This is a genomic window from Nostoc sp. UHCC 0252 (assembly GCF_034931145.1).
Classification (GTDB): Bacteria; Cyanobacteriota; Cyanobacteriia; order Cyanobacteriales; family Nostocaceae; genus Nostoc.
The window spans coordinates 12,286-176,182 of sequence record NZ_JAYGHE010000007.1; the positions used below are offsets into that span (position 1 = coordinate 12,286).

Here is a 163,897-nt window from a genome sequence, read left to right on the forward strand (position 1 = left end):
TGCGATCGCTCTAATTCTGCCTCGGTTTGTTGTAGTCGAGACTGCAATCGCTCTAATTCTGCCTCGGTTTGTTGTAGTCGAGACTGCGATCGCTCTAATTCTGCCTGTGTTTGTTGGAGTTGAGCGTGCGTTAGCACTTGAAATAAATCATCTGATTCATCAATATATATAGAGTCTATAGGCGTTTGTATTCTGCTTAATTCATCAGAACATATAGCGACAAAATATATCGGTGATTTTAAACTACAAACTTGCTGATTTAAATTATCTAGGTTTCCCTTATATGCCTTTAAGTTTTTTTCTTGGCTATCTTCTAGCGGAAAGACAAACGAGCCAGTTGCCAGCCTTTGACCATAGATTTTACTATATTTAAAATTACTACCAAGTAAGCTCACTAGATCGTTGTAGTAAAGCTCTTTAACATGAAATGGATTTGAATAATTTGGTTCGTCTGAATAAGTCAAGCGATTTGGAGAAGAAATAATTAGTATTCCTTCTGGCTTGAGAACTCGCTTAATCTCTTGCATCATTTCTTCATGCTTATCATGATGCTCGATAGTTTCAAAAGATGTTACTACATCAACACAATTGTCTGGTAATGGTACAGCTTCGCATGAACCCAACAGAAACTTGAGGTTGTTGTAGGTACAATACTCTTGCGATGAGTATTCTACAGCTTCGGAACTAATATCAACCCCGATGACAGATTCTGCAACTCTTGCTAGTAATGCAGAACCGTAACCTTCACCCGAAGCAATATCTAATACAGATTTGCCAATTACAAAATCAAGACATAAGGCATACCTATGTAGATGCTCGTACTTTATTTGCCCATCAACAGCAGGAATGTATCTCTCGCCTGTAAATTCCATATTTTTCAATATACTTTTAATTTTCACTTTTTAATCTTTATTAACCGCTACCAACCAATGCCTGTGCTGAATAATAATCAATAGAAAACAATCATTTTTAATTATTTTTGATTTATTATATGATTGATTGTCACTACTTCTAACGTATGATTAATGTTGACATCAGTCAACCTCATAAATCCAAAAGTTAGGTCTGTTACTCCTGATTGTATAGCGACACAAGCTTGTAACCAGTCCATCATTTCGTGGCTATCTTGATTCCCATCAGCTATCGCTGGTTCTAGAGAATAATTATCACTTTTAATATGCGGCCACTTGATTTTAAAATTAACAGAAATCAGTTGATTTTTTTTAATTTTAGGTAGTTGATACTTGCATTGTGTTGTGTTCCATGCTGTTACAGATACTCTGAGTCTGTCAAATATGGTCATACCTACAATTGGACTTAAAATGTCATCATAACTAATTATCTTGGTTTGAAGTATTAACCATTCATCAGGCATAACAAAACCTGTTTTTTCTCCTTGTTCATTTAAGACTTCTAAGCTAATAATTTCACAGCGTCCCGTGCCAAATCTTTTAGTGTTATGAAATGCTAAATATTCATTACTAGTAAATGGGTTTATTTTATTGTTAGTAGCTGATTTGTTATCTGAGCTAACGTCTAGAATTACCTCGACATTTGGGAGTGTTTCTTTGTCACTTTGTACATTAATCCCGTAATCAGAGTCTTTTTTTAGTCTCTCATTAATTTTGTCATACATCCATGCTTGGTATGATTTACTAATATCAATTGGTTTACCTTGCTCTACTATTTGACCATCATTAATCCATATAGCTTCAGAACAAAGGCGAGAGACTGAACCTAAATCATGAGAAACAAACAAAATTGTTCCTCCTGCATCTTGAAAATCTTTAATTTTTGCCATGCAACGATGAACGAAAACTCCATCTCCTACGGATAAAGCTTCATCCACTATTAAAATTTCGGGTTCAACATTTACCGCTACAGCAAAAGCCAAGCGAACAAACATACCACTAGAATATGTTTTTACAGGTTCATCAATAAAATCACCTATATCCGCAAAGCCAATAATATCATCAAACTTATCTTCGATTGCCTGTTGACTTAAGCCTAGTAATCTACCATTAAAAAATACGTTTTGCCTGCCAGTAAACTCAGGATTAAAACCACTACCCAATTCTAATAAAGCTGATATCCTTCCTTGTACTTGCACTTGTCCTGTGGTTGGCATCAAAGTCCCAGCAATAATTTGCAATAGGGTACTTTTTCCAGAGCCGTTACGCCCGATGATTCCTGATGTTTGTCCCTTGGGAATTTCTAAGTTAATATTCTGTAAAGCCCAAAATTCTTGTCCATAGCTTTTATTAGGCAGTAGAATTTCTCTCAACCTTTCTACAGGATGATGATAACGCTTGTAACATTTAGAAACGTTTTTTAAGGAAATAGCGATTTCTTCTCCCATACTTTTACTGTTAATTTTCACAACTCTCACACAATTACCAAAAGGAGATGAAGAGATCATATTTACAATACATCAGCAAAAGCCGGACGCAACCGCTTATATACCACAAATCCAGTACAAAATATAATAACTGCGATCGCAGACGATACACCCCATTCTCCCCAATGTTGCACCTCCCCAACTAAAACTATGTCACGATAAATTTCAGCGATCGCAGTCATGGGATTTAACCAAAATACTAAACTCCGCCATTGCTCTGGAATTGCTGATGCTGGATAGACAAGCGGTGTTGCGTAAAACCAAATATTTAAAATCACCCCTAAAGTCTGCGGGACATCTCGCAAAAACACGGTTAGTCCTGCCACCAAATAACCCAATCCTGCCGTTAATAATAACTGCGTTAGCCAAACCAACGGTAATAGCGCCAAGGTAGGATGTAAAGTATGAGAAATTGTTGCTACAAAAAAAATCAACGCTATTAAACCAAAGGAACTCTCAATAAACGTAGATAAAATTGGCACTAGGGGTAACAAACTTAGGGGAAATACAACTTTTTTGACTAAATTCGGCTGTCCTACTACTGAATTAGCAGACTGGAGCAAACCCCCTGTAAAAGCAATCCAGGGGAGCAAACCTGCAAATACCCACAAACCAAAGGTGAAGTTATTTTCTGGTAAACTTTTGAGAGTTAACTTTACTTTCAACACAACCGAAAATACATAAGTGTAAATCAGTAATTGTGATAACTGATTTAGCAAAGGCCACAAATTGCCTAAAATAGAACCTTTATACCGCGCTTCTAAATCTCGCCTAACCAAAATTCTCAGCAAGTCGAATTTTGCCCATACCTCTTCACTTACAGGCAGTATGCGCCTCAACTTTACCGCTTTACGTACAAAATTTTGCATTTTTTGTAACAATCCTTGCTTCCTGCTTCACTACCTACACACCTAATTCTTTTCTATAGAGCTTTAGAGCAATGAAAGTATATTTGTCTTTTTTGGAGAATAAATTGTTACTTATCAAATCTTATCCAAATTTGATAATCATACAATAAACAGATATTACCAGCTGCATTTTTACTATAAATATAAATATTATTGGCAACGCTGCTTTATTTAAGGATTTTAAGGTGGCGAGTTTTTCTTTAACTTAAACTCTCTGGATTAACTCCCAGCGCTCGAAAATGTTCTGCCAACTGTTGCCAGCGCAGCTGTTCTTGTTCAAACTTCAATTCTGGCTCTGATGCGTGTTGCGCTGTAATAGCAGCTTCCTTTGGTGTTGGAACTCAATCACCATCGGCTAGATTTACAACGATAAAGAAATCATCACACTCACTTCACAGCAACTCAAGGGAAGTGACTAGCAGCAGATGCATATAATGCAATGAAATTTCCATTTCCGGCTCATCACTTAACAACTGTCTTGCATCGGGCATCTGCTGTTCTAGCTTTTGCGCTCTCACAAACATTCGCTTGGTTGTTGATTTAATTTTAAGCTGTTAGATCAGCAGTTAGGACACGCACTTATAATTTTGCCCCTCATCTCCACTGAATTTGTGAAAGCTGAGTCACGGATTCCGCTACACTGAGACTTGGTTTGTTGGATTGTAATCAGGCATGGAAATCGGACAAAAGGTTAAAGTCTTTCGTTTGCGCGATCGCGTTTCTCCCCCAATTGTGAAAAAACTAGGACAAGTGGGTATTATCCAAGGCTACAAAGTTACCGATGGTGCTGGGATCGGTGTCGTGGTGATGTTTGACGACAATACTTCAACTTGGTTTTTTGAAGATGAAATCAAACCTGTGTAGTTGTAAATAACTCAGAACTGCGTTTTTCTTGGCTTCTGAAATTTTAAGCAGAAGCTGAGATTCTTTGTTGAGTGCTAAGTTGGAATTGAAAAGACCGGCGGTGAAAATAGGAATCAAGTAATGGCTCTAATATTGACATTTTTGGGCAAAGGCGGCACCGCTCGTACCAAAATTGCGATCGCCGCCGCCAAATTATTGGCAAGTCAAGGCAAGCGCGTACTTCTAGCAGGACAAGCAGAACCCACATTATCAATCCTGTTGGGTACTCCCATTGCTGCCGATCCTCAAGAAATCGCTCCCAAATTACAGGCGGTACAGTTTCAAGCATCTGTACTGCTTGAGCGCAACTGGGACGAAGTGAAAAAACTTGAAGCGCAATACCTCCGCACGCCCATCTTCAAAGACGTTTTTGGTCAAGAACTGGTAGTATTGCCAGGAATGGACAACGCCCTAGCCCTCAATGCTGTCCGCGAATATGATGCCAGTGGCAAATATGATGCGATCGTCTACGATGGCACGGGTGACTCTTTAATGTTGCGAATGTTGGGTTTGCCAGAATCTCTCAGTTGGTACATTCGGCGATTTCGGCAATTGTTTGTCAATTCCGATTTGGGAAAGACAATTACTGAATCCCCCTTAATCCAACCTCTAATTAGCAGCTTTTTCAATATCAACTGGACAGCAGATAATTTTGCAGCGCCCACTAACCAAGTCAATAATTTCTTGGAAAAAGGGAGAGCCGCACTTGCTGACCCCAAGCGCCTTGCTGCTTTTTTAGTGACCACAGGAGATCCCATTGACGTAGCAAATGCTCGTTATTTGTGGGGTAGCGCTCAACAAATTGGTTTAACTGTCGGTGGCGTTCTAGTTGTGCCTCCTGAGACAAACGTCAATCTCAATCTGTCAGAGGAATTTATCCCCCTACCTGTGAGCGTTGTTCCCGACTCGCCAACAGGTGACTGGCAACCACTGATAGACGCACTACCCAACTTTGAAGCACAAGCGTTACAGGCTCCTAAGCCAATTGAAATAGACATCCAAAATCGTCAAGTACGCCTATTCTTACCAAGTTTTGACAAAAAGCAAGTCAAACTCACTCAATATGGGCCAGAAGTCACGGTAGAAGCAGGAGACCAGCGCCGGAATATTCCCCTACCCCCGGCTTTGAGTGGCAGATCCGTCGCTGGAGCAAAGTTTCAGAATAATTATTTGATAATTTCGTTTTAAGTTATGGAAATGGGGAATGGGGAATGGGAGATGGGGAATGGGGAATGGGGAATTGGGAACTTTTACTGAGCAACTTGTGCCGAGGGTATCGCTAAAGCGAAAGCTCCGCTAACGCGTAGCGTCTCGCAGAGAAGCCGAGGTAAGCCGAAGTGTGGGGAATGGGAAGTGGGGAGTTCAGAGGAAAAATGATTACTTTGAGCTTTGAACTCGGAACTTCGACTTTTGAACTCGAAACTTCGACCTTCAGAACTCGGAACTTTCGACCTTCAGAACTCGGAACTTCGACTTCTGAACTCGGAACTTCGACTTCTGAACTCGGAACTTCGACTTCTGAACTTGAAACTTCGACTTCTGAACTTGAAACTTCGACCTTTAAACTCGGAACTTCGACTTCTGAAATCGGAACTTCGACTTCTGAACTCGAAACTTCAACCTCTGAACACAAAGCGTAAAGCGTCAAGCTTAGAACTTACTATTCCCCATTCCCCATTCCCCATTCCCCATTCCCAATTCCCCATTCCCAATTCCCAATTAATCAGTAAAAATTATGTCAGAATCAACTCCCATTAACCCAGACCCCAATCCAACTGAGGTTATAGACTCAGTAGCAATTAATGCCAGTAAGCAAGCAATAGCAACAAACGATCGCAATGCGAAAACTAGGCAGTTGCTGGGGATGAAAGGTGCAGCTGCTGGGGAAACTTCAATTTGGAAAATTCGTTTGCAGCTAATGAAGCCGATTACCTGGATTCCCCTAATTTGGGGCGTAGTCTGTGGTGCGGCTTCTTCGGGTAACTATACTTGGACACTGGAAAATGTGTTGAAAGTATTAACCTGTATGCTTCTGGCTGGGCCATTGATGACAGGTTATACCCAAATCCTCAATGATTACTACGATCGCGAAATCGATGCCATCAATGAACCCTATCGCCCGATTCCCTCTGGGGCAATTCCCCTACCCCAGGTAATTATTCAGATTTGGGTATTACTGATTGCTGGCTATGGTTTGGCATTTGCGCTGGACGTGTGGTCTGGTCATGAATTCCCGACAATTACAGCGATCGCAATTATCGGTTCCTTCATCGCCTATATTTATTCTGCACCTCCCCTGAAACTCAAGCAAAACGGCTGGCTAGGTAGCTACGCCTTGGGTGCAAGCTATATCACCCTACCTTGGTCTACAGGACATGCTTTGTTTGGCGATCTCAATTCCACAATTATAATTTTGACAATGTTCTACAGCTTGGCTGGATTGGGTATTGCCATTGTCAATGACTTTAAGAGTGTAGAAGGCGATCGCCAGTTAGGATTAAATTCACTACCCGTAATGTTTGGCATCACAACTGCGGCATGGATTTGTGTCGTGACAATTGATGTATTTCAAGGATTGATAGCGGCTTATCTCGTCAGTATCCATGAGAATTTGTATGCAACAATACTAATACTCTTAATCATTCCGCAAATCACCTTGCAGGATATGTATTTTCTGCGCGATCCTGTGAAGAATGATGTTAAGTACCAAGCCAGCGCCCAACCGTTCCTTGTTTTGGGAATGCTCGTAACAGGTTTAGCGCTGGGTCATGCTGGCATTTAATATACTTCTATAGTGAGAAGTTATGAATTAGGAGTTAAGAGTTAATATACTTTTAACTCCAAATTTGTATCAGAAAATGCCATGTTAGAACTTATATCTTTCCTCATTCATGGGATTCAACCTTTTTTAGTCCCAATATGCTTTATCACTGCTTGGACTGTAACTATTCTCGTTGTCTTAAATCTCTGGACGGCGGCGCGAGATAGCGTGGCTACAGCCAAACTTATGCATCAAATCCCCTGTAGTGGTTGCCAATTTTTTACCGACAATTACCGCCTCAAATGTACTGTCCGCCCATCTATTGCCAATACAGAAGAAGCGATCAATTGTATGGACTATCAACCGAAGACGAATCCTTATTTGTATTAGGGACTGGGGATTGGGGACTGGGGGTTAGGAAAGAGTTTGCCCAATGTTCAATAACTATTGACCAATTTCCAGCAATATTTTTAAAACACCTTTACTCTGGGCATGTTCAAAAGCCGCAAGCCCTTCAATGAGGGGGTAGGTGGCATGAATCAAGGGTTGTACGTCAACTTGTCCTGTGGCTAGTAGCTGGAGGGCTGGTGTAAAGGGGCCACAACGAGAGCCGATGAGGGTGATTTCATCCACTACTAAGGAAGAAACATCTAGGCTGAGGTTGCCAGCATAGGTACTTTTAAGAACAAGCGTACCACGGGGACGGAGGGCACGACGGGCGATCGCAAATCCTTCTGGGTTCCCAGTACATTCTACTGAGATATCAAAATATCCATCTTTCACAGCATCAGCTAAACCAGTTTTAATCCCCCGTGCCTGTAAGTTAGCAAGTTTGTCTTGATGCCGCCCTACAGCCAAGAGTTCACAGCCAGTTAGGGCTAGTGTCTGGGCTACTAACTGCCCTAATTTACCATCTCCAACCACTAACACGCGATCGTTTGGATGCAATGGTACTTGCTGCTGAATTTCTAAAGCTGCTGCTATGGGTTCGGTAAACGTAGCTACTTCTGTTGGCACATTATCGGGTACTAAATGTAGGTTCTCCACCGGCAAACAAAGATATTCACCAAAGGCTCCATTCCGATTAACAATACCTAAAACTGTGCGATTTTCGCAGTGAGTTGGTTGTCCATCGAGACAAAACCGACAATGCCCACACACAGCGTTGATTTCTCCAACTACACGTTGGTTAACTAAGTGTTCTGGCCCTTTTTCAACCACGCCGACAAATTCATGCCCCAAAATTCCAGTGTAAGGATAGTAGCCTCTGAGTAGTTCCAAGTCAGTGTTACAGATACCCGCACGCAAGACGCGTACCAAAGCTTCTCCCTCTGGCGGTTCAGGAATGGGAATATCTGTACGTAATTGCAACTGGTTATTTTCGAGCCAAAGTCCTTTCATTTTGCTTCACGTCCTTTGCCTAATATGTTGTCATACCACTTTCAAAAATCTTTGCAAAATAATCACTTATTTGTAGGGGCGTACATCTGCACACCCATAGCTACATTCATGTCTCTGTATTAGGTATTTCTTTAGTTTTAGTTACATCAATTTTGCTTAACCAAGTAACCAAGTCTTCTGAGTCAAGTGCTATCTCGCTTCCTAATGTTTTGATATAAAGAAGCCCGTCACTAATAATTAAATCCCTAATTGGATACCATGAATCTCGCCTTCTAATCAGAAGTTCCAAGGGAATCCCTAGCCTTGAAGTATATTTGCGATATTTCCACCAAGCTCGCCATAGAAGTACAGATTTAGTACAGTGCATCTCATAGCCTTTGGGAACTTCGCTGTATTGATACTGATAAAAACCCCGACTATCTACTTCTCCTTTGAGAAGATAACTATATTCTGCTAATACCTGATTTATCAATTCCCACTGGGATGATTTTGGAGAAATCGAGAATTCAGATAATATGTTAGATAGCTGGAAGGTTGCAATCACACCTTCAGTTTTTGCTGTCAGTTGGTTAGTCTTATAAACTGTTTGCGCTGTCAAAGCAGGATTTGACAACAAAACTTCTTTTTTCTGGATAGAGTTTTGCACAAACTCTCGAATTAAATCTAGATTAGACAACATAAAATTATTTATACTAAATTAAGCAGTGTGATATAAGCCACAACGGTACTTAAATTAGTAACTACATTGGTTTTGCACTTAAATCAGGATTATTACCAGTTTTATTTATACTCAATTCTCTGTCTGACTAGGGCTTTATTAACTTTGATGTCGGGGATGTGACTACTTACTACTCTGATTGACAAAGTAACTGTTTTAAGTGTGAGAGCAGCTGATTAAATTTTTACGCCATCTAGAAAAGGTTGAAATACCGGAACTAATTCGGGACGACTGACAACCAAAGTGGGAAAAGAGCGATCGCTATAATCTTCTCCTGCTGACAATGGAAACGGTTCTGACTTCAGCGATGACCAAACACCGCCAGCAGCCTGAACAATTACCCAAGCCCCCGCTAAGTCCCAAACTTTTGGTGTCGCCTCAATACCACCTAATGTTGCTCCAGTGGCAACCGTCAAAAAGTTATAGCTAGCAACACCCAACATCCGAATTTTACAGGGAAAGCCGTTTTTCATAGCTGCGGTGCTACGAGAACAGAGGTTGAAAAAGTGATTGTTGCTGGGACTATCAACACTACTGTGGATGGGGTGGAGGTTGAGAAATGCTCCCATTGGCGTTGCTAACCCCGATGAACCTGGCCAAAAACCATGAAAAGCTTGATTTAATGTTGGTGCGTAAACATACCCAAAAATGGGCGTACCTCGATACAGTAAACCCAGAGATATTGTCCAGAGAGGAATGCCGCGTGTGAAGTTGGTTGTACCATCGAGAGGATCAATTACCCAGCACCACTCAGTACCGGGAAATGATTGATCGCTCTCTTCGCTCAAAATGCCGTAACCAGAGAAAGTAGAAGCGATCGCATCTCGAATTTCCTGATCTGCCCATTTATCTGCTTGCGTCACCAAACTACCATCAGCTTTTTGGGAAGCCTGGACTTGCCCAAAATCTTGCATTAGCTGCTTGCCCACTCTGGTAGTGGTAGTTTGGGCAAAATCTAGAATTGTTGTCCAAAAATCATTCATTGGTTAATAGTCATTTGTCATTTGTCATTTGTCATTTGTCATTGGTCATTTGTCCCATACCCAATGCCCAATACTTCGACTTCGCTCAGTACAAGTGCCCCATGCCCTATACAGTTTAGTCTAAATCGCTTTCCAAAACAGATGCGATCGCTTGCTTGGCACTTGTTTGAAATTCTGTGACGTTCACCCGATTCAGAAACCAAATCGATACCACCATTCCCACAGCTTCTAGGGCAAATACCAGTCCATAAGCTAACTCTAGGCTTGGTAACAGCCTGCGTCCAATATCCAAAACTGTACCTCCAATTACTACCGCAATTCCTCTAGAGAGGGACTGCGCTAATCCCCATGCCCCAATAAACGTACCTGCGGCTTCTGCTGCGGTAAGATCCAACATCAAGCTAATTGCTGCTGTAGTTAAGAAACCTGCGGCTAAACCGAAAAAGAACAAACCTAGTTTGAGAACTGCGGCATTAGCTGTGAATCCTGATATACCGAGCAATATTGCACAGAATGCTACTAACATACAGCCAAAACGTGCAGTTCTGCGCTTACCCAAACGCGGGACAATGTAAAAACCCGTAACGGCATAGGCAATTAGTAAACCCATTCCATAAAAAATATTTAATTTGGTACTTTCCGCTAAGGGCATTTTAAACACTTGACCCGCATAAGGTTCTAAAATCGGGTCTTGCATAAACAAACTGATGGTCATCACCAATAAAAAGGTGAAAAATATACCTGTTTGTGGGCTAGCTGTCAAGATTTTCCAAGCATTGCCTAGAGTAATGCTGTCTTCCCGGTTCGCCAGTGTGGAACGGGTTGAGTATTGGGAGTACTTTTTTTCTACGCCGAATGTGGCTGCGATCGCTAAACCAAATACAATTGCTGGGACAATAGTAAACAATCTGTTGATTGCTGGCTGCAAGGTTTCCACGGTTGCTTCTGGCGTTAACTGTCTTAGCAAGCTGGCACTGATAATTGCTCCAACAATAATCCCCACCATTAACATCGACCAAACCACACCGACTACTTTAGAACGGTTATCTTCTTCAGATATATCCACTAATAAAGCAGCAAAGGCAGTACCGCTAGCACAAATTCCTAGACCGTATACAGCGAAAACTAAAGCCAAAAGTGCTGTCCAGCCGATTGTTTGGGTTGTCCATACCCAAGCACCTGCACTATTTCCAGCAAGATTCATTTGCCATATCACTTGTACAGCTAAAAATGCTGCGATCGCAAATATCGCCGCACCCACCCAAACATAAGCTGTGCGGTGGTATCCCCATAACGGCTTGGCATCGGAAATCTGTCCAAACCAGACACGGGAAGGAGCAACAAATAGGGGTAGTGCTAAAACTACTGCTACCAGCGTCGCCGGAATTGCTATTTCTTGAATCATGACTCTGTTGAGTACCCCCAGAGTCAAAATGGACATCATGCTCAACCCCATTTGAAATAAACCCAGCCGGAACATAGTCAGCAGGTTTACCCTTGGCACAGATAGGGATTTTTTTTGGGTATCAAATACTTCACCGCTTGCCATAGCTACTTTTTCGTATAGTTTATAGGATTTAATCTCTCTCTCTTTAAATAAAGATAAACCCTACCCGCTCCAAATCAGCGAATGAAAAGTTGAAGTTGCGATGGCTTCTCTTCTCTACGAGAGGCTGCGCCAACGAGACGCTACGCGAACGTCCGCCACAGGCATCGCACTTATTTGGCAAATGTTCATACCAACATCTCAATTAGCATAAGCTTCAGCCAAGTTAGGATTAATTTCTATGGCTTGGTACGAGAGAATTTTAGGATGAAGTAGTGAAACGAGACTCCATTTACTATCAAATTTTTAAGCGCTTTCCTGGTTTACTCTTTGAACTGGTTGATAATCCTCCTCTGCAAGGGCAAAACTATCGGTTTGAATCACTTGAAGTCAAAGAAACCGCTTTTCGCATCGATGGTGTGTTTTTACCTCCAGAGGATGCAACATTCAGGATGATCTTTTTTGCTGAAGTTCAATTCCAAAAGGATGAAGCGCTCTACCATCGGTTCTTTACCGAGTCGTTGATGTACCTGAACCGGAATCGTTTTCAGTACGATGACTGGTTCTGTGTGGTAATTTTTTCATCACGCTCTTTGGAACCAAGCGATAAAAGAACTCATCGAATATTTCTCAACAGCGACCAAGTGCAACGAATCTATTTAGATGAGTTAGGCGCGACTAATCAGCAGCCAATAGGTATCAACTTAATGCAGTTGACTCTAGCATCGGATGAAGTGATGGCCGAGCAAGCAAAGCAATTGATTGAGCGAGTAAAATTAGAGGAAACGGACACACTGCCGAAAAACGAAATACTAGACATCATCACCACAATCGCCGTTTATAAGTTTTCGACCTTGAGTAGAGAGGAAGTTGAAGCTATGCTGGGATTGACTTTGGAGCAAACAAGGGTTTATCAGGAAGCTAAAGCTGAGGGTCGAGAAGAGGGTCGAGAAGAGGGTCGAGAAGAAGGTCGAGAAGAACGGGAAGCTGAAATGTTGAAACTTACCGTTCCTCTATTACTAAAAACAGGGATGAGTGTGGAGCAGATTGCTCAACACCTCAATGTTGATATAGAAGCTGTCCAGATTGCTGCACAGTCAACCACATAGAATGAAGAAGTTGAAGCTATGCTGCTGGGATTGACTTTGGAGCAAACAAGGGTTTATCAGGAAGCGAAAGCCGAGGGTCGAGAAGAACGGAAAACTGAAATGTTGAAACTTATCGTGCCTCTGTTACTAAAAACAGGGATGAGTATAGAGGAGATTGCTCAACATCTGAATGTTGATATAGAAACTGTCCAGCTTGCCGCACAGCAAAACACATAGAATGGACATTTCATGTCTATTGTCATATTTTGGCAAAATGAGGAGAGCTTGATTAAAATCCTCAATTACCTTTTTATGGTATCCAGAGCGATCGCACCAAAATATAACAACAGATATGCCTATTTCAGATTCAGAACTTGAAGCTTAAAATTATTCAAACTCAAAGCTACTGAAGTTTCAATAGTTAATTGTCCTTGTTGAATTCGAGGAAGAGTATAATAGCGATCGCACTCCAGCATTAGTGATAACACAGTGATTGTATTAGTGAGTATGGAAATGTTTCAAGATATTTACTAGCACGGTTAGCCATAAAAGGTCTTTAATCTCTGGATTGCTTTAATAAGCTATCTAGAAGTAATTAAACTCTGATTATAGGTGCTTACTAGAGTCATAGTATTACTCTGTAAATTTATCGGACACAATGAAGCCAGATAAAAACATCTATGTGAAAATGTGGTTTTTACTACGCTATTCCATTGAATTAGTAAGATAAACTTGCCGTATGTCATCAAACTACTTACCTTCATCTAATAACCCAAAAGGCATAAGCAATGAGTAAAGAACCAGTCAAAGTAATATTATGGGAAGAAAATCAAAAAGATTTTCTCAAAAAGTTCTATGATCTCCAATTTACTCCCAGAGTAGGAGAGGAAGTTTACCTAAAAAAGGAGAAATGGAAAGTAACTAGAGTTGAGCATGATATCGAAATTAGTGAGATTAATGTCTACATGGAATTAATCAAAAAAGCCAAGCAGGATAAATCATCTAATTCATAAATACAAGTAAATACACTCAACTATAGCAATCCTATTTGATTTGTGAGAATTGCAGTTCGCAGATCCCCGACTTCTTCGAGAAGTCGGGGATCTTGTTTATGCAAGGCGCGATGTCTACGACGGGCTACGCCTACGCACAACATGAGTTGTAGCCAAGTGGTGGCGATCGCGCTGTAACGATACACTATAAAAGTAAAGAAATGTAAATAAACTAAATTTTGCAACCGTGGAAAATATCACATTGGGGCAAAATGGCCCATCTGTTACACCCTTGTGCATAGGCACTTGGGCTTGGGGTGATAAACTATTTTGGAGTTATGGCGATCGCTACGGCCCAGAACAGTTACAAGAAGCCTTTACAGCAGCTTTAGACGCTGGTGTTACCTTCTTTGATACTGCCGAAATCTATGGAATGGGACTATCAGAGAAATTTTTGGGGCAATTTCTGCAACAGACACAACAACCTGTACAAATCGCCACAAAATTTGGCCCCCTACCGTGGCGATTTACAGCCCAATCTGTCTCTGATGCTTTAACAGAAAGCCTCAAACGGTTACAACTTGAGCGAATCGCCCTGTATCAAGTGCATTGGCCTTTTGCTTTCTTTTTAAGCCAAGAAACTTTGATGAATGCTCTAGCAGATGAAGTGAAGCGGGGCAGAATTGCGGCAGTCGGTGTGAGTAATTACTCAGCAGAGCAAATGCGAGACGCGCATCAAATATTGGCGGCCCGGGGAGTGCCTTTGGCTGTTAACCAAGTGCGCTATTCTTTACTCACTCGTCAAGTTGAAAGCAAAGGTATTATGGCAACTGCCCGTGAGTTGGGTGTGACTATTTTGGCTTATAGTCCTTTAGCACAGGGATTACTTACAGGCAAGTACAGTATTGATAGTACTGAAACTCCTACTGGTGCAAGGAAAGTAGATCCGCGATTTAAGAAAGAAGGTTTACAAAAAATTGCCCCAGTTATATCTTTGCTACACAGTTTCGGAGAAAAATACGATCGCACCCCTGCCCAAGTTGCTCTCAACTGGTTAATTGCTCAGGGGAACGTTATTCCCATTGCTGGGGTGAAGACAGCCGAACACGTGCGTCAGAATGCTGGCGCTTTGGGTTGGAGATTGAACGACGATGAAATTGGAGAGTTAGAACTAGTTAGTCGTCCTTGGCTGTAATATTTTTGAACTACTCAAACACAGGAGGCCAAATTTCTGACACTACTAGCTCCCAACCTGGTAATAAGTCTGGTAGTGTCAGTTTGTCATTATCCTGCAAAACTATTGGTTCTTGGTTGAGCCGATAAACTGTGAGCGTTAATTTGTCAGGATCAATCAAGATACCAACTGTACATCCGAGTTGTAAGAATAGCTGAATCTTTTCTACCAGTGGTTTGATCCGGTCTGACTTAGATTTTATCTCTACCATCAAGTCAGGTACAAGTTCTACAAAGTCGCGCTTGCTTGTTTTCAATCTATCAGCACGAACAAAAGACACGTCAGGAGCGCGGAGATTTCGTTTTTCGTTATCAGCTTCTTTACCGTTTTGAGTTTCTAAGGTAGGTAAAATGAAGCCAGCGCTAGAACCAGTTACCCGTCCTAGCCTCTGTGGGCGTACCCAGTTGCCGAGTAATCTAACTAACTCAGCACCAATTTCCTCTGACTCATAATCTGATGGCCCCATAACAACTATATTTCCGTCTACTAGCTCCATCTGCCATTCTGGATGCTCTGCTTGTAGTTGCTCTAAGTCTGGAATAGTGAACATAAAACCACGAAGAATGCATCTTTAATTGATCTTCCTACAAACTAATAGAAAAAGTTACCAAAAAAGCCAAAAAGTCAAGAGCCAAAGTCAAAATCCTGACTCTTAACTCTCAACTCTCCAATTTTATGTTTGGATTTTGGATTGAAGAAAAAATCTAAAATCCAAAATTGATTAACTTCTAACTGTTGACTAAGAAGCTGATTCCCTACCTGTAGGTGAACCTATCTTTTTACTAGGAGATGCAGAAGAATCCTGCCCACTTGTCCGCAGTTTGGGCTTGGGAGAAGAATGTCTTTCTTCACCATTGTTACTATCTGATTTCCACGCAGTACGAGGGCGATCGCTAGAAGATTCACGACGTTTGCCGAGTCTTGGTTTGGGAGCAGAGGATTCCTCTTGAGGAATTTCCACGTCTGAACTCAACCAAGCGGGACGAGTTTGATCGTAAGCAATTTGTAGTGCTGCTGCGGCGATCGCTTGAGCATCGTATTCTTCAATCAGTTCGCTGACAATTGGCAAGAATGAAGCCAAACGCTCACCTGTCAAAGCTTCCCGCACCAGTTCTTGCAATTTCAGAATGTGTCTTGCTTCAATTTGTGCGCGTGTAGGAATCGACAGCAGTTGCCAACTTTGGCGGTTATGACGTTCAAATGTTTGCTGTTTGCGCCGCTCAAATGGTTGTACTAGAGAGATTGCTGTTCCTTCTTTACCGGCACGACCTGTACGACCAATCCGGTGGACGTAAGTTTCTACGCTATCGGGTAAGTCGAAGTTGATTACATGAGAGAGTTGATCGACATCTAACCCTCGTGCTGCAATATCAGTTGCTACTACCCAGCGAACTTGACGGTTACGGAATCTGACTAATAACCGTTCCCGCGCTTGTTGCGACAAGTCACCGTGGTATTCATCGACACTGTGACCAGCGCCTTGTAACTGACTGGTGAGTTCTGCGGCTGTGCGTCTGGTGCGGACAAAGATTAAAGCTGTTTCTGGATCTTCCATTTCCAAAATCGGCTGTAATGCTTTGGCTTTTGTCCAATGGCGGGGGATCAAGTAAGCTACTTGATTAATCTTGTTGGGAGCAGCTTTTGGTTGCTCAACGGTGACAGTTGCAGGCGATCGCAAGAACTTGTTCACCAACATCCGAATCGATGGTGGCATGGTTGCCGAGAATAAAGCTGTTTGGCGATCTACGGGCGCTTGCGAGAGGATTTTGATTACATCGTCAATGAAGCCCATGCTCAACATTTCATCGGCTTCATCCAACACAAACCACTTCACTTGATCGAGCTTTAAACAGCCGCGATCGAGCAAATCGATCACCCGTCCGGGAGTACCCACGACCATGTGAACGCCACGTTTGAGTTGTAACATTTGACGGTCAATTGATTGACCACCGTAGATTGCTAACACTCGCAATCCTTCATTGCCGATGAATTGTGCGATCGCATCGTGAACTTGCATTGCTAATTCACGAGTTGGTGTTAAAACTATGGCTTGTACGGCTCTTTGATTAATATCTAACCGTTCTAATATTGGCAGTGAGAATGCGGCCGTTTTGCCTGTTCCTGTTTGAGATTGACCTACTACATCACGGCCACCCAGCAATTGGGGAATTGCTTGGACTTGAATGTTAGTTGGTTCGGTAAAACCGATTTTTTCTAGTTGGGCGACACGTTCTTGGGAAATGCCTAATTCTTGAAATGAAAGAGTCATTAATTCGTCCTAAATTTTATCTAAGGATTTTGGATTAGTCATTAGTCATTAGTTATTAGTCATTAGTCATTAGTCATTAGTCATTAGTGAGCTTAGGGCGGTAGCGAGACCTCAAATCTTGGAGAGGCTATGTCAACAAGTCCGCCAGCATTTCAGGTAAACCCTCATGAAAACTGCTATTAATGCAGCATTGACCTTAATATAAGGATGAATCTGTAAGGGTCATTTAACAAAGGACAAAGGACAAAAGACAGATGACAATTTAGTTATTGACTACTTGACCATAGAGGTCGTATGTATCAGCGTGGTGAATCGCTATTGGCACGATGGTTCCTAACTTTGCCTGGCCTTTGACATACACCAGACCATCAACCTCTGGGGAAAATCTACCTGAACGACCTATTAATTCACCACTTTCAGGATTTTCTTGCTCAATCAGGACATCGACGATTTTGCCTACTTCCTGTTGATTTTTATTTTGAGAAATCGGTTGCTGGAGTTCCATCAGTTGGTATCGGCGATCGTCCATCACCTCTTGGGGCAACTGATTTGGTAGCTTGTAAGCTGGAGTTCCTTCTTCAGGGGAAAAGGTGAAGACGCCAACATGATCGAATTCATGCCGTTGAACGAACTCTAGTAGATGCTCAAAATGTTCTCTTGTTTCTCCTGGGAAACCAACAATAAATGTTGTCCGCAGTACGGCTGTTGGTAGCGCCGTTTTGATGCGATCTATAATCCCATCATTTACCTGCCCTTGCCAAGGACGGTTCATGGCGCGGAGAATCTCTGGATGAGAATGTTGCAAGGGCAAATCCAGATAAGGCAAGACGTTTGGTGTTTCTTGAATCGCCGCGATCACATCTGGGGTCAGTCCCGTGGGATAAGCATAGTGCATTCTGATCCACGGTATATCTACTTTCCCCAAAGCGCGAAGTAGTTCGGCTAATTTTGGCTTCCCGTAGATATCCAAACCGTAATTAGTGGTGATTTGGGAAATTAAAATAATTTCCTTTACCCCTTGACTAACTAACTGCTCGGCTTCGGCGACTATAGATTCAATAGTACGCGATCGCTGGTTCCCTCGAAGATGAGGAATTATACAAAATGCACAACGATAATCACAACCTTCGGCAATGCGGAGGTAAGCTACGCCCTCCGTTGTAGTGCGATAGCGCGGTGTAGTTTCATCGGCAATGTAGGTTGGCTCAATACTAACCTGTTTGACCCTCTCGCCAAGTTCAACACGCTCAATTACATTAACAATTTTGTGATAATCGCCTGTACCCACCACAGCTACTGCTTCGGGCAATTCCTCCAAAAGTTGCTCTTGGAAGTGTTGCGCCATACAGCCAGTGATTACGATCTTTTTATTTGCCTCTGCCAGTTCTACCAAAGTTCTGACAGATTCTTGCCGGGCTGCTTCAATAAAACTACAAGTATTAACAATAACGTAATCTGCTAACTCTTCATTTGTATCTACACCGTAGCCTGCTTCTACGAGCATTCCCAGCATGTGTTCTGTATCAATTCGATTTTTCTCGCAGCCCAGGTGAGAAATGGCAATTGTTGGCTTGTCACCCATATTTTGAAAATATCTTCATTTTTTTTCTTGTTGTCAAACATTCCGGCGCTAACTTCGCTTTTTTGCTATCAGCATCCTCATGGAAACACTACAGTGGCAAATTCCCACTGTTAGTAACTGGACGTGGACTCATAACCCTATCAATAAATAAAAATAGAGGTCATGTTATGATATTCCTATCAATCTGTTCCCCAGGGTAAATTGAAGTGTCTTTGGGTACATTTGACACTTGTAATCTTTTTTAACAATTTGCCTATTGGTATTTTACATTACCATAGCGTGTGCGTTGTTAATCTACCCATCGGGAAGCCGCCCAAAGGGCTTGTTGTTGAGAAGTCGCTACCCTCCGGGAAATCGACGAAAGCGACTACGCTTGATAAAGCAGTAATGCTAGCCTGGCGATTGGCAAGTGCTGCGACTGGGCGCGGACAAGATGCCTAAACCACGGAAAGCTGCCTTGCGTCTAGTGAGTGGCAAACTCCTCTTGTAGCCAAGTTTTATCTTAACATATCTTATGGGAGGTTTCACGCCAATTTCCATCTAAGGAAGGAGGCAATAAACCGACTATCATAAAACACATTTGACTAGTTAATGAAAAGTCAAGAGTCAAGGGTCATATAATCAATAGTCAAAAAATTTTAGACTCTGGACTCCGCGAGGCGGATTAAAGACGTGGACTTATATCAATTATTTAAAACTCGCTCACCGATTATTGGCGTGGTTCACCTGCTACCACTGCCTACCTCACCCCGTTGGGGAGGTAGTCTAAAAGCGGTGATTGACCGAGCCGAGCAAGAAGCCGCAGCCCTAGCAAGCGGAGGGGTTGACGGTCTGATTGTGGAGAATTTTTTCGACGCGCCCTTTACCAAAAACCAAGTGGATCCAGTGGTTGTGAGTGCCATGACCATCGTGGTGCAAAGGATACAAAACTTGGTGACTTTGCCTGTAGGGTTAAATGTTTTGCGAAATGACGGTAAAAGTGCAATGGCGATCGCTAGCTGTGTGCAGGCGCAATTCATCCGCGTCAATGTCCTCACAGGGGTAATGGCGACCGATCAGGGATTAATTGAAGGAGAAGCCCATCAACTACTCCGCTATCGACGGGAGTTAGGCAGCGATGTTAAAATCCTGGCCGATGTGTTGGTAAAGCACGCCCGTCCTTTGAGTTCTCCAAATCTCACAGTGGCTGTGAAAGACACCATTGAAAGGGGTTTAGCAGACGGAGTGATTTTATCTGGTTGGGCTACCGGTAGCCCACCTAACTTAGAAGATTTGGAACTAGCTTGTGATGCAGCAGCTGGCACGCCAGTATTCATCGGTAGCGGGGCGAGTTGGGAAAATATTGATACATTGATGCAGGCAGCAGATGGTGTAATAGTTTCCAGTTCTCTGAAACGTCACGGACGCATAGAGCAACCAATTGACCCAATTCGCGTCAGTCAATTTGTCGAAGCTGCCCGTCGCAGTTGGAATTCCAAAAGTGAAAGCAAATCAGTAGAGCAAGTGAAGTTACATTCTTAAAAAGTAGGGAGTGGGGAAGAGGCAAGGGAGCAGGGAGCAGGGGGCAGGGGAAGAACTATTGATTTATTGATCCATGCCCAATTCCCAATTCCCAATTCCCAATTCCCAATACTTCGGCTTCGCTCAGTACAAGTTCCCAATTCCCAATTCCCAATAGCAGTTTATGATTCGCCGTCGTTCTACTCCTTGGATTCATAAATGGTCACGTCCATTAATTGCCGCGATCGCTGGATGCGGTGCTTTAATCACAGGTTATCTCACCATAGAAAAGTTAACAGGGGGCAGTGCAGCTTGTGTAGCACAAGCTGGTGCTAAGGGCTGTAACGATGTGCTTTCTAGTCCTTGGGCAACAGTTTTTGGTCAGCCGTTAGCTTTGTTTGGATTTTTGGCATATATCAGTATGGTGATATTGGCTTTGGCTCCCTTGGTATTTAAATCAGGGGAAAACAATAGCCGCAAACAATTAGAAAATTGGACATGGTGGTTGCTGTTGGTGGGTGCGATCGCCATGTCGGTTTTTAGCGGCTACTTAATGTATGTGCTGGCATCTCAAATCCAAGCTGCTTGTCTTTACTGTATTGGTTCAGCTTTATTCTCCCTCAGTCTTTTGGTACTGACGATTATCGGTCGGACTTGGGAGGATATTGGACAAATATTATTTACCGCTCTGATTGTCGGGATGGTAACGCTGATTGGAACTTTAGGTGTCTATGCTGGCGTGAATCAATCAAATGTTACGCCTGAAACTCCTGGACAACCTGCAAAAATTACCTTTACTCCCAAAACAAACCCTAACCCAGCGTTCGGTTGGGAAATCACCACTACTTCTGGTGAGGCAGAAATAGCCTTAGCACGTCATCTTGCAAAGGTAGGCGCGAAGCAATACAGTGCTTACTGGTGTCCTCACTGCCATGAACAAAAGCTACTTTTTGGTAAAGAAGCCGATGAAATAGTCAAGAGTGATATTAAGGTAGAGTGCGCTCCCGATGGGCTAAAAGCTCAACCAGAACTGTGTAAAGCTGCAAAAATTGAAGGCTTTCCCACTTGGATTATCAATGGTACAAGCTATAGTGGAGTCCAAAACCTAGAGGAACTAGCAAGAGTTTCTGGTTACACAGGGCCTCGCAACTTCAAGTATTTGAGGTAATTACCTTCAGAAACTCTCACCTAGCTGCGATTTAGAGGCAATCCATGAATTGCCTCTACTGGAATAAAGCCCAACCTCACACAGAATTGCTATCAGGACTCAGTACAGTCAACTGGATGAATACAGCAAAGTCTGTTTCCAGTTGGCTTTTTTGTTTTTGGTAATAGATAATAGGTTTTGTCTAATACCCAATAACCAATTTTCCTGCGGCTTTTATCCGCAAGCACCTAAAGCTGAAGGAATTTAATCAAGATTGATACTTAATTTGTGCTGATAGCCAAAAAAGTCCTAGTTGCCGTTTGGTAAGATAATTGACCTCAATATATGCTAGTACATCACAAATATCAGGATGTCTTGAAGAATCTTTCAGAATTGAAAAAACTCTTAGAAACTCTATTTAGCTCTCCCTTGAGCTATGTTAGTCCGAGTAGTTAATAGCTACAGGAAATAGAGAATATTTCTCCCCACTAGGTAATGGGAATGAATCAGCAGCTAGACAAGCGTTTTGTAAAGCTAATCTTTAGACTAAAACAATCGCTTAGTCGAGGACATAGAGAATTGATGACTGCCGCTAGTGTTGCAGTCTGCGTCCTAGTTTTGCACTCCATTGGATTATTGCAATCTTTGGAGTTGGCAGCTTTGGATCAATTTTTTCGCCTACGTCCAGAAGAACCGCCTGAAGAGCGTATTACAATCGTAGTGATTGATGAAGCCTATTTAGACGAAGTAGGTGCGTGGCCGATTCCAGATAGGAAGATTGCCCAGCTGTTGCAAAAATTAAATGTCTACAAACCCCGCGCTATTGGCTTAGATATCTACAGAAATTTGCCAGTAGCGCCTGGTAATCAAGAGCTACGTAACGTTTATAAGTTAACACCCAATTTAGTTGGGATTGAACTGCTAGCAAATGACAAAAACGTTCAGGTTCCGCCTCCAGTAGGATTAAATCAGGAGCAAGTGGGCTTTAACAACGTACTGTATGATCCTGATGGTAAAGTCCGACGCAGCTTGTTATACTGGCACATTAACAATAAGGCGCACGAAAGTTTTGCGCTGAAGTTGGCTTTATTGTATTTAAAGCCAAAGGGAATTACTCCCACCAAAGCAAAAAGCAACCCTAAGTATTTGCAATTGGGTAAGGCAGTATTTACTCGTTTTGAGGCTAATGATGGTGCTTATGTGCGAGCTGATGCCAAAGGCTACCAAATTTTGACCAACTTTCCCAAACCCAAATGTCAAAGTTTATCTGGAGAATTTTGTAGTTTTCGTCAGGTATCGATGAAAGATGTACTGGCAGATAAAGTTCAGGAAAACTTAATTAAAGATCGGATTATACTCATTGGCTCCACTGCACCCAGCCTCCAGGACTTTGTATTCATTCCCTACTCCAGCAGAATGGGTACGGCAAAGCCTGTAGCTGGTATTCAACTGCAAGCTTACTTTATTAGTGAGTTAATCTCAGCCGCTCTGCAAGGACGACCATTATTGAAAGTCTGGACTGACTTAGTGGAAGACTTGTGGATTTTTATGTGGTCTTATTTGGGAGCCGTCACGACATGGCGAATACGACACGCAACTAGAAGCTTTTTCAGTATCATAGTTTCTTGTTTTGTGTTGACTCTAAGTGCGTATTTTGCTTTCTTGTATGGTTGGTGGATACCGCTCATTCCCTCGCTGTTTAGCTTTGGCAGTTCAGCTATTTGGATGACTAGTCATATTGCCCACATGCAGGAAGAGTGGAAACGTTCTAAAGAATTTTTGCATCACGTAATCAATACGATTCCCGATCCAATTTTTGTGAAAAATGAACAACACCAGTGGATTGTTTTAAATGAGGCGTATTGTCGATTTATCGGTTATCCGAATAAGTTGTTAATTGAAAAGTCAGACTATGACTTTTTCCCTAAACATGAAGCTGATGTGTTTCGGCAACAAGATGACCTCGTGTTTCGGACTCAAAAACCCCAAGAACATGAAGAAGAATTTACAAATGCCGATGGACAGACTCATCAAATTGCCACTAAGCGATCGCTCCACAAAGACGCAGCTGGCAATTTCTTTTTAGTTGGAGTCATCCGAGATATTACTCAGCGCAAGCTAATGGAGGAGCAGCTGAAGCGGACTGCTGCTGAACTATTCCGCTCTAATAATGAATTAAAGCTCAAAGAAGACCACTTGCGTTATTTAGCGTATCACGACCCCCTCACCGGTTTATCCAATCGCAAATTTTTTGCTGAACAGCTTTATGAGTCGTTACATTGGGCACAACACAATAACCTGTTGCTGGGACTCCTATTTATTGATTTAGATGGCTTTAAGCAAGTCAATGATACTCTAGGGCACGAGACGGGCGATCGCTTACTAATGACTATCGCTGGAAGACTCAGCAACTCTTTACGCGCTAGTGATACAGTTTCTCGTTTGGGCGGCGATGAATTTACTATAATTTTACGGGCAATTCCTAATGTCAAAATAGCTGCTAAGATTGCCGAAAAAATCTTAAGCAGTATTACCAAGCCTATTGTTTTGGACGGCTATGCAATCCGAATCTCTGCCAGTATTGGTATTAGTGTCTATCCATACAATAGTCAAGACAGTGAAACTTTGATGAAACAAGCAGATGCAGCAATGTATCGTGCCAAACGACTGGGTAAAAATCGCTACGAGTTTGCTTAATTGGTCAATAATCAAGCTTTCAGATTTTTCTCAATTTAGTAAAAATTTTTACGCTCAAATTAGGAATGTGAACTTTCAAGATGTACGTTGCACATTTTGAAAAAGCAGTTCGTGTATGGCTAGAAGTAGTTTTTTAGACAAGATGGAGACTTCCAAATAAAAATATCCCAAAGCTTTAAGGGCAAGGGGAGGGAAAATCTTAGTGCAGTTCAAAAATTGAATAATTTATTTTTTGGAGTTCCCTAAGCAAGGAAATTAGTCACCAGAAATAATTTCCCTAAATATTGTTTGTTATTTTTATTACCTTAAAAGTCTATTTGTACTGTACGTAGTTATTACGTAACTTAATAGTCCCATAGTTTTTGAAATCCTTACAATATAACAATTACGTTGTTTTATCTTCATATATCTTTATTTTTATTACAACATAACTATACGATATGATAAGTATTATTTCATAATTTATAAACTCGGAAGTAAAAAACATAGTGTTTATACTTAGGAATATTAAGATATTATTAATAAATGGTAAACTAGGCAGAATGCTTATAGTAATTTATCAACATATCTAACTTTAGACTGATGTAAAAACGGCTCATTAAGAATGATGCTTAAGTATAGAAACTATTTAATACCAGCAGATTGACTAAAGCTAATGTACAAACAAATACCAAAATTACTTGTAGAGCATTAGCAATAATTTAATAAAGTTAAAATATTTGTTTTTTAAACAACAGTAAAAATACTTGAGTCAATAGAAATACGTTTTAAATAAAAAACTAGTAAATTTACTGAAACCGATGAAAACTAACTCCCGAATCACAAAGTTGATAATATTCTGTATAGGTGCTTACATATTAATACCGAAAATTGGCATTTGCACAGGTATATTGAGTACTGCAAGTGCTAATACTGTTGGTGCTGCTAGCAGCAATACTTTAATCGTCCGCAAAGTCGATTCTGAAAATTTAACAGACACATATATCCCACCAAATTATGGTGGCCCTGACAGTCAGCATGGTAGTGGTACTCGCTGATGGCAATTTTGGATTGTGAGAAAGTAGTGCGATAAAGTAGCTCATGCCTTAGCCACCACATCTTTTACTTGGAGATATTCCCATTGCCATTGGGAGAATACCAGAATGGCTCAGGTTGAAGTCGATAGCGTTAGCTAGTCTTCTTGCATCGGGAAATGCCAAGGTAGTTTATTCAAGATAGTAGTGGAGATTTCCACCAATGATGTGTTTGTACAAGTGTGTGAACTTGCCAATTTAGGTTTGGTTGAGGATAGTCTAAACGGTAGTGTCCACCCCGGCTTTCGGTTCTAAAAGCAGCACTTTTGAGAATTAAATCAGCTACATCTAATAAATTGCGGGTTTCTGCCCAAAGTCGCAATTGCCGTTCAACATCTGGTAAGTCAAAATCAGCTGGTTCTTTTGGGCGTAAAGCAAGCAAAAATTGACTTAAGGGCAAGGTAGCGAAATCTTGTTGCCAAGATTCGATAGTAGCGATCGCAGTTTCCAACTTTGATTGCTCCCGACAAATACCAGCATTTTCCCACACTAGGCGCGGTAGCTTCTCTCTGAGTGCTTCTAGCTGTGCTTGCTGGATGTGCCACTCACTAGCATCAACACTAAATTTCCGTGATGGCAGCACAGATGTTTCTAACGGCAACCCAATATTTTCCAACTCAATTTGACTCATCTGGGCCCCAAAGACAATACATTCCAGCAGGGAATTACTGGCAAGGCGATTTGCCCCATGCACTCCAGTACTAGCGGTTTCACCCACCGCGTACAAACCGGAAATATTTGTGCGATTCATTAGATCCGCAACAATCCCACCCATCCAGTAATGGGCAGCAGGCGCTACAGGAATTGGTTCATGGAAAACATCAACTCCCCAATGCTGACAAACTTTAATGATGTTAGGAAAGCGGTGACGAATTTTGTCGGCAGGGATGGGGCGCATATCTAACCAGACGTGGGCAGTCGCTAAATCAACGGCGGTACGTTGCAAATGGCTAAAAATTGCTCTACTGACCACATCTCGGGGTGCGAGTTCACCCGCAGGATGGTAGTCGAAGGCAAAACGCCGTCCTTCGTTATCGACAAGGTGCGCCCCTTCACCACGTACAGCTTCACTAATCAGAAAGCGATCAGCACCAGGTTTAGTTAGGGCTGTGGGGTGAAATTGCATAAATTCCAAATCGCGGAGGATAGCCCCAGCCCGATATGCGATCGCTACCCCATCACCAGTACTTACAGCCGGGTTAGTGGTTTGGGCAAATACCTGACCGCCGCCCCCAGTTGCCAATATCACAGCACCAGCTTTAATCCATCTGATTTTACCTTGATAAAACAAGCTTATTCCCTGACAGCGATTGCTTTCGGGTTCAATCCACAAACTCAAAGCTAAAGCTTGCTGAATAACTTGAATATTCGGGCGACGTAATACTTGGGCGGTGAGAGTGGTTGTAACTTCTCTGCCTGTAGTGTCCGCAGCGTGGAGAACGCGGTTGCGAGAATGGGCAGCTTCTAAAGTTAAAGCCAAGGCTTGACCATGACGGTCAAAAGCAACCCCCAAGTTAACTAGGGATTGAATGCAGCTAGGGGCAAGCTGGGCGAGAAATTCTACAGCGTTGCGATCGCACAAACCTGCACCTGCCCGGATCGTATCTTCAATGTGTAGCGTAGGAGAATCTTCCGGGGAAACGGCTGCGGCAATACCACCTTGGGCCCAATCACTAGCGGACAAAGCAACAGTTTCTTTGGTAATCAAGCCGACTCGTAAGGATTCTGGTAGACACAGCGCTGTGTATAGTCCAGCAGCACCAGCGCCGACTACTAAGACATCAAATTGGCTAGGAATATCTATCTGAGGCAAGGTAATGGGGAGGGGAGGGGAGGGGGCAGGGGGCAGGGGGCAGGGGGCAGGGGGAGCCAAGGAAAAATTTTACTTTGTCAGCTTGTCTCCCTTGTCCTCCTTGTCCCACCTCATCTTTAATAGAGTAATCCCACTCCCTAGAATCAGGAGTGGGCTGCTATTTGCTACATTAACTGCAACTTATCTGTAGATACCGTTGTTAAAGCGATCGTCTCCTTCATTGAAGGCAGGCTCTAGTTCTGTCACGGTAAAGTTATCCAAGTTGGCTTGCAGGGTTGATTTTTGGCGATCGCTCAATCCTGGAAGATCCAATACATCCTCTACATTTTTGTAGGGAGCATTTATGATGATTTTCTTAGCCAAAGTGGGATAAAGCCCTGGAAATTGTTGAAAAGCTCGGACGTTGGTATTATTCAAATCAATTTTTTTACCAAATTCCGTTCCTAGCTTCTTATCTGCCCGATTCTGCCGCTCAATTGCCAGAATTGGGACTTGAGGAACAAAACTGTTGAAACTAGCAGCTTGGGCTATCTGAGTTGTTCCCAACCATCCCCAGCAACCAAGTAACAAACTAAACACTGTTAATAAACGCGCCAATCCTTTCACGATTTTCTACCTCTTTCCATCAAACAGAAATAAAAGTTTTAAGCTAACAGCCGTAATTGGTCATTAGTCATTGGTCATTGGTCATTCGTTAGAGGACACAGGACAAAGGACAAACAACAAAACCTGATAGCTTAATTAACACAGCAGTCATCAGAAACTAATATACAGCGTATTAATATCCACAATATTTACTGTTACTGGGTTTGACTGTAGTTTTGACAAAAATTTTTATCGAATCAGGGTGTCTACATAGCTGTAATAGCCTTCTATCAATGATTTCGATCGGATTCCCAAGGAGAAGAAATCTTTTCGGGGTGGCTGATTTTACATTCCAAGCAGACACGAAACCGTCTGATTTCTAATACCGAGAACCCTAGAAGAAAATTTGAGCGATGGACTATTATGTAATATTTCTTAACTAATTATTTATCTACGGCATCATTTTTGATGTGCCGTAGACTGGGCAAGAAAAAGTTTCGGTAAGAGAAGCGTCTTGCCGCGTACCTCTTCACGCTGCGATCGCAGCTAACAAAAATAAGCTGTCTACCAAAATGGTGCTTAAAACTGCGCCACTAAAGGCGTACCAGTGTCTTTGCTTTCTACCTAAAGCTAAAATTCCGACTGTTAATAGCACTAAGGCGAGAACTATTGCCCAACTTTGCCCCCAAGGTGTTTGTACTTGCATCAGGGCATTTTGTAAGATTTGTGGTACTACATCTGCGTCTACTCTCATAATTTGCCTCCAAGAAGGCATCAAGTCTGCTAGATAAAAATATACGTCTGTTAAAACTGTACCGAATAAAGATCCTAAATAAAACCAGCTACCAACCTTGCCCCAACTCTTCGCTAGACACCAGCAAGCAAGCGGTAAGCCTATAGATTCTACTGGTAGATGCCACACAGGTTCCCAACGTAACCAGCCCCAGTAAATCGCCCCTGCTAACCAACTCCAGCTAAATCCTAAGAGCAAATCGCCCCAGACATAAGTTGCAGGACGTGACATTAAGGTAAAACTTAGCCATACCCAAAATGCTGTCAGCGCTAAACTGAGAGCTGGTAGCGATCGCACTATTGGCGCTTCTATAAATACTGGCACTGTTACCAAAAACACCGCCGCCGCAAACACTAACCAAGTTTGTTGGGTAGAAATTAAGGGAAGAGAGGGAGAAAAGGAAAGTGTAGATTCCAATTGCCTGATACCGTTCTGCCCAGTATCAGCTAAATCCAACTCGGTATCAATAGAAGGGGTAGAAGCAGTGTAGGAGGACAGTGTATTATTAATCAAAGTTTTTAATATTTGTTACTAAACTTTATTTTATTTAAGATATCACATTTTAAAATCCCCCCCTGGGGCATTGCAATTATACTGAAATTTCATGCAATGCGCGTGCAAACCAGGCAAAACATTCTGCGCCAGGCTAATCCATTCAAGTTGCACTATGTATAAACCGATTTTGTAGTTTCTTGTACGCAAAGCACTACAAAAATAAAGGGTAAAATTTAACAGTTAAAAAGTTGACAGTATCAATCCGCTAAATATTAAAGTTTGATAAACTGCTAAAATTTCGTTGACTTATTCAAGTGGGTGTAAGAACATGGTCAGCGTCTTAGATGATGTTATTGAGCGGTAAAATCGGACTTTCTATAAGATTAGGTGCAGTTAAAAGTATATAAAGCAACATCATCATCTAGACAATGTTCATAATTATGTCTAGAACAGAAAAAAGGTATTGATTTTTATGGAGTTTATTCAAGCTTTTATTTTGGGTATTGTTCAAGGTATTACAGAGTTTTTACCAATTAGTAGCACTGCACATCTTCTGATTTTTACCAAAGTATTTGGTTGGAAAGAGTTAGGTTCTAAAGATTTTGTCGATGCCATTCAATTCGGCAGTGTTATCGCAATTGTAGGGTATTTTTGGTCACTGATTTCTAGTATTGTCAAAGGTGGAATCGAAGCACTAAAAGATAAAGATTGGCAACGTGAGGAGTGGAAAATTCTTGTGGGTATTGTAGTCGGAACAATACCCGCTTTAGCTTTTGGCTTTCTTTTGAAAGATATTCTACCAGAGAGCGCATTAATTATTGCCATCATGTCAATTATAATGGCGCTTTTACTAGGTTTGGCAGAAAAAATTGGCACTCGCAAGCGAGATTTTAATTCATTGCAGATTCGGGATGGGATTTTAGTTGGCTTGGGACAAACACTTGCTTTAATTCCGGGTGTATCTCGTTCTGGCTCGACGTTGACAACTGCTTTATTTTTAGGATTAGAACGCGATACAGCAGCGAAATTCTCATTTTTGTTAGGCTTCCCAACTCTTACCATTGCGACGCTGTATAAAAGTTTGAAAATCTTCAAATCATTTCAAGCCCACGAGTTGCCAGATAACATTGTGGGACTGTTGATTGTAGGGATTATTTCAACCTTTATTTTTTCCTACCTATCAATTGCATTTTTAATCAAGTACTTAGCAACTAAAAACACTTTGGTTTTTGTTTGGTATAGATTAGCATTCGGTAGCGCTATTTTAGCTGCGATCGCAGCAGGCTGGAAAGGATAATTAAATAATAGTCATTAGTCATTTGTTTAAAGCAAATGGCTAATTCTCAATTCCCAATTCCCAATTCCCATGAATATTAATCCTGCCCGAATTACCAAAGTTCTTCCAGACTCAATAGCCGCAGAGATTGGCTTTGAGGCTGGTGATGCGATCGTTGCAATCAATGGTACACGTCCCCGTGATTTAATTGATTATCAATTTCTGTGTGCAGATGAAGTTTTAGAACTAGAAGTTTTAGACGCTGCTGGCAAAACTCATAGCCTAGAAATTGAAAAAGATTACGATCAAGACTTAGGGCTAGAATTTGAAACTGCCCTATTTGATGGCTTAATTCAGTGTAATAATCGCTGTCCATTTTGCTTTATCGATCAACAGCCGCCAGGTAAGCGCACCAGTTTGTATTTGAAAGACGACGATTATCGGTTGAGCTTTTTATACGGTTCTTATCTTACCCTGACCAATTTGCCAGAAAGAGAATGGCAGCGAATTGAGCAAATGCGTTTGTCTCCGTTGTATGTTTCTGTTCATGCGACAGAAGCTGATGTGAGAATTAGACTGCTAAAAAATCAGCGTGCTGGGCAAATTTTACAACAACTAAAGTGGTTTCAAAAAAGGCGACTCCAAATTCATGCTCAAGTTGTTGTTTGTCCTGGTATCAATGATGGCAAACATCTAGAACAAACTCTCAAAGATTTAACTTCTTTTCATACTGGTGAAGTCCCGACGGTGGCATCAGTGGCAGTTGTGCCAGTTGGATTGACACGGTTTCGCCCTCCAGAAGACGAACTCATACCTGTAACTGAAGAAAAAGCCCAAGAAGTGATTTCCCAAGTACAAACGCTTTCCCGGCAATTTCGCCAACAATTTGGTTCTAGCGTTGTTTGGTTAGCTGATGAGTGGTTTTTGATTGCAGGTGAGGAATTACCCAGCGAGTCCGAATATGAAGAATATCCTCAAATTGATAACGGAGTTGGCTCAATTCAACTATTTATCAAGCAATTTGCCACCATTGCAGCAGAATTACTTCCGCCAAAAGTATATCCTCAAAGAAAATTGACCTGGGTAGTGGGCAACGCTGTAGAAAAAGCATTTCAACCTATTTTGAAACGCTTAAATTCTGTTGAGGGTTTAGAGGTCAATATGCGTGCTTTATGTAGTGATTATTGGGGACAAACTATCAGTGTAACCGGATTACTAACTGGTCATGATTTACTTTTAAATTTAGAAGGTCAAGATTTAGGTGATGGGATTTTGCTCCCTAATGTCATGTTAAAAAATGGGGAATTAGTATTTTTAGATGATATGAGTATTGAAGAATTAGCTTGCAAATTGGATACAAAAATCCTACCAATATCAGGAGTTGAAGATTTAATCAATACCTGTATTGTTTAAGTTGTTTTGCTAACCTTCTAGTCTAGACAATTTAACTCTGTTCTGCAAGACCTTCTTGTTTACTACTTTGGAGAACACATTTTCTGGCTAGTTTTTTGATGCCTTCTAGTGTAGAATGAAAACTAATAGGTAAATGTAGCAATAGCGTGCAAAAACTAAGCTAATCAGCTAACCAACGCTAGCTATCTGGTTATTGCTGCTGGTATATACGGCAGTTTAAGGTTAGCAACACAAAAAGAGCTTTAGTAAAAGCCTACTCAAGAACAGGGTAAGTATATCTTATTGCCTTTTCAACCATCCACCTGAATAGAATTCAGGGGATGAAGACCACAAACTGCACGTGTTTGTATGGTCAATTTTTGGATAGATAGCTTTCGTGGTTAGTCATATTTAGGCTATCCCCTAAATACGAAGTTTCATCGATTCAGCGACCCGATTAAATTTACCTAGTCCAAGCCTTTGGGCTAAAACTTTTTTGCATCCAGATATTTGGATGTAGTATCAAAAGTTTACAAATTCTAATTTGTAAGCTTATTGCTCACTATTACGTTTAATTAAATGTCATGACTGATCTTAACTTTATCAGCACTATCTGCATCTTAGCAGTAGCATATCTAACTAGCGTCTATTTTTGGATAGCTTTTTCTCAAAATTCAAATGAGTCAGACAACTACTAAAACATCCACTCTAAAGAAGATTTTAGTAGTTGGCACAATTTAAATGATAAGTTTGATCTTTGATAGCATTGACTACTATATCATTTTGGAAACTAATCTGTCAATAAATGGAGGGATATTGAGGATACTTGTATAGTGAGTACAGGATTGTACTCCTACTCTTAAAACTTGCGTAGCATGTCTGTCAGAAAAAGCTGAGTTTCCAGCTTCAAAAGCCAGTGCGTTGCTCATGTTAACAATGTAAGTTGTTAAAAAGATTGCATATAGCACTTACGCATTGACAAGAAATACCAAATATGGATAAAGGTTAAAAACCATATCTTTCGTAAGGGCACAGCATTGCTCATACGTGTCAACTTAAACAAAAACCCTTTAAAACCTCGTTTCCAGCCTCTTGCTGGAAATGCAACTCAAAAGTGGCTCTGCCGCCAGCAAGGGAGGCGGAGCCTCTAAGACGGCATTCCCAGTCTCCGACTGGGAATGAGACAAGCGAGGTAATCTATCAAAGCCTTGTCTGGAGTGGTTTTCACGTTAAGTTTACACCAATGAGCATTGCTGTGCCCCTACAGCATTGTCTATTTACGTAGTTTACCGCCGTAGGCATCGCAGGATAATTAAGAAAAGCCTGAAATAACCTATTTTAGGTAATTTATATCACGATGCATTTGTACAGTGCGTAAGTCCTAGCATATTTAATTGTGTAGGATTAAAAGTAGATTTACCAATTTGGGATGTTCCTGGTAGCAATTTGTACATTATTTTTAGAAATGGTTGTTTTTTTATCAGAAGTTTTTACAAACAGAGAAATACAAATTGGCTTACTAGGGCTGGGAGTCGGATTTTTTATTTTCATACTTGGTCGTTTCATGGTTTCATTAACAAACTTACTCTGGAAACGTTTTAGTTTTCTCCAAATTACTGATATTTACCAAAAGTTAATTAAGCCAAATGAAGACTTATTAATTGTCGTAGCTGTAATCAGTATTTTTGAGTTTATTACATCCTTTTTACCTAGAAATCAATGGACAAATTCATTAGAAATTATCGTGAGTTTAACTCTGGCGATCGCAGTCAGTTGGTTAGCTACTAAATTATTTCAAAAGTTTTTTGATTTCTATTTATTAAATGCTGCTTTCAAAACTGGGCAAAAAATTAGTAGTGAGCTACTTATTCTTTTAAAATGGGTTGCTAACCTCGTCATTATCTTTTTAGCAATTCTTACCTATGCTCAAACACATCAAATTAACCTTTTAGGATTGCTAGCTAGTTTAGGGATCGGTGGTTTAGCAGTAGCCTTTGCTGCTCAAAAAACTCTGGAACAAGTTCTAGGTGGTATTGTTCTTTATCTTGATCGCCCCTTCGTGATTGATGATTATATTGGTCTTCCCGATGGGACTTTTGGACGAGTTGAATCTATAGGATTAAGATCCACCCGAATTAGAACATCTGGTAAGGGAACTGTGATGATAGTGCCTAACAGTTCTCTGACTCAAGTTAATATTGAAAATTTCACTGCTGGGAAGAAAGTCATGTCTATTCTTTATTTGACCTTCTACCGAGCACTAAGTAGTGAAGATAGAGCCTTAATTCGCCAAGTTATTCTAGATAGTACGAATGGTATTTTTGGGATTGATTCGCAAAATACAGGAGTTACTTTTAAAAGTATCAGTAATTCCCTAGAACCAGATAAAACTCAAGCACAAGTTACTTTCTTTATCTTAGGTTCTGGAGATGTTTCGATGGAATTACGCCGCCAACTGCTAAATATGGCAACTGAAAGCATGACTCAGTGTTTAAAAGAATATGGTATTGCTTTTGACATAGAAGAACCAACGATTTATGTTGATTCACCAATTACAATTTAGATAGAATGACGAATATTTCACGTATTATTATAGATTTTTTCCAACGTGATAGCACAATATCAGCCTTATCTAGATTTGGAGTCTTTCTAGTTTTTATTTTGCTGTCTTTGCTAGTAGGGCAATATACTCCTACATTCTTACGAATTATTATTCGTCGTTTTGCACCGCAGCAAGTTGCCAGTATTTATAATAATTTGATTGATCCAATTAGAAACTTATTTAGAATCACAGGTAGCTTAATTCTGATTTCATTATCTTTAGCATGGATTGTGGAATATGAATCCATCTATAGATTTCTTTCTCCTATTGTTGATTTAGCTGTCATTGTCAGTATTTCTTGGCTATGCTCTCGTTTATTTCGACAGTTTATTCGAGTGTATGGAATTGAAATATTACGTAAATTTGGTCGAGAGGTAGATGAAGTACTTTTAGTATTTGAAACAATTGCAAATGTAATTATCGGATTTATTGCTGTTCTGGCTTTTGCCCAAAGTCAACAGTTTAATTTAATTGGGTTAATAACTGGATTAGGAATTGGTGGATTAGCTGTAGCTTTTGCGGCTCAAAAAACTCTAGAGCAGTTGTTGGGAACAATTGTGTTGTATTTAGATCGTCCCTTTGTCCCTGGAGAATATATTCGTTTACAAAAATCCCAACAAATCCCTGAAGGTTTATTTGGGCGAGTTGAGTCAATTGGTATCCGCTCAACCAAAATTCGCGCTGCTGCTAAAAGTACATTGTTTATTATCCCCAATTCAATATTAGCAAACTTAGAAATTGAAAATATTACTCGAGGTAAGAAAGTTATGGTTCTACTCTACCTCGATTTTTTAGACTTGCTGCAAGACCGAGAACAAGCTCTGGTTCAACAGGTAATTGTCGAGAGTACTAATTCGCTATTTGGTATCGATCCAGGTAGCACTAGTATTACTTTTTTAACCCACAATAATGTAGAAAAAAAGATAACTAGAACAAGAGTGACATTTTTTATTTTGGGTTCTAGCGACAACTCTCTGCAATTACGCAAACGTTTATTAGAATTGGCAAATGAAAAAATTTCTAAAAAACTAGCCACTAATGGAATTAAATTCACGATGCAAGAGCCAACAATTTATTTAGAATCGCCTGTGACAATTTGAGTATCAATCTTGGCATTTTTTGTTAGTTTTGATAGGCTAGATTGATAAAGGTAATTCATTAAGTACTTCTATAGACTTTCTATAGAAGTCTTATTTTGTTTGGTAAAATCCACACTAATAGTAGGTTTACGTAATTAAGGTTATATATCAGTAAACTTACCAAAAATTAAGCCAGATCCCTAGATGATGTACTAATGAATTCTGACTAATAGCTCAATTAATTAATAATGAAACGAGGAGTGACTGGTGAGGCATCAAGAAAAGCAAAAAGATATAAGTTTAAAAATTAAAGAAGCTAGAAAACTATTTATTTTAAGCGGCGAAATTGTAATTTTAAATTTCTTGAGTATTTTGCCAGTAACAGCAGCAACGGAAGAACCTGTATTGAGCGTAGTGTACGGTCAAGAAAATGCGAATCAATGGACAGGGATAACTGAGCGCTTACAGGCAACAGGGATGAAATATTGTGTAATTCCCCTAAATGATGTCAAGAGTAGTGCCGATTGGGGCGATCGCCGGGTATTATTTTTGCCAAACGTCGAGACATTAACGCCAACCCAAGCGATCGCTCTCGAAGAATGGATGAGTAAGGGAGGGCGCTTGATTGCTAGTGGCCCCGTAGGTAGTTTGTCATCGCCAGGAGTGCGGCAGTTATTGCGATCGCTCTTAGGAGGTTATTGGGGATTCAGTCTTAGTGACACAGAACAGATTAAGCCCACAAAAACCAAGATCCCACAATGGGCAAATCAAACTGAACTCTTTGGCAAAGTACGCGGCGGTGTTGTGATTCCTAATGATATGGGCGCTGAATCTCCTGCTGTTTGGAATTCCAAAGATAATCCAGCCGCAGTAGTGACAACTGAGCGTTCCACCTTTTTGGGCTGGCGCTGGGGAACAGATACAGCCTCAGCCGCCGAGTTAGATAATGCTTGGTTAAAAGCTTCTATCAATCATTATTTCACAGCGCTAGCACCATCGAATCGGATGAAAAAAATAGCAGGAGGTTCGCCAAACTGCTCTACAACAGTAGCGGCTGCACCGAGGGGGCAGGGGGCAGGGGAGCAGGGGAGCAGGGAGCAGGGAGCAGGGGGACAGAGGAGTGGTTCATCTCCCTCATCCCCTTTATCTCCTCCTCCTAAAACTGCTACTGCTCCCATACCGAGAGCGCTTCCTATAGTTAAACCACCAAGTTCCCAAGAGGCGATCGATCAGCTGGAACAGTCGGTGCGTCTAGATGTTGCACCTAATTCCAACGAGCCGATTGACAGCAATCAAGCGATCGCCCTCCAGCAAGAGCTAGAAAATCTTATTGGTCGGGTGGAAAGCGCTCATTTAGCGGTGTCAGCCGATGAGTTGAACGAAGGCGTTGGCATATCTGAGAGAAAACAGCATCTGGATACCTACACCCCCCAATCTGTCAAAGAACAGCCAATAGAATTGGCCTCAACTAAATTGGGGGAACTAGCCACAAGCAAAGAACAAGCCTTGGCGCAAGTAAGGGTAATTGCCAACAAATTACCCCAATTGATTGCTCAAAAAAACTACGCTTTGGCTCGTCAGCAGTGGCTGACAGCAAAGACAATTTTGTGGCAGCAGTTCCCTGTCGATCGGAGACTGGCTCAACCAGAAATTCGGGCAGTTTGGTTAGATCGGGGGACGATTGTTCGTGCCGGTAGCAAAGCGGGACTAGCCCAGATTTTTGATCGCCTAGCCCAAACTGGGATTAATACTGTTTTCTTTGAAACTGTTAATGCTGGCTATACCATTTATCCCAGCCAAGTTGCAAAAGAGCAAAACCCATTAATTCGTGGATGGGATCCACTAGAAGATGCCGTGAAATTAGCCCATGAGCGCGACATGGAATTACACGCTTGGGTTTGGACTTTTGCTGCTGGAAATCAACGGCACAATGAGATTATCAACGCTAGTCCAAATTATCCAGGGCCAGTGCTGGCGGCTCATCCCGATTGGGCAAACTACGATAATCTTGGCAACATGATTCCCGTTGGTCAGACTAAGCCCTTCTTTGACCCAGCCAACCCCGAAGTGCGGCAGCACTTACTCAAGCTGTACGAGGAAATCGTTACTCGCTATGACGTGGATGGTTTACAGCTAGACTACATTCGCTACCCCTTTCAAGATCCATCAGCAGGTCGAATTTATGGCTATGGTAAAGCTGCAAGAGCGCAGTTTCAGCAACTTACTGGCATAGATCCAATAAATATTTCCCCCAGTCAACCAGACTTGTGGCAAAAATGGACGGCATTTCGCACCGAAAAAGTTGATAGTTTTGTTGCCCAAATTTCAGAACAATTGCGAAAAAAACGACCGAATTTGATTTTGTCGGTTGCTGTATTTCCTTTGCCAGAACAAGAGCGGATTCAGAAAATTCAACAAAACTGGGAAACTTGGGCAAGGCGGGGAGATGTGGATTTAATTGTTCCCATGACTTATGCTCTGGATACTTCTCGATTTCAACGGCTGGCTCAACCCTGGATCGCTTCTAAACAATTGGGAGCTACATTGTTAGTGCCGGGAATTCGCTTACTTTCTTTACCAACAATCGGGACGTTCGATCAACTCCAGTTGGTAAGGGACTTACCAGTTAGTGGTTACGCACTCTTTGCCGCAGAGAATTTTAACAACGAGCTACAAAAAGTTTTTATTAGCACCCAAGGTAGAGTTCAATCTACAAAAAGTGAACCGATTCCTCACCGCCAACCTTTTCAAACTGCCGCTATCCGTTACACCGCCCTGCAACGAGAATGGAAGTTTGTTTTCCAAAATGATCCACTCCAAAGACCTGCTCAGAAAATATCAGATTTTAACAACCAGGCAGAAGTTTTACGCAGTGCTTTAAATCAGCTTGCTGCTTCTCCTTCTCCTAGTAAGTTACTAGTAGCTAAAGCATCTCTAACTCGATTCCAGTCTCAATTTCGAGTATTGATGAGCCAAGAAATTAAGTCGAATTCCTATCAAGTCAAAGTTTGGGAAAATCGACTTGTAACTATAGAAAGGCTATTGCGTTATGGCGAACGACGGGTGCAGATGCGTCCTTAGTGAAGAGGCAAAGGAGTAGGAAACGAATCAAAATCAGGACTTACGCGAAAAATTGCCTCTACTACGTGTAGTTTTGCGTAAGTCCAAAAAATCTCTAATGCCCTATACTTCATGCCCAACTAACTGTATATAAGCCAATACGCTTGGGTTAAGGATTTTTAGTACTTATTTTTGCTCTGTAGAGACGCGAAATTTCGCGTCTCTACTAAGGATTTAGGGCTTAAGAGTACTCCAAGTAAAAAAATGCTCAATTGTCATTGCGAGCGAAGCGAAGCAATCGCAAGGGCTGGGATTGCTTCGCTTCGCTCGCAATGACGGGTTTTGGATCATTTATTTTTTGGAAAACTCTAACTGAACGGTATTGATATATAGATGCGATTTCTGCAACGGGCTACTCGGTTTCTCATTGAGAGACAATTACCCAAGTAGAAATGGTTACTAGCACACGCTATAGTACTGACAGACACGACAAATCAGCTCGCCTCATTGGAGTTTGTGTGGATAGTACCTCTCGTGTAGCAAAAATATCATTGCATGAGGGTGAAAGCCGATTTCACGCTGTACTTAACGGCACTTTCAAGTTGGTCGGATTGCTGATAAAAGAAGACATCGTGCTAGAGGTGAAGCAAACAGCACTCAACTTTTGCAGGCTACGACCACAATACGTATTTGGGTGTTCATGTTGGGAAATATGGTGGACGCTAATTGTCAGCCAACAACACCTCTGCCTTTTGAATGTCATTCTATCATTAGACCTCTTGCATAAATGCTTAAATTTTCATATTGAGCGGGGCGAAACAGAGTAGTGAGATTCTTGATTTTTTGACTTTTGCAAGAGGTCTATTAAATAATAAAAAATAAAATGAGGTAATTTATGCCCAAAATTTTAATAATAGAAGACGAAGAAGCAGTCCGTGAAAATATTTTAGATTTGCTAGAAGCAGAGGATTTTGAAACTATTGCTGCGGCTAATGGCAGAATCGGTGTACATTTGGCTATTTGCGAAGTTCCTGATTTAATTCTCTGCGATCTAATGATGCCAGAAATTGATGGTTATGGTGTGCTAACAGCGTTACGCCAAGATCCATCAACAGCAACAATTCCCTTCATTTTTCTCACTGCCAAATCTGCCAAAGCTGACTTCCGTCAAGGTATGGATATGGGGGCAGATGACTATATAACTAAGCCATTTACTAGGGCAGAATTATTAAGTGCAATTATCAATCGTTTAGAAAAGTACGCAACTTTAAAAAAATACTTATCTCCTCACAATAAAATTAGCAATTTATCTCCTAAAATGCAGTTATTGGAAATTAGCTTACACCGAGCTATCAAACAACATAAATTTCAAGAATTTGAAGTTTATTATCCTAACAGATGATTATATGCATAAAAATTGGGAATTATCAAACAGAATTCAGGAGTCAGGAGTCAGAATTCAGCAATGTTTTCTGTACGACTTGTGGATGAATAAGCGGGTTTAATACCCCCGCTAAATCTATGATTTAGCGGTCAACTTTCGTAGTGGCGGGTCTGAATCCCCCACTAATTGATTCTGACTCCTGAATTCTGACTTCTGAATTCTTCTTCAATTTCCTAGTCCTTAATTTTCTGATAGTTTTACTAAGTAAGAAAAATCGGACTTTAGACTGGTGACAATTATCAAGCCTGAAGTTTAAGGTAAGAAAATTGTGTCATAGTGTCTACCGCCATGAAAGTCTTTGCGCGTTTATTGCTACCAGTTTTTTTACTGACTTTGGCAGCAGCGTGTAACCAGACTCGCGCTTCCTCAGATAATCCCACACCACAAGAATCTGTACCTTCTGCCCAACTGACACAGAATCCTACACAGCCAAAAAATATTGTCCGCACTGAAGCACTTTCGCCTACGCCCATTCGGATAAATCTGAAGAATTTACCAGCACCGTTCGCAACAGAAAGTGCTTCCAAGCGACCTGAAGTTGTGCCTATTCCGCAAAATCCAGTGCTGCGCGTACCACAAGGTTTTACAGTTAATGTATTTGCCGAAGGTTTAGATTCTCCACGTTGGCTAGCTTTAACTCCCAGTGGTGATGTTCTGGTGACTGAAACCGGGCAAAACCGTATTCGTTTGTTACGTGATAGCAACGGTGACGGCGTAGCCGATGTTCGAGAAACCTTTGCTAGTAAGGACAACGGACTCAATAGACCCTTTGGGATGGCTTTTGCAGATAATTCCTTTTTTCTGGGGAACACAGATGCTGTGGTTCGTTTTCCCTATACCCAAGGCCAAAACAAAATTACGGGTCAAGGGAAAAAAATCGCCGATTTGCCTGCTCAAGGTTATAACAACCATTGGACGCGCAATGTCCTTGTCTCGCCCGATCGCAATAAATTATATGTTTCAGTGGGATCGGGAACCAATGTAGATGAAGAACCCCTACCACGGGCTTCGATACAGGTAATGAATTTGGATGGTTCCCAGCAGCAAACTTTTGCTTCCGGTTTGCGTAACCCTGTTGGTTTAGACTTTCATCCTGTAACTAAGGAACTTTACACCACTGTCAACGAACGCGATGGAATCGGTGATGAGTTGGTTCCAGATTATCTGACACGGGTTAAACAGGGGGCATTTTACGGCTGGCCTTATGCTTATCTGACACCAAACAACCTCGATCCGCGTCAAAAAACGGATGGAAAAAGTAAACGCCCCGAATTAGCAGCCCGTACCCAAACGCCAGATGTGCTATTCCAAGCGCATTCAGCAGCATTGGGTTTGCAGTTTTATGATGGTAAGAAGTTTCCAGAAAAATACCGCAACGGTGCTTTTGCGGCTTTTCGTGGTTCTTGGAACCGCGATCGCGGCACTGGTTATAAAATTGTATTTGTTCCCTTCGATGCTAAGGGGCGATCGCTTGGCTATTACGAAGACTTTCTCACAGGCTTTTTACTAAATCCTTCTGTACCAACCACTTGGGGACGACCTGTAGGTTTGCTGGTGCTGCCAGATGGTAGTCTACTACTAACAGAAGAAGCTAATAATCGGATTTACCGGATTCAGTATACGGGGAAATGAATGATTCCCTAGAGTAAATTTAGAGCAGTTGTGACTGCATCTGTCTACTCAGCTTTATCCCGTTTAGGGTAAATTACAGAAAAATACTAATACTCATCTGGTTGAGAAATTGATTATGACTCCCAATGAAAATAATACTCAGTCAAATATCAACGAATTGCCTCCACATTCAGGCACACGATACTGGGGTGAAGTGGAGGTAATCGAGGAGGGAGATACTTATAGGATTAGCCGTGTTGAAATCAAGCCCAGGCACGGCATTAAACCACAAATTCATTATCACCGCAATGAACATTGGGTTGTAGTTTCCGGTGTAGCCAAGGTAACTTGTGGCGATGCAGAAATATTACTAAATCGCAACGAGTCAACTTATGTTCCCGCAGCAACCCTACATAAAGTAGATAATCCTGGCCATATACCGCTAGTTATTCTGGAAATTCAAAATGGTGAATATTTGGGCGAAGATGATACTGAGCGCCCTTATGACTTAAATTTGGTCAAATCTGGAGATGAAGGTCAGTAGGGACGGAGGTGAGGGAGCAAGAATTTTAGATTTTAGATTTTGGATTAAATTTCAATCTAAAATCCAAAATCTAAAATCCAGAATTGAATTGCCCAAATCAAAACCACCCTTCTTGTTCTAGGGTTTCAATCAGCTGTAAGCCACGTGGATCGCCAACTCCTAACAGTGAAGCTTTCGCATCTTCCCGGACTCCCAAATCTTGATCCTCGGCAAAGGCTTGAATTAGAGCATCGATCGCAGTGGCATAAACTACATTAGAAGGTAGTTCGCGGCACAATTGACCAATTGCCCAAGCACAGTTACTCCGCACTGCCGCCACGGGATCTTTGACTAAGGCTTCAATTAATGGTGGTATTGCCCCGATAACTGCTTCATAACCCACTTCTGCCATCTGTGCTAAGGCGCTAGCAGCCCACAAACGCACTGCGGAAATGTCAGTTCTTAGGGCATCTGCTAGGGGCGGTAAAGAACGGCGATCGCGACAGTTTCCTAAAGCCCAAACAACGCCTTTACGCACGTAGCCATTCCAATCACTGTTTAGTTGAGCAATTAATGGAGCCACTGCTTCGGAACTGGGATTGCGTCCGAGGGCATAAGATGCGCTTACCCGGACTAAGGGACAAATATCATTTAACAGGCGAATCAGATGGGGAGTAGCACGCGCATCTTCCATATCACAAAAAGCACGCGCTGCTAACATTCTTTCCTGGGGCTGGGGATTTTCCAGGAGGGCTAGCATCAATTCAGGATCGGGCTTCGCCACAACTGAATCGTCAGTTAGTGGCTCTATTTTATCTAGGGGGCTTTCTAGTTCCTCCTCGATATCGAGTAGGCTTAGATCGTCTTCGTCATACATAATTTCATTTCAATCCCAAAAAGGGATTAACACATAATCCCCCGTGCCAATAAGTTAAAACTTTATAAGTTGCGTAATTATACACTTTCCTTTCCCCTCGTTGAATTTTATCCAAACGAGAACCGCTACATACTCAAACACTAAAGTATATTATGGCTATTCTTTAGTTTATTTTTCTGCACTCAGGAATTTTACCATCCACAGGGATTGGGTTTGATAACCTAACTGATTGTAAAGATTTAATGCGGGCTTATTTGATTGAAAGACTTGTAATCCAATCTGGCGATCGCCTCTTTGAATAGCCCAATTTTCCACATATTGCATCAAGGCTGTACCAATACCCCGCCGCCGATGTTCTGGTACAACGTAGAGGATAAAGATATGAGCATGGCGATTACCCTGCACTTGATCTATGGCATTACCTACCCAAAGGCAGGCAATGGGGAATTGGGAATTGGGAATTGGGAATTGAGTATAATTATTCTCCTTGTCCCCTTCCCTTGTCCCCTTGTCCCCCTGCTCCCTCTCTTCTTCTACCCACCACAAGGGTGTATCGCTGGAGAAGTATTGCTTAACTGTTTGCTCTAGATGAGAAAAATCCTCATTGGGAAAGAGATCCTGATAAGTTCGGTGCATGAACTTAAGCAGTAGCGATCGCTCCAATAAGGAACCACGGCGAATAATATACCCCGGTAGTAGTTGCTCAGACACTTCTGGCGTTTATTGAGTTAACTAGGTGAGTTTTGTACTGCTGGTGGCAAATTACCAGGAGTGGATTGAGAACTTACCCCTACCTCTTCAATTGGTGCGGGTGCAGCCATATCTGATGGTAAGAAGATGCGGGCGCTGACTGCTACTAGAGCAAAGACAAATACCAAAACTGCAAGCAGTGGGGCGATGTATTGACGAAAAATAGCCATATTTTAATTGCAAAGAGAGCTAGGAACTTTTATGAGAACTTAGCTGAAGATTTATGAAGTATTCTCTATTTTAGCAATTTTCTGTATATGGGAATTGGGAATTGGGAATTGGGGATTGGGGATTGGGAATTGGGGATTGGGCATGGATCAATAAATCAATAGTTCTTCCCCTGCTCCCTGCCCCCTGCCCCCTGCCCCCTGCCCCCTGCCCCCTGCCCCCTGCTCCCTGCTCCCTGCTCCCTGCTCCCTGCCCCCTGCTTCCGCAGCACTATTAGCTACGCTCTAAGTCATCAAGTACTCTTTCGCAATACCAATTCTCCGGCATCCCAGGATAAGTTTCCTTTGCCTGTTCAATCAACCGTTCGACTTCGGCAGTGTCACCAGATAATTTAGCGATTAGCCTGTTTTTGAGATAACTATTAGATACACCCTCGTCTACCTGGTTTGGTATCCCTTGATTTATAGTTGATGGAGTTGATGTCCGGGACTGATCTCTTCGTAACTGCCAAAATAAAACGTAATAAAGTGTCCCAAAAATTAAAATTAGGCTGAGTGTTCCGAAAAAAGTTAGGAGATTAAATGCTAGATATCCCAAAACTAATTGCGAGAGAACATAGCCCAATAATAAACCGGTAAGTAAGAGGATGAATGTACCGACAGCAATAACTACTTGATTCCCCATATATCCTCTTCTTCGTCCTCAAGTCCTGGTCTGGATACTGCCACTGGCTGAGGGTTCCAGGGGGCAAATACTGGTAATAGGAGTAGTCCTGGTACGGCGGCGGCGATGCTAATTAAGAAAAATGTAGGCCAACCCGTACTTTGGGCGATCGCGCCTCCAGGGGCCGCCAGAATATCGCGGCTGACAGCCATTAAACTGGATAACAAAGCATATTGGGTTGCGGAAAACCTCTGGTTACAAAGACTCATCAAAAAGGCAACAAAGGCTGCTGTCCCCAATCCACCACAAAATTGTTCTATATTGATGGCAAGTACCATAGCTTGGTAGTTTTTACCGATGTATGCTAGGAAAAAGTAAGCTAAATTACTTACTGCTTGTAGAATACCAAAAACCCAAAGCGATCGATTGATGCCAATGGCACTCAAAATTGATCCACCGGCTAAAGCGCCGACAATCGTAGCAATTAACCCCATCCCTACTTGAATTGCCCCAATATCGGTTTTGGTAAAACCCGTTTGCAGCAAAAAAGGCGTGGTCATATTACTCAACAAAGCATCGCCTAGCTTGTATAGGGTAATGAATGCAAGCATTAGAATAGCTTTAATGATGCTCTGACGCTGAAAAAATTCCTTAAAAGGCAAGATTACAGCATCAGCTAGAGTTGGTGGAGGGCTAATTTCCTTGGGTTCCGGTGCGAACAAGGTGGCAAGAATACCTATTACCATAGTCCCTGCCATAAACAGGTAAACCGACGACCAAGGCAGTTTGTCAGCAAGTATCAAGGCTAAAGCACCGGCAACTAACAGGGCAATTCGATAACCTAAGATAAAAACGGCTGCACCAGCCCCCATTTCTAGTTTTTCTAAAACGTCGGTACGGTAAGCATCAGCAGCAATATCTTGAGTCGCACTGATAAAGGCAATGACTATGGCGTTGATTGCTAGTAGCTGTAATGCTTGTTTAGGTTGTTGAAAAGCCATGACTGCGATCGCTATGATCAAAGCAATCTGCGTCAAAATTAACCAACCCCGTCTTCGTCCCAAAACTGGTAGGGTGAACCTGTCCAGAAACGGCGACCACAAAAATTTCAAGGAATAAGGCAAACTAGCGAGGCTAAACCAACCAATAGCCGCTAAATCTACCTTCTCTACGGTCATCCAAGCTTTTAAGGTATTACCGATTAACAATAACGGTAAACCCGATGAAAAACCTAAAAATAATAAAGCCACCATCTTGCGACTACCGAAAACTTCCAGTAGCGACTTAATTTTCCTCATATTTTTAACTTTTTGCCTCTTTTGAGGAAATATCAATAAAATAAAACGAGTAAATGGAAGATTTTATCATTTAACTAGTACCTAATAAAGGTTTGAATTATGGGAGCGACAGCAGTTCCTATTAATCCCTATCAGGAATTGAAATTTGCTATAGCTAGTGTGTACCCTCCAAACATGACAAACTACCAAGATTTACTTGGGCTAAATACAAATTCAGGATAACCTTATAGCGTCAGCGTTTTCTTAACTTTCTTGAATTGGATAAACCTGATGCCCCCTGATTTCTACTTTGTGTGCGGCGAGGCATTTCTCCCAACCTTCAAGCGTACCGATGGCGCTTTTGTCCTTGAGCAATCCTAATTCCTGTTCTTGTTGAGTGAGTTTAGCAAATTCTTCGTAGCGTGGGTAGTTGCTGGTAACAAATGTTTCCTTCCGGTGCAAAATCGGCGGATTTGCCCTAGTTTCGTAGTCTCGATGAGTGATGAATAAGGTTTTTAAATCAATACCGATGCTGGCTTGTAAAGCTGGGTGGGGATCAGTGTCGAATTCGGGGTAAAACAGATAGGATATTTGCGGCTTATCAGTGTGATATTTGATTAATGTTGCTCCATCTACACGCCCAATGGTACGGCTAGCGCAGCCTTCACAAATTCGCAGTACTGGGTCAAGTGCTGCTAGTGCAGAAACATGGACGTAAAGGGCACCGCGTGTATGTTTACCTATTTTGCTTTTTTCACACGCAGTTTGAATTACCCCAGATTTACCTAAGCTGAAAAGTTTTTGATCGGCTACAAGACAAGCTTCCTCATAGCTACTAAAAAAGGCTTTGATATCGTGACGCATTTCTGGTGCTAGCTTTTGCCATGCAGGACGTTTATCAAAGTGAGTCAGGGCGAGATAAACTTGGATATCCAGAGAACGACGATAAGCGATCGCATCCCATTCAGCCTCATCAGTTGCTTGCAAAACTACACCGAAGGCACGGCGAAAGTTACCAAATTCGCTCAGTAATTCCTGTTCATTTTCCAATTCGCCTTTCACAGGTAATCTACCGCGCTTGGTAAAAAAAGCCATGAGTGGTTGCAGCTGTTCTTGATAATCTTCAAACCGCTTAGTGGGAATGCGGACTCGCGGTGTAGAAGTCGCAGAAAAAAAGCGAATAGCTTTGTAGCTTTCTTTTTCCGCATCATCTCGAAAAACAAAGTAAACGCCTAGTGCGATCGGTACTGCATCAACATTTAGGACTTCATCAATATAAGTTTTGAGTTCTTGTTGTTCGTAATATTTCTGAAAAGTATTGCGGCGCGTTACAATGCCATCATTGTAAGCAAGTTGGGTTTTACTGGGAGCGTTAATCAGGATTTGAGCCGCGACAATTAAAACTTTCCCGGTGAGTTCCCAGGCTTGGCGAAGGCTTTGACGGCGTTCTTCTGAGTCTTCAATGACGTTGAGTACATAACCTAAATTGACCACATCGGCGGCGGTGCGTGGTACATCGGGATAGTAGTAAGGATCCCAGCCTGCACTGGTATAGCCTAAGTTTTTTACTCGCTGGACATCACCACCGTAGCCGCAACCGTAGTCAAAAAAAGTTGTGTCTGAATTCAGGATTGATCCTTCTATTGCCAATCGTACAGGGCGAGATATGTCAGTGCGAGCGATCGCAGCTCTATGACGCTCAATTTCTAGCGCTTCAGGCATAATACTAATTCGTAATTCGTAATTCGTAATTCGTAATTAAGACAGTTAGCAGCTAATATTCTTTCAAGGTTTAACAGCCAGTTCAATTAAATCTTCAATTTTCTTGATATTTGGATCGCCTGCTAAGTAACCAATACCGCGATGTAGATGTAACCGGAATTGGGTGGCGAGGGTTTCTTTGTCGGTGGGATAGCCGTCATTGTGACAGCGTTGTTTGAGGGCGAGGAGGAGTATATCGGACATTTCGCCGCCGAAGACGCGCCAACTCATTTCGACGTTGCTATCCTGGGGAATTGGCACGGGGGAGGGTGTGGTTGATTCTGCGAGGGAACGACAAAATGCCCAACGGCATAAGATATTCCATTGGTCGATTTTGGTGCTGCGTTTAAGTTTGGTAAGTTGATCTTTGGCTGTTTGGGAGAGTTTTATTCTTTCGATTGGTGATTCCATAATCTTCCTAAAAATTGAGGTAATTTTTGCTTATAAACCCAAACATTAGCGAACCGCAGTTTCAACTTCAAGCATCTTGGAGTTATACCATTTATTTATAAAGCTGCGCTAAATTCTAACTTTTTTTTTCAACGCAAAGGTAAGCAGAGGTTAACGCAAAGGTACGCAGAGGTTTTCTAAAGATAATTCGCTACGTCCCAAGATAATTAGTGGTCTTTTCCCTGCTTGTTATCGAGCCAGCACTGGATTAAGATTGACAACATTAAATTTGTCTTCTTTCGATGCTCACAGCTTTTCCAAACCATCCGTTTCCCTAACACCAAATTCATGATTGATAGAGGTAATTTCTGTTTTTATATCTAAATCACTAGCCATTGCAACTAGTTGTTCATTCATATATTTAACATCAGTGAATTTATTTACTACTTGCTTTCTTTCTTGCACTTGTTTTGCGATCCGTTCTAATAACCATTCTAATTCTTCTAATGATAGAACACGTAAATCATTCTCTATTTTTAATACATGAGGCGAGTTCATAATTGCTTATCTACTTTCCAAAGGTCGTGATATATATTGTAAATATCTTTTTTAGACGATATCTACTACCAAAAATATTGATTTTCTATCACTGTTGTTTGACGAGTGGAGGAGTCGTATTTTAGCAGGTATTCGCGTGCGATCGCTTCATTTTCTCGCAGTGTTTCTACTTCTTTTTTGCCAATCTCAGTATCCGTAGATAACAAAATTACTTGATGGCTGGCAGATGGAAAGTAACGTTCAACTAAGTTGCTGCGGTGAGAGGAGTCTAGTCTACCTAGTGGCGTATCGATTGCTACTGGTAGGCGGTGTCCAGAGACTTTTGCTAAACCCCAGAGGAATGCGATCGCAAGTAGTTGTTTTTCGCCTGCTGATAAACGATGTTTAGGAACAGGTTTACCATTTAAATCGTAAAGCAAAAGGCTGAAAGTCTTAGTATCAATGGTGATGCGATGCACTAAGTCTGACTTATGGAGAAGATAAAGGAAGCAGTTTTTAACTTCCTCCTCTAATTTATTGAGTTTTCGCAGGGTTAACTTTTCACGAAAAATCTTGAGTGTATTTTGAACTTTAGCCGCAGAGGTAATAATATGTTCGCTATTTTTATGCTTAATATTTTCTACAGTATAATCACTTAATTCTCTTTTTGACTTGGCAATAATAGTTTCTAATTCAGCTAAACGACGGCGGATTGTTTCGTAATTTGCTTTAGCTTCAACGACTTGATTTTGTGCAGATTCTAACGCTTGACGCAGCTTTGTATAATCTTCTGGTGCGGCTGCTGTTTGCACTTGCCTTTCTAGAGTATGAATTTCTTCTTCTTTATTTTTGAGAATAGCTAATTTTTCTTTTGCAGAAAGTTTAGAATTTTGTAAGTGATATATGATATTATCTAGCTGACTTAAAGTTTCATCATCAGCTAATAACCAAGGCGCTTCTGTCTGGATAGTCTTTGCATATAAATTATCTACATCTTGGATTAAAAATGATTGAATTTTTTCAACTTGTATCGGAGAAATTTCTACTTGATTTAGCCAAGTGAGTAAACGCTGATCTCGTTCAATTAACAAATCTTTAGAAATTTGTATCTGTTGATGGCGAAATTCCTTTTCTCCCTGTGTTTGCGCCTGATTAAGTAAATTGGGAATCAAGGCCAGAGGTAAAACATCAGCCGCTAATTCACACATCGACTGACGTACTTGTTCTATTTCCGCAGTTTTTGTATTTTGTTGTAGTTCTAGTTGATTGCGTTCGGCTGCAATCTTCCCACCTTCAGAAATAAATTTATCAAAAGCTTCTTGCTGCTTTTGTTCTAATTCTTCTACCTGATTTTTGAGAATTTCTACTTTTTCTTCTGTTGTTTGATAATCTTCTTGCTGTTGGGTTAACCTAGTTTCAATTTCCTCTAGGTTTGCTAAATCCTTACTATTACCAACTTCTTTAAGTTTACGGTTAACTAAAATATCTAAATCAACAGCTAAACGGTCTGCTAACTCTAAACCTAATAGTCCACGAATTGCATCTACTACAACAGGCGGTGGTGTTTCTTGTTCTGCTAGTTCTTTAACTTGTTCACCATCAAAGAGAAATAAGTTAGAAATACCTAATGGCAGGAGATTTTCAATATATTCATCCCAAATATTAACTAAAGCATCAGGCCAGGTATCACTGTCACCCAAAATACCTAATGTATCTTTGCCATCTTTAGGATTTTTTACCCAACTACGGACAACACGGTATTTTATTGGCTTATCGTTTTCAATATGTTCAAAAAGTAATTCAATCCGAGTGTCTGCAACTGGATCAATTTTATTGTTAACGCATTGATTGAGAAAATCGCTATAACTTAAATTACCACGGGTAGAACATTGGGCACGAGCGCCATAAAGAGCGAGACGAATGGCATCCATAAGCGTAGTTTTTCCGCCGCCATTCATCCCACCCAAGAGGATAATTGGGTGTGAGTTTTCCTCATCAATTTTTGGGTTAAGATTAATTACCTGTTTTCCACTGTAGGGGCCAAAGTTTTGTAGAACGAGTTCAAGAAATATCATTGATTTTTAAGATTATTAAATAGTAGGAAAAGAAATATTGGGCGAATATGATTCACAGTTACACAGGCAAAGTTTATTAAGATACCGAGCGGAGTTTATAAGATACCGGACGAATGGAATTCGCGGCTACACAGGCAAAGTCCGCCTTCGCGGACTAAATTCATGCATAATTGTTGGTTTATTTTGGAGTTAGTTCCCAGGTGGGGATGATTGATTTTTGGCTATGATGGGCAGCTTGGTTTCTGATGTAATTGGCTATATTATCAATGGCATCATGACTCACTGTAAAAGCCCCATAACTACCTTGCCATTTAAAAAACTCACCTGGCTTGATTTCGCGGGTGATGAAATGTGACGAACTTCCCTTAATTTGTTTAACCAATTCAGAGATACTGATGGTTGGCGGAAAACCCGTTAGCAGATGAACATGATCTTCAATACCGCCAATAGCAATTACGGTACACTTTAACTGCTCGGATTCCCGAATAATTGCTCCGTAAACTTGCTTTTGAATATCAGGCGTAATTAGCGGCAATCTATCCCAGGTTGCCCAAACATAATGCAAATACAATTGTGTAAAACTTGCTCTCATTTCTCTTTAACCCACGAAGGTGGGTTTCGTCTGTGTAGCCGCGATTTCCAATCGCCCGGTATTCATCCGGTATTCGCCCGGTATTCTATTATTCTTCTGAATCTTTCTTTTTAAACTTCATACTTGCCCAAGTTACCTCTTCATCACTTTCAGTTTTACCTGCATCTATTTCATTGATTGCTGCAACATCACCTAAAGTCATCTGCTTGACTTTTGCAACATCACCTTGACTAACTGCTTCGCTTAATTCGCGTTTCAAACGAGCATTTTTAATCGCATCTTCTGGAGAACGGGAACTCGTATTAAAACATTTTTCTAGGGTTTCATATATCCCTACGCGACGAGTCTTTTTGCGATACTGGCGTTCTGTGTCTAACAATTTCGCCATAAGTTCCAAGTGCATCGCGTCACCTTCACAGATTTCTTCTAATACTATCCATTCATCACGACCTAGTAGGCTATAGTCTGCACCAGGGCGGGGGTCTTGAAATTCTTCGCCTGTCACTTCTTGATAAATCCGGGGTAAACTATCATCAAATTCGTGTCTTTCTTCTAGCCAAATGCGGCGAATTTCGCTCATTTCTTCTAGAGTAATTAGGGTGATGTCGCGCATATTTTCTGGCGCTGTCCGACGGGTTTTTGTTTGCGCTTCTAATAGTCGCCTGAGCCAATGTTCGCGCCAATATTTGGTATAAGGGCCATGAATTGGTTCAATAGAGGTTTCACCATCGACATGACGTTCAAAAAGTTGGACTTCTCCCCAGATGCGACGGAAGTCTCTTTTATCGCGGTCATCTCTATTATCTAATTCATTGCGGATATCTAATAGAGGCTGCATCCATTCTTTCTCTTCATCATTTTGAATCATTGCCTCCATTGATTTATCTTTACTAACAATTGTGCAAACCCAACAGCCAAATCGAGAATCACCACAGCTAGCAGTCGAAGTATCAACAACTAGAGGACATTCATTATCTGCTGTAGCACCTCGATACATGGTGAACAAATCTTTGTTGCTATATTCCCAAGGGTTTTGCCACTGATTTAGATAAATCCAAACTTCATCAGTACGCCAATCTTCGATGGGGCTATAAATTAAAGAATTAGGCAAGCTTGCACTATGGTAAAGCAGAGATGTTGGTGAACTTGTCTCAGAAACGAGGCGGTCTTTTAGGCTACCTGCTTGATGTTTTTCCATTGAGATAGCACGTTTGACACTTTCAGCTTTGCGCGTACCTAAAACAAGAATAACTTCCCCATTTACTCTAACCACATCACGAATAAAGTGGTTAGAAGGATGAATTTTTAGACGGTCTGTACACCAACGGAATTTTCCTCGCGGCGTTGGATAACCTTTACCAATCAAGCTTACCCAGAATGTCTCTTTGATTTCTGGGTGTAATAAATGGGGTTCAATGGGCATTTTCTGTTCTTGAGCAGCAACTTTCATCCTTTCTAAGGATTTGCGTACCCAAACAGAGACTACAGGATTTTCTACTAATGTGTCAGTTGTAATAACATGAATAGTCTTTTTTCGCTTTTCAACTGGTAGTGCTGCGATCGCATTCCAGATAAGCTGTAAGGTAGCAGTACTATCTTTGCCACCCGAATAGCCCACCACCCAAGGTATCTCATCTAAACAATACAATTCTTGAATTTCAATGGTGAGAGCTTGGATGTAGTCTACTAACTCTGCTACAGTACGTGTTTGCTGGTTTTTATTTTCTGCTTGTTGTGCTGTAGTCATTTCTCCTTCTCTCTGGAAACACTGGCTTAATATTCGGGCGAATAGAATTCGCGTCTACATAGACACAACCAACCTGCATGGGTTGAAAAAAAGTTTTTAAAAACTTTACTACTAATATCCAAATTTTTGGATAATTAAACGACATAATCCTATTCTGTTTTTAAAATTTAACATGAAAGATAGTGCATCTGACCCCACTTCTGACATCGCTAGAGAGTACCTGGAGCGGGAAAACAAGGAAAAACAGGTACTAGCTTTACTCCTAGAGAAGTTTTTAGGGAGAAAAGATCAGATTCTCGTTCAGAAAACCGAGATGGGTGGTACTGAGGCTTATGTTAGCTCTGTCACCTTAGAATGGTTTGCAGGTCGGGTTCACTTCGCCTCTGGCTTACCTCTGTTTCAAAAAAAGTATAATCCTGAGACTGATAATGTCGAGATTGACGCGGATAGTATTGATGAAATTCAGCAGCGTCCGCTTGATTGGTCACGTCAAGCACCGCTAGTACAGTATTTGGCGGCTCGACACAACCACAAGTTTCCGCCAGTACTGGTAGTAATTAATCAACCGTGGGTGGATGATCCTAAAGCTGCTGAGTGGGATAGCGAAGGACGCGCCACCAAGTCTACTACTGATTTTATACCCTTAGATAAAGACGCTAAAGTAGGTCTGCTAAATATTTCTGAAGATGATGTGACTATTTATGCACTAGATGGTCAACATCGATTAATGGGTGTACAGGGGTTGATGGAGTTAATTAAAACTCGCAAACTCCAGCGCTATAAAAAAGATAAAGGTGCTGATGACAGTTTTATTACAGTCAATGATTTGATAGAAAAGTACCAAGTAGACCTTGCTTACTTGCAAAATTTACCCAAGGAAAAAATTGGTATTGAGTTCATCTGTGCGGTAGCGGCTGGGGAAACTCGCACCGAGGCGAGGCGGAGAGTGAGATCGATTTTTGTTCATGTCAACCTGATGGCTGCACCCTTGACTAAAGGGCAACTAACACAGTTGAATGAAGATGATGGTTTTGCGATCGTTGCTAGAAAAATTGCAGTTACACATCCACTATTAGAACAACGACAAGAGCGCAATCCTCGTGTTAATTGGAATAGTGCAACAGTGGCTTCCAATTCTACAGTTTTGACGACTTTGCAAGCTCTACAAGATATGTCTGAGCGATATTTAGTTCATAAGTTTCCTCACTGGAAACCTTTAGAAAAAGGTCTAATTCCCATGCGTCCAGAGGATGAAGAACTTGAGCAGGGAATTGAGGAATTTAAAAAACTATTTGATTCTTTGGCTAGTCTTTCTAGTTATAAAATTTTAGAACATGAGGATACACCAGCTTTACGGCGCTTCAGCTTTGAGAAGGATGGAGGTGAAGGAAATATGCTTTTCCGTCCAGTTGCTCAAGTTGCATTAGCGCAAGCCTTAGGAATTTTGGTTTTTAAAAAAGGTTTTTCTCTTACAGATATTTTTAAGAAACTGCGGAAGTTTGACCAACAAGGTGGTTTTAGTGGTATGGAATATCCCCAATCTCTCTGGTATGGGGTTTTATATGACCCAAATAAAAAGCGGGTGCAGGTTGCTGGACGAGATTTAGCGGCGAAGTTATTGGTTTACATCCTGGGTGGAATTCAGGAACAGATGGAACGTGCTGAACTTCGTAAGGCTTTGGCAGATGCTAGAACTGTTGAAAATCAAACAATAGGTTTTGATGGTAAGTTTGTTGAACCGAAAGCAGTAGGACTTCCACCTATTCTGTAATTATGCTTGAAATATATTTTGGCGATGCCATTGCAGCGCTTCCAGTTCTGGAAAGTATTGCTCTGTATTTGGTAGAAGTATTGTTTCACCATGAAAATCTTTTATAGGTTTAGCATGGGGAGATACTTCTTCCAAATCATTGCTAACTATGATTTTGTATTGCTCATCTACAGTAAACCAACCCCTGTCAAATGCCCAATGATGATTTTTGCAAAAAGCAATTCCATTATGGATTTTGTTATCATAAAATTGTGAAAATGGTTTGATGTGTGCGCCATCCACAATATTTTGATTTACTTTTTTAGTTACTTTTAGTCCACAGAAGGCACATCTGTAATCATAAACGTGTACAATTGCTTTCCTAAAAAAAGCATTTCTAATAACTGCTCGTTTCAAACTCCACCTTGGATTATGCTCTAAATTGCCTGTTTCAATTATTTTTTCTATATCTACCGCGTCATCTTGAAAAGTTTGATTTATTTGTAAAATAGACTCTATATCATTTTCATTATCAGAAAAGAAAGCTGCCACAAGTGCATCAATTAGTTCTTTTCTACAAAATTCATCTTGCAAAAAGTTAAATAATTCAGTGTCTAGATATGCGTATTCAACAGCCTCTTTTAGCTTGTTAACTGTTTTTGGCTGTAATCCATTAAATTCAGGCTTAAATTTTAAGTGCCAAAAACCCTCATTTTGCAGATGCAAGAAAGGATAGTGTAAACCACCTTTGTAAGACGGAGAACCGATTACATTCCAATACCTCTCAAATGTTTGAATTAATTCGTCTGAAACTAGAATCTCATTAGTAGTAATGATACCTCGCGCAATCAAATCAATTACAGATAAAAGTAATATTGGTTTATATTGAGCGTTACCACGCTTACGGCTATTACTCACATTTAATTCAGCAAGATGCTCACAATAATATGCTATATTTTTCATATTTGATTTATTAATGAAGCAAGCAAAAAAATCAATTTAAAAATTTACTGAGGTCAAATTCTTCTTCTAGCTGTTCTTTTGTTCCTCTTTCAGAAATCAGAACTAATAGAAGTCGCTCTGAGTAGTCAACAGAACCCCGCAACTCGTTTTGTAAGATTTCTAGTCCTGCGTTAGCATACTCTTCAAATATTTGAGTACGTTTATCTTCATCTTGTTCTTCTCTAGATGAAAGTATATTGATATCTTTAGTTTCATTTACTCCTAATAATTTAATGATTAGGTCATAACCCAATGAAGCAAAATTTTCTTGTGGAATTGGAGATGGTTCTCTTTTTGTTGTTTCCCCCAAAGGAACACGCTTTTTATTTTTAACGCCCAATGCTGCTGCAAACACCATTACTTCTACATAAGTTTGAAAAGGTGCAGTTGTGTCTTTTGATGCGACTAGAGATTTCACCAACTCAGCCTTATCTTTAGCAACCCTGATTCTGTTTGCAGCCATTGTTTTAATATTTACATTGTTGCTATTTTAACCGAAAGTTGGAAGTGATAGTAACTTTTAAAGTATTATTTTATACTAGTATATGGACGATCGCTAAACAAACAAATTATCCACTAACATAGTCCATCCTGGTATTGCGGGTTCAGCTTCAGCCACCTCACCACGGCGATAAACTTGCGGTTCTTCAGGATTATCAGCGCGATATACTCTAATAACTTCCTCTTTGAGTACATCTACATCCCAAACTACCAAAGTACCAGCTGCAAAATAATCACGGCGTTTATTAGCCATATCTTTCTCAGCCTTATCACCGTAATCATTTTCGCTTCTTACCTCAGCAGCAAATATAGGCGCACCATTCAGAAACTTCCCACCTGTAGGTTTGCCAGTATAAAACGCAGCATCAGGACTTAAAGAACGGCGATTAGGGAGATTGACAATAAAACCGACATTATCAGGCAAAGCGTAACCACTTTTTGTCAGACGTTCATAATCCCGTAGACTTGCATAAATTTCACCACCTGCACGTCCTGGTAAAAATCCAGTTGGAGACATCAGCACCAATTTTCCATTGACAATCTCTGCTTTACAATTGTCAGGTAAGTGGTACAAATCTTCAATAGTTGCTTCAGTTTTAATACTCATAAAATAACTTCTAATTAGTAAGGGATAATCTCAATTTTACGCCCTCTATTTGCTTTGCGTTCTCTGCGCCTTGGCGGTTCGTTTCTCCAAAATTTATATTGCAAACTGAACATCCTCATAAACCAAAGAAATAGGAAACTTAAAATCAACACTAGTTAAATGAACTTCATCCCCTGCTTCATAAGGGTGTAACTCCCACAGTCCTCTATCATTTAATCGGAAGCAATCTAAACTAATTTTTTCAGCATCTATGAGGACGTATTCTTGCAAAGTCTGAATGCGACGATACCGCGTAAATTTTGTACCTCTATCGTAAGCTTCTGTACTTGGGGACAGAACTTCAACAATTAAACAAGGATATTGGAGAAATTGAATAGCTTGTTTATCTCGTTCATCGCAACTCACCACAACATCGGGATAATGAAAAGGCCCCTTCTCAGATACACCTACTTTCGCATCCGCCATAAAGGGAAGACACTCACTCCCTCTTAGATGAATTTTTAACGCTGAAGCTAAGTTTAAAGCAATAGTTGTATGGGGAAGAGTACCCCCAGTCATGGCGAAAACTTCACCATCAATATATTCATATTTAATTTCTTGGCGTTCTTCCCATTCCAGATATTCTTGGGGAGACATATAATTTCTGTCTGGACTCGCAACCATAACTTTATTCCTCTTTTTTTTCAAATGTAACCAAGAAAAAACCTTTGCGCCTCTGCGTCTCTGGGTGAGTAATTACCCATTCCGTTCAACTGCGATAATCTCCGTATACTCAAACTCGTTCGGACTTTGTTTCACTAAAGGATATCTTTCGCTACCCAACTCAATATAATCTTGTTCGCAATCTGGCTTAGAAGAATAATACGTAAGCACATATTCTCTACCAATTCTGTTTTTCATTTCCGTTTCAACTTCACCCCGCCACTGAGTTTTAGTTACTAAAACTATCAACTGATTCGCTAATTGGGGAATTGTCTTCGCAATGTGTCGCCGCGAACTTTCATCCAAACTACCAAACGGCGAATCCATGACAATTGGGAAAGTACTACTATCGGGAATCATCATCATTTTGCGTTTCTCACTCCATTCCCTCACTTTGTCAATGATGCTGGCTATAAAGGATAAACTGAGAATCTGATTTTCTCCGGTAGAAGCTGCAACTGGAGCTTCCACACCTGTAGTATTTTCTACTAATGTCAGTTCATATTTATCACTGATTTTAGGAATGTATGGAGTTACAGAAATCTCTGTAAATATCTCTTGTACTCGCTTTTCAAGTTGCAGACGAAATTGCTGTTCTTGACGATTTCTAACTTCCGTTAACCGTTCGATTGCATCTTGAGTGGCGTTAATTCGTCGTTGTGCTAAAGTTTGCTTGTCTTCATTCAGCTTTTGTTTGGCAATTTGCTTATTTAAACCTTCAATTTCAGTTGTGAGTTGAGCAATTTGCTGCTGATTTGCACCCTGTTCTCGATTTAATTCATCAATCTTACTTTCAATTTCATCTAACCGTTTTTGCAAACTGCTAATTTCTTCATTAGCATCTTTTCGCAACCGTTCTTGAATATTGTCTAAATCGCCTTCAATTTGAGATATGCTTTGCCTTAACTGATTAATTCTACTTTGTTCTCTATCAACTTCTTCCCAAAATCCTATAGCTTGCTTATCGATTTCATCTACTTGAGCTATCATCCGAATTGCAGTTTCTTCTACCGCCGAAGAACCTGCTTTATTTAGCCAGTTACTCACATGAGTATGAGAATGATTACCCTCGTGTAATTCTGCGCCACAAATACAGCGTTGAGAATTGAGTAAATCATTCACAAACTCTCGTGAAATTCCTGATGTTAATTCGCCACGCTGCTTTAAATCATGGATAATTCCTCGAAACTGGGATGTAGTTTCTGACAATAAAACTGTATAACCCCGCGCAGAAATAACTTTTTTTAGCGCTTCCTTAGTTTTTTTATATTCTTCTTGATTCGCTGTCTTCTGTGATTCTAAATCCTGCCATCTTTCTTGTAACTCCTTCGCAGCACTCAATTCTCGCAAACGGTTACTTGTCTCTTTTTTAAAAGTTTGTTGATATTCTAACTCTTCTTTAATTTCAGTTTGTCGTTTGGTAATGCGTTCACGTTCGCGCTCTATCTTTTCTTGCTGTCGTAATAATTGCTTAGTTTCAGAATCACCAATCGCTTTTAACTCATTTTCTAGAGTTTTTTTAGCATCTCCCAAATGTCTGATAGAACGGTTAATTACTTCTACACCCAAGAAAATTTTTGTAGCTTCAGCAATTTCAGCTTTTTTGTCAGAACGGACTATTTCTTCAATTCGTTCGCCGTCAAAGAAAAAATATTGATGTAAAGTAGCGGGTAAAATTTGATTAATGATATCGTCTGGTTGCTGAGTTGGTATATTCCATTTGCCATCATCTGCACCAACCCACATCGTTAATTGAGTTTTGCCAGCGTCAAAATCACCTTCATTTTTATAACCCCGACAGGCGCGTTTGACTCGATAGCGTTTACCTTCATGTTCCCAGCCAATCTCTACCCAACATTCTACAACTTGACCTTTTTGAGCTTCTGCGATCGCACGCTTATTCACCAACTGCTCTATCGATGCAAACGCTGCACTAAATTTATCATATAATACCCACGTAAAGGCATTCAGCAAACTAGTTTTACCAGAGCCATTATTACCATGAATAATAGTTGTGTTCTGAACATCTCCAGCAGCGAGGAGCATCTCTGGTGTCGTACCATAAAAGGAGCGAAAGTTGGATAGCTTGATTGAAGTCAGCTTCATCGCACCTCTTCCTTAATAATGTCCAAAATATTATCATTTATATGGCTGTTAATCTTCTTATCTAGTCTGCCTTTTTCTAGCTTCCATACCCGCTCAATAATTTGCCGTACCTCCGGCGGAGCGCTATTTATTGGCTCCTGAACATCATCGATATTCGCATCTTGTGACATCTTCAGTTTGGAACAATAGTTTTTCTATATTTTAACTTTCTCTAGTACTGTATTTACCTCCGTAAAGCCACTGTTAGCGTTATCTTTAATTTTGCCAAAACTATTTTTTCAAATTTACAATTTTCTTTGAAAAAACACTTTATTATTTAATCTTCTTCTGTTATTGTTAATATTAACAATCTAGATCATAATGGGATACAAGTGAAATTTTTAGAGCAACTTACATCCCATTATAATCAAAGTCATAATTTTATTATTTCATATTTAATGCTTCTTTTTTCAAAACTCGAAAAGTTTTACAAAAAAATACAACTATATAGTTCATCATCAAATATCTAATAAACCATATCGCTTTTGTAAATCAAGTAACTTCATTCTTGCAACACCTGCATTATCAGCTAAATCAGCAAACTCTACAAAGCGACGCAATTCTTTTTTCAACAAATTACGCTCAACTTCTATAGTTTCTCTATCTAAATCTGGTGGTAAAACAATCATGTCAAATATTGTTGCGCGTTCTTTAGCTGGATGAGGACGCAAAACTCGTCCCCGTCTTTGAATGAATTGGCGCGGATTACCAGAACTTGATAAAATCACCGCAGTTTGAATTGCTGGAATATCAACACCTTCATCTAAACAACGAATTGCGACTAAACCTTGCAACTCTCCACTTTCAAATTGATGGCGCAATAGTTCCCTTTCTTGTAAAGTTGTTTGAGCCGTATAAGTGCTTACCTTGTACCCTAAATCCACCCCCAGAATTTTAGCAACAGCTTTGAGTTGGCGTAACGATGAACGTTGTCCTGCATCTTGAGAACCATCACTACAATAAAAAAGAGTGTGACTAGTTTCGCGGCGAGTTGCCATTAAATCCCGCAAGGCAGTTAATTTATTTTCCGCCGCACCAATTAACCTTGCCCTTTGCATCAATAAAGGCTTTAAATCTTCATTGTCTTCAAAACTTCCTGCTTGTCCATTTTCTCTATCTCGGTAAAGTAGCGATCGCCCAATTCTTTTAGTTAACTTTAAATAGGCAATACTTTCTGCTTCAGTTAACTCTACCAACACCGGATAATACAAATAATGTACCAAAGCCCCTTGAGCGATCGCATCCCTCAAAGTAAACTCTGGTTGGAGAACTGGGCCAAAATAATCAAATAGAGATTGTGTACCAAAATCATCAAAATACCTCTCCGGTGTGGCAGATAAAGCCAGTCTCAACCCAACACTGCGCGGTAAACTTTCTTCTAACTTGGGTGCGCCTAAATTATGTGCCTCATCCCCAATAATTAAAGTTTTGGCGGGAAAATATTTGAGTTGAGACTGAAACCCATCTCCAATTAATGTGGAGTTCGTAGTAATCACTGTGACAAACCGTTGAGAACCAGAACGCAGATTATAAATTTGCGTAGAAAGTTGACTTTGCCAAGTGCGTAAATTCTCAAAGGCTAAGATGGGTTGCAAATTAAATTTTTCACATTCTCGCGCCCATTGGGTGACGAGATGGCGGTAGGGACATACCACCACCAGAACTTGTAAATTAATCTGTTGATAGAGTTCACAAGCGATCGCTAATGCGGTAATAGTTTTACCACTACCAGTAGCCATTTTCAGCGTCCCTCTGCCATTGTTGGTAAACCAGCTAGCGATCGCTTGTCGCTGATATTGCCGCAATTGCAGAGACGGAGGCATTCTTGGGCATCCTGGTAATGGTTGCGGAGTATAATAACTGCCCTTACTTTCCCTTGCAATTGGTAATTTCAACCGGAAAGTGGGCAGTTGCTGCACTGGATTTTTCGTCAGGTACATATTAATTTAGTCATTGGTCATTGGTCATTGGTACTTATCTTTCCCACTCCCCACTCCCCACTCCCCATTAATCAGTTGTAACCGCGCCAAACACCAATGAGAGAACCTTGTACCTGCACTTGTATAGCGCTGACTTCAATGGGATTGTACTTAGGATTTGCTGGTTTGAGGGTAACGCGATCGCCTTGGCGATAAAAACGTTTTAATGTTGTACCAAATCCATCGACTCTAGCGGCGACGATAGTACCATTTTTTAAATGATTTGGTTCTGCTACTGGACGCAGAAATACCACATCGCCATCAGTAATTAAATCTTCAATCATGCTATCGCCAGCTACCCGCAAAGCATAGGTTTGGGGAGGTAAATCGAAATTAGAAAAGTCTAAATGATCTACAGCATCAGTAAACGGTTCTATTAAACCACCAGCAGCGATCGTGCCCAAAATTGGTACACCTTGCTTCACAGGATGCAAAATCCGAATCGTTCGCGCTTGTCCTTCAGTCCATTCAATATATCCTTTGGTGCGTAAATGCTCTAAACGACTTTGAATTGGTGCTGGTGACTTCAAGTTCATCGCTTGCATCATTTGCCTAATTGAAGGCGAATGCTGGTGCGATCTGATGTATTCTGCCAACCATTCGTAAAGTTCTTGTTGAGCTTCCGTTAGACGTTCCATAAATTTGCGGGAAGTAATTATTAATGTCTCTAGAACATTAGTACTACAAAAAACTCCCCATAACAAGAGAAAAGTAAAAATTTTGAAAGGCAAAAGTAAGAATATTTCCTTTTCTTTTACCCATTTATTTTGAATTTTTTACCGACAAGTAGTCAGGAGCCAATCGCACACTCGCTATTTTGACTCCTAACTCCTAATTCCTAACTCCTAACTTTTTTCATTCTGCCCCTAAAATACTAGCAAGCAAAGCTTTTTGAGCGTGCAAGCGATTTTCTGCCTGTTCCCAAACTTTTGATTGAGAACCTTCAATAACAGCTTCAGTAATTTCTTCACCACGATGGGCTGGTAAGCAGTGTAAAACAATTGCCTCTGGATCAGCAAGATTCAATAGCTGTTCCGAAATTTGGTAAGGCTGGAAAATTGGCATCCGATTATTGGCTTCAGATTCTTGCCCCATACTTGCCCAAACATCAGTATAAAGTACAGTAGAACCCTTAGCTGCTAATTCTGGATCGTGAGTGACCAGGACTTCCGTTTTGTTATTAGCGATCGCTCTTGCTTGTTCTACAATCTGAGAATCTGGCTCATATCCGCTAGGGGTAGCAATTCTGACATTCATCCCCACCAAAGCGCAGCCCAACATCAGAGAATTAGCCATATTATTCCCATCACCCACGTAGGTTAAAGTTAACCCAGCAAGGGTGTTAAAGCTTTCTTGAACCGTTAATAAATCCGCCAATACCTGACAAGGATGTTCAGCATCAGTAAGCGCATTAATCACCGGAATCTTGGCATATTGAGCAAAAGTTTCTAAATCTTGCTGGGCAAAAGTGCGAATTGCCAAAATATCCAGATATCGATCCAACACCCGCGCCGTATCCTGCAAAGGTTCCCCGCGACTAACTTGAGTGACATTAGGGTTGAGATCAATTACCTGTCCACCCAGTTGGTACATCGCCACCGTAAAACTTACCCGCGTGCGAGTAGAAGCTTTGGAGAACAGCAACCCCAAAACTTTATTACATTGCAACTTCAGTTGTTGTGATTTAAGTTGAGTTGCCAATTGTAGGAGTTCTTGAACTTCCGTAGGACTGATGTCCGCTAGACTTAATAAATCTCGTCCGAGCAATGCTGCCATGCTTATAATCTGTAAAAAATAATTATATATTTCCGTTCCTTTATTCAGCCGTGCTAAGAAAATACAGTTTTGGAACTGCACTAGATATTTTTGCGCCCAACCCAGGATTTGAGTTAGCTTTTGCCGTGCATATTAATTTATCAACTTTATTAGCGATCGCAATCACTACAATTGGAACGCCAACTCAACCATCTAGCCATACAAAAGCAGCGAGATTGCCAAAATCTCTAGTCTTCTAGCCTTATTTCTGAAGAGGGAGATATTTTTTAGCAATTACAGCTAGACAAATAAATCCATTATGGTACAATAAGAAATTGTGGTTGCTACTTGAGAGTAATCAAAAAAATTGCCAGCATAGCACAGTGGTAGTGCATCCGACTTGTAATCGGAAGGTCGCGAGTTCAAATCCCGCTGCTGGCTTTAAGTATACATAAAAATTTGAGTTGTCCATTGTTTACAGTAATTCAGCCCATTGGCGATCTACTGGAGTGCGTCATGTCCTAAAGCTTGTGGAAGTAAAGGAAAGGACAAATTGAACGACCATCCTCCAGAATATCTTCAAGTTCAAGTGACACAACTTAAACCTTTTATGTAAAATTAACCTAATTTTTATACATATACAGTCAAACAGATTAAAATAATAAATCTTTCTTTTGTGTAGATGGAGCCTATACTAGCATCACTGCATTTTTATATCATTAGGACTTACGCACACTCTACGAATTCTTGGCGTTCTTGGCGTCTTGGCGGTTCGACAAATTAAGCTTTTCGGTAATTTTTGCGTAAGTCCTAATCATTAAGTATTGTAAGCTTCCTTTGTGGTATAAACACTTCTACTAACAAGAAAATGATTGTTATTTTATCTCTATTTTCCCATGATCCAAACTAGTCTGAATTTTAAATATTTTGAAAATGCAGTAAATCCTATATTTGCTAACCATGAAACTTTTCACCCTCGTTTTGGTTGGTTGAAAAAAGGATTTGATACAGCAAAAAAAAATCCAGATATCTTCTCACAGGATGATGCTCCTGTACGTTTAGGTGTTGGTAAGAATATGGTACGTGCTATTCGTTATTGGTCTAGTGCATTCAAAATTATTGATAAAAATAATTTACCAACAAGATTCGGGGAAAAACTTTTAGGAAATAATGGATGGGATACTTATTTAGAAGATCCAGCATCATTATGGTTATTACATTGGAATTTATTAAAACCCACATGCGACGCGGCTGCTTGGTATTATATCTTTAATGTTTTTCGAGATTTGGATTTTACGAAAGAAGATATTTTGGCGGGGTTGAAAAATTATATAAATAATTTTAATAAAACTATTGCTGAATCTTCTTTTATTAAAGATGTAAATTGTATTTTAAGAATGTATGCAACACAAGATTTAATGAGAGACAATAGCCCAGTCGAAGATTCTATTGATTGTCCTTTTAACGAACTGGGTTTAATTCGCCATTTTGGGAAAAACTATCAGTTTAAAATTGGTGCAAAAGCGAATTTGCCCCCATCAGTTATAGTCGCTACTTGTTTAGAATATGCTAGTTGGGCAAGTCAGGGAAGACAGACCATTAATATTCCTAGTTTACTTTATGATGAAGGTAGTCCAGGGATGGTCTTTAAACTGACGGAAAGTATTTTATGTGCAGCTATTGAGACAGTTTCTAAAGAATTTGATACGATAGTTCTTTCCGACACTGCCGGATTAATTCAGCTATCTTTCCCTGACAGCCCGGAGATATTAGCAGAAGAGATTTTAGATAAATATTATAACTCTAAATAAGAATGAAAGAAATTATGACTAACAAAAAGCTATCGCATTATTTTAGTCTCCAGCGCCGCTATTCTCGTTCTATTAACCTAGAAAGAGATTTAGATAGTGTGGAAGCTTTAGAGGGTTATGTTCTGACTAAAAGAGCAATTGATTCTCTCTCACGGATCTTAAATAGTTTTAATTCTGACGAAGGAAATAGAGCTTGGACATTAACCAGTGTTTATGGAACTGGGAAATCTGCTTTTGCTCATTATTTAATTTCACTATGTGCTACTTCTCAAAACAAAATGCACATTAAATCTTTATCAATAGCTGAAGAGAAATTAGGTAAAGATAGTGAGATTTATCAATTAATTCAAGACAAAATTAACTCGGTAGGATTAATGAGGGCTGTGGCTACGGGACAAAGAGAACCGATTAGTCATACCATTATCAGAGCTTTATTAACAGGTATTGATACTTTTTGGACTGCTACCCAAAAAAATAAAATCAATGTTGTTCGTCAGTTGGTAGATTTAGAAGCAGAAATTAATGATGGGGGAAAAATTGATAGTAAAGAGATTCCTAATTTGGTGTTAGAAGTTGCCAAGGAATCTAAAACTGGTATTTTCCTTGTTATTGATGAACTGGGTAAGAATTTAGAGTATGCTGCTCATGCTCAAGGTGCTGAGGATTTATATCTTTTGCAACAATTAGCCGAATTACCAAAAGATAGCAAAACTCCTATTTATATTTTAGGTATTTTACATCAAGCATTTGCAGAATATACTCAAAGATTAGCAACTTTTCAAAAAAACGAATGGGCGAAGATTCAAGGGCGATTTGAGGATATTGCTTTTACTGAATCATCTGGACAAATGATGAATCTAATTGGAGAAGCAATTGATTCGTCGGCAGCAGACAATATAAGTTGTGCTATTCGTAGTGACTCTGAGGAGTGGAGTAAATATTTAGAACCAATAATTGTAGATGAAGAGATAACCGATCGAGTTATAAAAAAAGTTTATCCACTACATCCCTTATCTGCGTTCGCTTTACCAACTCTGTGTCAACGGTATGCTCAAAATGACCGTTCTTTATTCACATTTTTAACGAGTGGTGAGCCTTTATCATTTCGTAATTTTCTAGAAGAAGCAACAGTTAAAGATAATAACTTACCATGCCTTAAGTTAGATCGAGTTTATGACTATTTTATTGAAGCTGCGGGAATGGGTTTATCCTCTCGCCCTAATTTGCAAAGATGGGTAGAAGTTCAAGATTTAATTAATGATGCTAAACGCTTAGAAGAAGATAGTTTGAGGGTACTAAAAACTATTGGGATTTTGAACCTGATTACAGTGACGGGTTCGATGAGGGCGACAAGAACTTTAGTATCTTTAGCAATGTGCGATCGCCCCTCAGAAACCCAAATTGATTATTGGCAACAAATTATTGATAAACTGCTAAAACAGAATCTAATTACTCATCGTCGTCAATTAGATGAATTGCGGATTTGGCAAGGCTCTGATTTTAATGTTGATAGTGAGTTAAGTACATATATAGAACAAGAGCGATCGCCTTTAGTTAAGCTATTATCTCTCCAGCGTCCTTTAAGACCAATAGTAGCCCAACGTCACAGTTATCAGACGGGAACTTTACGTTATTTTGAACGCCATTATTTAGATAATTCCCAAGATTTGAGTCAATTACGTTGTAGTAGTGCGGATGCAGATGGTTTTGTGGGGTATTGGGTAGATGACGAAATGCCTAATTCTGTTCCTTCCACAACTAGCGATGGTAAACCATTAGTTATTTTGAGTGCAGCTAATTTAGATATTTTGCGAATTCGTACTCTAGAATTTGTGGCTTTAAATAATATCAAAAAAACAGCCAAAGAGTTACAAACTGATGGGGTAGCGAGAAAAGAGGTAAATTATCGTTTACAAGAAGCCGAAGAATTTTTGGATGAAACTCTCAATCAGTCATTTAGTATAGGTATAAATCAGCAATGTTGGATTCAAGGAGAAGTCGAAAGACTCAATAACATTACTGACTTTAATAGTAAGCTTTCTGATATTTGCGATCGCGTTTATCATCGCAGTGCAATTTTGTGGAATGAATTAATTAATCGTCGAGATTTAACCTCTCAAGGAGCAAAGGCTAGACGAGAATTAATTCAGGCAATGTTGGAACATCAAAATGAAGAAAGATTAGCTTTAGAGGGTTATGGCCCCGAAGTGAGTATGTATTATTCTCTGTTAGAAGAAACAGGGATTTATCGCCAAGAAGATGATTATTGGGATTTTTATCCACCATTAGAAAATTCGGGTTTGAATTATCTGTGGGAAGCAGTTGAAAATTTTTGTTTAGCAGCAACAGAAACAAGCCAAACTTTTGATTTACTTTATCAACATTTAGCAGCACCTCCCTACGGTGTGAAACAAGGTGCAGTACCGATAATTTTAGCGGCGGTACTGTTGTATCACGCTGATGATTTGGGACTTTATCAAGATGGTACATTTATTCCTATATTAGGAACAGAACATTTTGAATTATTAGTTAAATATCCTGAACGCTTTGCAGTTAAGTATTTTGCAGTAGTCGGATTAAGGGCAGAAGTTTTCAAAGAATTAGAAGCAATTTTACGCAATCCTCAATTAAAAAAATTGGGTAAAGTTCGTAATGCCACTCTGTTAACGGTAGTTACTCCTCTTTATCAATTTGTTAATAAATTGCCTAAATATACTCAACAAACCCGACGACTGGCAGATGAACCAAGAGCCATTTTAAAAGCATTAAAAACTACTGTTGAACCTGATGAATTGTTATTTAAAGCTTTACCAGCAGCTTGTAATTTACCCTCTATCAGCACTGAAGCCGAGGATGATGGTGTCACTGCGAAAACTTTACGCACTAAGTTAGTTCATGCCCTCAGAGAGATTCATACAGCTTACGATCGCTTGTTGAGTGATTGTCAAAAACTGATTTATGAAGGCTTTGGGGTCAGAAGTAAGGAAACAAAACTCAGAGAAGATTTGCGGGTAAGGGCGAATTATTTAGCCGGAAAATGTATTGAATCCTCACTAAAACGCTTTATTCGAGCAGCATCCGATGAAACCGCAAGTGATTCTCAGTGGTTGGAAGCTTTGGTGATGATTGTTGCGGATAAACCTGCTGAATCATGGACAGATGATGATGCTACTGCATTTGAGATGAAATTAGCGGATCTGGTGCGACGGTTTAAGAATCTGGAAGCTTTGCAAAAGGAAGTCGCCGCGAAGGGAGAAGGTTTTGAAGCCCGACGGATTACAATGACTCGTCCAGATGGGCAAGAAATCAATCGAATGCTATGGGTAGATCATGGGAGAGAATCGCAGGTTGAACAGATTGTTGACGAATTTTTGGCAAAATTACCTGACGATCAGCAGTTACGACAAGCGGTTTTGGCAAAGTTGAGTGAACGGATTTTAAATGCTGATTTGCCAGAGACGGTTATTAAAATTGAAGAAAAGCGAACTGATGAAAATATCAAGGGGAAAGAAGAACACCAGATCCCCGACTTCTTAGAGAAGTCGGGGATCTGAACCTCTCAAAATTACGAAATATATCCACACAATTTTGGAGCAGTGACAATGTTAGGTTTACTAGCAAAATTGAGCAAATGGGAAGAATTAACCAGTCAACCCGCTTTAGAAAACATTGATTCTGACCAAATTTTACTCATGAATGGGATTAACTGGGATATATATGAGACACTATTAAAAAGTTGTCAAAATACTTCTCATTATCGCTTTAAATATTTAGAAGGTACTTTAGAAATAATGTCACCTAGCCGTCGCCATGAGGTCGATAAAAAGATCATTGCTTTACTGTTGGAAATCTATTTTTTAGAAAAAGGTATTGATTTTTATCCTTTAGGTTCAACTACTTTTAGAAGAGAAGCAGCAGCTAGAGGGATAGAACCAGATGAATGCTATTGTTTTAATTCTGAAAAACCTGTTCCCGATCTGGCAATTGAAATAGTTGTAACCAGTGGAGGAATAGATGATTTATTAATTTATCAAGGCTTAGGTGTACCGGAAGTTTGGTTTTGGCAGAATAATCAATTTTTATTATATTATCTGCGTGGTAATAGGTATGAGCAAATAACTAAAAGTGAACTTTTACCAGATTTGGATTTAAGCCTGTTGGCAAGTTTGGTTATGTCAGGTGAAAAACCAAAAGATTTAGTCTCAAAGTTCCGTGAAAGCATTCGTAGATGAAATTTGATCTAGCAGGTTGGGTTACGCTACGTTCCACCCAACCTAAAAAACGGCTGATGATTGTTTATCCTTGTTATTGGTTTAACCAAGTTTCTAAATCAGCAACCTTAGAAAAGTCTAGTAATGCTTCTCCTAGATTTTCTAATTGTTCAATCGATAATCCTTTAATTCGCTCGATTAATGATTCATTAATTTCCCCAACACGGCGATTGAGCAGACGTATAATTAAATGTTGTTCTCCTTCCTGCCTTCCTTCCTGTCTTCCCTCTTGTTTGGCTTGTTCCCTGTCTCTTTGATAAAGTGGTTCTAATCGCATAACTAACTCCCTATCATCTGTTTCTAATTCTTGATTTACTCTCAAGTTTTCGCGCAAGTTGTAAACTAATTCCAGGGTTGCTTTTTGGTATGGATGATTTAATGGTAACGCTTGCAATTCGATAATTGCCTGCGACTGCACGCTTCCCCTACCCAAAAGCCTCAACCATAATGTTTCCGGTATCTGTGGTAATTGATGTATCGCTACAATTGCTGTCCGCAAAGCATCTGCGAGAAAATGTACTCCTGATAACCAACCTTCTTTTTGCATAGTTCCAAAGCTAGATAATCTAGTTTCAGATATCGTTGGAGTAAGAACCCACAATTTGGGAATTTCTGAGTCCTGAAGTTTAGTTTTATTTGCTTTAGCTTCTCGTCGTAAAAGAGCCTTGACTTCTAATAATTTTAGAATACAGTCGCATATTTCATCGGTAGAAGCTGGATTGCGGAATGGTTCTATGAGTGCAGGATTTTCAGCAAATCTTCCTAATAAACCCAGTATTTGTAAATTAGAGCTTTGCTGTTTGTCAGGAGTGAAGAAAACATCTATTTCTTTAATCTCTCCTGAGACTTTTTCTGATGACTTGACTTCTCCGTAATCTTTTAGCAATTCTTCCAGATAGTCTTTGGCAAATTTGTCATGTATGAAACGTGTCATTCAATTAGTTCTCTAGTTATTTAAATTATCAAGAGTTGGTGTAATGCGCGATCGCGTCCATGCGTGTCAACTCAAGCCTTGGCGAATGGAATTCGCGGCTACACAGGCAAAGTCCGCCTCCGCGGACTAAAGTCAAATTAAAGTTTTGAAACCCACGGAGGTGGGTTTTGATTGTGTAGACGCGGTTTCTAACCGCCCATTTCGCGTTCAGTTGACACCAATAGATCGCGCCAACTCCCTACACTCCCTATCTAATTAATAGACTCACTACATCACCTGATTCACCTAAACTACCTGCTATTACAGGTTTAGACCAAGAACCTACTTCTGCATAACCTATAGTATGCAACCGATGGGTAGTCGTCTTCACTACATTAGGACTATCGATTAGCAGGTGTTTTATCTTTTCTCTACTTACCTGGACTTGATTGCTGCTGTTATCTTGTAATGTCACAAATTCTTCTGCCATAACACACCTGTTTAATGTTGCAAAGTGGGATTAATCACTTTAATGCTTTATTGTACCGTACATACAAAACGTACCCTATAAAAGGTTTATTGAAACTTAACGATTTATGATGAGTCTTGATGATGTGCAAGAGTTGTTTGTGACAGAGAAGCGTCAGGGAAAAGAGTATCTTGGTTTCTATCTTCCAGAGGGTAAGAGGGAGCTGTTTAAGGAGTACTGTCAATTTATTGACAGTACTATGAAGGATGAACTGGAGAAGTTCGTTGACCAGTGCATATCCGATGCTAAGTTCGAGCAATACCGAGAAATGAAGCGTAGGTTAAAAGATAAGTGATGTTTCGTTCTACCCAATTTAAGATTTTTGGCTTGAACTGAACGGGAATCAGGTATAAAAGCGTAATTGGCTAGTTTATAAAAATGTTGTTAATTCAGTAATTTCACTAAGTCTTTTTTACATTAGTTTAAATAAACTACATATTGTATTTACATATTTGCTAAAATATTAGAATTATTAATTGCCAAAAAGCACGAAAAAACAAGCATGGCAGAGAAAAAAGTTAGACACATATTGGGTCTTTCTGGAGGTAAGGATAGTACGGCTTTAGCAGTATTACTGCATAAGGAAATTCCAGAGATGGAATATTTTTTTTGTGATACCCATAAAGAATTACCGGAGACTTACGAATATCTTGACCGCATCAAAGCACGTCTGGGGATTAAAATTCATTATCTCAGTGACAAACGAGGCTTTGACCATTGGTTAGCGATTCATGATGGTTTATTACCTTCACCCCAAATGCGTTGGTGTACGGTGAAGATGAAAATTAGGCCTTTAGAGGATTTTGTGGGGGATGATGAGGCTATTAGTTACATTGGTATTCGTGCTGATGAAAACCGTGATGGTTATATCTCCACTAAACCTAATATTAAACCTGTGTTTCCCTTTAAGGAAAAGGGTTTAGTTAAGGCTGATGTTATCCGGCTATTAGAAGATAGTGGAATTGGACTCCCTGATTATTATCGCTGGCGCAGTCGTTCTGGGTGTTTCTTCTGTTTCTTCCAACGCAAGTATGAATGGGTAATGTTAGCGCAGGAACATCCTAAGTTATTTCAAGAAGCCGTTGATTATGAGTCGAATCATAAAGACGGTAGAACCTATACATGGACAGATGGGGAAAGCTTATTGCAACTTCTAGAACGCAAGGATGAAATTATTGCTCAACATGAGAAGTCAATGGCTAAAGAAAAAAAGGCTGTTTTTAATTAATTATTACGTAGCTGAAGCATTAGAAGAAATTTTAGCTCAAGAAGATGATGCTTTACCTTGTTTGGCTTGTAATTTGTAATTTTATGAAATGCAAATTGTAAGTTTGGGAGCTTTAATATTAATTAAATATGTATGATTTACCAATTTCTGATAATTTAAATATTTCAGCTTTAGCAGGATTATTTGATTCAACAACAAATTCTTATAAGTACCTTTATTTTTTATCATTATTAGATATTTTAAAGAGAAAAGGTTTTGATAATTTATTACCTATTAGCTTTCGAGAAATTATTGTCGAAATTTTAGCTAATGCTTGGTATCCTCACAACTATTTTAAACTTTATTTTGGAACACAAGATCAAATAGCTAAGGCATTAGATAGCCTTGAACTAGAAATTACAGAACCAATCTTAAAATTTACAGATACAGATAAATCATTATTAAGACGAACAATTGATCAAAACGATTTGACAAAGATTATTAACGATTTTAAGAAAAATGTTCCTTTTCGATTAATACGTCCATTTTTATTAGAAAAATTGCGTGAATTTAATGTAAATTATGAAGTAGTTCTGAGAACTCCAGCAATAGCTAATCAATATTTTGATGTTTATAAACCCTTGTATCGTTTTAATTCAAATAGTTATAAAGATAGTAATAGTATTATTTTGCATCCAGAATGGATTAAATATTTAGAGGAAAATTACACAATAGTTAGGGGTTGGGCATCTTGGGAATGGCTAAATTATATGCAGCAAAGAAACCCCAGTACTCCTAATGTGGTTAATAAATTATTTATGCCACAAGAAAGAGATTCTTTAACAGAGCAGAAGAAATATTGGAAAACTGTTTTAGAATATCAAGATATTGAATGCATTTATTCTAAGGTTCTCTTAAATAAGAATGAAATTTCATTAGATCATTATCTGCCTTGGTCTTTTGTAGCTCATAATCAACTATGGAATGTAATTCCAACTACAAAATCTGTTAATTCTTCTAAATCTAACAATTTACCATCCGAAGAATATTTTCATGCTTTTGTAAAATTACAACATCGCGGTTTAACTGTTGCCTATGAAAATATATCTAAAAATCAATGGTTAAAATATACTGAGTCATTTGTATCTGAATTAAAAGTTAGTCAAGCTGATGATTTATTAAAATTAGAGGTTTTGAGTAACGCTTATAAAATAACAACTCTACCTTTAATTTCTTTAGCAACTATACAAGGTTTTAGCCCTAATTGGGTTTATGCCTAAGAAATAATGAACCCACTTTAGTAATTTGGTTGGCATATAGTGAAGAACTTTGTGAACAAGCAGTTACAGAATTTCAAAAAGCCTGGGACTGTTTAGGCGATAACTTCGTTAAGCTTCGCTAACGCACCACCACCACTTACCGCTTCTGGGGCAACCATGAGTTAGACTTAGCACAAGCTCAAGATGGCTTAGTAGTAGCAGGATTAGCGAAAGTCTATCACGCCGCAAAAAAGAGTATTCGCTTTATTAATCAACTGGGTGTGCGTTGTTCATTGGTAATTATCGATGAAGCCCATCAAGCAGTTGCCGAAACCTATAAACTCGTCTTAGATGCTTTAGTCATCCCCTACGACAAAACCGCCTTATTAGGTTTAACCGCCACACCGGGACGGACTTGGGCAGATATTAACACCGATGCACAACTAGCAAAATTCTTCGCCCAACAGAAAGTTACTTTAGAAATCCCAGGTTATGACAACCCGATTGATTATCTCGTCGATCAACAATACCTCGCTAAAGTTAACTATCGTTCCTTATTTTATGAAACAGGTATTGAACTAACTCCCCAAGACCTGAATCGGATTAATACAGAATTAGACATACCCCAATATATCCTCAATCGGTTAGCAGCAGACGAACAACGCAACCTCCGCATCATCCTAGAACTAGAAGCACTAGCCCAACATCATCAACGGATTATCGTTTTTAATACCTCCGTTGAACACGCTAGACTCATCGCTTCAATATTGCGTTTCAGAGGATTTAATACTGATGCTGTTACAGGTGATACCCCAAAATCAGAGAGAGAAAGGCTGATTCAAAGTTTTAAAGACGAACAGCCCCAAACCAAGATTTTATGTAACTACGGCGTTTTAACCACTGGATTCGATGCACCCAAAACCAGCGCCGCCGTTATCGCCCGTCCCACCAAATCCCTTGTCCTCTACAGCCAAATGGTAGGACGCGCCATTCGCGGACTCAAAGCTGGGGGTAATGCTACCGCCGAAATTGTCACCGTTGTGGATAGCCAACTCCCCGGTTTTGGTTCAGTAGCATCAGCTTTTCACAATTGGGAAGACGTTTGGAGGAAAAACCCATGAATGCTAACGCCCATGATATCGTTCCAACTCACCTGGCAGTTCAAGCAATGCGCGATAACGGTTATAAAAACGCCGCTTATGCGATCGCTGAATTAATGGATAATGCCATTCAAGCCGGTGCATCCCAAGTAGAGTTATTGTGTGGTGAACGAAAACAACAAGTAGAAGGGAGGAAGCGATCGCGCATTGAAAAAATAGCAGTATTAGATAATGGTCGTGGTATGGATGCTAATGTTTTACGTCTAGCCCTGCAATTTGGTAATGGTACATATTTAGACCAAGATAAACATACCGGAATCGGTCGTTTTGGTATGGGTTTACCCTCATCCTCCATTTCTCAATGCCAACGGGTTGATGTGTGGTCATGGCAAAATGGCATAGAAAATGCACTCCACAGTTATCTTGACTTAGATGAAATCAAAAATCGGCGAATGACCGAAGTACCAGAACCTACCGCTAGACCAATTCCAATGACTTGGACAAAAATCGGTCAGAAATTTGGTGACAGTGGGACATTAGTAATGTGGTCAAAAATCGACCGTTGTATGTGGCGAACAGGAAAAGCGATTATTGATAATTCTGAATTTGTGATCGGGAGAATGTATCGCAAATTTATCAATAGACATGAAGTCAAAATTCGGATGTTAGCATTTGATTTAGATGCTTTATATGACATCATTATAGAAAAATATGCTCTACCTAACGACCCTGGTTATCTAATCGAAAAAACCTCCTGTGATCCACCATTTGATAATCAGGCAATGTTCCAACATTGGCAGGGTGATACATCTTATGAAGCTATTTTTACTATTGATTTTCGTGAACAAGAACATGAAGTCAAAGTTCGCTTTTCCTATGCTAAAGAAGAAGCACGTCTAATAGAAGGAGTGAATAATCCAGGAAGTACACCTCATGGACAACACGCAAAGAAAAACATTGGAGTTTCTATTGTTCGTGCAGGTAGAGAACTAGAACTAGATACGGGAGTAGTCAATGGTTATGAACCTACAGAACGTTGGTGGGGTGTAGAAGTAGAATTTCCACCCTCTCTTGATGATATTTTTGGAGTCACTAATAATAAACAATCAGCCCGGAATTTTAGTGAACTTTTACAAGTCAATATTCAATCTTTATTAGAGGCAGGTAAAACAATTACCCAACTAAAAGAAGAACTCAAAGAAGACGGAGATCCCAAAAGTCCTCTTTTAGATATAGCTCATAAAATAAATAGTCAATTAAGTATTATCCGTGGTTTAATCAAGGCACAAACAAAAGGCACTCGTACCACGCCTGAAAAACGTCATGACCCTTACAAAACTGAGAAAGTAGCCACTACAGTTACCCAAGAACGTCAATCCCAGGGTTACAAAGGTCAAAGTGATCTAGATGAACAATTACCCAAAGAAGAACGAAAACAAGTCATTAAAGAAACTTTAAAAGAAGAAGGAGTTACAGAAAGCAAAGCCGAATTACTAGCAGCAACTACAGTAGATGATGGCTTAAAATATACCTTTGTTGAAGCTCCTCTTGATACTTCTGCTTTCTTCTCAGTTAAACCCAGAGGAGGAGCAATTATTGTTACTTTAAATACCAATCATCCTGCTTATCAAAATTTAGTAGAAATCTTAGAGGAGGACGTAGATAAAGCCGATATAGATACTTTACGTTCTCGGTTGATCAACTCATTAGATGGATTGAAGTTACTACTAATGGCATGGGCAAGGTATGAGGATGAACAACCAGATGGTAAACGTAAAGAAAATGCTCAAGATACTCGCATTGATTGGGGGAGAGTTGCTAGAAGATTTTTAGAGAATGAGTTATGAAATGATAAACTATAGATCGTCAATTAATTGAGGCACAATAGAATCAAAGACACTATAAACACGCAATGACTACTCAATTGATGGTTCAACCCTCATCTTTAATATCTTCTGGTATCAAGATGAGCGAATTTGGTGACATTTATCTGTTTAAATTTACCGATGAGCTACAGTCTCGCTTTGAAGAACTGTTGGAAAAGAAAAAAGCTGATGCACTCACTTCTCAAGAAGAAGCTGAATATGTCGGTATCTCGGAATTAGAGCGAATCTTTACCTTGATTAACGCTCAACTAGCGGCGAAAACTAAATGGTGTCCGAACCAACTCGAAAATTTGTAAGACAACGAGCGAAATATCTTTGCGAATACTGCCACTCTCCAGAATACTTAAGTCCAGACCGTTTTACCATTGACCATATTATGCCGCAGTCTTTGGGCGGCTCTGATGAACTGGATAATTTGGCTTTAGCTTGTCATCGCTGTAATGAGCGTCACTATAATTTTACAACGGCTACTGATCCTAAAACCCAAGAACAAGTCCCTCTATTTCATCCCCGTCAGCAAAAATGGTCTGACAATTTTATCTGGACAAAAGACGGTATAAAAATTTTAGGTACAACTTCTACAGGGAGAGCTACTAGTGAGAGATTTGATTTCAATGATGAGCGTCGAGATGAGCCTTCGATTCAAGTGGCTCGTCGTTTTTGGGTAGAAGCGGGTTGGCATCCCCCGCAATCAGATCCACGTCAAGGATAAGATAAAGCTTATGGAGTGAACGATGATTAATGATTAATACTATACTGACTAATCAAAATCCTGAATTAACTAAAAATTATATTATTAAACTGTTAGACCAATTAACTATTGATTATCAAAATACTAAATCAGAACGAAAAGCGATCGCTCATCAATCTTCTACATCTGAAGAAGAATTTACAGTGTTAGAAGAAATTGAACTATTAACTACAGATATTCGGGGTTATGCTAGCCAAATTAAAGCCACAGGTTCTATAGACAACCCACAAGAAGCAATTAAAGAATTACAACATAAGCGAGTATTTGATATTCCTAATGTCACTCAATTTTATTTTAATAATTCTCAGCAATATGATAATACTAAATATTATTTACGGATGCTAGATTACCTACGATTAATAATTTTAGAATATTTAACTATTCAGTAAAGCCTTAAAAAAAATATGTAAAAAATTTCAAGCGGAAAATTTTGACAGGCAATGACTACACAAGAAAAAATAATTTACCTTGATTACCATTCAACGACTCCCGTTGACCCTAGAGTAGCAGAAAAAGTCATGTACTATATGACTACTGCTTTTGGTAATGCAAATAGTGTAGCTCATGGTTATGGAAATGAAGCAGCACAAGCAGTTAAACAAGCTCGTCAACACATAGCTGAATTAATCAATGCTTCTGTCAAGGAAATTATTTTTACATCTGGTGCAACAGAAAGTATTAACTTAGCAATTCAAGGACATATTTCTCAACAAAATACTCCCGCCAAAATAATTGTTTCCCCAGTTGAACACAAAGCGGTTTTAGATACCTGCAAAGTATTAGCCAAAAAAGGACTTGCGGAAATAATTTGGTTAAATGTCAATCAACAAGCCCAAATTGATTTAGAATATCTAGAAAAAATCTGCTCTGGCGGTGCTTCCTTACTCTGTGTGATGGCTGCTAATAATGAAGTGGGGACAATTTACCCAGTAGAAAAAATTGGAGCGATCGCACAAAAATACTATATCCCTTTTTTATGTGATGCTTCCCAAGCAGTCGGTAAAATTCCCCTCAACTTCCAAGACTGGGGAATTACCTATCTAGCTATTTCTGGGCATAAACTTTATGCACCCAAGGGAGTTGGTGCATTAGTAGTGAAAAAAGGTTATCACCTTCAACCCCTTATTTACGGTGGCGGACATCAACAGGGACTCAGATCGGGTACACTCAATGTCCCCGGAATCGCTGGTTTGGGGGAAGCTTGCAGATTGAGACGATTGGAAATGGAAGCAGATGAAAATGCGATCGCACTTTTACGAGATCAGCTACAAAATCTACTCAAGGCTCAAATTCCTAATTTACTGGTGAATGGAGACTTAAACAACCGTTTATCAGGTAACTTACATATTTCTATCCTTGACATCCCTAATAGTGCCATTATTGCTAGAGTTCGCCATCAATTAGCTATTTCTACAGGTGCGGCTTGTTCATCAGGTATTGTCGCGCCATCTCACGTTCTGCAAGCGATGAATCTTGGAGAAAATATAATTGAGGGAGCGTTAAGAATTGGTATTGGGAAATTTACAACCAAAGAAGAAATCGAAAAAGCATCTTCTGCGATCGCCAATGCAGTAAAGGCTATTTTGAGCCTAAAATAATAAAACCCTTATTAGGGCTTTAAGAGTAATATTTTCAACTACACAAAATATGTCAACTTGTCAAACAATTTGGCAAGCGACACTTATGATTTCGCAAGTTGTCGGTAGCGTTCCTGAACTTCTTGAATCGAAAACAAAGTTTCAAACTTCAATCCAGCTGACTGGTACAACTCACCTCCACCTTGCTGTCGATCTACCAGTGAAATTATTTGATTTACGGTATAACCTGCATCCTTAAGACGTTCAACTGCTTTCAGAGCAGATTGCCCAGTTGTCACCACATCTTCCAAAACTACTACTTTTGCACCTTCTGGTAAAGTGGGGCCTTCTATATAAGCTCTCGTTCCATAACCCTTGGCTTCCTTGCGAACAATCAGCGCTGGTATTGGCCGGTTTTCATAAACAGAAACTATACTCACTGCTGTCACCATCGGGTCAGCCCCCATTGTTAAACCACCTACAGCTTGTGTATCTACAGGTAGTAAAGGAAATAGTAATCGTCCCACAGCCAAAGCGCCTTGAGGATGGAGTGTTACTTGTGTCTTGTTGACGTAATAAGAACTACGCAGCCCAGAAGAGAGAAGAAAATCACCTTCTTGATAAGCAAGTTGGCAAAATAAATCTAGTAGCTTGTGGCGCAGGGCGGTCAAATCAGGGGTGGTTGCCCAAATATCTGAGTGGGTAAGAGTTTCAGTAGGATACGTCATTACAAAACATTAAAAGTTGTGCTACACCAAAGGTTGAACTCATCAGAGTTCTGAAATTAAGCATAAATTAAGATTGCCCAAAAATTGAGGAGTTAGGAAGGTGGGTATAAAATTTAAAACCTTTGGTGGTTTATTGGTACTGCTTGCTGCTGGTATTGCTTTTCCCTCAGTTGCATCCGCCCAAACGGAAACCCGCAAAACTGAAACTACGAATGATGCATTTGAACGAGCTTATTTTCGTCACGATCGCAATTTCTACGAAAATGGCAGCAGCCTTAAGCGTCAGCTAGACGTATTTTTCGGATCTGGTACTGGTTTCGGTGGTTCTTTCCCAGAAAATGAAATTGCCCGCGATGCTGAGTTGGTTAACACCTTATATCATGATGCCCTGACTCAGCAAGTTGGCAACGATCCTTATATTCGCACCCCTGATTTACCAAATCCCTACAACACATCGCTGATGATGTCTCCTCGTTTTAATAGCAGCCAACTCAAAGTAGGAACTGAATTCAGGTTTGAAACTTTACCACCTCGGTAATATTAGGGAGTGGGGAGCAGGGGATTATAATTAATAACCAACACTTCAGCAACACTCAACACCAGCGCCCATGCCCCATGCTCCATATTCTTTATTAGTATTCCTTGATGATTCAATGCGCCCTGCTGGAATCGAACCAGCCTGAAGACGAATTATGAGTTCGTTGCCTCCCCAATCGGCCAAAGGCGCTTGTTTTTTTGAGTTTTGGGTTTCTACGAGTAAATTAATTTAACTCTTATGTCAACTTTATTTGCTAATTTTATAGTGAGGCAAATACCTCATCCACTGAGTTTAGCCAATTCCGTAATTATAGCACAAATTTACCACGTGTGAATACTGGACACTAGTTCACCAAATTTTTATACTACATAATTTAATCATGAAATAGTACAGACTAATATTGATTAAGTTCCTTTAAGGATTGAGGTCAAAAGCTTCACTATTCTTAAATAGACCAGCATTCTTATGCGATCGCTTATCAGCAATGAAAATAAATTCTACTGTACTTCTTACTTTGATTTTGTTAATCCTGATGATGGGAGCAGGTTCTGTGAGTGCCTTTTTGGGGTTTGAACTGGGGAGTTCAGCACTTAAAGGCGTTACCACACCAGATGGGCGGCCTACGACCAAATTCGCCAGCAATAAGGCAAATAGCTCTCAACAGGGAGGGCTAGTGCTATTAAAAGAGGAAGAAATTCTGAAAGTTGTCAAGGCGCGAATTGACGGTAAGACTAAGGCCGCTAAATCGGAAAAGCTAGAGGAAGATGACGAAGAAACCAATAACAGCAAGCAGAAGCCAGAGGAGAAACCCCCAGAAGTGGTTGAAGAAAAACCTCTGCCAGGTTTTCCAGTTACTGCCCAAAGTGAGGGCGTAACCATGACTGTGCAATCTGCCCGCTATTCTGGTGGTGATTTACTACTGAAAGTGAAAATGCAGAACAAAGGTAAGGATTCTGTGCGCTTTTTGTATAGCTTTTTAGATGTTACCGATGATAAAGGACGAACCCTAAGTGCGAGTACAGAGGGTTTACCAACAGAATTGCCTGTAAATGGGCCAGCATTTTCAGGTACAGTGAGCATTCCCACGGCTTTACTTGATGATGTCAAGAAAATATCACTTGCTCTTACTGATTATCCCGCTCAAAAATTGAAGTTAGAGGCATCGGATATTCCTGTGGAAAGGTAGAAAAGGATTGGGAATTGGGGATTGGGAATTGGGAATTAAGGATTGGGGATTGGGAAAACACTTTCTTTATCCCCTTGTCCTCCTCATCTTCCCCATTACCCATTCCCCATTCCTTTAAATGGAGGGCGTGAGTTTTACACGAGCTTTGGCAGTGAGTGGTTTTCCTAATTTGATCTGGACGGATGTGGCGCTGCGGTTGTTGTCAGTGCTACTACTGATTGCCATAAATGCCTTTTTTGTGACTGCGGAATTTTCGATGGTGAGCGTGCGGCGATCGCGTATTCACCAGCTAGTTAAGGCAGGGGATGTTCCAGCGATCGCAGTCGAAATGCTACAGCGTAGTATTGACCGACTGCTATCTACCACCCAGTTAGGCATTACCCTTTCTAGTTTGGCACTGGGATGGATTGGAGAAAGTACGATTGTCGTACCGGTAAGTACATGGTTAAAATCCTGGCCTTTACCCGGTGGGATGACTAACTCCCTGGCTCATTCCCTATCAATTCCCATTGCCTTTTTCTTAATTGCCTATTTGCAAATTGTCATCGGAGAATTATGTCCCAAATCCTTAGCAATGCTGTACTCAGAACAGCTAGCTCGCTTTTTGGGCCCTTCAGTAAAAGCGATCGTACGTTTTTTTGGCCCCTTCATCTGGATTCTTAACCAATCAACTCGTTTTTTATTGCGGATTTTTGGTATCCAATACACAGGACAAGGCTGGAGGCCGCCTGTAACTCCCGAAGAATTGCAACTGATTATCTCTACAGAATGGGGATCTACGGGTTTACAGCGTGCAGAACGAGAACTGCTCAACAATGTCTTTGAATTTGGGGATGTCATGGCTCAAGATGTGATGATCCCCCGCACCAGTATTATCACGCTGCCAAAAGATGCTACCTTCCAGACATTACTTAGAGAAATGGCTGATACTGGTTACTCACGCTACCCCGTGATTGGTGAATCTTTAGACGATGTTCGCGGCATTATTTATTTTAAAGATTTGGCACAACCTTTAGCTGTCGGAAAACTAAGCTTAGAGACACAAATCCAACCTTGGATGCGTCCCGTCCGGTTTGTTCCAGAACACACGCCCTTAAGTGAACTTTTGCCAATGATGCAGCAAGAGAAACCCGCTATGGTCATGGTAGTGAATGAATTTGGCGGTACTGTAGGACTCGTGACAATAAAAGATGTCATTGCCGAAATCATTGGCGACGCAAGCGTTCCTGAAAGCAGTGACGACTTACTGATTCAGATGTTAGATGAGCAAAAATTTCTGGTGCAGGCACAAGTTAACCTCGAAGACCTCAATGAGGTTTTGCATCTCAATTTACCCCTGACTAGAGAATACCAAACACTAGGGGGCTTTTTGCTGTATCAGTTACAGAAAATTCCTGTCAAAGGCGAAACTTTCTGTTATGAAAATCTCGAATTCACTGTGGTATCAGTTGTTGGCCCACGCCTGCATCAAATTCAACTGCGACGGTTAGAAGAGTTAGGAGTTGAGAGACGCGATTAATCGCGTCTGTACAGGAGTTAGAAGTTATGGATTTTAACTCCTCACTCCTCATTCAAGAATCATAGACCACTGGATCGATAAGCCCCAATTCGGCAAAAGCTGCCAACCGCAAGCGACAAGAATCACATACACCGCAAGCGACATCACCACCGGCATAGCAAGACCAAGTTAGCTCCCAAGGAACTCCCAATTCATTCCCCAGTTGGATGATTTCAGTTTTTTTCAAATTGATTAGGGGTGCAACAATCTTAATTGGTTGTCCCTCACGCCCTTGTTTGGTTCCCAGACGAAAAACTTCTTGCATTGCCTGAATATAGTCGGGACGACAGTCAGGATATCCTGAGTAATCTAAGGCGTTGACACCGATATAGACACGTTCAGCTGCGATCGCCTCAGCGTAACCAAGAGCAAAGCTTAAAAAGATGGTATTACGAGCCGGAACATAAGTTACAGGAATATTTTGAGCCATTTCATCCAGCGATCGCTCCTGGGGTAAATCAATGGCATCATCGGTAAGTGCGGAACCGCCCCATTGCCGTAAATCAAAATTCACTACCTGATGTTTTGCGATCGCTGCCTTTTGAGCAACCTTGAGGGCTGACTGTAACTCTCTTCGATGTCGCTGCTGGTAATCAAAAGAGATCCCATGACATTCACAGCCATCAGCCTTAGCTTGATACAGAATTGTAGAAGAGTCCAATCCCCCAGATAACAGAATTACAGCTTTCATCTCAGTTGCAAATTTTAAATTTAAAATTACCAAATCACACCTCAACCAGATGCCAGAAGGCAATACCAAGGAGAAAATACACTTAAGTCTTACTGAATGTTTTAAAGTTCATAAAAAGACATATATTTTTGGTAGGAAGTATCAAAGGCAAAGGAAACCCGAACTATCTATACAAAAGATATTTAGATTACGGGAACTGATCGCAAACTTTGAAATTCTTCATAAACATAGGCTCTATGTTACCATCTGGATGGTTTTAGACGGATCGTAACTGGCTTTCGAGTATAAACGCCAACGGCCGTAGCGTCTCTATATTTGGTGGTTGAGGAGAGAATAATAGTGCAAGATAGCATGTCAGTGGCAGAACCGAATCTATATACACAGCGCAACCAGCCACGACCGATCCGCATAGGCGTGATTGGAGTGGGTAACATGGGACAACACCACGCTCGCGTGCTGAGTTCAATGAAAGATGTTGAACTGGTCGGAGTGGCAGATATTAACGTCGAACGAGGATTAGAAACTGCCAGTAATTACAAGGTGCGTTTTTTTGAAGATTACTGTGACCTGCTACCCCTTGTGGAAGCAGTTTGTGTAGCTGTTCCCACCCGTCTGCACTATGCCGTGGGTATCAACTGTCTGTTAGCGGGAATTCATGTTTTGATTGAAAAACCCATCGCAGCCAGCATTTCTGAGGCAGAGTCTTTAGTAAATGCCGCAGCTGAGTCTGGGTGTATCCTGCAAGTAGGCCATATTGAGCGTTTCAACCCAGCTTTTAAAGAACTAAGCCAAGTTCTAAAAACAGAGGAATTACTGGCGCTAGAAGCCCACAGAATGAGTCCTTACTCACATCGGGCAAACGATGTTTCGGTTGTGCTGGATTTAATGATCCATGACATTGACCTACTTTTGGAACTAGCTGCTTCCCCAGTCACAAAATTGACTGCTAGCGGGACTCGCTCCTTAGACTCTGGTTATCTAGATTATGTAACCGCCACCTTGGGGTTTGCCAATGGTATTGTTGCTACTCTGACAGCCAGTAAAGTCACCCACCGCAAAATTCGTCGGATTGTCGCCCATTGCAAAAATTCATTTACTGAGGCAGATTTTCTCAAGAATGAAATTTTGATTCACCGACAAACGACTGCCAATTCTCTCACCGACCACCGACAAGTACTTTATAGGCAAGATGGTGTAATTGAAAAAGTCTACACCAGCAACATTCAACCCTTAAGCGCAGAATTGGAACATTTTGTCAACTGTGTACATGGTGGCAATCAACCCTCAGTCGGTGGTGAACAAGCTCTCAAAGCCCTGAGACTGGCAAGCTTGATTGAACAGATGGCGCTTGAAGATCGAGTTTGGAATCCATTAGACTGGCAATCGGAACCAAGAGTACAATCATTAACCCCGACAGTCTAGAAGAGGACAAAGGGGAATAAGGGAGCAAGGTGGGACAAGGGGAAACTTTCTCTCTCCTCTGGCCCACAACTGCAACCTCATAAGAAAACCCTAAAATATATTTTTAAATTTGCCATCAAATCTTTAGATCCCCCTTAATCTTTTTAAAAAACTGAGTAAGGGGGATCTAAATAATTAGAAAATAAAACTCAGTGTTCCTGGAAAACCTTTTTCCTTTATTCCTTCAGAATTGATTATGCCACTGCTAGCATTTTTGTTTTACACAACATTAGGTAGCGCGGCTTGAGTGGGTTTGCTAACATACTCAGAATACATATTGGGTAGTCAGTATGAACTTGTGGACAAGTACCTCGCTCCTGTATCCAAAATCGTACTTGGGGGTTTGGTTCTAGCGTTTGTTTTCTGGATATTCAAGCGCCAGTTAAGACGTACTAGAAGATGAAACACGGACGCTTTTGGTTTGAAAGCAGTGAAAGCAGGGGTTACATCTGGCCAAAATTCGCCTACACTATGCCAAATAATACTAGATGTGCGTTGGCATGAGCTTATCGGAGATACGTCCGAAATTAATTTTTGGCGTATTTCTAGCTACACTTGACGCAACCTAGAATTTCTGGTTGCTCGCATTTTTGTAAGATGAGCATGACAACTTTTTACAGTTAAGTTTGAACTAGGAGCTTTCATGACAGACCAACCTTCCGCCGCTAACCCTATGAATAGTGCTGCTATACCCATGAATAGGCAGCCGTTAGCATCGACGACTCCCATAAATGCTGTTAATAATAATTCTCCTTCCACTACCAAGCCAGGCGGTGGTTCCGGGAAAACCATTCTCAGTGTTGATTTAGGTAGAACTTCCACAAAAACTTGTGTGAGTCGTGAACCCGGCAGTGTGGTGTTCGTACCTGCCAACGTCAAGCAGATGTCGATAGAACAAGTACGCGGTGGTGTTTTTGAAGCTAGAGCTACTGACCCTTTAATGGATTTGTGGCTGGAGTATCAAGGCAATGGATATGCTGTTGGTCAACTAGCAGCAGATTTTGGGGCGAATCTAGGAGTCGGCCAATCTAAGGTAGAGGCTGCACTAGTAAAAGTGTTAGCAAGTGCTGGCTACTTCAAGCTCAGAGACGATATCTCAGTTGTACTTGGTCTGCCTTTTCTTTCTTTAGAGCAATTTGAAAAGGAAAAAGCACAGTTGATTAGCCAAGTAGGTGGCCCTCATGTGTTGAACTTCCGAGGCGAATCTGTGTCGCTCAACGTCAATAAGGTATGGGTAATGCCAGAGGGTTACGGCAGCCTGCTGTGGTCTGAAGCTCAACCGAAGAAAAGTCCTAGCAGTCCCGATTTTACAAAAATATCGGTAGCGATCGTTGATATCGGACATCAAACCGTCGATCTTTTGATGGTAGATAACTTCCGTTTTGCCAGAGGTGCTTCTAAGAGCGAAGACTTCGGTATGAATAAGTTTTATGAATTGGTGTCTGCCGAAATCGAAGGAGCAGATAGCCAATCTCTGGCGCTGATTTCTGCTGTTAATAAACCCAGAGGTGAACGCTATTACCGTCCTAAAGGCGCTAGCAAGCCCACCAACCTAGACGATTTTCTTCCCAACCTTACAGAGATGTTTTCACGCGAAATCTGTAGCCGTGTGCTAGCCTGGTTGCCAGAGCGCGTCACCGATGTGATTCTCACTGGCGGCGGTGGTGAGTTCTTCTGGGACGACGTTCAGCGTCTACTCAAAGAAGCAAAGATTAATGCTCATTTAGCAGCACCTTCACGACAGGCGAATGCTTTGGGGCAGTATATTTATGGAGAGGCACAATTATCCTCCAATCGCGCTGCTAGGGCATAAAGCTGATGTTCCAATGGTCAAAAAAGGTAGTTAAATCCGTCACGTTCAACCCAGAGCTTGCTGATGAAAGCTTGTTAGCGCAAGTAGAAAGTTATTTGGAAAAACAACCAGACAAGACTTTCAGCGACCTCTGTAAAGAAGCCTTGTGGCAATCTTTATGTGTACCGGAATCTGTACAACCTGCTCCACAAACAGCAGCAACAACACCGGTTGAACAACAAATCGGTGAACTGCAACGTCAAGTGGCTGGACTTGAGGAACGTTTTTTTGCCAAGGGATCTAATCGTTTGGAGGCGATGGAACACCATCTATTGCAACTTTCTCAACAAGTTGCACAATTGGCGCTCATAGTCAACGATCGCTCGTTCGTCCCGTCTCCAAGTCAATTAGAAGTAGTAAATAATACTTCTTATACTGTTGCTACCCCTCCTCAAGAGGTTGACCCCGTAATCAGTCGCCTTAGTCAGTTTCTCGATGATTTTTAAGGAACAATCCAGTTTGTGAGCAGTGTCTGCTCATGTTAACAATCCTTAATAGTTAATACTATTAAGGATTATTAATGTTTATATATAGAAATATTGGGATTATTGAGATTTGTATAGATGAGGCGATCGCTCATAACTGAAACAGCAGATTTTACCCAATAGTAACTGTGAGCAATAACCTAAAAATACCGGATTTTGATGCCAATCTGATCGTGTCCGAAGCTGAAAATATCGCAAAACTTAGTGCTGGGATGTTCTGGAATGATTCTGTGAAAACAGTTTTATCCGTCTGTTGTAATTCGCCTGAATTATTTCCATATTTAAAAGTATGCAATTCTCGCTTAGATTACATTACTAAGTGGTTAAATAAGTATTTTGGTGGTTATAATAATCGAGCCTCAAAGCGAACTAGTAAAAAGATAGGAACTGTTTCAGACGAAATTATTGACACGATTCTTTCAGTTCGTTTACCGACTCTCAACACTGATGGCATTAATCACATAAAGGATGCTCATCGTCTTTCCATGTCGGCAGAAAACATCTTAGGACTTCTTTTAGAAGAATATCTTGCCGAAAAATTGTCATTTTATGGTTGGTACTGTGCTTGGGGAGAGACTATAAACAAGGTTGATTTTTGCACCAATCAAGGTGATCTATTACAAGTTAAAAATCGTAGTAATTCTGAAAATAGTTCGAGCAGTAGTGTCCGTAAAGAAACTATCATTCGGAAATGGCATAGAGTTAATGCTAAAAATGGAGTTTACTATTGGAAAAAGCTGAATCAATTAATAGGATGTTCTGATCTTTCTGAAGAAGATTTTGCCATCTTTGTTAGACAAACTATCACTGAAAATCCCGCAGCATTGTATGTAGAAAGTAGTAACTATTGGCAACAAATTCAGTAATGGAAGTCCTAAAAATAATCACCAGGCTGTGAATTTAGTGATTAAATAGTGAAAGCTGTTCAAAGACTGGTATCCCTTTAGGTTTTTCCTGTCTAATTAGACTATGTAAATAGTCACCAATAGCTTGAGCTAAGAGTACAGGTACAGCATTACCTATCTGTCTGTATTTAGAGGCTGTCGAACCATAGAAAATCCACGAATCTGGAAAGGTTTGAATCCTGGCGCACTCTCGAACACTTAGAGGACGAAGTTCCTCTGGATGACACATATCTGTAGCCTTTTGGTAAGGACTTGTAGTAACAGTAGGAGACGGCTTATCCCAACATAACCTTCTGTAAAACCCTACTTTCCCGCCTCCAGATTTGTAAGCGCCTCCCATTGCTTCTTTTATCAAGTCATTAGGTAAATCTCTCCAGTTTTGACCACTTTTTAAAAGCTTTAAATATTGAAGACGGTTTTTTGAGTAAGAAGTATACTCTGGTTGTGGATCCTTTAAGTTGATCAGAGCATCTTTAAGAGTGCGCCATTGAGGTAATAAAGAGCCATCTTTACTATGAGTAGGCAAAGGGAATGTAGCCGATTCACCATCTCTTGAGCCAATAAAGATTACTCGCGCTCTGTTTTGCGGAACACCGTAATCTGCTGCTTCCATTACTTTATAAATAACTTGATAACCAAGGCGCTTCATTTCTTCTAGAACAATCTCAAGAGCGCTCCCTTGCATTTCATCTAGTTCCAGAGGAGCATAACCCGTTCCTCGTTCCAGATGAGGTCTATGACGAATAGGAGCCGAGAGTAAACCTTTAACATTCTCCATGACAAAAAAGCGTGGCTGCAATTGTTCAACAATACGTATAAAGTCCATAAACAAGCTGCCACGAGGATCCATAACTGAACCACGTTTTCCTGCTGTGCTGAAGGGTTGACAAGGGGGGCCACCAGTTACTAAATCTACTTCTCCAATACGTAGAGGTCTATCAAGGTTAATAACATATCCCCCTTCCTCCAAAAGATTTTGAGCAGTGATTTTCTGTATATCTCTTGCTACGGCACTATTTAGGTGAGGTCGGTTGAAAGCTATAGTCTTCGCAGCATCAGGATCTTTTTCAACAACACTTACTATCTGAAAACCTGCCTGTTCTATCCCAATATCTAGTCCACCTGCTCCTGTAAATAAACTGATTGATATTGCCCGATTGTCTATCACTGCTTTTATCCTTACAGCCTTAATCAAATATACGATTTGCTGGAACCCTCAAGTCTGCTTCATGCTAACGATAAATACCTGCAATTCTAATAGTGTAAGCCTTTTGAAACAGTATGTTACAAAGGCGCTATTCTCTTTTAAATGTGGCAGGGGTAGACGGGCTTATCGTTAGACATTGCATTTGTACAATGCACAAATTTGCTCACTTTTGTATTGAATATCATTAGTACATATTTTTACTAGATTCTTTTTTTACTCTGCACACTGTATAAATGCTAGAATCCTCAAGTAGACAGTTAGGATACTTAGATGCCAGTTGTAGCTAACTCAATCAAGTTTGGTACAGACGGCTGGCGGGGCATTATTGGTGACGAGTTCACCTTTGAACGCCTAGCCCTGGTCGCGCCAGTTGCCGCAAAAGTATTATATAATACATATTTTTCTACAGTGGGTAGCCGGACAATAATTGTCGGTTACGATCGCCGATTCATGGCTGAAGATTTTGCTCGTGCTGTCGCCGATACTGTCTCTGCTGTCGGTTTTGACGTGCTACTGAGCGAAACCTTTGCTCCAACCCCAGCTTATAGTTGGGCTGCAAAAGAACTCAATGCTTTAGGGGCATTGGTAATTACAGCTAGCCATAATCCAGGTACATATTTAGGTTTAAAAGTCAAGGGTTGTTTTGGTGGATCAGTACCGCCAGAAGTGACAAAAGAGATCGAAGCACAGTTGTCGGTGGGAGTACCATTAGCAGCTACCCCAGGTAAGCAAGAGAAATTCGATCCTTGGCCCAGTTATACTCAAGCGCTAGAAGGTAAAGTTGATATCGCCAAACTTCGAGAAGCGATCGCATCTGGCAAACTAACGTTATTTGCTGATGTCATGCATGGTGCTGCTGCTGGCGGATTGGCGAGACTACTAGGCAATCAGGTTAAAGAAATCAACTCAGAACGTGACCCCCTATTTGGTGGCGGTGCGCCGGAACCCTTACCCAAATACCTTTCAAAGCTATTTGGAGTCATCAAAGCTCACCGAGAAACCGATAAATCAGGTTTAACGGTGGGGTTGGTATTTGATGGAGACTGCGATCGCATTGCAGCAGTAGATGGAGAAGCAAATTTCCTAAGCTCTCAAGTATTAATACCGATATTAATCGACCACTTAACCCTACGGCGCGGCTTTACTGGGGAAATAGTCAAAACCGTTAGTGGTTCTGACTTAATGCCCCTTGTAGCAGCATTACATAACTTGTCAGTCTTTGAGACAGCAGTTGGTTATAAATACATCGCTGACAGAATGTTGGTAGCAAAAGTGTTGTTGGGTGGCGAAGAGTCGGGAGGAATCGGCTATGGTAGCCATATTCCCGAACGCGATGCGCTGCTGTCAGCATTGTATGTGCTAGAGGCGATCGTAGACTCTGGTTTGGATTTAGGTGAGTATAATCGCTACTTGCAAAAACAAACAGGCTTTACCTCAGCTTATGATCGCATTGATTTACCCTTAGCAAGTATGGAAGTGCGATCGCGTCTTTTGCAACAACTGCAAACCGAACCCTTAACGGAAATTGCAGGTAAAGCAGTGATTGATTGCCAAACAATTGACGGCTACAAATATCGCCTCGCGGATAAAAGCTGGTTAATGATTCGGTTTAGCGGTACTGAGCCAGTTTTACGCCTCTACTGCGAAGCCTCAACAATTGAGCAAGTGCATCAAACTCTTGCTTGGGCAAAACAGTGGGCGGGGTAAAATTCATTATTAGTCATTAGTCATTTGTCCTTTGTCCTTGGTAAATGACCAATGACTAATATACCAATGACCAATGACTAATCACAAATGACTAAATTACTTGTAGTAGCTACAGGAAATCCAGGTAAGTTGCGGGAAATGCAAGCTTACTTGGAAAATTCTGGTTGGGAATTAACCCTCAAACCGGAAGAATTGGAAATTGAAGAGACGGGCGAAACTTTTGCCGCTAACGCTTGTTTGAAAGCATCACAAATTGCTAAAGCTACAGGAAACTGGGCAATTGCGGATGATTCGGGCTTGCAGGTAGATGCTCTCAATGGCGCACCAGGGGTATATTCTGCACGTTACGCCAAAACTGACTCAGAACGCATTGCTAGGCTATTGAAAGAATTAGGCAACGAAGCCAATCGGCAAGCGCAGTTTGTTTGTGTAGTAGCGATCGCTCGTCCTGATGGTGCGATCGCATTACAATCTGAAGGTATCTGTCCTGGTGAAATTCTTCACGCACCTCGTGGTAATGGTGGTTTCGGGTACGACCCAATTTTTTATGTCCAAGAATTGCAATTGACCTTTGCTGAGATGACACGGGAATTAAAGGGGTCAATAAGTCATCGAGGCAAGGCTTTTAAAGCTTTACTTCCGCAACTAGAGAGAGTTAAGAGCTAGGAGTAGAGACGCGATCAATCGCGTCTGTTAGGATTTATGAATTCTGTTAAATCTTCATTCATTTAGTCCTGACTCACAACTCATAACTCTTAACTCATAACTTTTTTAAACCGCTTCTGTGTTCTTTTCGCCGGTACGAATCCGAATCACTTGCTCAACAGGCGAGATGAAAATTTTACCATCGCCAATTTCACCAGTGCGAGCAGCAGCAATAATTTTGTCTACCACCATATCAACTTGATTATCGTCAACAACGATTTCCACTTTGAGTTTTTGCAGAAACTCGACAGTGTACTCAGAACCTCGATACCGTTCAGTTTGTCCTTTCTGCCGTCCGAACCCTCGAACCTCAGAAACGGTCATACCGACAATACCAGCGTTAACCAAAGCAATTTTTACCTCATCTAATTTAAATGGACGGATAATAGCTTCTACTTTTTTCATCTTCTTGACTCCTGACTTCTACTAGCTTCGTTTATATATCTAACCAGATCCTTTGTCTGAAGCTGTAACTACCAGTGCTTTTCCTAAAAGATATGTAATAATTACCACTTTTTTAAGGTGTAGATTCTTTGCCTGATGTTGAGACATGAGAACCAGCAAGGATTTATTCATTAGATAATCTTTGAATTCTAATATAAAAAATTTGCTGGCAAGCTAGGATTTTATGTAGTTTTTATAACCTAAAAACAGATAAATTCCACTATGTAGCAGATATCTTTAGATATTTAGATAGTGTTTGCATAGAAATATACTTGGTAGCCCAATACCCTGCTGCTGCCGACTGTGGGAGTGTCAAACTAACGCTTCTGATGTTCAAACAAGGGACGCACAACGAAATATCCAGCGCTAAAGGCAGTAAGCATGATTAACAAGATAGTGATAATTAACCACCAGCCATTGATTCCTTTGGCATCTGGCTCAGTAGTGGAATAATAACTTACTTGTTGCTCTTCTATAAAAACTGGTTGTTGTATCGGGAAATTCATTTCCATTGCAGGTGAAGAAAAGTTTTGGCGGTGGCTTTTTGCGGGTGGGGCTTTGGGGGCAACAGGTGGATGCGGATGAGCAACCTGCTGACGTGGAGGTACTTGAGTTGCTGGCTGGTTGGCAGCGCTTTTCACGCCGCTAGAAGCTTGAGCAGTTTGGTGATAATTAGGTGTAGCATGGGAATCCGCAAAATTTTGCAAATGAGAAAAAGACTCAACAACTTTGACAATTTCTTGGCGTAATAGTTGGTTTTCTTGTGCTAGTTGCTGATTCTGGGTAGTGAGTGCATTTAGCCTCGCCTGTGCTGCTTGCAACTCTGTTGACAATTCCCTATACACAGATAGTGGTACAGAGGGAGGGTAGGCTTGAGTAGTCGGTGTCGGCGAATTCCTGTGAACAGAACCTATGGTTGTTCGCATTGGGGCTTGGTATTAAAAATCAAGGTAAGTAGGTCGTACAGAGATGCTAACAGAGATAGTCAGCCCTGAAACTATGCCCAAGAATAATAGAAAAATTCCGAAAGGGCAAAGATTTGTTATGAGGGATTGGGAATTGGGAATTGGGAATTGGGAATTGGGAATTGGGAATTGGGAATTGGGAATTGGGTAATCTTCCTAGTCCCCAGTCCCCAGCCCCAAGTTCCTAGTCCCCAGAATTGGGAAAAAGTGTCCTACAGGGCCTTGCCCTTTGCCAATATCTAGGGCGTAAGTAAGTGCAGTAGTCACATACTCCTTTGCCTGTTGCACTGCTGTCCACAAGTCATTTCCCTTGGCCAGATTAGCAGCGATCGCAGCCGATAGTGTACAACCAGTACCGTGAGTATTTTTTGTCTCTACTTGTTTTATAGTCAAAACTTCCAACTTGTCTCCATCAAAGCAGATATCAACGCCACGCAAATTTCCCTGCATACCACCGCCCTTGACTAAAACAGCTTTAGTCCGTAAAGTCTTGTGAATAATTTCAGCAGCAGCTTGCATATCCTCCAAGGAATTAATTTGTAAACCGCTTAAAATCTGAGCTTCGTAGCGATTTGGCGTAATGATAACTGCCTTGGGAATTAGGGCATGGCATAAAGTCTTCACAGCATCATCATCTATCAATTGTGCCCCTGTACGTGACACCATTACTGGATCAACCACTAGATTCTCAATTTGTAAAGCTTCTACCTGCTGGGCAACAGCAAAAATAATTTCCTGATTGAGCAACATACCGGTTTTGGCAGCTTGTACGCCAATATCCTCAACAACTGCCTGAATTTGCGCCACGACAGCCTCTGTTGCCATAGCATCGACTCTTTTCACTCCTAGAGTATTTTGTGCCGTGACGCAGGTTATAGCGCTAGTACCGTGGACACAATGAAAGGCAAAGGTACGTAAATCAGCTTGAATTCCTGCACCGCCACCACTATCTGAGCCAGCAATAGTTAAAGCAACAGGTATTCTAGGGTTTATTTCAGTGTTCATATTATTGAATATTAAGTAAACTACCTATACTGAACATTACGGTATAGTGTAGGCTTCCCAATTCAACGGAGACTGCCTCAATCGTCATAGATTTTTTACGTGCTGACGACTTTGGTCTTAACGTCCCTTCCAAAAGCAGAAGCGCTAGTTACTAACGCCAAAATTCGCAATCCTTCATTTTATCAAGCGCTGTGAAAGCCAGCTTCAAGGCTGGATGCCGCCCTTTTTCCTGCGCCCTCTTGACAAAAGTGCAATTCTATTAAGCTCTTACCAATAAGAAAGCATAGATTATCCTTCGATAATCTATGCTTCCAAAATTTTTAAACTCCCCAGGCCGGATTCGAACCAGCGACCAATCGATTAACAGTCGATCGCTCTACCACTGAGCTACTGAGGACCACTCACAATTTATAATCTTACGGCTAAAAACTCTATTTGGCAAGTACTTTCGCCAATATTTTTTTAGAAACTTAATTTAGAGAATTTTTGCAGCCAAAATCGATTCAGGAACTTAAGCAGAGACTCTGTAAATATTAGATATCTACTGTAATCCCATTCGTAATTCAGCCAGACGTTGCCGCGCCTTAGCATCAATGGCATTAGCTAAAAACCTACTCTTAGATTGTTTGCGCGTATTATACTTTTGTCGCATCCGGCAAACGGTAGCTTCTACTTCTCCACAGAGTTGTTGTGCCGACAACCATTCAGCTCCATACCCCTGTATCATCAACTGCTGTGCCCGATCTGATGTAGCAACAATCACACGAGAAATCAGAGATTGGGCTATTTGATGACGAAAAGAAGCACAGGATTTTTCAATATAGGTATCTGCTGTTTGCCCAAAATCAGTGTAATAAACTGATAAAAGCTCAGTAATTATTTCTTTATTGCTAGAAGAATTCTGATATTGGGCATCAAAAACGATCTGAGTTGAATAACCTTGAAACGCACTATAACCAGTCATAGCTTCTACAAGTTCGCCCCGTGCAGCCTCTAATCCAACGCTATCACGCGTTTTTTTAAGGCAAGGCCAAGCACCTATGATATTGTAGCCGTCCACCAACAAAACGGCTTGGAGTAAGGAACGGGGCATGGTTTTTAATCACAATTTTCTAGAGTTAACAAAATTCATTCATAAGTTTTATAATAATTGATGCATAGTCTGTAACACTATGCTACACAGAATAAAAAATACGGCAGCCTCACAAAACTCAGACCTCAGATAGACACACCAACTTAAAACGCGCCTTTTAAATAAAGGCGCGTTACAGTTCTTTTTTAGTAGTATTCAGGAGTGCTAAGTACAATTGATTGTACTTATTCACTCATTACTCAGCACTCATTACTCAGCACTCAGCACTCAATTAAGAGGCTTCACTGTGTACCTCCATCAGACGTTGTTTGAGGCGTTGAGCTTCACCTCTATCTACCAGAGAGCCTTTTTCTAGCAAAAAAGCGCCGTCACAGTAATTTAACTCGTCTAATCGATGTGTTACCCACAAGGCTGTTATCCCTCTGCTTTTGACAAGGCGACGGACACTAGCAACTAAATCCAACTGGCTATCTGGATCTAGTAAGGCAGTGGGTTCATCTAATAATAAGACCTCACAGCGACGAGCGATCGCACCTGCGATCGCCACTCGTTGTTTCTGTCCCCCAGAGAGTGCATAGATAGGCCGTCGTTGCAGGGTAAGCAAATTCACCGCCCCTAACGCCTCCTCAACCCTTGCTCTAGTAGCAGCAGGTGGCAACTTTTCTTCCACCAATCCAAAAGCCACATCAGCACCAACCGTTGGCATCACCAGTTGATGATCCGGATTTTGGAAGACAAAACCAACGGGGTGCAAAACCCGAATCTCGCCAGATTCAGGAGCCAATAACCCCGCCAGCAGTCTCAGTAAAGTAGATTTCCCACTGCCATTTGTACCCAAAAGCATCCAAAACTCACCCTTGGGTACTTCTAAAGAGCAAGATTTGATAACCTTCTCTCCATTAGGCCAACTGAAATTTAAATCTTTGACCTCAATGCCCACTTGAGCCATTTGTCAACCTTGGTTACTCAGCAGCTACAGCGAAAAAGCCAGGTGGTCTGCCGCCACCAGGGGTTGTACCATCTTTCTGAACAATCTGCACCCCAGAAATTTCACTAGCGCGGACAGCAATTTTTTTCTCTGTCTTGCCCTCGCACTTAAGTTCCACAATGTCAGGATTTCCAGAACGAATGGCTGCCAAAATTAGCTGATAGACAGCCTCAGCATCCTCTGCTGACTTACGTTGTACCGAGATAGGGAAAGCAGTGTTTCTGATGCTTAAATCGATGGTAAACATTTAGCAATAATCAAATTTAACTGTGGACTCATTTTAGCGTCAGCTGACTGATTCTAGGGAAATGGGAAAGAGGCAGAGGGGCGGGGGGCGGGCGGCACGGGGGAAAACTCTTCTATCTTGTTCCCTGCTCCCTTGCTTCTTCCCCACCTGATCTCGATCAAAAATAAATTTTTATTACAAAACCCCTAGAAAAATTAGCGATTTACACCTAATATGATTAAAGGTGTGTAAAAATTTGTAAACTAGGTTAATAACCCGGTTAACTTTCTGCTTATGGAAGGCTTTTATTTAGCCATCTATAATACAGATACAACCTGTACTTATAAACATTTGGAGATTTGCTCTAATGACCATCGCAGTTGGACGTGCGCCCAGTAGAGGGTGGTTTGACGTTCTAGACGACTGGCTCAAGCGCGATCGCTTCGTATTCGTAGGTTGGTCAGGGATACTACTATTTCCCTGCGCCTTCCTAGCACTAGGCGGTTGGCTGACCGGTACCACCTTCGTCACCTCTTGGTACACCCACGGGTTAGCCTCTTCCTACCTAGAAGGCGCTAACTTCCTAACAGTGGCAGTATCCACCCCCGCCGACAGCATGGGACACTCCCTATTGCTGTTGTGGGGGCCAGAAGCCCAAGGCAACCTCACCCGTTGGTTCCAATTGGGTGGATTGTGGCCATTTGTTGCCCTACACGGAGCCTTCGGTTTGATTGGCTTCATGTTGCGTCAATTTGAAATTGCGCGTCTAGTAGGTATCCGTCCTTATAACGCCCTCGCCTTCTCCGCTCCCATTGCAGTATTCGTCAGCGTATTTCTGATGTACCCCTTGGGACAATCAAGCTGGTTCTTTGCACCCAGCTTTGGCGTAGCGGCTATTTTCCGGTTCCTGCTATTCTTGCAAGGCTTCCACAACTGGACACTCAACCCCTTCCACATGATGGGTGTTGCTGGTGTATTGGGTGGTGCATTATTGTGCGCTATTCACGGAGCCACAGTCGAAAATACCTTGTTTGAAGACGGAGATGGAGCTAACACCTTCCGCGCCTTCAATCCAACCCAGTCTGAAGAAACCTATTCAATGGTGACAGCAAACCGTTTCTGGTCACAGATTTTCGGGATTGCTTTCTCAAACAAACGCTGGTTGCACTTCTTCATGTTGTTCGTGCCAGTCACAGGTTTATGGATGAGCGCCGTCGGCATCGTCGGTTTAGCACTCAACCTGCGGGCTTATGATTTCGTCTCCCAAGAATTACGGGCGGCGGAAGACCCTGAGTTTGAAACCTTCTATACCAAAAACATTTTGCTGAATGAGGGTATCCGCGCTTGGATGGCTCCTCAAGATCAACCACACGAACAATTTGTATTCCCTGAGGAAGTTCTACCTCGCGGTAACGCTCTCTAAGATTCAAAGTCGATTATGGCTTGAATCGGAGTTGTGGTTGCACAAAATTGACATCAGCCAAATTAGATAATCTCTTTGGCATAAGCTAACAAAGCGTCAATATTACCCATTCTCCAGTCATCTCCCACCAAAAGGCGGGAGATTTTTTTATATATAGTTAATATCTTTAAATTTATATGTTATGTTAGATGAAGGTTATAAACCCAGAGTAAATACTCTGCCCTTTTGAGACTAAGACCGCTTAGGCAACAAGGAGGTGATGCCCATGATAGAAAGTAGTAAATGCATGGGTCATCAGGTTGCAGTTAGCCGGCTGCGTGCCGGGGCTGTTCTCTAAAAGTTAGCCTTAGTTATCTTTGAGATACTAAGTTAGCTCAATTAGCTAGGCAAGCTCGGAGTTCCTTCCGGCAGTCTGGTTGCAACCTGAAGACCCGCTAGACCGCTTTGACTTAGATTATCTAATCTAAATCAGAGCGGATAGTTTTTTATAGGTAACTTTTTAAAACTTAGATAGTAGATAGCGATACTTGAGGCAGACAAAGCCAATCCGTTTAAGGTTTCTTAAAAATAAAAATATTTTGCATCAAAACCTTGGAGTATGACTAGATGTGAGGTAGAGTCACTACTGCTTACCAGGTTTGCTCTAAATACACACGCATTATGCATCAGTCTGTCTCTTCATACTTTAATAAATGGAAAATAAGAAGGGTTTGTTTTTGTTAAATGCAAAATGTAACTAAACTAAGTAGGAATTTTTTGACATGGCACAACTACTTACTGAAACGGGAATTCAAGAACAGGCAAAGCTTCTATCAGGTTGGACTGTCGAAGACACCAAGTTGCATATTACCCGTACATTCAAGGACTTTATCCAAGCAATTGAGTTTGTTAATAAGCTTGTAAAGCCTGCTGAGTCAGCAGGACATCATCCCGACATAGAAATTTCCTACAACAAAGTGAAGATTACACTCACAACACATGATGCAGGCGGACTAACCCAGGCAGACTTTGATGTAGCGCAGGCGATTTCCCAAATTAAATAAGTGATTTATTCTAGTAAGCACCAGACGACTGGAAGCAACCGCGACAAAAAAAAACCACCCTATCTTTACTCATAAGGGAAAACTAGCCCGGAAATTGATTGAGAGTAATGTTAAAGGTTTTTCTTTGGAGGGCGCGTGTTTTAAAAACCTTGACTACTGATTTTGTTTCTACTCCAACAATACCAAGCGAAGACCCTGCAAGAGGGCTTCGCTACATTTGTATAGCCGAGCAAATGTATCTTAATTAGTGTGCAATTTCTACTAAGCTTAGGCAAAAAGTAACTTTTGCTACACTTTTCTAAGTACCTAAGGCTTTCCCAACTAGGGAGCAAATGCTTTAAACCGTACCTCCTGCTTAGATATTTAGATAAACATGTGTGACAGTTATTAAGCCGATCGCTCCAATCTTGCCATCTAGATCAGATGTTTTATAATGTTATGATATAAAGATATGTTTTTGCATAAGTTAATCACATTAGTTTTTAACCCCAAATTAATCGTTTATTAGCCTTGCAAAAACTAGAATTGTAGTAGTAGCAATTATGCTTCGTCCATAGGTTTCAATGAGATGTCGCATTTTCGAAAATTAGGTGGAAAGAAACCAATTATCTAAATAAGGTGTGAGGAGTAAAGAAAAGATGTCTAATCTATTATGGAAATCCTTAGTGGTTAGCCCAGCAGTTTTGGGAGCAACATTGCTAGTTTCAACAACAGCAATTGCGGCTCCAAACAAAACCACAGAAGTAGCGCCAGCCGAAAAAGCAGGTTTAACTGAAGTTGTTCAACAGCCAGAAATATTGGCTCAAACAACCATAGATCAAGTTAATCGCTACAGCAACGAAGGCAACCAAAATAATTCTCAGTCTCAAGTAACCTCAGTTTCTCAGTTTTCCGATGTACAACCCACTGACTGGGCATTCCAAGCATTGCAGTCGTTGGTTGAGCGTTATGGTTGTATTGCAGGTTATCCCAATGCAACTTATCGCGGTAATCGGGCTTTGACTCGTTATGAATTCGCTGCTGGTTTGAACGCCTGTTTGGATCGCGTTAACGAGTTGATTGCTACAGCAACAGCTGACTTGGTGACAAAACAAGATTTAGCTACTCTACAGCGTTTACAAGAAGAATTTTCCGCAGAATTGGCAACTCTACGCGGTCGTGTAGATTCCCTAGAAGCGCGGACTGCTGAATTGGAAGCTAACCAGTTCTCTACTACGACAAAACTGGTCGGTGAAGCGATTTTTGCCGTCACTGATGTCTTTGGCGATAACACTGGCGACGCTAACAATACTGTCTTCCAAAACAGAGTCCGTTTAGACTTACAAACCAGCTTCACTGGTAGAGACGTTTTGCACACCCGTCTGGCAGCCGGTAATGCACAAGCATTTTCACTAATAGATAACGGTGGTGTTGGTATCACAAGTGCTGAAGGCACACAAACATTTCAAGTCGGTGGTGGTACTGGTAACAACAGTGTCAGCATAGATCGTTTGACATACGAAGCTCCCGTAGGCCCAGCCAATGTGTACTTAGCGGCTAGTGGCGGACGACACAGCCATTATGCAGCCGTCAACAATCCTTACTTTTTCGACAACACTGACGGCGGTAACGGTGCTTTATCTACCTTTGCTTCTGAAAGTCCCATCTATCGGATTGGTGGCGGTGCAGGTATAGCGCTCAATCTACCTCTTGGTCAAGGCGGCGGTATTTTAGGAAATAGTTCAATCACCGCAGGTTACTTGGCATCGGATGCTAATAACCCTGGTGTTGGTCAAGGTCTGACCAATGGCGACTATGCAGCTCTTGGACAGTTGAACTTTAGTGTTGGCAATCGCTTGGCTTTAGCTGCTACCTACGTCCATGCCTATAATGGCGCAGGTGGTAATTTATTCGACTCGGGTGTTGGATCAAACGTAAACAACACTTTTGCGGGAAATGTTGCAGTAGGTACTCAACAATCTAACGCTTTACTAAATTCAGGTTCCAGCAACTCCTACGGAGTGTCGGCCGCCTTTAGACCCAGCGACAAGCTGTCAGTTAGTGGCTTCGTCTCTTATCATGATGTCACAGGCTCTGGTATTGCTGATGATTATGAAGCTTGGTCATACGGTGCCGGGGTAGCTTTAGCTGACTTTGGTAAACAGGGTAATGTTTTAGGGATTTTTGCTGGCGCACAGCCCTATTCCTTTAACCGGGCAGGTTTTGCTCCTGGTAGTAATGATGTACCTTATCACTTTGAAGGCTTCTACAAGTACCGCGTATCGGATAACATCTCTGTTACCCCTGGCGTAATTTGGTTAACATCTCCTGGTCAGAACAGCGCTAACGACGATGCAATTATCGGTACACTCAGAACAACTTTCACCTTCTAGAGTATTGAATATTCACTGACCATTTTGAACTCTATTTCTCCCCGCCATCAGGCGGGGTTTTTGTTTTTAGTAGCAGTAATGGATACCCAGTTTGATATGTACTACATTTAGTCAAGAATCATTTGTTATTTGAACCTTAGCTGCACCTTATCCATTTTTTTGCAACGCGATACTCCTACGGAGTTGTTGCACGAATGCTATCGCTCAAACCTTTGTGGTACGGTAGTTTTACTATTTTAACTTCATCGATAATCTGTGATAGGGATTACAAATGACTCTTGAGTAAGTAACTGAGGACTATAATTATGCGAATTGCTCGTAACATTACAGAACTGGTTGGTCGTACACCCTTAGTTCAGTTGAACCGCATTCCTCAAACAGAAGGATGTGTTGCTGAAATTGTGGTAAAGCTGGAAAGTATGAACCCATCGGCATCAGTCAAAGACCGGATTGGGGTGAGTATGATTAACGCCGCCGAAGAGGAGGGGCTGATTACTCCTGGGAAAACAATATTGGTAGAACCCACTTCTGGAAACACAGGAATTGCCTTGGCAATGATAGCAGCAGCTAAGGGTTATCGATTAATTTTGACAATGCCAGAGACAATGAGTGGGGAGCGTCGGGCAATGTTGCGGGCGTATGGAGCAGAACTGGAACTAACGCCAGGTATGGAAGGCATGAGTGGGGCAATTAGGCGAGCGCAACAAATAGTTAATACTACCCCAAATACCTATATGTTGCAGCAGTTCCGCAATCCAGCCAATGCAAAAGTGCATCGGGAAACTACAGCCCTTGAAATCTGGGAAGATACCGATGGACAAGTAGATATAATCGTAGCTGGGGTGGGCACCGGTGGTACGATCACTGGTGTAGCAGAAGTAATTAAATCACGCAAACCTAGTTCTAAAGCGATCGCTGTTGAACCAGCCAATAGCCCAGTTTTATCTGGAGGACAGCCAGGGCCACACAAGATTCAAGGAATTGGCGCTGGGTTTATTCCCCAAGTTCTCAAGCTAAAATTGATAGATGAAGTGATTACCGTCACCGACGAAGAAGCGATCGCTTATAGTCGGCGCTTGGCAAAAGAAGAAGGGCTACTATCTGGCATTTCCAGTGGGGCCGCTTTATGTGCAGCAATTCGCGTTGCTCAACGTGAAGAAAACAAAGGGCGTTTAATTGTGATGATTCAGCCCAGTTTTGGTGAGAGGTATTTGAGTACACCGTTGTTCCAAGACCTGGAGACAAGGTTAGCCGCTAGCATCAGCTAACGATACATTGAATTAATGGTCAATTCTAAGCACGTTTCTAACCATTACGAAACTCTCAAAATTAGTCCAAATGCAAGCCAAGCGGAGATTAAGCAAGCTTATCGCCGCTTGGTTAAGTTGTTTCATCCTGACAGTCATCAGGATACAGCCGATCACGATCAGATTATTCGCATCAATGCAGCTTATGAGGTCTTAGGTGACAACCATAATCGCCGCAATTATGACCAACAACTGCAAGATGATTCTCAAAAATTAAATAGCGATCGCCAACAGCGTACAGCATCAGCGCAAAAACATTACCAGACAAAACGAAAAACCGGACGGGAGGCTGACGAGCAAGTTGAAGAATGGCTGCGTCGAGTTTATCAACCAGTCAATCATCTACTTTCTAGTATTCTCTATTCTCTAGAGGAGCAAATAGAGCAATTAGCTGCCGATCCTTTTGATGATGAATTGTTAGATGAATTTCAGGAATACTTACAAGCCTGTCGAGATGACCTCAAACAGGCACAAATTATTTTTCGATCTCTGCCAAATCCCTCTAGTTTAGCGGGGACTGCGGCTAACCTCTATTACAGCCTCAATCAAGTATCAGATGGACTTGATGAATTTGCTTATTTTCCTTTGAGCTACGATGAGCGATATTTACACACAGGTCAAGAATTATTCCGCATAGCTACGAGATTACACTGTGAAGCGCAAGCGTCTGTTATGTAGTTATTGGGCATTGGGCATTGGGTCAATTTTGCTTGATGACTAAAGAGCAACGACACAGAGGTTAGGAATTAGTTTATGCTGGAAACAGAAAAAGATTAAGAAATTTTAAATTCTGCTCATAGTGTACTCATGCAATGTATTGTTAATCGCCGCGCCCAGTTTTCAGCAAGTCATCGCTATTGGTTGTCAGAACTGAGTGAAGCCGAGAATATTGAAAAATTTGGTGCTGGTTCGAGATTTCCTGGACACGGACATAACTATGTCTTATTTATCTCCCTTGCTGGGGAATTAGATAAATATGGTATGGTGCTGAACTTGTCTGATGTCAAACACGTAATCAAACGGGAAGTTACCAGTCAATTGGATTTCTCTTATCTCAATGATGTGTGGGCAGAATTTCAACAAACTCTGCCCACCACAGAGAATATTGCACGAATTATCTGGCAACGACTAGCACCGCACTTGCCTTTAGTCCGTGTGCAGTTATTTGAACATCCTGAACTTTGGGCAGATTATATGGGAAACGCAATGGAAGCATACCTCACTATCAGTACTCACTTTAGCGCCGCTCATCGGCTAGCTCATCCTAATCTTAGTAACGAAGAAAATACTGAGATTTATGGTAAGTGCGCTCGTCCCCACGGTCACGGACACAACTATCATTTAGAAGTCACCGTTAAAGGGGAAATTGACCCACGCACCGGCATGATTGTCGATTTGGGTGGTTTGAATCAAGTGGTAGAAGATTATGTGGTCGAACCATTCGATCACACCTTTTTAAACAAAGACATTCCTTACTTTGCCGAAATTGTGCCCACTGCTGAGAATATTGCACTTTACATTAGTAATTTATTGCGATCGCCTATTCAAGAATTGGGAGCTAAACTTCACAAAGTGAAACTGATTGAAAGTCCCAATAATTCCTGCGAAATTTACTGCACGGAGTCAGAATCAGATTCAGTCAATGCAGACGTGAATCAGCCAGTATTAGCACGAGTTTAGCTAATTGTAAATTTAGGCATAGGACATTTTTAATAATTCGTAATTCGTAATAGAGCCTCCGGCACGCTACGCGAACGTAATTCGTAATTATTAAACTTGTAAAACTTATTTGATTCTGTCTGTGTCTTTGCGGTTTAAAAGTAATTTATTTAACCGCAGAGTCACACAGGACACAGAGTAAAAAAGATGAGTGGAAAGAATCCAAGGCTAGAACAGTTTGCTGACTAAGCAGTTGAAACCAGGTAGCAAAGGACTTGTCAATTCATCTTGACTAAATAAAGTAGCTGCTAACTTTAATGCAGCCTGTTCACGGCGATAAACCTCAACTTTCTTCTGTATAGAATCGCAAATCCAATACTCTTGAACACCTTGGACTGAATACAGCTTTAGCTTTGTTTCTTTGTCACGTTTCTGGTTTTTTTCACCGGGGGATAAAACCTCTACAACTAACTCCGGTGCGCCCGTGAGGTGTCCAGCTTCATCTAGTAAGTTTTTTAAGCGTTCATGACTTGCCCATACCACATCAGGGATCACATTGTCAGAATCTGAGAAAATAATTCCAGGTGCGATCGCAGCTTTACCTAAACCAGTTTCATCTGACCAAATCTTGAGAAATGTACCAATATTAACACAACTCGATTGATGATCCCAGTGAGGTGATTTAGTCACAAATAGTTCTCCATCAATAATCTCATAGCGATTTCTGCGATCGCTAGCAAATAGTTCTAGGTCAGCAGTCGTCCAACGCACTGGAGTTGTTTGCATAGAAACCCCCTAGCATTTTCTTAAATCATATTTTAAAAATACCGACGGCGGGCGGAATGTCGCAAATAGCGATAAATGCCCCAAGCTAAAACTCCAAAAAAGAGATTTAGCAAAAAGCGACTAAATATAAACCACAAAATATAACTGTCAAAAAGCTTTGACGGACTCAAAGGACTAATTTTATTGGCTAAGAGAAACAGCCCAAAAATAGCATTTCCACCCAGTACGAGGGCAAAAAGCACTAAACCCCGTTGCCAGTAACGTCGCTGGGGTGTACGTTCTGAAATCAGGGTAATTACAGGTTTACCTTGCACTTTTCGCAGTAATTGTTCTAGTCGCCAAAACATCCACAATAGAAACGGAAATAAACCATAACTAAGGAAACATAGCGCTCGTGAGTAACCGCAAGCAATAGATAAAATATTAATTAGGGCATGACAGATTACAGAATTCAGCCAAGCCCAAAAAATGAACTTCCTGTGTTGATGTAAGTAATTCTTAGACGAAATATACACTGCTAAGGCATATCCCCAAGGTGCAGAGAACATGGCGTGGACTGGCGTACTGATAGTACGGCCAAGAATTGATCCTGTATCGTGAAAAAGATAAATCCAGTTCTCTTCGGCAGTGAATCCAAGGGCAACAGCGATGGTGAAGAGGAAAACAGTTGAGGGAAGTAATCGATACCTGCGTTGCAAATAGTAGGTTGGCACAACAACCCCTGCTAACTTGCAACCTTCTTCAATTGAACCTACTTCCACTAGCTGCCGCAAGATTGCACCAGGAAGCGATCGCTTGATCCGTCCCCAATCTACAACCAAATTGGCTACAGTTTCAAAATTTGATTCGAGTCTGAGCGCTACAAGACCAGATATTGCCCCGATGCCAAAGAACATCAGTAACTTTGGCAGAGGTGGGGCAAATGGTACTCGATAATAGTAGTAGCCTAGCAGTAGCAAGGGTGGTATTGCTGACCACAGCAGTAGAGAAAAATCAACCACTCACCTGAGCAATTACTGTGCGGTGACGGTGGGTATTGTTGGTAATAGTGGGAGTTTGGAAACCTGCCTCAACAAAAGCTTGCTCAATATCCAAAGCAAAATATTCATCTAAATACGGTTCAGTGCTTTTGAGCAACGTCAAAATATAGGCTGGCATTTTCTGGTAAACTTCAGACTTGGGATTCATATCCATGATTGCCAAGTAGCCGCCCGGACGCAGCACGCGCCGCATTTCAGCTAAAATCTGTCGGGTTGCTGACTGGGGTAATTCGTGGCACATCAGGAAAATTGAGACTAAATCAAATGAGGCATCTGGTAGCCCAGTAGATTCAGCTTGGGCATGAAGCCAGTTAACTTTCGCTTGACGTTGCCCAGCGCGGTAATTGGCAACAGCTAAGAAGTAGGGAGATAAGTCTAAGCCAATAATTTTAGCTTGAGAATAAACTGCTTGTAGGGCAAAAGTACTCAAGCCAACGCTACACCCTACATCTAAGATATCTTGCGGCTCTTTAGGAATTTGGCTTTTTAGAATATTGTGGTAACTTTGGCGCAGCATGGGATCGCCTTGCGCCTCTTCAGCGCCTTCCACAACCTTAGCGTGGACAGCGTAAGCAGCAGGTTCTACTTCAAAAGCGGCTTGCCAACTGAGATTTCCGGTTTCGTAGGCATGGAATGAAGTGACGTAGTAATCGGGGTAGGAAAGCTGAGGATTTTCTATTTGAGTTAGATCAGCCTTCCAGTCACGTGCCTGTAGTGTTTTAACTTCTTGCGTCCAAGGTACACCAATTCTCTCGGCACGTTTAATCATCATTTGACGGGCTTGATGTTTTGCTAGGTTGGCTAAAGGCTTGATTGCCAGTACGCCATTTACCAAGCGGGAAGCAAAACCAGGAGTAGTTTTTACAGCAGCAGTCATAAATTAATTTGCGTTTACAGCTTTTTTACTTATGACACACTTGCTGGACGGCAGTCTAGAAATGAATTGAATTATATAACGTGTGAAGAAGAATGTCATGTAATCTTGACATTAATTCAGTGGGGAATGGGGAAGAGGCAGGGGGCAGGGGGCAGGGGGACAAGGGGTGAGAACTTGAAACAAGTCTTTCCCCAATTCCCAATTCCCAATTCCCAATTCCCAATTCCCAATTTCCAATTCCCAATTCCCAATTCCCTATTTTGCAGTCTTCGGCTTGAGAGCTAACAACATCTCTAATTCACTGGTAGATTTATCGGGGCTATTAGCGGTAAAACCAAGACCACGAATGGAATTGAGGATTGTGATGGTATTAGGATCGGATGAGATTAAACTATTGACCAGGGGTACAGTTTTAGTTTTATCCATATCCAGGTAGAAATAACCGCCGTTGGGTTTTTGCAATGAACCGGTGACGGCTTTGAAAGCGTCGCTATTACCGAGAGATTGATTTTTGCGATCGCTCATCGCATCTGCAACTGGGCCACCAAGAGCCACAAATACAGTGTCTTGATCTAGCCAACCATGCGCCAATAAAGCTCCCTGGTTGGGGATTTGCCATTCAGTTACGTCTTTACCACCAACATTTCTATTGGCAATGTTGATTTGTTGGGTTTTGGCGAGGGTATCTAATTTCGTGAAAGTGGCTTCGGCTGTTTTGCGATCGCTTGTGTCAAATACTAAAGCACCTCCAAAACCAACGCTGGCTAACACTCCTTGATTCGATGGAACTGCACCCAAGGCAAATTCTCCATTCATCCAACCAAAAACATCCTTATCTAGGTCAATATTGACAAATTTTAGTTGTCCTCGCGCTTGTTCCAAAACTTGTTTCATTTCTGGATAATCTTTTGACTGTTCTACTAAGGTTTCCCAGCCACGACTGATGCCATTTCCGGTAATCAGAGCAAAGGTATCCGCAGGAAATTGCCCAACTATATTTCCCGGACTTGATTGATACTGAAATTTATTTAACTGTGGATCTAAATTAGCGATCGCTTTTACCCGCACTCCCGCATCATCAACACCAACACCCGCCACCACAGATTTTATCTGTTTCAGTTGTGTCAAGGCTTGTGGAGGTAACTGCTTTGCCTGCTGACTTCCGGCTGCTAATTGCTGTACCGTACCTGCATAGTCTGGTACATAAATTTGAGCAAGGCTATTTTTAACATCCACTCCTTTACTGAGAATGCTGCTTGCGCCTTCTTTACTCGCAAAAGAAGCCTGTCCTTTAAAGGTGTCAATTGCTTTTTCTACAGCTTGCTTTTCGGGGGCTAATATCAAGTGATTATTATTTAATACTACGCTATATGTTGGCTTACCATTTTCTGTAGTTTCAATAATTTTTTGACCTTGATAGTCAGATTCCTGGAATTTCACCCCTTTTTGTGACTTCAATTTGTTAGCAAAATTCAAGGCACTGATTTTATCTTTGATTCCCACTACTATCAGGATATTTGATTCCTGCTGTAAATTTGTTGGTACATTAGGTGCGCCAGAGGGCACTTTTAACTGTGCCGGTTTCACAGGATTCGGTGGTAGTACAGCAATCATCACACCACCAACCCAAGGCTTTATGTCTTTTTCATAAGAAACGTTACCTTCACTGAACATTTGCTTATTGAAATCTTCCAGACCTTTTGCCACTAACTTTTGTGCTTCTGGAGTACCAAATTGCTCTAACTTTGCCCAAGCTTGAGAGTCAGTAGTAATATAAGTTGCCATCAATGCTGTTGAAGGTACTAATTTAGCACTGCCGAGAGCGTCTGAGCTACCTCCTGATGGGCCTTTAAAATACATATAACCCGCTATACTTCCTCCTACAACTAGAGCAGCACCAACAGCAGGAATTAAAAACTTTGATTTACTTTCGGGCATTTTGTTATCCTCATTTGCTCAGATTGTCACCGAGATTTATACAAGTGTCATTGTTGAGTTTTCGGATTTATTAATATTTTCCGCTCATCGATCGGTATTTACTGATAAAATTAGTAGTCCTATCAGTTACAAATCTCAAATCATTACCCTAAAAAACACTTCTAGGGAATGAGAAGCGAATCCGCAAATGATATGCTGTTCATCTCAAAGAAAATAGCCTGCTCAACGGCAACAAGCTATCCTAAGTTATAAGAACAATTAGGAGTATTTGTACTTAATGAGAATCTATCGAGGTGTAAGAGACACTTGACTCGATGACAAAAAAGTGCAAAACATCAGTAAAAGTAAATGCGGGAGGGATATGGAAAAAACTCCAAGGATCGGCTGCCGATCTTCGGAAATTTGGGTGAGATTAATTTCAATCCTCCAATCCCCAATGGGAATCTTAACCCCCATACTGCCCGATTGATTTGGGAAATACAGACACCGCTATTTTGCTTAATTACATTCAGCCAAGCCAGACTTTTCAGGATTACAAGGTCAGTAAGGATCAATGTCGAAGTCTTATTTTGATACAGATAATAACGGACACAAACCTTTTGAGTTACCGGGAGCAAGACCACACTACAACCCCGATCGCCCCGGACAAGTGGAGCATATTTTTCTCGATCTCAGCTTAGATATCCCTAAGCAAAGTTATCAGGGTAGTTGTAGCATTCGCCTCTTGCCAATCCGTAATGGCATTGACCGTTTGACTTTGGATGCTGTCAACCTGAATATCGAGTCTGTGCAGGTGGACGATGTGCCACAAACCTTTGACTACGACGGGGAACAGCTTTCTATCCAACTTTCTGAGGCAACTCAGATTGGGAAACGCTTGCTGATTGCGATCGCCTATTCGGTAACAAAACCACAACGCGGTATTTATTTTATCCAACCAGACAAGCACTATCCAAAGAAGCCTACTCAAGTTTGGACTCAAGGAGAAGACGAAGACTCTCGCTTTTGGTTCCCCTGCTTTGACTATCCAGGACAACTATCTACTTCAGAAATTCGCGTTCGTGTTCCCAACCCTTTGGTGGCCATTTCTAACGGCGAACTGATTGACACCAGAGAAGATGGTAATGACAAAATCTACCATTGGTTACAGCAACAAGTTCATCCTACCTATTTGATGACTTTGGCAGTAGGTGACTTTGCCGAAATTCAGGATGAGTGGAAGGGTAAACCAGTCACCTATTACGTAGAAAAGGGACGGGAGGAAGATGCTAAACGCAGCATGGGCAAAACTCCCCGGATGATCGAATTTTTGAGCCAAAAGTATGGTTATCCATATCCTTTCCCGAAATATGCCCAGGTTTGTGTCGATGACTTCATCTTTGGCGGGATGGAAAACACGTCCACAACCTTGTTAACAGATAGATGTTTGCTTGATGAACGCGCCGCTTTAGATAACCGCAACACCGAAAGTTTAGTCGTCCACGAACTCGCGCACCAGTGGTTTGGTGATTTGGTGGTGATTAAGCATTGGTCTCATGCTTGGATTAAGGAAGGCATGGCTTCCTATTCTGAGGTGATGTGGACAGAACAGGAATATAGTCTAGAAGAAACGGCTTACTATCGTTTATTAGAAGCTCGTCGTTACATTAGCGAAGATAGCAGCCGCTACCGCCGTCCGATGGTAACACATATTTACCGCGAAGCCATCGAACTTTACGATCGCCATATCTACGAAAAAGGGTCTTGTGTCTATCACATGATTCGGTCTCAATTGGGAGATGAATTATTTTGGCAGGCTATTCAAACATTTGTCCAAGATAATGCCCACAAAACTGTAGAAACAATAGATTTACTCAGGGCGATTGAAAAGGCTACCGGACGTAATCTTTTGTTCCTCTTTGACCAATACGTTTATCGTGGTGGCCATCCCGATTTTAAGGTAGCTTACTCTTGGGATGGGGATGCTAAGTTGGCAAAAATTACGGTAACGCAAACCCAAGCTGCTGAAGGTAAAAATGGCAATAAGGATTTGTTTGATTTAAAAATACCTATTGGTTTTGGCTATACCCAACCAGAAGAATCTCCGAAACTGAAAACTTTCACAGTCCGAGTACATGAACGAGAACAAAGTTTCTACTTTCCCCTAGAAAATAAGCCTCAATTTATCAGCTTTGATGTTGAGAACAATTACCTGAAAACAGTAGCTTTAGAGTATCCAACAGCAGAGTTAAAAGCACAGTTAGAATCTGACCCCGACCCGATTTCGCGTATTTATGCAGCAGAAGCTTTAGCGAAAAAAGGCGGGTTAGAAGCGACAAAAGCACTATCTGCGACGCTCAAAAATGACCCATTATGGGGTGTGCGGGTGGAAGCAGCGAAACAACTAGCCAAAATTAATTTAGACCAAGCTTTTGATGGCTTAGTTCTGGGATTAAAAGACAAAAATGCTTACGTGCGACGATCTGTAGTGGAAGCACTTGCTCAAATCAAAACTGCTGAAAGCTATAAAGTTGTGAGAGGGTTGTTGCAAAAGGGCGATCCCAGCTATTACGTGGAGGCAACAGCCTCTCGTGTGATTGGGGCGATCGCATCTGCAAACTTGGAAGAAAAACCCAAGGAAGATAAGGTATTAAAGCAACTCAAAGGCATTTTAGAAGAAAAGGCGGGTTGGAATGAAGTAGTGCGGAGTGGGGCGATCGCTGGTTTAGCTGAATTCAAAACCTCGGAAGCAGCTTTAAATCTACTACTCGAATACACCAAAATCGGTGTACCACAACCTCTACGTTTAGCCACAATTCGCGCTTTAGGAAAGATTTCTGTAGGTCAAAGTCCGGTTAATTTGGAACGGATTTTAGAAAAATTAACAGAACTAGCTAAAGAAACCTTCTTTTTAACCCAAGTGGCGGTAGCAGCAGCATTAGGACAAATGGAAACACCCAAAGCAGTCGGAATTTTACGATCGCTAGCTGAACAAACAGCCGATGGGCGTGTCCGTCGCTATGCTGAAGAAGAAATTTCCAAGGTGCAAAAAAACATCGGTTCCGAAAAAACTCTGCGTCAATTGCGTGAAGATTTCGACCAACTCAAACAACAAAACCAGGAATTGAGAAGCCGTTTAGAAAACTTGGAGGCCAAATCTAAATAGCACCAGATGATAATTAAAAGTTGGTAATTGGTAATTGTGGCAAAACCACTACCAATTACCAAAGTTGTATTTAATGCTGTAGTTTTTATTATTCAAAAAGCTTCTTGATATACATTATTTAACAAAATTTAATTTACTTTAATAGTTATTTGCTACACATAAGATATATGAATTTATACTTAATAAAATGAGTATAAATAAATATAATATGAATAATCTCGACTTTCTACAGAAGTCGTTAACCTTTGTGCTGTGAGTTTTCTGTTGAATTTAGACCGATCTACTTACTACTATTATATGTAGCTGTAGCAAACATGGTTACTGAATTCTCATGTTCTGCTCAATTTGCATATACAGTTAAAAACTTATATTTATATAAAACAAAGTTAAGAAAAGATAAAATCATCGAAAAGATAGAGAAGTAGTTGTAGTTTTATAAAGTATAATTAAGAAAAAGATAAACAAATCTCGGCAGTAATATAGCCTAAAACTACCTCAAACAGTATCCCGAAAAGGCAGAGTTTGAGTTCTTTTAGATAAAAGACTACCGCCATCCTTTACTTGCAACTAACTTGTGGGTTGAGGAGAAAAACAATCATTCATTGTAAATTTTTCAGTTGAAGAGGCAAATAAAGGCGTGGGTCAGTATCAAGCTACTCAGCTAAAGCTCTATAATCCAGATGCGATCGCTCGCTATTATAGTTACCGTCCCTGGCTAGCGTGGGGACGACTGCTGAGAATTATCTCCTCTTTTGTAGGATTTATATTTAGTCTCAAGTGGGACGAATGGCTAGACAAAGTTGAGCAGAACAAAGGTAAACGAGCTATCCAGTTGCGAGAACTGCTTACCCGCCTCGGCCCGACTTTTATTAAAGTTGGTCAAGCCCTCTCCACCAGACCAGACTTAATCCGTAAGGATTTTTTAGAAGAACTGATCAAGTTACAAGATCAGTTACCACCTTTCGATAATGCGATCGCTTACAAAATTATAGAAACCGAGCTAGGTCGTCCAATTAATGAAAGTTTTAGCGAACTCTCACCTAGCCCAGTAGCGGCTGCAAGCTTGGGTCAAGTATACCGTGGTCGTCTAATCAGTGGCGAAGAAGTTGCAGTGAAGGTGCAACGCCCAAACTTGCGCCCAACTCTTACCCGCGACCTCTATTTATTGCGCTGGGGTGCGAGTTGGGTAGCTCCTTGGTTGCCACTAAATCTAGGTCACGACCTCACTTTAATCGTGGACGAGTTTGGCACGAAGCTATTTGAAGAAATTGACTATATAAATGAAGGTCGCAACGCCGAAAAATTTGCGACCAACTTCCGCAACGACCCCCAAGTTAAAGTTCCAGGAATTTACTGGCGTTATACCAACACTCACGTTTTAACGCTGGAATGGATTAATGGCTTCAAACTAACGGATACTAAAAGCATCCGCGAAGCAGGTTTAGATCCAGAAGCAATTATCCAAATTGGCGTTACTTCAGGATTGCAACAGCTTCTAGAACACGGCTTCTTCCATGCTGACCCCCATCCGGGTAATTTATTTGCAGTACCCGATGGTCGGATGGCTTATATCGACTTCGGTATGATGGATCAGTTGGAAGAAAACAGTAAAGAAACACTAGTGGATGCCCTAGTGCATTTGGTGAATAAAGACTATACCGACTTAGCTGAAGACTTTGTAAAATTAGGATTTCTGACTCCAGACACGAATATTTGCCCGATAGTGCCAGCATTAGAAGCGGTGCTAGGAAACGCCATTGGCAAAAATGTCAAGCATTTTAACTTCAAAACGATTACTGATGAATTCTCGGAACTGATGTACGAATATCCTTTCCGAGTTCCGGCGAAGTTTGCTTTGATTATTCGTTCCTTGGTGACTCAAGAAGGTATTGCCCTGAGCCTCAACCCAGACTTCAAAATTGTGGAGGTGGGTTATCCCTACATAGCACGACGGTTGCTGACAGGGGAATCGCCGGAATTACGGCGGCGATTATTGAATGTGTTATTCAAAGATGGTAGATTTCAGTGGCAGCGTTTAGAGAATTTAATTGCGATCGCTCGGAGTGATAACAACTTTGATGTATTGCCCACAGCCCAGATGGGTTTCCAATTTTTGATGTCCGAAGAAGGCAAGTTTCTACGGCGACAGCTGGTGCTGGCTCTCACCGAAGATGACCGCCTCCACACCGAAGATGTCCAACGCCTGTGGAACCTGGTTAAAGATGACTTAAAACCAGATCGTTTATTAAATGTAGCGATCGGCATTTTAACAAATTTCTCTAGAGAAAGTGCAGCTGCTATTCTTCCAAAAGCTGCATTCCTTGAGCCTTTTAATGGAAACCAGTCAACAATTAAAAACTAAAAACCTTTAATATAAATTAGGAGTTTTAATGTACTATTTTCCTCTGCAACCACCTTATTTTCTATTACTGGTTGGCTTTTTGACGGCATTAACATCTGGTTTAGCATTATCTGGCACTTTGAAAGTAATTGTGCAAAACTGGCCAAGTGAACGAACAGAAAATACTAAACCACGTTCCTCACTCAAACAATTAATTGTGCCATTTATCGGCATAACTGGCGGTACTTCCCTATTTCTGTCTTCAGGCTTAGAGATATTTGGCTTTCCCTCCACCTTGGCTTTAGGAGTTGGTCTACCAATTAGTCTGTTTACTTGTTTACTAGTTTGGTTTCAACTAGGAAGTATGATGACCTTTATAGAACGCGAAGGTATGCAATCTTTAGATTTAGATGTTTAGATTCTTTTTCTTACAGAGTTCCAAAAAATAAATTATCCCAAATTATTTGTACATTTGCAGGGTAGCACAGCTGTGCTACCCTGCTGTGGCATGTGTTTTTCACTGCAAGTCCCTTAGATACGCTTCGCCGATATATAAATAAATTACCGTAAATTCTCACCATCAACAATGATGTTTACTAAAAATGAGGTCGTTAACTAGTGGTGAATACTTATTTTTTATTGTTATTTAATAAATATAAGATTTAATTGCGTTAGAATTACGTACAAATACTGAAAAGTGCATCAACAATATGTCTACCCGAAGGCGTAGTAACTATAAATCAAAGTATGCTCGACCTCGTTTAGCATTTTGACCTTGCACATTAGAAGGAGCGTAAAGCTATGACTCAAGACAAAAAAGAATTTTGTTTTTGCACTTTAGCATGTGGTAAGAACTATCGCAATCTTGCATTATTATTAGCAAAAGATATCAAAAAATATTCACCTAATACTTCTTTTATTGTTCTAACTGATTGTCCTAGCGATTTTAGCCAACAGCCTAACGTTTTAGCATTTGAGCATAAACAGCAAAGTGTTAAGTTTTACCATGATAAAAGATTTGCAATAGCCAAAGGTTTATCTCTATTTAATTCATGCATATTTCTTGATGCAGATATGCGAATTTTGGAACCAGTTCCACAATATCCGCAATGGATTTCAGAACCAGGAATTGCTGCTAGGGGATGTGAAAATATGCCTAAAAAGCACGCCAAGGTTCTAGCGGGTAATTCTGATGCCAAACTTTTAAAAGAATTTAATGTGGCTAAAAAGGCTGCTTCAAAGTTAAATCTTGAATTAGAAAATGAAGATATTAACTTTGTGTACGAATATTTATTTGCAGTCACAAAAGACTCTGGAAAGGAAATAGAATTTCTTAGACAATGGGAAATTATCGCCTCTTATTTTGAGTTGAATGGGCTGTATGACTCCGAAGGGAATGCAATAGGTTTAGCAGCTGCTAAAGCTGGTTTACCTGTTAGATGGAGTGCGATGGAGGGTATTTCTTTCTTTAAGAATAGAGTTGAATTCGTCAGAATCAAAAAGGGAGAGTCAAAAATGGAGGATATGGCAATATATTTTGACCAACAAGCAAAGCTAGAATACCCCGAACGCTTCATTGGGGAGAGAATTATGCTTAAAAGCAATAAAATTATTAAGTACTTATATAATTTACTGCGATTAAGAATTATAACTTTGAAAGACTTTAATTTTTATTACCGATAATTGGTAATAGATCATCTACAAATGGAAAAGACTTTAAGTCAAATTTTGCTTAATTATTTAGTAATTCTATGCTTAAAATTACGATAGTTAAGCTTAATATTGTTGACTTTTTGATTTAAAAAACTTGTAGTAGTCTTTTGTAGACGTATTAATGGACTCTGACGCTTAAAGCTTTTGGGTCTTTGTTCCGGTGACTTTAAATACCTATAATGCAAAAACACATCTCGATATGGAATATCGACATCTTCACCAGCGCAAAGCCTTGTAAAATCTGAAGAAGATACACTCATGTAGTGAATGTAAGTTAGGGGTTTTCCTTGGTCGTAAAGAATATTATCTACAACATCAAATTTAGAACTCCAGTGATTACCTGTCGCTGAAGCATGAGCGGCGTAATTATAGTAAGAAATTCCACTTCGTAAAACTAAATAGTTCAGAACTGTTTGGTCGGAATCTGCCCACGCTAGTGCATCAGCTTCACCTGCCTCTAACTTTTCTAGTAAGTTTGCTAACATGGCATCGTCAAACACACCCTTTTTAGAAGCAAACCAACCGGAACAAAAAACATGATTACTAATGTTTTCTAGTGAAAAAACTTTTTTTAGCTTATCTTCTGTCCAGTTGAAAATATAATCCAAATCCGATTTATATTGAAAGTCATTTGTGAGCCAATCATATTCATCTAACTTTTGAAAAACATCATCAAGTGGTTTCATTAACAGTGTATCTCCATCAAAGAAGATAAACTTGTCAAATGGGCCATCCAGACAGCAGAGTTTTCGATGCCTTTCTACCCGATAATTTTCTGGTAAGCCATATTCTTGCCACAGTTTTAACGCTCTTGGATGAGCTTTCCAGATTCGAGTGCCAAAATTTTCCCAGCGAGCGATGGAAGCAGAGTCTTCAAATAAAGTGACATTATTTCTAACTGCAACCTCTGCCTTTACCTTGTCTAATCGCTCATTATATGGAATTACACAAACAGGAATTGTTCTACCAGCATTAGCCTCTATACTGTTGAGCAACGCAATTAGTTGGTCATAAACAACATCATTGGCGAGGATGTAAATACCATCAATCATTGGGATACTCCTAATATTAAGTGCGGGCAACAACAAAGGGAAATAAACGGCGAGTTAGTTTAGAAATAAAGGCAAATTTGCCCTCATGGAGATAGCGGTAGTGTTCCCACAATTGCCAATAGGGACTACCAGTTTTCATCCGTGTACCAGCCCAGTGGAGATATTTTAGTCGTTGTCCTCGGTCATATAGGGCGTAGTCTTGCTGTTGAAAATTTTTCGAACCTGCCCAGCTACCAGGCCCTCCCCCAGGAATTTTAACGAGATTTCCACGTTTGGCAATCAGTTTAAGAACAAGATAATTTAAAATTGGTTGGTCTGTAACTCCTTCAGAAAAATCGAAATATTCTCGATGCGCTGCACACTCTTGCAAAGCTTCATCCATTTGTTGTTCGGTAATAACTCCTTTTCTCGAAGCCCAAAAACCGCTATTAAAAACGTCTTGAAGTTGGGCATCAGAAAAAATTTGCTGTTCTTTCACAAATGGGGAAAAGATATTTCGCAGCTTGTCATTGGCATGATGGTAATCACAACAGAAGAAATCGACTTCTGACAGTTTATCTAAATTGTCAGCGATTTTTTCAAAAACGACAATATCTGTATCAATATAAATAAACTCATCTAAAGGGCCAAACCACGCCACCAATTTACGCATTTTATTGGGTAAGGCGAGAAAATCTCTATCAAAAATTTCTCCGATGCGTTTGGTAAATTTATCAATAAGTTCCAAATCTGGAAAAATTTGTACATTGTGTAAGGTAGTAAGCTGCTCTGCTACCTTGTGATAATTTTCATTAAATGGTATGAGATAAACAGTTACTTCTGGATCGTAGTAACGAATGCTATTGAGTAAAGCGATCGCATTATCGATAACGCGGTCATTAGCAACAATATAAATTCCCCTGCTCATAAATTATCCTTGGTTAATTAACTTCAATTTTCGCAAAGCTCTGGTAAGTAAGTTTGGTAAAGGAGCGTCATTATAATTATTAGGAGGATTTTGAAATACTGGGCGTTTATCTGGTTCGTGTAGGTAACGATAGTAGAGGAATAAATCTCGATAGGGAAACTCAATATTTTGTCCAGCGCAGACTGCTTGATTCATGTTAGGAGGAATACCAATGTAATGAAGATAAGTCAGTCGATTACCTTTGTCATAAAGAATTTTATCTTTTTCTTCAAAATGCTCAGAACTAACAGCATTGCCTGTAACTTGATTATTTGGCAAGTGATGTACAAAGTTATAAACTGGAATACCAGACCTCATAAACATATAGTTAAGAACTGGTTGATCTCCTGTAGGATAAAGGATTTCCTTCTCCCCTGCTCTCAAATAAGATAATAGGGTTTCTAATTTATCTTGTTCAAATAGACCTTTTTTAGAAGCGTAAAAGCCCGAACAAAATATTTCTTTCTGGATGCGGTCTTGATCAAAAACTTGTAGTAATTTAACTGAATTAGTATTATAAACTTTATCTGGATGTTTAAACTGAAAATCGTAGACCACACAGTTAGATTCATCTAATTTTTTAAAAACCGAATCTAGTGAATTCATCACTAGAGTATCGGCATCCAAATAAACAAACCGATCAAATGGCCCATCAAAGGCACAAAATCTTCGATGACCGCCATAAATTCTGTATTTATTTTTGTTCATACTAGCAGGACTAGCCTCTAGCATGAACTTATCCCAGCGATTGATTGATTCTTGATTATCGTAAAGAAATACATTCGGGCGGTTAGCGATTTCATCAGCAATCAGTTGTGTTTGATCATCAAAAGGATAGATACAAACCGGAATTTCTTTACCCAATATCACATCAATACTGTTTAGTAAGGCAATTAGTTGATCGAAAACATAGTCATTGCCAAGAGTACAAATCCCATTCATAATTTATGAGTGTTGAGCAACAAAGTTTGATAACCAGTTAAGCAAATTTAATTTATGTAAAATGATTTGACGTGCTTCTGCGATCGCATCTTTGGCAGCATACCAAGCATCAGGGGTAGCTGTAACCTCTCGGATGTAAGCAATGCCTTTTTCATCTAAACTAGGCAACCTTAAAAAACTACCTGGTGGCAATAGTTTATCAGCAGCCGGGCCACCATAGTAAATTGGTAAACACCAGGCAAGTAAACTATCCCAAAGTTTCTCACTCACATACCAATTATTATCAGCATAATTTTCAATTGCCAAATTGTAATAGTATGGAGCCATACCATACCACTTGTTACTCAACTCTCCCGACTTTTTCGCCGATTCTGGTAAGTTTCTTCCATATAAATCAAACTTAATATCATTAGATTGTAGGGACTGTAAAAAGTTTAAACGCTGGCGATGGTTGGCTGTGCGGTTAATTCCTGAAGTAATCCAACTACATGAGGCAACCTTTTGGGGCGGTGGCAATTCATTTAAATCTCGAAATGAATTGGAATGATACCAAATAGCAGGCATATAGTCGGGAGTGGGAGCAAAATCATCAGGCCCAGAAATGTAGCCACAATACTTCTGGGCTTGTTGATAATTGTGATTATTTATTTCTACAATTTCATCTAAAGGCGGTTCTCTTAATAAATAAATAATTCGTTCTTTGTTGACACCACGCAGTAAAGAATCAATATTGACTACTGGCTTTTGCTGCCGTTTACGTAAGCTATCTAACCAAGATTGTTGCGGTGCTGCTTTGGGAAAATCAAATTGATACATGAGCAGAAAATCTGGTTTTGCTGCTAATGCCTGCATTTGTATATTGCCCCAACTTCCAAATTGATGCGGAGTTTGTTGCCAAAGCCAATCGGCTCTGGTTTCTAAACCCCGATAGCTGCTAATCATTCCTACAGTTTTGGTATTAGTCATTTGTCATTTGTCATTTTATTTAATCTCAACCATTTTTCCTTAGACAATAAGTTGAGGAAGCAGAGATTCATCAACATAACTAAGAATTTTTGCTGCTCGATTTTCCCAAGAAAACTGCTTGGCAAAATTAATACTATCTGAATAACCCTCTACTTTTCTGGGATGAGTTTCTAAAACCCGCTTCAGGTTTTCAGCAAATTTGATCGGGTTATCTGGTTCACACCAAGCAGTAATGGAATGAGTATCTTGAAATTCAACTAATGATGGAATTTCTGTTGCTACAATGGGAGTCCCAGAGGCAAAGTAGTCAAATAGCTTTAAGGGAGATGTGAAAGTTGCCGCTTTTCCTGAACAATGAGGGTGGGCTAAAACATCGGCTGCTTGTAGCAAAGATGCTAACTCATTATGCAGGACATAGCCTAAAAAATTAATATTATGAACCTGTTTTTCTTTTACTAATTGCTGATAATATTCGACTTCTGCTGGCTTACCACCTGCACAAGCAAATTGTACATTAGGCATTTCCTTAGCCACATCAATTAGGACATCAATACCTTTAAATTGCTGTAACGCTCCCGCATAAACTACCAAATGTTGGCTTTCATCCCGCAATAGTTTTTTACGCCATTCTGCCGCTTTCTCTGGTTGTCTCTGCATAAATAAGCTATTAAAACCATTGTGGAGCTTAATTACCTTTTCTGGCGGCATTCCATTTTTAATCATGCTTTCGCGGATGGTGTCTACAACTGTGACAGCAATCTGGAAAAGCGGGTTTTTAACAATTTCTGCCTCAAATGGCTTGTCTTCATGGTGGTGGTGTTCATAAATTGCTGGAATACCATTTTTGATGGCAGCTTTGACAAAATTCCAGTTGCGGCTGTGAACAAGTTTAGTAGTTGGAAGGATGTGAAATGGTAAATAATACTTGCTCGCAATGGTGTTAGAGTCAGTAAATTTACTCGAAAAATGATCGATTGGCCAAGGCATGGGTAATGGGGCAACTTTTAATTTGTCATGGAGGTTGTAATATTCAATCAGTTCTGTTGGTGTTTTTCTCGGTTGAAAAGGACGCACTAAATTAACTGGATTACTAGCTTTCGCTCCTTTGTCAGGGTATACCAAAACTGTTGAATACCCCAAGTTAGCGGCGGCGTTAGCTGCATTTGTAGATTGCACTAGGTGAGCTTCTGGCTGGGGTAATCCTTCATTAATAAAAAAAATGTAGTGTTTTTTTAAAGTATGATTTTTCATAGTTGTTAGACATTAATACTATTTTCGAATTTTTCTAAATAATTCATCAGACATATAGCAGATTCATAACTTTCATTAATTAATTCATTTGGCTCTTGGGAAACGTCTATCAAATTATCTGTTAAAGAGCGCAGAGAGCTAAGGATGAGATTAAGAGAATTTCTAAATTCAACGGAGAGATGATTAAAGTTTTGATAATAGTCGCTTATGATATTTTGATTTTGGTCAGAGATAGAGAGAATCTGCCCTTTTATTTGTAAGTTAATCACATCCTCAAAAATATCAATGGTGTTTAGAATTCTCCAAGCTGATTTGTAAGAGTCTTCAATTAATTTGTGTCGTTCTTGGGAATCGTCTACCAGATCATCGAGTAATAGGCGCAGTAACCCAATCATGGAGTTCAACTGCGTTCGAATTTCGTGAGAGACGCGGAGTAAGCTTTGATTGTGTTTAGGAGCAGCTTCAGGGCGATCAACAAATTTCTTTGAGTTTAACCGCATTGCCTTAATAATTTTTGTCTGAATCAAATTTTTATTAGGCCGATCGCTAAATTGCATTGAATACAGGCGTGAGTAATAACCACCCTTTTCTAAAAGTTCTTCATGGGTTCCCACTTCTACCACCTGTCCTTGCTCTAGCACAGCTATTTGATTGGCTTTTTGGACTGTTGAAAGGCGGTGAGCAATTACTAGGGTGGTGCGATCGCGGCTCAGATCATCGAGTGCAGATTGTACTAACCTTTCGGAAACGGTATCTAAAGCACTGGTGGCTTCATCTAAAATCAGAATTTCGGGATTTTGCAGCAGGGCGCGGGCGATCGCTAATCTTTGCCTTTGTCCACCAGATAGCATTACGCCGCGATCGCCAATTAAGGTATCAAATCCTTGAGGCAATTTGCTAATAAACTCATAAGCATTTGCCCGCTTGGCCGCTGTAATAATTTCATCTTCAGTAGCCTCTGCTCGCCCATAAGCGATGTTATTCTGCACTGAGTCATTAAAAAGAAAAGTATCTTGACTAACAATCCCCATTCGCTTCCGTAAGGATATAAGATCGAACTCCCGCAAATCAGTGCCGTCAATGGTAATACTGCCTGCGATCGGGTCGTAGAATCGGGGTAAAAGGTCTGCTAAAGTAGATTTACCAGCACCAGAACCGCCTACCAACGCTAAGGTTGTACCACGCGGTAAATATAAATTCACATCTTTGAGTACCAACTTTTCATTGCCAGGGTAGGCAAAGCAAAGAGAATTAAAAGATACTCCCTCTTGTAATTTCGTATAGGGAAGCTTACCCTTGGGCATGAAAGGTTTGTCGTGCAGGCTTAAGAACTCATTCGTCATATCTACACTTGCAGCAGTACTGGCAAAGTTGCTGCGAATAGTATTTAACTGAGAAATTAATGGCAGCAATCGCAGCAGCACTAATAAATACGTCAGCAGTACTGTAGAAAGAGAAGAAACTTGGTCAGCAAAGAAAGTTTTGCTCAAAAGTACAATCAGTAGTAAAGCTGTAATACCCATCACCTCACCTAGAGGTGTGATTGCTTCTGAATTAACCTGAGATTGGAAATCTGCTAACTCGCGATCGCGAATTAATTTTTTAATCCTTTGATATTCTTTTTCTTCATTTCCCGTTGATTTTACTAGTCTAATTCCATTCAAAGTCTCCAGTACAGAGATTGAATATGCTCTAGACATCTCACTCAACTGTTTCCCAAAATTTCTAGACCGAGAAATAGCATACTGATTTATTAACGTCACCAACGACAGCAAAAGTGTAGCAGCAATTGTCAACTGCCAAGAGATTGACAGCAATAAACCGACAAAAACTAAAATTGTAATTCCCAGGATAACTATTTTAACCGTACTACCTATAGCACTTGCAGCCCGGCCAATTTCTCCACCAAGACGGTTGATTAAATCACCAACCTTTGTTTTGGCATAATAATCTATATCAATTTCTAGTAATAGCCTTAACCCAGCTTCGCGCATATCTGATGTCAGCTTTCGGGTTAAAGAACTCGATGCTAAAGCGCTGGTATAAGTAGCTAAATTCTTTAAAAAAATTGTGAAGATAATTGCTCCGGCCATGACACTTACACGATAAGCTTCTGGAGTATTATCAAAGGGAGATAGCATCCCTTTAAGGATGGGAGGAGCGGTACTTAAATCTACTTCTTGTCCCACAATTTTTAAAACTACTGGCACAATCAAAGCTGTGCTGATCCCATTAAATAAAGCTCCAGAAAATCCTAACAATATTGTTAGGATAATCAAACCTGGATAGGGTTTAGCGAATCTTAATAGTAGTTTTCTAGTAGACATTGGGTATTTTTATGGCAATTTAACTTATTAATATTATTTACAACTGAGCAATTACTGACTTGAGTGTAGAAGCCATAGCCTCGATGCTATAGTATTCCACACATCTTTCTCTTGCTTTGATACCTCGCTGGTTTGCTGACTCTAAATTCTGAAATATCAATTGAATTTGTTCAGCAATTTGTTCAGGAGAAGCAGGCTCGACTAAATAACCAGTATCACCTAAAATTTTGGGAATATCTCCAACGCGCGTTGATAATACAGGTTTAGCCATTGCCATTCCATCTGTCAACTTCAGAGGGAATTGAGCGCGGGTTTCTGCGGTATCTCGTTGCGGAACAACTATAATGTGAGCCGCTGCCACCAAATCAGGCATAAAATCGGCTGGATACTTAGGTAATTTGATAATCCAACGTCCCCACTTTTGCTGAAGTTGCTGATCGTAATCATCATAAGGACTACCACCTACAATCACTAGTCTTAAGTCTGGTTGATTGATTTTATCGAGCGCTATGAGAACATCTTCTACACCTTTGTAGGGTCTTGGCGCACCAGGAAACATTAAAATACGATATTCAGAAAGCCCATAACGCGCTCTACTGTCTTCAGGATTATGATGAGCCGGATTGAATAAATTAGTGTCTTTCCCATTTGGTAAATAAACACCGCCAAATCGCTCTTTCAAAAATTGAGTGTGAATCGTAATGGCATTAGCATTACGTGCCAAGCTTTCAACCCATTTGAGATAAAGTGGATGATCTGGATATCTCAAAGCGCCATCTGGTTTGAAAACATCCCTTATAAATTGCTTTGGCGTGGGATGATATTGCCATTTTTCGCCACCATGCCAACTCAGTTCCCAGTCATCTATATCTAAAAGTATTGGTCGATGATTTCTTAACTGTTTCAACATAGATAGACCAAAGGTGGTAGGCTTGGGTCTCATAGCATAAATAATATCACCATCAATTTTCTTGAGAAGTTGAGATGCCGATATCAAAAATTGCGGATATTTATAGCCAACAACTTGACTAACTGGAATTTCAGATTGAGGAATTACTGCTGGCTCATCGCCGAAAACAAATCCTAAAATTTCTACTTCATACTCAAGCTTTTGTAGGGCTTGAGCTATTAGAAATGAACGAACACCTCCACCTCCCCATCTTCCGGCCCCAGCTTTTGATAGGTCGCTGACAAGTATTGAAACTTTTAATTTATTTTTGCTTTGTCTTAAATTCACAACGCTTTGCTTATTCATAAGGTTTACTAATAATGTCTCAGTAATTTTACTAAAAAGTTAACTTAAAATTACTTTATTACTGAGAAGTTGGTTAATTTTGCTACAATCCAGGTATATTACCTTAAATAAATCAGAGAAATCAAAAACAACTTAACCTTATTAAAGTTGCTATAGCGGTTCTCGGTTACGTGAGGTACATCCGTAAGGTCACGGCACTGCCGTGCCCCTACACCTTGCAATATAATTTTTTACCGCATTTGAATGGGAACCGCTATATCAAGTATGCACACAAAATAGCTGTACTTGATAAATCTGAAACCAACAGCGATATTTTAAAAAACTTCACTATTTTTATTTAGTGCGCCAAGGATTTGTAACTTGATTTGGCAAAAATACTTTAGCGCATCTGTCAAAAGCCCTTGTATATAAAGAACGACTAATATTTTTAGCATATTGAGGTCGATAAGGATAGGTACAGTGAAGAACTTTAATTTGATCCTGAATATTATAAGCATCCTGCCACTTGCTAAGATAATTATAGGTGGGTGGAAGTATTTTCTTATGAGGACGTACAGAGGCCATCGCAGAAGCAAAAGCACCTTGATCTTTTAAGAGTAATTTATCTTGATTATTTTTGACAATTTCAAAATAACGCTTAAATTCTTCAAAAAATACCTTAGTAACTTCTGTTTTCCGAAAAGCCATAAAACCACCATTGTATTGCACACTATCTGCTTGTAATGGTAAACCTACCGATTGCAGAATTGGCAAAACATTTGGCAAAAGGTCTTCTTGTTTACCACGTAATAAGTTTGTGGCTTTCGCAATAGAAGGTTGAACATCTTCAGTTAATAAAAAATCGTACTCATCTAAATATTCAAAGACATCATTGATATCTGAAAGTAAACAAATATCTGAATCTAGATAAATCGTTTTATCAAACTCAGAGGCTGCATATAGAGCTAGCTTTGCTTCTCTTGATGCTAAGACAGTATTCTCATTTGCAGGTGCTGGCTTTAAAACTACATTCTTAAAAGCCTTTAATAGTGGATATAAAACTACCGGAACTTGGTCAATTAAAATAATTATTGGCTCTTGATGAAACTTTCTAATTGCCGCTAAAAAATGAATACAATCTTGAAAAGAGTAAAGTCCAGTTAAGATTGTAATAAATCCTCTATTTTTTGTTTTCATAGATGAGTTAAATAATTATTATTTTTAATTCTGCTCTGTCAATCTAATTTAATGTGTCCATTCCCAGACACTTTTACTCCAGTCATCGTTAGGGTAAAAAACCCCTTGCCATTGATAAAAGTGAACAAAATCTTCAATCTTTAACGTTTTATTTACATCTCTAATCATATAGAGAGGTCGCTTGCCATAAAATGATGCCCACATATTATAACTACTAGGAGGGCCAATAATATAATCACATTCAGCTAAAGAATACATATCCTCAATTATATGATTATTGCCATAAGCATAAGATAAATGTTGGAAACAATCTTCATTTTGCTTCTGATTTGAGCAAATCAAAAATGTCACTTTTTTGTTAGAAAATAGTGTTTTTGCTGATTCCATAACCTTTAAATACTCTTCAGCTAAATAAAAATATTTACCGTTTTGATGTTTTTGGTAATCCCCATGACGGATATGGACTCCAACGATCACATCACTATGGCTACGAACCTGAGATATGAGTTTTGTTACATTAAGCTGATACTTCTTTAAAGGTTGAAAGTAAGCACGAATTTTTTCCCCATGTTTTTGGAGATTTGAGAGATCATCTACAAACCATCCATCTCGAAACATCCATCCTTGAAAAAAGTTTATAGAGTCTGATTTCAACTCCTTTTTAATAATTGAATTACTCCAGTTAAAGGGTTGATCGCGCTTAATATTTATTGTGTTAAAGCGCCCACTTTCAGCGAACCACCGATTAGTGTTATAGTAATATTTACGTAGAAACTTATTTCCTGGAATCGAAACTTTTGGAGGAGGATAGCAAGATAGAAAATCTTGAGAGGTTGAAACAAAAAACTCAGCATACTCTTCAAAAGCTGGGTTGATAACTGTGAAGTTATTTTCCATTGCAAATGCTATAAAATTAGCAAATAACAATAGTCTGTTCCCTAGTTGACCAGATTTTGCAGAAATGACTAACATGTATGTAACCTACGAAAATCACAAGTAATGATATTGGATAAAACTTTCAACATTCAAAAGGATTTACATCGAGTTAAGCCTAGTAAATGAAAGTAAATATATCCAATAAATGAATCGGTTTATTTGTATCCTCATAACAGCAAATTACAAAATGAATATAACTTTGCATTTGCGGTTATTACCAGAGAAAATTCACTGATAAATTACAATTTTATTTGGCTATTTTAAGTGTATTTACTGGATTAATACAGTTACACATACTATAATTAATAATTCAGATATTAAAGTTATACTGAATAAAGTATAAATACTTGATGTAGTTTGTGCAAGTAGCCTTAGTACTGAATAACAAACATATATTTTCTTAACAGAGGCAGATGTAATGCAGGTAATTCGTCTGGAAGCACTCTCAGACAACTATATATTCTTATTACATGACGAGAAACAAAATATCGCGGCTGTTGTCGATCCGGCCGAGTCTCAACCAGTATTAAAGAAACTGGCAGAATTAAAAGCTGAGTTGGTAGCAATTTTCAACACGCACCATCATAGCGATCATGTTGGTGGTAATAAGCAATTAATCGAACAATTCCCCCAACTGATAGTTTATGGAGGAGCGGAGGATCGTGATAGAATTCCTGGGCAGCAGGTGTTTTTGCAACAAGGCGATCGCGTCCAGTTTGCAGACCGTGTAGCTGAAGTTATTTTCGTTCCCGGACATACCCGCGCTCACATCGTTTACTATTTTCCGCCCGAAAAAGCTGGTGAGATAGGGGATCTATTTTGTGGCGATACCTTATTTTCTGGCGGTTGCGGTCGCTTATTTGAAGGAACACCGACGCAAATGGTGGACTCTTTAAGCAAACTGCGCTCTCTACCTGATGATACACGTATCTGGTGTGCCCACGAATACACTTTAAAAAATCTGCAATTTGCCCTAACTGTAGATGGTGAAAACACCGACTTACAAAGGCGCTTCGATGAAGTAAAAGCTTACCGTAGTCGAGGAGAAGCTACCATCCCCTCGTTTCTGGGAGTGGAGAAGCGCACCAATCCCTTTTTACGTTGGGATGAATCATCATTACAATTAACTGTTAAGAGTAGCGATGGAGTGCAAACCTTTGCGCGGATACGAGAAATGAGAAATAATTTTTAAGGATTGGGAATTGGGAATTGAGGATGGTTATTATTTTTGTCCCCTTGTCCCCTTGTCCCCTTGTCCCCTTATCTCTCCCTGCTCCCTGCTCCCTGCCCCCTGCCCCCTGCTTCATTCCCAATCCCTTCAACTTTTTCGCGGGAATAGTTGCGATCGCACCCTTCCTTTCGCTACGATCTGTAAGCTTTAGGGTGTAGGCTAAGAAGCTTGGAATACAGCAGTGACATTGTGAGCTATCAAGCCTTACCCAAATTAATCAGATTTTACAGGAAAAACGATGGCGAAACGCGTACAGTTAGTTTTAAATCAAGATATCAGCAAGCTGGGGAAATCTGGCGACTTAGTGGAAGTAGCTCCCGGCTACGCTCGTAATTATCTGATTCCCCAGAAATTGGCAACTAATGCCACTCCTGGTATTCTCAAGCAAGTAGAACGCCGTCGTGAGCAAGAGCGTCAACGGCAATTAGAACTCAGACAACAAGCTCTTGAGCAAAAAGAATCTCTTGAAAAAGTTGGTAGCTTGACAATTGCCAAGCAAGTTGGTGAAAACGAAGCAATTTTCGGTACTATCACCAGCCAAGATGTTGCAGATGCAATTAAGGCAGCCACCGGTCAAGAAGTGGATCGGCGTGGAATTACCATCCCCGATATTAACCACCTTGGTACTTACCAAGCCGAAATCAAGCTGCATTCTGATGTAGCGGCACAACTAGATATTCAAGTCGTCGCTAGCTAACTCAGGAGGGGGACGTGGAGATGAGGGAGCAAGGAAAGTAAAGGTGAATAATAACTCCTAACTCTTGTACAGACGCGATTAATCGCGTCTCTAGCAAATCAAAACTAAAATCGTTTATGGCTGAAGAACTGAATTTTAAAGGCGATGGTAGCGATCGCCTCCCCCCACAAAATATTGAGGCCGAAGAAGCGATTTTGGGGGGTATTTTGCTAGATCCAGAAGCGATTAGTCGAGTTAGCGATCGCCTCCTTCCTGAAGCTTTTTACATTAGCGCCCATAAAGATATTTATCAGGCAGCTGTGAGGCTCCACACCCAAGGTAAACCCACAGATTTGCTTTCAGTCACAAGTTGGCTGACTGACCATGAGATGCTTACCCGCATAGGCGGTAGAAATAAATTAGCAACTCTAGTAGACCGCACAGTGTCAGCTGTGAACATTGATGCCCTCGCAGGGTTGGTGATGGAAAAATACCTGCGGCGGCAGTTAATTAAAGCTGGCAATGAAATTGTACATCTTGGTTACGAGACAGAAACCGAGTTACCAACTGTTTTAGATCAGGCAGAACAGAAAGTATTCGGCGTAACTCAAGAGCGTCCCCAATCGGGTTTAGTTCACATTTCCGATACTCTAATTAATAATTTCCAAGATATTGAGGATCGAAATCAAGGCATCGCCTTACCTGGTATTCCTTGTGGATTTTACGATTTAGATGCGATGACCAGTGGTTTTCAGCGTTCAGATTTGATTATTGTCGCTGGTAGGCCATCAATGGGGAAATGCCTTAGCCATGATTCAGAAATAGTTTTGGCAGATGGAACAATTACCACAATTGAAGAATTATATAAACAACGTCATGTTTCGACTCCGCTCAACACAAGTGGCTCATTATTGACGTTAAATAATGACTGGAAATTTACCTTTACTCAACCCTGTGCATTTGTAGATGATGGCATCAAACCAGTTTTTCGGGTAACAACTCGCTTAGGTAGGTCTATTGAAACTACAATCACCCACCCGTATTTGACTATTAAAGGCTGGCAAAAACTAGAAAATCTGAAAGTTGGTGATAAAATCGCTATCCCGCGAAAAATAGATGTGTTTGGCTCACATTCTATGCGCGAGTGCGAAGTCAAGTTATTAGCTTATTTAATAGGCGATGGCGGCTTAACTAACTGCACTCCACGATTTACAAATAGTAATCCGTTATTGCAAGCAGAATTTTCTCAAGCAGTTGCTGATTTTGTTGGTTTAAAAATTCGCTGGCAAGATTCCCAAGGAACACGCACACCATCACTTTGTGTACGTGGAGACTTGGAATCTATTGCTATTCAAAGACAGATTTTTGCCGAAAGTTTTAAACTAGCGATTCAATCTCAGTCATTGACAGGAAAAGAAATAAGCCAATTAGTTGGAGTCAGCCCTACTTTACTTTGCGCTTGGAAGGAAGGAGTCTGTGTACCAAATTTAGAAACTTTTGAGCTATTAAGCGAAATTTTACAATTAGAATCAGAAGAGTTTGTATCTCATGGATTTGCCTGCATGAGCAAATCTCGGAAGAATTCGCTAACGCTTTGGTTAGAAGAATTAGGTTTGTGGGGCAAAGATGCTCATTCTAAAACTATACCAAACATCATTTTTAAATTAGAGCGATCGCAAATAGCCTTATTCCTTAATCGTCTCTTTGCTACTGATGGATGGGCTGCACTGCTTACTAGCGGTCAATCACAGTTAGGCTATGCAACAGTCAGCGAAAAACTAGCCAGACAAATTCAACATCTTTTATTACGATTTGGGATTATTGCATCTCTCAAAAAACGGTCTGTTAAGTATAAAAACACACGAAGGCCAGCGTGGCAATTAGATATTACTGATGCCTTATCTATTAAAACCTTTATCGCCGAAATAGGTATTTTCAGTAAAGAAGAAGCAATAGAAAAAGTTGCAGCAGCAATATCTCAAAAAAGATATCAAACTAATCGTGACTTGATACCTGTAGAGATTTGGGAACAAATAGCATTAGCAAAAGGTAATGAAACTTGGAGTAATTTAGCTAGACATGCAGGGATTAAAGGTTATACAAATATGCATGTTGGTAAACGTGCCCTCAAGCGGGAAAGGCTTTGGATACTAGCTACAGCTTTAGATAATTTACCACTTCAACAGTTAGCAACCAGTGATGTTTATTGGGATGAAATAGTTGCGATTGAGTCGGTAGGTAACAAGCAGGTTTATGACTTAACAATTCCAGAAACACACAATTTTGTTGCTAATGATATCTGTGTACACAATACAGCATTTTGCTTAAACCTTGCTCATAATATCGCCGCTTCTTATAAATTACCAGTTGCTTTTTTCAGCTTGGAAATGTCCAAAGAGCAACTGACGCAACGTTTATTAGCTAGTGAAGCGCAAATTGAAAGTAGTTATCTACGGACTGGTCGCCTCAGTCAAACACAATGGGAACCTTTAAGCCGTGCTATTGGTATCCTTTCCGAGATGCCAATTTATATTGATGACACGCCGAATATTACAGTTACACAAATGCGTAGTCAATCAAGAAGGCTGCAAGCGGAAGTTGGAACTGAATTAGGATTAATTGTAATAGATTACTTGCAATTGATGGAAGGAGCAGGTGATAATCGAGTTCAAGAATTGTCAAAAATTACCCGTCAACTAAAAGGTTTAGCGCGGGAATTATCTGTACCAGTTATTGCTTTATCTCAGTTGAGCCGAGGGGTGGAAGCGCGTACTAATAAGCGTCCGATGTTGTCAGATTTGAGAGAATCTGGTTGTTTAGCAGGCGATAGTCTGGTGACATTAGTAGATAGCGGACTGCAAGTGCCAATTAAGGAATTAGTAGGTAAATCTGGTTTTGCAGTTTGGGCATTGAACGAAGCTACAATGCAGCTAGAAAAGGCAATTGTTAGCAATGCTTTTTCGACTGGTATAAAGCCTCTGTTTACTTTAACAACTCGACTGGGGCGGAAAATCCGTGCCACAGGTAATCACAAGTTTTTAACAATTAATGGCTGGAAAAGACTTGATGAATTAACTCCTAAAGAACATTTATGTTTACCGAGACATCTCCCCAGTGATGTTTATTGGGATGAAATAGTTTCAATTGAATATAGTGGCGAGGAAGAAGTGTTTGACCTCACCGTTACTGGGTTGCATAATTTTGTTGCAAATAATATTATTGTTCACAATTCCATTGAACAAGATGCGGATTTAGTAATAATGTTATACCGTGATGAATACTACTCTCCTGATACTCCCGATCGCGGCATTGCAGAAGTAATTATAGCTAAACACCGCAACGGGCCTACTGGTACTGCAAAACTTTTATTTAATCCACAGTTTACAAAGTTTCAAAATTTAAAAATTTAGCTATTTAATGGAGAATGAGGAGCCGAGGGGAAAGAGATAATTTTAATTAATTCTCCCCCCTGCCCCATGCCCAATCCCCTAGTTACTACTTAACTCCGAGCAATTCCACATCAAACAGCAGAGTAGCGTTAGGTGGAATCACGCCACCAGCACCACGAGCGCCATAGCCTAACTCAGAGGGGATGATTAACTGACGACGACCGCCTACTTTCATCGTGCTAAGTCCTTCATCCCAACCTTTGATTACCTGTCCAACGCCAATTTTAAAGCTGAAGGGTTGGCCGCGATCGCGTGAACTATCAAACTTAGTACCATTTTCTAAAGTGCCGACATAGTGAACTTCAACCGTTTGTCCAGGTTGAGGAGTCGCCCCAGTTCCCTCTTTTAACTCGACATACTTTAACCCAGAAGGGGTGGTTACGGTTTTGTCATCAGACATAGTATTGCTCGCAATTAGAGTATTATTTTCACTTAAAGTTGTGGGCGCTAGCGGCGTTTGGGTTAACTCGGCAGCAATGGCAGTATTCTGTTTACTACCTACTTGCCCCACAATCAACAGCACAACACACACCAGCATGAACGCCACGCTGAGGAAAATTGGTTTCAAAATCAGTTCTCCTTACTTAGGTATCCTGGCAAAAACATTACCAATAGGACACAATTAGTTTAAATCACAAATGACATCTTAACGCCAAAGCTTATTTTCCAAATCGCGCAATTGACGCTCTAAACGGTCAATTCTCCCCCGTAGTTCATCCACTTCCGATTGTCGAGCCACCCCCAAATCTTGCATCATATTTCGCATTTGTCGTTGCATTTGGACATCAAAGTTTCCCTGCTCTGACTTTAACTGCTGGGCTAAATCGTCTATAACTGCCTTGGCTTGCTCAGGATTGAGCTTACCGTCTTTAACTAAGTCATCACCGACTTGGCGCAGTTTTTCCGCTACTAAAGACGTTGTGCCAAGACCGACCATCATTAGCTGTTGCAACCAGTTGCTATTGTCCATTTTCCCTTCCTCTTACTTATTTCAAACCAGCCCACCCTTGCTCCTGAGTGTAGGCAATGAAGCTATGCTAAAAGCCTAGTTCTTCTAGCCTACATCTCTATTTTGGCAAATTAGTAAACACAGAGATTACAGGGCGTGATTGTAGAACTACCCAAGTTTCACGATGCCCCGAATTTAACGGAAAATTTTATCCAAGAAGGACGCGCAAATTTGGACAACAGCACTGGCTGAATATCCTACATTTCTGGGCAGAGATGTTTGGAACAGCCCCAATGACCCCACATAAGCTATGCAGATTAGTCTCAATTAACTAAAAAAAGGGGCAAAATCCCCTTGTTGAAGGTAAGTAAAATTCTGCCACAGTTACTAGTGAAGCGATCGCCACAAAAAATTATTGCAATCTAACTTGACTTTTAGTTAAATTTGTGAACGCCATTTTTGAAACGCTATTTCGTAATCCTCTGATTTACTCTGAAAAACGCTCCACCAATGAAAAAATAATCCTAACCCCCACCCTAATATTGGGAAAATAGCCCAAAAATAACTAGGACTAGTGATTAAATTTAAGAGAATGAGGAATAAATTCACTGCTAAAAAGGAAACAAAATGCCCCCAAAAGGCTCTGCGTCGGAAAGTATTAAATCTGTGCCGCAATCGTTCCTCTTCTTGTTGAACTAACCACTTTTTTTCAGTTTTTTCCAAAATTTCAGAAGAAATGCCTAACTCAGATGCCATTTCTATCAGCTGTTCTCGTGAAAACTCTCCTTTTTGTTTACGAGCAAGCGCTATTTCGAGGATTTTTTGCACATCTTCTGAATCGTAAGTCATTTTAATTCCCTTATAAGTTTGTGTGTAAATGCGCTTTTGATTTCACGAAGTTTTCGATATGCTTCGTTCAATTCAGTTAGCGAACGTCTCACATTTTGCACCCAATACTTAGTGACATTCACAACCTGATTATTTTCTCATAACTGATTTAGGGCTACTGTATTTGTCAATACTCTAATTGCTTTTATCGAACAGAATTCAGGAGTCAGAATTCAGAATGAATTCTGTATGACTGACGGATGAATAATTGGGTTTAAAACCCCCACTAAATTGAAAATTTGGTGGTCTTCAATCCTGCGCCGGTCTGAATTCCCGACTGATTGATTCTGACCGGAGCTTTCGGAGTCTCCGGCTCCGCTCCTGAATTCTGACTTCTGAATTCTTCTTCAAAAGGTTAGGGACTCTATTGAGTAATGCGATCGCAACTTGGTGAAGTACAGACGATCTTAAGGGCACAGCAATGCTGTTCCCCTACCTGTGTATTTCATTTACCTAAAAAACGCTGTAGTAAAGCGATCGCACCTATTGCACCTACCGATGTGTAGGAAAAGCAACGATGCCTGCGGCGGTAAACTACGCATCTAAGACTGCTTGTAGCTCATCCACCCAGATTAACTACATATAATTCTCTATTGGTATAAAAATATATGTAAACTTTTATGGTATCAATAAAAAATTTGATTTTACATACACCCAACGATAGATAGATTTTATTAAATAAATAGTTTAGATTTGTAACAAGTTACACAGAACTAGGTAAAGCACATGGCCAACATAATTGAAACTGCCACTAATAATGGTTCTTTCACGACACTAGTTGCAGCAATCCAAGCGGCTGGTCTGGAAGGTACACTGAATGGCAATGGCCCATTCACCGTGTTTGCACCTACTGATGAAGCGTTTAACAAGCTTCCAGCAGGTACAGTAGATGCATTACTGAAAGATATTCCTAAGCTGAAGAAAATCTTGACCTATCATGTAGTCTCAGGAAAGGTACTGGCTGCTGATGTAGCTAAACTGAAGACAGCTAAAACAGTTGAAGGTTCAGAAGTAAAAATTGACGCTTCTAATGGCGTTAAAATCAACGATGCAAAAGTTGCAACAGCAGATGTTGCTGCTGATAACGGTGTCATCCACGTAATTGACACAGTTTTGATTCCTGCATAAACAAACTTCAGAATAGCGAATGCTATTTCTGGGGTGGCGGCTACCTATAGTCGTTTCTTGATTAAAATCTGGTTGAATGTTTTTTAGTAAACACCAACTACCAACAAATCCATCTAGATATTGTCTAGATGGATTTATTGTTTAACAAAATGTAGGGGTTTAAGTCCCCGGCTTCTATCAAGCAGCAAGTGTTATCGCGGGGTCTAAATCCTCGTTACAACACGTGATTGCGAATTGCGAATTGCGAATTGCGAATTGATTTAACTAGGTGTAATCAAATTTTTAGTTTTGCCAAACCTAAATAACGGATACCTTCGGGGGAAATGTCAAAACGACAAGGTAAGACTTCTAAACCAAGAGCGATCGCATCGCGTAATAATTTACCATATACAGGATCTGTGCGATCGCCAGGAGAAAACTCTGTACAATCACCGCGATTGATAAAGTAAAGCATCACCGCACGAGTTAGAGGTAGCAACGCCATTAATTCTCGCAAGTGCTTTTGTCCTCTTGTAGTTTCTGTGTCGGGAAATAAAGCTAATCTTCCCTCAGATAAAGTTGTATTTTTCACTTCTAAATAAATCGGGCGTTCCTCATCACTCCCCGTCAAGAAAAAATCCACTCGACTTTTTTTATCTAGCCCATAAACCACTTCACCCTTGATTAGGCTATAGTCGCCCAATTCTGGAAAAAGATGTTGCGCCAAAGCTAACTTTACCACCCGATTGGGCAAAAAAGTATTTATGCCTACCCAAGTCGGCTCATTATCATGTACTTGAATTAGTTCTAAAGTGTAAGCCAATTTGCGGTTAAGATTATCACTTTTGGAAAGCTGTACAGCACTTTGGACAGTTGATACTCCAGTCATTGGCCCTGTGTTGGGACAATGTGCTGTCACTATTTCGCCAGAAGTAAGTTGAACGTCAGCAAAAAACCGCTTGTAACGCTTGAGTAAAATCCCCGGATACAAAGGTGGGTAACGGTAAAGCCAATCCATCATTATAAAACCTTGTTGCTGCTAGTAAATATACGTCGATTCCTTACCCACCTAACTTTCAACAGCAAATCTTTTCAGCAGTGACTCCCCAGTATGACAAAAATCAAGCAACTTCACATATCATAGATTGTCAATTTTTGTAGTCAAATTGACAACATAGTAATAAAAAGTAGCATATACTCAGTGTTATAAGCCTTCCATAAAAAATCTGGGAGACTTCCAACGTGCAAGGAGGTAAATCCTATGCAAAAAGTGTGGACAGCGACGGAATTAGAATATGCTTTTCTGTTTACTTTAAGAAAAGTAAATTCCATCAATCTAGAAGGTTTCAAGCCATTTTTTAGTAATATGCCTGTTGACCCTTATATCAAAGGCAACTATCGTTCCAGAAGATTATCTCGGTTCATAGTTTCTGGAAATGAGTTAAGCAAATTACCTCATGGCTACTTCTTTCAAAGTAAAGATTATAATCCATTAATGGGTGACATAAAAAGAGAGTTTGCAGAATTAGATGATGCACTCATAGAACTTGATATTTTTAGAAATCTTGTTTTAGCATTTAGTGATTCTTGTAAACTTCATCCTGAAGCTGAAATCGGAGTTCATCAAATTAGAATTAGTTGTTCGCCGGACAACTTTAGTAATCCAGCACCTGAAGGTATCCATCAAGACGGTACTGATTTTATTGGCTTATTTTCAGTAGATAGAGATAATATTCAAGGTGGAGAAACACATCTCTATACTGCAAAAAAAGAAAAACCTGTGTTTAGCAAAGTTCTAAATCCGGGGGAACTTTTATTGGTCAATGATCATGAATTTTTCCACTTCGCCAATCCGATAAAACCACAAACTGATGGTCAAGGAAGTTGGGATGTTTTTGTACTAACTTCTCCTAGCTTACTTTCAGAATAATTCTGTGGTGTCCAGATCCCCGACTTCTCAAAGAAGTCGGGGATCTATCCTTTTAATTTTAATCTCTGAAATCTGGGGAGTTGAATGTAGTCATTTCCCCAGTTTTTTATTGAGAATTGGAAATAGTCAGGCTGATAGTGATTTATCTATAGCAATCCTATCTGATTTGTGAAAATTCTCAGTGTCCAGATCCCCGACTTCTTAAAGAAGTCGGGGATCTAACTTTTCACGAATAATTTAGGATTGCTAGAGTTGCCATATCAGTTAATAAATCTGCAATCAGGAGGTGTACAATCTTTAATTGGGTAAATCCCCCTGAGAAAATTTCCGGGATGTGTTCGTTTTAATTCATTGCAAATCCGAAATCAAGCAAAGCCATGCTGAATACTTAAAATATTAAGAGTGAGTGGATAGGTTAGGCTACGAAGCAAGCTTGCTGAAATTCAACTAACTGAATCAACCAAACAAATGCTATGAATGACGAATTCTACAATAGAGGATTAGAAAAGTCTAGGCGAAAAGACTACGCCGGGGCAATTGAGGAATTTAACCATGCTTTACAACTAACACCTTACTTTACCGAAGCTTATTTGCAACGGGGTTTGGCATATTATGACTCAGGAGCAATCCTTAAAGCTGTTTCAGATTATACCGAAGCTCTGAAACTTAATCCTGAGAGTGTAGAGGCGTATTATTGTCGTGCATTGGCTAGGGTGGCGCTGAAAAATTTATCGGGGGCGCTAGAAGATGTTGAACGCGCGATTCGTCTCAATCTTAATTATGCTGCGGCTTATAATCTGCGGGGAATGGTGCGGCGCAAACAGGGTTATATTCAAGATGCGATCGCTAATTTTAAAAAGGCTGCACAATTATATCTAGAACAACAGGATAAAGAGAATTGTCGTCTGTGTCTGGAACGAATTAAACAGCTACAACCCCAAGAATTACCTGTAGTACAGCAATCACGTTCCACCAATGCGCCAGTTTTATCCACCAAAGATTATTTTACGCAATTATTAGAAAAGGCTGAAAAGGGAGATACCCAAGAAGCATTGGCAGATTTAAACTGGGTATTGAAAGCCGATTCACAAGATGCCCAAGCTTACTGCTGTCGTGGGGTTGTGCGTTGTAAGATGGGAAATTATCGAGAAGCGATCGCAGATTTTAATCAAGCATTGCGACTAAATTTTCAAGATGCCATTGTCTATCGCAACCGAGGTAAAGCCCGTTCTATATTAGGAGATCATCAAGGTGCGATCGCGGATCTTAACCAAGCACTCCAGATCCAACCACAAGATCCTCTAGTGTATATTGCCAGAGGTAATGCCTATCGGACAACGGGCAACTATCTCGGTGCAATTCAAGATTACACCCAAGCATTGCAAATAAATCCTGATGATGCTCAAGCTTACTACAATCGCGGCATTGCCTATACTTGTTTAGAAGAAATGCAAAATGCCGTGGAAGATTATCAACGGGCGGCGAGTATCTTTTGTGAACAAGAAGACTGGGGAAATTATCAACAAGTCTTAAGTAGCCTAGAAAAAATCCAAAAATTTAGTCCCCAGTCAAAAAGGCAAAAGTATAACATGCTACATCAACGACTTTTGGGAATGGTTGGGGGATATTGGGAAATTGCCGAAAGATTGATTCAGCAGAAGCAGGATTATCATCCTGGAATGTCAGATGAGTGGTATTTGCAAAGAGTAATTGATGATTTAGAACGCGATCGCGGTAGATGAAGAATTTAAAAGCCAGAATTCAAAATCAATTTATTTGTGGATTCATATCAGGTTCGGTTAAATACTTATGATATCTGTAGGTTGGGTTGAGGAACGAAACCCAACACGCTGATCCTTGTTTATGTTGGGTTTTACTGCCGTTCAACCCAACCTACATTGATAAGTTTTATTATAAGTAATCACCCGAACTTGATATTATACCTGGATACAGCAGATTGCGATCTAATCAAATACACGTAGAGACGTAGCAGTGCTACGTCTCTACAAGGTTTTGGGTTTTATATATGTACTTCATTTACCTGAAACGTGCTGTAAATGCCACTAAATATGTAAATTCACCCGTACTAAGTGTACGAGTGAAAATGCGATCGATTACTTGTCAAAAGACCTAACTGACTACCGCTTCAGCTTTTTCTTCAGCTTTTTCCTTCACTAACACATAAGGCTGTTCAGCCCCTTGTGCTAGATATTCAGCTAGCTGACTTTCAATTTGATCGCGCACAATTTGGCGATATTCTAGAAAATGCTCATTGTGGGCGCAAGCAGCGATGTAATGCTCAATAACTCCAGGATTATGCTTGAGAATGCTAAACAAATGATGCCAGAACTTCCAACGGGTTTCCCGTTTGATTCCTTGTCGCCAAATCACAATCAACAAGGCTTTGATAACTATCCACTCTGGCATTTTTGCTGGCGCTTTCCAACTCGGCAAACCCATCATTAAGAAACAGCGATAGGTACGATCCAAGTAATTTACTGGGTCGTATAAAGTACAAAACGCTTCAACATATTCTCTAGCAAGTTCTTCTAGGGGACGGGTAGGGAGGAAGTTCATCAACGTTGTCTGGTTGATGTTTCCATCTTGATTTTCCCGCAGTCGTCCTTCTTTTTTCAGGCGATGCCAAAGTGCGGTGTTAGGTAGCGCTTGCAACATGGCAAAGGTAGTTGAGGGAATAGCTGCTTGTTCCGCAAAACGGACAATGCGATCGCCTGCGCCTGCTTTTTCGCCATCAAAACCGATAATAAACCCAGCCATTGGGCGCAATCCGGCTTTGATGATAGTTTCCACTGCCTCAGTTAGAGAACTGCGAGTATTTTGAAACTTCTTGGTCATTTGCAAACTATCCTCATCCGGCGTTTCAATTCCCAAAAACACCGCCGAGAAACCAGACTCAACCATTAACTCCAACATTTCTGCGTCTTGCGCCAAGTCAATTGAAGCTTCAGTGTCAAATCGGAAGGGATACTTATGTTCTGCCATCCAGACTTTTAACTCTTTCAGCAACAATTTTACATTTCGTTTGTTGCCAATAAAGTTGTCATCCACCATGAACACACCCCGCCGCCAACCCAGTTCATAGAGGCAATCTAACTCTGCTAACAATTGTGCTGGGGTTTTGGTGCGTGGTTTGCGCCCGTAGAGAACAATAATGTCGCAAAATTCGCACTGGAAGGGACACCCACGCGAAAACTGCACCGACATCATGTCATAGGCATCCAATTCTAATAAATCAAAGCGGGGTATTGGTGTACTTGTGACATCAGGTTTTTCTGTGGCGCGAAAAGTGCCAGATGTGTCTCCCCGTTGAACTGCCTCAATAAACATGGGCAAAGTGATTTCCCCTTCATCCAGAATCAGAAAATCTGCGCCAACGTTTTCAACTTCGTGAGGTACAGAGGTGGGGTAGGGGCCGCCTACTGCGACTAACTTGCCACGTTTTTTAGCTTCCTGGATTTGGTCAAGTAAATCTTGTTTCTGGACAATCATCGCAGAGAGAATTACTATGTCTGCCCATGCCCACTCTTCTTCCGTTGCTTGGCGGATGTTGCGATCGACTAGCTTGAATTCCCATTCTTGGGGCAGAATCGCCGCTACTGTGACTAAACCCAGAGGTGGTAATAAAACTTTGCGATCGACTAACTCCAAGATTTTTTCATAAGACCAAAAGGTTTTGGGAAATATTGGATACACTAACAAGATTCGCATGTAGTATCAATCCTCACACTTTGATTGTTATCCCACTCTAACGAAAATAAAGAGCTATTGACTTTTTATTAAAGTTGTTTTATCTTAGCACTGATATTTTTCCCTTTAATGGGTGACTAGCGACTTGAATTCTTGCAGTTAATCGGCAAAAAGAAAAGCATGTTGAAACAGAAATCAAAAGATTTTTGGTTTCTCTAACTACCACTGGGCAGCAAACTAAATTCATATCAGTAGGACTTAGGCTAATACGCTTCGGTTAAGGCAAGAGACGCGATAAATCGCCGTCTCTACAAAGAACTGATTATTGTAAAAACGGCGATTTATCGCGTCTTTGTGATCTAGGGAGTGTCATCAAAAAACCTTATCCGAACCTTACTGGGGCTTAGACAGAAGAACTGGCAGCTTGTGTAGGTTTACCTTTGCAAGAAATGACCACCATCATTAGCAAATAATAGATATTTTATGAATCAGCACGTTTAACGCCACTAAGTTTTAAAACATCGCTCATGGTTGCACAATAATTTGGCAAGCCGAAACTATCAGGATTGATGAATTTTTCATAAGTAAAATGCCGATAGTTCATGCAAAATCTATCCCAAGCAGCCATCCGAATGCGAAACAGAACAATAATCAAATTAGCTAATGCTATAGATATAGGAATGCGAAAGTAAATCTTTTTGCCCAAATAAGCACAAACTTGTTTCACTGCTTGATTAGCAGTTAATGGTGCTTGACCTAAAACCAGCCGACGTGGTTGATCGTTTTTGGCAGGATGATCAATTAAATATCGCACTACAGTGGCAATATCTTGTGCGTGAATAAAGTGAAAACTGCCATCTGCTTCCAAAAAGCGAATCACATTAATATATTTCGTCACTTCTGTAATCCCAGATGTGACAGCAGAATAGGGTTTATTCGCATCACCACCCAATACTACAGTGGGAAAAACTGTGGTAATTTTGGGTGCGATCGCTAATTTTTCTTTTTTCTCTAAGCAGTCATATTTAGAACGGATGTAGTCTGTCCCAATTTCCCCGGCTTCTTTTAATGGTTGATTGTAGCGATCCAAAACGCTAGCTGTCGAAAAATAAATCACCTGCTGGCAACGTTCTGGATCTAGCAATTCCAGTAACTCTATAGTTTTGACGACATTAATATCAAATGTATTCTCACCACCCCAAGCTGTGGCTGTGAGTACCGCCGTATCAATTGTGGATAGCAAATCGGCAAATTGGCGAACATTTTGCATATCGCCTTGCAAAATGTTGATACCCGAACGCGCCTTAATATCAACTTGTAGTTTATTTGGGTTCCTGACTAGCAGATACAGTTCGTGATCTGTTTCCTTAATTAAGGCTTCTGTTAAATAATGACCTACACAACCACTTGCACCAGTCACTAAAATCCGTTTCTGGCTCATAGAAATTTTTTTAAAAGTAAGGAGTTAAAACTGAAGAGTTAAAACTGAAGTTAAAAGTTCCGAATCAGGAGTTAAAAACAAAGTTATAAGTTAGAACTGAGGAGTTAAAAATAACTCTGCACCTCACAACTGATAACTCATAACTCCTAACTCATAACTCCTAATTCTTAACTCCTGCAAGATTCAATTCCTTTGCAGTTTCAAAGAAGAAAGCGACATTTTCTTCGGGAGTTTCTGGTAAAACACCATGACCAAGATTGAGAATATGACCCCAATTGCCAGCTTTGCGAACGGTATCATGAATGCGATCGCGGATAAACTGTTTAGAGCCGAATAACACGCCAGGATCGAGATTTCCTTGAACTTTGACTTGTTTACCTAATCTGGCTCGTGCATCTGCCATATCTACCGCCCAATCTACACTGACAATATCAGCGCCAGATTGTCCCATTCTTTCCAACACACCAGCACTACCGCTAACTAGCAGAATTAATGGTGTATCGGGGTGGGTTTGCTTAACTTGCTGGAAAACTCGCTTTTGATAAGGTAGAGCAAAGGTGTCATAATCTTGAGGACTCAATTGACCCGCCCAAGAATCGAACATTTGCACAACTTGAGCGCCAGAGTCAATTTGGTAGCGGGCATAGATGGCGATCGCATCTGCTAACTTAGATAACAGTTGATGCAATATCGTCGGATCTGAAAATGCCATGTTTTTAATGATGGAATAGGTTTTAGAACCTTTTCCTTCCACCGCGTAAGCTGCTAATGTCCACGGCGCACCCACAAAGCCTAACACCGTTGATTTATCGCCGACTTCCGAGCGCAACGATTGTAAAATTGTCTTGATAAATGGTAGAGCTGCTTCTGGTTCTAAGGGATGCAAATTCTCGATTTGCTCTTGAGTGCGGAGTGGCGAGTGAATGATTGGCCCTTTACCTTCGGCGATATCCATGTCAATGCCCAAACCAGGTAATGGGGTGACAATATCAGAAAATAAAATTACTCCATCTGGTTGGAAAGCTTTCCACGGTTGCAAGGAAACTTCAATTGCTACATCTGGAATTTCCGAGCGATCGCGAAACGAAGGATACTTTTCTCTTAAGTCTCGATATGCTTTCATATATCGTCCCGCTTGTCGCATCATCCATACAGGGGGACGATCTACTACTTCACCACGAGCAGCCCGTAAGAGATGAGGAGTCGTTGAAGAAACACCCATTTATTACTTCATCCTAAAGAGTCACTTTTTTATGCCACTGTTTAGCTTATCATTCCGGGATTACGCTTTATTAGCAAGTTGTCAGCAAAAGCCCTAGTCCCTTTACAGCAAAGGGAAATCGGGTCGGGAATGGGATAAAACAAGAATTAACAAAGAAAGTGGAATATAAAAGAATTTCGTTACTCTTTTGTGTTGTCTCCACTCTTTACTCCCCTAACTTCTATGCAAACTGACTCTAACAGTCCCGATGGTGTTGCATCTGCTAATAATGAGCCTAATACAGGAAAGTTTTTGATTCCGCGATCGCAGCGACAGATGTTCTTTATTCAGTTTACCTTAATGACCCTCATCGGATGGGTTGTGGGTGGGGTTGCCAGTATCGCCTTAGAGAAAATTATTCTCCAAAGTTTTTCATCTAGCGTTGTTATCCAACCACAAACATTAAGCATTTTGGTGAGAAGTCTCAGTAATGTTGTATTTGCTGTGATTTTTGCTGCTGACCAGAGCCTTGTCCTTTACCGATATTTACCGGGTTTGCAATGGCTATTTGCGACTAGCGTTGGTTGGCTGATTGCTAACGGCGTTTCTACAGCCTGGATTAACTACATTTCAACCATTGCCTTATCATCGCCTGAAGAAACTTTTATTTTCGGATTTTTATCTGCGATCGCATATATAATTTCTGGTATTTGGCTAGGTATTTGTCAGTGGCTAGTATTGAGGCGATATACAGCAGATATTTGGTGGTGGAATTTCTTACCCTCAATCTCTTTCTTCTTGATCACTATTTTGGTTTGGTTGCTTTTTATTCTGCAAAATTTAATTCCAGAAACCTACCGGACTCCCATATTATATTGGAGTGGACAAGGAATTACAGCAGCGATTCTGGGAGCTATACCAGCAATTGGTTTGTGTACATTGAAAAGAAATGTACATCGTAAAACTGGAATTTCTCCCTAAATTTTGTCGATATATTCCCTAATTTTAATATTTATGACTCGTCCGCGCATTCTGCAACCCGGTCAAAGTTATACATTTAGTAAGTATTTTGAATTACCTTATGCCCCAGGAGACATTTTAGCGGAACTGGGATGTAGTTACGAACGCGCATCGCTACAACTACCACAATATTCAGGTGTAATTGATTATTTAGAGTTTTTGCAGCGTTACTTGCGGCGCAATCTCATGCGCGTCAATCCTATCAGTGAAGCTGCAAAACGTGAAATTTTAATTGCTCCTATTTTATTGGAAATTTGCGACCAAACACAAACTCAACTGAACATTGAGTACCCCATTAATGTTAGCGAACAACTCAAAGGGAGTTTTGATTACTATATTTCTTCCTCAAATTCATTGTTAGTAGTTGAAGCCAAACAATCAGATTTAAGCAGGGGATTTACTCAACTTGCAATTGAATTGATAGCACTCGACCAATGGATAGATTCCCAAACCCCAACTTTGTATGGTGCTGTCACAAATGGAGAAGATTGGCGATTTGGGATATTTTATCGGCAAGATAAACGGATTATGCAAGATATTAAACTTTATCGTGTTCCAGAAGGTTTGGAAGAATTAGTACGAGTACTTGTAGGAATTCTTACTAATGCTAATAGTTAATTATGGCGTTGCATATTTGCGGCATGATTTAGCAACTTCTAAATTCCTCCCTTTGCCCCAATTCATCCCACAGCCCCATTTAATTGCTATCCCAAATAGTTTCTAAACGCTCTTGCGCTGTTTTAAGAGCTTTTTCGGGAGACTCACCCATTAATGTAGCTTCAATAGCTCTACCAAGACTATCAGAAAGACGGCTATATCCAGGAATAATCGGTCGAGCGCCAGCCAAGGGAACTTGTTCCATAAATACTTTTAACCAAGGTTTTTGGTTCATGAATTGTTGATAAGCTTCACTTTCAGCAGCTTTAAGATTAATTGGTAAAAAACCGGTTCCAATACTCCATTCTTTTTGGAATTCTTCACTCAAAACATATTCTAAAAACTTGAGTGCGGCTTCTTGTCTGGCTGGCGTTGTCTTCATCACATAGAGATTTCCGCCACCTGTCACCGTAGCTTTATCAACATTTGCAGGTATGGGAAATGCATCGTAATCAACTTTAGATTTAGTGATATAACTCCAAGGCCCCGTAATTTGCATAGCAACGCGACCCGCTATAAAAGCATCCTCTTCATAACCCCGTTCTGGAGAAGAAAGCATTGCAGAACCATCTTTTAATAGTTCTTGCCAAAATTGTAAAGCTTTCAGCGCTCCAGCATTTGTTAAATCTGGTCGGTTATTTGTTAATACTTCTCCTCCAGCGCTCAATAAAAAAGGAAACCAACTAAAAACAGTCCATTCTCCCTTCCCCAAAGGCAGTACAATTCCGTACTGTTCTGGTCGCTTGTCGCCATTGCGGTCTATGGTTAATTTTTTGGCAACTTCCCTTAATTCTTCCCAAGTCTTAGGCATTTGCGTAATTCCCGCAGCTTCAAAAAGCTTAGGTCTATAAAAAATGCCTATATTGCTTGTATATAATGGGGCTGACCAAAGATGACCGTCTAATTCCAATTCTTCAAGTAAATTAGGTCTAATTTCTGCCTTTAGTGGCAATTTTTCTAGCCAATCTTCTAAAGGTATAATTGCTCTTAAATCTGCCAACTGACCTGTAATTTGCGGGTAGAATGCCAGAATATCTGGAGGCACATTACCCACAACTGCTGTTAATATTTTTGGCAATTGGGGTTGAGCCAAGAAGACAGATTCTACCTGGATATCACGATGAGTCTGATTAAATTTGTCTACCAGTTTTTCAAACACATCCCGATTTGTCGGGGGATTGATTGCTTGCCATAAAGTTAAATGAATTACTCCATCGTCCTTCTGTGCTATTCCCTGGCAACCAGATAAAAATATTATTAGGACAATTCCTAGAAGTAATTTCTGCCAAACAGAAGCAATAACCCGGCGTGAATAATGGCTTATTCGGGATGGAAAAAAAATATTCTTCATACCAAGTAGTTAATAAAATTAAGAAATATTCTCTAAAACACTTTTGGTAATACTAGTTTCTGCTCTTGTATAAATATAAGTTTGAGGTTCACTTATTTTTTCAGTTCTGAAGATTTCTGCTGCCCGATACCAAAAATCTGTATCCTCTCCATAAGCAATATTATTAAATCCTTTCACCTCAAAAAATACCTGTCTCTTGCCAAAAAAGGTTGGGCCTAAAACACATTCCCTGAGATTAATTGTTTTACCCGGTTGAAAATAATCTGCAACAAAAATCTCTTCTTCTGTTGCAAATCCACCTTCAATCAAATCAATTTCTGGATTAGCTTTCATATATGCAATTCGCGCATCCAGATGATTTACTTTGTACGCATCATCACTATCAAGGAATGTTATGTATTTACCAAAAGATGCTTGAATACCAGCATTTTTAGCATACCATAACTTCCTATTTTGATGTTTCAAATACCGGATGTTTTGAAATTGTTGAATATAAGGATTGACAACTTCAAAAGTATTATCTTGGCTGCCATCATCAACTATAATCAGTTCCCAATCTTTAAAACTTTGAGCAATAACACTATCAATGCAATTATTTAGATATTTTGCTCGATTGTAAGTACAGAGGATAATTGATACTTCATGATTGAAATCAAAAACTACAGTTTCCATTGTTAAATGATCGTTGTAATTGTTCATACATAAATCCCAGTAACAAAAGAGGGATTTTTAATTATTAAGCTGCCTTGAACATAGCAAATTTATTAACTATGTAATTTTGTAAACTCGTGCATAATATCATTATAATTATAAATTATCCGGCTATAATCAAAGTTTTCTTGGACATATTCTAAAATTTCTTGGCGATAATATTGGTTTTTCTCAATCATCTCGCTAATTGTCTCGGTAACAATTTGTTTAGCTTCTGGTGTAGTATCGGTTAAAATATTATCTGGCAAAACTCTAATGAATTCTTTGTGATGTAAATTGGCGCTAGCAGATTCAGAAACAACAATACATAAACCTGCTGCCATTGCTTCTAATACTACGAGTGGTGCAACTTCTCCTTCACTAATTAAAACTAAACAGCTATAATCGGTGAGCCGAGAATAAACTTCTTCTAAACTCCATACACCTAAATGTTTTGTTGTTGTTCCTTCAACAAAATCAGGATCATCTAGAGGGCCAACAAAATCTATTGCAATCTTTTCATCTATGATTTTTGCTAATAATTTCTGCTGTTTTCTTGGTTGAATCCAACCTAAACAAATAGCTTTATTCTTACCTTGAGCTTGAAAATTTACTTTTTGAGTATCAATACCGTTCACTTGCACTGATATATATCCAGAATAGCCTGCTTTTACTAAAAAATCTTTTGTTATGTGAGAAAGAGCAATTATCCCAGGTGCAGCAAAATAATGTTGAAATGCTTCTCTAAACTCTTCATTCCATTTATTTGTTTTAAACAAATAACCATCATGGCAGGTAAAACAATATTTTTGTTTAAGCTTTCGATTAAATTCGCTTACAAAGCTGTAGGCGTGTAAATGCACAAAATCATAATTATTATTATTAATATATTCTATGACTTTGTTAACATCTTTCTCGTTTATGATATCGACTTGATGCCCAATTTTATCTAAAAAGATTTTGGATTCATTGATTACAGTTAGAACAGAATGCGAGAGGGGAGGTTCAGGGATATACCCCCAAGCGACAAGAGCAATTTTCATAAAGAATTTCTCCTCACACATTTAGATTTACTTTTCAGCCAAAATACAAGTTGCAACAGGATAATCTGGATGATAAGCGTCTAATTCTTCAGATGTCAATTCTTCTACGGCTATTCCGTGATAACTAGCTATTACAGTGGTTGGATTGCCATAAACATACAACTTCTGTTGGGAGAAATTTTTATACATCCAGGCAAAAGCATCAGGTAAAGGCCGCCAATAATCAACAGGAGTAGCATGAACTCTAATCGCACTTGGTACCATTGCAAAACATTTGCCACCGGGTTTTAGCCAAGTGTGAATGTTTTCCACCACTACCCAGGGAGCATAACAGTGTTCTAAGACGTTAAAAATGATTACTGAATCAAAAGATTCTGGTTTAATAACGGATACATCGTGAGCATCCCCAACTATATCTACTCCTGGGCCTGCTTCTAAGTTAAGAATCTGATATGATGCGCCTTGATTAATTTGATAAAAATCTTTATCTTTTGGTGTTCCTCCTATTTCTAGGATATTGCCACCAATTTGGGTTTGAATTTCTTTAAGAAATTTGCTGAGGTAGTATCTATCGACGGGTGTTCCCCTTGTTAATCCAAATGCTTGGCAAATGGGAACTGGTTTTTTCAAATCACCCCAATCTATTGAACCTGTAGCAGGGGATAATAAACCAAGATTTTCTAGGCGTTCTACTAATTTACGAAAGTCTTCTATATTCTCAATAGATTCTAAGTCATCTTCTAATTTATATTGGGAAAATAACTGTGGCAAAACTTGGTAAGTTTCTCTACTTAATGAACCAAGTTCATATTGCATTTCCTTTTCGATAAAACTCCGAAAGCCTTTACCAAAAATTGTCAGGCTACCATCTGCTAAAAAAACTAGGGCGTTTTGAAGAAGTTGCTCATATTTTTTTATCTCCTGAATTACTTTCTCTGCTATAGGTTCTGATTTAATTTTTTTAAATATTTGGTAAGCTGTCTCTAATGAATGTTCGTGGATAAATATTTCCAGTATTGTCAACCATGATTTGGATGGAATAATTTCTGCTGTTCGCTGACTCCAAGCAAAAATTGCATATAACTTTGAATCTTCGATTTTTAAAAAGGCATTAGGTACATATTGTTTTGGCATATAATTAATGACTCAAAAATTTTTAATCAGGAGGATGACTTGGGTATTATAAGCTATTTTTGATTTTATTTATAATGACACCGCATTTATTCTCAGACAAGCTAAGAATACCAATTTTGTGTTCGTGGAAGATTCTATTTCTCAAGCCTGACACAAGTGTTGCTCAGTCTTCTCTGGTAGGTAACGGGGCCAAAGAGTTAGGTTTTGGATTCCTGAATCGATGTTCTAAATGCCTCTAATTGCCGCAGCGCCACACTAGAGGCGATTACCTTTACTTGGATATTTGAGTTGATCTCAGTATTAACTATTGAACCATAGTATGTTACTGTTAATCCTAAATTACGTAATTTAATTGGTAACGCTAACAAAAGTAGTAGATAATTAATTTTTGGAGAATAATAAATAATGGCAAAAACTAATGAAGTTGTTCCAAGTATCTCTTTGTCTAGTTGGGACTATATTTCACCTGGATTTGAGATAGTTCATCCTGATTCATCTTTCCCCAATATGATTATTGGAGACATCAATAACTGTTATTGGTCTTATTTACGTCGAGATATTCCCCATAAATGGTATGTGGATAAAGATGAACCGTTTATAGGGTTCCTCAATCGAGATGAAGTGCATATTTTATATAATACAGCCCTCAAATTTGCCGGAAAAAAAGCTTTAGAAATTGGTTGTTTGCGGGGTTGGTCTGCTTGTCATCTGGCATTAGGCGGTGTGGAATTAGATGTAATTGATCCTTTTTTAGCCAGAGAAGATGTTTATGAAAGTATCAGTAATTCCCTGCGACTGGCTAATGTTCTCGACTCAGTGAATTTAGTAGCTGGTTATAGCCCACAAAAGGTAGAAGAGTTAGCTAAAGAATTACAACACAAGTGGTCATTAATTTTCATTGATGGCGATCATGAATCACCAGCGCCACTCAATGATACGATTGTTTGTGAACCATTGGCAGAGGACGATGCTTTAATTTTGTTTCATGATTTGACTTCCCCTGATGTAGCGCAAGGTTTAGACTACTTAAAAGAAAAAGGTTGGAATACAATCGTTTACCAAACTATGCAAATTATGGGCGCTGCTTGGCGTGGGAATATTGAACCAATAAAACATCAGCCAGATCCCAAAATTAATTGGAATTTACCAGAGCATTTACAACATTATTCTGTGAGTGGATTATAAGTGTTTAATCAGAAGCGGATCTGATTTTAACTTAATGGGGATGCCCGATCGCTAATATTCCCGCATCCCCATCTAAAGTTACTTCTACACCTACTGGTAATGCTGCATTCGGGCTATCATGACCAAAAGGTAAGTCAGAAACAATCGGAATACCCAAATCTCCCAAGCGATCGCGCAATACTTCTTCTACACTAAAGCTAGATATAGTTGGCGGCGCTTCACAACGAGTAAAACCGCCTAAAGCAATACCGCAGACTTGAGATAAAGCACCACTCAATCGCCATTGTGTCAGCATCCTATCGATGCGATAGGGTGCTTCTGTGACATCTTCTAACGCCAGTATTACACCATCCAAATGTGGCAGGATTGGTGTGGCTAAAAGGTTAGTAGCAACAGTGAGATTACCTGGTAATAAAGTACCACTTACTACGCCGCCACCCCACCCGCAACCCTTGAGAGGTTCAAGAGGACGACCTTCTACTGAATCGAATAATCGCTCAAGTGACCAATCTGGCTCATCTGCTAAAGTCGTCAGCACAGGAGCATGAACGCCAGAAATTCCTGCTATATAAAGGCTCCACAATAAAGCTGTGATATCAGAAAAGCCTATAAGCCACTTGGGAAGGGCTGAATTTTGTCGCCAATTCCAATCTTCTAAAATGCGGGTGCTGCCAAAACCGCCTCTGGAACAGAGAATACCACGACAATCAGGATCTTGCCATGCTGCTGCTAATTGTTGACGGCGGGTTTCGTCTGTTCCAGCTAGATAACCCCACTTGTCATCTATCTGAGGACTGATTTCTACTCGATAACCACGCGATCGCCAAATTTCTACACCCCGTTCAAATGCCTCAAATTCTCGCAAAGCACCACTAGGGGCAATTACTCGCAGTAAGTCTCCAGGTTTTAGGGGCGGTGGTAAGATTTTGGATGGCATGAAAAAAGTTAGGGGTGAGGGGAGACGCGATGAATCGCGTACAAGGGGTTAAGAATAAAGACTATACCTCAGAACTCCGATAAAATTTTATTGAATCATTTTTGAAAGCGATCGCCACAGTGGTTTTATTTTAGGTTCACTTTGTATCTAACTGTGAATTTTCTTTAGCTGGATTTTGCGGTATCAGGTAAATACCCCCAGAGATTAAAGTCAGGGCGACAGAAACCCAAAAGGCAAGCAGAGAGGGAGTTCGCCACACCTCACCCAAAGGCGCAATCAAAAGTGCGATCGCAACTATTTGACTAACAGTTTTGAGTTTACCCCAAATATTCGCCCCGGTAATGGTCGTTTGATTTACCCGCCAACCAGCGATCGCTAATTCTCGCGCTAAAATCAAAAACACTCCCCAAGCTGGGACTTTTCCTAATTCAATAAAAACCAGCAACGGCGCAAGTACCAGAAGTTTATCCACTAAGGGATCGAGAAATTTGCCCAATTCGCTAATTTGGTTGAGTTTCCGCGCCAAATAGCCGTCTAACCAATCAGTCAATGCAGCAACGAGAAAAATCGCCAAACATATCCACTGAGCTTCAGGTGTGGGATTATATAAACCGTAAAGCAGAAATGGTATCCCCAATAGGCGAGAGAAGGTAATCCAGTTGGGTATGGTCATAGGGAATTCAAAAATCCAACTTCAAAATTAACAACTGTAAAGCAACAAGCAGTCAAACAAATATGCAAAATCTATGCAGATTAGTGTATCTGTGTGTAGCTGCGTGGGAAAATCTGTTTTCTGTAGCTCTCTTAAAACAATACTATGACTGAACACACAGACTCTCAATTCCGCATCGAACGCGATTCGATGGGCGATCGCCAAATTGCTGGTAGCGTTTATTACGGTATCCAAACGCTACGAGCTATCGAAAATTTTCCTATTAGCGGCATCAAGCCTTTAGCTACTTACGTAGATGCTGGATTAATAATTAAAAAAGCTACAGCTATTGTAAATGGAGAACTAAATTGCATTCCCCAAGATATTAGTCAGGCGATTGTCCAAGCAACTGATGAAATCCTGGCTGGGAAGTTCCGAGATCAATTTGTCGTGGATGTTTATCAGGCGGGTGCTGGAACATCTCACCACATGAATATCAACGAAGTTTTGGCAAATCGCGCCTTAGAAATTCTGGGTGAAGAGAAGGGCAATTATAAACGTGTTAGTCCTAACGATCACGTTAATTATGGACAGTCTACCAATGATGTGATTCCTACTGCAATTCGGATTGGTGGATTATTGGCATTATCCAAGACATTACACCCAGCAATAGATAGTGCGATCGCATCTTTAGAAAACAAAGCTGTAGAATTTCAAGATATCGTCAAATCTGGCAGAACCCACTTACAAGATGCAGTACCAGTGCGTTTGGGTGAAAATTTTCGCGCTTGGGCGCACATTCTTACAGAACACCAAAACCGGATTTACACCGCCTCTGGAGATTTGATGGTGTTGGGTTTGGGAGGTAGTGCAGCCGGAACGGGGTTAAATACTCATCCTTTGTATCGCGCCCGTGTAGTAGAAGTTCTTTCAGAATTGATTGATACTCCTTTAGAACCTGCGCCGCATCTCATGGCAGCTATGCAGAGTATGGCCCCATTTGTAAACGTTTCCGGCGCTTTACGCAACTTAGCGCAGGATTTAGTCAAAATCTCTCACGACTTGCGGCTGATGGATTCGGGGCCAAAAACAGGCTTGAAAGAAATCCAACTGCCTCCAGTGCAACCCGGTTCCTCGATTATGCCAGGGAAATATAACCCAGTGATGGCAGAGATGACATCAATGGTGTGTTTTCAGGTGATGGGTTACGATAGTGCGATCGCATTAGCTGCACAAGCCGGACAATTAGAATTAAATGTGATGATGCCACTGATTGCTTATAACCTAATTCACAGCATCGAAATTCTCGGCAATACCATCGCCGCACTCACCGAACGCTGTATCGAAGGAATTACTGCAAATCAAGAACGTTGTTTAGCTTATGCCGAAGGCAGTTTAGCTTTAGTAACCGCACTAAATACCCACATCGGTTACTTAAACGCTGCTGCTGTAGCGAAAGAATCTTTAGAAACTGGTAAATCCCTGCGCCAGATTGTCCTAGAACGGGGATTAATGAGTGAAACAGACTTAGCCACAGTGTTAAATCTAGAACAAATGAGTGGTATCTTACCGCTCAAAACAGAATAATAGATTATGGGGAATTGGGAATTGAGAATTGCTAATTGCTAATTGCCAATTGGAAATTGCGAATTGGGCATTGATTATTCCCTATTCCCCATTCCCCATTCCCCATTTCCCATTCCTAATCTATGCAGACTCAAAAATCATCAGTTAGTCTTATTCGGGCCACATCTTACGAACGAGATGCTTTACAAGAATCTCTAGTCACACTGCTGGAACCTTTTGGTGGAATAGCAGCATTTGTAAAAAAAGGCGATCGCGTTTTACTCAAACCCAATCTACTTACAGGCTCACGTCCTGGTAAAGAGTGTATCACCCGTGCCGAACTAGTTTACCAAGTTGCCCAGATGGTAATTGAAGTTGGCGGTAAGCCATTTTTGGGTGATAGTCCTGCTTTTGGCAGTGCCAAGGGCGTAGCAGTAGCAAATGGCTATCTGCCTATTTTAGAAGAACTCAATCTTCCCATCATCGATTTTCAAGGTCAGCGTTACCAAACCGTCAGTGATAATTTTAATCATCTGCGACTATCTAAAGAAGCAATGGAAGCAGACGTAGTGATTAACCTACCCAAAGTGAAATCCCATGCCCAGCTGACATTAACACTGGGCGTAAAAAACTTGTTTGGTTGCGTCCCCGGTAAAATGAAAGCTTGGTGGCACATGGAAGCTGGAAAAGATGCGAACAGATTTGGTGAAATGTTAGTAGAAACTGCTAGAGCAATTAACCCTAACTTAACCATATTAGATGGCATCATCGGTCATGAAGGAAATGGCCCTAGTAATGGTGAACCTCGCCAACTGGGAATTTTAGCAGCCGCATCAGATATATTTGCCTTAGATCGGGCAATGGTAGAAATTCTTAATGTTCCTCCTGAACAAGTGCCCACGGTTGCAGCTTCTCAAAGGCTAGGAGTTTGTCCAGAACTAGCTGACATAGAGTTTCCGCATTTAAATCCTGACTTATTAAAAATAGAAGATTGGCGGCTACCAGACAAGTTGATGCCCATCGATTTTGGTATGCCTCGCGTAATTAAATCTACCTTTAAGCACCTTTACACCCGATTTATCAAAGAACCAATTAGTGTTTACGGAAGGCAGTAGTACCGCAGAACAGAATGCAAAAGTCAAAAGAATTATATTCCAAGCTTTTGCGCCATTTGAAATGGTATGTTTATTTCCACGCCCTTTGTAATAGGGAGATGCTCCCAAGAATAAACCCATACCTACTCCCTACTCCCTACTCCCCAATTTAATGCAAACTTCGTTACAGCAATTTCATTTATTAGCAGATTAATCTGTAATTACCCTCCGATTGCTTAACCAGACCGCCCTATTATATTAGTGGCGGTTTTTTTAACGGATTAATTTGTTATAGAATTTCTTGTCTAAGATTTTGATGTATTCCAAAAGTTATACGTATTTAGCATTTGGAAACTGGAATTGGGTATTTTGTTCAAATATGAGCAAAGTTTAACGATAATCCTCTACGCCATCTTCTAAAAGATTATTTACTCTACCTATATATAGATTGACAAAAAGGCTGTGATATTACACAGATTGCTGAATTAAAATCTTTAAATATTTGTTTAGTAGTATTACTGAATTCATGCTGCACAATACAGTTGATGTATCTGTATTTATTCGGTAGTTATCATTGGTTATAAAAATAATAACTACTATTTACTCTCTGGTGTCAAATATTCCTATGTATAACTAACGCATAGCAATCAAAACTACTGATAGATGTTAAGTGCAATTGCTGTTTTGTGTCCTGTATCACAAATTAGCAATTCCAGCAAAATGACCTTATCAAAGGTGTTTTAGAATGTTATAATCATGAAGTATCAGACAAATATGTTTTGCTAATTAATCTTTAAACAGCGAAAAAATGTAATTTATGATGCTGTCTAATTCGGCTTTGCGTATGCGAACCGTTACACCATACAGGGAAACATCTGAAAATATTAATTACAAAATCAAACATCATTTGTTTACTTGTAACTTTGTATTAAGAAGTCCATGTATAAAAAGGCTGTTATGACAGTTGTATAACTGGTTTTAAGTTGTAGAATGCTACACATTTTACATTTTAAACATAGCTAAAATAGTATTAGTACTCTCAATTAGAGAGTAGACCTACACAGTGTTACGAAAAACTTCAATTTTGTATGAATTCAAATAGCCAGTCTGCCAATACCGACACATATTCCCAACGCTTGGCAGACATTGTGGGAACTGCGATCGCTCTGTTGACTCTCATCCTACCCGTATTTGTTATCGCTCATTATTCTTCAACTGATGTTCAGAATAACCAGCAGCCCCTGATCCAAAACCTCAAAGTAAGTCAAGACTGATAAAGCTTCCCAGTAGCAGGAAAGCTACAAAAAAGGAGAAAGCTGATATGGATGTAGTTAATCAGGAATAACCTGAGTTTGTCTTGTGTGGCTTTAGGTGTCAGTTGTCTTGACAGAGTAGGGGCATAAATCCCTCCTATAGCAATCAAGGGCGGGAGAAAATAATATCCTCTTGGAAAAAGCGTTGCGAAGTTACTTCGCAACGCTTTTTCCATTTTTCAGAGGAGTGGTGAGACAAGGAGGACAAGGAAGACGAAGAATTATTGAACAATTCTCTTCCCCATTCCCAATTCCCAATTCCCCATCAGAGATCCATATTGTCCTAAAATTCTACACGGGGAGCGAAGCTGACTGAGTGCCCCCATGATTCATTGTTATCAGAGGACTTTTTTGTGGATTTATCTCGTATTCCTGCCCAACCGAAACCCGGTCTAATCAACGTTCTGGTTGAAATTACTGGCGGAAGTAAAAATAAATACGAATACGACAAGGAACTAGAAGCTTTTGCTCTAGACCGAGTACTTTATTCTTCGGTAAAATATCCTTATGACTACGGCTTTGTACCTAATACTTTGGCTGATGATGGCGATCCCCTAGATGGTATGGTCATAATTGACGAGCCAACCTTCCCAGGCTGTATTATTGCTGCACGTCCGATTGGCTTCTTGGAGATGATTGACGGTGGCGATCGCGATGAAAAAATCCTTTGTGTTCCTGACAAAGATCCACGTTACACTCAGGTTAAATCCCTGAATGACGTAGCCCCACACCGCTTAGAAGAAATTGCCGAATTTTTCCGTAGTTATAAAAATTTGGAAAAAAAGGTGACTGAAATTCTCGGTTGGCAAGATGTAGACAAGGTTGCAGCAATAGTTGAAAAATCCGTCAAAGCTTATAGAGGATAATAAAAAAGTTAGGAGTTAGGAGTTAGGAGTTAAGAGTTATGAATTTTTATTCCTCACTCCTGTAGACGCGATTAATCGCGTCTCTCCTGTTACGGATCGCAAAAACTGCCACCAATCCTAAACCAAAATGCAGCGTACTCTCCTTTTGGCAAAAATTCATAATTGCACCCTGACGGGGGCAAATATCAACTACGTGGGTAGTATCAGCATCGATGAAATGCTTTTAGAAAAAGCTGGTATCTTACCTTATGAGCAAGTGCAAGTAGTTAATAGTGCCAACGGTCAGCGCTTTATTACTTATGCGATCCCAGCTCCAGCCCATTCAGGAGTAATTGAGCTAAATGGGGGCGCGGCACGTCTAGGCATTATTGGCGATCGCTTGATTATAATGACTTACGGGCAGTTCACGCCAGAAGAGTTAAAAAATTACTCTCCTACAGTAGTCATGGTGGACGAAAAAAACAGGTTGTTAGAAGTTCGGCGCTACGATGACCTGCTCGTGAAGGTCTAATTTCAAGGAAAATGTCAAATTTAGAGTTGTCGGATTCCCAGAGCTACATACCTGAAAAGTCTACTACCCTGCCAAGTAACCCAGCAGGTGAATTTCTTGTGAAATTTTGGGGTGTACGGGGTTTGATTGCCACCCCAGACACCAGCACCCACCGCTATGGTGGCAATACCGCTTGTGTAGAAATGGCTGTAGGCGGGAAACGCTTGATTTTTGATGGCGGTACCGGCTTACGCATACTAGGTAAAACTTGGCAAGAACTACAACAGCCAATCCAGGCCCATTTATTTTTTACCAACTGCCAATCAAACCGAATTCAAGGGTTTCCCTTTTTTGCTCCCGCATTTATTCTGGAAAATTCCTTCCATATTTACGGCACAGCTGCCTCAAATAGTGCCTCAATCAAACAATGTCTGTACGATCAGATGCTCCAGCCCCACTTTCCTTACCCTTTACAGGTAATGCAGGCGGAATTGCAGTTTTACAATCTGACTCCAGACAGTGATGTAAAACTAGATGATGTCACCATTACAATGGCATTAATCAATCAAACTCAGCGCTCAGTTGGCTACCGAGTTACTTGGCAAGATTATAGTGTTGCCTACGTCACGGATTTGCACCAGAATGCCGAACAAGTTGAGCGAGAGCGGATTTTAGAGTTTATTAAAGGTGTTGATTTGCTGATTGCCAATGCCACTTACACTCCCCCTACCTCTCACAACCATGATTCTGCTGATTTACTCTGGCAAGTTGCGGTGAATGCAGCTTTGAATGCCGGTGTGCAACGGCTAGCTATTTCTCATCATCACCCAGATGACCATGATGATTTTCTTGACCAGGTTCAAGGAGATGTTAAATCTGCTTTCCCTGAAGCAGTATTAGCCCATGAAGGTCTAGTATTAGCTCTTGGTAGGGATTTAAAGTCGTTGTAGCGATCGCCTAAGTTATGTTTAGGGTCATAGCCCTGACTGGGGAAGGAAGTTTCACAGCACTGGTAGCCCTAAACCTTTACTACAAGTGATTGGCAGTCTTTATAAAAGAGCCGTTTTACCTGTTTTTCTGAGATCAGGCAGGCTTTTTTTTCAGAGTATATGCTCTACTCTTCTGTAAAAAACCTATTACATTACTCTTCTGGTATTCTGACACCATGAAAAGCAGAGACGCAAAAACCGTCATTGTATTGAATAGCTGCTTTTCCTTGAGCGTGTAAATGTCCTTGTTCATCAAATGAGATTTGACAAGGACGGTTATAAACTAAACAAGAGTCTGGATAAGCAAAAAGCCTGTCACACTGCTGATGTATTTCTAGACAAAGTTTAACTATAAAATAATTTTCTATATTAATTTCAGAAACGCAAAAATCATACCAACCAAAATAGTAGTAGAGAGAATTAATTCCTAATTTATCCGTGGCAAAATCATCATAAAAATCACAATACCTAATTTCTTCAATTAACTTAGTTGTTATCTCTTCAGATACTATTTTTAATATTTCTTGTACTTGATTATACAATTTTAGGTCTATTTGCAATTCAAAAGGTACATTGAGAATTTGTTCCAATCTCTTTGACCATACTGTGATCCGCTCTCCGAAACTTGACCCATCTAATTTAGAAAAATTATGTATAGCAATGCGATTGGTTTGGTAATATTTTTCGTTTATTTCTCTCAACGTTATATATTTAACTAGAGCATAAGGACTATCAAAAAAAAGAATACTTGGCTCTGATTGACCAATAAATTCATAAATTTTTTTAATGGTCTTTGCTACTTTGTTTTGGTCAATCGGCTCGGTGCTAAGAAGAATTTTTCGCCATTTTTCTTGATACAGAGGAATCAATTTTTTTTGCTTTGGAGTAAGTAGAACCATTATTTTAGTATTGTTATTCCTCTATTATTTTTAGCGATTCGTCATATCAATATATAATTGCGCTACACGAAGGTGCGATCGCAGTTTCTATTCAAAGAGGATGTTTGAAAAGTCTAAATTGTTACTCGCCTTTAGCAACTGGAAGTCTTGGCTACACGAGACTTTATAGATTTTTGTGGGTTAAAAACCTTTATAGACTACACGCGCTTTGGGCACAGCATTGCTGTGCCCCTACTATTCCATACAATTAAAATCGGCTATATTGCACTTTAGGAAGCATTTTGCAACTCGGCTGTGCGGACTGAAAACTGCTGTGTCTGATTACCTCGCTGCACTTTCACCTGTAATACTTGACCAAGACGACTATCTTCCACAATGTTCTGCAATTGTTCAGCACTGGTAATAGCTTTACCATCAACTTGCAGAATTATATCCCCGCGCCGGACACCCGCAGATGCGGCGGGAGAATTGGGGACAACTCGCATTACAAAAACACCATTAATTTCTGGTATCTGAATCGGAGAGTTGGGATCGGTGTTATTTTGCCTGGCTAGTTCGGGTGTCAAAGTTAGCATTTGCACACCTAAGTAGGGGTGAGCAACTTTGCCATCACGTTGTAGTTGCGTTGCGATCGCTTTCGCTTTATCAATAGGAATGGCAAACCCAATACCCATCGCGTCGGGACGAATGGCTGTGTTAATGCCAATTACTTCACCTTGGCCATTTAATAGTGGCCCCCCAGAGTTACCTGGGTTAATAGCGGCATCGGTTTGGATAAAGTCTAAGCGTTTGTCGCTAATGCCAACTTGGGCGCTGGAACGTTTGAGAGTACTGACAATCCCCAAGGTAACGGTGTTATCAAATCCTAAAGGATTACCAACTGCGATCGCCCAATCTCCTACTTGTACGTTACTAGAAGAACCCAAGGGTGCGACTGGTAAATCGTTACCTGCGTTAATCTTGACTACTGCTAAATCTGTGACTTCATCAATACCTTGAACTTTGCCTTCAAAGGTGCGGCCATCTTTGAGCCGGACTGTTACTTTATCAGCTTTATCAACCACATGAGCATTAGTTAGAACTAATCCGCTCTTGTCAAGAATGAAACCTGAGCCTACACCGCGTAACTGCTCAGAAGGGATCTGTTGAGGTAAACCTTCACCAAAAAACCGACGGAAAAAGGGGTCTTCCATAAATGGATCAACGCGACGAGTAATTGTGCGCTCAGTATCAATTCTGACAACTGCTGCCCCAACACGATTCACTGCTGCTGTCACAAAGCTAGTGCTACCGATCGCAGCCGTAGTTGGTGATTGCCGTTGAGCAATCAGTTGTGAATTATCACCAGCAGTTACTAAGGGTGCGGGTTCGGCTTGGGACGGTAATACCTGCAATGTACTAACGGTTAACAGTACTCCTAGTGCGATCGCTAAAACATAAGTACTGAGTTGACGTAAAGACCTGGGTAATTTGAGAAATCGCATAATCACAACCTAATTTATAAGCCTAGTTGTTGCTTAGTCGTGACCGAAGAGGCAGGGGAGCAGGGAGCGGGGAGCAGGGGGGAGAAAGATTCTGAAATGTTTCTTGCAATGACTTGTACTGAGCGTAGTCGAAGTAAGGGTTTCAAAGCCAATACATTTATTATGTATGGGGTTTTCTCCCCTGCCCCCTGCTTCTCTGCTCCCTGTCCTCTTGATGTGACAAATCTATTTACAGTTATTTTTACTTTAGGTTTCGCCTGCTCTTTCCACTACCGTGGTTAGCGCATTTTACGAGCTACCTGTAATCAAGTTAATGGAAAATTTAACCCAAAAGCTATTATGGACATTTACCCTTTACAAGTTCGGTTTTTACCCATCTCGAAAAAAGAGATAGGGGACACCCACGCTCACTTTTGGCTCAAAAACCGATTGAATGATGAACTAACTTTTGAATAAAATTTCATTCCGACTGGTTGCACCTAGCTGCGGTAAAGAGTTGATGGCTGAGTGGGGAGTCAGAGCAGTAGGAACGGTTAGAGGCAATTGTAATTGTTTGACAACACTTTGTAAGAGTTGGTCTTGTTCAGTCCGCAGACTCCAAACATTTGCCCCACGATTGATAATAGCAAACCAAACCAAACCGCGATCGCGTGTGGGCATGACTCCAGCTAAAGCGCTTACATCCCTAAGAGTGCCAGTTTTGATTACAGTAGAGAGGGGAATGTGTCGGGAGTGTAGCGTTCCTCGGTGATCAAACCCAGACATTGGAAACAAGTCAGCCAGATTTAGCTGATGGGCGGATGCCTCTCCTTGAATAGCCATCAACATCGCACAAGCAGCCCTGGGGGAAATGCGATTTTCCGTTCCTAGTCCAGAACCATTAATTAACTGAATTTCCACTTGTGGGACTCTCGCAAGGTTAGCAGCAGTGGATTGGACTACAGTTGCTCCTCCTACTGACTCTGCCAGCATTTCTGCCATATCGTTGTTACTGTAAACATTCATTTCCTTGATTAGTTGCTTCAAGGGTAACGAGCGATGACGCATTAATAAAGTTTGTCGAGGGTTTGGTTGCGCCTCAACTATCACCGTACCCGCAATCACAACTTGAGGCTTGGGCGTTCCCTTGGGCATGATTGAGTGTGTGTAAATCGCAGGGCGGCCCCAACTTGCCCGATTTAGTGTTTGCTTGAGCATCGTACCCGCCAGCATCGGTTGCCGTTGGAAATTCATGGCAAAATTGCCATTAATGATTAAATTTCCCTTTACCTGCTTTATTCCCATTTGATTGAGAGTATTACCAAGAGCGATCGCTTCTTCCCAAACAAACAAAGGATCGCCACCACCTGTAATTACCAAATCGCCCTGCACAACTCCATTTACCACTGGCCCGGTAGCACTTACCAAAGTATCATATTGGTAATTTGGGCCCAGAGTTTTCAAAGCAACTAATGAAGTAGCAATTTTGGTTAAAGAGGCAGCAGGCAAAGGTGTCGTACCTTGGTGATTTGCCATCAGCATCGGCCCTGACTGCATCCAAATGCCCTGACTCTCAGCCAGATTTTGCCCCACCACTTTCGATGTGATCAGCTTTTTCAGATATTCCTGTACCGTGGTTGCCCCAGTCGGATTGGGATCAGGGGCAAGAACCAAACCAGGGCTACCTTGCCAAGTCAAAGCATCTAAGGCATCTAGAGGCTTGATTTGTACCCCGGCCATTTCCAGCCAAAGTGACACCAAACCTGAACCCAATAATTCCAGCATATTTTCTTCCTCTGTAAGGATATGATCCGTTGTTTACTGTGCTAATATACAAGCTTTTTGACGATAATCAGTACTGAGTCATACTAACTAGCGTTTTTCTCATCTGGAAATAGCTTTTTTTGTCATATTGATTCTGACACCCATGTTTAATTGATCGTTATCATCTGGCTACTCAATCAGAGCCAATACTGAAACAATAGGAATAATGCTAAAGCGACATCATAAACTATGAGTGAACTTCCTAACAGTCTTGAAGATGCGATCGCCCAATCTCGTGTAGCTGTCCAAGCTGCCCTTGCAGATGGTTGTACTCGCTTGCAGGTTGAGTTCCTGTTCCCAGAACTCAAGTTTATGCCTGTGGCGGAACAGTTTTTGCCTGTGTTTACGGATTATGATTCCCGTTTGAAGATTTTCTTTGCTGACGCTGGTGCTGCTGCCCTAGCCCGCCGCAATTGGGCTGACGCACCATTTCAAATTTTAGATATTGGTACGGGAAGGGCTGCTTCCTTGGAAACCAAAATTCAGCCAGAGGATGAGATTTTCTTATTTATTGCCCCCACTTCCGTAGAAGTACCGCAGGTAGAAAAGTTGTGCGAAGTAATAGGCGATCGCCCTGTAGTCTTTTTAAATCCCCGTCTAGAAGATGCTGGAACTGTGGGCATTGGTTATACAGCTAGAAAAATCCGCGATCGTTTTATCAATACCATTGAATCCTGTTATTACCTACGCCCCATAGACGATCAAAGTGCCCTATATCGTTCCTACCCAGGACAGTGGGAAGTTTGGCTAGAAACTGGTGGCGAATATCAAAGAATTGCAGAATTACCCACAAAACCATCGGGTGATGAGTTGGATCTGATTCTTATGAAGGGACAACCGCAAACAACAACGGATAATGATACTGCACCTGCGAAAAAGCCCAATGTATTTAAGAGTTTGCAACGTTTTTTAAAGGCGTTGAGTAGTTAGGAAAAAGTAGAGGTAGCAGAAGGAAACTAGCTTATCTGCTGCCTCACTTTGAGTTTTTTATTTCTAAAAACGAAACTTGATGCTGAAAACACTGTACATTGTGCGACATTGCCAAGCAGTTGGACAGGAACCTAACGCGCCTCTTACATCAGAAGGCAATCTCCAAGCGATCGCTCTTGCTGATTTGTTATTCGGTTTGGGGATAGAGCGGGTTATCTCCAGTCCATTTATTAGAGCATATCAATCAATTGTTCCACTCGCTGAACGTCTAAACCTCTCAATTGAGATTGATAACCGACTTATTGAGCGTGTGCTGTGTGCAACGCCGCTTAATGATTGGCGTGAGCGATTGGCTGAATCATTTACCAATCTTGATTTATATCTAGATGGTGGTGAGTCAAGTCGTATTGCTATGGTGCGTGGGATAGCTGTAATTGATGAAGTATTACAGCAAGAAACAAACACAATTGCGATCGTCACGCACGGCAATTCAAAAGTGTTGAATGTTAAGAGAAATCCG

General features: G+C 40.5%; 147 protein-coding genes, 3 tRNA genes and 3 pseudogenes. 75 read left to right on the forward strand and 78 right to left on the reverse strand.

The features are described from left to right. The 4 genes from VB732_RS06485 to VB732_RS06500 all read right to left on the reverse strand — a co-directional run. Window positions 1–899 (reverse strand): methyltransferase domain-containing protein (locus tag VB732_RS06485; protein WP_323230013.1); only part of this gene is annotated, 899 nt, incomplete at its 3' end. 74 nt (window positions 900–973) lie between these two features. Beyond that, a complete protein-coding gene (locus tag VB732_RS06490; RefSeq protein ID WP_323230014.1) occupies window positions 974–2,359 on the reverse strand; it encodes an ABC transporter ATP-binding protein in 1,386 nt (461 codons plus the stop codon). A gap of 62 nt (window positions 2,360–2,421) precedes the next feature. Beyond that, window positions 2,422–3,267: an ABC transporter permease gene (locus VB732_RS06495; protein WP_323230015.1), complete on the reverse strand. Its 846-nt coding sequence runs from the start codon at window positions 3,265–3,267 to the stop codon at window positions 2,422–2,424. Window positions 3,268–3,698: 431 nt separating this feature from the next. Beyond that, a complete protein-coding gene (locus tag VB732_RS06500) occupies window positions 3,699–3,830 on the reverse strand; it encodes a hypothetical protein (RefSeq protein WP_323230016.1) in 132 nt (43 codons plus the stop codon). A 148-nt stretch (window positions 3,831–3,978) separates the two neighbouring features. On the opposite strand from VB732_RS06500, the gene VB732_RS06505 reads away from it, so the two are divergent. From VB732_RS06505 to VB732_RS06520, 4 genes are all read left to right on the forward strand, one after another. Continuing rightward, window positions 3,979–4,170: a DUF2862 domain-containing protein gene (locus VB732_RS06505; RefSeq protein WP_323230017.1), complete on the forward strand. Its 192-nt coding sequence runs from the start codon at window positions 3,979–3,981 to the stop codon at window positions 4,168–4,170. 120 nt (window positions 4,171–4,290) lie between these two features. Continuing rightward, window positions 4,291–5,397: an ArsA family ATPase gene (locus tag VB732_RS06510; protein ID WP_323230018.1), complete on the forward strand. Its 1,107-nt coding sequence runs from the start codon at window positions 4,291–4,293 to the stop codon at window positions 5,395–5,397. Window positions 5,398–5,944: 547 nt separating this feature from the next. Continuing rightward, entirely contained in the window at window positions 5,945–6,991 is a 1,047-nt protein-coding gene (gene chlG, locus VB732_RS06515) for a chlorophyll synthase ChlG (protein WP_323230019.1), read from the forward strand. An 81-nt stretch (window positions 6,992–7,072) separates the two neighbouring features. After that, on the forward strand, window positions 7,073–7,360 hold the full coding sequence (locus VB732_RS06520; RefSeq protein ID WP_323230020.1) for a hypothetical protein: 288 nt from the start codon (window positions 7,073–7,075) through the stop codon (window positions 7,358–7,360). A gap of 54 nt (window positions 7,361–7,414) precedes the next feature. Here VB732_RS06520 and VB732_RS06525 read toward each other — a convergent pair whose 3' ends face one another. From VB732_RS06525 to VB732_RS06540, 4 genes are all read right to left on the reverse strand, one after another. Further along, window positions 7,415–8,371 (reverse strand): MDR/zinc-dependent alcohol dehydrogenase-like family protein, encoded by a 957-nt coding sequence (locus VB732_RS06525; RefSeq protein WP_323230021.1) that lies wholly within the window; start codon window positions 8,369–8,371, stop codon window positions 7,415–7,417. A 106-nt stretch (window positions 8,372–8,477) separates the two neighbouring features. Then, window positions 8,478–9,050 carry a hypothetical protein gene (locus tag VB732_RS06530; RefSeq protein ID WP_323230022.1) on the reverse strand — a complete coding sequence of 191 codons (573 nt, stop codon included), beginning with the start codon at window positions 9,048–9,050 and terminating at the stop codon, window positions 8,478–8,480. Window positions 9,051–9,265: 215 nt separating this feature from the next. After that, window positions 9,266–10,072 (reverse strand): inositol monophosphatase family protein, encoded by an 807-nt coding sequence (locus VB732_RS06535; protein ID WP_323230023.1) that lies wholly within the window; start codon window positions 10,070–10,072, stop codon window positions 9,266–9,268. A gap of 115 nt (window positions 10,073–10,187) precedes the next feature. After that, window positions 10,188–11,621, reverse strand: a complete 1,434-nt coding sequence (locus VB732_RS06540) for a BCD family MFS transporter (protein WP_323230024.1) — start codon at window positions 11,619–11,621, stop codon at window positions 10,188–10,190. Between the two features lie 272 nt (window positions 11,622–11,893). On the opposite strand from VB732_RS06540, the gene VB732_RS06545 reads away from it, so the two are divergent. Beyond that, window positions 11,894–12,727: an Rpn family recombination-promoting nuclease/putative transposase gene (locus tag VB732_RS06545; protein WP_323230025.1), complete on the forward strand. Its 834-nt coding sequence runs from the start codon at window positions 11,894–11,896 to the stop codon at window positions 12,725–12,727. Window positions 12,728–12,745: 18 nt separating this feature from the next. Continuing rightward, a complete protein-coding gene (locus tag VB732_RS06550) occupies window positions 12,746–12,943 on the forward strand; it encodes a hypothetical protein (RefSeq protein ID WP_323230026.1) in 198 nt (65 codons plus the stop codon). 119 nt (window positions 12,944–13,062) lie between these two features. Here the strand turns inward: VB732_RS06550 and VB732_RS06555 are convergent, their stop codons facing one another. Beyond that, a complete protein-coding gene (locus tag VB732_RS06555) occupies window positions 13,063–13,194 on the reverse strand; it encodes a hypothetical protein (protein WP_323230027.1) in 132 nt (43 codons plus the stop codon). Between the two features lie 300 nt (window positions 13,195–13,494). On the opposite strand from VB732_RS06555, the gene VB732_RS06560 reads away from it, so the two are divergent. Then, window positions 13,495–13,719 carry a hypothetical protein gene (locus tag VB732_RS06560; RefSeq protein WP_109011393.1) on the forward strand — a complete coding sequence of 75 codons (225 nt, stop codon included), beginning with the start codon at window positions 13,495–13,497 and terminating at the stop codon, window positions 13,717–13,719. 20 nt (window positions 13,720–13,739) lie between these two features. On the opposite strand, the gene VB732_RS06565 is transcribed toward VB732_RS06560, so the two are convergent. After that, on the reverse strand, window positions 13,740–13,904 hold the full coding sequence (locus VB732_RS06565; RefSeq protein WP_323230028.1) for a hypothetical protein: 165 nt from the start codon (window positions 13,902–13,904) through the stop codon (window positions 13,740–13,742). 41 nt (window positions 13,905–13,945) lie between these two features. Here VB732_RS06565 and VB732_RS06570 point away from each other — a divergent pair, with 41 nt between their 5' ends. Further along, a complete protein-coding gene (locus VB732_RS06570) occupies window positions 13,946–14,893 on the forward strand; it encodes an aldo/keto reductase (protein WP_323230029.1) in 948 nt (315 codons plus the stop codon). Window positions 14,894–14,903: 10 nt separating this feature from the next. On the opposite strand, the gene VB732_RS06575 is transcribed toward VB732_RS06570, so the two are convergent. The 3 genes from VB732_RS06575 to rimO all read right to left on the reverse strand — a co-directional run bounded on the left by VB732_RS06575 (window position 14,904) and on the right by rimO (window position 18,783). Next, window positions 14,904–15,482, reverse strand: a complete 579-nt coding sequence (locus tag VB732_RS06575) for a Uma2 family endonuclease (protein ID WP_323230030.1) — start codon at window positions 15,480–15,482, stop codon at window positions 14,904–14,906. Window positions 15,483–15,671: 189 nt separating this feature from the next. Continuing rightward, complete coding sequence (locus VB732_RS06580) at window positions 15,672–17,201, reverse strand: DEAD/DEAH box helicase (protein WP_323230031.1); 1,530 nt, start codon at window positions 17,199–17,201, stop codon at window positions 15,672–15,674. Window positions 17,202–17,463: 262 nt separating this feature from the next. Continuing rightward, window positions 17,464–18,783, reverse strand: coding sequence for a 30S ribosomal protein S12 methylthiotransferase RimO (gene rimO, locus VB732_RS06585; protein WP_323230032.1), 1,320 nt, complete (start codon window positions 18,781–18,783; stop codon window positions 17,464–17,466). 672 nt (window positions 18,784–19,455) lie between these two features. Here rimO and btpA point away from each other — a divergent pair. The 4 genes from btpA (at window position 19,456) to VB732_RS06605 (ending at window position 25,164) form a co-directional block, all read left to right on the forward strand. Then, entirely contained in the window at window positions 19,456–20,304 is an 849-nt protein-coding gene (gene btpA, locus VB732_RS06590; protein ID WP_323230033.1) for a photosystem I biogenesis protein BtpA, read from the forward strand. A gap of 163 nt (window positions 20,305–20,467) precedes the next feature. Then, window positions 20,468–21,451, forward strand: coding sequence for a vitamin K epoxide reductase family protein (locus VB732_RS06595; RefSeq protein ID WP_323230034.1), 984 nt, complete (start codon window positions 20,468–20,470; stop codon window positions 21,449–21,451). Window positions 21,452–21,931: 480 nt separating this feature from the next. After that, the gene (locus tag VB732_RS06600) at window positions 21,932–24,127 is read left to right on the forward strand and encodes a CHASE2 domain-containing protein (RefSeq protein WP_323230035.1); all 2,196 of its coding nucleotides are present in this window, start codon (window positions 21,932–21,934) and stop codon (window positions 24,125–24,127) included. Window positions 24,128–24,927: 800 nt separating this feature from the next. Continuing rightward, the gene (locus VB732_RS06605; RefSeq protein ID WP_323230036.1) at window positions 24,928–25,164 is read left to right on the forward strand and encodes a hypothetical protein; all 237 of its coding nucleotides are present in this window, start codon (window positions 24,928–24,930) and stop codon (window positions 25,162–25,164) included. A 172-nt stretch (window positions 25,165–25,336) separates the two neighbouring features. Here VB732_RS06605 and nadB read toward each other — a convergent pair whose 3' ends face one another. The 3 genes from nadB to VB732_RS06620 form a co-directional block, all read right to left on the reverse strand. Then, window positions 25,337–27,013 carry an L-aspartate oxidase gene (gene nadB / locus VB732_RS06610; RefSeq protein ID WP_323230037.1) on the reverse strand — a complete coding sequence of 559 codons (1,677 nt, stop codon included), beginning with the start codon at window positions 27,011–27,013 and terminating at the stop codon, window positions 25,337–25,339. A 180-nt stretch (window positions 27,014–27,193) separates the two neighbouring features. Next, window positions 27,194–27,619, reverse strand: a complete 426-nt coding sequence (gene psbU / locus VB732_RS06615; protein WP_323230038.1) for a photosystem II complex extrinsic protein PsbU — start codon at window positions 27,617–27,619, stop codon at window positions 27,194–27,196. A 508-nt stretch (window positions 27,620–28,127) separates the two neighbouring features. Beyond that, window positions 28,128–28,904, reverse strand: coding sequence for a DUF3120 domain-containing protein (locus tag VB732_RS06620; RefSeq protein ID WP_323230039.1), 777 nt, complete (start codon window positions 28,902–28,904; stop codon window positions 28,128–28,130). 454 nt (window positions 28,905–29,358) lie between these two features. On the opposite strand from VB732_RS06620, the gene VB732_RS06625 reads away from it, so the two are divergent. The 9 genes and pseudogenes from VB732_RS06625 to VB732_RS06665 all read left to right on the forward strand — a co-directional run bounded on the left by VB732_RS06625 (window position 29,359) and on the right by VB732_RS06665 (window position 41,894). Then, the gene (locus VB732_RS06625) at window positions 29,359–30,183 is read left to right on the forward strand and encodes an undecaprenyl-diphosphate phosphatase (RefSeq protein WP_323230040.1); all 825 of its coding nucleotides are present in this window, start codon (window positions 29,359–29,361) and stop codon (window positions 30,181–30,183) included. Window positions 30,184–30,252: 69 nt separating this feature from the next. After that, complete coding sequence (locus tag VB732_RS06630) at window positions 30,253–31,575, forward strand: TIGR03279 family radical SAM protein (protein ID WP_323230041.1); 1,323 nt, start codon at window positions 30,253–30,255, stop codon at window positions 31,573–31,575. Between the two features lie 1,444 nt (window positions 31,576–33,019). Then, window positions 33,020–34,117 carry a mechanosensitive ion channel family protein gene (locus tag VB732_RS06635; RefSeq protein WP_323230042.1) on the forward strand — a complete coding sequence of 366 codons (1,098 nt, stop codon included), beginning with the start codon at window positions 33,020–33,022 and terminating at the stop codon, window positions 34,115–34,117. A gap of 5 nt (window positions 34,118–34,122) precedes the next feature. Further along, window positions 34,123–35,256, forward strand: coding sequence for a mechanosensitive ion channel family protein (locus tag VB732_RS06640; RefSeq protein WP_323230043.1), 1,134 nt, complete (start codon window positions 34,123–34,125; stop codon window positions 35,254–35,256). Window positions 35,257–35,502: 246 nt separating this feature from the next. Further along, on the forward strand, window positions 35,503–38,316 hold the full coding sequence (locus VB732_RS06645) for a glycoside hydrolase family 10 protein (protein ID WP_323230044.1): 2,814 nt from the start codon (window positions 35,503–35,505) through the stop codon (window positions 38,314–38,316). A gap of 431 nt (window positions 38,317–38,747) precedes the next feature. Continuing rightward, a complete protein-coding gene (locus tag VB732_RS06650) occupies window positions 38,748–39,122 on the forward strand; it encodes a hypothetical protein (RefSeq protein WP_323230045.1) in 375 nt (124 codons plus the stop codon). A 68-nt stretch (window positions 39,123–39,190) separates the two neighbouring features. Beyond that, window positions 39,191–39,685: pseudogene (locus VB732_RS06655) on the forward strand (response regulator transcription factor); the annotation flags it as partial. A 342-nt stretch (window positions 39,686–40,027) separates the two neighbouring features. Further along, complete coding sequence (locus tag VB732_RS06660) at window positions 40,028–41,371, forward strand: sorbosone dehydrogenase family protein (RefSeq protein WP_323230046.1); 1,344 nt, start codon at window positions 40,028–40,030, stop codon at window positions 41,369–41,371. Between the two features lie 115 nt (window positions 41,372–41,486). Next, on the forward strand, window positions 41,487–41,894 hold the full coding sequence (locus VB732_RS06665; protein WP_323230047.1) for a phosphomannose isomerase type II C-terminal cupin domain: 408 nt from the start codon (window positions 41,487–41,489) through the stop codon (window positions 41,892–41,894). 97 nt (window positions 41,895–41,991) lie between these two features. Here the strand turns inward: VB732_RS06665 and VB732_RS06670 are convergent, their stop codons facing one another. The 11 genes from VB732_RS06670 to dndC form a co-directional block, all read right to left on the reverse strand. Then, window positions 41,992–42,750, reverse strand: a complete 759-nt coding sequence (locus VB732_RS06670; protein ID WP_323230048.1) for a HEAT repeat domain-containing protein — start codon at window positions 42,748–42,750, stop codon at window positions 41,992–41,994. 168 nt (window positions 42,751–42,918) lie between these two features. Continuing rightward, a complete protein-coding gene (locus VB732_RS06675) occupies window positions 42,919–43,461 on the reverse strand; it encodes a GNAT family N-acetyltransferase (protein ID WP_323230049.1) in 543 nt (180 codons plus the stop codon). A gap of 17 nt (window positions 43,462–43,478) precedes the next feature. Continuing rightward, window positions 43,479–43,670 carry a hypothetical protein gene (locus tag VB732_RS06680; protein WP_323230050.1) on the reverse strand — a complete coding sequence of 64 codons (192 nt, stop codon included), beginning with the start codon at window positions 43,668–43,670 and terminating at the stop codon, window positions 43,479–43,481. Window positions 43,671–43,941: 271 nt separating this feature from the next. After that, window positions 43,942–44,352: an ABC transporter permease gene (locus VB732_RS06685; RefSeq protein WP_323230051.1), complete on the reverse strand. Its 411-nt coding sequence runs from the start codon at window positions 44,350–44,352 to the stop codon at window positions 43,942–43,944. Continuing rightward, on the reverse strand, window positions 44,337–45,629 hold the full coding sequence (locus tag VB732_RS06690) for an AmpG family muropeptide MFS transporter (protein WP_323230052.1): 1,293 nt from the start codon (window positions 45,627–45,629) through the stop codon (window positions 44,337–44,339). Before VB732_RS06690 ends, VB732_RS06685 begins: the two co-directional genes overlap by 16 nt. A gap of 243 nt (window positions 45,630–45,872) precedes the next feature. Then, window positions 45,873–47,330: a DNA phosphorothioation-associated putative methyltransferase gene (locus tag VB732_RS06695; protein ID WP_323230053.1), complete on the reverse strand. Its 1,458-nt coding sequence runs from the start codon at window positions 47,328–47,330 to the stop codon at window positions 45,873–45,875. Window positions 47,331–47,393: 63 nt separating this feature from the next. Further along, the gene (gene dndE / locus VB732_RS06700; RefSeq protein ID WP_190936007.1) at window positions 47,394–47,780 is read right to left on the reverse strand and encodes a DNA sulfur modification protein DndE; all 387 of its coding nucleotides are present in this window, start codon (window positions 47,778–47,780) and stop codon (window positions 47,394–47,396) included. A gap of 285 nt (window positions 47,781–48,065) precedes the next feature. Beyond that, entirely contained in the window at window positions 48,066–48,317 is a 252-nt protein-coding gene (locus tag VB732_RS06705) for a hypothetical protein (RefSeq protein WP_323230054.1), read from the reverse strand. 65 nt (window positions 48,318–48,382) lie between these two features. Next, on the reverse strand, window positions 48,383–50,371 hold the full coding sequence (dndD, locus tag VB732_RS06710; protein WP_323230055.1) for a DNA sulfur modification protein DndD: 1,989 nt from the start codon (window positions 50,369–50,371) through the stop codon (window positions 48,383–48,385). A 178-nt stretch (window positions 50,372–50,549) separates the two neighbouring features. Continuing rightward, on the reverse strand, window positions 50,550–50,963 hold the full coding sequence (gene tnpA / locus VB732_RS06715) for an IS200/IS605 family transposase (RefSeq protein ID WP_323230056.1): 414 nt from the start codon (window positions 50,961–50,963) through the stop codon (window positions 50,550–50,552). A gap of 88 nt (window positions 50,964–51,051) precedes the next feature. Further along, window positions 51,052–52,710, reverse strand: coding sequence for a DNA phosphorothioation system sulfurtransferase DndC (gene dndC / locus VB732_RS06720; protein ID WP_323230057.1), 1,659 nt, complete (start codon window positions 52,708–52,710; stop codon window positions 51,052–51,054). A gap of 172 nt (window positions 52,711–52,882) precedes the next feature. On the opposite strand from dndC, the gene VB732_RS06725 reads away from it, so the two are divergent. Then, complete coding sequence (locus VB732_RS06725; protein WP_323230058.1) at window positions 52,883–54,481, forward strand: DGQHR domain-containing protein; 1,599 nt, start codon at window positions 52,883–52,885, stop codon at window positions 54,479–54,481. Here the strand turns inward: VB732_RS06725 and VB732_RS06730 are convergent, their stop codons facing one another. From VB732_RS06730 to argF, 9 genes are all read right to left on the reverse strand, one after another. Next, complete coding sequence (locus VB732_RS06730; RefSeq protein WP_323230059.1) at window positions 54,482–55,423, reverse strand: HNH endonuclease; 942 nt, start codon at window positions 55,421–55,423, stop codon at window positions 54,482–54,484. A 31-nt stretch (window positions 55,424–55,454) separates the two neighbouring features. After that, on the reverse strand, window positions 55,455–55,925 hold the full coding sequence (locus VB732_RS06735; protein ID WP_323230060.1) for a DNA phosphorothioation-associated protein 4: 471 nt from the start codon (window positions 55,923–55,925) through the stop codon (window positions 55,455–55,457). 93 nt (window positions 55,926–56,018) lie between these two features. Continuing rightward, on the reverse strand, window positions 56,019–56,570 hold the full coding sequence (locus tag VB732_RS06740) for a Uma2 family endonuclease (RefSeq protein ID WP_323230061.1): 552 nt from the start codon (window positions 56,568–56,570) through the stop codon (window positions 56,019–56,021). A gap of 93 nt (window positions 56,571–56,663) precedes the next feature. Continuing rightward, the gene (locus tag VB732_RS06745; RefSeq protein ID WP_323230062.1) at window positions 56,664–57,233 is read right to left on the reverse strand and encodes a Uma2 family endonuclease; all 570 of its coding nucleotides are present in this window, start codon (window positions 57,231–57,233) and stop codon (window positions 56,664–56,666) included. Between the two features lie 72 nt (window positions 57,234–57,305). Then, on the reverse strand, window positions 57,306–59,378 hold the full coding sequence (locus VB732_RS06750) for an AAA family ATPase (protein ID WP_323230063.1): 2,073 nt from the start codon (window positions 59,376–59,378) through the stop codon (window positions 57,306–57,308). Beyond that, the gene (locus VB732_RS06755; protein WP_322669925.1) at window positions 59,375–59,548 is read right to left on the reverse strand and encodes a hypothetical protein; all 174 of its coding nucleotides are present in this window, start codon (window positions 59,546–59,548) and stop codon (window positions 59,375–59,377) included. The genes VB732_RS06750 and VB732_RS06755 overlap by 4 nt, the downstream gene beginning before the upstream one ends. 327 nt (window positions 59,549–59,875) lie before the next feature. Next, on the reverse strand, window positions 59,876–61,357 hold the full coding sequence (locus VB732_RS06760; protein ID WP_323230064.1) for a DNA phosphorothioation system restriction enzyme: 1,482 nt from the start codon (window positions 61,355–61,357) through the stop codon (window positions 59,876–59,878). A 71-nt stretch (window positions 61,358–61,428) separates the two neighbouring features. Next, window positions 61,429–62,034, reverse strand: coding sequence for a transcriptional repressor LexA (lexA, locus tag VB732_RS06765; RefSeq protein ID WP_323230065.1), 606 nt, complete (start codon window positions 62,032–62,034; stop codon window positions 61,429–61,431). 217 nt (window positions 62,035–62,251) lie between these two features. Beyond that, entirely contained in the window at window positions 62,252–63,172 is a 921-nt protein-coding gene (gene argF / locus VB732_RS06770; protein WP_323230066.1) for an ornithine carbamoyltransferase, read from the reverse strand. Between the two features lie 50 nt (window positions 63,173–63,222). On the opposite strand from argF, the gene VB732_RS06775 reads away from it, so the two are divergent. The 5 genes from VB732_RS06775 to VB732_RS06795 all read left to right on the forward strand — a co-directional run bounded on the left by VB732_RS06775 (window position 63,223) and on the right by VB732_RS06795 (window position 69,194). Beyond that, on the forward strand, window positions 63,223–63,411 hold the full coding sequence (locus VB732_RS06775) for a hypothetical protein (protein ID WP_323230067.1): 189 nt from the start codon (window positions 63,223–63,225) through the stop codon (window positions 63,409–63,411). Window positions 63,412–63,520: 109 nt separating this feature from the next. Then, window positions 63,521–63,592, forward strand: a tRNA-Thr gene (locus tag VB732_RS06780). 455 nt (window positions 63,593–64,047) lie between these two features. After that, window positions 64,048–64,962 carry a DUF4007 family protein gene (locus tag VB732_RS06785; RefSeq protein ID WP_323230068.1) on the forward strand — a complete coding sequence of 305 codons (915 nt, stop codon included), beginning with the start codon at window positions 64,048–64,050 and terminating at the stop codon, window positions 64,960–64,962. Window positions 64,963–64,976: 14 nt separating this feature from the next. Beyond that, window positions 64,977–68,516, forward strand: a complete 3,540-nt coding sequence (locus VB732_RS06790) for a hypothetical protein (protein ID WP_323230069.1) — start codon at window positions 64,977–64,979, stop codon at window positions 68,514–68,516. Between the two features lie 48 nt (window positions 68,517–68,564). Continuing rightward, window positions 68,565–69,194 carry a Uma2 family endonuclease gene (locus VB732_RS06795; protein WP_323230070.1) on the forward strand — a complete coding sequence of 210 codons (630 nt, stop codon included), beginning with the start codon at window positions 68,565–68,567 and terminating at the stop codon, window positions 69,192–69,194. A 73-nt stretch (window positions 69,195–69,267) separates the two neighbouring features. On the opposite strand, the gene VB732_RS06800 is transcribed toward VB732_RS06795, so the two are convergent. After that, window positions 69,268–70,167 carry a DUF4351 domain-containing protein gene (locus VB732_RS06800; RefSeq protein ID WP_323230071.1) on the reverse strand — a complete coding sequence of 300 codons (900 nt, stop codon included), beginning with the start codon at window positions 70,165–70,167 and terminating at the stop codon, window positions 69,268–69,270. A gap of 247 nt (window positions 70,168–70,414) precedes the next feature. Continuing rightward, window positions 70,415–70,636, reverse strand: coding sequence for a hypothetical protein (locus VB732_RS06805; RefSeq protein WP_323230072.1), 222 nt, complete (start codon window positions 70,634–70,636; stop codon window positions 70,415–70,417). 106 nt (window positions 70,637–70,742) lie between these two features. On the opposite strand from VB732_RS06805, the gene VB732_RS06810 reads away from it, so the two are divergent. From VB732_RS06810 to VB732_RS06855, 10 genes and pseudogenes are all read left to right on the forward strand, one after another. Continuing rightward, a complete protein-coding gene (locus tag VB732_RS06810) occupies window positions 70,743–70,970 on the forward strand; it encodes a hypothetical protein (RefSeq protein ID WP_323230073.1) in 228 nt (75 codons plus the stop codon). A 207-nt stretch (window positions 70,971–71,177) separates the two neighbouring features. Continuing rightward, window positions 71,178–71,903, forward strand: coding sequence for a phosphoadenosine phosphosulfate reductase family protein (locus VB732_RS06815; RefSeq protein ID WP_323230074.1), 726 nt, complete (start codon window positions 71,178–71,180; stop codon window positions 71,901–71,903). A 128-nt stretch (window positions 71,904–72,031) separates the two neighbouring features. Next, entirely contained in the window at window positions 72,032–73,162 is a 1,131-nt protein-coding gene (locus VB732_RS06820; RefSeq protein WP_323230075.1) for an HNH endonuclease domain-containing protein, read from the forward strand. A 194-nt stretch (window positions 73,163–73,356) separates the two neighbouring features. Then, a pseudogene (locus VB732_RS06825) lies at window positions 73,357–73,539 on the forward strand (restriction endonuclease); the annotation flags it as partial. Between the two features lie 27 nt (window positions 73,540–73,566). Continuing rightward, on the forward strand, window positions 73,567–74,262 hold the full coding sequence (locus tag VB732_RS35950) for a DEAD/DEAH box helicase (RefSeq protein ID WP_416235732.1): 696 nt from the start codon (window positions 73,567–73,569) through the stop codon (window positions 74,260–74,262). Continuing rightward, window positions 74,259–76,088 (forward strand): ATP-binding protein, encoded by a 1,830-nt coding sequence (locus VB732_RS06835; RefSeq protein WP_323230076.1) that lies wholly within the window; start codon window positions 74,259–74,261, stop codon window positions 76,086–76,088. Before VB732_RS35950 ends, VB732_RS06835 begins: the two co-directional genes overlap by 4 nt. A 65-nt stretch (window positions 76,089–76,153) precedes the next feature. Continuing rightward, window positions 76,154–76,423, forward strand: a complete 270-nt coding sequence (locus VB732_RS06840) for a hypothetical protein (RefSeq protein ID WP_323230077.1) — start codon at window positions 76,154–76,156, stop codon at window positions 76,421–76,423. Beyond that, window positions 76,393–76,839: an HNH endonuclease gene (locus VB732_RS06845; protein WP_323230078.1), complete on the forward strand. Its 447-nt coding sequence runs from the start codon at window positions 76,393–76,395 to the stop codon at window positions 76,837–76,839. The genes VB732_RS06840 and VB732_RS06845 overlap by 31 nt, the downstream gene beginning before the upstream one ends. 29 nt (window positions 76,840–76,868) lie before the next feature. Continuing rightward, a complete protein-coding gene (locus tag VB732_RS06850; RefSeq protein WP_323230079.1) occupies window positions 76,869–77,267 on the forward strand; it encodes a hypothetical protein in 399 nt (132 codons plus the stop codon). Between the two features lie 51 nt (window positions 77,268–77,318). Further along, a complete protein-coding gene (locus VB732_RS06855) occupies window positions 77,319–78,476 on the forward strand; it encodes a cysteine desulfurase family protein (protein WP_323230080.1) in 1,158 nt (385 codons plus the stop codon). A gap of 83 nt (window positions 78,477–78,559) precedes the next feature. On the opposite strand, the gene pyrE is transcribed toward VB732_RS06855, so the two are convergent. After that, on the reverse strand, window positions 78,560–79,183 hold the full coding sequence (pyrE, locus tag VB732_RS06860) for an orotate phosphoribosyltransferase (RefSeq protein ID WP_323230081.1): 624 nt from the start codon (window positions 79,181–79,183) through the stop codon (window positions 78,560–78,562). A gap of 100 nt (window positions 79,184–79,283) precedes the next feature. Between pyrE and VB732_RS06865 the strand changes: the two genes are divergently transcribed. After that, the gene (locus VB732_RS06865; RefSeq protein WP_323230082.1) at window positions 79,284–79,721 is read left to right on the forward strand and encodes a hypothetical protein; all 438 of its coding nucleotides are present in this window, start codon (window positions 79,284–79,286) and stop codon (window positions 79,719–79,721) included. A gap of 116 nt (window positions 79,722–79,837) precedes the next feature. On the opposite strand, the gene VB732_RS06870 is transcribed toward VB732_RS06865, so the two are convergent. Then, window positions 79,838–79,910, reverse strand: a tRNA-Ile gene (locus VB732_RS06870). A gap of 295 nt (window positions 79,911–80,205) precedes the next feature. Here VB732_RS06870 and VB732_RS06875 point away from each other — a divergent pair. Together VB732_RS06875 and VB732_RS06880 are read left to right on the forward strand one after the other, a co-directional pair. Further along, window positions 80,206–80,907, forward strand: coding sequence for a hypothetical protein (locus VB732_RS06875; protein ID WP_323230083.1), 702 nt, complete (start codon window positions 80,206–80,208; stop codon window positions 80,905–80,907). A gap of 118 nt (window positions 80,908–81,025) precedes the next feature. After that, window positions 81,026–82,426, forward strand: a complete 1,401-nt coding sequence (locus VB732_RS06880) for a hemolysin family protein (RefSeq protein WP_323230084.1) — start codon at window positions 81,026–81,028, stop codon at window positions 82,424–82,426. Between the two features lie 52 nt (window positions 82,427–82,478). On the opposite strand, the gene queC is transcribed toward VB732_RS06880, so the two are convergent. Beyond that, window positions 82,479–83,156 (reverse strand): 7-cyano-7-deazaguanine synthase QueC, encoded by a 678-nt coding sequence (queC, locus tag VB732_RS06885; RefSeq protein ID WP_323230085.1) that lies wholly within the window; start codon window positions 83,154–83,156, stop codon window positions 82,479–82,481. Window positions 83,157–83,495: 339 nt separating this feature from the next. Here queC and VB732_RS06890 point away from each other — a divergent pair, with 339 nt between their 5' ends. The 5 genes and pseudogenes from VB732_RS06890 (at window position 83,496) to VB732_RS06910 (ending at window position 87,820) form a co-directional block, all read left to right on the forward strand. Continuing rightward, window positions 83,496–84,578 carry a Gfo/Idh/MocA family oxidoreductase gene (locus VB732_RS06890; RefSeq protein ID WP_323230086.1) on the forward strand — a complete coding sequence of 361 codons (1,083 nt, stop codon included), beginning with the start codon at window positions 83,496–83,498 and terminating at the stop codon, window positions 84,576–84,578. Between the two features lie 235 nt (window positions 84,579–84,813). Continuing rightward, a pseudogene (locus VB732_RS06895) lies at window positions 84,814–85,020 on the forward strand (DedA family protein); the annotation flags it as partial. A gap of 240 nt (window positions 85,021–85,260) precedes the next feature. Further along, complete coding sequence (locus tag VB732_RS06900) at window positions 85,261–86,430, forward strand: ParM/StbA family protein (protein ID WP_323230087.1); 1,170 nt, start codon at window positions 85,261–85,263, stop codon at window positions 86,428–86,430. Between the two features lie 5 nt (window positions 86,431–86,435). After that, window positions 86,436–86,915 carry a plasmid segregation centromere-binding protein ParR gene (locus tag VB732_RS06905; RefSeq protein ID WP_323230088.1) on the forward strand — a complete coding sequence of 160 codons (480 nt, stop codon included), beginning with the start codon at window positions 86,436–86,438 and terminating at the stop codon, window positions 86,913–86,915. 167 nt (window positions 86,916–87,082) lie between these two features. Further along, window positions 87,083–87,820: a SinI family restriction endonuclease gene (locus VB732_RS06910; protein ID WP_323230089.1), complete on the forward strand. Its 738-nt coding sequence runs from the start codon at window positions 87,083–87,085 to the stop codon at window positions 87,818–87,820. 34 nt (window positions 87,821–87,854) lie between these two features. Here VB732_RS06910 and VB732_RS06915 read toward each other — a convergent pair whose 3' ends face one another. After that, on the reverse strand, window positions 87,855–89,027 hold the full coding sequence (locus VB732_RS06915; RefSeq protein ID WP_323230090.1) for a DNA cytosine methyltransferase: 1,173 nt from the start codon (window positions 89,025–89,027) through the stop codon (window positions 87,855–87,857). 309 nt (window positions 89,028–89,336) lie between these two features. On the opposite strand from VB732_RS06915, the gene VB732_RS06920 reads away from it, so the two are divergent. Then, a complete protein-coding gene (locus VB732_RS06920; protein ID WP_323230091.1) occupies window positions 89,337–90,773 on the forward strand; it encodes a phosphoglucomutase/phosphomannomutase family protein in 1,437 nt (478 codons plus the stop codon). Between the two features lie 87 nt (window positions 90,774–90,860). After that, entirely contained in the window at window positions 90,861–91,439 is a 579-nt protein-coding gene (gene rdgB, locus VB732_RS06925; protein WP_323230092.1) for an RdgB/HAM1 family non-canonical purine NTP pyrophosphatase, read from the forward strand. 105 nt (window positions 91,440–91,544) lie between these two features. Here rdgB and VB732_RS06930 read toward each other — a convergent pair whose 3' ends face one another. The 7 genes from VB732_RS06930 to VB732_RS06960 form a co-directional block, all read right to left on the reverse strand. Beyond that, the gene (locus VB732_RS06930; protein WP_012410794.1) at window positions 91,545–91,883 is read right to left on the reverse strand and encodes a P-II family nitrogen regulator; all 339 of its coding nucleotides are present in this window, start codon (window positions 91,881–91,883) and stop codon (window positions 91,545–91,547) included. A gap of 356 nt (window positions 91,884–92,239) precedes the next feature. Beyond that, window positions 92,240–92,848, reverse strand: coding sequence for a hypothetical protein (locus VB732_RS06935; RefSeq protein WP_323230093.1), 609 nt, complete (start codon window positions 92,846–92,848; stop codon window positions 92,240–92,242). Window positions 92,849–93,043: 195 nt separating this feature from the next. Continuing rightward, window positions 93,044–93,892, reverse strand: a complete 849-nt coding sequence (gene thiD, locus VB732_RS06940) for a bifunctional hydroxymethylpyrimidine kinase/phosphomethylpyrimidine kinase (RefSeq protein WP_323230094.1) — start codon at window positions 93,890–93,892, stop codon at window positions 93,044–93,046. A 325-nt stretch (window positions 93,893–94,217) separates the two neighbouring features. Continuing rightward, window positions 94,218–94,289: transfer RNA gene (locus tag VB732_RS06945), tRNA-Asn, on the reverse strand. Between the two features lie 144 nt (window positions 94,290–94,433). Then, the gene (locus VB732_RS06950) at window positions 94,434–94,985 is read right to left on the reverse strand and encodes an NYN domain-containing protein (RefSeq protein WP_323230095.1); all 552 of its coding nucleotides are present in this window, start codon (window positions 94,983–94,985) and stop codon (window positions 94,434–94,436) included. 271 nt (window positions 94,986–95,256) lie between these two features. Then, a complete protein-coding gene (locus VB732_RS06955; RefSeq protein ID WP_174713081.1) occupies window positions 95,257–95,934 on the reverse strand; it encodes an ABC transporter ATP-binding protein in 678 nt (225 codons plus the stop codon). A gap of 13 nt (window positions 95,935–95,947) precedes the next feature. Beyond that, window positions 95,948–96,220 carry a hypothetical protein gene (locus tag VB732_RS06960; RefSeq protein ID WP_012410874.1) on the reverse strand — a complete coding sequence of 91 codons (273 nt, stop codon included), beginning with the start codon at window positions 96,218–96,220 and terminating at the stop codon, window positions 95,948–95,950. Between the two features lie 346 nt (window positions 96,221–96,566). Between VB732_RS06960 and psbD the strand changes: the two genes are divergently transcribed. The 6 genes from psbD (at window position 96,567) to VB732_RS06990 (ending at window position 104,024) form a co-directional block, all read left to right on the forward strand. Continuing rightward, window positions 96,567–97,622 carry a photosystem II D2 protein (photosystem q(a) protein) gene (gene psbD, locus VB732_RS06965; protein WP_179066789.1) on the forward strand — a complete coding sequence of 352 codons (1,056 nt, stop codon included), beginning with the start codon at window positions 96,567–96,569 and terminating at the stop codon, window positions 97,620–97,622. A gap of 761 nt (window positions 97,623–98,383) precedes the next feature. Further along, entirely contained in the window at window positions 98,384–98,665 is a 282-nt protein-coding gene (locus tag VB732_RS06970) for a 4a-hydroxytetrahydrobiopterin dehydratase (RefSeq protein ID WP_323230096.1), read from the forward strand. A 638-nt stretch (window positions 98,666–99,303) separates the two neighbouring features. Then, the gene (locus tag VB732_RS06975) at window positions 99,304–101,037 is read left to right on the forward strand and encodes an iron uptake porin (RefSeq protein WP_323230097.1); all 1,734 of its coding nucleotides are present in this window, start codon (window positions 99,304–99,306) and stop codon (window positions 101,035–101,037) included. 305 nt (window positions 101,038–101,342) lie between these two features. Further along, window positions 101,343–102,305 carry a cysteine synthase A gene (cysK, locus tag VB732_RS06980; protein ID WP_323230098.1) on the forward strand — a complete coding sequence of 321 codons (963 nt, stop codon included), beginning with the start codon at window positions 101,343–101,345 and terminating at the stop codon, window positions 102,303–102,305. A 15-nt stretch (window positions 102,306–102,320) separates the two neighbouring features. Continuing rightward, window positions 102,321–103,022, forward strand: coding sequence for a J domain-containing protein (locus VB732_RS06985; protein ID WP_323230099.1), 702 nt, complete (start codon window positions 102,321–102,323; stop codon window positions 103,020–103,022). Window positions 103,023–103,151: 129 nt separating this feature from the next. Then, on the forward strand, window positions 103,152–104,024 hold the full coding sequence (locus VB732_RS06990) for a 6-carboxytetrahydropterin synthase (protein ID WP_323230100.1): 873 nt from the start codon (window positions 103,152–103,154) through the stop codon (window positions 104,022–104,024). A 207-nt stretch (window positions 104,025–104,231) separates the two neighbouring features. Here VB732_RS06990 and VB732_RS06995 read toward each other — a convergent pair whose 3' ends face one another. The 4 genes from VB732_RS06995 to VB732_RS07010 form a co-directional block, all read right to left on the reverse strand. Beyond that, window positions 104,232–104,789 (reverse strand): Uma2 family endonuclease, encoded by a 558-nt coding sequence (locus tag VB732_RS06995; protein ID WP_323230101.1) that lies wholly within the window; start codon window positions 104,787–104,789, stop codon window positions 104,232–104,234. Between the two features lie 32 nt (window positions 104,790–104,821). Next, window positions 104,822–105,790: a PrsW family intramembrane metalloprotease gene (locus tag VB732_RS07000; protein ID WP_323230102.1), complete on the reverse strand. Its 969-nt coding sequence runs from the start codon at window positions 105,788–105,790 to the stop codon at window positions 104,822–104,824. Then, window positions 105,783–106,706 (reverse strand): class I SAM-dependent methyltransferase, encoded by a 924-nt coding sequence (locus tag VB732_RS07005; RefSeq protein WP_323230103.1) that lies wholly within the window; start codon window positions 106,704–106,706, stop codon window positions 105,783–105,785. Before VB732_RS07005 ends, VB732_RS07000 begins: the two co-directional genes overlap by 8 nt. A gap of 255 nt (window positions 106,707–106,961) precedes the next feature. Continuing rightward, on the reverse strand, window positions 106,962–108,644 hold the full coding sequence (locus tag VB732_RS07010) for a DUF3352 domain-containing protein (RefSeq protein WP_323230104.1): 1,683 nt from the start codon (window positions 108,642–108,644) through the stop codon (window positions 106,962–106,964). 553 nt (window positions 108,645–109,197) lie between these two features. Between VB732_RS07010 and VB732_RS07015 the strand changes: the two genes are divergently transcribed. The 4 genes from VB732_RS07015 (at window position 109,198) to VB732_RS07030 (ending at window position 115,813) form a co-directional block, all read left to right on the forward strand. Continuing rightward, the gene (locus VB732_RS07015) at window positions 109,198–111,789 is read left to right on the forward strand and encodes a M1 family metallopeptidase (protein WP_323230105.1); all 2,592 of its coding nucleotides are present in this window, start codon (window positions 109,198–109,200) and stop codon (window positions 111,787–111,789) included. A 637-nt stretch (window positions 111,790–112,426) separates the two neighbouring features. Beyond that, a complete protein-coding gene (locus VB732_RS07020; RefSeq protein WP_323230106.1) occupies window positions 112,427–114,151 on the forward strand; it encodes an AarF/ABC1/UbiB kinase family protein in 1,725 nt (574 codons plus the stop codon). A 28-nt stretch (window positions 114,152–114,179) separates the two neighbouring features. Further along, window positions 114,180–114,548 carry a hypothetical protein gene (locus VB732_RS07025; RefSeq protein ID WP_323230107.1) on the forward strand — a complete coding sequence of 123 codons (369 nt, stop codon included), beginning with the start codon at window positions 114,180–114,182 and terminating at the stop codon, window positions 114,546–114,548. Window positions 114,549–114,931: 383 nt separating this feature from the next. Beyond that, window positions 114,932–115,813, forward strand: coding sequence for a hypothetical protein (locus VB732_RS07030; protein ID WP_323230108.1), 882 nt, complete (start codon window positions 114,932–114,934; stop codon window positions 115,811–115,813). 53 nt (window positions 115,814–115,866) lie between these two features. Here the strand turns inward: VB732_RS07030 and VB732_RS07035 are convergent, their stop codons facing one another. The 9 genes from VB732_RS07035 to VB732_RS07075 all read right to left on the reverse strand — a co-directional run bounded on the left by VB732_RS07035 (window position 115,867) and on the right by VB732_RS07075 (window position 126,730). Beyond that, window positions 115,867–116,895 (reverse strand): Npun_R2821/Npun_R2822 family protein, encoded by a 1,029-nt coding sequence (locus VB732_RS07035; protein WP_323230109.1) that lies wholly within the window; start codon window positions 116,893–116,895, stop codon window positions 115,867–115,869. A gap of 16 nt (window positions 116,896–116,911) precedes the next feature. Further along, window positions 116,912–117,802, reverse strand: coding sequence for an Npun_R2821/Npun_R2822 family protein (locus tag VB732_RS07040; protein WP_323230110.1), 891 nt, complete (start codon window positions 117,800–117,802; stop codon window positions 116,912–116,914). A gap of 3 nt (window positions 117,803–117,805) precedes the next feature. After that, the gene (locus tag VB732_RS07045) at window positions 117,806–118,783 is read right to left on the reverse strand and encodes an Npun_R2821/Npun_R2822 family protein (RefSeq protein ID WP_323230111.1); all 978 of its coding nucleotides are present in this window, start codon (window positions 118,781–118,783) and stop codon (window positions 117,806–117,808) included. Window positions 118,784–118,786: 3 nt separating this feature from the next. Beyond that, entirely contained in the window at window positions 118,787–119,749 is a 963-nt protein-coding gene (locus tag VB732_RS07050) for a glycosyltransferase family 10 domain-containing protein (RefSeq protein WP_323230112.1), read from the reverse strand. A gap of 39 nt (window positions 119,750–119,788) precedes the next feature. After that, window positions 119,789–121,000 carry a glycosyltransferase gene (locus VB732_RS07055; protein ID WP_323230113.1) on the reverse strand — a complete coding sequence of 404 codons (1,212 nt, stop codon included), beginning with the start codon at window positions 120,998–121,000 and terminating at the stop codon, window positions 119,789–119,791. 5 nt (window positions 121,001–121,005) lie between these two features. After that, window positions 121,006–123,327, reverse strand: a complete 2,322-nt coding sequence (locus VB732_RS07060) for an ABC transporter ATP-binding protein (protein ID WP_323230114.1) — start codon at window positions 123,325–123,327, stop codon at window positions 121,006–121,008. 37 nt (window positions 123,328–123,364) lie between these two features. Next, window positions 123,365–124,582: a glycosyltransferase family 4 protein gene (locus VB732_RS07065; protein WP_323230115.1), complete on the reverse strand. Its 1,218-nt coding sequence runs from the start codon at window positions 124,580–124,582 to the stop codon at window positions 123,365–123,367. 333 nt (window positions 124,583–124,915) lie between these two features. Continuing rightward, a complete protein-coding gene (locus VB732_RS07070; RefSeq protein ID WP_323230116.1) occupies window positions 124,916–125,758 on the reverse strand; it encodes a putative nucleotide-diphospho-sugar transferase in 843 nt (280 codons plus the stop codon). A 48-nt stretch (window positions 125,759–125,806) separates the two neighbouring features. Further along, window positions 125,807–126,730, reverse strand: a complete 924-nt coding sequence (locus VB732_RS07075; protein WP_323230117.1) for an alpha-1,2-fucosyltransferase — start codon at window positions 126,728–126,730, stop codon at window positions 125,807–125,809. 382 nt (window positions 126,731–127,112) lie between these two features. On the opposite strand from VB732_RS07075, the gene gloB reads away from it, so the two are divergent. The 3 genes from gloB (at window position 127,113) to dnaB (ending at window position 132,011) form a co-directional block, all read left to right on the forward strand. Continuing rightward, the gene (gene gloB / locus VB732_RS07080) at window positions 127,113–127,886 is read left to right on the forward strand and encodes a hydroxyacylglutathione hydrolase (RefSeq protein ID WP_323230118.1); all 774 of its coding nucleotides are present in this window, start codon (window positions 127,113–127,115) and stop codon (window positions 127,884–127,886) included. A 277-nt stretch (window positions 127,887–128,163) separates the two neighbouring features. Continuing rightward, window positions 128,164–128,622, forward strand: a complete 459-nt coding sequence (gene rplI / locus VB732_RS07085) for a 50S ribosomal protein L9 (RefSeq protein WP_323230119.1) — start codon at window positions 128,164–128,166, stop codon at window positions 128,620–128,622. A gap of 116 nt (window positions 128,623–128,738) precedes the next feature. Then, window positions 128,739–132,011, forward strand: coding sequence for a replicative DNA helicase (gene dnaB / locus VB732_RS07090; RefSeq protein ID WP_323230120.1), 3,273 nt, complete (start codon window positions 128,739–128,741; stop codon window positions 132,009–132,011). A gap of 85 nt (window positions 132,012–132,096) precedes the next feature. Here dnaB and VB732_RS07095 read toward each other — a convergent pair whose 3' ends face one another. From VB732_RS07095 to VB732_RS07105, 3 genes are all read right to left on the reverse strand, one after another. Continuing rightward, entirely contained in the window at window positions 132,097–132,618 is a 522-nt protein-coding gene (locus VB732_RS07095; protein ID WP_323230121.1) for an FKBP-type peptidyl-prolyl cis-trans isomerase, read from the reverse strand. A 78-nt stretch (window positions 132,619–132,696) separates the two neighbouring features. Beyond that, window positions 132,697–133,020 carry a phasin family protein gene (locus tag VB732_RS07100; protein ID WP_094331204.1) on the reverse strand — a complete coding sequence of 108 codons (324 nt, stop codon included), beginning with the start codon at window positions 133,018–133,020 and terminating at the stop codon, window positions 132,697–132,699. A 417-nt stretch (window positions 133,021–133,437) separates the two neighbouring features. After that, a complete protein-coding gene (locus VB732_RS07105; RefSeq protein WP_323230122.1) occupies window positions 133,438–133,848 on the reverse strand; it encodes a 2TM domain-containing protein in 411 nt (136 codons plus the stop codon). A gap of 413 nt (window positions 133,849–134,261) precedes the next feature. On the opposite strand from VB732_RS07105, the gene VB732_RS07110 reads away from it, so the two are divergent. Both VB732_RS07110 and VB732_RS07115 read left to right on the forward strand, forming a co-directional pair. Continuing rightward, a complete protein-coding gene (locus VB732_RS07110) occupies window positions 134,262–134,393 on the forward strand; it encodes a hypothetical protein (protein ID WP_323230123.1) in 132 nt (43 codons plus the stop codon). A 220-nt stretch (window positions 134,394–134,613) separates the two neighbouring features. Then, a complete protein-coding gene (locus tag VB732_RS07115) occupies window positions 134,614–135,015 on the forward strand; it encodes a fasciclin domain-containing protein (RefSeq protein ID WP_323230124.1) in 402 nt (133 codons plus the stop codon). Between the two features lie 274 nt (window positions 135,016–135,289). Here the strand turns inward: VB732_RS07115 and sfsA are convergent, their stop codons facing one another. After that, the gene (sfsA, locus tag VB732_RS07120) at window positions 135,290–136,015 is read right to left on the reverse strand and encodes a DNA/RNA nuclease SfsA (protein WP_323230125.1); all 726 of its coding nucleotides are present in this window, start codon (window positions 136,013–136,015) and stop codon (window positions 135,290–135,292) included. A gap of 240 nt (window positions 136,016–136,255) precedes the next feature. On the opposite strand from sfsA, the gene VB732_RS07125 reads away from it, so the two are divergent. Continuing rightward, complete coding sequence (locus VB732_RS07125) at window positions 136,256–136,924, forward strand: 2OG-Fe dioxygenase family protein (RefSeq protein WP_323230126.1); 669 nt, start codon at window positions 136,256–136,258, stop codon at window positions 136,922–136,924. Window positions 136,925–137,397: 473 nt separating this feature from the next. Then, window positions 137,398–138,666: a tetratricopeptide repeat protein gene (locus VB732_RS07130; RefSeq protein WP_323230127.1), complete on the forward strand. Its 1,269-nt coding sequence runs from the start codon at window positions 137,398–137,400 to the stop codon at window positions 138,664–138,666. Window positions 138,667–139,054: 388 nt separating this feature from the next. On the opposite strand, the gene VB732_RS07135 is transcribed toward VB732_RS07130, so the two are convergent. The 3 genes from VB732_RS07135 to hemE all read right to left on the reverse strand — a co-directional run bounded on the left by VB732_RS07135 (window position 139,055) and on the right by hemE (window position 143,295). Further along, window positions 139,055–140,653 carry a B12-binding domain-containing radical SAM protein gene (locus VB732_RS07135; RefSeq protein WP_323230128.1) on the reverse strand — a complete coding sequence of 533 codons (1,599 nt, stop codon included), beginning with the start codon at window positions 140,651–140,653 and terminating at the stop codon, window positions 139,055–139,057. 460 nt (window positions 140,654–141,113) lie between these two features. Beyond that, a complete protein-coding gene (locus VB732_RS07140) occupies window positions 141,114–142,073 on the reverse strand; it encodes an NAD(P)-dependent oxidoreductase (protein WP_323230129.1) in 960 nt (319 codons plus the stop codon). Between the two features lie 160 nt (window positions 142,074–142,233). Then, window positions 142,234–143,295 carry a uroporphyrinogen decarboxylase gene (gene hemE, locus VB732_RS07145; RefSeq protein WP_323230130.1) on the reverse strand — a complete coding sequence of 354 codons (1,062 nt, stop codon included), beginning with the start codon at window positions 143,293–143,295 and terminating at the stop codon, window positions 142,234–142,236. A 222-nt stretch (window positions 143,296–143,517) separates the two neighbouring features. On the opposite strand from hemE, the gene VB732_RS07150 reads away from it, so the two are divergent. Further along, entirely contained in the window at window positions 143,518–144,255 is a 738-nt protein-coding gene (locus VB732_RS07150; RefSeq protein ID WP_323230131.1) for a hypothetical protein, read from the forward strand. Window positions 144,256–144,288: 33 nt separating this feature from the next. Continuing rightward, complete coding sequence (locus tag VB732_RS07155; RefSeq protein WP_323230132.1) at window positions 144,289–144,912, forward strand: hypothetical protein; 624 nt, start codon at window positions 144,289–144,291, stop codon at window positions 144,910–144,912. 79 nt (window positions 144,913–144,991) lie between these two features. Here VB732_RS07155 and VB732_RS07160 read toward each other — a convergent pair whose 3' ends face one another. The 4 genes from VB732_RS07160 to VB732_RS07175 all read right to left on the reverse strand — a co-directional run bounded on the left by VB732_RS07160 (window position 144,992) and on the right by VB732_RS07175 (window position 149,169). After that, window positions 144,992–146,302: an ABC transporter substrate-binding protein gene (locus VB732_RS07160; RefSeq protein ID WP_323230133.1), complete on the reverse strand. Its 1,311-nt coding sequence runs from the start codon at window positions 146,300–146,302 to the stop codon at window positions 144,992–144,994. Window positions 146,303–146,320: 18 nt separating this feature from the next. Beyond that, on the reverse strand, window positions 146,321–146,974 hold the full coding sequence (locus VB732_RS07165) for a glycosyltransferase family A protein (RefSeq protein ID WP_323230134.1): 654 nt from the start codon (window positions 146,972–146,974) through the stop codon (window positions 146,321–146,323). A 92-nt stretch (window positions 146,975–147,066) separates the two neighbouring features. Then, window positions 147,067–148,035, reverse strand: a complete 969-nt coding sequence (locus tag VB732_RS07170; RefSeq protein WP_323230135.1) for a glycosyltransferase — start codon at window positions 148,033–148,035, stop codon at window positions 147,067–147,069. A gap of 27 nt (window positions 148,036–148,062) precedes the next feature. Beyond that, window positions 148,063–149,169, reverse strand: coding sequence for a class I SAM-dependent methyltransferase (locus VB732_RS07175; protein ID WP_323230136.1), 1,107 nt, complete (start codon window positions 149,167–149,169; stop codon window positions 148,063–148,065). Between the two features lie 405 nt (window positions 149,170–149,574). Here VB732_RS07175 and VB732_RS07180 point away from each other — a divergent pair, with 405 nt between their 5' ends. Next, a complete protein-coding gene (locus tag VB732_RS07180) occupies window positions 149,575–150,354 on the forward strand; it encodes a class I SAM-dependent methyltransferase (protein ID WP_323230137.1) in 780 nt (259 codons plus the stop codon). 31 nt (window positions 150,355–150,385) lie between these two features. On the opposite strand, the gene VB732_RS07185 is transcribed toward VB732_RS07180, so the two are convergent. Together VB732_RS07185 and pgsA are read right to left on the reverse strand one after the other, a co-directional pair. Beyond that, entirely contained in the window at window positions 150,386–151,291 is a 906-nt protein-coding gene (locus tag VB732_RS07185) for an LD-carboxypeptidase (RefSeq protein WP_323230138.1), read from the reverse strand. 136 nt (window positions 151,292–151,427) lie between these two features. Next, entirely contained in the window at window positions 151,428–151,964 is a 537-nt protein-coding gene (gene pgsA, locus VB732_RS07190; protein ID WP_323230139.1) for a CDP-diacylglycerol--glycerol-3-phosphate 3-phosphatidyltransferase, read from the reverse strand. A gap of 144 nt (window positions 151,965–152,108) precedes the next feature. On the opposite strand from pgsA, the gene VB732_RS07195 reads away from it, so the two are divergent. The 6 genes from VB732_RS07195 (at window position 152,109) to VB732_RS07220 (ending at window position 158,222) form a co-directional block, all read left to right on the forward strand. Next, a complete protein-coding gene (locus VB732_RS07195) occupies window positions 152,109–153,530 on the forward strand; it encodes an aspartate ammonia-lyase (protein WP_323230140.1) in 1,422 nt (473 codons plus the stop codon). A gap of 122 nt (window positions 153,531–153,652) precedes the next feature. Beyond that, window positions 153,653–154,624, forward strand: a complete 972-nt coding sequence (locus VB732_RS07200; protein ID WP_323230141.1) for a DUF362 domain-containing protein — start codon at window positions 153,653–153,655, stop codon at window positions 154,622–154,624. A gap of 1,067 nt (window positions 154,625–155,691) precedes the next feature. Then, the gene (locus VB732_RS07205; RefSeq protein WP_323230142.1) at window positions 155,692–155,877 is read left to right on the forward strand and encodes a hypothetical protein; all 186 of its coding nucleotides are present in this window, start codon (window positions 155,692–155,694) and stop codon (window positions 155,875–155,877) included. A gap of 392 nt (window positions 155,878–156,269) precedes the next feature. After that, window positions 156,270–156,782 carry an inorganic diphosphatase gene (locus VB732_RS07210; RefSeq protein WP_323230143.1) on the forward strand — a complete coding sequence of 171 codons (513 nt, stop codon included), beginning with the start codon at window positions 156,270–156,272 and terminating at the stop codon, window positions 156,780–156,782. A gap of 127 nt (window positions 156,783–156,909) precedes the next feature. Further along, window positions 156,910–157,293, forward strand: a complete 384-nt coding sequence (panD, locus tag VB732_RS07215; protein ID WP_323230144.1) for an aspartate 1-decarboxylase — start codon at window positions 156,910–156,912, stop codon at window positions 157,291–157,293. 11 nt (window positions 157,294–157,304) lie between these two features. Then, entirely contained in the window at window positions 157,305–158,222 is a 918-nt protein-coding gene (locus VB732_RS07220) for an MBL fold metallo-hydrolase (RefSeq protein WP_323230145.1), read from the forward strand. A 191-nt stretch (window positions 158,223–158,413) separates the two neighbouring features. On the opposite strand, the gene VB732_RS07225 is transcribed toward VB732_RS07220, so the two are convergent. The 3 genes from VB732_RS07225 to VB732_RS07235 form a co-directional block, all read right to left on the reverse strand. Beyond that, window positions 158,414–159,160, reverse strand: coding sequence for a DUF6745 domain-containing protein (locus VB732_RS07225; protein WP_323230146.1), 747 nt, complete (start codon window positions 159,158–159,160; stop codon window positions 158,414–158,416). 269 nt (window positions 159,161–159,429) lie between these two features. After that, window positions 159,430–160,644, reverse strand: coding sequence for an HhoA/HhoB/HtrA family serine endopeptidase (locus tag VB732_RS07230; RefSeq protein WP_323230147.1), 1,215 nt, complete (start codon window positions 160,642–160,644; stop codon window positions 159,430–159,432). Between the two features lie 441 nt (window positions 160,645–161,085). Continuing rightward, a complete protein-coding gene (locus VB732_RS07235; RefSeq protein ID WP_323230148.1) occupies window positions 161,086–162,408 on the reverse strand; it encodes a D-alanyl-D-alanine carboxypeptidase in 1,323 nt (440 codons plus the stop codon). Window positions 162,409–162,636: 228 nt separating this feature from the next. Between VB732_RS07235 and VB732_RS07240 the strand changes: the two genes are divergently transcribed. Then, entirely contained in the window at window positions 162,637–163,377 is a 741-nt protein-coding gene (locus tag VB732_RS07240; RefSeq protein WP_323230149.1) for a DUF1995 family protein, read from the forward strand. Between the two features lie 79 nt (window positions 163,378–163,456). After that, window positions 163,457–163,897, forward strand: a 441-nt coding sequence (locus tag VB732_RS07245) for a histidine phosphatase family protein (protein ID WP_323230150.1), incomplete at its 3' end; no start/stop codon positions are given.

Excerpts from the sequence above, each read along its gene's own strand:
- VB732_RS06490 (WP_323230014.1), bottom strand. The coding sequence starts at position 2,359 with ATGGGAGAAGAAATCGCTATTTCCTTAAAAAACGTTTCTAAATGTTAC.
- VB732_RS06495 (WP_323230015.1), bottom strand. The coding sequence starts at position 3,267 with ATGCAAAATTTTGTACGTAAAGCGGTAAAGTTGAGGCGCATACTGCCT.
- VB732_RS06500 (WP_323230016.1), bottom strand. The coding sequence starts at position 3,830 with ATGTTTGTGAGAGCGCAAAAGCTAGAACAGCAGATGCCCGATGCAAGA.
- VB732_RS06505 (WP_323230017.1), top strand. The coding sequence starts at position 3,979 with ATGGAAATCGGACAAAAGGTTAAAGTCTTTCGTTTGCGCGATCGCGTT.
- VB732_RS06510 (WP_323230018.1), top strand. The coding sequence starts at position 4,291 with ATGGCTCTAATATTGACATTTTTGGGCAAAGGCGGCACCGCTCGTACC.
- chlG (WP_323230019.1), top strand. The coding sequence starts at position 5,945 with ATGTCAGAATCAACTCCCATTAACCCAGACCCCAATCCAACTGAGGTT.
- VB732_RS06520 (WP_323230020.1), top strand. The coding sequence starts at position 7,073 with ATGTTAGAACTTATATCTTTCCTCATTCATGGGATTCAACCTTTTTTA.
- VB732_RS06525 (WP_323230021.1), bottom strand. The coding sequence starts at position 8,371 with ATGAAAGGACTTTGGCTCGAAAATAACCAGTTGCAATTACGTACAGAT.
- VB732_RS06530 (WP_323230022.1), bottom strand. The coding sequence starts at position 9,050 with ATGTTGTCTAATCTAGATTTAATTCGAGAGTTTGTGCAAAACTCTATC.
- VB732_RS06535 (WP_323230023.1), bottom strand. The coding sequence starts at position 10,072 with ATGAATGATTTTTGGACAACAATTCTAGATTTTGCCCAAACTACCACT.
- VB732_RS06540 (WP_323230024.1), bottom strand. The coding sequence starts at position 11,621 with ATGGCAAGCGGTGAAGTATTTGATACCCAAAAAAAATCCCTATCTGTG.
- VB732_RS06550 (WP_323230026.1), top strand. The coding sequence starts at position 12,746 with ATGCTGCTGGGATTGACTTTGGAGCAAACAAGGGTTTATCAGGAAGCG.
- VB732_RS06560 (WP_109011393.1), top strand. The coding sequence starts at position 13,495 with ATGAGTAAAGAACCAGTCAAAGTAATATTATGGGAAGAAAATCAAAAA.
- VB732_RS06575 (WP_323230030.1), bottom strand. The coding sequence starts at position 15,482 with ATGTTCACTATTCCAGACTTAGAGCAACTACAAGCAGAGCATCCAGAA.
- VB732_RS06580 (WP_323230031.1), bottom strand. The coding sequence starts at position 17,201 with ATGACTCTTTCATTTCAAGAATTAGGCATTTCCCAAGAACGTGTCGCC.
- rimO (WP_323230032.1), bottom strand. The coding sequence starts at position 18,783 with ATGGGTGACAAGCCAACAATTGCCATTTCTCACCTGGGCTGCGAGAAA.
- VB732_RS06595 (WP_323230034.1), top strand. The coding sequence starts at position 20,468 with ATGATTCGCCGTCGTTCTACTCCTTGGATTCATAAATGGTCACGTCCA.
- VB732_RS06600 (WP_323230035.1), top strand. The coding sequence starts at position 21,932 with ATGAATCAGCAGCTAGACAAGCGTTTTGTAAAGCTAATCTTTAGACTA.
- VB732_RS06605 (WP_323230036.1), top strand. The coding sequence starts at position 24,928 with ATGAAAACTAACTCCCGAATCACAAAGTTGATAATATTCTGTATAGGT.
- VB732_RS06625 (WP_323230040.1), top strand. The coding sequence starts at position 29,359 with ATGGAGTTTATTCAAGCTTTTATTTTGGGTATTGTTCAAGGTATTACA.
- VB732_RS06630 (WP_323230041.1), top strand. The coding sequence starts at position 30,253 with ATGAATATTAATCCTGCCCGAATTACCAAAGTTCTTCCAGACTCAATA.
- VB732_RS06635 (WP_323230042.1), top strand. The coding sequence starts at position 33,020 with ATGGTTGTTTTTTTATCAGAAGTTTTTACAAACAGAGAAATACAAATT.
- VB732_RS06640 (WP_323230043.1), top strand. The coding sequence starts at position 34,123 with ATGACGAATATTTCACGTATTATTATAGATTTTTTCCAACGTGATAGC.
- VB732_RS06650 (WP_323230045.1), top strand. The coding sequence starts at position 38,748 with ATGGTTACTAGCACACGCTATAGTACTGACAGACACGACAAATCAGCT.
- VB732_RS06660 (WP_323230046.1), top strand. The coding sequence starts at position 40,028 with ATGAAAGTCTTTGCGCGTTTATTGCTACCAGTTTTTTTACTGACTTTG.
- VB732_RS06665 (WP_323230047.1), top strand. The coding sequence starts at position 41,487 with ATGACTCCCAATGAAAATAATACTCAGTCAAATATCAACGAATTGCCT.
- VB732_RS06670 (WP_323230048.1), bottom strand. The coding sequence starts at position 42,750 with ATGTATGACGAAGACGATCTAAGCCTACTCGATATCGAGGAGGAACTA.
- VB732_RS06680 (WP_323230050.1), bottom strand. The coding sequence starts at position 43,670 with ATGGCTATTTTTCGTCAATACATCGCCCCACTGCTTGCAGTTTTGGTA.
- VB732_RS06685 (WP_323230051.1), bottom strand. The coding sequence starts at position 44,352 with ATGGGGAATCAAGTAGTTATTGCTGTCGGTACATTCATCCTCTTACTT.
- VB732_RS06690 (WP_323230052.1), bottom strand. The coding sequence starts at position 45,629 with ATGAGGAAAATTAAGTCGCTACTGGAAGTTTTCGGTAGTCGCAAGATG.
- VB732_RS06695 (WP_323230053.1), bottom strand. The coding sequence starts at position 47,330 with ATGCCTGAAGCGCTAGAAATTGAGCGTCATAGAGCTGCGATCGCTCGC.
- dndE (WP_190936007.1), bottom strand. The coding sequence starts at position 47,780 with ATGGAATCACCAATCGAAAGAATAAAACTCTCCCAAACAGCCAAAGAT.
- VB732_RS06705 (WP_323230054.1), bottom strand. The coding sequence starts at position 48,317 with ATGAACTCGCCTCATGTATTAAAAATAGAGAATGATTTACGTGTTCTA.
- dndD (WP_323230055.1), bottom strand. The coding sequence starts at position 50,371 with ATGATATTTCTTGAACTCGTTCTACAAAACTTTGGCCCCTACAGTGGA.
- tnpA (WP_323230056.1), bottom strand. The coding sequence starts at position 50,963 with ATGAGAGCAAGTTTTACACAATTGTATTTGCATTATGTTTGGGCAACC.
- dndC (WP_323230057.1), bottom strand. The coding sequence starts at position 52,710 with ATGACTACAGCACAACAAGCAGAAAATAAAAACCAGCAAACACGTACT.
- VB732_RS06725 (WP_323230058.1), top strand. The coding sequence starts at position 52,883 with ATGAAAGATAGTGCATCTGACCCCACTTCTGACATCGCTAGAGAGTAC.
- VB732_RS06730 (WP_323230059.1), bottom strand. The coding sequence starts at position 55,423 with ATGAAAAATATAGCATATTATTGTGAGCATCTTGCTGAATTAAATGTG.
- VB732_RS06735 (WP_323230060.1), bottom strand. The coding sequence starts at position 55,925 with ATGGCTGCAAACAGAATCAGGGTTGCTAAAGATAAGGCTGAGTTGGTG.
- VB732_RS06740 (WP_323230061.1), bottom strand. The coding sequence starts at position 56,570 with ATGAGTATTAAAACTGAAGCAACTATTGAAGATTTGTACCACTTACCT.
- VB732_RS06745 (WP_323230062.1), bottom strand. The coding sequence starts at position 57,233 with ATGGTTGCGAGTCCAGACAGAAATTATATGTCTCCCCAAGAATATCTG.
- VB732_RS06750 (WP_323230063.1), bottom strand. The coding sequence starts at position 59,378 with ATGAAGCTGACTTCAATCAAGCTATCCAACTTTCGCTCCTTTTATGGT.
- VB732_RS06755 (WP_322669925.1), bottom strand. The coding sequence starts at position 59,548 with ATGTCACAAGATGCGAATATCGATGATGTTCAGGAGCCAATAAATAGC.
- VB732_RS06760 (WP_323230064.1), bottom strand. The coding sequence starts at position 61,357 with ATGTACCTGACGAAAAATCCAGTGCAGCAACTGCCCACTTTCCGGTTG.
- lexA (WP_323230065.1), bottom strand. The coding sequence starts at position 62,034 with ATGGAACGTCTAACGGAAGCTCAACAAGAACTTTACGAATGGTTGGCA.
- argF (WP_323230066.1), bottom strand. The coding sequence starts at position 63,172 with ATGGCAGCATTGCTCGGACGAGATTTATTAAGTCTAGCGGACATCAGT.
- VB732_RS06785 (WP_323230068.1), top strand. The coding sequence starts at position 64,048 with ATGATCCAAACTAGTCTGAATTTTAAATATTTTGAAAATGCAGTAAAT.
- VB732_RS06790 (WP_323230069.1), top strand. The coding sequence starts at position 64,977 with ATGACTAACAAAAAGCTATCGCATTATTTTAGTCTCCAGCGCCGCTAT.
- VB732_RS06795 (WP_323230070.1), top strand. The coding sequence starts at position 68,565 with ATGTTAGGTTTACTAGCAAAATTGAGCAAATGGGAAGAATTAACCAGT.
- VB732_RS06800 (WP_323230071.1), bottom strand. The coding sequence starts at position 70,167 with ATGACACGTTTCATACATGACAAATTTGCCAAAGACTATCTGGAAGAA.
- VB732_RS06805 (WP_323230072.1), bottom strand. The coding sequence starts at position 70,636 with ATGGCAGAAGAATTTGTGACATTACAAGATAACAGCAGCAATCAAGTC.
- VB732_RS06810 (WP_323230073.1), top strand. The coding sequence starts at position 70,743 with ATGATGAGTCTTGATGATGTGCAAGAGTTGTTTGTGACAGAGAAGCGT.
- VB732_RS06815 (WP_323230074.1), top strand. The coding sequence starts at position 71,178 with ATGGCAGAGAAAAAAGTTAGACACATATTGGGTCTTTCTGGAGGTAAG.
- VB732_RS06820 (WP_323230075.1), top strand. The coding sequence starts at position 72,032 with ATGTATGATTTACCAATTTCTGATAATTTAAATATTTCAGCTTTAGCA.
- VB732_RS06835 (WP_323230076.1), top strand. The coding sequence starts at position 74,259 with ATGAATGCTAACGCCCATGATATCGTTCCAACTCACCTGGCAGTTCAA.
- VB732_RS06840 (WP_323230077.1), top strand. The coding sequence starts at position 76,154 with ATGACTACTCAATTGATGGTTCAACCCTCATCTTTAATATCTTCTGGT.
- VB732_RS06845 (WP_323230078.1), top strand. The coding sequence starts at position 76,393 with ATGGTGTCCGAACCAACTCGAAAATTTGTAAGACAACGAGCGAAATAT.
- VB732_RS06850 (WP_323230079.1), top strand. The coding sequence starts at position 76,869 with ATGATTAATACTATACTGACTAATCAAAATCCTGAATTAACTAAAAAT.
- VB732_RS06855 (WP_323230080.1), top strand. The coding sequence starts at position 77,319 with ATGACTACACAAGAAAAAATAATTTACCTTGATTACCATTCAACGACT.
- pyrE (WP_323230081.1), bottom strand. The coding sequence starts at position 79,183 with ATGACGTATCCTACTGAAACTCTTACCCACTCAGATATTTGGGCAACC.
- VB732_RS06875 (WP_323230083.1), top strand. The coding sequence starts at position 80,206 with ATGAAAATAAATTCTACTGTACTTCTTACTTTGATTTTGTTAATCCTG.
- VB732_RS06880 (WP_323230084.1), top strand. The coding sequence starts at position 81,026 with ATGGAGGGCGTGAGTTTTACACGAGCTTTGGCAGTGAGTGGTTTTCCT.
- queC (WP_323230085.1), bottom strand. The coding sequence starts at position 83,156 with ATGAAAGCTGTAATTCTGTTATCTGGGGGATTGGACTCTTCTACAATT.
- VB732_RS06900 (WP_323230087.1), top strand. The coding sequence starts at position 85,261 with ATGACAGACCAACCTTCCGCCGCTAACCCTATGAATAGTGCTGCTATA.
- VB732_RS06905 (WP_323230088.1), top strand. The coding sequence starts at position 86,436 with ATGTTCCAATGGTCAAAAAAGGTAGTTAAATCCGTCACGTTCAACCCA.
- VB732_RS06920 (WP_323230091.1), top strand. The coding sequence starts at position 89,337 with ATGCCAGTTGTAGCTAACTCAATCAAGTTTGGTACAGACGGCTGGCGG.
- rdgB (WP_323230092.1), top strand. The coding sequence starts at position 90,861 with ATGACTAAATTACTTGTAGTAGCTACAGGAAATCCAGGTAAGTTGCGG.
- VB732_RS06930 (WP_012410794.1), bottom strand. The coding sequence starts at position 91,883 with ATGAAAAAAGTAGAAGCTATTATCCGTCCATTTAAATTAGATGAGGTA.
- VB732_RS06935 (WP_323230093.1), bottom strand. The coding sequence starts at position 92,848 with ATGCGAACAACCATAGGTTCTGTTCACAGGAATTCGCCGACACCGACT.
- thiD (WP_323230094.1), bottom strand. The coding sequence starts at position 93,892 with ATGAACACTGAAATAAACCCTAGAATACCTGTTGCTTTAACTATTGCT.
- VB732_RS06950 (WP_323230095.1), bottom strand. The coding sequence starts at position 94,985 with ATGCCCCGTTCCTTACTCCAAGCCGTTTTGTTGGTGGACGGCTACAAT.
- VB732_RS06955 (WP_174713081.1), bottom strand. The coding sequence starts at position 95,934 with ATGGCTCAAGTGGGCATTGAGGTCAAAGATTTAAATTTCAGTTGGCCT.
- VB732_RS06960 (WP_012410874.1), bottom strand. The coding sequence starts at position 96,220 with ATGTTTACCATCGATTTAAGCATCAGAAACACTGCTTTCCCTATCTCG.
- psbD (WP_179066789.1), top strand. The coding sequence starts at position 96,567 with ATGACCATCGCAGTTGGACGTGCGCCCAGTAGAGGGTGGTTTGACGTT.
- VB732_RS06970 (WP_323230096.1), top strand. The coding sequence starts at position 98,384 with ATGGCACAACTACTTACTGAAACGGGAATTCAAGAACAGGCAAAGCTT.
- VB732_RS06975 (WP_323230097.1), top strand. The coding sequence starts at position 99,304 with ATGTCTAATCTATTATGGAAATCCTTAGTGGTTAGCCCAGCAGTTTTG.
- cysK (WP_323230098.1), top strand. The coding sequence starts at position 101,343 with ATGCGAATTGCTCGTAACATTACAGAACTGGTTGGTCGTACACCCTTA.
- VB732_RS06985 (WP_323230099.1), top strand. The coding sequence starts at position 102,321 with ATGGTCAATTCTAAGCACGTTTCTAACCATTACGAAACTCTCAAAATT.
- VB732_RS06990 (WP_323230100.1), top strand. The coding sequence starts at position 103,152 with ATGCAATGTATTGTTAATCGCCGCGCCCAGTTTTCAGCAAGTCATCGC.
- VB732_RS06995 (WP_323230101.1), bottom strand. The coding sequence starts at position 104,789 with ATGCAAACAACTCCAGTGCGTTGGACGACTGCTGACCTAGAACTATTT.
- VB732_RS07005 (WP_323230103.1), bottom strand. The coding sequence starts at position 106,706 with ATGACTGCTGCTGTAAAAACTACTCCTGGTTTTGCTTCCCGCTTGGTA.
- VB732_RS07010 (WP_323230104.1), bottom strand. The coding sequence starts at position 108,644 with ATGCCCGAAAGTAAATCAAAGTTTTTAATTCCTGCTGTTGGTGCTGCT.
- VB732_RS07015 (WP_323230105.1), top strand. The coding sequence starts at position 109,198 with ATGTCGAAGTCTTATTTTGATACAGATAATAACGGACACAAACCTTTT.
- VB732_RS07025 (WP_323230107.1), top strand. The coding sequence starts at position 114,180 with ATGTACTATTTTCCTCTGCAACCACCTTATTTTCTATTACTGGTTGGC.
- VB732_RS07030 (WP_323230108.1), top strand. The coding sequence starts at position 114,932 with ATGACTCAAGACAAAAAAGAATTTTGTTTTTGCACTTTAGCATGTGGT.
- VB732_RS07035 (WP_323230109.1), bottom strand. The coding sequence starts at position 116,895 with ATGATTGATGGTATTTACATCCTCGCCAATGATGTTGTTTATGACCAA.
- VB732_RS07040 (WP_323230110.1), bottom strand. The coding sequence starts at position 117,802 with ATGAGCAGGGGAATTTATATTGTTGCTAATGACCGCGTTATCGATAAT.
- VB732_RS07045 (WP_323230111.1), bottom strand. The coding sequence starts at position 118,783 with ATGAATGGGATTTGTACTCTTGGCAATGACTATGTTTTCGATCAACTA.
- VB732_RS07050 (WP_323230112.1), bottom strand. The coding sequence starts at position 119,749 with ATGACTAATACCAAAACTGTAGGAATGATTAGCAGCTATCGGGGTTTA.
- VB732_RS07055 (WP_323230113.1), bottom strand. The coding sequence starts at position 121,000 with ATGAAAAATCATACTTTAAAAAAACACTACATTTTTTTTATTAATGAA.
- VB732_RS07060 (WP_323230114.1), bottom strand. The coding sequence starts at position 123,327 with ATGTCTACTAGAAAACTACTATTAAGATTCGCTAAACCCTATCCAGGT.
- VB732_RS07065 (WP_323230115.1), bottom strand. The coding sequence starts at position 124,582 with ATGAATAAGCAAAGCGTTGTGAATTTAAGACAAAGCAAAAATAAATTA.
- VB732_RS07070 (WP_323230116.1), bottom strand. The coding sequence starts at position 125,758 with ATGAAAACAAAAAATAGAGGATTTATTACAATCTTAACTGGACTTTAC.
- VB732_RS07075 (WP_323230117.1), bottom strand. The coding sequence starts at position 126,730 with ATGTTAGTCATTTCTGCAAAATCTGGTCAACTAGGGAACAGACTATTG.
- gloB (WP_323230118.1), top strand. The coding sequence starts at position 127,113 with ATGCAGGTAATTCGTCTGGAAGCACTCTCAGACAACTATATATTCTTA.
- rplI (WP_323230119.1), top strand. The coding sequence starts at position 128,164 with ATGGCGAAACGCGTACAGTTAGTTTTAAATCAAGATATCAGCAAGCTG.
- dnaB (WP_323230120.1), top strand. The coding sequence starts at position 128,739 with ATGGCTGAAGAACTGAATTTTAAAGGCGATGGTAGCGATCGCCTCCCC.
- VB732_RS07100 (WP_094331204.1), bottom strand. The coding sequence starts at position 133,020 with ATGGACAATAGCAACTGGTTGCAACAGCTAATGATGGTCGGTCTTGGC.
- VB732_RS07105 (WP_323230122.1), bottom strand. The coding sequence starts at position 133,848 with ATGACTTACGATTCAGAAGATGTGCAAAAAATCCTCGAAATAGCGCTT.
- VB732_RS07110 (WP_323230123.1), top strand. The coding sequence starts at position 134,262 with ATGCGATCGCAACTTGGTGAAGTACAGACGATCTTAAGGGCACAGCAA.
- VB732_RS07115 (WP_323230124.1), top strand. The coding sequence starts at position 134,614 with ATGGCCAACATAATTGAAACTGCCACTAATAATGGTTCTTTCACGACA.
- sfsA (WP_323230125.1), bottom strand. The coding sequence starts at position 136,015 with ATGATGGATTGGCTTTACCGTTACCCACCTTTGTATCCGGGGATTTTA.
- VB732_RS07125 (WP_323230126.1), top strand. The coding sequence starts at position 136,256 with ATGCAAAAAGTGTGGACAGCGACGGAATTAGAATATGCTTTTCTGTTT.
- VB732_RS07130 (WP_323230127.1), top strand. The coding sequence starts at position 137,398 with ATGAATGACGAATTCTACAATAGAGGATTAGAAAAGTCTAGGCGAAAA.
- VB732_RS07135 (WP_323230128.1), bottom strand. The coding sequence starts at position 140,653 with ATGCGAATCTTGTTAGTGTATCCAATATTTCCCAAAACCTTTTGGTCT.
- VB732_RS07140 (WP_323230129.1), bottom strand. The coding sequence starts at position 142,073 with ATGAGCCAGAAACGGATTTTAGTGACTGGTGCAAGTGGTTGTGTAGGT.
- hemE (WP_323230130.1), bottom strand. The coding sequence starts at position 143,295 with ATGGGTGTTTCTTCAACGACTCCTCATCTCTTACGGGCTGCTCGTGGT.
- VB732_RS07150 (WP_323230131.1), top strand. The coding sequence starts at position 143,518 with ATGCAAACTGACTCTAACAGTCCCGATGGTGTTGCATCTGCTAATAAT.
- VB732_RS07155 (WP_323230132.1), top strand. The coding sequence starts at position 144,289 with ATGACTCGTCCGCGCATTCTGCAACCCGGTCAAAGTTATACATTTAGT.
- VB732_RS07160 (WP_323230133.1), bottom strand. The coding sequence starts at position 146,302 with ATGAAGAATATTTTTTTTCCATCCCGAATAAGCCATTATTCACGCCGG.
- VB732_RS07165 (WP_323230134.1), bottom strand. The coding sequence starts at position 146,974 with ATGGAAACTGTAGTTTTTGATTTCAATCATGAAGTATCAATTATCCTC.
- VB732_RS07170 (WP_323230135.1), bottom strand. The coding sequence starts at position 148,035 with ATGAAAATTGCTCTTGTCGCTTGGGGGTATATCCCTGAACCTCCCCTC.
- VB732_RS07175 (WP_323230136.1), bottom strand. The coding sequence starts at position 149,169 with ATGCCAAAACAATATGTACCTAATGCCTTTTTAAAAATCGAAGATTCA.
- VB732_RS07180 (WP_323230137.1), top strand. The coding sequence starts at position 149,575 with ATGGCAAAAACTAATGAAGTTGTTCCAAGTATCTCTTTGTCTAGTTGG.
- VB732_RS07185 (WP_323230138.1), bottom strand. The coding sequence starts at position 151,291 with ATGCCATCCAAAATCTTACCACCGCCCCTAAAACCTGGAGACTTACTG.
- pgsA (WP_323230139.1), bottom strand. The coding sequence starts at position 151,964 with ATGACCATACCCAACTGGATTACCTTCTCTCGCCTATTGGGGATACCA.
- VB732_RS07195 (WP_323230140.1), top strand. The coding sequence starts at position 152,109 with ATGACTGAACACACAGACTCTCAATTCCGCATCGAACGCGATTCGATG.
- VB732_RS07200 (WP_323230141.1), top strand. The coding sequence starts at position 153,653 with ATGCAGACTCAAAAATCATCAGTTAGTCTTATTCGGGCCACATCTTAC.
- VB732_RS07205 (WP_323230142.1), top strand. The coding sequence starts at position 155,692 with ATGAATTCAAATAGCCAGTCTGCCAATACCGACACATATTCCCAACGC.
- panD (WP_323230144.1), top strand. The coding sequence starts at position 156,910 with ATGCAGCGTACTCTCCTTTTGGCAAAAATTCATAATTGCACCCTGACG.
- VB732_RS07220 (WP_323230145.1), top strand. The coding sequence starts at position 157,305 with ATGTCAAATTTAGAGTTGTCGGATTCCCAGAGCTACATACCTGAAAAG.
- VB732_RS07225 (WP_323230146.1), bottom strand. The coding sequence starts at position 159,160 with ATGGTTCTACTTACTCCAAAGCAAAAAAAATTGATTCCTCTGTATCAA.
- VB732_RS07230 (WP_323230147.1), bottom strand. The coding sequence starts at position 160,644 with ATGCGATTTCTCAAATTACCCAGGTCTTTACGTCAACTCAGTACTTAT.
- VB732_RS07235 (WP_323230148.1), bottom strand. The coding sequence starts at position 162,408 with ATGCTGGAATTATTGGGTTCAGGTTTGGTGTCACTTTGGCTGGAAATG.
- VB732_RS07240 (WP_323230149.1), top strand. The coding sequence starts at position 162,637 with ATGAGTGAACTTCCTAACAGTCTTGAAGATGCGATCGCCCAATCTCGT.